Origin of the sequence: Streptomyces actinomycinicus (assembly GCF_016741775.1) — a bacterium.
Classification (GTDB): Bacteria; Actinomycetota; Actinomycetes; order Streptomycetales; family Streptomycetaceae; genus Streptomyces; species Streptomyces actinomycinicus.
Genome location: NZ_JAERRK010000018.1, coordinates 1 through 181,298, shown reverse-complemented (window position 1 = coordinate 181,298; position 181,298 = coordinate 1). Strand labels below are relative to the sequence as shown.

Annotated in this window: 161 protein-coding genes, 1 tRNA gene and 1 pseudogene; 97 read left to right on the top strand and 66 right to left on the bottom strand. The window is 69.8% G+C overall.

Annotated features, from left to right (window positions below):
* The coding region (locus JK359_RS39385; RefSeq protein ID WP_372445498.1) for a putative sodium/potassium/calcium exchanger at positions 1–984 on the top strand (984 nt) is incomplete at its 5' end.
* A 134-nt stretch (positions 985–1,118) separates the two neighbouring features.
* The gene (locus JK359_RS28605) at positions 1,119–1,310 is read left to right on the top strand and encodes a hypothetical protein (RefSeq protein WP_201841595.1); all 192 of its coding nucleotides are present in this window, start codon (positions 1,119–1,121) and stop codon (positions 1,308–1,310) included.
* A 64-nt stretch (positions 1,311–1,374) separates the two neighbouring features.
* Here the strand turns inward: JK359_RS28605 and JK359_RS28600 are convergent, their stop codons facing one another.
* The gene (locus tag JK359_RS28600; protein ID WP_201841593.1) at positions 1,375–3,780 is read right to left on the bottom strand and encodes an ATP-binding SpoIIE family protein phosphatase; all 2,406 of its coding nucleotides are present in this window, start codon (positions 3,778–3,780) and stop codon (positions 1,375–1,377) included.
* A gap of 211 nt (positions 3,781–3,991) precedes the next feature.
* On the opposite strand from JK359_RS28600, the gene JK359_RS28595 reads away from it, so the two are divergent.
* Entirely contained in the window at positions 3,992–4,195 is a 204-nt protein-coding gene (locus JK359_RS28595; protein WP_201841590.1) for a response regulator transcription factor, read from the top strand.
* A gap of 38 nt (positions 4,196–4,233) precedes the next feature.
* Here JK359_RS28595 and JK359_RS28590 read toward each other — a convergent pair whose 3' ends face one another.
* Positions 4,234–5,067, bottom strand: a complete 834-nt coding sequence (locus tag JK359_RS28590; RefSeq protein WP_201841587.1) for a lysozyme — start codon at positions 5,065–5,067, stop codon at positions 4,234–4,236.
* A 343-nt stretch (positions 5,068–5,410) separates the two neighbouring features.
* Here JK359_RS28590 and JK359_RS28585 point away from each other — a divergent pair, with 343 nt between their 5' ends.
* Positions 5,411–5,902 carry a MarR family winged helix-turn-helix transcriptional regulator gene (locus JK359_RS28585; protein WP_201841584.1) on the top strand — a complete coding sequence of 164 codons (492 nt, stop codon included), beginning with the start codon at positions 5,411–5,413 and terminating at the stop codon, positions 5,900–5,902.
* Positions 5,903–5,906: 4 nt separating this feature from the next.
* Here the strand turns inward: JK359_RS28585 and JK359_RS28580 are convergent, their stop codons facing one another.
* Positions 5,907–6,695 carry a protein phosphatase 2C domain-containing protein gene (locus JK359_RS28580; protein ID WP_201841582.1) on the bottom strand — a complete coding sequence of 263 codons (789 nt, stop codon included), beginning with the start codon at positions 6,693–6,695 and terminating at the stop codon, positions 5,907–5,909.
* Positions 6,696–7,080: 385 nt separating this feature from the next.
* On the opposite strand from JK359_RS28580, the gene JK359_RS28575 reads away from it, so the two are divergent.
* The 6 genes from JK359_RS28575 to JK359_RS28550 all read left to right on the top strand — a co-directional run bounded on the left by JK359_RS28575 (position 7,081) and on the right by JK359_RS28550 (position 14,000).
* Complete coding sequence (locus tag JK359_RS28575; RefSeq protein ID WP_201841579.1) at positions 7,081–10,146, top strand: sensor histidine kinase; 3,066 nt, start codon at positions 7,081–7,083, stop codon at positions 10,144–10,146.
* Positions 10,143–10,676: a roadblock/LC7 domain-containing protein gene (locus JK359_RS28570; RefSeq protein ID WP_201841576.1), complete on the top strand. Its 534-nt coding sequence runs from the start codon at positions 10,143–10,145 to the stop codon at positions 10,674–10,676. The genes JK359_RS28575 and JK359_RS28570 overlap by 4 nt, the downstream gene beginning before the upstream one ends.
* Positions 10,673–11,104 (top strand): DUF742 domain-containing protein, encoded by a 432-nt coding sequence (locus JK359_RS28565; RefSeq protein WP_201841573.1) that lies wholly within the window; start codon positions 10,673–10,675, stop codon positions 11,102–11,104. Before JK359_RS28570 ends, JK359_RS28565 begins: the two co-directional genes overlap by 4 nt.
* Positions 11,085–11,741, top strand: coding sequence for a GTP-binding protein (locus JK359_RS28560; RefSeq protein WP_201841570.1), 657 nt, complete (start codon positions 11,085–11,087; stop codon positions 11,739–11,741). Before JK359_RS28565 ends, JK359_RS28560 begins: the two co-directional genes overlap by 20 nt.
* Positions 11,742–11,765: 24 nt before the next feature.
* On the top strand, positions 11,766–13,019 hold the full coding sequence (locus JK359_RS28555) for a styrene monooxygenase/indole monooxygenase family protein (protein ID WP_201841567.1): 1,254 nt from the start codon (positions 11,766–11,768) through the stop codon (positions 13,017–13,019).
* A 363-nt stretch (positions 13,020–13,382) separates the two neighbouring features.
* A complete protein-coding gene (locus tag JK359_RS28550; RefSeq protein ID WP_201841564.1) occupies positions 13,383–14,000 on the top strand; it encodes a GNAT family N-acetyltransferase in 618 nt (205 codons plus the stop codon).
* Between the two features lie 69 nt (positions 14,001–14,069).
* Here the strand turns inward: JK359_RS28550 and JK359_RS28545 are convergent, their stop codons facing one another.
* From JK359_RS28545 to JK359_RS28525, 5 genes are all read right to left on the bottom strand, one after another.
* The gene (locus JK359_RS28545; protein ID WP_201841561.1) at positions 14,070–14,528 is read right to left on the bottom strand and encodes a hypothetical protein; all 459 of its coding nucleotides are present in this window, start codon (positions 14,526–14,528) and stop codon (positions 14,070–14,072) included.
* Positions 14,529–14,907: 379 nt separating this feature from the next.
* A complete protein-coding gene (locus tag JK359_RS28540) occupies positions 14,908–15,948 on the bottom strand; it encodes a C40 family peptidase (RefSeq protein ID WP_201841557.1) in 1,041 nt (346 codons plus the stop codon).
* A 112-nt stretch (positions 15,949–16,060) separates the two neighbouring features.
* Positions 16,061–16,363 (bottom strand): DUF8847 domain-containing protein, encoded by a 303-nt coding sequence (locus JK359_RS28535; protein WP_201841554.1) that lies wholly within the window; start codon positions 16,361–16,363, stop codon positions 16,061–16,063.
* A 4-nt stretch (positions 16,364–16,367) separates the two neighbouring features.
* Complete coding sequence (locus JK359_RS28530; protein WP_201841551.1) at positions 16,368–17,021, bottom strand: TetR/AcrR family transcriptional regulator; 654 nt, start codon at positions 17,019–17,021, stop codon at positions 16,368–16,370.
* Positions 17,022–17,058: 37 nt separating this feature from the next.
* Positions 17,059–17,997, bottom strand: a complete 939-nt coding sequence (locus tag JK359_RS28525; protein ID WP_201841548.1) for an AurF N-oxygenase family protein — start codon at positions 17,995–17,997, stop codon at positions 17,059–17,061.
* A gap of 122 nt (positions 17,998–18,119) precedes the next feature.
* Between JK359_RS28525 and JK359_RS28520 the strand changes: the two genes are divergently transcribed.
* Together JK359_RS28520 and JK359_RS28515 are read left to right on the top strand one after the other, a co-directional pair.
* On the top strand, positions 18,120–19,229 hold the full coding sequence (locus JK359_RS28520) for a ferritin-like domain-containing protein (RefSeq protein ID WP_201841546.1): 1,110 nt from the start codon (positions 18,120–18,122) through the stop codon (positions 19,227–19,229).
* A gap of 74 nt (positions 19,230–19,303) precedes the next feature.
* Positions 19,304–20,158, top strand: coding sequence for a hypothetical protein (locus tag JK359_RS28515; RefSeq protein ID WP_201841630.1), 855 nt, complete (start codon positions 19,304–19,306; stop codon positions 20,156–20,158).
* Positions 20,159–20,196: 38 nt separating this feature from the next.
* On the opposite strand, the gene JK359_RS28510 is transcribed toward JK359_RS28515, so the two are convergent.
* The 5 genes from JK359_RS28510 to JK359_RS28490 all read right to left on the bottom strand — a co-directional run bounded on the left by JK359_RS28510 (position 20,197) and on the right by JK359_RS28490 (position 26,083).
* Entirely contained in the window at positions 20,197–21,654 is a 1,458-nt protein-coding gene (locus JK359_RS28510) for a peptidoglycan D,D-transpeptidase FtsI family protein (protein WP_201841627.1), read from the bottom strand.
* A 174-nt stretch (positions 21,655–21,828) separates the two neighbouring features.
* Positions 21,829–23,190 carry an FtsW/RodA/SpoVE family cell cycle protein gene (locus tag JK359_RS28505; protein WP_201841544.1) on the bottom strand — a complete coding sequence of 454 codons (1,362 nt, stop codon included), beginning with the start codon at positions 23,188–23,190 and terminating at the stop codon, positions 21,829–21,831.
* Positions 23,191–23,485: 295 nt separating this feature from the next.
* A complete protein-coding gene (locus JK359_RS28500; RefSeq protein WP_201841542.1) occupies positions 23,486–24,730 on the bottom strand; it encodes an ATP-binding protein in 1,245 nt (414 codons plus the stop codon).
* Complete coding sequence (locus tag JK359_RS28495) at positions 24,727–25,455, bottom strand: hypothetical protein (RefSeq protein WP_201841540.1); 729 nt, start codon at positions 25,453–25,455, stop codon at positions 24,727–24,729. The genes JK359_RS28500 and JK359_RS28495 overlap by 4 nt, the downstream gene beginning before the upstream one ends.
* Positions 25,456–25,576: 121 nt before the next feature.
* Positions 25,577–26,083, bottom strand: a complete 507-nt coding sequence (locus tag JK359_RS28490) for a protein-tyrosine phosphatase family protein (protein ID WP_201841537.1) — start codon at positions 26,081–26,083, stop codon at positions 25,577–25,579.
* A 100-nt stretch (positions 26,084–26,183) separates the two neighbouring features.
* Between JK359_RS28490 and JK359_RS28485 the strand changes: the two genes are divergently transcribed.
* Complete coding sequence (locus JK359_RS28485; protein ID WP_201841534.1) at positions 26,184–26,987, top strand: nuclease-related domain-containing protein; 804 nt, start codon at positions 26,184–26,186, stop codon at positions 26,985–26,987.
* A 178-nt stretch (positions 26,988–27,165) separates the two neighbouring features.
* Here the strand turns inward: JK359_RS28485 and ligD are convergent, their stop codons facing one another.
* The gene (gene ligD, locus JK359_RS28480) at positions 27,166–28,053 is read right to left on the bottom strand and encodes a non-homologous end-joining DNA ligase (RefSeq protein ID WP_201841531.1); all 888 of its coding nucleotides are present in this window, start codon (positions 28,051–28,053) and stop codon (positions 27,166–27,168) included.
* A gap of 53 nt (positions 28,054–28,106) precedes the next feature.
* Here ligD and ku point away from each other — a divergent pair, with 53 nt between their 5' ends.
* Complete coding sequence (gene ku, locus JK359_RS28475; protein ID WP_201841528.1) at positions 28,107–29,228, top strand: non-homologous end joining protein Ku; 1,122 nt, start codon at positions 28,107–28,109, stop codon at positions 29,226–29,228.
* A 53-nt stretch (positions 29,229–29,281) separates the two neighbouring features.
* On the opposite strand, the gene JK359_RS28470 is transcribed toward ku, so the two are convergent.
* A complete protein-coding gene (locus tag JK359_RS28470) occupies positions 29,282–30,700 on the bottom strand; it encodes an MFS transporter (protein WP_201841525.1) in 1,419 nt (472 codons plus the stop codon).
* Positions 30,701–31,310: 610 nt separating this feature from the next.
* Here JK359_RS28470 and JK359_RS28465 point away from each other — a divergent pair.
* Together JK359_RS28465 and JK359_RS28460 are read left to right on the top strand one after the other, a co-directional pair.
* Entirely contained in the window at positions 31,311–31,667 is a 357-nt protein-coding gene (locus tag JK359_RS28465) for an ArsR/SmtB family transcription factor (protein WP_201841624.1), read from the top strand.
* 534 nt (positions 31,668–32,201) lie between these two features.
* Positions 32,202–32,810: a hypothetical protein gene (locus JK359_RS28460; protein ID WP_201841523.1), complete on the top strand. Its 609-nt coding sequence runs from the start codon at positions 32,202–32,204 to the stop codon at positions 32,808–32,810.
* Between the two features lie 48 nt (positions 32,811–32,858).
* Here the strand turns inward: JK359_RS28460 and JK359_RS28455 are convergent, their stop codons facing one another.
* Positions 32,859–33,515: a hypothetical protein gene (locus JK359_RS28455; RefSeq protein ID WP_201841520.1), complete on the bottom strand. Its 657-nt coding sequence runs from the start codon at positions 33,513–33,515 to the stop codon at positions 32,859–32,861.
* Between the two features lie 499 nt (positions 33,516–34,014).
* On the opposite strand from JK359_RS28455, the gene JK359_RS28450 reads away from it, so the two are divergent.
* Together JK359_RS28450 and JK359_RS28445 are read left to right on the top strand one after the other, a co-directional pair.
* Complete coding sequence (locus tag JK359_RS28450) at positions 34,015–35,091, top strand: RICIN domain-containing protein (RefSeq protein ID WP_236678576.1); 1,077 nt, start codon at positions 34,015–34,017, stop codon at positions 35,089–35,091.
* Positions 35,092–35,527: 436 nt separating this feature from the next.
* Complete coding sequence (locus JK359_RS28445; RefSeq protein WP_201841516.1) at positions 35,528–35,695, top strand: hypothetical protein; 168 nt, start codon at positions 35,528–35,530, stop codon at positions 35,693–35,695.
* A gap of 454 nt (positions 35,696–36,149) precedes the next feature.
* Here JK359_RS28445 and JK359_RS28440 read toward each other — a convergent pair whose 3' ends face one another.
* Both JK359_RS28440 and JK359_RS28435 read right to left on the bottom strand, forming a co-directional pair.
* Positions 36,150–36,677: a hypothetical protein gene (locus JK359_RS28440; RefSeq protein ID WP_201841513.1), complete on the bottom strand. Its 528-nt coding sequence runs from the start codon at positions 36,675–36,677 to the stop codon at positions 36,150–36,152.
* A 633-nt stretch (positions 36,678–37,310) separates the two neighbouring features.
* Entirely contained in the window at positions 37,311–38,519 is a 1,209-nt protein-coding gene (locus JK359_RS28435) for a restriction endonuclease (RefSeq protein ID WP_201841511.1), read from the bottom strand.
* Positions 38,520–38,656: 137 nt separating this feature from the next.
* Here JK359_RS28435 and JK359_RS28430 point away from each other — a divergent pair, with 137 nt between their 5' ends.
* Positions 38,657–39,850, top strand: coding sequence for a DNA cytosine methyltransferase (locus tag JK359_RS28430; protein ID WP_201841618.1), 1,194 nt, complete (start codon positions 38,657–38,659; stop codon positions 39,848–39,850).
* 248 nt (positions 39,851–40,098) lie between these two features.
* Here the strand turns inward: JK359_RS28430 and JK359_RS28425 are convergent, their stop codons facing one another.
* The 4 genes from JK359_RS28425 to JK359_RS28410 form a co-directional block, all read right to left on the bottom strand.
* Positions 40,099–41,091 (bottom strand): DUF3644 domain-containing protein, encoded by a 993-nt coding sequence (locus tag JK359_RS28425; protein ID WP_372445495.1) that lies wholly within the window; start codon positions 41,089–41,091, stop codon positions 40,099–40,101.
* Between the two features lie 482 nt (positions 41,092–41,573).
* Complete coding sequence (locus tag JK359_RS28420) at positions 41,574–42,950, bottom strand: IS1380 family transposase (RefSeq protein ID WP_201841507.1); 1,377 nt, start codon at positions 42,948–42,950, stop codon at positions 41,574–41,576.
* Positions 42,951–43,087: 137 nt separating this feature from the next.
* Complete coding sequence (locus JK359_RS28415) at positions 43,088–43,678, bottom strand: IS630 family transposase (RefSeq protein WP_201841615.1); 591 nt, start codon at positions 43,676–43,678, stop codon at positions 43,088–43,090.
* Entirely contained in the window at positions 43,612–44,058 is a 447-nt protein-coding gene (locus JK359_RS28410; protein ID WP_236678575.1) for a helix-turn-helix domain-containing protein, read from the bottom strand. The genes JK359_RS28415 and JK359_RS28410 overlap by 67 nt, the downstream gene beginning before the upstream one ends.
* Positions 44,059–44,890: 832 nt before the next feature.
* Between JK359_RS28410 and JK359_RS28405 the strand changes: the two genes are divergently transcribed.
* Complete coding sequence (locus JK359_RS28405) at positions 44,891–46,522, top strand: AbeC-like domain-containing protein (protein WP_307788309.1); 1,632 nt, start codon at positions 44,891–44,893, stop codon at positions 46,520–46,522.
* Positions 46,522–46,920: a hypothetical protein gene (locus JK359_RS28400; RefSeq protein WP_201841503.1), complete on the top strand. Its 399-nt coding sequence runs from the start codon at positions 46,522–46,524 to the stop codon at positions 46,918–46,920. The genes JK359_RS28405 and JK359_RS28400 overlap by 1 nt, the downstream gene beginning before the upstream one ends.
* A 278-nt stretch (positions 46,921–47,198) precedes the next feature.
* Here the strand turns inward: JK359_RS28400 and JK359_RS28395 are convergent, their stop codons facing one another.
* Both JK359_RS28395 and JK359_RS28390 read right to left on the bottom strand, forming a co-directional pair.
* Positions 47,199–48,527: an AlbA family DNA-binding domain-containing protein gene (locus JK359_RS28395; protein WP_201841501.1), complete on the bottom strand. Its 1,329-nt coding sequence runs from the start codon at positions 48,525–48,527 to the stop codon at positions 47,199–47,201.
* Between the two features lie 1,636 nt (positions 48,528–50,163).
* Positions 50,164–50,502 carry a hypothetical protein gene (locus tag JK359_RS28390; RefSeq protein ID WP_201841499.1) on the bottom strand — a complete coding sequence of 113 codons (339 nt, stop codon included), beginning with the start codon at positions 50,500–50,502 and terminating at the stop codon, positions 50,164–50,166.
* Positions 50,503–51,896: 1,394 nt separating this feature from the next.
* Here JK359_RS28390 and JK359_RS28385 point away from each other — a divergent pair.
* The 5 genes from JK359_RS28385 to JK359_RS28365 all read left to right on the top strand — a co-directional run bounded on the left by JK359_RS28385 (position 51,897) and on the right by JK359_RS28365 (position 57,291).
* Positions 51,897–52,379: a DUF4365 domain-containing protein gene (locus tag JK359_RS28385; protein WP_236678574.1), complete on the top strand. Its 483-nt coding sequence runs from the start codon at positions 51,897–51,899 to the stop codon at positions 52,377–52,379.
* Positions 52,376–53,587 (top strand): hypothetical protein, encoded by a 1,212-nt coding sequence (locus tag JK359_RS28380; RefSeq protein WP_201841486.1) that lies wholly within the window; start codon positions 52,376–52,378, stop codon positions 53,585–53,587. Before JK359_RS28385 ends, JK359_RS28380 begins: the two co-directional genes overlap by 4 nt.
* Before the next feature lie 241 nt (positions 53,588–53,828).
* The gene (locus JK359_RS28375) at positions 53,829–54,692 is read left to right on the top strand and encodes a DUF4365 domain-containing protein (RefSeq protein ID WP_201841483.1); all 864 of its coding nucleotides are present in this window, start codon (positions 53,829–53,831) and stop codon (positions 54,690–54,692) included.
* A gap of 345 nt (positions 54,693–55,037) precedes the next feature.
* The gene (locus tag JK359_RS28370) at positions 55,038–56,021 is read left to right on the top strand and encodes a restriction endonuclease (protein ID WP_201841481.1); all 984 of its coding nucleotides are present in this window, start codon (positions 55,038–55,040) and stop codon (positions 56,019–56,021) included.
* A gap of 697 nt (positions 56,022–56,718) precedes the next feature.
* Entirely contained in the window at positions 56,719–57,291 is a 573-nt protein-coding gene (locus JK359_RS28365; protein ID WP_201841479.1) for a hypothetical protein, read from the top strand.
* Positions 57,292–57,321: 30 nt separating this feature from the next.
* Here JK359_RS28365 and JK359_RS28360 read toward each other — a convergent pair whose 3' ends face one another.
* On the bottom strand, positions 57,322–58,419 hold the full coding sequence (locus tag JK359_RS28360) for a DUF1152 domain-containing protein (protein ID WP_201841477.1): 1,098 nt from the start codon (positions 58,417–58,419) through the stop codon (positions 57,322–57,324).
* A gap of 81 nt (positions 58,420–58,500) precedes the next feature.
* On the opposite strand from JK359_RS28360, the gene JK359_RS28355 reads away from it, so the two are divergent.
* The 15 genes from JK359_RS28355 (at position 58,501) to JK359_RS28285 (ending at position 68,002) form a co-directional block, all read left to right on the top strand.
* Complete coding sequence (locus tag JK359_RS28355) at positions 58,501–59,241, top strand: GntR family transcriptional regulator (protein ID WP_201841475.1); 741 nt, start codon at positions 58,501–58,503, stop codon at positions 59,239–59,241.
* A 281-nt stretch (positions 59,242–59,522) separates the two neighbouring features.
* Positions 59,523–59,960: an ATP-binding protein gene (locus JK359_RS28350; protein WP_152889193.1), complete on the top strand. Its 438-nt coding sequence runs from the start codon at positions 59,523–59,525 to the stop codon at positions 59,958–59,960.
* A gap of 89 nt (positions 59,961–60,049) precedes the next feature.
* Complete coding sequence (locus JK359_RS28345; protein ID WP_201841472.1) at positions 60,050–60,778, top strand: GntR family transcriptional regulator; 729 nt, start codon at positions 60,050–60,052, stop codon at positions 60,776–60,778.
* A gap of 124 nt (positions 60,779–60,902) precedes the next feature.
* Positions 60,903–61,253, top strand: a complete 351-nt coding sequence (locus tag JK359_RS28340) for an SCO3933 family regulatory protein (protein WP_201841470.1) — start codon at positions 60,903–60,905, stop codon at positions 61,251–61,253.
* Positions 61,254–61,257: 4 nt separating this feature from the next.
* Positions 61,258–62,640 carry an FtsK/SpoIIIE domain-containing protein gene (locus tag JK359_RS28335; protein ID WP_201841467.1) on the top strand — a complete coding sequence of 461 codons (1,383 nt, stop codon included), beginning with the start codon at positions 61,258–61,260 and terminating at the stop codon, positions 62,638–62,640.
* Positions 62,641–62,718: 78 nt separating this feature from the next.
* Positions 62,719–62,925, top strand: coding sequence for a hypothetical protein (locus tag JK359_RS28330; RefSeq protein ID WP_201841464.1), 207 nt, complete (start codon positions 62,719–62,721; stop codon positions 62,923–62,925).
* Positions 62,925–63,542 (top strand): DUF2637 domain-containing protein, encoded by a 618-nt coding sequence (locus JK359_RS28325; RefSeq protein WP_201841461.1) that lies wholly within the window; start codon positions 62,925–62,927, stop codon positions 63,540–63,542. The genes JK359_RS28330 and JK359_RS28325 overlap by 1 nt, the downstream gene beginning before the upstream one ends.
* An 18-nt stretch (positions 63,543–63,560) precedes the next feature.
* A complete protein-coding gene (locus tag JK359_RS28320; RefSeq protein ID WP_201841458.1) occupies positions 63,561–63,767 on the top strand; it encodes a hypothetical protein in 207 nt (68 codons plus the stop codon).
* Complete coding sequence (locus JK359_RS28315; RefSeq protein ID WP_201841455.1) at positions 63,767–63,958, top strand: mobile element transfer protein; 192 nt, start codon at positions 63,767–63,769, stop codon at positions 63,956–63,958. The genes JK359_RS28320 and JK359_RS28315 overlap by 1 nt, the downstream gene beginning before the upstream one ends.
* Positions 63,959–63,968: 10 nt before the next feature.
* Entirely contained in the window at positions 63,969–64,163 is a 195-nt protein-coding gene (locus JK359_RS28310; protein ID WP_201841453.1) for a hypothetical protein, read from the top strand.
* Positions 64,164–64,177: 14 nt separating this feature from the next.
* Positions 64,178–64,429: a SpdD protein gene (locus JK359_RS28305; protein ID WP_201841450.1), complete on the top strand. Its 252-nt coding sequence runs from the start codon at positions 64,178–64,180 to the stop codon at positions 64,427–64,429.
* A gap of 115 nt (positions 64,430–64,544) precedes the next feature.
* Positions 64,545–65,882 (top strand): replication initiator, encoded by a 1,338-nt coding sequence (locus JK359_RS28300; protein ID WP_201841612.1) that lies wholly within the window; start codon positions 64,545–64,547, stop codon positions 65,880–65,882.
* Entirely contained in the window at positions 65,858–66,052 is a 195-nt protein-coding gene (locus JK359_RS28295) for a helix-turn-helix transcriptional regulator (RefSeq protein ID WP_201841447.1), read from the top strand. The genes JK359_RS28300 and JK359_RS28295 overlap by 25 nt, the downstream gene beginning before the upstream one ends.
* Entirely contained in the window at positions 66,049–67,422 is a 1,374-nt protein-coding gene (locus tag JK359_RS28290) for a tyrosine-type recombinase/integrase (protein ID WP_201841427.1), read from the top strand. Before JK359_RS28295 ends, JK359_RS28290 begins: the two co-directional genes overlap by 4 nt.
* A gap of 196 nt (positions 67,423–67,618) precedes the next feature.
* Positions 67,619–68,002, top strand: coding sequence for a DUF6083 domain-containing protein (locus JK359_RS28285; RefSeq protein ID WP_201841424.1), 384 nt, complete (start codon positions 67,619–67,621; stop codon positions 68,000–68,002).
* A gap of 259 nt (positions 68,003–68,261) precedes the next feature.
* Here JK359_RS28285 and JK359_RS28280 read toward each other — a convergent pair whose 3' ends face one another.
* The 3 genes from JK359_RS28280 to JK359_RS28270 all read right to left on the bottom strand — a co-directional run bounded on the left by JK359_RS28280 (position 68,262) and on the right by JK359_RS28270 (position 77,246).
* A complete protein-coding gene (locus JK359_RS28280; protein WP_201841421.1) occupies positions 68,262–73,643 on the bottom strand; it encodes a DEAD/DEAH box helicase in 5,382 nt (1,793 codons plus the stop codon).
* A gap of 945 nt (positions 73,644–74,588) precedes the next feature.
* A complete protein-coding gene (locus JK359_RS28275; protein WP_201841418.1) occupies positions 74,589–76,607 on the bottom strand; it encodes a hypothetical protein in 2,019 nt (672 codons plus the stop codon).
* A gap of 567 nt (positions 76,608–77,174) precedes the next feature.
* Positions 77,175–77,246: transfer RNA gene (locus tag JK359_RS28270), tRNA-Arg, on the bottom strand.
* Between the two features lie 111 nt (positions 77,247–77,357).
* Here JK359_RS28270 and JK359_RS28265 point away from each other — a divergent pair.
* The 25 genes and pseudogenes from JK359_RS28265 to JK359_RS28145 form a co-directional block, all read left to right on the top strand.
* Positions 77,358–77,849 (top strand): annotated as a pseudogene (locus JK359_RS28265) (response regulator); the annotation flags it as partial.
* 748 nt (positions 77,850–78,597) lie between these two features.
* Positions 78,598–79,935 (top strand): ArgS-related anticodon-binding protein NrtL, encoded by a 1,338-nt coding sequence (nrtL, locus tag JK359_RS28260; RefSeq protein WP_201841413.1) that lies wholly within the window; start codon positions 78,598–78,600, stop codon positions 79,933–79,935.
* A 62-nt stretch (positions 79,936–79,997) separates the two neighbouring features.
* Positions 79,998–81,389, top strand: coding sequence for a diaminopimelate decarboxylase (gene lysA, locus JK359_RS28255; protein ID WP_201841410.1), 1,392 nt, complete (start codon positions 79,998–80,000; stop codon positions 81,387–81,389).
* A gap of 164 nt (positions 81,390–81,553) precedes the next feature.
* The gene (locus JK359_RS28250; protein WP_201841407.1) at positions 81,554–82,846 is read left to right on the top strand and encodes a homoserine dehydrogenase; all 1,293 of its coding nucleotides are present in this window, start codon (positions 81,554–81,556) and stop codon (positions 82,844–82,846) included.
* Positions 82,847–82,852: 6 nt separating this feature from the next.
* On the top strand, positions 82,853–83,911 hold the full coding sequence (gene thrC, locus JK359_RS28245; protein WP_201841404.1) for a threonine synthase: 1,059 nt from the start codon (positions 82,853–82,855) through the stop codon (positions 83,909–83,911).
* A gap of 274 nt (positions 83,912–84,185) precedes the next feature.
* Positions 84,186–85,103, top strand: coding sequence for a homoserine kinase (gene thrB / locus JK359_RS28240; protein ID WP_201841609.1), 918 nt, complete (start codon positions 84,186–84,188; stop codon positions 85,101–85,103).
* A 403-nt stretch (positions 85,104–85,506) separates the two neighbouring features.
* Positions 85,507–87,513 carry a transcription termination factor Rho gene (gene rho, locus JK359_RS28235; protein ID WP_201841401.1) on the top strand — a complete coding sequence of 669 codons (2,007 nt, stop codon included), beginning with the start codon at positions 85,507–85,509 and terminating at the stop codon, positions 87,511–87,513.
* 432 nt (positions 87,514–87,945) lie between these two features.
* Positions 87,946–89,082 (top strand): LCP family protein, encoded by a 1,137-nt coding sequence (locus JK359_RS28230; RefSeq protein ID WP_201841398.1) that lies wholly within the window; start codon positions 87,946–87,948, stop codon positions 89,080–89,082.
* Between the two features lie 161 nt (positions 89,083–89,243).
* Positions 89,244–89,465, top strand: coding sequence for a 50S ribosomal protein L31 (gene rpmE / locus JK359_RS28225; RefSeq protein ID WP_015657814.1), 222 nt, complete (start codon positions 89,244–89,246; stop codon positions 89,463–89,465).
* A 108-nt stretch (positions 89,466–89,573) separates the two neighbouring features.
* Positions 89,574–90,641, top strand: coding sequence for a peptide chain release factor 1 (gene prfA, locus JK359_RS28220; RefSeq protein ID WP_201841394.1), 1,068 nt, complete (start codon positions 89,574–89,576; stop codon positions 90,639–90,641).
* A 35-nt stretch (positions 90,642–90,676) separates the two neighbouring features.
* Entirely contained in the window at positions 90,677–91,522 is an 846-nt protein-coding gene (prmC, locus tag JK359_RS28215; RefSeq protein ID WP_184968716.1) for a peptide chain release factor N(5)-glutamine methyltransferase, read from the top strand.
* Positions 91,523–91,574: 52 nt separating this feature from the next.
* Positions 91,575–92,222, top strand: coding sequence for an L-threonylcarbamoyladenylate synthase (locus tag JK359_RS28210; RefSeq protein WP_201841391.1), 648 nt, complete (start codon positions 91,575–91,577; stop codon positions 92,220–92,222).
* Positions 92,219–92,896 (top strand): arsenate reductase/protein-tyrosine-phosphatase family protein, encoded by a 678-nt coding sequence (locus tag JK359_RS28205; RefSeq protein WP_201841389.1) that lies wholly within the window; start codon positions 92,219–92,221, stop codon positions 92,894–92,896. The genes JK359_RS28210 and JK359_RS28205 overlap by 4 nt, the downstream gene beginning before the upstream one ends.
* A 91-nt stretch (positions 92,897–92,987) precedes the next feature.
* A complete protein-coding gene (glyA, locus tag JK359_RS28200; RefSeq protein WP_201841387.1) occupies positions 92,988–94,226 on the top strand; it encodes a serine hydroxymethyltransferase in 1,239 nt (412 codons plus the stop codon).
* A 184-nt stretch (positions 94,227–94,410) separates the two neighbouring features.
* The gene (locus tag JK359_RS28195; protein ID WP_201841385.1) at positions 94,411–95,718 is read left to right on the top strand and encodes an MraY family glycosyltransferase; all 1,308 of its coding nucleotides are present in this window, start codon (positions 94,411–94,413) and stop codon (positions 95,716–95,718) included.
* A gap of 301 nt (positions 95,719–96,019) precedes the next feature.
* The gene (locus JK359_RS28190; protein WP_201841383.1) at positions 96,020–96,460 is read left to right on the top strand and encodes a Cg1360 family ATP-synthase-associated protein; all 441 of its coding nucleotides are present in this window, start codon (positions 96,020–96,022) and stop codon (positions 96,458–96,460) included.
* A gap of 210 nt (positions 96,461–96,670) precedes the next feature.
* Positions 96,671–97,507, top strand: a complete 837-nt coding sequence (atpB, locus tag JK359_RS28185; protein WP_201841381.1) for a F0F1 ATP synthase subunit A — start codon at positions 96,671–96,673, stop codon at positions 97,505–97,507.
* Between the two features lie 72 nt (positions 97,508–97,579).
* Entirely contained in the window at positions 97,580–97,828 is a 249-nt protein-coding gene (locus JK359_RS28180) for an ATP synthase subunit C-like protein (protein ID WP_030610088.1), read from the top strand.
* 34 nt (positions 97,829–97,862) lie between these two features.
* Complete coding sequence (locus JK359_RS28175; RefSeq protein WP_201822781.1) at positions 97,863–98,408, top strand: F0F1 ATP synthase subunit B; 546 nt, start codon at positions 97,863–97,865, stop codon at positions 98,406–98,408.
* On the top strand, positions 98,405–99,220 hold the full coding sequence (locus tag JK359_RS28170; RefSeq protein ID WP_201841379.1) for a F0F1 ATP synthase subunit delta: 816 nt from the start codon (positions 98,405–98,407) through the stop codon (positions 99,218–99,220). The genes JK359_RS28175 and JK359_RS28170 overlap by 4 nt, the downstream gene beginning before the upstream one ends.
* 145 nt (positions 99,221–99,365) lie before the next feature.
* Complete coding sequence (gene atpA, locus JK359_RS28165; protein ID WP_201841377.1) at positions 99,366–100,958, top strand: F0F1 ATP synthase subunit alpha; 1,593 nt, start codon at positions 99,366–99,368, stop codon at positions 100,956–100,958.
* A 21-nt stretch (positions 100,959–100,979) separates the two neighbouring features.
* Complete coding sequence (locus tag JK359_RS28160; protein ID WP_201841376.1) at positions 100,980–101,897, top strand: F0F1 ATP synthase subunit gamma; 918 nt, start codon at positions 100,980–100,982, stop codon at positions 101,895–101,897.
* Positions 101,898–103,334 (top strand): F0F1 ATP synthase subunit beta, encoded by a 1,437-nt coding sequence (gene atpD, locus JK359_RS28155; protein WP_201841373.1) that lies wholly within the window; start codon positions 101,898–101,900, stop codon positions 103,332–103,334.
* Positions 103,335–103,444: 110 nt separating this feature from the next.
* Positions 103,445–103,819, top strand: coding sequence for a F0F1 ATP synthase subunit epsilon (locus tag JK359_RS28150; protein WP_030610105.1), 375 nt, complete (start codon positions 103,445–103,447; stop codon positions 103,817–103,819).
* A 154-nt stretch (positions 103,820–103,973) separates the two neighbouring features.
* On the top strand, positions 103,974–104,420 hold the full coding sequence (locus JK359_RS28145; RefSeq protein WP_201841371.1) for a DUF2550 domain-containing protein: 447 nt from the start codon (positions 103,974–103,976) through the stop codon (positions 104,418–104,420).
* Positions 104,421–104,484: 64 nt separating this feature from the next.
* Here JK359_RS28145 and JK359_RS28140 read toward each other — a convergent pair whose 3' ends face one another.
* From JK359_RS28140 to JK359_RS28130, 3 genes are all read right to left on the bottom strand, one after another.
* On the bottom strand, positions 104,485–106,305 hold the full coding sequence (locus tag JK359_RS28140; protein ID WP_201841369.1) for a glycoside hydrolase family 18 chitinase: 1,821 nt from the start codon (positions 106,303–106,305) through the stop codon (positions 104,485–104,487).
* 126 nt (positions 106,306–106,431) lie between these two features.
* Entirely contained in the window at positions 106,432–107,073 is a 642-nt protein-coding gene (locus JK359_RS28135) for a response regulator (protein ID WP_201841367.1), read from the bottom strand.
* Positions 107,070–108,242 carry a sensor histidine kinase gene (locus JK359_RS28130; protein ID WP_201841365.1) on the bottom strand — a complete coding sequence of 391 codons (1,173 nt, stop codon included), beginning with the start codon at positions 108,240–108,242 and terminating at the stop codon, positions 107,070–107,072. The genes JK359_RS28135 and JK359_RS28130 overlap by 4 nt, the downstream gene beginning before the upstream one ends.
* Positions 108,243–108,393: 151 nt before the next feature.
* Here JK359_RS28130 and JK359_RS28125 point away from each other — a divergent pair, with 151 nt between their 5' ends.
* Positions 108,394–108,987, top strand: a complete 594-nt coding sequence (locus JK359_RS28125) for a hypothetical protein (protein ID WP_201841363.1) — start codon at positions 108,394–108,396, stop codon at positions 108,985–108,987.
* Positions 108,987–109,490 carry a DinB family protein gene (locus JK359_RS28120; protein WP_201841361.1) on the top strand — a complete coding sequence of 168 codons (504 nt, stop codon included), beginning with the start codon at positions 108,987–108,989 and terminating at the stop codon, positions 109,488–109,490. The genes JK359_RS28125 and JK359_RS28120 overlap by 1 nt, the downstream gene beginning before the upstream one ends.
* A gap of 16 nt (positions 109,491–109,506) precedes the next feature.
* Here JK359_RS28120 and JK359_RS28115 read toward each other — a convergent pair whose 3' ends face one another.
* The 3 genes from JK359_RS28115 to JK359_RS28105 are packed head-to-tail and all read right to left on the bottom strand — an operon-like array spanning position 109,507 to position 111,654.
* Complete coding sequence (locus tag JK359_RS28115) at positions 109,507–110,079, bottom strand: cob(I)yrinic acid a,c-diamide adenosyltransferase (RefSeq protein WP_201841359.1); 573 nt, start codon at positions 110,077–110,079, stop codon at positions 109,507–109,509.
* 13 nt (positions 110,080–110,092) lie between these two features.
* Positions 110,093–110,842, bottom strand: coding sequence for an ABC transporter permease (locus tag JK359_RS28110; RefSeq protein WP_201841357.1), 750 nt, complete (start codon positions 110,840–110,842; stop codon positions 110,093–110,095).
* Between the two features lie 26 nt (positions 110,843–110,868).
* A complete protein-coding gene (locus JK359_RS28105; protein ID WP_201841354.1) occupies positions 110,869–111,654 on the bottom strand; it encodes an ABC transporter ATP-binding protein in 786 nt (261 codons plus the stop codon).
* An 87-nt stretch (positions 111,655–111,741) separates the two neighbouring features.
* Here JK359_RS28105 and JK359_RS28100 point away from each other — a divergent pair, with 87 nt between their 5' ends.
* The 4 genes from JK359_RS28100 to JK359_RS28085 all read left to right on the top strand — a co-directional run bounded on the left by JK359_RS28100 (position 111,742) and on the right by JK359_RS28085 (position 116,806).
* Positions 111,742–112,383 carry a TetR/AcrR family transcriptional regulator gene (locus tag JK359_RS28100; RefSeq protein ID WP_201841351.1) on the top strand — a complete coding sequence of 214 codons (642 nt, stop codon included), beginning with the start codon at positions 111,742–111,744 and terminating at the stop codon, positions 112,381–112,383.
* A gap of 148 nt (positions 112,384–112,531) precedes the next feature.
* Positions 112,532–113,380 (top strand): 3-hydroxyacyl-CoA dehydrogenase family protein, encoded by an 849-nt coding sequence (locus JK359_RS28095; RefSeq protein ID WP_201841348.1) that lies wholly within the window; start codon positions 112,532–112,534, stop codon positions 113,378–113,380.
* Positions 113,381–113,538: 158 nt separating this feature from the next.
* On the top strand, positions 113,539–113,862 hold the full coding sequence (locus JK359_RS28090) for an STAS domain-containing protein (protein WP_014675024.1): 324 nt from the start codon (positions 113,539–113,541) through the stop codon (positions 113,860–113,862).
* Positions 113,863–114,217: 355 nt separating this feature from the next.
* Positions 114,218–116,806 carry an ATP-binding protein gene (locus JK359_RS28085; protein WP_201841606.1) on the top strand — a complete coding sequence of 863 codons (2,589 nt, stop codon included), beginning with the start codon at positions 114,218–114,220 and terminating at the stop codon, positions 116,804–116,806.
* A 42-nt stretch (positions 116,807–116,848) separates the two neighbouring features.
* Here JK359_RS28085 and nucS read toward each other — a convergent pair whose 3' ends face one another.
* A complete protein-coding gene (gene nucS, locus JK359_RS28080) occupies positions 116,849–117,520 on the bottom strand; it encodes an endonuclease NucS (RefSeq protein ID WP_201841345.1) in 672 nt (223 codons plus the stop codon).
* Between the two features lie 276 nt (positions 117,521–117,796).
* Here nucS and JK359_RS28075 point away from each other — a divergent pair, with 276 nt between their 5' ends.
* The gene (locus tag JK359_RS28075; protein WP_201841341.1) at positions 117,797–118,189 is read left to right on the top strand and encodes an SCO5389 family protein; all 393 of its coding nucleotides are present in this window, start codon (positions 117,797–117,799) and stop codon (positions 118,187–118,189) included.
* Positions 118,190–118,304: 115 nt separating this feature from the next.
* Here the strand turns inward: JK359_RS28075 and JK359_RS28070 are convergent, their stop codons facing one another.
* A complete protein-coding gene (locus tag JK359_RS28070; RefSeq protein WP_201841338.1) occupies positions 118,305–119,333 on the bottom strand; it encodes an LLM class flavin-dependent oxidoreductase in 1,029 nt (342 codons plus the stop codon).
* A gap of 221 nt (positions 119,334–119,554) precedes the next feature.
* Between JK359_RS28070 and JK359_RS28065 the strand changes: the two genes are divergently transcribed.
* Entirely contained in the window at positions 119,555–119,887 is a 333-nt protein-coding gene (locus tag JK359_RS28065; protein WP_201841335.1) for an Rv1322 family protein, read from the top strand.
* Between the two features lie 48 nt (positions 119,888–119,935).
* On the opposite strand, the gene JK359_RS28060 is transcribed toward JK359_RS28065, so the two are convergent.
* The 7 genes from JK359_RS28060 to mce form a co-directional block, all read right to left on the bottom strand.
* Complete coding sequence (locus JK359_RS28060; RefSeq protein WP_201841333.1) at positions 119,936–120,820, bottom strand: ABC transporter permease; 885 nt, start codon at positions 120,818–120,820, stop codon at positions 119,936–119,938.
* Positions 120,817–122,319, bottom strand: coding sequence for an ABC transporter ATP-binding protein (locus JK359_RS28055; protein ID WP_201841331.1), 1,503 nt, complete (start codon positions 122,317–122,319; stop codon positions 120,817–120,819). The genes JK359_RS28060 and JK359_RS28055 overlap by 4 nt, the downstream gene beginning before the upstream one ends.
* Positions 122,320–122,544: 225 nt before the next feature.
* Positions 122,545–123,318, bottom strand: a complete 774-nt coding sequence (locus JK359_RS28050) for an ABC-2 transporter permease (protein WP_201841329.1) — start codon at positions 123,316–123,318, stop codon at positions 122,545–122,547.
* Between the two features lie 3 nt (positions 123,319–123,321).
* A complete protein-coding gene (locus JK359_RS28045) occupies positions 123,322–124,275 on the bottom strand; it encodes an ABC transporter ATP-binding protein (RefSeq protein WP_201841327.1) in 954 nt (317 codons plus the stop codon).
* Between the two features lie 267 nt (positions 124,276–124,542).
* Positions 124,543–125,478: a coiled-coil domain-containing protein gene (locus tag JK359_RS28040; protein ID WP_201841326.1), complete on the bottom strand. Its 936-nt coding sequence runs from the start codon at positions 125,476–125,478 to the stop codon at positions 124,543–124,545.
* A 182-nt stretch (positions 125,479–125,660) separates the two neighbouring features.
* The gene (scy, locus tag JK359_RS28035; RefSeq protein WP_201841324.1) at positions 125,661–129,608 is read right to left on the bottom strand and encodes a polarized growth protein Scy; all 3,948 of its coding nucleotides are present in this window, start codon (positions 129,606–129,608) and stop codon (positions 125,661–125,663) included.
* A 205-nt stretch (positions 129,609–129,813) separates the two neighbouring features.
* Positions 129,814–130,254, bottom strand: coding sequence for a methylmalonyl-CoA epimerase (gene mce / locus JK359_RS28030; RefSeq protein WP_201841322.1), 441 nt, complete (start codon positions 130,252–130,254; stop codon positions 129,814–129,816).
* Positions 130,255–130,404: 150 nt separating this feature from the next.
* Here mce and JK359_RS28025 point away from each other — a divergent pair, with 150 nt between their 5' ends.
* The 3 genes from JK359_RS28025 (at position 130,405) to JK359_RS28015 (ending at position 134,011) form a co-directional block, all read left to right on the top strand.
* Positions 130,405–131,604: an acetyl-CoA C-acetyltransferase gene (locus JK359_RS28025; RefSeq protein WP_201841320.1), complete on the top strand. Its 1,200-nt coding sequence runs from the start codon at positions 130,405–130,407 to the stop codon at positions 131,602–131,604.
* Positions 131,605–131,673: 69 nt separating this feature from the next.
* Positions 131,674–132,630, top strand: coding sequence for a methylmalonyl Co-A mutase-associated GTPase MeaB (gene meaB, locus JK359_RS28020; protein WP_201841318.1), 957 nt, complete (start codon positions 131,674–131,676; stop codon positions 132,628–132,630).
* A gap of 145 nt (positions 132,631–132,775) precedes the next feature.
* Positions 132,776–134,011, top strand: a complete 1,236-nt coding sequence (locus JK359_RS28015; protein WP_201841316.1) for an MFS transporter — start codon at positions 132,776–132,778, stop codon at positions 134,009–134,011.
* A 7-nt stretch (positions 134,012–134,018) separates the two neighbouring features.
* On the opposite strand, the gene JK359_RS28010 is transcribed toward JK359_RS28015, so the two are convergent.
* The 4 genes from JK359_RS28010 to JK359_RS27995 form a co-directional block, all read right to left on the bottom strand.
* Entirely contained in the window at positions 134,019–134,495 is a 477-nt protein-coding gene (locus JK359_RS28010; RefSeq protein ID WP_201841314.1) for a MarR family winged helix-turn-helix transcriptional regulator, read from the bottom strand.
* 92 nt (positions 134,496–134,587) lie between these two features.
* Positions 134,588–135,397 (bottom strand): AIM24 family protein, encoded by an 810-nt coding sequence (locus tag JK359_RS28005; protein WP_201841311.1) that lies wholly within the window; start codon positions 135,395–135,397, stop codon positions 134,588–134,590.
* Positions 135,394–136,044: an AIM24 family protein gene (locus JK359_RS28000; RefSeq protein WP_201841308.1), complete on the bottom strand. Its 651-nt coding sequence runs from the start codon at positions 136,042–136,044 to the stop codon at positions 135,394–135,396. Before JK359_RS28000 ends, JK359_RS28005 begins: the two co-directional genes overlap by 4 nt.
* Positions 136,044–136,676: an AIM24 family protein gene (locus JK359_RS27995; RefSeq protein ID WP_201841603.1), complete on the bottom strand. Its 633-nt coding sequence runs from the start codon at positions 136,674–136,676 to the stop codon at positions 136,044–136,046. Before JK359_RS27995 ends, JK359_RS28000 begins: the two co-directional genes overlap by 1 nt.
* A 154-nt stretch (positions 136,677–136,830) precedes the next feature.
* On the opposite strand from JK359_RS27995, the gene JK359_RS27990 reads away from it, so the two are divergent.
* From JK359_RS27990 to JK359_RS27965, 6 genes are all read left to right on the top strand, one after another.
* The gene (locus JK359_RS27990; RefSeq protein WP_201841305.1) at positions 136,831–137,175 is read left to right on the top strand and encodes a DUF3817 domain-containing protein; all 345 of its coding nucleotides are present in this window, start codon (positions 136,831–136,833) and stop codon (positions 137,173–137,175) included.
* Positions 137,172–137,465, top strand: coding sequence for an MTH1187 family thiamine-binding protein (locus tag JK359_RS27985; protein WP_201841301.1), 294 nt, complete (start codon positions 137,172–137,174; stop codon positions 137,463–137,465). Before JK359_RS27990 ends, JK359_RS27985 begins: the two co-directional genes overlap by 4 nt.
* Before the next feature lie 147 nt (positions 137,466–137,612).
* Positions 137,613–138,365, top strand: a complete 753-nt coding sequence (locus JK359_RS27980) for a hypothetical protein (protein ID WP_201841299.1) — start codon at positions 137,613–137,615, stop codon at positions 138,363–138,365.
* Positions 138,362–139,042: a DUF4166 domain-containing protein gene (locus tag JK359_RS27975; protein ID WP_201841297.1), complete on the top strand. Its 681-nt coding sequence runs from the start codon at positions 138,362–138,364 to the stop codon at positions 139,040–139,042. The genes JK359_RS27980 and JK359_RS27975 overlap by 4 nt, the downstream gene beginning before the upstream one ends.
* Entirely contained in the window at positions 139,039–139,689 is a 651-nt protein-coding gene (locus JK359_RS27970; protein ID WP_201841295.1) for a TetR/AcrR family transcriptional regulator, read from the top strand. Before JK359_RS27975 ends, JK359_RS27970 begins: the two co-directional genes overlap by 4 nt.
* Positions 139,690–139,793: 104 nt before the next feature.
* Positions 139,794–140,657, top strand: a complete 864-nt coding sequence (locus JK359_RS27965) for a leishmanolysin-related zinc metalloendopeptidase (RefSeq protein WP_201841293.1) — start codon at positions 139,794–139,796, stop codon at positions 140,655–140,657.
* A 28-nt stretch (positions 140,658–140,685) separates the two neighbouring features.
* On the opposite strand, the gene JK359_RS27960 is transcribed toward JK359_RS27965, so the two are convergent.
* On the bottom strand, positions 140,686–141,666 hold the full coding sequence (locus tag JK359_RS27960) for an ArsR/SmtB family transcription factor (protein ID WP_201841600.1): 981 nt from the start codon (positions 141,664–141,666) through the stop codon (positions 140,686–140,688).
* An 84-nt stretch (positions 141,667–141,750) separates the two neighbouring features.
* Here JK359_RS27960 and JK359_RS27955 point away from each other — a divergent pair, with 84 nt between their 5' ends.
* From JK359_RS27955 to icmA, 4 genes are all read left to right on the top strand, one after another.
* Complete coding sequence (locus JK359_RS27955) at positions 141,751–142,983, top strand: MFS transporter (RefSeq protein WP_201841291.1); 1,233 nt, start codon at positions 141,751–141,753, stop codon at positions 142,981–142,983.
* A 164-nt stretch (positions 142,984–143,147) separates the two neighbouring features.
* Entirely contained in the window at positions 143,148–143,657 is a 510-nt protein-coding gene (locus JK359_RS27950) for a MarR family winged helix-turn-helix transcriptional regulator (RefSeq protein ID WP_201841289.1), read from the top strand.
* A gap of 43 nt (positions 143,658–143,700) precedes the next feature.
* On the top strand, positions 143,701–144,039 hold the full coding sequence (locus tag JK359_RS27945; protein WP_201841287.1) for a DUF3817 domain-containing protein: 339 nt from the start codon (positions 143,701–143,703) through the stop codon (positions 144,037–144,039).
* 75 nt (positions 144,040–144,114) lie between these two features.
* The gene (icmA, locus tag JK359_RS27940) at positions 144,115–145,815 is read left to right on the top strand and encodes a coenzyme B12-dependent isobutyryl-CoA mutase large subunit (protein ID WP_201841285.1); all 1,701 of its coding nucleotides are present in this window, start codon (positions 144,115–144,117) and stop codon (positions 145,813–145,815) included.
* Positions 145,816–145,884: 69 nt separating this feature from the next.
* Here the strand turns inward: icmA and JK359_RS27935 are convergent, their stop codons facing one another.
* Positions 145,885–147,045 carry a DUF3103 family protein gene (locus JK359_RS27935; protein WP_201841283.1) on the bottom strand — a complete coding sequence of 387 codons (1,161 nt, stop codon included), beginning with the start codon at positions 147,043–147,045 and terminating at the stop codon, positions 145,885–145,887.
* 233 nt (positions 147,046–147,278) lie between these two features.
* Positions 147,279–147,893 carry a TetR/AcrR family transcriptional regulator gene (locus JK359_RS27930; protein WP_201841281.1) on the bottom strand — a complete coding sequence of 205 codons (615 nt, stop codon included), beginning with the start codon at positions 147,891–147,893 and terminating at the stop codon, positions 147,279–147,281.
* A 206-nt stretch (positions 147,894–148,099) separates the two neighbouring features.
* Between JK359_RS27930 and JK359_RS27925 the strand changes: the two genes are divergently transcribed.
* From JK359_RS27925 to JK359_RS27910, 4 genes are all read left to right on the top strand, one after another.
* Positions 148,100–149,071, top strand: a complete 972-nt coding sequence (locus JK359_RS27925; protein ID WP_201841279.1) for a tetratricopeptide repeat protein — start codon at positions 148,100–148,102, stop codon at positions 149,069–149,071.
* A gap of 624 nt (positions 149,072–149,695) precedes the next feature.
* Entirely contained in the window at positions 149,696–150,334 is a 639-nt protein-coding gene (locus JK359_RS27920; protein WP_201841277.1) for a DUF6230 family protein, read from the top strand.
* Between the two features lie 117 nt (positions 150,335–150,451).
* Positions 150,452–151,039: a DUF6114 domain-containing protein gene (locus JK359_RS27915; protein ID WP_201841275.1), complete on the top strand. Its 588-nt coding sequence runs from the start codon at positions 150,452–150,454 to the stop codon at positions 151,037–151,039.
* The gene (locus JK359_RS27910; RefSeq protein ID WP_201841272.1) at positions 151,029–152,435 is read left to right on the top strand and encodes a hypothetical protein; all 1,407 of its coding nucleotides are present in this window, start codon (positions 151,029–151,031) and stop codon (positions 152,433–152,435) included. Before JK359_RS27915 ends, JK359_RS27910 begins: the two co-directional genes overlap by 11 nt.
* Positions 152,436–152,535: 100 nt before the next feature.
* Here JK359_RS27910 and pyk read toward each other — a convergent pair whose 3' ends face one another.
* The 3 genes from pyk to pta form a co-directional block, all read right to left on the bottom strand.
* Complete coding sequence (gene pyk / locus JK359_RS27905; protein WP_201841269.1) at positions 152,536–153,966, bottom strand: pyruvate kinase; 1,431 nt, start codon at positions 153,964–153,966, stop codon at positions 152,536–152,538.
* Between the two features lie 84 nt (positions 153,967–154,050).
* Positions 154,051–155,262 carry an acetate kinase gene (locus JK359_RS27900; RefSeq protein ID WP_201841267.1) on the bottom strand — a complete coding sequence of 404 codons (1,212 nt, stop codon included), beginning with the start codon at positions 155,260–155,262 and terminating at the stop codon, positions 154,051–154,053.
* Positions 155,259–157,349, bottom strand: a complete 2,091-nt coding sequence (gene pta, locus JK359_RS27895) for a phosphate acetyltransferase (protein WP_201841265.1) — start codon at positions 157,347–157,349, stop codon at positions 155,259–155,261. Before pta ends, JK359_RS27900 begins: the two co-directional genes overlap by 4 nt.
* 189 nt (positions 157,350–157,538) lie before the next feature.
* Here pta and JK359_RS27890 point away from each other — a divergent pair, with 189 nt between their 5' ends.
* Complete coding sequence (locus JK359_RS27890; RefSeq protein WP_201841263.1) at positions 157,539–158,564, top strand: ATP-dependent 6-phosphofructokinase; 1,026 nt, start codon at positions 157,539–157,541, stop codon at positions 158,562–158,564.
* A 121-nt stretch (positions 158,565–158,685) separates the two neighbouring features.
* Here the strand turns inward: JK359_RS27890 and JK359_RS27885 are convergent, their stop codons facing one another.
* From JK359_RS27885 to JK359_RS27855, 7 genes are all read right to left on the bottom strand, one after another.
* Positions 158,686–159,393 carry an XRE family transcriptional regulator gene (locus JK359_RS27885; protein ID WP_201841261.1) on the bottom strand — a complete coding sequence of 236 codons (708 nt, stop codon included), beginning with the start codon at positions 159,391–159,393 and terminating at the stop codon, positions 158,686–158,688.
* A gap of 139 nt (positions 159,394–159,532) precedes the next feature.
* On the bottom strand, positions 159,533–160,360 hold the full coding sequence (locus tag JK359_RS27880; RefSeq protein ID WP_201841259.1) for a carbohydrate ABC transporter permease: 828 nt from the start codon (positions 160,358–160,360) through the stop codon (positions 159,533–159,535).
* On the bottom strand, positions 160,360–161,223 hold the full coding sequence (locus JK359_RS27875; protein ID WP_201841257.1) for a carbohydrate ABC transporter permease: 864 nt from the start codon (positions 161,221–161,223) through the stop codon (positions 160,360–160,362). The genes JK359_RS27880 and JK359_RS27875 overlap by 1 nt, the downstream gene beginning before the upstream one ends.
* Positions 161,220–162,602 carry an extracellular solute-binding protein gene (locus tag JK359_RS27870; protein ID WP_201841255.1) on the bottom strand — a complete coding sequence of 461 codons (1,383 nt, stop codon included), beginning with the start codon at positions 162,600–162,602 and terminating at the stop codon, positions 161,220–161,222. The genes JK359_RS27875 and JK359_RS27870 overlap by 4 nt, the downstream gene beginning before the upstream one ends.
* 68 nt (positions 162,603–162,670) lie before the next feature.
* The gene (locus JK359_RS40235; RefSeq protein WP_201841252.1) at positions 162,671–163,057 is read right to left on the bottom strand and encodes a tetratricopeptide repeat protein; all 387 of its coding nucleotides are present in this window, start codon (positions 163,055–163,057) and stop codon (positions 162,671–162,673) included.
* 90 nt (positions 163,058–163,147) lie between these two features.
* Positions 163,148–163,879: an NB-ARC domain-containing protein gene (locus JK359_RS40230; RefSeq protein WP_307788305.1), complete on the bottom strand. Its 732-nt coding sequence runs from the start codon at positions 163,877–163,879 to the stop codon at positions 163,148–163,150.
* Positions 163,880–164,133: 254 nt separating this feature from the next.
* Positions 164,134–164,997 (bottom strand): 5'-methylthioadenosine/S-adenosylhomocysteine nucleosidase family protein, encoded by an 864-nt coding sequence (locus JK359_RS27855; RefSeq protein WP_201841250.1) that lies wholly within the window; start codon positions 164,995–164,997, stop codon positions 164,134–164,136.
* A 26-nt stretch (positions 164,998–165,023) separates the two neighbouring features.
* On the opposite strand from JK359_RS27855, the gene JK359_RS27850 reads away from it, so the two are divergent.
* Together JK359_RS27850 and JK359_RS27845 are read left to right on the top strand one after the other, a co-directional pair.
* A complete protein-coding gene (locus JK359_RS27850) occupies positions 165,024–165,581 on the top strand; it encodes a hypothetical protein (protein WP_201841247.1) in 558 nt (185 codons plus the stop codon).
* Positions 165,578–167,761: a tetratricopeptide repeat protein gene (locus tag JK359_RS27845; protein ID WP_201841244.1), complete on the top strand. Its 2,184-nt coding sequence runs from the start codon at positions 165,578–165,580 to the stop codon at positions 167,759–167,761. The genes JK359_RS27850 and JK359_RS27845 overlap by 4 nt, the downstream gene beginning before the upstream one ends.
* Here JK359_RS27845 and JK359_RS27840 read toward each other — a convergent pair.
* Positions 167,643–168,338, bottom strand: a complete 696-nt coding sequence (locus JK359_RS27840; protein ID WP_201841242.1) for a response regulator — start codon at positions 168,336–168,338, stop codon at positions 167,643–167,645. The genes JK359_RS27845 and JK359_RS27840 overlap by 119 nt on opposite strands.
* Positions 168,335–169,963 carry a sensor histidine kinase gene (locus JK359_RS27835; protein ID WP_201841240.1) on the bottom strand — a complete coding sequence of 543 codons (1,629 nt, stop codon included), beginning with the start codon at positions 169,961–169,963 and terminating at the stop codon, positions 168,335–168,337. Before JK359_RS27835 ends, JK359_RS27840 begins: the two co-directional genes overlap by 4 nt.
* Positions 169,964–170,116: 153 nt before the next feature.
* On the opposite strand from JK359_RS27835, the gene JK359_RS27830 reads away from it, so the two are divergent.
* Positions 170,117–171,496, top strand: coding sequence for a cation:dicarboxylate symporter family transporter (locus JK359_RS27830; RefSeq protein ID WP_307788303.1), 1,380 nt, complete (start codon positions 170,117–170,119; stop codon positions 171,494–171,496).
* Positions 171,497–171,805: 309 nt separating this feature from the next.
* Here JK359_RS27830 and JK359_RS27825 read toward each other — a convergent pair whose 3' ends face one another.
* Entirely contained in the window at positions 171,806–172,420 is a 615-nt protein-coding gene (locus tag JK359_RS27825; RefSeq protein ID WP_201841238.1) for a TetR/AcrR family transcriptional regulator, read from the bottom strand.
* Positions 172,421–172,545: 125 nt separating this feature from the next.
* Here JK359_RS27825 and JK359_RS27820 point away from each other — a divergent pair, with 125 nt between their 5' ends.
* Both JK359_RS27820 and JK359_RS27815 read left to right on the top strand, forming a co-directional pair.
* Entirely contained in the window at positions 172,546–174,219 is a 1,674-nt protein-coding gene (locus JK359_RS27820; protein ID WP_201841236.1) for an MFS transporter, read from the top strand.
* A gap of 124 nt (positions 174,220–174,343) precedes the next feature.
* Positions 174,344–176,638 (top strand): HelD family protein, encoded by a 2,295-nt coding sequence (locus JK359_RS27815; protein ID WP_307788302.1) that lies wholly within the window; start codon positions 174,344–174,346, stop codon positions 176,636–176,638.
* A 141-nt stretch (positions 176,639–176,779) separates the two neighbouring features.
* On the opposite strand, the gene glgB is transcribed toward JK359_RS27815, so the two are convergent.
* The 3 genes from glgB to JK359_RS27800 form a co-directional block, all read right to left on the bottom strand.
* Positions 176,780–179,167, bottom strand: a complete 2,388-nt coding sequence (gene glgB, locus JK359_RS27810; protein ID WP_201841232.1) for a 1,4-alpha-glucan branching enzyme — start codon at positions 179,165–179,167, stop codon at positions 176,780–176,782.
* A 27-nt stretch (positions 179,168–179,194) separates the two neighbouring features.
* The gene (locus tag JK359_RS27805) at positions 179,195–180,580 is read right to left on the bottom strand and encodes a maltokinase N-terminal cap-like domain-containing protein (protein ID WP_201841229.1); all 1,386 of its coding nucleotides are present in this window, start codon (positions 180,578–180,580) and stop codon (positions 179,195–179,197) included.
* A 168-nt stretch (positions 180,581–180,748) separates the two neighbouring features.
* Positions 180,749–181,298: alpha-glucosidase C-terminal domain-containing protein (locus JK359_RS27800; RefSeq protein ID WP_201841226.1), on the bottom strand; the 550-nt coding region annotated here is incomplete at its 5' end.

Below are 181,298 nucleotides of genomic sequence, written 5' to 3'. Positions count from 1 at the left end.
GACCCGAAGGACCCGAAGGACCCGAAGGACCCGAAGGACCCGAAGGACCCGAAGGACCCCAAGGACCCCAAGGACCCGAAGGACCCGAAGGACCCGAAGGACCCGAAGGACCCCAAGGACCCGAAGCAGACTAACGAGAACGAGACCAAGCAGAAGAACGAGGGCGGCGAGGACCAGGAGAACAAGAACAAGACCGACCAGGAGAACAAGGGCGGCGAGGACCAGGAGAACAAGAACAAGACCGACCAGGAAAACAAGGACGGCGACGACCAGAAGAACAAGAACGAGACCGACCAGAAGAACAAGGGCGGCGACGACCAGAAGAACAAGAACGAGACCGACCAGGAAAACAAGGACGGCGACAAGCAGTCCAACGAGAACAAGACCGACCAGGAGAACAAGGGCGGCGAGGACCAGGAGAACAAGAACAAGACCGACCAGGAGAACAAGGGCGGCAGCGAGCAGTCGAACAAGAACGACACCACCCAGACCAACGAGGGCGACGGCGAGCAGTCGAACAAGAACGAGACCGACCAGGAGAACAAGGGCGGCGACAAGCAGTCCAACGAGAACGACACCAAGCAGACCAACGAGGGCGGCGGCGAGCAGTCCAACGAGAACGACACCAAGCAGACCAACGAGGGCGGTGACGACCAGTCCAACGAGAACTCGACGGAGCAGTCCAACGAGGCGACCGACGACAGCGCCGACCAGTCGAACGAGAACTCGACGGAGCAGTCCAACGAGGCGACCGACGACAGCGCCGACCAGTCGAACGACAACTCGACGGAGCAGTCCAACGAGGCGACCGACGACAGCGCCGACCAGTCGAACGAGAACTCCACGGAGCAGTCCAACGAGGCGGTCGACGACAGTGCCGACCAGTCGAACGACAACTCCACAGAGCAGTCGAACGACGTCTCGGACGACGGTGGCGACACCGGCGGCGGAGACACCGGCGGGGGTGACGCCGGCGGCGAGTAACCAGACCTGACCGCCGCGACAGCGGCCGGCGGGATCACGGTCCGGCCGGGTGGCAAGGCTTCAAGCCCCGCCACCCGGCCGGACCTCGTCTCCGCCGCCCCGGCCGGGAAATCCGTCTCACCAGGGAGAACTCCATGTACAGCAAGTTCTGGCGACGCTCCGTCGCCCTCGCCGCGGCCGTCGTGGCCATCACCGCCGGTTCCGCCGGTGCCACCGGCCCGAAGCCCGCACCGCAGGCCGAGCCCCAGCCGGCCCACCCGGCACCGGCCCCCAGCCCGGCACCGGCACCGGTGGCACCGACCCCGCACGAGGGCGGCCCCGACTGAACCGAGACGACGTGAAGGAGACGTCCTCCGCCCCGCCGCACCCCCGCGGCGGGGCGCAACCGTGTCAGCGCCCGGGTCCGGAGAGCGACTGCTCCGCCCACACCGTCTTGCCGACCCGGTCGTGCCGGGTGCCCCAGCGCTCGGCGAGCTGGGCGACCAGAAGCAGGCCCCGGCCACCCTCGTCGAAGATCCGGGCGCGCCGCATGTGCGGTGTGGTGCCGCTGGAGTCGTAGACCTCGCTGATCAGGGTGCTGTTCTGGTGGATCAGCCGGAGCTGGATGGGCGGGCGGCCGTACCGGATCGCGTTGGTGACCAGCTCGCTCACCATCAGTTCGGTGGTGAACGCGGCCTCGTCCAGGCCCCAGGCGGCCAGCTGCTCGGTGGCGTACCGGCGGGCCAGGGAGACGACGGTGAACTCGTTGGACAGTTCCCAGGAGGCGACCCGGTCCTCGTGCAGCGCCCGGGTCCGGGCCACCAGCAGGGCGATGTCGTCGTCGGGACGGTGGGTGAGCAGCTCGGTGAGGACCCGGTCGCACACCGACTCCAGCGACTTGGCGGGACGGACGAGCGCGGCGAACATCTTGTCCAGCGCCTCGTCGATGTCGTGGTCACGGGCCTCGAACAGCCCGTCGGTGTACAGAGCGAGCAGGCTGCCCTCGGGCAGTTCGGTCTCCACGGCCTCGAAGGGGAGCCCGCCGAGCCCGAGCGGCGGTCCCGCGGGCACGTCCAGGAAGCGGACGGCGCCGTCGGGGGTGACCACGGCGGGCGGCGGATGCCCGGCCCGGGCCACGGTGAAGTGGCGCGAGATCGGGTCGTAGACCGCGTACAGGCAGGTGGTGCCGATGCCGCCGGCGGTCTCGGCGGCCGGGTCGGCGCTGCCCTCGTCGGCGGCCAGCCGCAGCACCAGGTCGTCGAGGTGGGTGAGCAGCTCGTCGGCCGGCAGATCGACGTCGGCCAGGGTGCGCACCGCCGTACGCAGCCGGCCCATGGTGGCGGAGGCCCGGATGCCGTGGCCCACCACGTCCCCGACCACGAGCGCCACGCGCGCCCCGGACAGCGGGATCACGTCGAACCAGTCGCCGCCCACGCCGGCCCGGGTGGCGGCCGGCAGATAGCGGGTGGCGATCTCCAGGGCCGCCTGGTCGGGCAGCGTGTGCGGGAGCAGGCTGCGTTGCAGGGCCACGGTGGTGGTGCGGGACCGGGAGTACGAGCGGGCCTGCTCGATACCGGTGGCGGCCTTGGCGCTGAACTCCTCCGCGAGCCGGAGGTCCTCGGGGCCGAACGCGCCCCTCTCGGGCTGCCGGCCGAACAGGGCCACGCCGAGCGTGCTGCCCTGGGCGAGCAGCGGCACCGCCAGCAGGGAGCGTGCCCCGGACGCCCGCAGCCACGCGGCGCCCGGATCCAGTGACGCCCACCCGGCGACGGCCGGGTCCGCCGTGTCGTACAGCAGAGGGCGGGCCGCGGCCAGGCACTGGGCGGGCGGCGAATCCTCCGGGCAGACGATGGCCTCGCCCACCCCCGCGCCCGTGCCGGCCCCCTCGCCCATGCCCGTGCCGGTGCTCGGGGCGGGCCCCTCGCCGGCCGGGAACGCGCGCAGGGCGGCCCGGCGCAGCACGACGGGGTCGCGCTGGGGTTCGGAGATCTCGGCGCGGGAGCGGGGCCTGTCGAGCAGATCGGCCACCATGACGTCGGCCAGCCGGGGGACCGTGACCTCGCCGAGTTCCTGGGCGGCGCGGGCCAGGTCCGCCGCCGTACCCACCACCTGGGAGCCGGACTCGGTCGAGGGGCGCTGCCGGCCGGCGGAGTCCGGGGCCGGCTGCTCCACGGAGAGGCAGACGGCCCGTACCCGGCCGCCGGCGTCCTTCAGCGGGGTGAGGACCGTGATCCGGCCGAGGTCGGCTCCGAGCCGGCCGCGCGCCTCCTGCGGCCGGCCGGACTCCAGTGCCAGCCGCATCGACCGGTCGGTCTCCTCGCTCGCCGACCCCGGCACGATGTGGGTCAGGCGCAGGCCGCGCATCGCCGCCTCGGGCAGGGCGAGGGCGTGCTCCAGCCGGCGGTTGGCGCGCACCAGGCGCAGGTCCGCGTCGAAGATCGCCAGCGGAAAGGGGGACTGGAGGAACGTCCATTCCTCCAGTGGTTCACCCCGGGGCGGCTGCGTCCGAGCGGTCACCGCGGCCACCACGAGCCAGTCGGGGACCCCGCTCCGCGAAGTGCGGCGGTGGGCGAGCACGCCCAGTTCCAGGTGCCGGCCGTCCTGGTGCCGCAGGGGGAGGGTGCCGTTCCAGCGGCTACGGCCGGCCAGCGCCCGCCGGGCACCCGTGCCGTCGGAGGCGAGCAGCGCGGTGGCGGGCCGGCCCACGACCGTGGAGGAGTCGTAGCCGAGCAGCCGCTGCGCGCCCTCGCTCCAGCCGGTCAGGATGCCCCGGTCATCGATGGTGGCCGTGGCCGTGTACGTCGACTGTCGCTCCATCGCCGCTCATCTCGCCCTTGCTAGGCAGGCTCTCCTGACCAGCATGATCCCGGCCGGCGCGGAGCACCAACGCAGGGACGGGCGGGAGAGACGGGGCGGCGGAAAACGGCGTCCGTGTGCAACCGGAGGTGCGCTCCGGGGCGTGAAGAAGACACAAGGTTTTTATCCAGGCATTACGGACAACATCGGGGGGTGCGATCAGGGAGGCCCCATGACCGTCGTCACGACCCCGCTGACCCGGCGCGAGCTGGAGACACTGCGGCACATCGCGGCGGGCCGCACATATCTGCAGACGGCCCGCGCGATGGGAGTGTCACCGCACACCGTCGACGCCTATCTGCGCCGGATCCGCGCCAAGCTCGGCCATACGAGCACGGCCGAGCTGACGCGGCTGGCAGTCTCCCTGGGGCTGTGACGCCCCGGAGGGCCGGCGCCCGTACCAAGGGCTGCGCGCTAACCGTTGGCCAGTGCCTGCACCCGGTCGAGCGCACCGTTGAACTTGTCGTGGTCGCCGACGGTCGGACCGGAGGAGGTGTACTGCCACATCGTGTAGTACGACCAGCCGGCCGGCAGCGTCCCCGGGTCGGAGGCGTACCGGGCGATCCACAAGGGGCTGTTCACGGCGAAGCCGCCGTAGTTGCCGGTGCACTGGGTCCACCAGGTCGTGGCCGTGTAGATCACGACGTACCGTCCGGTCCGCGCCCGGTAGGTGCTGATGAAGTCGGCGATCCAGCTGACCATCTGGCTCGCGGTCTTGCCGTAGCACGCGGCGCCGTACGGGTTCCACTCGATGTCGAGCGCACCGGGCAGGGTCTTGCCGTCCCGGGACCAGCCGCCGCCGTGGTCGACGAAGTAGTTCGCCTGGGTGGCGCCGCTCGTGGTGTCCGGGGTCGCGAAGTGGTAGGCGCCGCGGATCATGCCCACGTTGTAGGAGCCGTTGTACTGCTGGGCGAAGTACGGGTTCGTGTAGTACGTGCCTTCCGTGGCCTTGGTGTACGCCCACCGCACCCCGCTGCCCCACAGGGTCGGCCAGGCGACGTTGCCCTGGTGGCCGGAGACGTCCACGCCCTCGGTCTGGGTGGCGTCCCCGGTGGTGGGGGTGCCGCTGCGGCCGTCGTGGGTGAGGACGCCCATGCCCATGTACGCGGAGCCGCGGCCGGGGGTGGCCGCCGCGTGGGCGGAGGTCAGCGGAAGCATGAGGGGCAGCGCCGTGAGCAGGGCCGTGAGGAGGACGGCGAGGGGGCGCGGGCGGAAGAGCCGGACGGAGCCGGGTCTGAGCACGGTCATGACGTGCCTCCGGGGAGTGACGTGGGGGGAGGTGCCGTGGGGGGACGGGCTGGGAACCTGCCGGGGATGTGCCGTGGGGCGGTGCTGTGGGACGTCCCGTGGGGGGACGTGCGGTGCGGTGTGCCGTGGGGGTCGCGAACGCGGGGGCCGGGGCGCCGGGCAGCCTGCTGGCGTGCGCATGCCACTAATGGCCTGATAAAGAAGCTACGCACGTAGATGACGGCGTGGGAAGAGGGTCCGGACGACGCCGTTGGTCTACGCCTGCGAAATACTTACGGAGCTGCGGTGATGGCGACGTGTGGCAGAAACTTTCAGGACTGCGAAACCGATCAGGGGTGCTGACGTGCACGAGGACGGAAACGGCGGCGCACATCGCGCTGCCGGCGAGGTGACACCGACTGGTGCAGACCAGGAATTCCTGGCCTTGGAACGCGAGTTGACCGTGCTGCTCCGGCGTGCCCGCGCCAACCAGGGCGAGATGGCCCGGGAGGTCCACCCCGACCTGGAGTCCTCCGCGTACGGCCTGCTCATCCGGCTGGACGAACTCGGCGGCCAGCGGGCCACCGAACTCGCCGCCTACATCGGCGTCGGCAAGGCCACCATGTCCCGCCAGCTGCGCGCCCTGGAGGAACTCGGCCTGATCGCCCGTGAACCCGACCCCGCCGACGGCCGCGCCTGGCTCGTCACCCTCACCGACGAGGGCCGCCACCGCGTCGGCACGGTCCGTGAGGCCCGCCGCGCCCGCTACGTCCGCCAGCTCGCCCACTGGGACCGCCGCGAAGTGTCCGAACTGGCCAGGCTGCTCCACGAGTTGAACGGCGTCATGGAGCGCTAGCCCGTCACAGCTCCACGAACACCGCCGTCGCGTCGTCGTGCGTCTTGCCGCGGCCCAGGAACGTCCGCTCGGTCCGGTCCGCCGCCTCCAGCTCCCGTACCCGGTCCACCAGCGAGCGGGCACCCTCCTTCGCGACCAGGTCGAACAGGGCCGTCCAGTCGCCCTCGCGGAACTTCTCCGTCCAGCGCGTCGCGCCGTCCGTCAGCGCGACCAGCGCCCGGACCTCGTGCCGGGGCAGGGTGCCGGTCACCGCGCGGGCGGCCACGGAGGGGTCGGCGGCGGCCGTGAAGAAGCCGCCCTCCTTGTTGCGCAGGTGAGTGTCGATCAGGGCGTCCGTGGCGAGCGCGGCGCGGGGCAGCCGGTCCAGCCGGTCGTCCTGCAGCAGTGTGACCGTACCGCCGGGCCCCTGCACCAGCAGTACGGAGTCGGACAGCACCAGGTACTCGACCGAGGCGGCGGACCAGCGGGTCAGGACCACGGTTGCCTGGGGTGTTCGCGGGTGAGAAAGGTCACAGGTGCCCGCATGGGCGTCGGCGGTGCGGCGGATGGCCCGCTCGAGCACCTCCGGCAGCGTCAGATCTCGGCCGGAAACGGTCAGTTCGGTCAGGGCGCCACCCAGTCGCGCGGTGAACCAGGGCACGGAATGCGCGCAGCCCGTCCCGCCGCCCGGCGGAGTCACCCCGTCCAGGACGATCACGCAACCGCCCTGTCCGGAGGCGGGTAGTCCGACAGCGGCGAAGTCCTCGTTGGGGCGGGTCGTGTCACCGGGTTCCGAAACGAGTTCAGTGCGCATGCGGCCAGTCTGCACGAGCCCTTCATACCCTGCGCCAAAGGCGGGCAAGCGGCCGGTGAATTCTCACGACCCCCCAGGTCAGCAGCCTGTTTTGGGTAGGAATGATCCACTCCGGGAAGGCGTGGTGGCGAATACTGTCAAAGCCTGCCGCGCGCGTCCAACCGGCCCGCCGGGCAGGCGCCCCGCACCCGCCGGCGGAACTTGCCCGTCAACTCCCCTCCGATGTTCACTCCTTCGGGTGGCGGGTCAGGTGATGCGCGACCACTGCCCACCGGCGCTGGGAGGGTCGGGAACCGTACGAACCGGGTGTTCGCACCACTTGGCACCGAGATGACGGGGTGCCACCCGGGCCCTTGGGTACACGAGTTCAGGAATGCGAGCACCGGTGCAGAAGAAGCGGCCTCGGCGCACAGGCAAGCAGACGGCCCCCGCGGGGACCGCCCCGCAGACCCCCGAGGGCAAGGGCCGTCCCACTCATGTGCGAACCCGGCTGATCGTCGCCGTCGCCGTGGTGGCCGCGGCCATCGCCGGCGCGGGCGCACCGGCGCTGCTCGGCGCCTCCCAGGACGTCAGCGACTCCCAGGACCTGGTGACGCTCGCCACCCGCACCCAGGACGCGCTGTCCCTCGCGCACTCGCTCGCCGACGAACGCGACGAGGTCACCTCGTACATCGCGGCCGGCCGCCCCAAGGCCAAGGCGCCGTCCGAGGACCGCAGCGTCCGCGTGGACCGGCAGGTCGAGGAGCTGCGCGCCGACACCGACACCCCGGCGAGCCTGCGCGACGACCTCGACGGCATCGACACCGTCCGCCGGGCCGCCCTCACCGGCAAGTCCACGGCCCTCGAGGCCCACCAGTCCTACTCGGCGACGATCACCGCCCTGCACCGGCTCGCCGAACAACTGGCCGAGCAGATGCCGCCGCGGGCCGGCTCCGGTGCCCACGCACTGGCCGAACTGGACTCCGCCGTCCAGCAGTCCGCCGCCGCGCGTGGCCTGCTGCTGGCCGCCCTGAACGTCCCGGCCGACACCCGCACGGTGATCGACCCCGGCACCGGCCTGCCCACCACGACCACCGGCTCCGAGGCGGACCGCAAGCAGCGCGACGCGCTCACCGTCGTCGCCCAGCAGGCCCGGCTGCGCGCGGACGCCGCACTCGGCGACTTCCGCGAGACCGCGCCCAAGGCGGCCGTGGACTCGTTCGACTCCACGGTCACCGGTCCGGAGGTCAACTCGGCGGAGAAGTACCTCGCTACGCTCACCGACCAGCCGACCCTCGCCGACAGCGAGCTGACCACCAGCACCAAGAAGCTGGACGCGGCCCTGTCCGCCCGGGTCGACCTGATGCGCGGCGCCGAGTCCGCGCTGTACGACCACCGCACCAAGGACCTCGAGAAGCTCCGGGACGACGACGTCACCGCCCTGGAGGTCCGGATCGCCGTCCTCGGCGCGCTGATGCTGGTCGCGGTCGGCATCGCCACCGCCATGGCCCGCTCCCTGACCCGCCCGCTGTCGGTGCTGCGCCGCGGCTCGGCCCGCCTCGCCGGCTCCGAGGACCCGGCGACCCAGGAGCCGATCACCTTCACCGGCCGCAACGACGAGTTCGCCCAGGTGGTCCGCTCGGTCAACGCCCTCCACGCGCACGCGGTCGCCCTGCACGAGCGGGTGACCACGCTGGAAGCCGACCGCAAGCACCTGGTGGGCCAGCGGCAGAAGATGGCCGACGCGCGCGAGGAACTCCGTGCCGAACTCGCGGAGTCCGCCGCCCAGCTGGAGCGCGTGCGCACCGGTATCGGTTCCACCTTCGTCAACCTGGCGCTGCGCACCCTGGGCCTCGTCGAGCGCCAGCTCGCGGTCATCGAGGGCCTGGAGGACCGCGAACAGGACCCCGACCGGCTCGCCACGCTCTTCAAGCTGGACCACTTCGCCACCGTCATGCGCCGGCACAGCGAGAACCTCCTGGTCCTCGCCGGCACCGAACACGTGCAGCAGCACCCCGGTCCGGTGCCGCTGGTCGACGTGGTCCGGGCGGCGGTCAGCGAGATCGAGCGCTACGAGCGCGTCCGTATCGCGGCCCTCCCCCCGCACGCGCACGTGGCGGGCTTCGTCGCGGACGACCTCTCCCACCTCCTGGCGGAACTGATGGAGAACGCCACCTCGTTCTCCCCGCCGGACCTGCCCGTGGAGGTCTCCGGCTGGCTCCTGGAGTCCGGCGAGGTCATGCTGTCCGTCCAGGACGAGGGCATCGGCGTGGCCGAGGAACGCCTCGCCCGCCTCAACGCCCGCCTCACCGACTTCGACCCCGAGTCCGGGTACGACCACGAGGGCGACGACGGCCTCGGCCTGGGCCTCTACGTGGTCGCCCGGCTGGCCCACCGGCACGGCGTCCGAGTCCAGCTCCGCGACCAGAAGCAGGGCGGCATCGCGGCGGTGGTGGTCCTCCCGTCGCCCGTCCTCGCCGAGGCTCCGCAGAGCGCGCTCCCGCCCCGGACCACGGCCACCGGCGCCACCGGCACGTTCACCCTGCCCGGCGTCGACGCGGAGGCCAACTCCAACGTCCTGCGCGCCCGCGCCAAGCACACGGACCCGCTGGTCACCCTGGCGGAGGAGACGGTCCGCAACACCTCCGAGGTCTCACCGGCCGCCGGGACGGACCAGGCAACGGAGAACACGGCGGAGAACCCGGCGGAACCCATCCCCGCCGCCCCCTCCGACGCCGCCGCCACCCCCGGCGACGCAGCCCCCTTCGACGCCGCCGCCACCCCCGCCGACGCAGCCGAGCAGGCCGACCCGGCCGATCCGGCGGGCGCGGCCGGTCCGGCCGTACGGGACGTCTTCGGCAACCGCCCGGACCACGAGCAGGCCCCCCGTCCCACCGAGGACATGGAGACCCGTCCGAAGGCCCCGGCGGAGACCTACGCCGAGACGACCATGGAACTCCTCCTCCCGGACACCCAGACCCCCCCGTCGGCCACGGATGCCCGCCACCAGGGCCCGTCGGACACGGACGCGGGCCACCGGGATCAGGAGGCCGAGGACGTCCCGAGCCACGACCCGGCGGCCCCCGGGGCTCCCTTCCCGGCGGGCGCCGACGGCGAGGACGCCCCACAGGGGCGACCCGCACCCGACGGTGAGACCCGCGCGGGTGGTGCGGGCGGGACCGCGTACGACGCCGACGGCGAGCCCGAGGCCGAGGAACGGCTCACCAGCAAGGGCCTCCCGAAGCGCACACCCAAACTCACCACCCCCACCGCCCCGCCCCGCCGCCGCAACACATCCGTGGACGCCGAGGCCCTCCGCCGCCGGCTCGGCGGCTTCCGCCAGGGCGCCCAGGCCGGCTACCAGGACGTAGCCGCCGAGATCGCCGAACAGACGGCCGACAACCAGCGGCCGACCAGTCACGTACACGCCGAAGAAATCACGGGGGGCACAGCCGAGGAGGCAAGCAGTTGACCGCGCCAACTACCTACGGACTGAGCAGTGAAGCCCGCAACCTGCACTGGCTGCTGACCAACCTGGTCGAGGAAGTACCCGGCATTCAGTCCGTCGCCGTGGTCTCCTCGGACGGTCTGCTGCTGCTCTCGTCCGACCCCGGCCTCCGCCACGCTCGGACGAGCTCGCGCGGGGGGACCCCCTTGGAGCAGTCCCGTGGGGCCCGCCCGGCAAAAGGGCCCCGCGGCTCCTCCGCCGACCTCGCCACCATCGTCTCCGGCATCGGCAGCCTCACCGTCGGCGCCGCGAAACTGATGGAGTTCGGCGGGGTCAAGCACACGATGGTCGCCATGGAGGAAGGCACCCTGTTCGTGATGTCGATCAGCGACGGCTCGCTGCTCGGCGTGCACGGCTCCGCGGAGTGCGACATGAGCGTGGTGGCGTACCACATGGCGCTCTTCGTCGGCCGCGCCGGCCACGTCCTGACCCCCGAACTCCGCAGCGAACTGCGCAAGTCCCTGGAGGCCGAGTCGGCGGGCGGCGCCCGATGAGCGGCGCTGCGGAACTGCCCGTGAGCGGCGCTCCGAAACTGCCCGTGCGCGGCGGCGACCGCAAGCCCGCCCGGGTCCGCCCCTACTCGCTCACCGGCGGCCGTACCCGCTTCGGTCACGTCCTGCTCGTCGAGACGTTCGTGGCGGCGCTGGAGGCCCCGGAGGAGCGCAAGGAGCTGACGAAGGGCTCCCTCACCACCCGGGTCATGCCGGAGATGCGGGCCATCGTCGAACTGTGCCGCCGCATGCGCACGGTGGCCGAGATCGCCGCGCTGCTGAAGATGCCGCTCGGCGTGGTCCGCGTGCTCCTGAGCGACCTCGCGGACCAGGGAAAGATCCGTGTGTACGGCACCGGAACCGGTCACGGCACCGGCCGCCCGGACCGCGCTCTGCTGGAAAGGGTGCTGAGTGGACTCCGCCGTCTCTGACTCCACCGCCTCCTTCGGAGGCACCCCCCTCGTCGCCGGATTCGCCGAACCGGACGAGGACCTGAGGTCCTGGCAGACGGACCGGACGCGCGCCCCCATCGCGACGAAGATCGTGGTGGCCGGCGGCTTCGGCGTCGGCAAGACCACCCTGGTCACCTCCGTCTCGGAGATCACGCCCCTGCAGACCGAGGCGCTGATGACGGAGGCGAGCGAGGAGACCGACGACCTGTCGGCCACCCCGGGCAAGCTCACCACCACCGTGGCCATGGACTTCGGCCGCATCACGCTCGACGACGACCTGGTGCTCTACCTGTTCGGCACGCCCGGCCAGCAGCGCTTCTGGTTCATGTGGGACGACCTGGTGCGCGGTGCGATCGGTGCCGTCGTCATGGCCGACACCCGCCGCCTGAAGGACTGCTTCCCGGCGCTGGACTACTTCGAGAGCTGCGGGCTGCCGTACGTCGTCGCCGTCAACCACTTCGACGGCAGCGAGCTGTTCGAGCCGGAGGACGTACGGGAGGCGCTCACGGTCCCCGCGCACGTCCCTGTCATGATCATGGACGCGCGACGCCGGATCTCGGTGATCGAGAGCCTCCTGGCCCTGGTGGGCCACGCGCTGGACGAAACCCCCGAGTAGTCCCTGTAAGGAGCCACCACCCGCATGCGGAAGATACTCGTCGTAGGGGCCGGCCAGTCCGGTCTCCAGCTCGCCCTCGGCCTCCAGTCGCACGGCTACGAGGTCACCCTGATGTCGAACCGGACCGCGGACGAGATCCGCTCCGGCCGGGTCATGTCGACGCAGTGCATGTTCGACACGGCACTGCAGCACGAGCGCGACCTCCAGCTGAACTTCTGGGAGTCCCAGGCCCCGAAGATCGAGGGGCTCGGCGTCTCGGTCGCGGCACCCGGCTCGCACGACCCGGGCCCCACCCAGCGGGCGATCGACTGGGTGGGCAGGCTCGACGGGTACGCGCAGTCGGTCGACCAGCGGGTGAAGATGGCCGGCTGGATGGAGACCTTCGCGCAGCGCGGCGGCCAGCTGGTGATCCACGGCGCGGCGGTCGGCGACCTCGACTACTTCTCGCGCGCCTACGACCTGGTCCTGGTCGCGGCCGGCAAGGGCGAGCTGGTGTCGATGTTCCGCCGCGACCCGGAGCGCTCCCCGTACGCCGAGCCGCAGCGGGCACTGGCGGTGGCGTACGTCCACGGCCTCGGCCCGCGCCCGGAGCACCCGGAGTTCGACGCGGTCCGCTGCAACCTGGTCCCCGGTGTCGGCGAGCTGTTCGTCATGCCGACGCTGACCACCTCCGGCCGTGCCGACATCCTGTTCTGGGAGGGCATACCCGGCGGCCCGCTCGACGTCTTCAACGGCGTGAAGGACCCGGCGGAGCACCTCTCCCTGACCCTGGAACTCATGGAGAAGTTCACGCCCTGGGAGTACGCGCGGGCCACGGGGGTCGAACTCACCGACGCGGGCGCGACGTTGTCCGGCCGCTACGCCCCGACCGTCCGCAACCCCATCGGCCGGCTGCCCGGCGGCGGCCTGGTGCTCGGCGTGGCCGACGTGGTCGTAGCCAACGACCCGATCACCGGCCAGGGCTCCAACTCGGCCTCCAAGTGCGCCGCCGCCTATCTCGGTTCGATCCTGGAGCGGGGTGAGGAGCCGTTCGACGAGGAGTGGATGCAGGCCACCTTCGACCGGTACTGGGCCACCGCGCAGCACGTCACCAAGTGGACGAACGCGATGCTGGCGCCGCCGCCGGAGCACGTACTGAACCTCATCGGCGCGGCCGGCCAGCTCCAGCCCGTGGCGAACCGTTTCGCCAATGCCTTCGACGACCCGTCCGACTTCGAGGACTTCTTCTACGACCCCGAGAAGACGTCCGCGTACCTGGCGTCGGTCACCGGGGCGTGATGACCCTCTGACCTGTGGTCCAACCGTCGTCGCCTGTCGTTGTCTGTCGTCGTCGGTCCCTCTCGGACGGCCCTCGGACGGCCCTCGACGGCCGCCGGACGGCCCCAGAGATCTCCCTGGGGCCGTCCGAGGACTGTGTCCCCCAGCCTCCTGAATCGCCTTCACCGTTATCCCCGGTTTTCCCGAGAGCCGTTGGGGGGCGGCTGACCGTGGTGATCAACAGCCATGCGTCCGCCGTCTTGGGACGGAGCCTGTATCCGGAGCAGCTAGGGTCTGTCTCTCCGATCAACGGCAGACGGGTCGACCCGGTCCTGTGGTGATATCGAGAGGACGTCGGGCGGGTCGGCCGGACACAATGCGGGCATGGTTGATCACGTTGGACCTGCTTCACGCCCGGATTTCCTCAGCAAGCCGTCGCTGAGGGGGGAACAGGTGCTGCTCCGGCCAGTCACGGCGGATGACGTGCTTGCGCTGATGCCAATGTTCCTGGACGCGGAAGCATCACGGCTGACCGGCAGCCATGACGACGGCGCGCCCGATGAGGGGCGAATACGTACCTGGTACGAAAGCCGTCAAGAGCAGGATGACCGGTTGGACCTTGCCGTGGTCGAGCTGGTGACGGGGAACGTCATCGGCGAGGCGGTCCTCAACGAATGGGACTCGGGCAACGAGAGTTGCAGCTTCCGCATCTGCCTGGTGCCCGGCACTTATGGATCTGGTCTGGGCACGGAGGCGACCCGTCTGATCGTCGGATACGGCTTCGAGGCGCTGGGGCTGCACCGTATCTCGCTGGAGGTCTATGCGTTCAATCCGAGAGCCCGCCGCGCTTACGAGAAGGTGGGGTTCGTCGCCGAAGGCGTGCTGCGTGACGCACTGCTCTGGGAAGGCGAGCGGGTGGACGCGACGGTGATGTCGATCCTGGCGCCGGAGTGGTTCCGGCACCGTGGGCGTCCGGAAACAGCCGGTCACGCGTCAGCCTGACCGGGCCGCTGGCGTCAGGTCGCTCGTTGTTCCGCTCGTGTTCGTCGGTGCTGTCACGCAGTTGGACACTCAGTCGGTGCGGCTCTTCCTGCCTCGTGTCTCCGAAGCGGACAGCAAGGCGTCCAGAGCAGTTCGGGCGCCGCCGATTCGGCGGCGCCATTCTTCGCCTCGCAGGGCTGCGGTGTCCCATTCGACCACCGGTTCGGCGCCGGTCGTGCAGTAGCCGTAGACCTGTTGGGCTACTTGGGCGGTGAGGAGTTCGTCGTAGTGGAACGACCCCTCGAAAGCTGTCCAGGCCACTGCCCGCGTGCCTGCACAGACACGCCGAAGTACTGCTCGCGTGTACTCACGCAGATCGAGTGAGACGTCATCGAAGTCGAGGTCGTACGACACCAGACCGAGCCGCTCGATAGCTTCGGGCTGCCCCATCAGAGGGAACGGCAGGAAGGCGTCAGGGACCATCCCGGCGAGGTGAAAAGCCTCTTTCGGCAATGGGGTGTTGCCAGAGCCGATGACGAACACGTTCACCGAAATCGGACCTCGCCAGCACAGGAGGTCACTTATCCCACCCGTCATCGTCCTGCCCTCTCCCCGCTGACCGCCTCCGAGGTGTGTACTGTCGTCGTACCACGGCAGTCACCAGCGGTGTTGCCCGGCCTCGACGCCATTATGACCAGCATGATCACTGCCGGCCCTGGGGCGGACCCGGACACGATCGAGTCCATGAATCCCCAACCGCGACTCTACGCCTTCCCGTACAGCACCTCATGCCGAGCAGCCAGGAGCGAACCCGGACGGCGATCGCGAGTATGCCAAGGCCCCACGTCCCCGGGGCGTGACGTCGGAGGTCCCTGCGCCTCCGGTAGGAAGGGTTCCACACGGGCGCGGCCGAGAAGTACCGCAAGGACTAGAGCCGCTTGCCCGTGTCGGGACGCACGGCGCCGAGCACCGGATAGGACGCGAGAGGTGACACCGTCACCTTCTCGCCCGGTCTCGGCGCCTGCACGACGTTCCCGCCCCCCACGTACATCGCCACGTGCGTCGCCTCGGGGAAGTACACCACCAGGTCGCCCGGCCGTAGCTGGTTCAGCGGCACCTTCGGCAGCCGGTCCCACTGCTCCTGGCTGGTCCGTGGGATCGGTGTGCCCGCGTGCGACCACGCCTGCGACGTCAGGCCCGAGCAGTCGTACGCGTCCGGACCCTCCTCGCCCCACGCGTACGGCTTGCCGAGCTGGTCCATGGCGTAGCGGACGGCGCGGTCGCCCGCCGGTGAGGCGGGGCGGTCGGCGGGCAGCGCGCCGGCGGTGGTCAGGCGCTGCTGCGCCGTGGTGACCCCCTGCTGTTCCAGCCGGGCCACGGCCGCGAGCTGGTCCGGGGTGAGTGTGGCCAGCAGGCGTTCCACGTCGGCCAGCCGGCCCCGGACGTCGTCGCGCTGGGCCTTCTGCCGGCCGGCCAGGCTCTGCTGGGTGTCGAGGGCCTTGCGGGCCTTGCGGGCCAGGGCGTCCTTGCGCTTCTCCGTGGCGGCCAGGCGGGCCACGGTCCGGGCATGCTCGCGCGCCAGCTCGCCGATGACGTGCCCCTCGTCCAGCGCGTGCTGCGGGTCGGGGGCGAGGAGCAGGCGGACGTAGGGGCCGAGGCCGCCGCTGTTCTGGTACTGCTGCCGGGCCAGCCGGCCGGCGTCGGTGCGGCCGGCCTGGAGGGTGAGCCGGGCGCGGGCCAGCTCGCCGTCGAGCCGGTCCACCTCGGTCTGCTGCCGCTTCAGCTCCTCCGTGGTGGCGTTGTAGGTCTCGGTGGCCTGTTCGGTCTGCCGGTACAGCTGCTGAAGATCCGTCAGCAGCTCGGCCACGGACCGCCGCGGTTCCGGTGCGGCCGCTGCGGTTACGGGCGCGAGGACGGCCTGGGCCGCCACCGCGGCCGTACAGGCCAGGCGCAGAAGCCTTCCTGACACGTCATCACCTCCGGTGCGGAGGAGGCGGACTCTCCGCCTCCGGTCGCAACCTGATAATCAGACGTGTCGGTGCCGGTCGTGGAGCAGTTGTGCGCGGTTCGGCGCAGCGCTTTCACCCGTTCGCGTCATCCGGCTTGCCGGACGGCGCGACGTCGGGCTTCGACCAGGGCCACTTGAGCCGGCCGCCGGAGCGGTCGTCGGGGTCGTACTGGTACTTCCACCCCTGGATCAGCCCCAGCCGCCTGCTGTGCCCGCGCGGCACCCTGCGGTACACGAGCATCGTGGGCGGGCCGCCGTCCGGACCGGGGACGGGGATGCGGTACGTCTTCGGGGGGTGCCCGGTGGGGCCGCACAGTACGGGCAGTACGCGCCCGTCCATGGGGCCGCCCTCGAAGGGGGTGTCCTGACTCTTCACGGGTTCAGTCTCGGCCATCCCCGGCGAGCGTGCCGACGAGCGCGGCGGTCTGCGCATCACGCCCCGCGGTGACCGTGAGGACGGCCACGAACTGCTCCACCAGCCACTCGCGCAGCTCCTCGACCGGCGGCTGCTTGCCCTCGTCCAGCCAGATGAGCGAGGCGGCCTCGACGGCCGTGATCCACGTCCGGACGGTCATGCGCAACCGGGGGCCGGGCTCGGCGATGCCGAGATGCCGGTAGATGTGCTCGGCCGCGGACCGGCGCACCCCGTCCACGATCGCGGTGGTCCGGGAGGTCTCCACGACGCTGCCGCCCTGGAGCAGCGCACTGAATCCGGTGTCGTGCCCGTCCACGAAGGCCAGGTAGCGCTCCAGGACGCGGGACAGGCGGGGCAGCAGCGGACCGCTGTGGGGCTCGTCGAAGCACTGCTGCAGCACTTCGGCGGCCGACCGCAGCGCGGCCTCGTACAGCTGCTGCTTACCGCCCGGGAAGTACCGGTACACCAGCGGCCGTGACACCCCGGCCGCCTCGGCCACGTCGTCCAGGGACACCTCCTCGGGGGCGCGGTGCGCGAAGAGGGACAGGGCCGCGGTGAGGAGCTGGCTGCGCCGCTCCTCGACGCTGAGCCGACGGTAGGCGGGGGTGGCCGGGGTCATGGCCGTCAGCCTAATCGCCGACCCCCCGCACCCTGCCTCAGGCCAGCAGTCCCGACGACCTCCACAGCCGGCGGCCGACCCCCCGCAGCACACCGATGTCGTCCAGGAAGTCGGTCAGCCGCTTCGCGCCCGACTGCATGACCTCCCGCCGGTGCCCGCTCGCCTTCACCTGCGCCATGGCCTCCCGCCTGTCGAGGCCGACATTGGTGTACACCTCGGGGTTCACGAAGGCGACCGAGAAGATCCGGGCGAACTCCCCGGAGGTGACCCGGGTGAACTCCTGGGACCACTTCGGGGCGGTCACCATCTGGCGCCGCAGCTCCTCGCGGGCGTACCGGACGTGCCGTGCCTCCTCCACCACGTGGATCCGCGTGACGCCCCGGATCAGCGGCTGGACCCGCTCGTCGGGGAAGGTCAGCCGCTGCATCCAGTCCAGGACCTCCTCGCCGAGCAGCGTGGCGGTGAAGGAGCCGGGGGTGGTCGAGATCGTCTTGAAGAGGCGGCCCAGGTTCAGGTGGGCGCGGCTGACCGGGTACCAGGGCGTCCCGCCGTGCGAGATCAGCCGGGCGAACATCTTGGAGTGCCGGCACTCGTCCTCTATCTCGGTGAGCGCGTACCGCACGTGGGCGCTCGTCGCCGCCTTGTCGTAGATGTGCCGGACGAGCAGCTGCATGAGGATGATCTCGAACCAGATGCCGAGCGAGGCCAGCGCTGCGGCCTCGTGCTGCGAGAGCAGGATGCGCTGTTCCTCGCTCATCCGCTTCCACATCGGGGTGCCGTACAGCGAGACCAGCTCCGGCGGCCAGAACCACTTGCCCTCCTCGAAGGGCGCGTCCCAGTCCAGCTCCTCGTCCGGGTCGAAGGAGTGCTTGGCGGAAGAGACGAGCAGCCGTTCGGCCACCTGTTCCCGGTCCTTGAGCAGGCCGAGCGCGTCGCGCAGCCCGTCCAGCGCGTCCGCTTCCGTCAGGGTCGTCATGGCTCCCTCACCTCGTTACCCGGGGGTAGTCGTCCTCCCCTTATAAGACTGCTTGTCAGCAAGGTCGTCAATCCCTTGGGCGTGACTTGTTGACCCGGCATCCACGTGTGAGCCTGCGGGGTATGCCGACCCAGGACCTCTACGCCAACGACCCCGGAAACTCCCCCTGGCAGGTGCCCGCCGCCGGCGCGGCACGGTTCAGCTGGGAGTACGACGACGGACGCGACCGCCTGCTCGCCCTGTACCAGAAGGGCAAGGACAAGCAGTGGGACGGGAACACCCGCATCGACTGGGAGCTGGAGGTCGACCCGTACGACGCGCTCGGCACGCCCGAGGAGGCCATGTCCCTCTACGGCACCCGGCACTGGGCCAAGCTCTCCGCGAAGGACAAGGGGGAACTGCGCCGGCACTACGCCTCCTGGCAGTTCAGCCAGTTCCTGCACGGCGAGCAGGGCGCGATGGTCTGCGCCGCGCGGATCGTGGAGTCGGTGCCCGACCTGGACGCCAAGTTCTACTCGGCGACCCAGACCATGGACGAGGCCCGGCACGCCGAGATCTACAGCCGGTTCCTCCACGAGAAGATGGGTCTCGTCTACCCGATCAACGACAACCTCCAGTCCCTGCTCGGCGACACCCTGCGCGACAGCCGCTGGGACATGCCCTACCTCGGGATGCAGGTGCTGATCGAGGGCCTGGCGCTGGCCGCGTTCGGCATGATCCGGGACACCACGGACAAGCCGCTGCCCAAGCAGATCCTGACGTACGTCATGCAGGACGAGGCCCGGCACGTCGCCTTCGGCCGGATGGCGCTGCGCGACTACTACAAGCAGCTCACCGATGCCGAACTGCGCGAGCGCGAGGAGTTCGTCATCGAGGGCTGCTACCTGATGCGCGACCGGCTGCGCGGGGTCGAGGTGCTGGAGAACTTCGGTATCCCCAAGGCCGAGGCGGAGGCGCTGAGCGAGCGGTCCGAGTTCCTCCGGCTCTTCAGGAAACTGCTGTTCAGCCGCATCGTCCCGTGCGTCAAGGACATAGGCCTGTGGGGCAAGCGGCTCCAGCAGGCCTACGTCGACATGGGCGTCCTCGAGATGGGCGACTCCAGCCTGGACCTGCTGATGGCCCAGGACGAGGAGCTGGCCGAGCAGTTGGACGCCGAGCGCTTCGCCGCCGAGGAGCGGGAGCGGGTGGCCGAGGTGGAGGCCGCGATCGAGTCGGGGTCGGCGGAGGGCTGACGGGCCGCGGGTTCCGGCCCGCCCGGGGCGCGGTCCGCCCGCTCACCCGGGTGCAGTAGCGTGCTGGCGTGTCCATGCCTCCGCCGCAGTACCCGAACCAGCCGCAGAACCCGTACGGCCAGCAGCCCCCGGGACCGTACGGCCAGCAGGCCCCGGGTGCCCCGGGCCCGTACGGCCAGCAGGCCCCGGGTGCCCCGGGCCCGTACGGCCAGCAGCCCTACCCGGCCCAGCCGTACCCGCCGCAGACGCCGCACCCCCAGCAGCCGTACCCGGCCTGGGGCATGCCGCCCATGGCCCCGCCGCCCAAGAGGCGGCGGGTCGGGCTGGTGCTCGGGATCGTGGGCGGTGTGGTCACGCTCGTCGTCGTGGGCCTCGTACTGCTCGGAATGGTGGTCGGGAGCGGCTTCCCCGAGGCGAAGAACAAGCTCGCCCTGCCGCACACCCTGCTCGACGACAGGTACAAGCTCGCCGAGGACGCCTCCGCCACCGAGGGCAAGAAGATCGAGAAGGAGGCCGACGGCGCCTGGGACGCCAAGGACATGCACGCCGTCGTCGGCCGTTACGGCCTCGACGGCGGCTCGCAGAGCATGCTGCTCGTGTCCGGCATGTACGGCCGGTTCAAGAACGAGGCCTCCATCCGCCGCAACCTGCTCAAGGGCGCCGCCGAGGCCGACGGCGTGACGGTCGAGGAGCCCGCGAAGGACGTCACCCCGGCCGGCGCGGACACCACCGTCACCTGCCAGGTCCTCACCCAGAAGGCGTCCCTGGTGACCGTGACCTACCCCGTCTGCTCCTGGGCGGACGGCAACACGGCCGCCATCGTCGGCGAGGTCGACCGCTCCACGAAGGACCCCTCCGGCATCGACCTGGAGAAGGCCGCCCGGAGCACCCTCCAGGTCCGCCACGAGATGCTCCAGCCGATCGGCTGACCGGCACGGCCCGCTGCCGCAGCCGGCCCGCGGGCGGTTCACACGCCGAGAACCGCCCGCATCACGTCCTTCGCGATCGGTGCCGCGTTTCCGCCGCCGCTGATCTCACCCCGGTCGCCCGAGGCGTCCTCCACCACCACCGCGACCGCCACCTGGGGCTCCAGGGCGTCCTCGGTCTGCGCCCAGGAGACGAACCAGGCGTACGGAACCCCGGTGTTGCCGACGCCGTGCTGGGCCGTGCCGGTCTTGCCGCCGACCAGCGCGCCGCGGATGCCGGCCCGGGTGCCGGTGCCGTCCCGGACCACGCCGGCCATCAGCTCCTTCAGCCGGGCCGCCGTCGACGGCCGCATCACCTGCCGCCCCGGCCGTACCCCACTGCCGGCGACCGTCTCGCCGCCGTGCCGGGTGGTCCGCTCCACCAGGTACGGCGTGTGCAGCACACCCCCGTCCGCGACCGTCGCCGCGACCATCGCCATCTGCAGCGGGGTCGCCCGCGTGTTGTACTGGCCGATCGAGGACAGCGCCAGCTGCGCCTTGTCCACCCGGGTGTCGAAGGTGCTCGGCGACACGGCGAACGGGATGCGCAGACCGGTGTCGTTGAACCCGAACGCCTGCGCCGTGTCCGTCATGGCCTGCACCCCGACGTCCACGCCCAGCTTGGCGAAGACCGTGTTGCAGGACCACTCGAAGGCGTCCCGCACCGAGGCGTTGGCACAGCCGTCGCCCTCGTTGGTCAGCCGGGTCGTGGTGCCGGGCAGCCGGTAGGGGTCGGGGGAGTCGGTGCGCTCGTCCAGGTCCGTGACCACACCCGCGTCCAGTGCCGCCGCCGCGGTCACCACCTTGAACGTCGAGCCCGGCGGGTAGGTCTGCCGTACCGCCCGGTTGAGCATCGGTTTCTCCGGGTCGTGGTTGAGCCGGGCCCACGCCGACTCCACCGCCTCGCTGTTGCCGGACAGTTCTGCGGGGTCGTACGACGGGCTGGTCACCAGCGCGAGCACCCGGCCCGTGGCCGGCTCGATCGCGGCCACCGCGCCCTTGCGCCCGGCGAGCCCCCGGTAGGCGGCCTCCTGCGCCTGCCGGTTCAGGGTCGTGACGACGTCCCCGCCCCGGTTCCGGGTGCGTGTCACGTCGTTCCACAGCGGCAGCGGCGACAGCACCGGATCGGTGCCGGAGAGCAACGCGTCCTCGGAGTGCTCCAGGAACGTCGTGCCGTACGTCTGCGACGCGAAGCCGGTCACCGGCGCGTACAACGGGCCGTTGCGGTAGGTGCGTTCGTGACGCAGCTGCTCGCCGGTGTCCATGGACCCGGTGACCGGCTCGTCGCCCACCAGGATGTCGCCGCGCGGCTGCTCGTAACGGGCGATCGCCGCACGGCGGTTGGCGGGATTGGCGTCGTACTCGCGCGACCGGACGACCTGCACCCGGGTCGCGTTGACCAGCAGGGCCGCCAGCAGCAGCGCACAGAAGACACAGGCGTGCCGGATGTACCTGGCCATCGGCCGTCCGCTGTCGGGCAGGCCGCCGTACTCGGTCACGGCCTCCTGGTCGTCGCACTCGGTCACGGTGCCTCGGTTCCGTTCGCTCACCGGTGCCTGCCGGCCGTCGTCCTCGGTCACGGTGCCTCCCGGCGGTTCCGCCCGGTCACGGTGCTTCCCGGCCGTCGTGCTCGCTCACGGTGCCTCCACGCCGTCGTACTGGCTGCGTGCGGAGTCGCTGATCCGGATCAGCAGTGCCACGATCGCCCAGTTGGTGACCACCGAGGAGCCGCCCTGGGCGAGGAACGGCATGGCCATGCCGGTCAGCGGGATCAGCCCGGTGACCCCGCCCGCGATCACGAACACCTGGAGCGCCACGATCGAGGCGAGCCCGACCGCGAGGAGCCGCCCGAACGGCTCGCGCAGCGCGAGCCCCGCCCGGTAGCCGCGCTCCACCAGCAGCGCGTACAGCAGCACGATCGCCGCGAGGCCCGCGAGGCCCAGCTCCTCCCCGGCCGTCGCCAGGATGAAGTCCGACTTGGTGGCGAACCCGATCAGCACGGAGTGGCCGAGCCCGAGCCCGGTCCCGAGGACCCCGCCGGCGGCGAAGGCGAACAGCGACTGGGCCAGCTGGTTGGGGCCGAGCCCGGCCTCGATCGTGGCGAACGGATGCAGCCAGTCCTCGATCCGCCCGCCCACGTGCGGCTCCAGCCGCCCGACGGCGAAGGCGCCGAGCACGGCGAGGACCAGCCCGACCGCGATCCAGCCGGTGCGCCCCGTGGCCACGTACAGCAGCACCACGAACAGCCCGAAGAACAGCAGCGAGGTCCCCAGATCCCGCTCCAGCACGAGCACGCCCACGCTCAGCAGCCAGATCGTCAGGATCGGCCCGAGCACCCGCCCGGTCGGGAACTGCAGCCGCCACAGCCGCCGTCCGGTGTGGGAGAGCGCGCTGCGGTTGGCGGCCAGATAGGCGGCGAAGAAGACGGCCAGCAGCACCTTGGCGAACTCGCCCGGCTGGATCGAGAACCCGGCGATCCGGATCCAGATCCGGGCACCGTTGACCGCCGGGAACAGGATCGGCAGCAACAGCAGGACGAGGGCGGCCACCACGCACACGTACGAGTACCGCTGGAGCACCCGGTGGTCGCGCAGCACCAGCACCACCCCGATGAACAGGCCCACGCCCAGCGTGGACCACACCAGCTGGGTGGGGGCCGCCCGGTCGCCCGGCGTCTCCAGGTCCAGCCGGTAGATCAGCACCAGTCCGAGCCCGTTGAGCAGCACCCCGATGGGCAGCGGCAGCGGATCGGCGTACGGCGCCCGGATCCGGACCGCGATGTGGGCGAACAGCGCGAGCACACCGAGTCCGGCACCGTAGCCGACGGCGCCGGGCGGGACGGTGCCGGTCCGGGCCAGCCCCACCGCGCAGTAGCCGTACACCGACAGCAGGACGGCCAGTACGAGCAGGGCGAGTTCGACGCCCCGGCGCCGGGGCAGGCGCACGGCGCGTGCGGGAGCGGGGGCCGCCGCCACGGTGGTTCCGGCCTTCGTCATGTCCGGAACCTACCGAAACAGGGCAGTTCGACTGGGCAGGCGCCCCGGGGCACACAGCGCTCCGACGGGCGCCGGGAAGTGCGTGGGCGACCACCGGTGGCCGGTGGTGCGCGTCTGGAGGCGGCTCGGGAAGTGCGTGGGCGACCACCGGTGGCCGGTGGTGTGCGTCTGGAGGCGGCTCGGGAAGTGCGCGGGCGACCGGGGCCGCCGATGGCGCGCCCCCGGAGGGGCGCGGGGAACCGCGCGCTCAGCCACACCCGGCGGAAAGCCCGCACACCACCTGCGGCCCCGGGCTCTACTCGCCCACAGGCAGCGTCAACGTCGCGAGCGCGCCCCCGTCCACCGCGTTGGCGAACGACAGCCGCGCCCCCAGCACCTCCGCCTGCCCCAGCGCGATGGTCAACCCGAGTCCGTGCCCCGTGGCCCCGCCCTCGGTACGGAACCGCTGCGGCCCGTGCGCGATGAGGTAGTCCGGATACCCGCCCCCGTGATCCCGGACGGTCACCACAGGTCCGTCCACGGTCAACACCACCGGGGGCGCCCCGTGCTTGTGCGCGTTGGCCACCAGGTTCCCCAGCACCCGCTCCAGCCGCCGCCGGTCGGTCTCCACCCGCGCGTCCCGCAGGATCCGCACCTCGGTCTCCGTGCCGGACGCCCGCACCACCCGCCCGGCCAGCGCACCCAGCTCCTCGGTGTCGACCTCCAGCTTCTCCCGCCCGGTGTCCAGCCGGGAGATCTCCAGCAGGTCCTCGGTGAGCGTGCGCAGCGTCGCCACCCGGTCCCGCACCAGCTCCGTCGGCCGGCCCGGCGGCAGCAGCTCGGCCGCCGCGTGCAGTCCGGTGAGCGGAGTGCGCAGCTCGTGCGCGACGTCCGCGGTGAACCGCTGCTCGCTCAGCAGCTTGCTCTGCAGCGTGGCAGCCATTGTGTCCAGGGCGGCGGCCACCGCGGCGACCTCGTCCTGTGGACGGGTCGGGTCCTTCGTGCGGGGATCGTCCACCCGGGCGTCCAGGTCGCCCGCGCTGATCCGGCGGGCCACCCGCGCGGTGCCGTGCAGCCGCCGCGTCACCCGGGTCACCGCGAACGCGCCGACCAGCACGGTCGCCCCGATCGCGAGCGCCGACGAGCCCAGGATCGACCGGTCGAGGCCGGCGATGGTGCCGGACTGCTGCGAGTAGTCGACCTCAACGGCGAGCGCGCGGTGCCCGGCCGCCGGGCCCACCGCCCACATGGTCGGGCGCCCCCGGTGCGTGGCGACCATCGTGCCGCGCTGCCCGGCCGCCGCCAGCTTCCGCAGTGGAGCCGGCAGGCCCGGGGGGTCCACCCCGGCGCCCGGCAGCAGCGTGTCCCCGGCCTCGTACGCCCGGGTGGCGTCCTCGAGCCGGGACAGCGCCAGGTCGCGGGCCTGGCCGACGGTCTGGTCGGTCACCGAGACGTGCACGAGCACGCCGAGCAGCGCCGCCAGCGCGCAGGACATCACGGTGATGAACGCGGCGGCCTTGACGGCGAGGGTCCCGGCCCAGTGCGGCAGCGTGAGCCTCATTGCGGGCTCTCGGAGGGGCTGGGCGACGGGGACGACTTCCTGCTGGGCCGGCCGTCGCCGACGTGCAGGTACTCGTCGCTCGAGAACACCATCGCGCGCTGACCCGGGTCCCACAGCCAGGTGGTGCGGTACTCGTAGCCGGAGATGTCGGCCGGCGAGCGTTCGATCAGCGCCCGGCCCGCCAGCTCCACCCCGATGAGCGCGTCGTTGTCGGCCAGCACCTGCACCAGCCTGTGCCGCTCGACGGTGTAGACCCGCACCGCCGTCTGATTGGTCGGGTACAGCCGGAAGCCGAGCGTGAGGTCCGCCCGGCCGTCCCCGGTGAGGTCCCGGTAGTACGGCTTCAGCAGCGGACACCGGGGCCCGCCCCCGCCCGGAGCGCACTCCTTCATCCGGTCCGCGGTCCCGCGGTACGCCCCCTTGGGCCCGTAGTCGTCCGGGTGCGCCTTCAGCTCAGCCTCGACGACGCCCACCGGATCCACCTTGCGGATGTCGTCTCCGGGGACCGTGATCCCCTTCACCGTCTCCCTGGTCGACACGGCGTACGGGAAGGCGGGGCTGGACGCCGGCCGCAGATCAGGCCACAGCTTGACCGGGCTGACGGCGGTCTGGGTCGGCCCGGCGCCGCGCAGTGCGCCGGTGTCCCCGCAGGCCGCCAGCGTCGCCGAGAGCAGGGTGACGGCGGCCACGGCGAGGGCGGTGCGCACGGGGCGACGGGCAGGCACGGTGCTCCTGGGGTCGATGTCGGTCAGGCCCCGTACACCTTAATAGTGTGTTCGTGGGGAAGTGTGATTAGATCTTAGGTAAGTCCGTTTTGCGCACCGGGTCGGCGTGCTGGGACAGAGGCTACTCGGCCAGCTCCTCCAGCAGCCGCACGGTCGACAGGCCCGCCCGCAGGTATTCCACGAACAGCTCGTTGTGCAACGCCCACGCCGAGCGCCGGGACCGGATCAGCCGGATCGCCCCGTCCGCCGACTCACCCCGCCGGACCAGGGCGTGCGCGATGACCAGTCCCGAGCGGTTGTACCCGTGGTAGCAGCGCACGAGCACCCGGCGTCCGGCGTCCAGCGCCTCGTCCACCGCCCGCGCCAGCCGCATCACCCCCGCCAGCTGGGTCCCGTCCAGCGGCCCGTCCGGTATGGGCCACACATGGTGCTCCACCCCCGGATCCGGCCCGTACCCCGGCAGCCGCAGCAGGGACTGCACCAGATCGAACTCGTCACGTACGACGGCGAACTCCAGCCGCCCGGAACGGCCCCGGAACTCGTGACCGCCCATCCACAGGCCGGGCACGATCTCGTTCCACGGGCTCTCCGGAGCCGGCACCTCGGGCTGCTTTCCGCGGGTCCGCACCGGCGCCTCCCCAACTCCCCCTCGCAGGGCCGTCATCAAAGGTAACCGGTCTTGCCCGGACAGCACCCCGCCTGTTCCCATGGTCGAGGGGTGATGGCGCATGAGCGGACTGCGCGTGGTGCCGGCCTTCCGGCACGGCCGGGAGCGGCTGTACGTCTGCCGCGAGGACGGAAGCAATGTCGCCTGGTACGACCGTGAGACCAGCCGGGTCAACCTGCTCGGCCAGGACAGCGAGGACGCGGTGCTGCACGTCCTGAAACCGTTCCTGACCGGCCCGGTCACCGTGGGGCCGCCCCCGGTCCCGACCCCCGCGGAACTCGCCCGGCTCACCCTGCACCCCGACGACGACCTGGCCCCCAACCGCCCCGGCGAGTCCCTGCTCGTCGCCCTCGACCGCGACCCCGGCCCCGCCCACCGGCTGCGCCCCGACCCCCGCCGCCGCGCGCTGACCGCCGAGGAGACCGTCGGCCGGGCGCTGGACGCGCTCGAGGGAGCCGGCTGGCACACCCTGCATTCCGTCCCGCTGCCCGGCGGCGCCCGCATCCACCACCTGCTGATCGGCCCCGGCGGCCTGTTCGCCGTACACGCCCTGTACGCCCGCAGGACCCGGGTCATGGTCGCCGGCGCCATGGTCACCGTGGGCCGCCGTGCCGCCGAACCGCTGCTGCGCCGGCTGCGCGCCGACGCCGACCGCGCCTCCTACGCCCTGACCGCCGAGGTCCGCCCGGTACTGGCACTGGCCGGCCCGGCCGAGGTGACCGTGACCGCGGAGCCGCGCGGGGTACGGATCCTGCAGGACACCGAGCTGACCGCACTGGCCCGGCTGGGCGCGGTGCTCAAGCCGGCGGACGTGGAGGCACTGCACGGAATGGCCCGGGACCGGAACACGTGGGGCAGGGTCTAAGGGGACCGGGACACGTGGGGATCGTCCACCGGAACCGGGACCGGAACTCGTGGGGGTGGTCTGCCGGGATCGGGTGCGGCATGTGTCTGCGGGGTGCGGCAGGTGTCGGCGGGGTCTCCCCGGGCCCCCGGGCTCCCGGGCCCCGGGCTCCCGGCCCCCCGCCCCCCGGCCCCCGGGGTCACGGCAGGGGAGCCGCTGACCCCCGATCCAGCAGCGGTGCCAGTAGATCCCCGTGGTCCTGCAGGCGCGGAGCCATGTCCTCGGCCTGGAACGCCAGCTGCCCGGGGCTCCGGCAGTCGGCGACCTCCTCCCAGGTCACCGGCGCGGAGACCAGCGGCGACCGGCGGGCCCGGAGCGTATACGGGGCGGCAGTCGTCTTCCGGGCCGCGTTCTGGCTCCAGTCGACGAACACCTTGCCCGGCCTGAGGCTCTTCGTCATCCGGTGCACCACCAGCCGGGGCATCGCCCGCTCGGCCTCCACCGCGAGCGCCTTCGCATACTCGGACGTGCGCTCGGACGAGCCACCGTGCACCGCCGTCAGCAGATGCAGCCCCTTCGACCCGGCGGTCTTCGGGTACGCCTCGATCCCGTCCGCCGCGAGCCGCTCGCGCAGCCACAGGGCGACCTCGCAGCAGTGCACGATGTCCGCCGGCGGCCCGGGATCGAGGTCGAACACCAGCCGGTCGGCCTCCTCGGGGCTCTGCACCAGCCACTGGTGCGTGTGGAACTCGGTGACCAGGTTCGCCGCCCACACCAGGCTCGGCAGGTCCTGCACCACCACCATCCGGGCCGGACTGTCCGCCGACGACCGCGGCACAGCCGCGGTCGTGACCCACTCGGGCGTACCCGGCGGCACGTTCTTGGTGAAGAACAGCTGCCCGTCCGGGCCGTCCGGATAGCGCAGGAAGGACACCGCGCGGTCACGCAGGTGCGGCAGCAGGGCCTCCGCCGTGGTCGCGTAGTAGTGCAGCAGCTCCGCCTTCGTGAAGCCGCTCTCCGGATACAGCACCTTCTCCAGGTTGCTCAGCGCGACCCGGCGCCCCTCCACCTCTGTGATAGGCGTCATAGGATGACAATCCCAGACGAACCGGAAAAAACGGCAAAGGAAGGGTGCGGCACGTGCGATCGATATGGAACGGCGCCATCTCCTTCGGCCTCGTCAGCATCCCGATCAAGCTGGTCAACGCCACGGAGAGCCACGCGATCTCCTTCCGTCAGATCCACACCGAGGACAACGGCCGCATCCGCTACCGCAAGGTGTGCGAGCTGGAGGAACGCGAGGTCACCCAGGACGAGATCGGCAAGGCCTACGAGGACGCCGACGGCTCGATCATCCCGATCACCGACGAGGACCTCTCCCACCTGCCCATCCCCACCGCCCGCACCATCGAGATCGTGGCCTTCGTGCCCTCCGAGCGGATCGATCCCCTCCAGATGGGTGCCGCGTACTACCTCGCGGCCGGCGGAGCCCCGGCGGCCAAGCCGTACACGCTCCTGCGCGAGGCCCTCAAACGCAGCAACAAGGTCGCCATCGCCAAGTACGCGCTGCGCGGCCGGGAACGGCTCGGCATGCTCCGCGTGGTCGGCGAGGCCATCGCCATGCACGGACTGCTGTGGCCGGACGAGGTCCGGGCTCCCGAGGGCGTCGCCCCGGACACCTCCGTCACCATCCGGGACAAGGAACTCGATCTCGCGGACGCCCTGATGGACACCCTCGGCGAGGTCGACCTGGAGGACCTGCACGACGAGTACCGCGAGGCGCTGGAGGAGGTCATCGCGGCCAAGGCCTCCGGCGAGGCCCCGCCGGAGGCACCCGAGCCGGCCGCCGGGGGCAAGGTGCTGGACCTGATGGCCGCGCTGGAGAACAGTGTGCGGGCGGCACGGGAGTCCCGGGGGACCGCCACCACCGGCGGTGAGCCCGAGGCCGGACCCGAGGCGGAGGCCGAGGTCAGACAGCTGCGCCGGGGCCGGGCCACGCCGAAGGAGACGGGCTCGAAGAAGTCGACGTCCGCGGCGAAGAAGACGGCCGGGGCGAAGAAGGCCACGCCCGCGAGGAAATCGACGTCCAAGGCGACCGCGGGGGAGGGAACGAAGAAGACGACGCCCGCGAAGAGTACGGCGACGAAGAGCACGCCGACGAAGGCCACGGCGGCGAAGAGTACGGCGGCGAAGAGCACGGCGAAGGGTGCGGCGAAGAAGACGGCCACGAAGAAGACCGCGTCGCGCAAGCGGTCGGCTTGAGGGAACGCCCCCACCGGCGGTCCCCGCCGCTCCCGTCTCGCCTCCCGCGGATGTCAGCCAGATGCGGCCTCCGCCGCTACCGCCTTCTCGGCCGCCTCCTCCTCCGGAACCCACGCCTTCCCCATGACCAGCGCCAGACCGCCGCCGACCACGGCGAGCGCCGCCAGTGCCGTACCGAAGGCCGTGGTGGCCGCCGTCAGCCCGACGGCGTCGCCGAGGTAGCCGGCGGCGACCGGCAGGAGGCCGGCGGGAAGGTAACCGCCCACGCTGAGGGCCGCGTTGGCCTCGGCGAGCCGGGCCCCCGGCACCGTCGAGTTCAGCAGTGAAAGACCGCCCAACTGGCCCATGCCCTGACCGGCCCCGGCCAGCAGCGCGGCGCCGGCCAGCACCGGGACCGACCCGGTGTGCACGGCGCAGACGAGCGCGAGCATGCCGAGGGCGGTGGCGCCGGCACCGGCGACCAGGACCGTACGCCGGCGCAGTCGTCGTACCGCGAACTGCACGCCCGTGGCGCCGAGGAACATGGCGAACGCCAGGGCACCGGAGACGACGCGGTTCCCGGTGCCCAGCGGGCCCGACAGCAGCGAGGGGCCGAGCGACAGCACGAAGGACGTGGCGGTGATGCCGGGGGCGAACACGGCGATGCCGAGGGCGAGCTGCCGCCCGGCCCCGCGCGGCACACCAGGCACGCGCACCCAGCCACCGGCCCCGGCTCGGTCCCCGGCCCCGGCTCGGTCTCCGGCGCCGGCCCGGTCCTCGGCCCCGGCCCGGACTCCGGCCCCGGCTCGGTCTCCGGCCCCGGCTCGGTCTCCGGCCCCGGCTCGGTCTCCGGCGCCGGCCTCGCCGGGGGCCCCGGCCTCGCCGCCGGCCCGGACGGGACGTCGTACCGGCATCCGGAGAACCACCCCGACGGCGGTGACCAGCAACCCCGCCTCCACCGCGAACACGGTGACCGTGGCCCCGGGCAGCGTCTCGGACAACACGCCCGCGAGCAGCGGCCCCACGCCCGCCCCGAACACCATGGCGCAGGAGGCGAGCAGCGCCGCGAGCGGGCGCCGGGCGGGTCCGGCCACGTCCGTCACCGCGGCCATCCCCGCCGAGACCACGGCCCCCACCGCGATGCCGGTGCACAGCCGGGCGACGACCAGCGCGGCCACGCCGCCGGCGGTCGCGAAGACCAGGCAGGCCAGCAGGGCGAGCCCCAGCGCGGGCAGCAGTACGGGCTTGCGGCCGAGCCGGTCCGATACGACCCCGGACACCAGCAGGGAGCCGAGCAGCCCCGCGATGTAGCAGGCGAAGACGACGGTCAGCGTGCCGCTGCCGAACCCCATCTCCCGCTGCCAGAGCACATAGAGCGGTGTGGCGGCGTTGGACAGCACGAACACCGCGGTCACGGGCCAGGCCGCGAGCCAGACCCGGCGAACGGGAACATCCGGGGCCCTCACACCGGTCGTGGCTGCCGTATCCGTCATGGCACAGTCCTCCCCAGGCAGTAGTACGAGTTGAGTCGTACTTGTACGAGTGGAGCCGAACTTAGCACGTAGTACGATCGGACTCGTACTAGATGCTGTGAGGGAAGTCGGGCAGAGGGAGCGGCAGTTGAACGGGCGAGGAGTTGAGGGAACCCGGCAGGCGGACGAGAGCCGGCGGACGGAGGACGGCCGACGGACGGGAAAGCCGCGCCGGACGGAGGACGGCCGACGGACGGGAGGGACGCGCCGGACGGCGGAGCCGGGGCCGGCCCAGGCGCCGCAGCGGACGCCGAAGCCGGAGGGAACCGAGCCGCAGCGGGTCGCCACGGAGCCTCAGCTGATCCCCACCGAGCCTCAGCCGATCCCCACCGAGCCTCAGCCGATCCCCACCGAGCCTCAGCCGATCCCCACCCAGCCTCAGCCGATCCCCACCGAGCCTCAGCGGGGCCCCACCGAGCCCGAAGGCCGGCGCGCTGCCCGACTCCTGCCGGAACCCCAGGGCCGGCGCGCCGCCCAATCCCCACCGGAACCCCAAGGCCTCCTGGAACCCCGAGACCTTCTGGAACCCCGAGACCTTCCGGAACTCCAAAGCCCTCCGGAACTCCGAGGCCTGCCCGAGCCCCTGCCGGAACCCAAAGGCCTGCCCGAGCCCCTCCCGGAGCCGGCCGTCGCCGACCTCCGGCTGGAGACGGTGCTGGGGGCGCTCAGCGACCCGCTGCGCCTGTTGATCGTCCGCAAACTGCTCCTGGAGTCCGAGGAGTTCGACCACACCTGTGGCTGGTTCGGCCTGGACCGCCCCAAGTCCTCGCTGACCCACCACTTCCGCGCGCTGCGCGAGGCCGGGATCACCCGGCAGCGCCAGTACGGCCTGGAGCGCCGCAGCCACGTCCGGGTGGCCGATCTGAACGCCCGTTTCCCCGGCCTGCTGAACCTGGTGGCGGCGTGGACGCCACCGGAGGCCGACTGAACCGGAACCATGGCGGGTCGGGACACGCCGGGCGACTCATCCGCACATCCACTCGTCAGCGCATCAGCCCGCCCGCTCACCCGCTCGCTAGCCCGCTCGCTAGCCCGCCCGCTCACCCGCTCGCTAGCCCGCCCGCTCGCCCACTCGGTAGCCGTCCGCTCACCCAAGTCGCCAGCTCGCCTGCTCCTCGGTCAGGCAACCGAGCGCGACGCCGGCCCGGAGCGCGACGGGCCTTGAGGGAGAGGACGACTGCCCGCCTCCCGAGGCAACGACCGCGCCACTCTCTCCTGCAACCACCACACTTCGGCCGCGTACGGCCGGACTGTCGGTCACCGCTCGCACCTGCCGAGTCGAGACGCGTCCCTCCGTTGAACGACCGCCCCACCCGTCCCGTCCGATTCGCGCTCTACGCACAGCCCGACGCCATGGTGACCCTCTCCCATGGGGGACGCACGCCCGTCGGACCGGATCCAGCGTTGCCCCACCGCCTGACGGGGAAGGGGGGAAGCGCCTGCCACCGGGCGCCCATTGCTGATGGATGCCGCGTCGACGGCCGCACTGACAGCCGCGCTCATCACCGCACTCGTCGCCCTCCTGGGCTACTGGATCAACCAACACGCCAAGCGCCGTGAGCAGAAGAGCCGCATGTATGCCGAGGCGCTCCAGGTGATTCACTCCTACGAGGATCTCCCTTACCTGATCAGATGTCGCCCTGGCTCGAACCCGGAGACGAGAGCGGCGCTGGCACAGCAGATCAGCGACGTCTTCACCAAGATCAACCTCCATCAGAACCTCCTCTCCATGGACTCGTCCGTGGTCGGTGAGGCCTACGCCGACTTGTTCCGGCAGACCCGCCGCCACGGCGGGCCACACCGCAGACAGGCATGGACCGCGCCACCCGTCGCATCGGACCCGGAGATGTCCGGAAGGGCGTACTTCCCCTACGACAACGACCCCGAACAGGCGATCTGCCTCCTGGCCATGAGAAGAGAACTCACTCCCTGGGGCTGGCTGCTCCGACCCCACACCCGCAGACAGATCCACCGCCTGCGCCACCGCCGCCCCCAGTGGTCCGAGCCGGATTTCATGAGGGAAAGCCGTACCAGACTCCTGACAGCACGCCCAGCGGGAGACAGCGAATAGCACAGATACCGCCGACGCGCCCCTGCCGTCGGCACGATCGCCCCTGACCTAGGCTCCGTGGTTCTCGGTCAGGCAGGTGTACATCAGCTCGCCTTCCCACCCGCCCGTTTCGGCGAAACTCAGTACGGCCGCTCTCGACGGTGCCCGGCACGAGGGCGCTGCCGTGGAAAACGCGGAGTTGGTGCCGTCGTACGGGAGCAGGTCCTGGCATTGATACCCGGGGGCGTTCATGAGCAGGATCGCCTCCCGCTCGGCCCCCGATGAACTGCCGGTATACACGAGGCAGTAGGTCGACGACGGATCCCCGCCGGTGGGCGGTGTCTGAATGATCCGCACCTGTTCCAGCGTCGGCCGCGCACCCGAGTTCAGACTCGGGGTTTCCGGGACCGGCGGCGACGGGCTCGACACGGACGACGCGGACGGCGCGCCGCCCTGCGCTTGAGGAGCGCGCGGGGACGTCGTGATTATGGGCGCGCCGGCCGACTTCTCATTCCCTTGAGTGAGATGCGCGAAAACCGCTCCGGCGAGCCCACCCAGCACGCCCACACACGCCACGAGAACAACCGACCGCGGAACCGAGCGCCCATCGGCACGCGCCGGCGATGACTGCACGACCGGGAGGTTGCCGAGGGTGTCACCATTGTGAAAGCGGGCGAGTTCCTCCTCCTCATCAGGACGAAGCGGACGCTGCGGACGGTCTGGCATCGGAGCCCCCTGGTGATCGTGCGACACGCCGAGCGAGAGCGGCAGTATCGCCTGGCAGCCCCCGCTTCGGAGGCGGATCGGAGACCAGAGCACTCCTTCGTGAGAGCCGGATGAGGTGCCCGTAGCGTCGCCGCCGCGTTCGAACCACGCGGCAGGAGCCGCAAGGCGCCCGGGATGCAGATCGCCCGAGTTGAGCCACACTGGAAATTAGGCGTACGCCGGTAGGCGTGGTGCGGCGGGTCGGCTCGGTACGACCCGACGCAGCCGCACGCATTCCCGGTTCAGCCATCGGCAGCTACGACGAGCCGATACGCCTTTCTCTCCGGTCCCGGGACCCGAGTCCTCGGAGCCCTCCGGAACCGGAGCCCTCCGGAACCCAAGTCCTCCGGAACCGGAGCCCTCCGGAACCCAAGTCCTCCGGAATACGCTGAGCATTCCTCGCCTGGTGTGGTTGCTCAGCCAGGGGTTGTGAGCGGCACGTCATGAGGTGGACGCAGCCATGAGGAAGAATCGGTCTCTCATGAGGCGGAAGGCACTGCGAGCGTCTGTGGCGGCCGCACTCCTTGTGGCGATCGGCCTGCTCACACCCGCGCCCGCCTCGGCGAATCACCTGGGTGTCTTCATCTACTCCCAGAGTTCCGGGCTCGTGCTGGATGTGATCGGGGCGCGATCGGACGAGTATCAAGGCCTGGTCGTCTATCCACAGCGGGATTCCGCGACGAACCAGCAGTTCGACATCCGGGACGTGGGCGGCGGTCAGGGCTACCAAATCATCGCTCGCCACTCACACAAATGCCTCACCCACTACGGCAGCGCCGTCTTCCAAGCGACGTGCGGGGTGACCCCGACTCAGCGTTGGGAGTTCGTGGACCTGAAGAACGGGTGTCCACCAGGCGGCGGCTGTAGCGAGCGTGTGGCCGGATACCTGATACGGAGCAAGTGGAACGGGAGATGCCTCGACTCGGCGAACCCGGACTTCCCGAATCCGCCGCGAGAGGGGGCCAGGGTTCAACTATGGTCGTCCTGCGCAGAGACCACGGACGATCCGAAGTGGGTCAACCAGGCATGGAGGCTGGAATCGGGTCGAGGGCACCCGGACCCGTACGCCGAACCCTCCGCACTTCCTCCTCTCCAGCCCGACGCCAAAGCTCTCGTGGACCAGGTCGTACAGGCGCGACGCGCTGCCGGTTGCGCACACCCGGAAAACGTGCGCCTCGACCCCTGGCTGAGCGAAGTGGCCCGAAAACACAGTGCGGACCTGGCCGTGAACTACGCGAAACTGATCGACGCGCAGACGGAAGGACAAAAACGGGGTCACATAGGATCTGACGGATCGATGCCGTCCGGACGCGTACAATCAGCGGGATTCGAGCCAGCGCAGCGCCCCGAAAACTGGAGCTACGGCACGAACCAGTCGTACGCGGGGGCGATGGACCTGTGGATGAATCACGATGAGGCATCCAAGTGGGGTCACAAGATGGCGATCACCGACTGCCGGTACACAGTCCTCGGCGTAGGTACGGCCAACGGCCACAAGAACCGCGTGTACTGGACGCAGAACTTCGCCCTACGGTGACCGGCCTCCCCACCGAGACGACTCGAACCACGCCGCCACGAACGGCCTCTCCTTCGTCTCCGAAAGGGCGACGGAGGGCCGCGCCAGGCACAGCTGCAAGCGCGCCGTACCTCCTGCCCGATGCCACTGAACCTGCCACCCTGGACTACTGCCTCCCTGGTGCCCCGACGTCAGCCGGCCTGCCCGCTCGCCGGAAGATCGAGGAGCTGTTGCGCGAGCACGAGAGATCGGACGCGGCACACTGTCCGTGCCGTCTCCTACGCTGTGCCTTCGGTCGAACAGGCACATGGGGAGAGGCCAGGGATGGGCGGCGACCAATGGCAGGACACAGGCCCGTATCGGCGGGATCTGGAGGCCGCGTTCCGGCAGTCCCAGGAAGAGGAACTGGCGCGGGACAACTACGGTTTCGGGGGCCGGTCCGTCGAGGAGCTGTGGCATGACCCGGGAATCCATCTTCACCGGCGGCACGGCCACCGTGCTGGACCTTCCCCTCATGACCGAGGCCACGGACACCGACGACGGTCCGTTCATACGGCCGCTGACCGAGGATGAGGTACGCGCATGGCCCCTCATGGCCGGCCCACCTATGCGTCTCTGCTGGTGACGGGGTCTTTGGGCGCCTCATGACGGGTCCCCCGACAGGATCCGAACCTGCGCACACGGCTCCGGAGAGCATGCTCGTGGCGTGCTTGATTATGACTCTGACCTGCAAGGAGCCGCGCGCGGCGCGTGATCTCGTCTCGCTCACACGCCCCTCACACACTCGGAGGGCTCGCCTCCGGTTGTTGAGGCCCGGCGGGAAGCGACGACGTGAGGGGCTGCAACACCCCGGGGTGTTGCAGCCTGGTACTCAGGCCGGACAGGTGGGACATCGGCGAATTTCGCTGTCCCACCCATTTGTGCAGGTCAGCGCTCCACCCGGACAGCCGGACACGTGGGACACTCCCCATGGCGCCCTACGTCGGCCAAGGGCCATCCTCGGAAGCTGGAAGCAGTGAGCCGTTGGCCAAGCGAGATCACCGAAAGGGAGGCTAGGTGCGGTCGGCCGACTACCGCTTTTAGGCGCTGTCGCATGACGCGGCCCGCTGAGGTTGTTGCACCCTCACCGATGCGAGGAACAGCTGCGGTATCTTGTCAGGCTCGACCTGTACCGTCGCGTTCACGGAGGGGTCGTCCGCTTTGAGTAGGTCCTTGACTGTTCTGACCCACTCAGCCCCGCCACTGTCGTCGAAGCTTACGAATACCACTTCCAGAGCCACGACATGTTCAGAGAAGAGCACTTGCTTGCTGTTCTTGTTGACGAGGGCGTCTGCCGTGATGGTGAAGTCCGTGCAGGGGGCGATGTTACCGATGGCGAGGATGAATTTGTCGGATTGTGGCCCCAGGGGCGTGGTTTTATCCGTCCGAGGTACACCGGCTCGAGCCAATACGACAACGTCGGAAACCGGGTCCGCAGAGCGATTCATGACGTGCATCTGAGGGATGCCGTCCGCGGCGTCGTCATTCCAGAACGTCACACGGGTGGCTTGGCTCCGGGCCCGGTCCGCCGCTTCATCCTTGGCCTGATCGAGCTCGTTGGATGACACTCGAGCGCCGTAATAGGTCGCAATCGCGGTACAGAAGAGCCCGACAGCCCCCACAAAGATGCCGGCGATCGTTCCCCACTTGGCCCAGTCAACGCCGCGCCACCACGTTACGAAAGCTCTCCATCGGCTCGTCGACGGGTCTTCCGCAGGCTCGCTTGCTGGCTGCCCGGCGGCCTCCGTATCGGCGCGGTCCCGAGGGCGTACTCGGCCTGGCCGAGGATGCTGGCGTGCCAGCCTGAGTCTCGTCCGCCGATCTGCGCTATTGCCCGCCACAACCCCTCCCTTACCGCCCGGATGTCTTGGCCATGCGCGGTGCATGCGTGCCGATCACCGGGCGCCGCTGCTCGGTCTCTAACTGCAGGCTAGAAGTGTGTCGGAGGTGTGTCGCGAATGCTGAGAGATAACGAGAGAGGGCGGGAGTCAGTGAGACTGACTCCCGCCCTCTTCTGTCGGCATCCGCCCTGGTCAGCGCTTGATTCTTGCTGATCCTGGGCGAGTGCCCCCGGCAGGATTCGAACCTGCGCACACGGCTCCGGAGGGCGCGTGTCTCTGAGGTGTCTACGCAGGTCAGAGGCGCAATGATGCCGGGGTTAGTCCGTCCAGTCCACGGATAGGCCGCGGTTCTGTGGTTGGTTAGGACTGGGGAAAGCTCTGCTTGAGCCACTGCCGCACGGAGCTCACGGTCGTTCGCCCCTGCTGGCGGAGCGCGTCGATGATGTCTCGTCCGCACACCAGGGCAATGGGGTGGCCGTCTTCGTGGACCTCGTCCTGTACCTGCTTGTTGAAGAACGAGGTGGTGACCAGCACGCCGAAGTTCCGGTGCCGGATCCTGGAGATCAGCCGGGAAACCTCGCGCACCCCTACCGAGTTGTCCGGGGCATAGCACTTGGCCTCAAGGGCGAAATCGATCGCGATGCGGTTTGCCACCGGCCCCAGGACGTAGGTACCAACTGCGTCCCGTCCGCCGTCGCGGCTCGGCCGGGTCACGTCAACTGCACCTGTGCTCGGCGCGATGAGTCGCCAGATCGCAACCGCGCATGCTTCGAAATCGTGCTCGCGGCCGCGGAAGTACCCCCGGATTTCCTCCAGCATGGCCACACCGGTGATGTCTTCCGGAAGTTGGTCCGTCTTGGAGCGGATGGTGGTGGTGGCAGGAGCCAGCAGGGGGCGATAGACCCGGCTTTCAACCCAGGTCCGCCATACCTCGGGGCACTCACCCGCCAGTGGATCGCCGCCTGCCAGCACGTACTGAATCCAGCTCCGCGGAATGCGGTCCGTGTCGAGCACGGTGAAGTGAGCGCGGTAGTTCTGGAAGCGTTTGCCCGCTGTAGCCCGCCAGATGGCGGCAAGCTCGTCGTCAGAGGTCATCGTGGGACCTCCGGGCGCCAGAAGCCCGCGGAAGAGCACCGAACGGCCTGTCCTTGCAGCCTTCTCAAATAGGAGGAACGGGGGCACCTTGGCCCTGTCGGCTGGTGTTTCGTGGGAGGCCGCGAAGGCATCACGCAGCAGGACGTTGCCCGAACGCGGGGTCTCGTGAAGACCCTGCCCAGGCTTCCGGTTGTCACCGTAGTAGGTGAATGTCCCGGTTTGTACATCTAGGTAGTCCGGCCAGTCGACCTCGCCGCCGCTGGTGTAGAGGACGGCGAGTTTCACCGTGCGATTCGTCGGCGAGCCGGCATACCGGAAGCCTCCCTGGTTACCGATCCCCTTTATGAGCTTGGACATCGGGTCGTCGCCAGAGTTGCCGCTCGTCCCGCCTGCGTAGAGCGCATCGACTTGAAGGTCGGCGGTCTCCAAGTCGGAGAAGGCCACGTGCGGTACGGCATCGGCAGGAAGGGTCATGCTGCTAGGTCTACCAGGCCTCACTGACACCCCTGTTGGCTGACAGCCTCGCACCCCTGGTGTCAGTGGCGGAACGTAAGATCCATCCCCGCTGCTGGATGACCTTGGAGGGATGGTTGATGGAGCCTGTGCGCGTGATGGACCTCTTCGCCGGATGCGGCGGATTCTCGGAGGGCTTCCGCTCCTACACCCCCGGCGGTGTCGGCTCCCGGACGGTGTTCGAAACCATCGCAGCGGTGGACTTTGACCGCGCAGCGCTGGCAACGTTCCAGGCCAACCACCCCTCAGCCGACGTGATGAACCTGGACATCGAAGAGTTCGACCCCGACCCCTTCGCGAACAGCGTCGACGTCATCACCGGAGGGCCGCCCTGCCAAGGCTTCTCAGGGCTGAACAACAAGGGGGGACGCTGGGACGATCCGCGTAACAGCCTCTGGCGGCAGTACGTCAGAGTCGTCAGCACCGTTCAGCCGAAGGTCTTCGTCATCGAAAACGTAGACCGCTTCAAGAAGTCGCACGAGTACGAAGGGCTTCTGGAATCAGTCAAGCCCGGTGGACCGCTGAGCGACTACACCCTCGTCGAGGGACTGCTCAACGCGGCTGACTACGGGGTGCCCCAGGCGCGGAAGCGAACGATAGTCATCGGTACACACCGGGCGCTTGGTGCGTCCATTCCGCTGCCCCCGCCGACTCACAGCCGGAACGCTCTTCAGCAGGCGAGTGACTTCCTTCCGTTTGACGGCAGGGCGATGCTCCAGCCATGGGTGCCCGTTGACGAAGTGTTCGATCGTTCAGACCGTCTGTCGATCAAGGAGACGGTGCTTCCTGAACGTTCCCGTCCCGATGGCATACCCGGCCCATTCCTGACGACTGAACTTCACATAGGTCGAGTGCCGCAGGCACTGTCGTTGGCGCGCTATGCGGTGATCCCGCCGGGCGGCAACCGAAAGGATCTACGCGGGAAGTGGGCGCTAATCGACGGCCGAGAGGTGTACCTCAGTACGGCAAGCTGGGACGGACACAACAGCGGATCGGGAGACGTCATGGGGCGTCTCAAGCTAGGCCATCCATCGGTTACCGTCCGGACCGAGTTCTTCAAGCCTGAGAAGGGCCGGTACCTCCACCCCGTAGAGCACCGCCCGATCACTCACTATGAGGCCGCTCTAATTCAGGGGTTTCCCGAGGGCTATTTGTGGCACGGTACGAAGATCGAGATTGCGAAGCAGATCGGCAATGCCGTCCCGGTCGGCCTTGCCCAGGCACTGGCCGGCGTCATCCATGACCGACTTGAACTCGGTACGAGCGCCAACGAGCGGACTGTGGTTCGCTAGCCCTGATGTATAGCCTCGTATGAGGGGATCGTTGCCGACCTGTCACCGGTTTGGCTGCCCTAGTCGCTCCGAGCCCCTCACGCGGCCCGCAGAGCCCCCTATCGCCAGTGCGCATGCCGCGAGCTGGGCAAAGGTCAGCTTCTCGGAGCGGGGCGACAGTATTGCCTCCTTGGAGCGCCATACGGGGAAGCGACCTGGTGACCGCTTCCCCTATTTACGAGTGAAGCCAGCTACGCGCGGCTGGCTCTCTACTTACGAAAGCTGGAAGAGTATTCCTCTTTGGCCTTCCCGATCTGAGTTTCAGTTAGGCGATTGAAGTACTGAATCGCATCAGGGGACCACTTGACGAGGTTTGCATCCTTGTCGCGCCAGCAATACCTGGGCTCCTCGCGCATTTCGTGAATAAATGTCACGGCTTGCCATTCGTAACTGGTAGTCGGACGCTTCAGTTTCGGCAAGACATCCTTCTGTCGATATGGGTGCGAAACATTTGGGTCTACCTTCCGAGAGACTACGACGGAGTCGGCAAGCTCCTCGGAGGTTACGCCAACAACGATGTCGGATCGATCGATCTTCTTTACGGACTGGAGTGACACATCAAAGACGGTAAGGAGGCGTTGGGTGTCGATCCCATCCGACTCCAGGGCATCGGTCCTCTCCTTGAGATAAGCCAAGAAGTCTTGCACCGCGCGACTCTTCGGCGACGAACCGGGTGATCCTTTCATGAACTCGACCGGGTCTATCGGGTTCTCTATACCCAGAGGCATGATGCGCCAGGTGATCTCGTCAGCAATGTCCTTCCCGAACACATGCGAAGCGAGATCCCTATAGTTCAGTATGGCCGTTTGGGCGAGGGAGTATATGAGTGCAGAGAAGGCCTTTTCGTTGTAAAAATGCACGGCGCTATTACGGTAGGTGCTAAGGAGTTCGATGTTTGCGTCGACCGCTTGAGAGGGAATGGTTTTTGGCCACAGCGAGCTGTTCGCCGCCACCTTGAAGGCATCCTGGCTGGTGAGGGTGCGATAGGGTTCACCCCGCTTCTTGGCGTAATAAATGCGCGATCCAGATTTCGACACGATCGCTTTCAAGAGAAGCTCCCATGCGTTCATCAGGAGAATCACGAAAACTTCATCCCTGTATTCGAAGCGCGGCTTATTGTATATCTCGATAGCGCCAATTATTGCGGCCTTACTGTTTCCGAACAGTCGACGCCAAGACCCCTGATAATTCAACCAGACCACCGCCGATCCGACCCGCCCCTCCCTGAGACGGTTCCTTACGTGCACAGTACGCCCAGGGAGAGGGTGCTAAACGGAGCTGCTTCGGTTCGCTGGTTCCGGCAATCCAGGGCACCCTCGTGGACAGTCGGAGTGTTCGGGCCAGTGACCGCGGTGGCCCCCTGCATGTCGATACCTTCGGCACTGTCCTGGTGGCTTGCGTGAGCCCGGCGAGCGTTGGTGATGGCGCCGTGGTGTGTTCTCCCAGGCTGCCGATGTTCCTCCGCTGCGGCATGTGTGGGCGGACCGGGGGTACCGCGGTGGGCTTCCGTGCCTGGGCCTAGCCTCGATCTTTCGTGATGGGCCGCCGATTCCGTCGGCGGCCCATTTCGTTGTCGGTGGCCGAGGGCGGGCAGGCCGAGAGCCCGGGTGTCGTCTCGGGTGGACGCCGGGTTCCACTGCTCCGGCCTGGATGCTCTTGTCGTAGAAACGGGCGGACTGGCTGGTCAGCCGGGGTTCGGCAGGAGCGCGAGCCGTTCGAGGGCGTCTGCGATCTCACGGGTCCAGGGCCAGTGGCGGGCGAGGCGGAGGATGCGGCGCCGGCCGGTGGTGACGAGCTGACCGGCCGCGGAGAACAGGCGGAACCGCAGGCGGCGCGGTTCCCAGAGCCGACTCTGGCCGGTCAGGGCGAGCATGGGCATCCAGGCCAGCAGGTCGAGTGCGATCTGGACGATCTCCAGCCAGACCCTGTTCTGCGCGGTGTCGTGCAGGGGAAGGTTGCGCAGGCCAGTGGCCCGGGCAGCCCGGATGCGGTCCTCCGCGCGGGCCCGCAGCCGGTGCCGGAGCTCGAGTTCGGCGATCGGCCGGTTGGCGGTGTTGGTGGCGAAGCAGGTGATCCGCATGCCGTCCGCGTCCGTGATTCTCAACTGGGCCCCGGGATGCGGCCGTTCCTTGCGGACGATCAATCGCATGCCCTTGGGCCATCCGTCGAGCAGGCCGCCGGTGAGTTCGGCGACCCAGGCCCCGTCACGCACCTCGCCGCCACTCTCGACGGCCGGCGTCCAGGCCGATGCGGGGATCTTGAGCACGTGCTGGTGGATGGCCTCGCTGATCGTCATGCCGACCGAGTAGGACAGCCAGCGTCCCCGCTGTGCGAGCCAGGCCACGAACTCATGAGTGCCGCCGCCGGAGTCGCAGCGGATCAGCGTCCGCCGTCCTCTCCGGTACGTCCCCGGCAGTTGAGCGAGGGCGAGGCGGGTGGCGGTGATGTGGTCGGAGGCCGTGTTCGAGCCCGCGTTGCCAGGGCGCAGGAGAGCGGCAACGGGTTCTCCGGTTCCTCCCGGGCCGTGGTCGACGAACCCCATGAGCGGGTGGTGGCCGTAGGTCTTCTTCCAGGTCGCAGCCGCGTCCTGCTTGTCCGAGTGGGCGATGACCAGGACCCCGTCCAGGTCCACGATCACCTGCCCGCCGGCATCCGGAGCCTGGTCGTCGGCCAACGCCCAGACACGTTCGCGAACTTCGGAACGTGCAGTGCGGATCGCAGTCAGCGCCTTCTCGCCCGAAGCAGCGAGGGTGTCGATCAGCCGGGAGACCGTAGGGTCGGAGGCGACCGGCCCGAACACAGTCGGCTCGGACCGCAGCAGGGCGATGTCGGCGAGGCAGTCCCCGCCCAGTGCGACCGCCAGCGCGAGGTCCACGAGTATCTTGCCGGGGTCGTGGACGGCTCGGGGCTTCCGCCAGGGGGCGAGGACTGCGGATATGGCCTGGTCAAGGCCGGTCTTGTGGACAGGTTCGACCAGCAGGATCGAACCGGCCTGCGAGACCACGGCCCGGCCGTTCCCCTGGACGCGGACATGGGGGTAGGAGCCGGTAGGCTTCTTCACCTGGAAAGTGCCTCTGAATTCAGCGGGAACAAGGACCTAGACAATCCTCATTCTCGCTGGTCAGGGGCGCTTTCTGCTTGGCTGACCGCCTGTCGGACAGCCCGCTTCATGAAAGCGCGAGGCTAGTGCTGGATTCCTCAAACGGAGTACACATATCGGCGCCGCAGTGCCCGGGTTGGCGGTGTGGGTCTTCCCCATACCCAGGGCCGGGCTCGGGCGTTCAGCTGGGATGTTGCCAGGCGGGTTGCTTGGTCGATCTCGGGTGGTCCGGCGAACGACTGGCCGGCGAGAGCAGCCTTGCGAAAGATGCGCCACCAGCCTTCCTGAAGGTTGAGCCAGCAAGCTCCGACGGGGATGAAGACGTGCCGGATTCGGGGGTGGTCTTCCAGCCAGGTCCGGGTGGACAGGCTGTTGTGCGAGGACAGGTTGTCGGTGACGACGTAGATGTCCCCGGTGGGATTGGCTGCCTCGACCTTCTGGAGAAACTGCTGGTAGAAGGCACTGTTACGGGAGGAAGCAGTCATCGTGACCTCGTGCCCGTCCCTGACCCGCAGAGCGCCGTAGACCCAGGTCTTCTCCGGCCCGCGACCGTAGTCGACCTCGGATTTGATGCGGTGGCCGTCCGGCGACCAGCCCGGCGCCGGGGGGAAGGAGCGTGGGATCACCGGTCCGAGTTCGTCGGCGCAGACGACCGTCGCGCCTTCGGGCGGGCAGGTGTAGAGCTCGATGATCCTTGTCCTTTTCCCTCGAAGTCCGCGTCCTTCGAGCGGGTCCAGGACCGGGTGCGACGCCAGCGCACCCCCTCGGCCAGCAGGATCCGGCGGACCTGACTGCGGCCGATCTCGATGCCCAGCCGCCCGGCCTCGGCTGCCAGCGCGTCGAGGGTCCACTCCGGCGGCCCAGCCGCGTCCGCCGCGGCCAGCTCCCCGTCGGCCTGCACGGTCAGCCGGCCCGGTGCCGGCTGTTTGACCAGGCCGATGATCTGGGAGCGTTCCGCCTCGGTGATCCGCCGTTTGCGGCCCTGTCCACCCAGGTCTTCCAGCCCGTCCAGGCCCAAGCGGTTGAAGCGGTGCAACCAGCGGCGGACCGTCTTGGGACTGCACCTCAACTCGTCACCTCAACTCGTCCGCGATCGTCGGCACTCGCTGTCCCGACCAGCTCAACTCGACCATCCGAGCCCGCACCGCCAGATCACGCGGCGCCTTACGTGCTCGCGACAGCCGAAGCACGACGCGTTCCTCGCTCATGTCACGGCTCGGCCGTGCTCGTAATACCACCGTCCAGCACCCGCCCCCGAGCACCCGAACCACCCCGCCACCAGCACATATACCCAGCTAAAGAGGAATCCAGCAGAAGAGGAGGTCAATGACGACAACGAAGACTCGTAAGGGCCGGGCCAGAACTCTCGGCCCATCCCTCTTCGCTAGCGGGGTGGCACTGTAGTCAGCCGGTGACGTGATGTCGGTGGAGGCGCAATGGGCAAGTCAAGTGCTGCCGAGGGTGATCAGTAGCCGAAGAAGTGACACGCCGGGTCTCTGACCTGCGATCGCTCAACCGATCAACGCAGTTGGAGCGCTGAACTTGCCCGACGGCGCGCATGTGAAGTGCCGTCGGGCGAACCTATGGAGTCGTCGCCCTTCGGTCGGAGTCACTGTTCTCTGACATGAACTTGCCAAGTTGTGCACCAGTTTCGGCCAATCCTTAGCTATCCATCGAGGTTGCGTACATTGTCGCGTTTGCGGTCTGGCGGTTCTTGCTGTCCACCGTGAAGATGCCCGCCTGTCGATGAACGGGGGAGCGGGATGGCGGTTGGGTGGGGCGCGCGTGCTCGGGGGAGGGCGCGGGCGGAGGAGGCCAAGTGGCCTGCTGTCCCGGTTCAGACGAGCCCTGTTGCCTCGGGGGCCAACCGGCCCGCGGAGGTGGACCCCACATCGTCCGAAGTGACGCGGTTGCTGTGTCAGGCGGTCTATGCGCGTCCAGATCGGGTGAAGGCCGTCAAGGCGTGGTGGCGCAGGATCCGGGGCAAAGCGGGGAAGGCCAAGAAGCCTCGGCGCAGTACCAGGCGGCCGATCTATCTGGAGGGCAGCGACGACTGTCCGCCTCTGGGCGAACCGACTGCGCTGTGGGTCGTCGACCACGTGCTGCACGGTCCGCCGCTGCCTGTGCCGTCGTATGGCTTCGACCTTGTTCCGGTGGCGGCGCACAGCCTTCGTGCGCGGCGCCGCCGTTGGGCACGGCGCGCATGCATCCTGGTCCTGTGTGGGCTCGTCGCCTACGCGGTGCCGTGGGCTTTCGCGATCTGGGCTGCGGCCGTCATCGTCGCCTTGTTCCTACGGTGGGCTGCCTTCCGTGCCATCCGCAGGGTCGGCCCGACGCGGTGGGCACCTTCGCGGCGCCTGGCGTATGTCGTGCTGCTCATGCCGTGGCTGCTCGCACTCCTGCCGTACGGACCCGTTGACGGCGACGTGTTCGAGTTGCGACTCGAACTGGCCCTACTCCCTCTCGGGTTGGCGGCTGTCGTCGCACTGGCCTATGCGGCCGATCGGCTTGTGGCACGGTCTGCGCTGGGTGCCCTGGCGCGGGAGGGCGTGTCGTCCGATGACCTGCCGTGGGCCGCTGCGAAGGCCAAACGCAGGATGTCGGACATCAGTAAGGATCAATCGCAGCTGGCGTTGCCCTACGACGCCTCGGAGCAGTTCGTCGGTGCCGGACGCGATGTCTGGGGACCTGCTCGCATCAGCATCCCACTGAAGCCCAAGGACGCCGAGGAGTCGGTCAGGCCGTTCGGGGAGGCCGAACTTCTCCGACGCGTGGGCACTGCCCTGAATGAACTGGGTCGCGGCGCTCGGGAGATCACAGATCCACTCCCTGGGTTCTCGATGGAGCGCGTACTCGGCCTGCCGGCAGCCCGATGGCTGCAGCGCACCCGCGAGACGAAGGTGGAGCTGCCCGACCTGAGCGGTCTGGGACGCAGGTCCCCTTCCGGTGTGCCGGACCGGCTGTATTTGCGGGCCCAGTGCATCAGCTGGGACGGACAGATCGTGGTGAGTGTGTTCGTGCATGCCGCACTGGAGGCCGGCGAGCTGCGGCTGACCATTCGTCCACACGTGATGACACCGCTCTACAACGAGCTGCGGGTGACCGCCGCACCGGCCCGGACACGCGGAGCACGTCTGCTCAGGTGGCTTGCTGCGCAGTCGCTCCTGGACACGGCCATGGGCCCCCTGGCCGTGTGGCGATTGGTCGCCCGCCTCGGTGAGAAGGCCGAGGGCCGTGCGGAGGAAGAAGACCCGGTGAGCCTGCGCGACCGGTACTCCACCGAGGAAGTCACCGACATGCACCAGAGCGACGATGCCAAGCGTCACGTGGTTCTGATGCAGTCCTGTGTCTTCCGGACCGTCGCCGAGTATCTCGACGAGCAGGGAATCGACTTGGCTGCGTACGAACGGCAGGTCGCCACCGTGACCAACAACATCCTCGTCTATGGGGACAACAACGCTCCCATCCAGAACGTCGCCGGCAGTGGCATCAGTGGCGTCGGCCAGGACAACAAGAATCAGGGAGGCAAGTAGTGGTTGTGGGACGGCGTCGCCCCGAGCCGGACCCGGGCCATGGCTCGGGCATCAGCATCGGGGGTAACAACAACGCACCGTTGCAGAACGTGGTGGGGCAGAACATCTCCAACATCCATCAGTCTGCCTCGGTTCAGGGCGCGGTCGATATCGAAGCTGTGCGCGGCCTCCTCGCCGCGTTCCGCGCGGATGTCGATCGCAACGCGGCGGACTTGCAGAACGCGACGGTCCTGCGCGCGATGGCGGACACCGTCGACACCTCGCTCGCGACCTCCGATGCGCCGCAGGTCGGCACACTGCGCGGGATCGCGCAGGCATTGCCCGCGCTTGTTGTGGGCACCGCAGTCCAGCAAGGAGGCGAAGCTCTCGCTAACGCCATTGGTGGGCTGCTGAGTTGAGGGCGCTCGCCCCTTGAGCCGGCCTTGGATGCGGGATGAGCCGTTCCGGCCGCCGCCTGCGGCGCGCGTGGATACAGTGCCGCGACCAGTTGGGGGGAATACGAAGTGGACGAAGTGACGTTCGTAGCGACCGCCATGGCCGCGGCCTTCCTCACCCAGGCGACCCAGGAGGGGTACCAGAGGCTCCGTGAGGGGCCTTGCCTGGGGTGAGTTTCGCCTGGTCAACTGCCTGGCTCGTCCACACATAGTCCACGGCGAGCAACCCATCAGGCCTCGGCCTACTGCCAGCTGGCGGAATCGTTCTGTTGTCCATTCTTCCGAAGTACGATCGCGCGTAGTTCATCCGGTTGTGCACCGTATGTATTGGACCCCCGTCGTACGAAGTATTCAGGCTGCTTGTCCCGGGCGCCCGGTGTGACCAGGCCATAGGGCGGGCTCTGACCCGGGTGCACCTCCAGGATGAAGATCAGTTTCCCGTTTAGCCGGTACTCCTTGATCTCGAAGTCGGGAGTTGGCTGGACCGTCGCCCGTACCAGGTTTCCGAACTCGTCGCGCATCCTGGTGCTGGGTTTGTCTTCGGCGATGCCCGTGACTGTGACCTCGTCACGGTGGATGCCGAAGACGATGGCGCCGCCGTCACCATTGGCGAACGCAGCCACTGTTTTGAGGGTGCGACGGTCGTCCCTGGTGGGCAGCATCTGCTTGAACTCCAGGCGTGGTCCTTCACCCGAAGTAATGAGCGCCTCCAGCGTCGCCACGGGGTCGACTGGTAGGTCAATCTCCACGCCGGCCCGCCGTAGATCGCCCGTCCAGACGGAGGAGGGATCGATGGAGCGGTAGTCGAGCCAGGTCGTTCCCTGCTTCAGCCAAAGCCATGCGTCTGCAGGAAGGCCATGAGGCAACGGAATGACGATGCGGCCGGGAGTGTCGATGCGTTGGACGGTGCGTCCCTTTACCCCATAGAGCTCGAGATCGACGTTGTGCACATCGTCGCCCTCAACGGTGACCTTGAGCTCGGTCGCGGTTATGTGCACGCTACCGATCCAAGCTCCCTGCTCGGCTATGCGCACCGTGGCCAGTTCGCTTGAGGGAGTGCGAGCTCCGGCAAGAGCAAAGTCGCCCTCGAAAAACGCCCGCCAGGCGCTGTTCGGCTCTGGGAACGAAGGAGCGTCCCCTTCACCCACAAGCAGCGCATGCGGCAACTGACGGTCTGCCGGGTCGGTCGGTGCGACCGTGTACTGAGTGACGGGGAAGGTCAACTGCGGTCGGTCGTGCAGGGAGTAGCCTGGCTGCCGTCTCGCGCTGACCATACTTGCGGCTCCCGGCACCCAGACCGTTAGCGGGCCAACCACCATGCTCGTGCAAGCCTCGCGAGAGCACATCACGGCCAGGTCGGCGGCGGTCATGCGGGCTGCAAGGAAGGCGTACTCCTCATACATCCACACGGTCTCGGCCCAGCCCGGTGGTTCAGCGCCGATCAAGGCCCAGCAGTTGTGGAGTATCCAGCGTGCTCCTCGCCGCAGGGCGAGTACACGGACATACGCGTCCCCGTCCGAGCGCCTGAGTGTGTTGGCGACCTCGTCGAGTTCTATGGTGAATGCACCCATTGCCAGCCCCCTCTTGCTGCCCCAGGACTCCAAAATCACAGTTGGCGATCAGACTCTAACGGGGTGCTGGGGTATAGGAGACGCCGAGACGGGCCTCTTACCAGCGTCGTGTAGACGGATCTGAAGCTACGACCTCTTCGTCCCGAAGCAACTTGAGTGGGGGCGATGCCTTGGGCTGGTGTGCCTCCCACGTGGGCTGATGGTCCGCAGACGTTCGCACGCGTCCGCCGCTGTTTGTCGTCGCTGTCACGCAGTTAGACACTCACCCGATGCTGTGCGCGTGCGGAGGAACCACCAGTGAGGGTCTCCTGAGCGCTGCCCTGTGGGAACTTTGCCCGCGTTGTCCGGCCTGGCGAGTGCCGTAGGACCCTGAACCGCGGGGGAAGGGCTGGGCAAGCGCACTGCGGGGCAGACTACTCGGCGGCACAGGCAGAGGAGTCGTTGGGCAGTTCGATCGAGGGCTACCGGTCTCTTTGGGGGAAACGTGAGCTTGGCGGTTCAACTTCCAGCCCTGATAGGTGTAGTGATCGGCGGGGTCGTCTCTTTTGCCGGCAGTGCGCTTTCTGAGCGATTCCGGTGGAAGCGGGATGTGCAACGAGAGTGGAGCCAGCGCAGATTCGAGGCGTACCGAGAGCTAATCCATGTAGCACATGTTCAGGTTGGGGCTGCGCGTTCGCTTGCTACGACAAGAAATCTTCTCGAAGGACCCCCTCCCGTTTCTGTTGAAGACGGGATGAACGAGATCGCCAAATCTGATAGGAGTCTGGCGCTCGCATACGAAACGGTACAAATGCTCGGAGATGAGCAAGTTGGTAGGGCTGCACATGCGTTTCGCTCGGCCATATGGCAACTGAGTGACTACGCACGCGGATTGATTGACGTGGACGCAACGGAATGGGAAAAGGCATATAGGAGGTATCGGATATCGCGTGATGGCTTCCATGCTGCCATTCGTCACGACCTCGGGATATCTGGGCGAGGGTATCAGCGCAATACAGCAGGTTCTTCCTCTCGTCCCCCCACCGCTGGGTCCCCGTGAGATGTGCAGAGACTGCTTTCTGAGCTCGGCACTGTGAAAACCCCGCTTCAGGAAAGCGGCGGGGGAGCGGGGCACCGACCTGGAGCTTCGACACCTGATCAAACTGCCGAGAACTCGACTGTGAGACACCCCTGCTGACCCCTGGACCTGGCACGGCAGTGGCACGAACCTCAGCCGAAGACAGTCAGCTACGACGGCGGGTGCGTCGGCCGACCACGCACGCGTATGCCTCGCTGCACCCCCGTCGGCCTCAGCCAGGCTATCGGGGTGTGTCGTCGACCAGAGCAAGTGGACACGGCGGGCCCGTCACGGCGACCGGAGCCCTCAGCTTGGGAAGCTGAGATCATCTACAGTCGGTTCCGGCACTGACCTGGACAAACGGCCGGATTCCAGCTGCCTGGGGCTGGGCCGCTTTCACCGTGATTCCCCGCTGCACCCCGCCCGGTCTGGTGCGCCAATGGTGCGGCAAGCGGAGGCTCGGCGTCCGCGCTCGGTTACTCAAGCTTGATGTCATCGGCTCGTTGGATCCGCCGTACAGGTTGGCGTGGAGGGGCTCCCTGGCCCTGCACGGCCGTGATCGACGCACTGTAGATTCAGCTACGAGAGCGGATCGTCACAATAGTTGGCCAGCAGAGCAATGGTGCCGGCACTCGCAGGGGCGGCGACGGCATCCAACTGCCTCTTGAACGTGGCTATGTCATCAGCCTGGGCCAGCTCTGTTTCATCTGCTGCGCTCTCCGCCTCGGTCTGAGCCTTTATGCCACCGTCGCGGTCCAATTCCTTGGCTGCGTGACACACGGTCTCCCTGTTCGGCTTGCCGGCGCTGCCGGTCTCAAGCCCGCACACCGCTTCGGAGACGCTCTTCAGGTCCTGAGCCTGCTTCACGATCTTTCCGGCTGCGGTCAGCGTTTCGTCGCTCAGGGATACAGCAGTCACCAGGAGCGCACCAGACTTGGACAGCGCTTGGTCGGCTCGGGCCAATGCCTCGCAGGCTGGCACGGTCGGAGAGGCTGATGGCACGCTGCTGGTCGATGACACAGGTGTCCTGGCCGACGGCGTGTGGCTTGATGCGGGTGTGTTTGAGCAGCCGACAGCGCACGTGCCAGCCAACACCACCAACGCGACGAAGCGATGCACGGCTTCCTCCCGGAGTGGACGTGGTAAGTCGGCTGAGCATACGACCGCGGGTCCATGCAAGACCTTCCCGGCGGGATGCTTGCGCCCTGAGCCTGGGAAGCTGAGGCGATCTGGGGTTCACTGCTGATCTGACCTGCAGTGAAACGGCGTTGGCTCTTGGTGGCCGTCGTCTTGGTTCCCTCTTGTTCCCCGTGATTCCCCGCACGATCTGGCACGCGTCTGGCACGACCTCTTCGTCCCGAACGCGATTGGCAGCGCACCTGACCTCTCCGGCTGTGGTGCCACCGGTGGTTGAAGTCCCTGGGTGTCCGTCAACATCACGGGTCGTTCGTGCTGTTTGGCCCTCTGAGTACGAAGCTGTGGAAGCACCAGAACAGCAGGTCGATCGAATTTCGGTACGACTCTTGCTGCCCGGCCAAATCTCCTTCTACCAAGGATAGTTGCAGTAGCATGTCAGCAGACCACAGAGACGGTCAGACCGAACAGGTCGGAGGGATCCCGCCTACCTTGTGCCGCGTACGCGACGCGGCGCCGTCGACACGGGAGGGGCCCGGGTGCGCACCCGGGCCCCTCCCTCTTTCCGCTGTCCGCTACTTCAGCAGCGTCGATGCGACGGCCTCACCCACCCCCTCGGCGACTGCGAGGACAAGCAGACCGCCCGCGCGGTAAGCACTGCGACGGAGTGCGCGACCGGTGCGCCCCGCTGTGTCGCGCCAAGCACTGTTACCGCGCGCGTGCTTGGCGTTGTTCTTCTTCCTCATGCACGCCCCGTTCGGGGTCGGTGGGAGCACATCTCCCGATCAACCCTTCGCGGCTTGGGGCAGGCCTTTTTACAGTACGAGCAACTCGTGATCTGCATCACCTAGCCCTCTACTGGCCTCCGCCGGGTGCCCTGAACTGGATGTTTGCGTCTGGCGGAGGCCGCGAACGTCACCGTGGGCGGTCGCGCTCGCGGACGGGCGACGGTCTGGCACCGGGCGGCTGGTCAAACGAAGGCGGGCGCCATGGGTGGTTCACGATTGGTGATCCAGGTCGAACCAGGAGTCATGAGGGCAGGTCGTTGCCCTACCGCTCACCCTGCCTCCGCTTTAGCATGTGATCTACGCGATATGGCATTGGGGGGATGCATGATCGATGTTGGCGGGGCGCTGCCAGTCGCGCCTCTAAGGGGAGACCTGCCCAAGAAGCAGCGCATGGAGATGCTCCAGGACGGTTACCTAAGAGCGGTAGCTGCTGCAGCAGGATGCACCATGGCGAAGCCCGATCCCGACGACGGGATTGACTGGGTGATAACCCATGCGTCTGACCTGCACGAGGCAGACTGTCAGATCGATCTAAAGATCCAGCTCAAGAGCACTTGGACCTGCGGGCCCAATCCGGCCAACGGGTTTGTATCCGTGAAATTATCGAATGATCGGCTCAAGCTTCTTGCGCGTCAGAAGGTGACCGTTCATCGCATTTTGGTGGCGATGATAGTTCCTGAAGATATCGCGGCCTGGGTCGAGGCTACTCACGATATATTCAAGCTGCGTCACTGTGCTTACTGGCGCAGTGTTACAGGTGAGCAGCCGTCAGGAGAAGAGTACACATCCGTCAGGGTGTCAACTGATCGAATATTTGACGATAAGGCGCTTTGTGGGATTATGGAGCGCATAGGGAAGGGGGGTAGGCCGTGAATGCGCCGGACTTCAGAGAAATTGCGCGCCACCTCACTGACCGGCAATTAGCTCTTGCGCTCCAGAATAACGGGTGGCAGAAGTATGGAGGACAAGGGAATCTGTATAGCCGTTGGCGTCCGATCTCGGAAGGTGGCGAGCGAGTAAGAGGTGTCCTCCTCCCTCAGGATGCTGAGACAGAGGACTACTTTGAGCTACTGAGTCAAGCGGTTGCGCAAGCCTGGAAAATGGGAGATGGAGATATTCGCTCCCTGTTGGAACGTGCCGCCACGTTGCATTCTCTGGGTGACGAAGTAAAGTTCCACAAAGAGACGCGCAGCCAAAGGGGTACGATCCCTTGGACTGCTGGCGAGGACCTGCATGCCGGCGCACAGAAGTCCATGGTGGTAGGGGCCAAGACGCGGAAGTCGAAGGCTGCCTATTTCGGTAACGCTAACTATTTCCTTGCTAAGTCTTTCCTCGACTCGGTTCTTATGGGCCAGACTGAGGTAGGTAGCTACGTAATCACCGCCTATGTGCCCCCGGAAGAGGTGTATACGGAGAGGAAGATCAATCCCGGGGAAACGATGCCGTTGCTGGGGCGTCATACGGGCCGGGATATCACACTGGGCATGGTGGATGCCCTCTCGGCAGCCCGAGAGTCTGTGGACCACTTCAAGGCTTCTGGGTCTACACATGGCTTCGTTGAGAACGTCAGGCGTGGTTTTTGTTACGAATTAACCCAGGCGGTGCGTGCTCTAATTAGAGACTCCGACGGGGCAGAGATCGAAGTAGAGCTTAACTCGGCGGAAGACCTGCTTCGCGGAGAACCAGCGCAACGGCATAGGTTGGAATTTTCCCCCTCGGATTATTCAGCTCTGGAGACAGCAGGTAACATCTTTGCCGCCACTGCCGCTGCCGAATATGTCACAGTTCTCGGGGCGGTGACTCAACTGGAGCGACCAAAGCCGGGGGAGCCTGGAGTTGTGCGCCTTGACGTTTTCAGTGGGTCCAGAGCCAAGAAGATGCGCGTTCGACTCAAGGTTGAGGACTACGACCTGGCGGTTGATGCGCACAGGAATAATCTGGCCCTCAGAATCCGAGGGCGTCAAGAAGTAGAGGGGCGCTACTTTTGGCTATATGACCCCGAGATTTTGGAACTCGTGCAAATCCGGCCGGAGAGTTCCGGTGAAACTATTGAGCCTGGGGAACAAGAAGGTCTGTTCTGAAAGGCTTCGCTTATCGCGGCAGGAAAACCGGTTGTTCCACGAGCCCGCGGCTCTGGCTCGCGCAGGTGCGTTTGACATTAGTTTGGGGCCTTGAGCAGCCCTCAACTGTTCCCGTGATCAGGCACGATGAAGCAGGGTATCGGGCGAGGAGCACGGTATCGAACGGGGGATGCGCGCTTAATTTGGCTAAGGGAGCAGGGGTATGCGTGTAAAGCCCACACAGCAAGTTGACCGGGCTGGCGTGTCTTGGATAGAGCACCTAGTTGTCACTGAACTGGGCTGGCTATTTCGGCAGCAGGAAACAGCCGATTTCGGGATCGACGCGCAGCTTGAAATCGTGGACTCCGAAACTTCTAAGGCAACAGGCAGACTTATCGGCGTACAGATCAAGTCCGGCCTCAGCTACTTCGGAAGACCTTCGGACGCCGGCTGGTGGTTCGGTTGTAGCGCCGAACATACCTCCTATTGGGTTGGGCATTCACTCCCAGTTGTCGTGATGCTTTATCATCCGACAGAAAAGATGGTTTACTGGCAGCACGTCAATGAGCAAACCGTTCAGTCGACAGGGAAACACGCGAAGATCCAAATTCCCCGTCTTCAAAGTCTTACGTCGCACTCTACGCAAGTACTTAGATCAGTTGCGCGTTCCGTATCGGAGGTGCCCGCCCTCGAAGACTGGGCCTTTGCGCCCCCCACAGGGGAGCCGCAACGCGCGGCCTACTTCGAACATTTGCTGTCTGCGCGATTGTGCGCGATGGTGCCAGGCGTCGTCGTGGATAAGAATCAATTTGATGGCCCCTGGGACTTGAATTTGTGGGTAATGGATGGCGCCCTGAGTGGCGAAATCGGCGTCCGGCTCGCCCTGCAGGGGTCGCCGTCCGGGGTGCAAAGAATCGCAACTGAATATCGGAGCAGCTTTTCGCCGCTTGTCATTTTTTATACGGGAACTCGGGCTATTGGGAAAGTTGCTCAGCGGTCTGGTGGCGACGGAACGCCTCCCGTGTATGTCGTCGCTTGGCGAGAAAATGGCGTAGGGAAAGCGTTGCAAGATGCGATCGTGGACGCTATCCAATGGGCAAAAAAGGGGTCAGTCTTTCGGGCTTAGAGATGGCCCTGCTAGTGCCACAGACCCAATTGGGTGACCTGCTGGCTGTCAGCCGCTATGACCGTCGGGGGAACGTTGCGGACCACTCCAGGGAATTCCCGGTCCGGCGCTATGTCTGGCTACCGCTGCCACCCGGTGGTCCCGTTACTTCCCCCCTTAATTGGGCAGGAGAGGGGCAGACGGCCACTTTCTGATGCCTCTCTGCGCTCTGGCAGCATGCGATGGTTGCGCTTGTCACACTTGGTGCAGCGTGACGCACACGAGACCGAGGGGCACGTGTAACGCAGGCAGGGGAGGAGACGTATGGGGAGAATCCGGATCAGTGGACGTAACGTCGTCGATTCCTTGGCGGAGCTGGTCGGCTTCAAGCTTGGGCTGACTGTGTCTGAGGAGGACTTGGTACAAGCGGCTATAGCCCAGGGGATCGTAGAGCTGTGGCCGGAAGACATGAATGCCATCTACAGCTATAGGTCGGAGGCGATGGAAGAACTTGCCCAAAGCCTCCTCGCAGCGTTCGGCGATGCTGATGCGGCTGACGCCCTGGCATCGCCCGCAGTCATGCCTCAGCTCGTTCGGGAGTTTCCAGATCTCCTGCAAGATCCCGGGGCCCTCGACTACACCCTTGAGCGCTTCCCGCAGTTGACGCCCCCGCCCGGATCCAACGTCATCGATCCGACTCCGCTAATCGATGAGGTTAGGCAACGGTGGGGTTCACGAGGTGTGATGATCGCAGCTCGCTTGCTGCTGCTGATCAATCGGAACGTCGTGGCAAACCCGTGGTCACGAGTACGGCGCAACGAGTACACCTCTCGCATCGAGCTTCGTGATCTTTTTGACTCCGAAGCGCTGCCCTTGCCGCTTGGCCTGTTCTTCGATCAGCGCTTCATAGACTTCTTGAACACCAACACCTCAGCCTTGGAGAAGATGCACTGGCGACAGTTCGAAGGGCTTGTCGCGGAGCGGTTGAGACGGGAAGGGCTCCGAGTGGAGCTCGGCCCAGGCCGTGGGGACGAAGGCGTCGATGTGCGGGCCTGGGATCCGGAGGCCGGTGAAAGCGACCCAGCCGTGATGCTGGTGCAGTGCAAACGCACACGGGGCAAGGTGGACCGTGTCGTGGTGAAAGCCCTCGCTACGGACGTCATGTTTGAAGGCGCCCGTCAGGGCATGGTGGCCACTACCTCGTCGTGGTCTCCCGGCGCGCGTCACACGGTTGAGGCGCGTGGGTATCCAATAGAGGAGACGAATCGCGACACACTGGTCGCCTGGCTGACGGAGATGCGCACACCCGGCTCGGGCACGTGGCTGCCCGGATCAGGGTCCTCGCGGTAGGACTGCACGACGGCCCGAAACCGCGGGGACTTGGCGCGCTATAGCGAACATTCACGACTTCGCCCCCACGTACCCCAGCTCTCATCCCGTCCGCCGTCGACCCACACACCGTGGAGCGGGCGTGGTTCATGGCGTCCAGGTGGAGCGCGCCACTGTACGAACGACCTGGACGCCATGGGCCGCGTCTGCTCGGCTTTGCCTGGGTCGATGGCGGACGGGATGAGAGCTCCCCGCGCACGCCACATCGGACTTGCAGTCGGCGACGGCCCCTCCTCCATCCCGGTGCCGGCCGATCCCCCGCCGGAGGCATTGTTCTGACCGGGACCGCGATGTGCGGTGATCGACTCATGGTTACCGGCTCTATCCACACGTGGGCGCGCGTCGGCGCAGCGCGGGCGGAGCGGGCCGGAGGCAGGAGCGGCGCCCGCAGCGGAGCCGGGAAGCGCGCCCGGCGGAGCGGAGCGGAGCCGGGTGCCTTGAACCCGTGAAGAAGGTTGTTACTCAGGTGGCCTCTGGCGCGTGTCGGCGGCTCCTAAGCAAGTAGGCACTGCTGCAGAGGACTTGCCGTCGTTACGACTGGACCACGAGATTTGTGCATCTGCTCGCCGTACCAACGCTTCAGAGCTACATTCACCTGGTGCTTCTCAGGTTCAAGGAGCGGGCTGTGGCTCGCGCGCAACGTAGACTCGCACCGTTCATGGAGCCCGGCGAGATCGTTCTGGAGGTCGACATCTGCCAAGGCGGCTCCGATCTATTCCAGATCCTGAGCGGCCGTGGCCCGCGAGTTCATGTCGCTCTCTCCGACAGGGCGCTGTACCTCATCCAGCGCGGTGGCGGCACTGACCGGCTCCCGGTCAGAGAGATATCAGACGTGGACTTCAAGGAACGTCCTGACCCCGCTGATCTCGTCGCCAGCGCGGTGTATGCCGCTGATCGACTGGCGCGGCTGGTCAAGATCCGTCTCTGGGACGGTACGACAGTTGCCCTTATGCCGGTGGGGCGAAACGCGGTGGCGCTGTTCGGGCCTGCGCTTAAAGCACGTGTGCCGGACCGAACCGTGGCGGAGCACCGGATCGAGTTCGGAGACGGGCGTGGCGTTAGGGTGCTCCAGCAACGCGGCAGACCTGGCAGCGTCGGTTATGACTGGGACTTTGTCCCGGATGACGGTGTGGATGTAGACAAGGAGCCGCTAAGCGCGTTGTTCAACCAAAGGATGCGCGAGCTGATGCGCAAGGCTGGCGATCCTAATGCAGACACGCCTCAGCCGTAACCAGCCGAGTGAGCGTGCCGTCTCAGCGGCTTAGGTGGCGGCGGCGATGTGCCACAGTGGGGCTGTGTATCGCTCCGGTCGGCTGTTGATGAGCAGTTGGCGCAGGTCATCGCGTTGTGAGCCGTCGAGGTTCAAGACCTCGGTGAGGTGGCGGAACGTCGTGTGAGTGACTCCGTGGCTTCGGGCCTCTGCCTCGAACCGGGAGAGTTGGCGTGAGACCGATTCGGGGTCGAGCCTCGTCGGCTGTTGCTCCTTGAGCCAAAGGGCCTTGTTGCGCTCGTAGTCGATCTCCGAGGAGCCGCAGATCTCGCGGCTCAGTTCCTCCACCTGGTCCAGGGTGTTGGTTGCCATGACCGCGCGGGCCAATTCATTGCGGCTCAGGGCGTCGTCCAGGTCGATTTCGTGGACCGTGGGGCCCTCGTCCGTGAGGGGGATGGGGAGGCCAGCGTCTCGGACTTCGCAGATGCCTCGGACTCCTCTTGAAGTTGCGGCGAGCATCCCGGTTGCCTCAGAGGGATGCCATTCCAGGACCGAGCTGATCGGGTCCGTGTTCTCCGCGGTGAACTTGTGGACGAGCGGGCCGAACAGGCTGCGTATGTCGTCGACGGGGACTTCGCCGTCCAGGCCGGGGCCGGCGACCAGTAGCCGAATGGGAGCGTCTACCTGGCAGCACGCTGCCAGCGTCAGAGCGTCGGCAAGAGGGCTCTTGAGCGTCGGCTCGTCGCCTCGCGCGAGGATGTCGCCGCCCACGTCCAGCAGGTCGATCGTGGTCGGCTTGAAGTGGCCGATCAGTTCCTCCAGTTGGCGGGTGATGCCCTCGGCTCCGTGGCGGGGGTCGATCAGAGCGAAGATGTGCGGGAGCTCTGCCGCGAGTCGGGGGAGGGTGGATCCCGCCGGCGCGATCGGGCGCGCGTTGGCCGGTACCGACCAGACTGCGGGCGTGACGGGTTCGAGGCCCGTGAAGTTGTTGGGGCCTCGTGGGCCCGGTACTGGATCGATCAGCAAGCGGTCCCACGCGTACGTGAGGATCACTGCATGGTCGGGCTCGTCGCCGTACAGAGCGGCGTCAAGCATTGCGGCGGCGACTGCGTCGCCCCCTCCTCCTGCTGCGACGATCAACCGCGTCATGCGCCCCACATTACGGGTTCGCCCCCTAGCCACTCACCCTATAGTGGCTAGAGGCCATAGCCACTTGAACGAGGAGGGGACATGCCTCAGATCGAGGAGGCGCAGCCGAAGTATCTCCAGATCGCTCACTTCATCCGCGATCAGATCCTTCGGGGCGACCTGCGGCCGGGGGATGAGGTCCCCTCGGAACGGCAACTCGCGGCCACTTGGAAGGTGTCCCGGCCGACGGCCGCGCGGTCCCTGGAAGCGTTGAGCCATCAGGGGCTCGTCGAGAAGCGGCAGGGGTCGGGTACGTACGTGCGCAGCCTCGAAGTCAATCGTCGGGCACGGGAGTTGTACGGCCGGGCGCGGCAGACCGGGAAGATTTACACCTCGGGCGAGTATGCGGTGATCACCTCGGCCGGTTGGCTGGAGGCTCCGGATCACGTCGCTGAGGCGCTGGGGCTGGTGAAGGATCGTCGGGCCGTGCACCGCCGGCGCGTGACCAACAACCAGGACGGGCCCATCACTCTGTCCACTTCGTGGTTCGCGCCGGACGTCGGGCAGCGGGCGCCCAAGCTCCTGGAGCCTGAGCGGATCCAGGAAGGTACCTTGATGTACGTCGAGAACATGACGGGACGGCAAGGGAGTTACGCCGAGGACCGCATGTGCGCTCGAGAGGCGACGGACGAAGAGTCGCAAGACCTCCAACTGGAGTCAGGGTCGGCCGTCTTGATTGTGCACCATGTGGTGTTCGACCTCCAGGACCGGCCGTTGGAGTTCGCCGAGGCCACCTACCCGCCGCACCGCTGGGCGTTCGAGCAGGGCTACCCCCTCACCTGACGGCTGCCGGTTCGCCATTTCGGCGAACCGCTTGCATCCCACAGGTGGCTAATGCCACTATCCAGTAAGTGGCTAAGGCCACTTCATGAAAGGGGCACGGCGTGACGAGTCGGCGGCCGGATCAGGGCGCGCACTTACCTTGCCGGGGATGTCGTGGGCGCGGCTGGAAGCGAGTCGGCTCCCGTACGGACCTGGCACTCTCCACCGTCAATGACCGTGTCCGTCCCATATCGAAACGGCGCTGCCTCGACTGCGACGGCAGCGGCAGGGAGTGAACGCGGATGGGCTACACGATCGACCGCTATCCCTCTGCGGACTCACCGCGGCTCGGTGCGATGACCTTGCACCCCGTTGCGGAGTCCGTACCCCGGGCCCGGCGCTGGTTCCGGAAGTTCATCGCTCCGTACAACCCGGCCTGCTCGGTCGACGACTGCGTGCTGATGCTCTCCGAGCTGGTGACCAACGCCGTCGTCTACGGCCGGTCGGACGACCCGTGGATCGTCCGGGTCGAGTGGTTCCGTGAAGGGGCCTCGCTCCGCGTCGACGTGCACAATCCGGGGTATCCGGCGAACGTGCGACTGCGGCGTCCCGAGGCGAATGACGCACACGGGCGTGGGTTGCTGCTCGTCGACTCCGTCGCGGAGTCCTGGCGGTGCGGGCCCAGCCGTTTCGGCGGCACGGTCGTCTCCTTCGTGATGGCCGATGCCTGGCCTGACTGAAGCGGACTTGGTGCCGTGGTATTGCGTAATTGGATTTATCGCTAGTCTGGTTGACCAGTTGACTTGGCCAATCTCGACGGGCGGCATTCATGGCGTATGAAGTGGAGGCACCTAAGTACGTCCGCCTCGCCCAGACGATCCAACGCCGCATCGAGGATGGCACGTACGCGCCAGGCACTCGGGTGCCCAGCGAGAATCAGTTGGTCCAGGCGTTTGGGATGTCCCGGCCTACCGTGGTCCGCGCTCTGGAGCTGCTGAAGCGGGACGGCTGGCTGGAGTCCCGGCAGGGTTTCGGCACGATCGTGCGTGGTCGGCCGGCCGTCGTCGAGCAGAAGAACCGGCGTGGGCGGGAAGCGCTGGAGCGCGATGAGTCGCGGACTCCGGGGCGGCTGGCCGCGGTGGATCGCGTGCCCGTTCCGGCGCGTGTCGCCTCGGTGCTCGGGCTGCCGAAGCGAGCTGAAGTCCTGATGCGCCGGTTCCTGGTCGAGGAGGAGGGGGAGGCGGTCGAGCTCGTTTCGTCGTACTTCCCTGTCGGCCTGGTCGACGGCACCGAGCTCGGGAGCTCCGAGCCCTTGAGTGCCGGGGTCCGGGAGCACTTGGAGGGGCGGAAGAAGGTCCGCTTCGACCATGTGACGGAGCGGGTCTCTGCCCGTTTGCCCGATGTCGGCGAAGCTGAGCTTCTGGGTCTGGCCGACGGGGTTCCTGTGCTCAGCGTCCTGGTCATCGCCTTCGATGCATCGGGCCAGGCACTACAGGTTTCCGACGTGCTGCTTCCTGCCGATGGGCAGGAGCTTGAAGACACGTACCGCTTGAACTGAGCCCAGAACAAGGGCTGTTGACGCTTGATCGCACTTGACAAGTCAACCTGGCAACTCTAACTTCGAACTTGCTAAGTCAACCTGTCAGGTGACGGGTTGATCGATCTCAGAAGGAGAACTCTCCGTGCGTGTGATCCGTATCGACACCTCGTCCGCCACGATCCTGCTCACCGAGGCGCCGGCACCGAAGGTGCGTGACCGGCAGACCGGTGAGATCGCCAAGGACACCGTGAGCGGCGAGGTCCTGATGACCGTGGGCGTCGTCTACATCGACGAGGGCGAATCGGCCCTGATCCAGGTCACCATTCCCGAAAGCGGGGTGGCGGACGGGCTGACCGTCGGCGCTCCGATCGCGCTGCCGGGCCTTGTGGCCCGCCCCTGGCAGAGCGTGTTCAACGGCCAGCAGCGCCACGGCATCGCCTACCGGGCCACGGCCGTCATGCCGGGGGCCTTCTCGATGGCTGAGGCGGGCTGATCGCGTGACGGACCTGGTGACGGTGGCCGAGCTCGGCGGGTCGCTCGCTGCGATAGGCGGCGCGGCCTACCTTCGGCACACTCACCCCGCTGCGTACTGGTCCACGGTCGGGCTGCCCGTCTCGGTGGCCCGGCTGCTGGGCTCGTACTCCTCGACCATGGACGCCTGCGGGCTGGCCGTTGCTCCTCCCCGCTGGCGGGCCCTGACCATCCGGGCGACCACCCGACGGGAGGTCCCGCCGGTACCGCCCCGCCGGGGCATCATCCGGCCCACCTCGACCGGTCTGCGTATGCGGCTCCGGCTCGCCCCGGGCCAGGAGCCGGCGGACGTGGCGGCCTCGGCCGAACGCCTCCGGCACGCCTGGGGCGTCCACGCTGTGTACGTACGGGACATCAAGCCCGGAGTCGTCGAACTGCGGCTCGTCGGCTTCGACGTCCTGCGCAAAGTGCGGATGCCGCGACGGACCGGGACCGAGGGCGATCTCTTACGGGTGCCGGTGGCGCTGCGGGAGGACGCGACCGCGTTCGTCCGTGACTACCGGGCCGTGCCGCACGAACTCGTCCTCGGCGCAACGCTGTCGGGCAAGTCCATGTACCTGCGCAACCTGATCGCTGGCCTGGCGGCTCAGCCCGTCGTCCTGGTCGGCATCGACTGCAAGCGTGGCGTCGAACTCTCGCCGTTCGCCGCCCGGCTCTCCGCCCTGGCGACCGACCCCGAGCAGGCGGCCGAACTGCTGCCGGTGCTCGTGAAGGAAATGGAGGACCGATACGACCTGATCAAGGCCCGACAAGGCATCGCCCCTGGCACCCCCGACGAACTGATCACCTCCGACATCTGGGGTCTGCCGGACGACGAACGACCTTCGCCCATCGTGCTGTTCGTCGACGAGGTGGCGGAACTCTTCCTCGTCGCGACGCGCAAGGAGGAGGAACGGCGGGACGAGATGGTCACCCAGCTCATCCGGCTCGCCCAGCTCGGCCGCGCGGCCGGCATCTATCTGGAGGTCTGCGGGCAGCGCTTCGGCGCCGAGCTGGGCAAGGGCGCCACCATGCTCCGCGCGCAGCTCACCGGCCGCGTCTCCCACCGCGTCAACGACGAAGCCTCCGCGAAGATGGCGCTCGGCGACATCGCCCCGGAAGCCGTGTACGCAGCCTGCTCCATCCCCGCGGATCGTCCGGGTCTCGCCGTCGCCGGCGACACCTCCGGCGGCTGGTCCCGCATCCGCACCCCGTACATCTCGCTCGCCGACGCCGCGGCCACCTGCCGCGACACGGCTCACCTCGCCCCCGACGTACCGGCGCTCTCTCCTTTCCGGCCCTACGTCCCGCCCGCGCCGACCGTGAAGCCTGCCGGACCGGTAAGCCACCCCCGGCCGGTCACCGAGTAATCCCACTCACCCCTGGCTCGACGCGCCATCGCGCCAAGTCCCTACCCCGCCATGCCCGAAAGGAGGAGAGCACCCACCATGTGCCCCGACTGCGAGGACTTCGCCCGAACCGTCGTCCTGCTGGGACAACTCGCCCTGTACGCAGGCACGTCGGACGCCGACGGAACCTTCGTCGACGCCGTGGGCGTGTCTCTGGCCGCGTCCCTCCCGGAGCCGCCGCCCGGCATCTTCCCGCCCGGGTACGACCCCGAGGACGGCCCCGACTACCCCGGCGAGCTGGACTGATGTCCCGCCCCGCCTTCCGCCCGGACGCGGTCCTGGTCCAGGCCGTCATCGCCGGGGCCCTGTCCTTCGCCCACCTGCACGACCTCGCCGCCGCTGCCGGGCAGAGCGGATGGAAGGCCTGGGCCTATCCGGTCTCGGTCGACCTGCTTCTCGTCGCCGCCTGGCACCGGCTCCGCACCGGCGGATCGAAAGCCGCCGCGTGGTGCTGGTTCCTCGTCGCCCTGACTGCCTCGCTCGGGGCCAACGTCGCGACCGCCGGCCTCCTCGACTTGGGGGACGTACCCGCCTGGCTGCGGATCCTCGTCGCCGGATGGCCCGCGGTCGCCTTCCTCGGCGGAACCCTGCTCGCCCATCGCGGCCCTACGACGACACCGGACCCGGAACCGGATACGACGCCAACCCCGCCCGACCTGGAAGAGCCGGCCGCCTCAATCCCTGAACTACCCGCTGCCGCACCCCTCCCTTCTACGGTGCCGCCCGCCCTCGTCGCCCTGGCCCGCAAGGTCGCCGACGAACACCACACCCGGACCGGGACGGCCATCGACACCACAACCCTGCGCGCCCGCCTCGGCGTCCCACTGCCGCTCGCCGAAGCCATCGCCGCCCAACTCGCTTGACCCGGAGGACATCCCACCTTGCGCCCGTCCACGCTCCGCGCGCTGAACCGCGCCGCCGAGCTGACCCGACAGAACCGCCTCACCGAAGCCATGTTGATCGCCGAGCCGGTCATCCTCACCGCCGACAGCTACGAGGGCGACGAGATCGTGAGCTGGCTCGCCGACCACGTCGCCGATTTCACCGGAGAGAACGAGACCGCAGAGACCGAGAAGGGAACCGACTGATGCCCGCCAACCCGCGCTTCCGCCGAGTCGTCCGCATCGGCCCCGTCCAGGTCGCCACGTACTACGACGGCCGCGGCCGCGAGAAGCACACCGCCGCCTGCACCGCTCCGCGCTGCGGCTTCTCCACCGACTACGACAGCCGCGCCGCCGCCGAACTCGCCGCCCGCACCCACCGCTGCGTCGCTCGCTGAGGGAGCTCCCGTGACCGTCTCGCTGCCGCTCGTCCTCGTCTTGGGCCTCATCGCCTGGGCCGCGATCAAGTTCCTCGGCGTCCGCGTCTGGGTCGCCGTCGTGATCGCGCTCTTCGGCTTCCTGCTCTCCCGGACCTTCCTCGCCCCGGCCATCGACTCCGGCACCCGCTCCGGCGTCGACGTCGTCAACGGCACCCACGACTGAAAAGGAGGTACCCCGTGTTCCGCCCCAGGCTGCCCGACGTCCCAACGCTGCCCGGCTCGAACGCCCTGAGCACTCACCACACCCACACCCCGGCGCCCTCCGCGGGCCACCACTCCCTCAGCCCCTACGTGGGCGCGGTCGCCGCGGTGGTCGTCGTCGGAGTCGTCCTGACCGCGCTCCTCGCGGCCGTCGCCGTCGCGGCCATCTCTGTGGCCATCGCCGCCGTAGTCCTGCGCTCCCTCGTCACCGGCGCCAACAAGCGCTGACCGGCCGCCGGGGCGGCAACAAGCCGCCAAGCATCCCGCCGCCCCGGGGCCGTCCCTCCCACCGCCGAAACAGCCGAAAGGAACCACCATCATCATCCGGCAGACTCCGCCCCCACTGGCGGAACTCTCCACGCTGGCCTCCATAGGCACCCTGCCCGAGCTGGCCCGCCAACTCTCCACCCTGGGCGGCTGCACCCGCCCCGTCCGCCTCGACGGCCACCGCACGGAATACGCGGTCGACACCGCGACCGGCGAGATCGGCCCCGCCCTGCACCACCTCGATTCCACCGCCCTCCCGTCCGGCAGCCTCCTGGTCCGCTGCAACAACCGACGCGCGACCCGCTGCCCGGCCTGCGCCGAGACCTACCGACGCGACACCTTCCACCTGATCACCGCCGGACTCCGCGGAGGCAAGGGCACCTCGGACCAGGTCGCCACACATCCGCGCGTCTTCGCCACCTTCACCGCCCCCGGCTTCGGCCCCGTCCACAACCGCCCCACAGTCGGTCGTGCCTGCCGCTGCGGCACCCACCACGACGACCAGGACCCGGCCCTGGGAACACCGCTCACACCCGACTCGTACGACTACGAAGCCGCTGTCCTCTGGAACTCACACGCCGGAGTCCTCTGGCGCCGCTTCTCGATCTACCTCCGCCGGGAAGTCGCCAAGCGCGCCGGCCTCACTCAGCGGGCTTTCCGCGACCACGCCCGTGTCTCCTTTGCCAAGGTCGCTGAGTACCAGAAGCGCGGCGCGGTCCACTTCCACGCGGTCATCCGCCTCGACGGACCGGAAGGCGCCGACACCCCGCCCCCGCCGTGGGCGTCCGCCGAACTACTGACCGACGCGATCCGCGCCGCAGCGACCGCCGCCCGCATCGACGGGCCGGACGTCGACGGCCGCCGGCACTCCTTCGTCTTCGGTCGGCAACTCGACGTCCGCCCGATCCGCTCCGCCGACTTCGACGGCGGCCAGGAGCTGACCGAGCGGGCCGTCGCGTCGTACATCGCGAAGTACGCCACCAAGGGCGCCGAGACCACGACCGGCACCCTCGACCGTCCGCTCAGGTTCCTTGCCGAGCTGGCCCAAGCCAAGCTCACCGATCACGCCCGCCGCCTGATCCGAACCGCCTGGACCCTCGGCGCCCGCAAAGACCTGGAACACCTCCGCTTACGAGCCTGGGCGCACATGCTCGGCTTCCGCGGCCACTTCTCCACCAAATCCCGCCGCTACTCCACCACCCTCGGCGCACTCCGCACTGCCCGCGCCGACTGGCGCCGAGCCCAAGCGTCCGCCGCGCTACCCGAGCGTGAGCCCGAGACGACGTACGTCCTCGCCCACTGGGCCTTCGCCGGAACTGGCCTCTCAGCCGCCGAAGCCTGGCTCGCAGCGTCCCTCGAACCCGCCCCCGGGACGGAAGGAGAACCGACATGGACCGTCGACGCGACGAGCTGATGACTGTGCACCAGGTGCTCGACGAACTGGGCGGCGTCTCGCGGCGCACCTTCTACCGGTGGCGCGAGCTGGGCCTCGGGCCGGCTGCTTTCAAGCTGCCCAACGGCGAGCTGCGCGTTTGGCGGAGCGACTTCACCACCTGGCTGCGGCAGCTGGAGGCAGCGGCGTGAAATCTCTCGACGTGAAGGTGTGGGGTGTTCGCAAGCGGAACACGAAGAAGTCGTCGTATGACGTCCGGTGGATCGTCGCCGGCAATGTGTTCTCCGAGCAGTTCCGGACCAAGGGGCTGGCGGACCACTACCGATCCAAACTGCTGCAGGCCACTCACGGCGGCGAAGGGTTCGACACGGTCACTGGCCTGCCTGACTCGATGGTCGAGAAGGCGGCCTCGATGAGCTGGTACGCCTTCGCTCTGCGATACCTCGCCATGAAATGGCCCCACGCGGCACCCAACACGCGCAGCGGGATCAACGAGTCGCTGACGGCGGTGACCATGGCTCTTCTGGACGACCGGCCGGGGCAGCCACCGGAAGAGCTGATCAGGAAGACGCTCCGCAACTGGGCGTTCGTCCTTCCCGGACCTGATGAGCGCGAGTTGCCCGACGACGTCGCGAACATCCTGAGCTGGGTGTCGAAAGCCTCGCGGCCCTTGGCTGACCTTGGTGATGCCGCCCTTGCAAGGGCGGTCCTGGACTCTCTGAGGCTGAAGCTCGACGGGACCGCCGCAGCCGCGGAAACCGTCCGTCGTAAGCGTCGCACGCTGGTCAACGCCCTGCACTACGCGGTGGACCTCGGGGAGTTCAAAGAGAACCCGTTGACTCAGATTCGCTGGAAGAAGCCGAAGGTCGCAGGTGAGGTCGACCCGCGCGTGGTCGCCAATCCGGAGCAGGCACGTGCGCTGCTGACGGCCGTGTCGTACGTCGGTGGGTACGGCCGGGCCCGTGGTCGTCGGCTCGTCGGTCTGTTCGCCTGCATGTACTACGGAGCCTTCCGGCCAGCCGAGGCCGTGGCCCTCACAGAGGCGGATCTGAAGCTGCCCGAACGCGGCTGGGGTACGGCGCTTCTGAACCGGACCCGACCCAGTGCCGGAAAGCAGTGGACGGACTCGGGCGAGACCCATGACGACCGGGGCCTAAAGAACCGTCCTGCGGAGGAGGTCCGGCTCGTTCCGATCCCGCCTCAGCTCGTCGTCATGCTCAAGCAGCATCTCGACACTTTCGGCGTTGCTGAGGACGGGCGGCTCTTCACGAACGAGCGCGGGGGAGTGGTCGGCTCGTCGACGTACTACCGCGTGTGGCAGGAGGCTCGGGCGTTGGCCCTTCCGCCGACCGCGGTCGCCTCGCCGCTCGCTGCGCGGCCGTACGACCTCCGGCACTCGACCCTGTCGACCTGGCTCAACTCTGGGGTGGACCCGACTGAGGTGGCCGAGCGTGCGGGAAACAGCGTTGAGGTCCTGCTGGGCCGCTATGCCAAGTGCATCGACGGACGCCAAGAGATCGCCAACCGGAAGATTGAAGACCTCTTGAACGAGTACGAGTGAGTCGGATCGCTCGGCGACCGGCCCCCAACCCTTACAGGTTTGGGGGCTTCGTCGTGTACTGGCCGCACATTCCAAGTCGCTGGTTGCTGGATGCACCTGCCGCGTCGATTCTCCTTTCGCCGGTGTACGAGCGCCTCAGGGGTCCCGTCCGGTTCGCCCTCTACGCACGGACGGGCAAAGTGCTGACCCTCGCTGTATGGGGGCTTCCGAGAAGTTGACGCGCCGGTTGGGCGGGGCACGGCTGCTGTGCCCGTACTGCGGTCTGCCTCAGGAGCGGGTGGCGACGCTCGAACACGACTGGGTGCTGTTGGAGCCGGACATGACTCCGCTCGCCCACGTGGTGCCGGCGGAGTACCGGTGGATCGAGACGTCCGACGGGCAGGTGGCGGTGTACGGCGTCTGTCCGCCCGACCCGTTCCAGCGGTGCCGCATCGAGCATCGCTTGGCCTGCCCAGAGCAACGCCTGCCGGACCTGTGGCCGTGGTTGACGAGCCTGCGGGGGGAGAACGCGCGGCAGGCCGAGCGGCTGAATGAGCCCGAGCCGCCCCGACCTTCCGAGGACTGGCCGGACGCAGGATGACGGGCATCAGCGGAAGAGCTGGGCTGGCCTGGGACGACGCTCCAAGATCCTGTCCACAAGTAGTTCGCAGAGGCCGTCGTAGGGTCGCTCAGGGTCGTGTACGGCGGCACAGACAAGAAGACCCCGGCCTTGGAGTTTTCGCTGGTAACGGAGCCTTGGGCACCTCATGAGGGGCACTCCCGGCAGGATTCGAACCTGCGCACACGGATCGGAAGCGGCGCTCCTCTCCGGGAACGCCGCCTCTGAGTAATCCATCAGGTCAGAGTGTCCCCAGGCGCTCGATGATCTGCATGGGGCTCTTCTCCAATGTGAACCAGTCCGCGACGATCACGCGCCCCGCATCCTGAGTGAACTCAAGGGCGGCATCCAATGTCGGCTGCAGATCCGCGCTGACGAGATCTAGTTCGCATGCTTGGAGTGGGTGCTTGGCGACGACAGCATGACGCCGACCCTTGGCGCTGAAGGCCAGCCCTGGCATGTCTTCGTCCAGGTAGTTGCCCTTATACAACCCCTTGAGCACGGCCAGGGAGCCACGGGCGCGCACGGCAGACGGAGTGAGAGACCTGCCGGAAAGAACGGTCAGAAGGTCTTCCGCCAGACGCCAGTCGAGCAGCGGATGGTGCGCCATGTTTGAGTAGTCACGCAGGCAGCGTGGACATGAAGAGGTGCATTCGTCGGCATGCTCATCTTCCCGAAGCTCCTCCAGGAACTTGCCGACTGCCTGCATGTAGCCGTCGATGACGTCCGCGTGGCCCAGGTGCGTGCTGAAGCCGGCGCCATTTTCCAGTGCGTCGGCGAGGAAGGCGTACACGACGTGACCATCCTGGTGAGGACCAGGATGGATTCCAGCGAGGAGTTCCTGGCGGCCCACGTCGAGGTAGCGGGCAGCTGAACTGCGGAGCAGGAAGGCCAGCGAATACCAGGCTGCCCGTCGCCCCTCGCTGATATCGGCTCCGTAGGCAGGATTACCGTTAGTGAGGTTGAGGCGGTGACCGCCTTTCCGGTCAATACTGGAGGCAGGTCCGAGGAACAGAAAGTCAGTGGGCAGTACGGCTCCGAGTGCGACTCGGATGGGATCGCCGTAACTGTTGCCTGAAGCGCCATCGGCCAAGTACCCGCCCCAAGGTGCCGAGGCCCGGCGCAGCGAGAACAGCTCTCCGTTGTTGTCATTGACGACGTACCGTTTCCCAGGACCAGCGAAGACGTGTGCACCTTTCCACGGCGTGAAACCGAGCGCGGAGAGGTTGGTAGCTGCCCGAGAGGAGATGGTGTAGGGCGACCACGCGAAGACGCCGTCGAAGTCGCGGGCTTCGCTGGAACGGAATCCTGCAGGCTCGCGCAGATCGACGACGCTGTACTCCGGAGACAGGCATACAGGACATGGGCCCTGGAGGGACGGGTGCTCTTCGACGTGATTGCAAACCCGGCATAGACCCACTGTGCGGGGATTCTCCAGCGGTTCTGCAATGGGTCGAGGCCCCTGGGGCAGCGGTTCGAACTCTGTGACTCCGGTGACAGTGAAAACCTGCCCGTCCTTGACGATCTCACCCCCGGGCGCGAACTGCGAGACTGCCATGGCGATGTCACGGTCGATGGTTGCGTCGGGGGGCCATGGATAGCGCTTCTCGGGTGCTTCCAGGTAGAGCTGCCGGACCCGGGTGGGGAAGCCGAACATGGGGAGGATCCCTGCATGCGCCAGCCGCTCAGCGAGCTGTTGGGATCCCGTGGAGCTTGCTGCGACTTCTGTGATGCTCCCAAGGAGGTTTTCAACCCATGGAATGTCGAGTATCTGCTCTGGCTGCATAGGCGTGTGGGCCGTAAGGGCTCGTGCGGTCTGCGCCAAGAGATCGTCCTGCTGCTCGATCCAGGCATGGACGTCCGGCAGCGCGGCTTTCCAGTCCTGGGCCAGTCCGAACTCTCCATGAACGCTTCCCGCTCCACCGTGGTGCTCAAGATCGCGGAAGGCGAGTCGCAGGATCTCAGCGGCCATGGCCCGCTTCAGGATCTCAGGACGCTGGAGAGCAAGGTACGGCGCAGGGGTGGGGTCGTTCGTGATGGCCGACGGGTTGGCGAAGTAGTGCTCGTCGTGGCTGCGTCCGCGGCAGACGGTCAGTGCGACGGCGACCGGTGATGAGCGCCGCCCGGCCCGCCCTACGCGCTGCTGGTAATTGAACCGGCTGGGAGGCATGTTGGCCATGAGGACCGCAGACAGGGGGCCGATGTCCACGCCGGCTTCCATCGTCGTGGTGACCGACAGCAGGTCGATCTCATGCACGAGCGGGATCTCGGGTGGATCACTCAGGAAGACATGCTGGAAGCGCGCTTGGCGGGCTTGTGCCTCGATTCGTCCGGTCTGCCCGGTGAGTTCGGCACAGTTCAGACGGAAGGCCGCCCGGTTACTGGAGGCCTTCCACGCGTAGTAGTCGCTGTCTTCGGGAGCGCTCTCATGTGATGGCTTTCCGGGGAGCTCGCTGCGGCACCGGGTGCACGTGCCAGCGCTGCGGGTGAGGTGTCTGCGGGCGCAGGTGGGGCACTGCCACACGTTCCCGCGTGCCGGCTGCACTGCTACCTTGCGCGGGTCAATGACGTAGTTAGGGGTGACGGCGTCACCCCATACCGTTTCGGCATCTCGTTGGACGTCGTCGTAGTCCGTGCCCTGGTGAGCGGCGACGCTCATCCAGAAGTCTTTCAACCGGGGCGGAGGTGTGACCCGGTCATCGTTGCGCATGTGGAAGAACCGTCGCAGCTCGGCGAGGATTCGCAGGCTTGCCTGTCCGATTCCTTCAGGATCTGACGTGGTCTTGGCCGGGGTGATGGCCCCCATCCCGAGGGACTCAACGTCGCGGCCCGCCCCCGAGAAAAGGGCTTCGATCGTGTTTTCCAAGAGGCCGTCCTCGGAAGAGAGGGCCGCCTCCTGAGCTGCCGAGGTAGCGGTGGTAAGCGCAGGTGGTTTCTGCTCCCAGTCGAAAAGCTCGTGCCACTGCAACTGTCCAACGGACTGCACACTCGGTTTTGTGCCTGCTGGATTGACTCCAAGGGAGAGCAGTCGGGCGTTTACGTGCACCTTAGCGAGGGAGTCCAAGGTCGGGGGAGAGGAAAGCCGCTTGGCGACGACCTTCGCTGTGTCTTCGTCTCCGTCAATGAGCGCTCCCCGCAGCGTATTGAGATCCTGCTTGCTGCGTTTGCGCAGCCGTTCGACCGCTTCTTCAATCGCAGTGGATTTCTGGCCTGCAAGCTGTGCCCGGACAGCGTCGAGATCGTCATCCGATACGGCCGACTCGCGCAATTCATCCAGGGCTAGGAGTCGGACGAGGTCCTGGTAGTGGCGTAGCGACATTCCCGCCGCGAGCTTAGCCGCGTCCTGTCGGCTATCTGTGAAGACGATCAGCTTCCGTTCACGAGGATCGGTGAACTGCTCGGCTAGTTCGTCCGATAGGACTTGGTTGATCTTCTCGAAACCGGTCCGCATGGTTCGTACCGGCGAGGTAAGACGGACGGGGTCTGTGATAGGGCGGGTTTTGCTGTCTTTGTCGTACCGGCGCTCCCAGTCTGCCCCGCAGCAAGGGCTCTTGGTGGGGAAAGGGGGCAGCAGCGACAAGTCGAGCTTGGCGAGGCCTGTGCTCTTGTCGACTGGGCTCGTGACGTGGAAACTCCAGCCGGTCGCACCCGCCTCTTTGTTCAGGAGATGTCCGCTGGCAGGGTCGTAGATGCTGCGCCGGAAGGCGAAACGGACGCTGCCGTTCCCGCCAGTCCAATGGGCATCATCGTCGGCACGCTGAGGCTTTGAGGAAGGCCAGTAGACGATGTAGTTGGCGGCGGTGCGGTCCCTGCCTGACTGGTCAGGGACGCGGGACAGGTCGGGGCTGTCTGGCAACAGGATGGACTTGAAAATCCGGGTGCGAACTGCGTTGCGGGGAGCATAGCCGCCTAGCATGGCTTCTCCGCAGGACTGGCAGTAGAGCAGTTCCAGGACGCGGGCGCCGCAGTCGCAGGACGTGCGGGGAACGGAGAAGACCTTGCCGATGGTGCGTCCGGTCGACTGGAAACCGTGTGGAACCTCTGAGCAGGCAGGGTCACTGCAGGCCCACATGCCGGCGACGTTCCGGAAGAAGAGATGGATGCGGATCCTGGGCAAGCCAGATGTCCCAGACGCGGCTGCGGTCCGGATGGCCGCTGCTGTTCCTCGCAGAGCCAGATCGGCTTCCTCTTGAGTGCTTGCGGGGAAGAGTTCACGAGCCAGGGCGGTGGCGGCCTTGGAAGGCGCGGACGGTGTGTCTGTCCCAGCGATAAGAACGTCTGCCAGCGCCTGCGCGGCGCCCGTAGCCGCTAGCAGTTGTGAGGCTTCCGGCGGGGTCAAGGGGCTGGTGCAGGCCTTCGCCAGCTGGGGAGCTGAGGCGGAGATGTCCCCAGGTCCGCTGGTACGAGGCGCGGGTTCGCCAGGGATGAAGTGGAAGGAGGCCTCATCGCGGGCGAAGAAGTCCTGGAGAAAGCGTCGGTCTGAGTCGCGTTTTTCATCAAGCGATGCTGATGCAGCGAGGATGCGGAGTTTTTCAGGACGTCCGGCGAGCCCGAGCCGGTGTGTGAGGTTGCGGATCAGGTAGGCGATCTCTGTGCCCTGCGTTCCGCGATACATGTGCAGCTCGTCGAGCACGAGAGTGAACCGAGCATCCTCGTATGAGTTGAGCCACTGTTCAGTACTCAGGAAGAAGTCCTCGTCACGGCTGCGCTGCAGCATGACGTTCAGCATGGAGTAGTTGGTGATGAGGACGTCGGGGGGTGCGTCGTACATGTCCCACCGGCTGCGCATCTCCCCACCGTCCAGGCGCGGAGCGAAGTAGGCAAGGTTGCTGTCCTCGCGCTCCTCTGCGGCTTGTCTGGCTCGCTCGCTGCGAGCGGCGGTGGCCTTGAGATAGGCGCGCAACTCATCGACGGCGAACTGCTGATGGGGGCTGCCTGTGACGGGGGCGCTGCCAGTGAAACGGCCGAAGTAGAAGCGGTGGCGGTACCTGTGATCGTCAAGCCATTTACGGACATTGTCACTGTCCAGGGCGCGCCTGAGCCGTACAAGCTGGTCGTCGACCAGAGCGTTCATGGGGTAGAGAACCATGGCACGTACGGCGGCGGGACGCCCTTGCTCGCCCTGTCTCTGGGGCTGGTAGTCAGCCGAGGCCCGTTCCCACCAGGGTCGGTGCGGCGCGGGGCTGCCTTGCCAGTCACGCGACTCGTGTAGCAGGTCAGCCAGGATAGGCAGCAGGAAGGCTTCAGTTTTGCCGGATCCCGTGCCAGCCGTGACTACTGCGTTCTGGCCGCCTTTCCTGGTGCAGGCAAGTGCACGCTCCTGGTGAGTGTAGAGCTGCATCCCGGGGTCGAAGAGGCCGCGTTCGGCGAATGCGGCCAGTTCCGCGGGGGCGCCCGCAAGCTCGGCCGACTGTGTCAGAGAGCGTCCCGAGAGGGCGTACTCCGGGCGCAATTCGACGAAGGGGTCAGCAAAGACGCCGCCAGGGCGGTCAAGCAGGGAACGACGTTCGGCCTGCAGTGCTTCGTCGCGCAGGCGAAAGGCGGTGTCGTAGTACCGCAAGTACGCCTCACGCAGGGCGTCGTGCGTTGCAAAGGCGTCTAGGCCAGGTACAGGTGTGCTCATGAGGTCTCCAGGCGACGGCGCAGGGAAACGGCGATGCGTTCAGCGATGTGCAGGGGGACGCCGTCGTAGCGGTCCCCTTGCTTGGTGCGGGTACAGGCGAGCCCCGTGCACAGGACGGCAGCGCGTTCCTGCGTGAGCGGAAGCGGAGCTCTCCAGTCGGCGGTGAGGCGGCCCAGGGTTTTACTGCCCCGGGGAGCGGCTTCTGGGTAGGGCTCCCATTGAAGGGGGAACGCGGTGGCAGGGAGGACGTAATGGGTTCCCTCCCGGCGGCCAACTGCGTGCCAGGTGTCCGACCCAGATGCAGCAGGGGCGTGCTGATGGTGCGGCGTCTGCCTGGGGGTTCTGCGCAGCAAGAGGTAGCGGGGCAAGCGCCCGTACAGCGTGTATTTGTACAGGCCGGGAGCGGGCCTGTGCCGCGAAAGATCTACGTTCGTGAACTCTGCTGTCGTGAGATCCAGCTTTTCTACCTGGTTGCTACGCGCTGGTGGCGCAGTGGCAGGGCCAGGCTTGAAAGTCGTGAGGGACCTTGTCAAAGCCTCTGCAGCGCATGGTGTCACCTGTGCACCAAGAGATGCGGTAAGGCCGTGCAACTGGGAGGGCTCGCTGTACTGAAACCACACCGTGGCTGGCAGAGGCATGCCGGCCTCAGCTGGTCGAGGTCGTTCGACTACCGCTCCCAGCTGTCGGCAGAGGGCAAGGCCGACGGGCCGGGTTCCGGTCAGCACAGCGGTCTGAATGCCTCCCGGCAAATCTGTGATCTCGCAGGGACTCGCACTCCACTGGCCTCGGTCCCAGTTAACGGTCGCCAGGCCGAGAGCTTCCAGGCGGCCGATCCATCTGGTTGAACTCCTGCGGTCCTGCCCGCTTGCCCAGGCGGCATCCCGCACCAGCGACGCGAGGCTGCCGGAGCGCTGACTCGCCATCCACGAAACGAAGAGATCAGGGTCAAACACGCTTGAAGCCCCCCTGAGAGTTCCGGGTCAGTACGGCTTCCCGGTAACGCTGCCAAAGCTCAGCGTGCGGGCTGCCTGCCTGGTCATCGAGCATGATCTGAACCCAGAAGTCCTTAGCAGCCCGGCTCAAAATGCCTATGTCCGGCTCGGCGTGCCGCAGAAGCGTCACCGAAGGAGCAGCATGGGCCGGAACAACTACCAGCCACACTGCAGCTGCTGGAATGGGCACCCGAGCTGTCCCTCCATCGCAGAGACCAGGAGCAGACGGCCGCCACCAAGGCGGCTCTTGGGGCCGGGCAATGTGGAGAAACCGGCCCTGCGCCGTGAGGAAGCGGGCGTCGCCGGACAGCGGCACCACCACGGTGGCAGAAGACCCTTGCGAAGGGACCGTGGGAGCCGCTGGCCGTGGGGCGGGAGCGTTGAGCTCTTCAACGTAGAAGGTAAGTTCCGCACCATCAGCGGCGAGAACGTGCGGTCCAGGCGCGAGGTTCCTGCCCCGCAGCTGGACGAGGCCTCCTGGAGGCACGCTCAGCGGTCTGCCGTCCAGGCTGATGAGCCCTTGCCTGCACAACTCTTCCGGCACCATCACGTCCGGCTCGGCACCAACCAGGAAGTGTGATCTCAGGCCCCACCCGGGCCTGACACGCAGCCCGTTACGCAGACTCAGGCGGCGCGCGCCTGAGTAGCGGACGTTCTGGATGCCGGCCTTCGCCAGGGCTTCGGTGAGCGCTGCCTCGTCGCTGAACTCCACCTCGGGTGTGACTTGCCACCCCGGGATCGGAGCGTCTTCAGGCTGGTACCACCGCTCTCCGGCACCGGACAGAAGCACCTGGAGTTGTTGCTGGCCAGAAGGACGGAAGAGAAAAACATAGGGCTCGAAGACGGTCAGTACATCAGTCTCTGTCCAGCCGCCGGCAACTGGGTCTTCCCGCAGCGCAAGTAGCTCACGGCCACCCTGAACACGGAGCGCTACCTTGGTCCCCTTCGCTGTAATCCCGGAATTGATTGCGTGCGCAGGGTCAGGTACCGCCCCGGTCAGCTCATAGGCTTGGTCGCCTGCCTCGGATGTGAGTCTCATTTCTGCACCCGGATACCTGAGCACGTCCTCTCGGACGCCGGGAGCCACTTCGGCGTGCCAGCGGACGTCCCACCCCGTGAAGCCTTCCTCGAGTACCAATCGCAGCGGCACCACGCGGAGACCGTCGACAAACCCCGGTGACACGGTGCCGTCCCAGCCCTCCACGAGAGCAACCAGCAGCGGCTCCAAGAGGCGCTTGTCGCCGTCGGAGTCGAGCGCCTGACGCAGCTCCTTGGAAAGGCCCTGCGGATGTCGATGGCTCCAGGCTGCGAGATCGCCCAGCAGCCGTGCACCGTCAACTGTCTGATTGGGTGTCACCCCAATCGTCTGGAAGAAGCGTGTCAGGGCAGCGTGGTCCCAGGTCCGGAGCAATGCCTGCGACTGGGCGTAGCCGATCTTGCTACGGGCCGGATTCCTTTTGATCGTGCTGAGTCCGCGGGTTCCGCCCTTCTCCCGGAGCCATCCGTCCAACTCGGCCCACAAGTCGGCGACAACGTCATAGTGGCGCTCAAGTCGCTGCCCGTGCTGCTCACCACCCCACGGGGGCTGGAGAACTTCGGCGAGGCGGGCGTAGTACGCCGGAGCCCCCGGCCCCTGCACCGTCCGCCGCATGTTGGCTGCGGCCAGGACCGCAGAGCCCAGGAGCGGCAGGCATGGGGGAGGGTCCTCCCGCTTGCCCCACTTCCAGGCACGGCAGCGTTCGCTGACCGGCGCATACGGATTGTCGTGCCAGGAAAGCACGGAGCTGACGGCGGTCCCGAGCTGCTCCACATCCTCACCGCCACGCAGGGCCACCAGCTCCGGCTCATCGAGGAAGAAGAGGACCGGTGTGCCCGCGCGGTCTTCGCTAAAGAACTCTCTGGCCAAGCGGTGCTGCCACCAGTCATAGACCTGCCAAGCGCGAGTGGGCTGGAGGCCGGGTTCCGTACGCACTCGCTCACTCCGTCGCTGGAGCAGATGCCTTGTGTGGGCCGCCCTGCTCTACCCGGGTCAGCAGAAGAATGGTGCGCACTTGCATGACAGCCCCCCCGGGCCCAGAACAGCGTCGATCAGAAAGCTCTTCACAGATCTATCACTTGATGGTGGCCATCGATACCCGGATGGCCCAGACTGCTGCGCGCGAGCGCCGCTGCCACCGTTGACGGCGGACTCCTTGGTATCAAGGCGCGTCCACCAGCCGTGTCGGACGAAGCCTGGCAACGGTCCGCCACGGTGAAGTGGCTTGCTGTTTTTAGGGTGATCGCCGCCCGAGGAGTCCGTCGAGCGACTGCGGCTTGACCTACGGGCTGCCGAGGCTCTGGTACGTGGCGGTCGACGACCTCTTTGCCGGCCCACTCGCTTGGTGGACCTGACCTGGGGCGATGCCCCAGAATCCTGTCCACAAATAGTCCACAGAGGCCGTCATAGGGCCGCTCAGGGCCGCATACGCCTGCACAAACACAAAGACCCCGAACCCAGCGTTTCCGCTGGTGACGGGGTCTTTGGGCACTTCATGTGAAGTGCCCCCGGCAGGATTCGAACCTGCGCACACGGCTCCGGAGGCCGTTGCTCTATCCCCTGAGCTACGGGGGCGTGTCGGCGCTGAGCTGTTCGCTCGCGGCGACGGGTAGAACACTAGCAGGTCCGGAGGGGTGATCAGGAACTCGATTACCGGCGTGGGGGTGAGCGGGTCCCCTGTACGGGGTGGAAGTGGGGAAAACCCGGACGCGGTGGCCGGTCCCGACCTACTCTCGACTTGTGCCAGGCGCTCCGGGCCGGGTGCTTGTTGTGGACGACAACAAGGTCATCCGGCAGCTGATCAGGGTCAATCTCGAGCTGGAAGGGCTCGAGGTCGTGACCGCGGCCGATGGTGCCGAGTGTCTGGACGTCGTGCATCAAGTGCAGCCCGACATCGTGACGCTCGACGTCGTCATGCCCCGGCTGGACGGGCTGCGCACCGCCGCCCGGCTCCGCGCGGATCCTCGTACGCGCCACCTTCCCCTCGCCATCATCAGCGCCTGCACGCAGTACGAGGTCGAGACCGGCCTCGATGTCGGCGTCGACGCCTTCCTCGCCAAGCCCTTCGAGCCCGCCGAGCTCGTGCAGCTCGTCAAACACCTCATCGACCGCCGAGGTAGCGGACACGGTGGTCGTGGTGGGTATGGGGGTCATGAGGCTCGTGAGGGCCGTGCGGGTCATGGGGGCCGTGAGGGGCATGGCAGCCATGACAGTCGTGAGGGGGGCGCCCCCGGTGGCGGCGAGGAGGGCGGAGATCGCGGCGATGGTGGTGACGGGGAAGCCGACGGGGATCGAGCCTCGTGGGGGCCCAGCCTTCCGCGTCGGTGACGTGGGCGGTGACATCATCGAGGCACCCCAGGTACCCGGCGCCGCCCAGGTCCCCAACGCTCCGCACCTGAAAAACGTCGGGGGATCTGGGACAAGTCCAGCGGCGACGGGCAGCGGGCGACGGGCGGCGGTCTGCTGGGCGACCAGGCCCTCCGCAGTGGCGGCTCAGGGTGCTCCGCAATGGCGGCTCAAGATTTTCCGTGGTGAGGGCTCGAGATTCTCCGTGGTGAGGGCTCGAGGTCGGCCGCGGCGGCGGTCCGTCGGTGGGTCCGTGATGTCGGGCGCGTTCGCGGTGTCCCGCCGGAAGTCTTCGGGACTTGCGCCAGGACGTGTGCCCGCCAGTAGCAGCCACCTGTGTGTGCCGGCAGCAAGCCCTCTGTGTGTGTGCCCCGGCAGCAAGCCCTCTGCGTGTGCCCGCGGCAGCAAGCCACTGCGTGTGCCCGCAGCCAGCCGTCTGCGCGTGCCGTCAGTCACCTGCCCGTCAGGGGCCTGCCGTCAGTCACCTGCCCGTCATGCGCGTGCCGCCGACCGGACGCCGCAACACCCCCATCCATAACCGCCTCGCATACCCACCCCCCTCCTCGCCTACGCTTGTCCCGTGACCCCCGTCGAGCTGTCCCGCACCGTGCTGCAAGCGGTGCGTCGTGCTGTCGATGACGGGCAGCTGGACGTGGCCGTGCCCGAGCGGGCCGTGGTGACCGAGCCGGGGCCCGGGGGGTGCGGGGACTTCGCCACCACCATCGCGTTGCAGCTCGCCCGGCCGGCCGGGCAGCCGCCCCTTCGGGTCGCCGAGATCCTGCGGGACCGGCTCGTGGGCGCCACCGGTGTCCGGGACGTCGTCGTCACCGGGCCCGGGTTCCTCAACATCACCCTCGACGAGCAGGCCGACCCCGTCGCCGGGCTGGTGCGGGAGATCCGCGCGCAGGGCTCCCGGTACGGGCACGGGGACGTCCTCGCCGGGCAGGTCGTCGCGCTGCGCGTGCCGTACGAGGTGCGGGCCGAGGTCGTCGCCGATGCCGTCGTACGGATCGTGGGTACGCAGGGCGGGCGCGCCACCGTCGAGCACGGTGAACCCGTCAATCTGCGGCCCGTTCCCGCACCGGAGGATCCCGCTCCGCTCGGGGCCGACGCCGCGCGGTGGGCGCTGCTGCATCCCGCTCCGCACGACCGGCCCCGGATCACCGCCGACCATCTCGTACAGCGGGAGAGCAATCCGCTGTTCCGGGTGCGGTACGCCCACGCCCGCATCCGGTCCCTCAGCCGCAACGCCGCCCGCCTGGGCTTCGCCGCCGAGCCCGGCCCCATGGTGGCCCCGCACTCCGCCGATGTATCCGGCCCCGTGGTGGCCCCGCACTCCGTAGACGTGCCCGGCCCCTTCGTGGCTCCGCACACCGCCGATGTATCCGGCCCCGTGGTGGCCCCGCACTCCGTAGACGTGCCCGGCCCCTTCGTGGCTCCGCACTCCGCCGATGTATCCGGCCCCGTGGTGGCCCCGCACTCGGTAGACGTGCCCGGCCCCATGGTGGCCCCGCACCCCGTACACGTGCCCGACCCCGCGGCAGCCCCCCACCCCGCCGCCGAGTCCGGCTCTCCCGCCTCCACCCCACCCCCTCTCGCCGCAGTAACTCCCCGAACCCCCCACGCCGCAGTCACCCCCCGACCCCCCCTCGCGGCCGTCCAGCCCCTCCTGACCCCCCTGGCCGACCACCCCCGTATCCTCGCCGCGGCCGCCACCCACCGTGCCCCGGACCGGGTTGCCCGGCATCTCGTCACCGTCGCTGATGCCGTGCTGCCTTTTCTGCCCTGCGTGCTGCCCTGCGGCGAGGAGAAACCCTCGGCCGCCCACCGAGCCCGGCTGGCGCTTGCCGAAGCTGCCGGGACGGTGCTGGCCGGCGGCCTGTCCCTGCTCGGCATCGACGCACCCGAACACCTCTGAGACGCCCGAGAGCAGATGCGCATGCGTCCCGGAGAGAAGACAGAGAGTCTGAGAGTCACGTCATGAGCCGTTCCGCCCATCCCGCCGGGCCCCGCCACGCCGATGTCCTGCCCGAGGGGCACTACTCGGCGCCGCCCGCCGACCTCAACGCCCTCGACCCCAAGGTGTGGGCCCAGACCGTCAGCCGGGACGAGGACGGTGTCCTCACGGTCGGCGGGATCACCGCGACCCGGCTCGCGGAGGAGTTCGGGACGCCTGCCTACGTCCTCGACGAGGCCGACTTCCGGGCCCGGGCCCGGGCCTGGCGCACCGCGTTCGGGCCGGACGCCGACGTGTTCTACGCGGGGAAGGCCTTCCTGTCCCGGGCCGTCGTGCGGTGGCTGCACGAGGAGGGGTTGAACCTGGACGTGTGCTCCGGCGGTGAGCTGGCCACCGCGCTGTCCGCGGGGATGCCCGCCGAACGCATCGCGTTCCACGGCAACAACAAGTCCGTCGGGGAGATCACCCGGGCCGTCGAGGCCGGGGTCGGGCGGATCGTGCTCGACTCCTTCCAGGAGATCGTGCGGGTCGCCCATGTCGCGCAGTCGCTCGGCGTGCGGCAGAAGGTGCAGATCCGGATCACCGTCGGCGTCGAGGCGCACACGCACGAGTTCATCGCCACCGCGCACGAGGACCAGAAGTTCGGGATTCCGCTCGCCGGCGGGCAGGCCGCCGAGGCCGTGCGGCGGGCGCTGCAGCTCGACGGCCTGGAGCTGATCGGGATCCACTCGCACATCGGGTCGCAGATCTTCGACATGTCCGGGTTCGAGGTCGCCGCCCACCGCGTGGTGGGGCTGCTGAAGGACATCCGGGACGAGCACGGCGTGGAGCTGCCCGAGATCGATCTGGGGGGCGGGCTCGGTATCGCCTACACCAGCGACGACGACCCGCGGGAGCCGCACGAGATCGCCAAGGCGCTCACCGAGATCGTCGGCCGGGAGTGCGAGGCCGCCCGGCTGCGCACGCCCCGGATCTCCGTCGAGCCGGGGCGGGCCGTCGTCGGGCCCACCGCGTTCACGCTGTACGAGGTGGGCACGGTCAAGCCGCTGGACGGACTGCGGACATACGTGTCCGTCGACGGCGGAATGTCGGACAACATCCGGACCGCGCTGTACGACGCCGAGTACAGCGTCGCCCTCGTGTCCCGGACGAGCGACGCCGCGCCGATGCTCGCCCGTGTCGTCGGCAAGCACTGTGAGAGCGGGGACATCGTGGTCAAGGACGCGTTCCTGCCGGCCGACCTGGCACCGGGTGACCTGATCGCCGTGCCGGCCACCGGCGCGTACTGCCGGTCCATGGCCAGCAACTACAACCACGTGCTGCGGCCGCCCGTCGTCGCGGTGCGGGACGGTGCCGCCCGGGTGATCGTCCGCCGGGAGACGGAGGAGGACCTCCTGCGTCTCGACGTCGGGTGACGGACGCGCCGGACGCGCACGTCAGAGCCGTGGGGCGGAAGATCTCCGGTCTTGCGCCCCCGTACAAATGAAATAGATGTCTCACGATCCGGACGAAGGGTAGAAACTGTCGTCCGGTGAGTGAGACTGGGTCAACCGTAGACGGTAAGAGGAAACGAGGTCGGATGATGCGTACGCGTCCGCTGAAGGTGGCGCTGCTGGGCTGTGGAGTGGTCGGCTCAGAGGTGGCGCGCATCATGACGACGCACGCCGACGACCTCGCCGCCAGGATCGGGGCCCCCGTGGAGCTGGCGGGGGTCGCGGTGCGGCGCCCGAGCAAGGTCCGCGAGGGCATCGACGCCGGGCTCGTCACCACCGACGCCACCGCCCTCGTCAAACGCGGTGACATCGACGTGGTCGTCGAGGTCATCGGCGGGATCGAGCCCGCCCGCTCGCTCATCACCGCGGCGTTCGAGCACGGCGCCTCCGTGGTGTCCGCCAACAAGGCCCTGCTCGCCCAGGACGGCGCCGCCCTGCACGCCGCCGCCGGGGAGCACGGCAAGGACCTCTACTACGAGGCCGCGGTCGCCGGTGCCATCCCGCTGATCCGGCCGCTGCGCGAGTCCCTCGCCGGCGACAAGGTCAACCGGGTGCTGGGCATCGTGAACGGCACCACCAACTTCATCCTCGACAAGATGGACTCCACGGGAGCCGGCTACCAGGAGGCCCTCGACGAGGCCACCGCCCTGGGGTACGCCGAGGCCGACCCGACCGCCGACGTCGAGGGCTTCGACGCCGCCGCCAAGGCCGCCATCCTCGCCGGCATCGCCTTCCACACGCGCGTACGCCTGGACGACGTCTACCGCGAGGGCATGACCGAGGTCACCGCCGCCGACTTCCGCTCGGCCAAGGAGATGGGCTGCACCATCAAGCTGCTCGCCATCTGCGAGCGGTCCGAGGACGGTGCGTCCGTCACCGCGCGCGTGCACCCGGCCATGATTCCGCTGACCCACCCGCTCGCCTCGGTGCGCGGCGCCTACAACGCCGTGTTCGTGGAGAGCGACGCCGCCGGCCAGCTCATGTTCTACGGCCCCGGTGCCGGCGGTTCCCCGACCGCCTCCGCCGTGCTCGGCGACCTAGTCGCCGTCTGCCGCAACCGGCTCAACGGGGCCACCGGGCCCGGCGAGTCCGCCTACGCCGACCTCACCGTCTCCCCGATGGGCGAGGTCGTCACGCGGTACCACATCAGCCTCGACGTCGCGGACAAGCCGGGTGTGCTCGCCCAGGTCGCGACCGTCTTCGCCGAGCACGGGGTGTCGATCGACACCGTTCGGCAGCAGGGCAAGGACGGCGAGGCCTCCCTCGTCGTCGTCACCCACCGCGCGTCCGACGCCTCCCTCACCGGGACCGTCGAGGCGCTGCGCAAGCTCGACACCGTGCGGGGTGTCGCCAGCATCATGCGGGTTGAAGGAGAGTAACCAGCAATGACTCACCAGTGGCGCGGAATCATCGAGGAGTACCGGGACAGGCTGCCGGTATCCGGCACGACGCCGGTCGTGACGCTCCGCGAGGGCGGCACGCCGCTCGTGCCCGCGCAGGTGCTCTCCGAGCGCACGGGCTGTGAGGTCCACCTGAAGGTGGAGGGCGCCAACCCCACCGGGTCCTTCAAGGACCGCGGCATGACCATGGCCATCAGCAAGGCCAAGGAGGAGGGGGCCAAGGCGGTCATCTGCGCCTCCACCGGCAACACCTCCGCCAGTGCGGCCGCGTACGCGGTGCGCGCCGGGATGGTGTCCGCGGTGCTCGTGCCGCAGGGCAAGATCGCCCTCGGCAAGATGGGCCAGGCCCTCGTGCACGGCGCGAAGATCCTCCAGGTGGACGGCAACTTCGACGACTGCCTCACCCTCGCCCGGGAGCTGAGCGAGAACTACCCCGTGGCGCTGGTGAATTCGGTCAACCCGGTGCGCATCGAGGGCCAGAAGACGGCCGCGTTCGAGATCGTCGACATGCTCGGCGACGCGCCCGACATCCACGTCCTCCCGGTGGGCAACGCGGGCAACATCACCGCGTATTGGAAGGGCTACCAGGAGTACGCCGCCGACGGCATCGCCGCCCGGACCCCCCGCATGTGGGGGTTCCAGGCGTCCGGCAGCGCCCCGATCGTGCGCGGCGAGGTCGTGAAGGACCCGTCGACCATCGCCACCGCCATCCGCATCGGCAACCCCGCCTCCTGGCAGTACGCCCTGCGGGCCCGCGACGAGTCCGGCGGCGCCATCGACGAGGTGACGGACCGTGAAATCCTGCGCGCCTACCGGCTGTTGGCCGCGCAGGAGGGTGTCTTCGTGGAGCCCGCCTCCGCCGCCTCCGTGGCCGGTCTGCTCAAGGCCGCCGAGCAGGGCAAGGTCGACCCCGGCCAGCGCATCGTCTGCACCGTCACCGGCAACGGTCTGAAGGACCCCGACTGGGCCGTCGCCGGGGCCCCGCAGCCGGTCACCGTCCCGGTCGACTCGGCCACCGCGGCCGAGCGCCTGGGCCTCGTCTGAGCGCCCCGGACCGGGGAAAACCCTGACAGGGTGCACAGGGGGTCTACGACACGCATCGTGCGCCTCCTGTGCGCCCTATGTCGCCACAGAACCTTCCTTCGATAGGCTGTACTGAACCCGCCTGCCGCATATGCCCACGCATGTGGTGCGGCACCGCGCCGTGTCCGCGGCCCGCAGGGTCTTCGCACGTCAGTCATCGGCAGTCCACCGAATGACCATCGAATCCATCGAGCGTCATTCGACCGTCACGCAGCTCAAGGAGAGTCTTCGAGCGATGGCCGGTCCCGCCTTCCGCGCCGCCGCCGTCCGGGTGCGCGTTCCCGCCACCAGCGCCAACCTCGGTCCGGGCTTCGACGCCCTGGGCCTCGCGCTGGGGCTGTACGACGACGTCGTCGTCCGGGTGGCCGACTCCGGGCTGCACATCGACATCGCGGGCGAGGGCAGCGAGACCCTCCCGCGTGACGAGAGCCACCTCCTGGTCCGCTCCCTGCGCACCGCCTTCGATCTGCTGGGCGGGCAGCCCCGCGGCCTGGAGATCGTCTGCGCGAACCGCATTCCGCACGGCCGCGGCCTCGGCTCCTCCTCCGCCGCCATCTGCGCCGGCATCGTCGCCGCCCGCGCGGTGACCATAGGCGGCGAGTCCCGTCTGGACGACGCCGCCCTGCTGGAACTGGCCACCGAGATCGAGGGCCACCCGGACAACGTGGCCGCCTGCCTGCTCGGCGGCTTCACGCTCTCCTGGATGGAGGCCGGCACCGCCCGGGCCATCAGGATGGAGCCGGACGATTCCATCGTTCCGGTGGTTTTCGTGCCCGGAAAGCCGGTACTGACCGAGACCGCGCGCGGTCTGCTGCCGCGCACCGTGCCGCACGTCGACGCCGCCGCCAACGCGGGCCGTGCCGCGCTGCTCGTCGAGGCCCTCACCCGGCGCCCCGAGCTGCTGCTGCCCGCCACCGAGGACCGCCTCCACCAGGAGTACCGCGCGCCGGCCATGCCGGAGAGCGCCGCGCTGGTGGAGCGGCTGCGCGCCGACGGCATCCCGGCCGTCATCTCGGGCGCCGGGCCCACCGTCATGGCCCTCGCCGACGCCGGCACCGCCGACAAGGTGGAGGCCCTGGCCGGCGCCGACTGGGCCGCCAACCGGCTGAGCCTGGACGGACAGGGAGCGAGCGTGCTGCCGCTTGCGACCTGACACACGGTTGCCGGATTTGGAGAGGGGGAATGTTTGTTGGATCCGGTAGTGTTAATCTCAAGTCTGCACCCGACCCCACCATGGCGAGGTGCCTCGTGTCCCCGTCCGGGACAGACATTCTTCCGGGAGCCTCCCGCGCCACTCCGTGTTCCTTGCGCCGTACCTGGGCAGTACGTCGTATGCGGACATTGAGCGGGCCGCCGGGCACGCTCCGGAATCGGTGCTACCACGCCACGTGACACTGGGTGCCACGACTCGCGGAAGCGCCATCACCGCACATTTCTTCCGCCGCTTTGGCGGACCACCGCCCCGGCACGGTTCACAGAAGACAGGACCGTAGTCGGACAGCACAACCGGTCGCCGAGCCAGACAGGCCGACGTCCGCTCCAGGGAAGGACCCTTCGTGAGCGACACCACCGATCTGATGGGCGCACGTGTCGAGGAGACCGCTGCCGCGCCCGCCACGGACGCCTCCGCGCCTGCCACCGGTGCCGGCTCCCGGCGGCGCCGCGGTACCGGCCTCGAGGGCATGGTGCTGGCCGAGCTGCAGCAGGTTGCCTCGGGCCTCGGGATCAGGGGCACCGCGCGGATGCGCAAGAGCCAGCTGATCGAGGTCATCAAGGAGGCGCAGGCCGCCGGGGGCGCCGCCCCCAAGGCCGAGACCGCCACCGAGACCAAGCCGAAGCGCCGGGCCACCTCCAAGGCCCGCACCGGCGAGGAGGCCGAGAAGAAGGCGGAGGCGAAGTCCCCGAAGCTCTCGGCCCCGCTCGAGCAGGGAGGTGCCTCCACGGCTCCTGCCGAGAAGGCCGTGGCCCAGCAGCAGATCGAGATCCCCGGCCAGCCCGCCTCCGACGACGTGCCGACCGAGCGTCGTCGCCGTCGTGCCACCGCCGATGCCGGCAGCCCCGCCGCGAGCGGCGCCGACACCGTGGCCGCCGAGGCGAAGAGCGAGCCCAAGGCCGAGACGCCCGCGCAGCAGCAGGGTGAGGCGAAGGGCGACGCCGGTGACGGCGAGGGCCGTGGCCGCCGCGACCGCCGCGAGCGCGGCCGGGACCGTGACCGCGACGGCCGCCGTGGCAAGGGCGACGACCAGCAGGGCGGCCAGGGCCGGCAGCAGGGCCAGCAGCAGGGCGGCGGGCGCCAGGACCGGCAGCAGCAGGACGACGACGACTTCGAGGGCGGCCGTCGTGGCCGTCGTGGCCGCTACCGCGACCGCCGTGGTCGCCGTGGCCGTGACGACATGGCCCCCGAGCCGCAGCTGGCCGAGGACGACGTCCTGATCCCCGTCGCGGGCATCCTGGACATCCTGGACAACTACGCCTTCATCCGGACCTCCGGCTACCTGCCCGGCCCGAACGACGTGTACGTCTCCCTCGCCCAGGTCCGCAAGAACGGCCTGCGCAAGGGCGACCACGTCACCGGTGCGGTCCGCCAGCCGAAGGAGGGCGAGCGCCGCGAGAAGTTCAACGCCCTCGTCCGGCTCGACTCCGTCAACGGCATGGCGCCCGAACACGGCCGCGGCCGACCGGAGTTCAACAAGCTGACCCCGCTCTACCCGCAGGACCGCCTGCGCCTGGAGACGGACCCCGGTGTCCTCACCACCCGCATCATCGACCTGGTCTCGCCGATCGGTAAGGGCCAGCGCGGTCTGATCGTGGCCCCGCCGAAGACCGGTAAGACCATGATCATGCAGGCGATCGCCAACGCGATCACGCACAACAACCCCGAGTGCCACCTGATGGTCGTCCTCGTCGACGAGCGTCCGGAAGAGGTCACCGACATGCAGCGGTCGGTGAAGGGCGAGGTCATCTCCTCGACCTTCGACCGCCCGGCCGAGGACCACACCACGGTCGCCGAGCTGGCGATCGAGCGTGCCAAGCGTCTGGTCGAGCTGGGCCACGACGTGGTCGTGCTGCTCGACTCCATCACGCGTCTGGGCCGCGCCTACAACCTGGCCGCCCCGGCCTCCGGCCGCATCCTGTCCGGTGGTGTCGACTCCACCGCGCTCTACCCGCCGAAGCGGTTCTTCGGTGCGGCCCGCAACATCGAGGACGGCGGCTCGCTGACCATCCTCGCCACCGCGCTGGTGGACACCGGGTCCCGCATGGACGAGGTGATCTTCGAGGAGTTCAAGGGCACCGGCAACATGGAGCTGAAGCTCGACCGGAAGCTCGCCGACAAGCGCATCTTCCCCGCGGTGGACGTCGACGCGTCCGGCACCCGTAAGGAAGAGATCCTGCTCGGCAACGAGGAGCTGGCGGTCGTCTGGAAGCTCCGCCGGGTGCTGCACGCGCTGGACCAGCAGCAGGCGATCGAGCTGCTCCTCGACAAGATGAAGCAGACGAAGTCGAACGTCGAGTTCCTGATGCAGATTCAGAAGACGACGCCGACTCCGGGCAACGGCGACTGACCTTTCGCCGCCGGGTGCGGGTGGTCTGCGGCTTTCGCGCAGTTCCCCGCCCCCCGGGGCGTCGCCCCGCAGTGATTCGAAGAGGCCGCCCCTCGTCCACAGATGACGAGGGGCGGCCTTTCTGCATCGAGTGGCGGCCGCCACTCGCACAGGGGCACCGGAAAGGGTGCGAGCGAGATCTCTGCCACAAGGGGCTCGGCGGGCACCGGTTCCCGGGCCTCTCCGCCTCGCGGCCGAATCCGCAGGTGAGCGCGGTTCCCCGCGACCGGACCACTACGGAGGGTGCATGTCGCCGTACGCGGTGGCCACGCTGCGTTGTGCAACCCTTTTCCGGGTTTCTCCGTCTGACCAGGCGGAGCGACGATGGAGCGGTGACGACCGCGCCTCACCCTGACCGCAGGGGGTAAACGACCGCCGAGACCTAGGAGCGATGTGGCCGTCGAGAGCACGCCGGAGCCCGCGATAACCGAGCCCGGCACGACCGGACCCCGACGCCGGGCCAAGGGCCGCCGGCGCAAGGCCCGCAGCACGGGGAGCAAGGCGCTGCGTGCGACGGCCTGGACGGCCGCGGGCGTGGTCGTGCTGGGCGGTGCCGGTGCCGGATACGTCTACTTCAAGCTCAACGGCAACATCCGCAGCGTCGACATCAACCAGGCCCTCGGCAGCGACCGGCCCCTGAAGATCGACAACGGTTCCGAGAACATCCTGGTCCTCGGCTCGGACACCCGCGCCGGCAAGAACAAGAAGCTCGGCGGCGGCACCGACGACGGCAGCGCCCGCTCCGACACCGCGATGATCGTCCACGTGTACGAGGGGCACAAGCAGGCCAGCGTGGTCTCGGTCCCGCGGGACACCCTCGTCGACCGCCCCCAGTGCACCGACACCAAGGGCACGACGCACGACGCCGCCTCCGGCGTGATGTTCAACGAGGCCTACGGCACCGGCGGCGCGGCCTGCGCGGTGAAGACCGTGGAGTCGATCACGGGCATCCGCATGGACCACTATCTGGAGGTCGACTTCGAGGGCTTCCAGAAGCTCATCGACGACCTCGGCGGTGTGCACGTCACCACGAGCAAGGACATCAAGGACCCGCAGAGCCACCTGAACCTCAAGGCCGGCCCGCACACCCTGACCGGCGAGCAGGCCCTCGGCCTGGTCCGCACCCGGCACGGCGTGGGCGACGGCTCCGACCTGGGCCGTATCCAGCTGCAGCAGGCGTTCATCAAGGCACTGATCGACCAGGTCAAGCACGTCGGTGTGTTCACCAGCCCGAAGAAGCTGTACGACCTGGCCGACGCCGCGACCAAGGCCGTCACCGCCGACTCCGACCTCGGCTCGGTCAACTCGCTGATGGACTTCGCCGGCGGCCTCAAGGGCATCAGCTCGTCCCACATGAAGATGGTGACGATGCCCGTCCAGTACGACCCGGCCAACCCCAACCGCGTCCTCCTCGACAAGCGCAAGGCCCAGCTGGTCTGGGACGCCCTGAAGAACGACGAGCCGATCCCGGCCTCGGCCACGAAGGGGACGGCGACGGGTGAGGCCAAGGGCGTGGTGAGCGCCGGGTAAGGGGTGCGGGGCGAGCCGGCACTCATCCGCAGGAATAGAACAACCGCACCCCCGGTTTGGGTGGATGGCCCCAGTCCTGGCAGACTGGTACGTCGGCTCCGGTTCACGCTCCCGCACCCCGCGGCGGCGACCCGGCGCCCTCCCGGAATCTAGGAGACACCTTGAAGCGCGACATCCACCCCGAGTACGTCGAGACGCAGGTCAGCTGCACCTGTGGCGCGTCGTTCACCACCCGTAGCACCATCGAGTCCGGCACCATCCGGGCCGAGGTCTGCTCCGAGTGCCACCCGTTCTACACGGGCAAGCAGAAGATCCTCGACACCGGTGGCCGTGTGGCCCGCTTCGAGGCCCGCTTCGGCAAGGCTGCCGGCTCCAAGAAGTAGCGAGCCCCATTTCGCCGGTCCACGGTCACGCCCTTCTCGGGGGTGTGCCCGGGACCGGCGTTTTTGGTCGCCCGCCCTTCCCCTCATTCGCAGTACAGGAGCCGAAAGATGTTCGAGGCCGTCGAGGAGCTCGTCGCCGAGCACGCCGACCTGGAGAAGAAGCTCGCCGACCCGTCGGTCCACGCCGACCAGGCGAACGCGCGCAAGCTGAACAAGCGCTACGCCGAGCTGACCCCGATCGTCGCCACGTACCGCTCCTGGAAGCAGACCGGCGACGACATCGAGACCGCGCGCGAGTTCGCCGCCGACGACCCCGACTTCGCGGCCGAGGTCAAGGACCTGGAGCAGCAGCGCGAGGAACTGACCGAGCGCCTGCGCCTGCTGCTCGTCCCGCGCGACCCGAGTGACGACAAGGACGTCATCCTGGAGATCAAGGCGGGGGCCGGCGGCGACGAGTCCGCGCTGTTCGCCGGTGACCTGCTGCGCATGTACCTGCGCTACGCCGAGCGCGTCGGCTGGAAGACCGAGATCATCGACGCCACCGAGTCCGAGCTGGGCGGCTACAAGGACGTCCAGGTCGCGGTGAAGGCACGCGGGCAGATCGAGCCCGGCCAGGGCGTGTGGGCCCGGCTCAAGTACGAGGGCGGTGTGCACCGCGTGCAGCGCGTGCCGGCCACCGAGTCCCAGGGCCGTATCCACACCTCCGCCGCCGGTGTGCTCGTCACCCCGGAGGCCGAGGAGGTGGACGTCGAGATCAACGCCAACGACCTGCGGATCGACGTCTACCGGTCCTCCGGCCCGGGCGGCCAGTCCGTGAACACCACCGACTCCGCGGTGCGCATCACGCACATCCCCACCGGAGTGGTCGCCTCCTGCCAGAACGAGAAGAGCCAGCTGCAGAACAAGGAGCAGGCGATGCGTATCCTGCGCTCCAGGCTGCTCGCGGCGGCGCAGGAGGAGGCGGAGCGGGAGGCGGCCGACGCCCGCCGCAGCCAGGTCCGCACCGTCGACCGCTCCGAGAAGATCCGCACATACAACTTCCCGGAGAACCGCATCTCGGACCACCGCGTCGGGTTCAAGGCGTACAACCTGGACCAGGTCCTGGACGGCGACCTCGCCGCGGTGATCCAGGCCTGTGTCGACGCCGACTCGGCGGCGAAGCTCGCCGCCGCGTAACCCACGTACGCCCGAGTACGACACGGAGGACTCGCGTGAACCTGCTGCTCGCCGAGGTGGCCCAGGCCACCCAGCGGCTGGCCGACGCCGGCGTGCCCTCGCCGCGCACCGACGCGGAGGAGCTGGCCGCGTTCGTGCACGGCGTGAAGCGCAGCCAACTGCACTCCGTGAAGGACGCCGACTTCGACGCCCGTTACTGGGAGGTCATCGCCCGGCGTGAGCAGCGCGAGCCGCTGCAGCACATCACCGGGCGGGCCTACTTCCGCTACCTGGAGCTGCAGGTGGGGCCGGGCGTCTTCGTGCCCCGTCCGGAGACCGAGTCCGTGGTCGGCTGGGCCATAGACGCGGTGCGCGCCATGGACGTCGTGGAACCGTGCATCGTCGACCTGTGCACCGGCTCGGGCGCCATCGCGCTCGCCCTCGCCCAGGAGGTGCCGCGCTCCCGCGTGCACGCCGTGGAGCTGTCCGAGGACGCCCTGGTCTGGACCCGGAAGAACGTGGCCGGCTCCCGGGTCGACCTGCGCCAGGGCGACGCCCTCACCGCCTTTCCGGACCTGGACGGCCAGGTCGACCTGGTCATCTCCAACCCGCCGTACATCCCGCTCACCGAGTGGGAGTACGTCGCCCCGGAGGCCCGCGACTACGACCCGGAGCTGGCGCTGTTCTCCGGCGAGGACGGTCTCGACCTGATCCGGGGCATCGAACGCACCGCCCACCGGCTGCTGCGCCCCGGTGGTGTCGTCGTGATCGAGCACGCCGACACCCAGGGCGGCCAGGTGCCGTGGATCTTCACCGAGGAGCGGGGCTGGGCCGACGCGGCCGACCACCCCGACCTCAACAACCGCCCCCGGTTCGCGACGGCCCGCAAGGCGCTGCCGTGACCGCCCCGCAGACTTCCATCCCGCAGTACGTGTACGAGGAGGCCAGCTAGTTATGGCACGGCGATACGACACCAACGACGCGACCGACCGCGTGACGGGTCTGCGTGAGGCCGCTTCCGCCGTCCGCCGGGGCGAGCTGGTGGTGCTGCCGACCGACACGGTGTACGGCATCGGCGCCGACGCGTTCTCCTCCGAGGCGGTCGCCGACCTGCTCGCCGCCAAGGGCCGGGGCCGCAACATGCCCACGCCTGTGCTCATCGGCTCCCCGAACACGCTGCACGGCCTCGTCACGGACTTCTCCGAGCTGGCCTGGGAGCTGGTCGACGCGTTCTGGCCCGGTGCCCTGACGCTCGTCGCCAAGCACCAGCCGTCCCTCCAGTGGGACCTCGGCGACACCCGTGGCACGGTTGCCGTGCGCATGCCGCTGCACCCGGTCGCCATCGAGCTGCTCACCGAGGTCGGCCCCATGGCCGTGTCCTCCGCGAACCTGACCGGCCACCCGGCGCCGGAGGACTGCGACGCCGCCCAGCAGATGCTCGGGGACTCCGTCTCCGTGTACCTCGACGGCGGCCCCACCCCCGGCAACGTGCCGTCGTCCATCGTGGACGTCTCCCGTGAGGTGCCGCTGCTGCTGCGGGAGGGCGCGATCTCCCCGGACGAGCTGCGGAAGGTCGTACCCGACCTCGAGGTGGCGAATTGACGGCCCCTGAAGCGGGGCGTGGCATAGGCCGCGGGGTTCACAGCGCGGAGGAGACGACGACGTTCGGGTTCCCGCGCGACACCTTCCGCATCCTCCATGTCAGCACCGGCAACGTGTGCCGCTCGCCCATCACCGAGCGGCTGACCCGCCACTTCGTCGCGGAGCGGCTCGGCGTGCTCGGCGGCGGGCTGATCGTGGAGAGCGCGGGCACCTGGGGTCACGAGGGTGCGCCCATGGAGACCAACGCGGAGGCCGTGCTGACCGAGTTCGGCGCGGACGCGACCGGCTTCGTGGGCCGGGAACTGCTGGACGAGCACGTGATCATGGCGGACCTCGTGCTGACCGCCACCCGCGACCACCGCGCCCAGGTCATCTCGATGGGCCATTCGGCGGGCCTGCGCACCTTCACGCTGAAGGAGTTCACCCGCCTGGTGCGCGCCATAGACCCGACCACCCTGCCGCCCCTGGAGGACGGCGTGGTCATGCGCGCCCGCGCCCTGGTCCGTGCTGCCGCCGCGCTGCGCGGCTGGCTGCTGGCGCCGACCGCGGAGGCGGACGAGGTGTACGACCCCTACGGGGCGCCGTTGACGTTCTTCCGGTCAGTCGGGGACGAGATACGGGACGCGCTGGACCCGGTGGTGACGGCGCTGACGGGGGTGCCCGCGCGGGCCTGAGCGGGGCAGGGAAGGGGTGCGACGGTCGCGCGCCCCCCGTGGCCCGGGCCTACATTGGGGTTACGTCACCGTCGACCGCCCGGAGCCCGTCATGTCGGTCACCACTGCTCACGAGACCGATGTCCTGCGGCGGCAGGACCCGGCGATGGCCGAGATCCTGTTCGGGGAGCTGGCCCGGCAGTCCACCACGCTGCAGCTGATCGCCGCCGAGAACTTCTGCTCGCCGGCCGTCCTGGCCGCGCTGGGCTCGCCGCTCGCCAATAAGTACGCCGAGGGCTACCCGGGTGCCCGGCACCACGGCGGCTGCGAGATCGTGGACGTCGCCGAACGCGCCGCCGTCGACCGGGCCAGGGACCTCTTCGGTGCCGAGCACGCCAACGTCCAGCCGCACTCCGGTTCCTCGGCCGTCCTCGCCGCCTACGCGGCCCTGCTGCGCCCCGGGGACACCGTCCTCGCCCTCGGCCTGCCATACGGCGGCCACCTCACCCACGGTTCCCCGGCGAACTTCTCCGGCCGCTGGTTCGACTTCGTGGGATACGGCGTGGACGCGGAGACCGGGCTCATCGATCACGACCAGGTGCGCCACCTCGCCCGCAACCACCGTCCGAAGGCGATCGTGTGCGGCTCCATCTCCTACCCCCGCCACATCGACTACGCCTTCTTCCGTGAGGTCGCCGACGAGGTCGGCGCCTATCTGATCGCCGACGCCGCGCATCCGATCGGGCTGGTCGCCGGGGGAGCGGCACCCAACCCGGTGCCGTACGCGGACATCGTGTGCGCGACCACCCACAAGGTGCTGCGCGGCCCGCGCGGCGGGATGATCCTGTGCGCTGCCGAACTGGCCCAGCGCGTCGACCGGGCCGTCTTCCCCTTCACCCAGGGCGGCGCCCAGATGCACACCATCGCCGCCAAGGCCGTCGCCTTCGGCGAGGCGGCGACACCGGCGTTCTCCGTGTACGCCCATCAGGTGGTCGCCAACGCCCGGGTGCTGGCCGGTCACCTGGCCGCCGAGGGCCTGGCCGTCACCACCGGCGGCACGGACACCCACCTGATCACCGCGGATCCCGCCCCGCTCGGCGTGGACGGCCGCACCGCCCGCGGCCGGCTCCTGGCGGCCGGCCTGGTGCTGGACTGCTGTGCGCTGCCGCACGGCGACGGCCGCGGGCTGCGCCTGGGCACGGCGGCGGTGACCACGCAGGGCATGGGGGAGCCGGAGATGGTGCGGATCGCGGCGCTGCTGGCGGCCGTGCTGCGCGGGCGGACGGAGCCGGCGGTGGCGCGGGAGGAGGTGCGCGCGCTCACCGCCCAGTTCCCGCCGTATCCCGGCTGAGCGGGGGTAGACGCAGTTCGTGCCCCGGGGTGTGCGTCCCGTCGCGCGCCCCGGCCGCGACCCTGGTGGGCCGGGGTGCGCAGCCCAGCATGCAACCATCGTCGCTACCCGGAAGTCCTCATCCATATGCGTCCCTCGCTAGGGTGTGGGGCTGTGATGGCCAGCGAGACCTGTGGGGAAGCCCGTGCGTGAATACCTGCTGACGCTCTGCATCACGGCCGCGGTGACGTATCTGCTGACGGGGCCGGTACGGAAGTTCGCGATCGTGGCCGGGGCGATGCCGGAGATCCGGGCACGTGACGTGCACCGGGAACCCACTCCGCGCCTCGGCGGTATCGCCATGTTCTTCGGTCTGTGCGCGGGATTGCTGGTCGCGGACCACCTGGCCAACCTCAACGAGGTCTTCGCCAGGTCGAACGAGCCGCGGGCGCTGCTCTCCGGAGCCGCCCTGATCTGGCTGATCGGTGTCCTGGACGACAAGTTCGAGATCGACGCGCTGATCAAGCTGGGCGGTCAGATGATCGCGGCGGGCGTGATGGTCATGCAGGGTCTGACGATCCTGTGGCTGCCCATCCCCGGCGTCGGCAACGTGGCGCTGACCCAGTGGCAGGGCACGCTGCTGACGGTCGCGCTCGTCGTCATCACGATCAACGCGGTGAACTTCGTGGACGGCCTGGACGGTCTCGCGGCCGGCATGGTGTGCATCGCGGCAGCCGCGTTCTTCCTGTACGCCTACCGCGTCTGGGTGTCGTACGGCATCGAGGCCGCGGCCCCCGCGACGCTCTTCGCGGCGATCCTGATGGGCATGTGCCTGGGCTTCCTGCCGCACAACATGCACCCCGCGCGGATCTTCATGGGCGACTCGGGCTCGATGCTGATCGGCCTGGTGCTGGCGGCCGGCGCGATCTCGATCACCGGCCAGCTCGACCCGGACGCGCTGAACCTGTACGCGGGCTCCGAGAAGGCCGCGGTGCACCAGACGGTCCCGGTCTACATCCCGCTGCTGCTGCCCCTGACGATCATCGCCGTACCGGCCGCCGACCTGGTCCTGGCGATCGTCCGCCGTACCTGGCGCGGGCAGTCGCCGTTCGCCGCCGACCGCGGCCACCTGCACCACCGCCTGCTGGAGATCGGCCACTCGCACAGCCGGGCCGTGCTGATCATGTACTTCTGGTCGGCGCTGATCGCCTTCGGGGCGCTGGCGTACTCGGTGAACTCGGCGTCGATGTGGATCGTGCTGGGCGTGGTCTTCCTGAGCGCGGTCGGCCTGGTGCTGCTGCTCCTGCCGCGCTTCACGCCGCGCGTGCCGGTGTGGGCGCAGCGGTTCGTGCCGCCGCGGTACCGCAGGCGGCGCCAGGCGGTGGGGGAGGCCCTGGCCGCCGAGCAGGACGCGGCGCAGGCCCCGGAGCGGACGCCGGTCCCGGCGGGGGCGCCGGGCGTCAACGGCGCGACGGCCGTCGGCCCTCGTTCGCGTTTCGCCGATCGCCGTTGAGACGCTCAAGGTAAGAATCTGACTAGAGCATTGCCAAGTCGTGGGGGAGCAAAGCGCCCTAATACCAGACAAGTGGGCGCTGTTTTTGCACAGACGCGCACTGTCACTCTCATGTGTGACAGCGGGCACACCAACCAGGTAAAGACCTCATCAAATAGTTTGTGATACGGTTCACGAGAACCCCGGATAGAGCCGAAGGACCTGAGTGCGACGGTCCGAAGGTGTGAGGTCTCGATCACTCAGCCCGGGACTACGCTCGTCCATGACGACACCTGCCCCCTGTGAAAGCGGAGTTGCCGCCATGCCGTCCAATGACGTCCGGAACCTGGCCCAGGCCGCCGTGCCCACGGCCGCCGTCGGCGCGATTGCCGCCGCCGTCGGTGGTGTGGTCGCGGGCGGCAAGGGAGCCATCGGGGCCGTCGTCGGTACGGCGGTCGTGATCCTGTTCATGGGGATCGGTCTCTACGTGCTCCAGCGCACCGCCAGGTCTTTCCCGCAGCTGTTCCAGATGATGGGTCTGATGCTCTACGCGGCCCAGCTGCTGCTGCTCGTCGTCTTCGTCGCTCTTTTCAAGAACACGACGCTGTTCAATCCCCGCGCCTTCGCCATCACGCTCGTGGTCACCACCCTGACGTGGATCGCCGCGCAGACGCGTGCGCACATGAAGGCGAAGATCCTCTACGTCGATCCCGATGCCTCGTCGAAGGGCGACAAGCCCGAGAAGACGGGGCACTCGTCGTGAGAGGTAGGGCCGGGATAAAGGCGCACGAGAGATGCTGCTATCGTCCGGTGCCAACTGCGGCATCGCGGGCGCGGGCATCTGAGCTGACGCCTGCTCGATCGCGAGGCTCGATGCCCCCCGGCCGCCCCCACATCCGTAACACCAGTCCCGTGCCGACCCGCGGCCGCACGCCGCGCCGACACAACGAGGTTGCCGTACCTATGCGCCACGATGAAGGAGCCCGCGGTGAGTGCTGACCCGACGCAGACGCTCGCTTTCGACACGAGCTGCCACCTGTTCGACGGGTGCGGCTTCCCGGCTCCGGGCCTGCACTCGTTCCTGTTCAAGCCGCTCTGGGGCGACGCGGACAGCAACTTGTACTTCAACAAGACGATGCTGCTGGCGCTCCTCGGTTCCATCATCATCGTGGGCTTCTTCTGGGCCGCCTTCGCCAAGCCGAAGGTCATCCCGGGCAAGCTCCAGCTGGTGGCCGAAGCCGGTTACGACTTCGTCCGTCGCGGTGTCGTCTACGAGACCATCGGCAAGAAGGAAGGCGAGAGGTACGTCCCGCTCGTCGTCTCGCTCTTCTTCTTCGTCTGGATGATGAACCTCTGGTCGATCATCCCGGTGGCCGCCTTCCCGGTCACGGCGATCATCTCGTACCCCGCGGTCCTCGCCGGCATCGTCTACATCCTCTGGGTCTCGCTGACGTTCAAGCGGCACGGTTTCGTCGGTGCCTTCAAGAACTTCACCGGCTACGACAAGACGCTCGGCCCCGTGCTGCCGCTGTCGATGACGATCGAGTTCTTCTCGAACCTGCTGGTGCGGCCCTTCACCCACGCCGTGCGACTCTTCGCGAACATGTTCGCCGGCCACACGCTGCTGCTGCTGTTCACGATCGCCAGCTGGTACATGCTGAACGGCATCGGTATCGCCTACTCCGGTGTCTCGTTCGTGATGGTCATCGTGATGACCGCCTTCGAGCTCTTCATCCAGGCTGTTCAGGCGTACGTCTTCGTACTGCTGACCTGCAGCTACATCCAGGGCGCGCTCGCCGAGCACCACTGAGCACCCCGACCACCCACCCAGACATCCGGTGGCCAACCCCCACCGGTCATTGAAAGAGAAGGAAGAACCGGCATGTCCGCTCTCCAGACCCTTGCCGCCGGCGTCGAGATCAAGGGCAACCTCGGCTCGATCGGTTACGGCCTCGCCGCGATCGGCCCGGGCGTCGGCGTCGGCATCATCTTCGGTAACGGCACGCAGGCCCTGGCCCGCCAGCCCGAGGCGGCCGGCCTCATCCGCGCCAACCAGATCCTGGGCTTCGCCTTCTGTGAGGCGCTCGCCCTGATCGGTCTGGTCATGCCGTTCGTTTACCCGAGCTCCTGACCCGACCGTCGCCCTTTAGACGAAAGGCACTGATATGAGCCCCCTGGTTCAGCTGGCGGCTGAGGAGGCCGAAAACCCCCTCATCCCGCCGATCCCAGAGCTCGTCATCGGCCTGATCGCCTTCGTCATCGTCTTCGGCTTCCTCGCCAAGAAGCTCCTCCCGAACATCAACAAGGTTCTGGAAGAGCGTCGAGAGGCCATTGAGGGCGGTATCGAAAAGGCCGAGGCCGCGCAGACCGAGGCCCAGAGCGTCCTTGAGCAGTACAAGGCCCAGCTCGCCGAGGCCCGGCACGAGGCCGCGCGCCTGCGCCAGGAGGCGCAGGAGCAGGGTGCCGCGCTCATCGCCGAGATGCGGGCCGAGGGCCAGCGGCAGCGCGAGGAGATCGTCGCCGCCGGTCACGCCCAGATCGACGCCGACCGCAAGGCCGCCGCGTCCGCGCTGCGTCAGGACGTCGGCAAGCTCGCCACCGACCTGGCCGGCAAGCTCGTCGGTGAGTCCCTCGAGGACCACGCCCGCCAGAGCCGTGTGATCGACCGCTTCCTCGACGAGCTCGAGGAGAAGGCCGAGGCCACGCGATGAACGGAGCGAGCCGCGAGGCCCTGGCAGCCGCACGGGAGCGTCTCGACGCGCTGACGGACTCCACGTCCGTGGACGCCGCGCAGCTCGCCGACGAGCTGGCGGCGGTCACCGCGCTGCTCGACCGCGAGGCCGGCCTGCGCCGGGTAATCACCGACCCGGCGCAGCCCGGAGAGGCGAAGGCGACGCTGGTCCAGCGGCTGATCGGCGGCCAGGTCAGCGGTGCCACCGCCGACCTGGTGGCCGGAATGGCCCGGTCCCGCTGGTCGCAGCCGCGTGACCTGGTGGACGCGCTGGAGGAGCTGGCGAGCATCGCCGACCTCACGGCCGCGGAGAAGACGGGCACCCTCGACGACGTCGAGGACGAGCTGTTCCGGTTCGGCCGGATCGTCTCCTCCAGCACCGAGCTGCGCGCCGCGCTCACCGACCGTGCCGCCGGCACCTCGGCCAAGACCGAGCTGCTGCACCGGCTCCTCGGCGGGCGGGCCAAGCCGGCCACCGAGCGTCTGGTGACGCGCCTCGCGACCGTGCCGCGTGGACGTAGCCTGGAAGCGGGACTGGAGTCCCTGTCCAAGCTCGCCGCGGAGCGCCGGAACCGTGTGGTCGCCGTCGTCACCTCGGCGGTGCCGCTGAGCGACGGGCAGAAGGAGCGTCTCGGCGCTGCGCTGGCCAAGCTCTACGGGCGCCGGATGCACCTCAACCTCGACGTCGACCCCGAGGTCGTCGGCGGGATCCGGGTGCAGGTCGGTGACGAGGTCATCAACGGCTCGATCGCGGACCGGCTGGACGAGGCCGCCCGCCGCATGGCGAGCTAGCAGCAACTCTCGACACGTCGAGAAGAAGCAGTACGTACTTACGGCCCTGGTTGGGCCGTGCAGAGGATTCACCTCTTTCAGGGGGGAGTCCCCATCCCCCCCCCAAGTGAAACTTCGGGCCCAACAAGGAGAGCAGGGAACCCAGATGGCGGAGCTCACGATCCGGCCGGAGGAGATCCGGGACGCGCTGGAGAACTTTGTCCAGTCGTACAAGCCGGACGCGGCCTCGCGCGAGGAGGTCGGTACGGTCACCCTTGCCGGCGACGGCATCGCGAAGGTCGAGGGCCTCCCCTCGGCCATGGCCAACGAACTGCTGAAGTTCGAGGACGGCACCCTCGGCCTCGCCCTCAACCTCGAGGAGCGCGAGATCGGTGCCATCGTCCTCGGTGAGTTCAGCGGCATCGAGGAGGGTCAGCCGGTGCAGCGCACCGGTGAGGTCCTCTCCGTCGCGGTCGGCGAGGGCTACCTCGGCCGTGTTGTCGACCCGCTCGGCAACCCGATCGACGGTCTCGGCGAGATCGAGACGTCCGGCCGCCGCGCCCTCGAGCTGCAGGCCCCCACGGTCATGCAGCGCAAGTCGGTGCACGAGCCGATGGAGACCGGCTACAAGGCCGTCGACGCGATGACCCCGATCGGCCGTGGCCAGCGTCAGCTGATCATCGGTGACCGTCAGACCGGCAAGACCGCCCTGGCCGTCGACACGATCATCAACCAGCGCGACAACTGGCGCTCTGGCGACCCGAAGAAGCAGGTCCGCTGCATCTACGTCGCCATCGGCCAGAAGGGCTCCACCATCGCCGGCGTGCGCCGCGCGCTGGAGGAGAACGGCGCCCTGGAGTACACGACCATCGTCGCCGCCCCGGCGTCCGACCCGGCCGGCTTCAAGTACCTGGCGCCGTACACCGGTTCGGCCATCGGTCAGCAGTGGATGTACGAGGGCAAGCACGTCCTCATCATCTTCGACGACCTGTCGAAGCAGGCCGACGCCTACCGCGCCGTGTCGCTGCTGCTGCGCCGCCCGCCGGGCCGCGAGGCCTACCCGGGTGACGTCTTCTACCTGCACTCCCGTCTGCTGGAGCGCTGCGCCAAGCTCTCCGACGACATGGGTGCCGGTTCGATGACCGGTCTGCCGATCGTCGAGACCAAGGCCAACGACGTCTCGGCGTTCATCCCGACCAACGTCATCTCCATCACCGACGGCCAGTGCTTCCTGGAGTCGGACCTGTTCAACGCCGGTCAGCGCCCCGCGCTGAACGTCGGTATCTCCGTCTCCCGAGTCGGTGGTTCCGCGCAGCACAAGGCGATGAAGCAGGTCTCCGGCCGTCTCCGTGTGGACCTCGCCCAGTTCCGTGAGCTGGAGGCGTTCGCCGCCTTCGGTTCCGACCTGGACGCCGCCTCGAAGTCCCAGCTGGAGCGCGGTCAGCGCATGGTCGAGCTGCTGAAGCAGGACCAGTACCAGCCGATGTCCACCGAGGACCAGGTCGTCTCCGTCTGGGCCGGCACCACCGGCAAGATGGACGAGGTTCCCGTCGCCGACATCCGCCGCTTCGAGAAGGAGCTGCTGGAGTACCTGCACCGCAAGGAGCAGGGCCTCATGACCTCCATCCGCGAGGGCGGCAAGATGTCCGACGACACCCTCACGGCCGTCGCCGACGCGATCGTGGAGTTCAAGAAGCAGTTCGAGACCTCGGACGGCAAGCTGCTCGGCGAGGACGTTCCTGCCGCTGCCGCCAAGTGACGTAAGGAAGGGACCTGACTCATGGGAGCCCAGCTCCGGGTCTACAAGCGTCGCATCCGATCCGTCACCGCGACCAAGAAGATCACCAAGGCGATGGAGATGATCGCCGCCTCGCGCGTCGTCAAGGCGCAGCGCAAGGTGGCGGCCTCCACGCCGTACGCGCGGGAACTCACCCGCGCGGTCACGGCGGTCGGTACGGGTTCGAACACCAAGCACCCGCTCACCACGGAGACGGAGAACCCGAGCCGTGCCGCGGTCCTGCTCCTCACGAGCGACCGTGGTCTGGCCGGTGCCTTCAACTCCAACGCCATCAAGGCGGCGGAGCAGCTGACCGAGCGCCTGGAGCGCGAGGGCAAGCAGGTCGACACGTACATCGTCGGCCGGCGCGGTGTCGCCCACTACAACTTCCGTGAGCGCAAGGTCGCGGAGTCGTTCACGGGCTTCACCGACGAGCCGTCGTACGCGGACGCCAAGAAGGTCGCGGCACCCCTGATCGAGGCGATCGAGAAGGACACGGCCGAGGGTGGTGTGGACGAGCTCCACATCGTCTTCACCGAGTTCGTCTCGATGATGACGCAGACGGCGCTCGACGCCCGGCTGCTGCCGCTGCGTCTCGAAGAGGTCGCGCAGGAGGCCAAGCCGCAGGGCGAGATCCTCCCGCTGTACGACTTCGAGCCCTCGGCGGAGGACGTCCTCGACGCCCTGCTGCCGCGCTACGTGGAGAGCCGCATCTACAACGCGCTGCTCCAGTCGGCCGCTTCGAAGCACGCCGCCACGCGGCGCGCGATGAAGTCGGCCACCGACAACGCGGGCGAGCTGATCAACACGCTCTCCCGTCTTGCCAACGCGGCCCGCCAGGCCGAAATCACCCAGGAAATCAGCGAGATCGTCGGTGGCGCGAGCGCCCTGGCCGACGCGACCGCGGGGAGTGACCGATAAATGACCACCACTGTTGAGACCGCGACGGCTACGGGCCGCGTCGCCCGGGTCATCGGCCCGGTCGTCGACGTGGAGTTCCCCGTCGACGCGATGCCGGACATCTACAACGCCCTTCACGTCGAGGTGGCCGACCCGGCCAACGCCGGCGAGAAGAAGACGCTGACCCTGGAGGTCGCCCAGCACCTGGGTGACGGCCTGGTCCGCACCATCTCCATGCAGCCCACCGACGGTCTGGTCCGCCAGGCCCCGGTCGTCGACACCGGCAACTCCATCACGGTGCCCGTCGGTGACTTCACCAAGGGCAAGGTGTTCAACACCCTCGGTGAGGTGCTGAACGTCGACGAGAGCTACGAGGGCGAGCGCTGGGGCATCCACCGCAAGGCCCCGAACTTCGACGAGCTCGAGTCGAAGACCGAGATGTTCGAGACCGGCGTCAAGGTCATCGACCTGCTGACCCCGTACGTCAAGGGCGGCAAGATCGGTCTGTTCGGTGGCGCCGGCGTCGGCAAGACGGTGCTCATCCAGGAGATGATCTACCGCGTCGCCAACAACCACGACGGTGTCTCCGTGTTCGCCGGTGTCGGTGAGCGCACCCGTGAGGGCAACGACCTCATCGAGGAGATGACCGACTCGGGCGTCATCGACAAGACCGCGCTGGTCTTCGGTCAGATGGACGAGCCCCCGGGCACCCGTCTGCGCGTCGCGCTGGCCGGCCTCACCATGGCCGAGTACTTCCGTGACGTCCAGAAGCAGGACGTGCTGTTCTTCATCGACAACATCTTCCGCTTCACCCAGGCGGGCTCCGAGGTGTCGACCCTGCTCGGCCGCATGCCCTCCGCGGTGGGTTACCAGCCGAACCTGGCCGACGAGATGGGTCTCCTCCAGGAGCGCATCACCTCGACCCGTGGTCACTCGATCACCTCGATGCAGGCGATCTACGTCCCCGCGGACGACCTGACCGACCCGGCCCCGGCCACCACCTTCGCCCACCTCGACGCGACGACGGTTCTGTCCCGTCCGATCTCCGAGAAGGGCATCTACCCGGCCGTGGACCCGCTGGACTCGACGTCCCGGATCCTGGACCCCCGCTACATCGCGGCGGACCACTACAACGCGGCCATGCGCGTGAAGACGATCCTGCAGAAGTACAAGGACCTGCAGGACATCATCGCGATCCTCGGCATCGACGAGCTGGGCGAGGAGGACAAGCTCGTCGTCCACCGTGCCCGTCGTGTGGAGCGCTTCCTGTCGCAGAACACCCACGTCGCCAAGCAGTTCACCGGCGTGGACGGCTCGGACGTGCCGCTCGACGAGTCGATCGCCGCGTTCAACGCGATCTGCGACGGCGAGTACGACCACTTCCCCGAGCAGGCGTTCTTCATGTGCGGTGGCCTCGAGGACCTCAAGGCCAACGCCAAGGAGCTGGGCGTCTCCTGAGCCTCGCGCTCGTCTGAGGGGGCGGGCGCGTCCCGCCCCCTCATCCACGCCCTCTAGAATTGACCCCAACACCCGGCGCCCCTGCCGGGTGGTGACCCGAGGAGCCACCCTTGGCTGCTGAGCTGCACGTCGAGCTGGTCGCCGCCGACCGCCAGGTCTGGTCCGGTGAGGCCACCCTGGTCGTCGCGCGCACCACGTCCGGCGACATCGGCGTCATGCCCGGTCACCAGCCGCTGCTCGGTGTGCTGGAGTCGGGCCCGGTGACCATCCGTACGAGTGAAGGTGGAACGGTCGTCGCCGCGGTGCACGGCGGTTTCATCTCCTTCGCGGACAACAAGCTGTCCCTGCTGGCCGAGATCGCCGAGCTGTCGGACGAGATCGATGTCCAGCGGACGGAGCGGGAGCTGGAGCGCGCGAAGGCGGAGGGCGACGCCGCCGCCGAGCGACGCGCGGACGTCCGACTGCGCGCTGCGACGGCGCGCTGAACCAGCCGCGCTGTAAGTTGACGTCACTCAGCCGCGGCCGGCCCGGAGTAATCCGGTGCCGGTCGCGGCTGAGGCAGATGTGGGTGTTTTTTCCGTTTCATTACTCAGTAACAAGAGCAGCGCTGCTGCCGGGGAGACGAGGAGGTCGGTGCCGATGGTCCTCGCTCTGACTGTGTGCGGGATCGTGGTCGCGCTCGTGGTGGTGGGGCTGTTCCTGTTCGGGCTGCGCCGCAGACTGATCCAGCGTTCCGGCGGCACCTTCGACTGCTCCCTGCGCTGGGACGTGGCCGAGAAACCGGACGCCGGCGGCAAGGGCTGGGGCTACGGGGTCGCCCGCTACAACGGCGACCGCATCGAGTGGTACCGGGTCTTCTCCTACGCCCCCCGCCCGCGCCGCGTCCTGGAGCGCGCGCAGATCGAGGTGGCCGGCCGCCGGCTGCCCGACGGCGAGGAGGAGCTGGCGCTGCTGTCCGACGCGGTGGTGCTGGCCTGTACGCACCGGGGCACGCGCCTGGAACTCGCCATGAGCGAGGACGCGCTGACCGGATTCCTCGCGTGGCTGGAGGCGGCCCCGCCCGGACAGCGGGTGAACGTGGCGTAGCCGCATCCACTCCCCCGGCCGGGGCCGAGGGGGAGCGAATGCGGCTCTGAGCGGGAACCGCCGCTTACAGGTTGCTGCTGATGGCGTTCACCAGCTCGCCGTTGCCGGTGTCACCGCTGAACTCCCAGAAGAACGCGCCGCCGAGGCCCTGGTTCTTGGCCCACGCCATCTTCGAGGCGATGGTGGCGGGGGTGTCGTACGACCACCAGTTGCTGCCGCAGTGGGCGTACGCGGTGCCGGCGACCGTGCCGGTGGCCGGGCAGGACGACTTCAGGACCTTGTAGTCCTCGATGCCCTGCTCGTAGGTGCCGGACGCCGGGCCGGTGGCCGTGCCGCCGGGGGCGTCCTGGGTGACGCCGGTCCAGCCGCGGCCGTAGAAGCCGATGCCGATGAGCAGTTTCCTGGCGGGGACGCCGATCGCCTTGAACTTGGCCATCGCGTCGGCGGTGGTGAAGCCCGCCTTCGGGATGCCGGAGTACGAGGTGAGCGGGGAGTGCGGGGCGGTCGGGCCCTTGGCGTCCCAGGCACCGAAGAAGTCGTACGTCATCACGTTGTACCAGTCGACGTACTGGGCGGCGCCCGCGTAGTCCGCGGCCTCGATCTTGCCGCCGGAGGAGGCGTCGGCGGTGGTGGCCGCGGTGACGAGGTTGCCGGAGCCGAACTTGGCGCGGAGTGCGGCCATCAGGTTCTTGTAGGCCGCCGCACCACTGGTGTCACAGGACAGGCCGCAGGCGTTCGGGTACTCCCAGTCGATGTCGATGCCGTCGAAGACGTCGGCCCAGCGCGGGTCCTCGACCAGGTCGTAGCAGGACTGGGCGAAGGCGGCCGGGTTCTTCGCGGCCTCGCCGAAGCCGCCGGACCAGGTCCAGCCGCCGAAGGACCACAGCACCTTGATGTTCGGGTACTTGGCCTTCAGCTGGCGCAGCTGGTTGAAGTTGCCGCGCAGCGGCTGGTCCCAGGTGTCGGCGGTGCCGCTGACCGACTGGTCGGCGGTGAAGGCCTTGTCGTAGTCGGCGTAGGAGTCGCCGATGGCGCACTTGCCGCCGGTGACGTTGCCGAAGGCGTAGTTGATGTGGGTGATCTTGGCGGCGGAGCCGGACGTCACGAGGTTCTTGACGTTGTAGTTGCGGCCGTAGATGCCCCACTCGGTGAAGTAGCCGAGCTTGACCTTGTCGCCGGTGGGCGGGGGAGTGGTGCCGCCGCCGGTGGTGTGCACCTTGACCGCGCCGCTGACCGGGCCGGTCTGGTCGGCGGTGTCGCGGGCCTGGACGGTGTAGGAGTAGTCGGTGCCGGCGGTCAGTCCGGTGTCGGTGTACGACGTGGTGGTGACCGTGGCGACCTTGGTGCCGTCGCGCAGGACGTCGTAGTTCTTGACGCCCTTGTCGTCGGTGGCCGCGCTCCAGCCGAGCTTCACCGAGGTGTCGGTGACCGAGGAGGCGGTCGGGGTGCCGGGGGCGGAGGGGGCCGCGTCACCGGGGACCGTCGTGCCGTCGCAGCTGTCGCCGTTCAGCTTGCAGTTGGAGGGGGAGCCGGGGCCCGCTCCGTTGAAGCCGAAGGAGACGGTGGCGCCCGGGGCGATGGTTCCGTTGTAGGACTTGTTCTTGGCGGTCCAGTGGGTGCCGGAGCCGGTGACGTCCGCGTCCCAGGCTGAGGTGACGGACGTGCCGGAGGGGAAGTCCCACTCGACGGTCCAGGAACTGATGCTGCTGCTGCCGGTGTTCTTGATGGTCCACTGGCCACCGAAGCCGGTGCCCCAGTCGCTGGTCTTGGTGAAGCTCGCCGTCGTGTTCGGCGCGGCCTGGGCGGGGCTCGCGAGTCCGACCAGGCCGGCCAGGGGGAGCAACAGGCTCGCGAACCCTGCCGCGGCTCTGTGTCTGAAGCGCATGCTGCGCCTCCCTCGTCATCGGGGGTGTCAGGGGCATGACTGAGCCTTCACGCCCCTGCGGTGCTGCGAGGGTAGAAAGGTCTGGACCACAGGTCAATAGGTCTGGACCACTCCGGGCGCGGTTCGCTAAACGCCCAACTCCCGGGCCAGCACGGCCGCTTGCACCCGGCTGCGCAGCTCCAGCTTGGCCAGCAACCGGCTGACGTGCGTCTTCACCGTGCCCTCGGCCATGTCCAGCCGGTCCCCGATCTCCGCGTTCGACAACCCCTCGCCGATACAGCCCAGCACCTCACGCTCCCGCCGGGTGAGCCCCTCCAGCACGGCCGGGTCGGCCGTCGTCTCCCGCGCCGGTCCCGCGGCGAATTCGGCGAGCAGCCGCCGGGTCACGGCCGGCGCCACGATCCCCTCCCCGCCCGCCACCGTCCGCACCGCGTCCAGCAGTGCCCGTGCCTCGGTGTTCTTCAGCAGGAAGCCGGCCGCCCCGGCCCGCAGCGCCCCGAACACGTACTCGTCCAGGTCGAAGGTGGTCAGCACCAGGACGTCCGCGAGCTGCTCGGCGACGATCCGCCGGGTCGCGGTCACCCCGTCCAGCACCGGCATCTGCACATCCATCAGCACCACGTCAGGCCGCAGTTCCCTGGCCAGCGAGACCGCCCGCTCCCCGTCCGCCGCCTCCCCGGCCACCTCGATGTCGGGCGCACTGCCCAGGATGAGCACCAGCCCGGCGCGGACGGCGGACTGGTCCTCGGCGACCAGGACGCGGATCATGCGGGATCTCCTTCGGTGAGCGGAAGCGTGGCGCGTACGGTCCACAGGGCGCCCCGCGGTCCGGCCCCGAACGTGCCGCCGAGCAGCGCGGTCCGCTCCCGCATCCCGGTGAGACCGGCACCGGAGCCGGGTGCGCGGGGGGTGTCGCCGGGCCGGTAGGGGCTGGTCACCCGGATGTCCAGGGCCTCCTCGTCCTGCCGGAGGCGGACCCGGACGCACCCCTTCGCGGCGTGCTTCAGGGCGTTGGTCAGCGCTTCCTGCACGATCCGGTAGGCGGCGAGTTCGACCGGGGCGGGCACCTTGCCGTGTCCGGCGTCGAGCGTGACCTCCAGGCCGTTGGCGCGGGCGCTTTCCACCAGGGCGCCGAGGCCGTCCAGTGTGGGGGACGCGGCCGGTTCCCGGTCGCCGGAGCCGTCGCGCAGGATGCCGATCAGCCGGCGCATCTCGGCCAGCCCCGCCACGCTGTTCTCGCGGATGACGGCCAGCGCGTCCCGGCTGGTCCGCGGGTCGTCGATGGAGAGGGCCGCCGTGGAGTGGATGGCGATGGCCGACAGGTGGTTGGCGACCATGTCGTGCAGCTCGCGTGCCATCCGGGACCGTTCGGCGGTGACCGCCTGCGTGCGGTCCATCTCGGCCAGCAGCGCCGTCTGTTTGGCCCGGAGCCGGGCCGCCTCGGCGGCATCGCGGTGGTCGCGCACGAGCACCCCGGTGGCGGCCGGGCCGAACGCGACCACGCCGACGCCCACTCCGATGAGCAGGCCCTGCGGGTCCCGCCAGAGCGCGGCGGGCACCACCCCGGCGACGACCGTGAGCATCCCCGTCACCCACGGGATACGGCGGGCGGCGGCCGGGGTGCCGTACAGCACGGCCGCGTACATCAGGTCGGTGTACAGCACGATCGTGACGATGCTGCCGAGGGTCACCGTGTCAAGGACCAGCGCCGCCGTGCCGATGAGCAGCCCGGTGCGGGGCATGATGCGGCGCAGCGGTTCGCAGGCGGCCGTCACGGCGAGGGGCACGAGCGCGGCCCAGGACGCGTGCCACAGCACGAGGCCGTCCGTGTCGAGGCGAGGGTGGATCCCGAGCGCCCAGAGCAGCACCCCGCCGAGCAGCCCGCTGACGGCGATGCGCCAGTCGTCGCGGTGCGGGCGGGCAAGTGCGAGGGACATGCTCCCATCCAACACGGCCCCCGGCCGCCGTGCCTGCTCCCGGGGAACGGTCCCGGACTGCGACTTTCGCTTACGGCGGTCTCGTCGGCGCCGACGATGATCCGGGCGCCGGCCCACGGGAGCCTGGAAGGGTGAACGAGGGGAGCGAACCGTGATCGTCGGACTGATCATCGCCTGTGAGGTGGCGTTCTGGGTGCTGCTGGCGGCCGGCCTGGCCTTCCGGTACGCGCTGCGGATGCCGCGCACCGGCCTGGCCCTGCTGCTGTGCGAGCCGCTGCTGGAGATCGTGCTCTTCGCCGTCACCGCGATCGACCTCAAGAACGGCGCCGAACCGGACTGGCGGCACGGCCTCGCCGCGGTCTACATCGGCTTCACGGTGGGCCTCGGCCACTCCACCATCACCTGGGCGGACGCCCGGGCGGCCCACCGCTTCGCCGGCGGCCCGCCCCCGGTGAAGCCCCCGAAGTACGGCACCGCCCGCACGGTGCACGAGTGGAAGGTGGCCGGCCGCTGGGTCCTGGCGTCCGTCGTCGCCATGGCCCTCCTCCAGGGCGCGGTCTGGTACGTGGGCGACGACGGCGACACCGGGTCGCTGCGGGCCTGGCAGACGCGCATGCTCTGGGTGATCGGCGTCAACCTGCTCATAGCGGCCAGTTACACCCTCTTCCCCAAGCGGGAACCCGAGGACGGGAAAATCGGAAATCCGCTCGACTCCGAGGCGGGCAGCGGGAGATCATCCCGGTGATGACACGCACCGATACGCCTCCCGCCTGGGACGAGCGCACGCAGCTGACCACCTTCCTCGACTACGTCCGGGCCACCGCGCGCGCCAAGTGCGAGGACCTCAGCGACGAGAACGCCGCCAAGGCACTCCTGCCCGGCTCACCGCTGATGACCCTGAGCGGGCTGATCAACCACCTGCGCTGGGTCGAGTACTACTGGTTCCGGGTCGTCTTCCTCGGTGAGGAGGACGAGGGCCCCTGGACCGACGAGGACCCGGACCGGGAGATGCGCATCGCCGTCGACCTCCCGCTGTCCCAGCTGCTCGACGAGTACGCGTCGGAGTCCGCGCGGCACAACGAACTGATCGCCGCGCACGACCTGGACGCCAGGGCGCAGCGCAAGCGGGACGACGGCAGCGCCGTCGACCTGCGCTGGATCGTGCTGCACCTCATCGAGGAGACGGCCCGGCACAACGGCCACCTCGACATCCTGCGCGAGCTGGCCGACGGCCGGACCGGCGTCTGACCGGACCCGGAGGGACCTAGCGCTCCCCGCCCGGCACCCACAGCACGTCGCCGGCCTCCCGGTTGGCGCTGCGGGCCAGGATGAACAGCAGGTCGGAGAGGCGGTTGAGGTAGGTCGCGGTGAGCGGGTTCATCGTCTCGCCGTGGACCTCCAGGGCCTGCCAGGTGGAGCGCTCGGCCCGGCGGACCACCGTGCACGCCTGGTGCAGCAGGGCGGCGCCCGGGGTGCCGCCCGGCAGGATGAAGGAACGCAGCTTCTCCAGGCGTTCGTTGAAGCGGTCGCAGTCCGCCTCCAGCTTGTCGATGTAGAACTGCTCGACCCGCAGCGGCGGGAACTCCGGGTTCTCCACCACCGGCGTCGACAGGTCCGCACCCACGTCGAACAGGTCGTTCTGGACGCGGGTGAGGACCGGGACGATCTCCTCGTCCAGGCCGCCCAGCGCGATGGCGGTGCCGATGACCGCGTTGGCCTCGTTGGCGTCCGCGTAGGCGGAGATCCGGAGGTCCGTCTTGGGCACCCGGCTCATGTCACCGAGGCTGGTGGTGCCCTGGTCGCCGGTCCTGGTGTAGATGCGCGTCAGATTGACCATGTGGCCAGCGTAGTTACGCTCCGGCCGTCCGGAACACCCGTGTGCCCACCGTCACGGCCAGCGCCGCGAAACCGACGGCGACGAGAACGCCGTACAGCATGTGCGGGGTCGCGTACGCGCCGACGTACGCGTCACGGACGGCGTCCACCAGATAGCGGAACGGTACGAGGTGCGAGAGCACGTCCAGCCAGCCCGGGGCGAGGCTCATCGGGAGCATCAGGCCGGACAGCAGCATCGACGGCATCGACACCGCGTTGATCAGCGGGCCGAACTCCTGCGGGGTGCGGGCCTTCATACCGAGGGCGTACGACACCGAGGCCAGGGAGAGCGTGAGCAGGCCGACGAACGCGAAGCCGATGAGGACGCCCGCGAGCGGTGCCCGCAGGCCCATCACCAGCGCCGCCAGCACCAGCAGCACCGCCTGGAAGACGAAGACCGTGGCGTCCCGCAGCACCCGGCCGAGCAGCAGGGCGAGCCGGTTGACCGGCGTCACCCGCATCCGCTCCACCACTCCCTGCCCCTTCTCGATGATGATCGTGAATCCTGCGAACAGCGCGCCGAACAGGCCGAGTTGCAGCAGCAGGCCCGGGACGAGCACCTGCCAGGAGGTGCCCCGCCCGCCCAGCGGCAGGCGGGTGAGCAGCGGGCCGAAGAAGAGCAGGTAGAGCAGCGGCGTCAGCACCCCGAAGAGCAGGGCGAAGCGGGAGCGCAGGGACTGGCGGAGATAGCGGCCGTAGATCAGGGCCGTGTCATGAAGCAGCATCGGGGTTCCTGTACGTCCGGTACGGCCTAGACGGCCACGGGGGCGGAGTCGGCCGGGGCGGGGCGGCGGCCGGTGACGGCGAGGAAGGTGTCCTGGAGCGTGGCGTCGAGCGAGCCGCCGTAGCGCAGTTTGAGTGCGCCCGGGGTGCCCTCCGCGGCGACCGTGCCGGCGTCCACGATCACCAGCCGGTCGGCGAGGGCGTCCGCCTCGTCCAGGTAGTGGGTGGTCAGGAAGACGGTCGTGCCGTGCTCGTCGCGCAGCCGCCGGACCAGCGCCCACAGGTCGGCACGGCTGCCGGGGTCGAGGCCGGTCGTCGGCTCGTCCAGGAACAGCACCTCCGGGCGGTGGGTGAGCGCCATCGCGATGTCCAGGCGCCGTCGCTGGCCGCCGGAGAGCGCGCCGGTCTTCCGGCCGAGGAAGCCGGTGAGATCCAGGTCCGCGGCCAGTTCCTCGGCGCGGGCGACCGCCCGCGCCTTCGGCAGCCGGTACATCCGGCCCTGGGTGACCAGTTCCTCCATGACGGTGATCTGCGGGTCGACCCCGCCGGACTGTGCGACGTAGCCGCTGGCGCGGCGCACCCCGGCCGGATCCGTCGCCAGGTCGCACCCGGCGACGGTGGCCGCGCCGCCGGTCGGCCTCAGCAGGGTGGTGAGCATGCGCAGGGTGGTGGTCTTGCCCGCGCCGTTGGGTCCGAGAAAGCCGAGGATCTCGCTCGCCTGGACGGTGAGGTCGACGCAGCGGACGGCGTCGACGGGGCCGTTCTTCGTCCGGAAGGTGCGGGCGAGGCCCGCCGTACTGATGACTGCTGGCATGCGCCCAGAAAAACAGAGTCCCTCAAATTTTGCAATGCCTCCAAGTTTTGTGAGGTCCCATTTTTGCGGGCGGCCTACGATGGCCGCATGGCAGAGGGGCTCAGGGAGCGGAAGAAGCGCGAGACCAGGCAGCGCATCTCGGACATCGCCACGGGACTGTTCCTGGAACGCGGCTTCATGGCGGTGACCATGGCGGACGTGGCGGAGGCCGCCGACGTCTCCGTGAACACCGTCTACAACTACTTCCCGGCCAAGGAGGACCTCTTCTTCGACCGCTCCGCCGGGGTCGTCGACCGGCTCGCCCGCTGGGTGCGCGGCCGGGACGCGGGCGAGTCCGCCGCCCGGGCCGTACTGCGGGAACTGCGCGAGGAGGTCGAGGCCGTCTCGCCCCGCGTCGGCCTGATGGAGGGCTACGACCGCTTCATGCGCGTCATCCACGAGGCCCCGCCGCTGCGCTCCCGCCTGTGGAGCCTGCAGCAGGAGATCCACGACAGCCTGGAGGCGGCCCTGCGCGACGAGACCGGCGCCGCCGACGCCGACCCGCTGCCCGATCTGATGGCGGGTCAGATCTGCTGGATCCACCAGACCGTTTTCGTCGCCATCGGCCGCCGGATGCTCGACGGGCGCAAACCGGCCGAAGTGTCACGAGAGGTACTTGTCCTCCTGGACGGCGTCGAGGACCTGTTGAGCGAGAAGGTGCTCAACTACGCCGTCCGGCAGGGGGACTGAGCGGGTACCAAGTCCGTCAAATGAGACGTGACCGGGGTCTCACCCCCTGAGACAGTGACACGCATTACTTACCGTCCTCAAGTCGTCGCGCGAGCGCTATGGTCCGCCGAGGAGAGGCAGACCTTCACCACGTTCATAGGGAGTCGGAGTGGCACGGAAGCTCGCCGTCATCGGGGCCGGTCTCATGGGTTCCGGCATCGCTCAGGTCGCCGCGCAGGCGGGCTGGGACGTCGTCCTGCGGGACGTCACCGACGAGGCACTGAAGCGCGGCACCGACGGCATCGAGGCCTCCTACGACAAGTTCGTCGGCAAGGGCAAGCTGGCCGCCGAGGACGCCGAGGCGGCCCTCGCGCGCATCACCCCCACCACCGACCTGGACGCCGCCGCCGAGGCGGACGTCGTGGTGGAGGCCGTCTTCGAGAAGCTCGAGGTCAAGCACGAGATCTTCCGCGCGCTCGACAAGATCGTCCGCGAGGACGCCGTGCTCGCCTCCAACACCTCCGCCATCCCGATCACCAAGATCGCGGCGGCCACCGAGCACCCTGAGCGGGTCGTCGGCGTGCACTTCTTCTCGCCGGTGCCGATGATGCAGCTCGTCGAGCTGGTCCGCGGCTACAAGACCAGCGACGAAACCCTGGCCACCGCACGGGAGTTCGCCGAGTCCGTCGGCAAGACCTGCATCGTCGTCAACCGGGACGTGGCCGGCTTCGTCACCACCCGGCTCATCTCCGCCCTCGTGGTCGAGGCGACCAAGCTCTACGAGTCCGGCGTCGCCACCGCCGAGGACATCGACCTCGCCTGCAAGCTGGGCTTCGGCCACGCCATGGGCCCGCTCGCCACCGCCGACCTCACCGGCGTGGACATCCTGCTGCACGCCACCGGCAACATCTACACCGAGTGCCAGGACGAGAAGTTCGCCCCGCCGGAGCTGATGCGCCGGATGGTGGACGCCGGTGACATCGGTCGCAAGAGCGGGCAGGGCTTCTACACGTACTGAGTCAACCCGCCCGCGCACGACAGCCCCGGGAGCGTCACTCCCGGGGGTGAATTCGGTATCGGTTCGCTTACAAGCAGCAACCGCACCGCCACTCGCACAGTCAGACGTTGCACAGCACCGTCACGGAGTACGCCAACCGCACTCAACGGGGAGCGATCATGCACATCAGGGGCGACCACGCCGAGCTGGTCGTCGGGGGCCGCCTCGACGTCCGCAGCGCGGCGGACGCCCGTACGGCTCTGCACTCGGCCGTCGACACCGGAGTCGGCGACCTGGTGCTCGACCTGTCCGAACTGGACTCCTGGGACGCCACCGGACTCGGGGTGATCATGGGCGCCCACCGGCGGGCCGGCCGCTGCGGGCGCCGACTCGTACTGCGGGGCGTACCACCGCAGATGCAGCGGCTGCTGGTGGCCACCCGGCTGCACCGCATCCTCGCCATCGAGGGCGGCATCGGAGTGGAGTCACTGCCCCGCGTGTGAGGCGCGAACGGGGGAGAGGCCCGCGCAGACGTGTGAGGTGCGGATGAGGGTCAGGCGCGTACACGTGTGAGGGCGTACGGGGTGTAGCGCGAACAGGTTGAACCGGGTGAGGGGGCAGATCCGGGCGCAGCCGCCGAACCACCCGCCGGAGGCGATCCTCGACGGACCGTGACGACTCGGACCGCACGGCACCCCACCCTGTCGGAATCAGCCGGCGAAGGTTTAGTGTTCGGTCGCCCGCTCCCTCGCGACCCTCGACCGAGCGGGCCCGGACCAGAAGCGACAGCGCGGTGTGCGACAAGGCCGGGAGGGCCGGAATCGCGGGCACACGACGCTTTTGAGGGGCATGAACCCAATGGACCCGATCAACCCGGGACCCGAGGAGCAGGAACCGGCGCACAGCCGCCGCCCGCCCCGGGAATCCCTCACCGCCGACTTCGCCCCGGGCGCGCCCACGCCCGCCCGGATCGTCCAGCTCGTCACGGGTGACCTCCAGCTGACCGTCAACCCGGTCGACGGCAGCGAGATAGAACCCTGCCCGCCCGCCGACCGCCCCGGCGAACCCCGCAAGCGCACCGCCGACGAGCGCGCCGAACGGGAACGTGCCGTCCGGCCGCCGGTACCGCCCGGCCCCGCCCAGCCCCCGGTCTCCCTGCTGGAACGCCAGGACGAACGCGAACGCCTGGTCCGTCTCCTCGCCCGCGGCCGTTCCGTCCGCCTCACCGGCCCGGCCGGCTCCGGCCGCACCGCCCTGCTCGACCTGGTCGCCGAGGACTGCCTGGATCTGGCCCCCGACGGAGTGGTGCGCCTGAACGGCCTCCACCGCACGGCCGCCGACGTGCTGCACGACCTGTTCCACGCCGTCCACGACGCCCCCCGCCACCGCCCCGGCCCGGACGAACTGCTCGCCGGCGTCCGCGAGATCGGTGCCGTCGTCGTCCTGGACGACCTCGGGTTCGGGGGCGGCCCCCTCGACGAACTCCTCGACGCCACCCCCGAGTGCGCGTTCCTCTTCGGCGCCACCCCCGACGTGCCCGCGCCCTCCGCCGAGTCGCAGGTGGAGGAGGTCTTCCTGGCCGGCCTCGACCGCGCCGCCGGCGTGGAGATCCTGGAGCGGACCGTCGGCCGGGTACTGACCGAGGACGAGGCCAACTGGGCCGGCGACCTCTGGTTCGAGTCCGAGGGGCTGCCGTTGCGGTTCGTCCAGGCCGGGGCCCTGCTCCGGCAGCGGGACGAGCTGCGGGCCAGCACCGGCGCGGTGGACGAGTACGGCGTCTTCGAGGACGTACGCCACCCGGAGGACATGCCCGTCGACCTGGAGCAGGACCTCCCGCTGCCCTCCCTCGGCGAGGCCGCGGCCCCCGCCCCGCTGCTCGCCTCCCGGCTCAGCGCCTCCGCCCGGGCCGCCCTCCGCTTCGCGGTCGCCCTCGGCGGCGAGATACCCCACCAGGCCCATCTGCCCGCCCTGGTCGGCGACACCCACGCCGACGCCGCCCTCGGCGAGCTGGCCGGCTGCGGACTGGTCTCGCCCGTGGGCTCCCGCTACCGCCTCGCGGCGGGCGTGCAGGCCCAGCTGGAGGCCGCCGGGTACGCCGAAGACGCCTCCGACCGGGCCCTCACCGCCGCCCAGCACTACGCCTGGTGGGCCGGCCACCCCTCGGTCACCCCGGAACGGGTGTGCGCCGAGGCCGACGCGCTGCTGGCCGCGCTCTCCGCCGCCGTACCGCAGACCACCCCGGCCGCCGAGGACGAGGAGAGCACGGCCGTACGGCTCGCCCGCACCGCCGCGCCCGCCTTCGCCGCCGGACTCCAGTGGAACGCCTGGGAACGGGCCCTGCGCTCCGGTGCGGAGGCCACCCGGCTGGCCGGCGAGGTGCCCGAACAAGCCTATTTCCACCACGAGCTGGGCATCCTCGCGCTCTGCGGCGGTCACTTCGACCGGGCCCGCGCCGAACTGGAGGCGTCGAGCGGGCTGCGGGCCGCCCTCGCCGACAAGCGGGGGACGGTCGCCGGCCGCCGGGCCCTGGCCCTGCTCGCCGACCGGGCCGGCGAGACACCGGGTCTGCCGGCGCTGCCGCCCGCCGGGGAGGAGCGGCCCGAGACCCGGCACGAGGTGCCGACGCCGCCGTACGGCGCTGCGGCCGACACCCTGGTCACCCAGCAGCTGCCGCGCCCCGCGGCCCAGGAGGGCGGCTTCCGGCGCCTGGCCCGCCGCAACATGGTGGCGGCCGGGGCCGGGGCGCTGCTCGCCGCCGTGCTCGGCACGGTCGTCGCGCTCGGCATGACGTCCGACCCGGACGGCGACCGGGACCCGGCCGGCAAGGTCGACGTCAACCCGACCGCCGGCCAGGGGATCGACGGCGGGGGCCTGGGCGCGGACCCGACGCAGGGCGACGGGGACGGCGGCACCGGCACGGTCACCGGCCGGCCGACGTCACCGGGGCCGGACGGCACGTACGGCACGGCGGACGACCCGGCACCGCCGGCGAACACGGGTCACCCCTCCGAGAGCGCCCAGCCGTCCGGCTCCGGCACGCCCTCGCACTCCCCGTCCAAGACGCCCAAGCCGTCGGGTTCTTCGGGAACCTCCGGCGGCGGCTCGACCGGCGGTTCCACGGGCGGCTCCACCGGCGGCGGTACGACGGGCGGCTCCACCGGAGGCACCGGCACCGGCGGTACGACGGGCGGCACCACGGGCGGCACGACGACCGGCGGCACCGGCTCCGGCGGCTCGACCGGCGGCACGACGGGCGGTTCCACGGACGGCACCACGGGTGGCACGACGGGCGACACCACCGGCGGCACGACCACCGGCGGAACGACGACGGGCGGCACGGACGCCGGCACGACCGGCTCCGCCGGCACGACCGGCTCCGCCGGCGGCACGTCGAGCAGCGCCTCGGCGCCGCAGAGCGCGCCGGGGTCGACCGCGCCCCTGATGTGACCCGCCCGGGAGAGGTGGGCCGGCGCAGGTGGCGGTGGTGGGTCAGAAGAGCCTGAGCTTGTCGTCCTCGATGCCCCGCATGGCGTCGTAGTCCAGGATCTGGCAGTTGATGCCGCGGTCGGTGGCGAGGACGCGGGCCTGGGGCTTGATCTCCTGGGCGGCGAAGATGCCGCGGACCGGGGCCAGGTGCGGGTCGCGGTTCAACAGCTCGAGGTAGCGAGTGAGTTGTTCCACGCCGTCGATCTCACCGCGGCGCTTGATCTCCACCGCGACCGTCTGGCCCGCGGAGTCCCGGCACAGGATGTCCACCGGGCCGATCGCGGTCATGTACTCGCGGCGGATGAGGGTGTAGCCCTCGCCCAGCGTCTCGATGCGGTCGGCGAGCAGTTCCTGGAGGTGCGCTTCCACGCCGTCCTTGATCAGGCCCGGATCCACACCGAGTTCGTGCGAGGAATCGTGGAGGATCTCCTCCATCGTGATGATCAGTTTCTCGCCCGCCCTGTTGACGACGGTCCACACGCCCTCGTCCTCGCCGGCGCCCTCCTTCAGCGTGCAGGGCGGCGACATCCAGTTGAGCGGCTTGTAGGCCCGGTCGTCGGCGTGGATGGAGACGCTGCCGTCCGCCTTGACCAGGATCAGTCGGGGCGCCGAGGGCAGGTGGGCGGTGAGCCGGCCGGCGTAGTCGACCGAGCACCGGGCAATGACGAGACGCATGGTCGGCAACGCTACTCGACGCGCGCCCGTGCACGCGATCCGCCCATCCCGCTGCCTGTGAATCGCACCAATTGTCCCTGGAAACTCTTGTTCATCCCTGGCCGATAGTGAGCATGAGCGGACCGTTCCATATACGCAATCTGCTGGTGTGGTCACCGACCGTTGCCTACCGTAGAGAACGGGAGGTTGCGGCTCATGTACTCAGCGTGTTCGAAATCGCGAACTCCCTCATCTGTCCGGCAACCCCTGCTCGCTGGGGGTGCGAGAGGAGAACCCATGTCGCTCGACGTCTCACCGGCCCTACTCGAACAGGCCGAGCGAGGCGAGGTCGACGAAGCAGCATTCGTCGACTGCGTCCGGACCTCCCTGCCCTACGCATGGGAGATGATCAGCTCCCTGGTGGCCCAGCTGAAGGTCGACGGCGGCCCGTTCGCCGACAACCAGACGCCCCCGCCGGACGAGCAGGCACGCGGACAGCTGCTGCGTGCGCTCGCGAGTGACGCGATACGCGGCGCGCTGCAGCGGCACTTCGGTGTGCGGCTGGCCTTCCAGAACTGCCACCGCGTGGCGGTGTTCCCACTGGACGCCTCGGCGGACGAGAGGCTGGCCCGCTTCACTTCGGTGCGTGCTCAGCTGCTGAACCAGTCGCCGGAGCTTCGGGACTGCTGAGGCGAGGCTCCGGCCGGGCCGGGGCAGTGAGCCGCCTGCTTGCCGCTCCACCTGCGGGAGGTGCATCCAGTACCGGGGCGGCAAGCCCCCGAGCGACTCGCGAGGCCGGGGCGGGTCAGCGCAGCTGGGGCAGCACCTCGGCGCCCAGGCGCCGCAGGTTCTCCTCCGTCGCCGCGAGGTCGCCCGAGCCCTCCGTCAGGAGGGCGAAGCGGGAGATGCCCGTGCGCTCCGAGGTGGCCGCGAGCCGGTCGGCGGCGAGCCGCGGGGTGCCCACCGGGTGCAGTCCGCAGAGCAGCTCCGTGTAGGCGTGCGGGTCGCGCATCGACCGGGCCCGCCCGTCCACCGTCACATGAGCGTCGAGGCCTTGCCTGAGCCAGCCCGGCATCGCCTTCATCAGCGTCTCCACCGCGTCCGTGCGCCGGTCTGCGAGCTGGCAGACACCGGCCGAGACATGGCCGGCGCCCGCAATCTCCTCGGCCGGCCGTCCCGCCGCGCGGGCGCAGCGGCGCCACAGGGCGACCATCTCCGCCTTCTCCTCGTCCCCGATGTGCATGCCGAGCAGCATCGGCAGCCCGCGCTCGGCAGCCAGCCGAACGCTCGCCGGTGAGGTGCAGGCGAGGACGACCTCTGGGCCGGGGGTGTCCGTCAGGGCCTCCGACGGGCGGGGCACGACGGGCACCTCGCGGAAGGAGTACCGCTCCCCGGAGGCCGCGACCGACGGTTCGCGCAGCCAGCGCAGCAGCAGATCGAGCGACTCCGGGAACCCGTGTTCGTACGCCTCCAGGCCTCGGCCGAACACCTCCAGATCCACCCAGGGCCCGCCGCGCCCGACGCCCAGTGTGAACCGCCCGCCGCTCGTCAGGTGCAGCAGCGCGGCCTGCTCGCCGAGGGCGACCGGGTGCGCGGTGGGCAGTACGCTGACCGCAGTGCCGACCCGGATGCGCTCGGTGCGGCCGAGCAGCAGTGCGGCCAGCGTGGCCGCTGACGGGCACGTGCCGTAGGGCACGAAGTGGTGCTCGGCCAGCCACACCGCGTCCAGCCCGGCCTGCTCGGCGACCTCGGCCGAGCGGACGGCCCGGTGCAGGGCCTCCCCGTGGCCCTGGCCCGGGAACTGGGCGGCCAGCACAAAACTACCTACGTACATCACATTCCTGCTTCCTTGGCTCCGACCCGGGAGCTCCCCCAACCGGCATAACCGTCTGACACGTGCCCAGGACACGGCCTGGCGGAGAGATTTGCGGATTGTCTGCAGAATGGGTCGCCCTGGAGGGGGACTTGTGCGGGTTGGTTCCGTACGCGTACCCCGCTCGGCGACGCGTAGGCTGGATGCAGCCCGTGCTTCCTGTACAGCCCGAGAGGTGTCCCGTGTCCCCGCGTCACAACCGACCGAAGGCAGCCGGATCGACGGGCCGGAGCGCCGAGGACGATCGCGCCGGCCGGTACGGCGGCTGGCAGTCCACCGAGACCTGGCAGGGCGAGGACTGGAGCGTGCGCCATGTCGCCGGGGCGAGCGCCGAGGGCAAGACGTACCGCTGCCCGGGCTGCGACCAGCTGATCCCCTCCGGGGTCCCGCACGTGGTGGCCTGGCCGGAGCACGCGGGCGTCGACGACCGCCGGCACTGGCACAAGGCCTGCTGGAACGCGAAGGACCGCCGCACCACGCGGGTGCAGCGGTCCCGTAACGCACCGAGGTTCTGAGCCCGCCGGTGCGGACACCGGCGGGGAGGGATGAGTGCGGCCGGAGCCTTACACGTCCCGGCTCTGCAGCAGCGCGTAAGCGCCCGCGAACACCGCGGCGGTCACACCGAGCATGATCCACAGGGGGTCCCAGCCCGAGGGGCCGGACTCGCTGAGGGAGTTGGAGTAGAAGACGCTCATCTGGTTGGGGATGGAGTACTCGAGCAGCGCGTCGCGCACCGCGCTCAGCGACTCGGTGAACATGAACAGCGCGAGCACCAGCGGCGCCAGCAGTACGCCGATCATGATGGTGATGGCGCCCGCGGAGTGCCGGATGACCGAGCCGATGAGCAGCGAGAGCAGTCCGAGCAGCGCGATGTAGAGGCTGATGCCGACGGTGGCCTTGAACCACTCGCTTCCGGTGGGCGTCCGGGCGCCGGTGCTCTCCAGCATCGACGCGTGGACCATGGCCACGAGACCCGAGGTCGCCAGGGCGAAGACGAAGGCGACAGTGAAGAACACGATCGACTTGGCGGCGAGCACCCGCGCCCGGCTGGGGCACGCGGTCATCGTCGTACGGATCATGCCCGTGCCGTACTCGGAGGCCGTGGTCAGCACGCCGAGCGTGATGATGCAGATGCTGCCGAGGAGCAGACCGAAGAAACCGAAGGACAGCGGGTTCTCGCCCGACAGGCTCTCGGAGTCGGAGTTGGCCTCGACCAGCGCGCCGGAGAGCAGGCCGATGCCGACGACGAGCAGGACGAACACGCCGAGCGTCCACATCGTGGAGCGCACCGACTTGATCTTCGTCCACTCGGAGGCCAGCGCGTGCCCGAGGTGGGTGCGCACGACCGGGATGGGCGACGTGTAGCCGGGGTACGGGCCGCCGGGCGCCGCCTGCCAGTCGGGCGCGGGTGCCGGGGCCTGCGGCATCGGGGGCTGGTGCGTGCTCATCGGGCGTCCTCGGGCTGGGTCGGGTCGTCGGAGGCGGGGGAGGAGGCGGCGGAGGCGGGAGCCGGCTCGGCGGGGGCCGGGGGAGCCGCCGCGGGCGCCTGCTGCTGCGCGGGCCGGGCGGCCGGAGCGGCTGCGGGCGCCGGGGCGGCCGGGGCTGCGGGTGCCGGGGCGGCCGGGGCTGCGGGTGCCGTCGCGGGGGCCGCCGGAGCCGCCGGGGCGGTCTTGACGAGGGCCGGCGGCTGGTCCTGCGGGGCCTGGCCGGCCGCCGGAGCCTGCGCGGGCTGCTGCGCCTGCGGGGCCGGCGCGGCCGGCTGGGCGGGGGCGCCCGGGTGGGGCTGCGCGGCCGGCTGGGCCGGGGCGCCCGGGTGGGCGTAGGGGTTGGCCGTGCCCGGCGCCGGAGCGGCGTGACCGCCCGCCGGGGCAGCGCCGTACGGTCCCGCCGCGGGCGCCGGCATCGCGAAGGGCTGCCCGCCCTGCTGGGGCGGCGGCGGGGCGTACCAGCCGGGCTGGCCCTGACCGGGCACCGGCACGGGGGGCTGGACGCCGGGCGGCAGCGGCTGCTGGAGGCCCGCCCTCTGGTCGACGGTGGAGCGGTAGTCCACGGCGCCCTGCGTCATCCGCATGTACGCCTCTTCCAGCGAGGCCTGGTGCGGGGACAGCTCCCAGAGGCGGACCCCCGCCTCGTGCGCCAGGTCGCTGATGCGGGGCAGCGCCAGCCCGGTGATGCGCAGCGCGCCGTCCTGCTCGGGCAGTACGTGCCCGCCGGCCTCGGTGAGCGCGGAGGACAGCTTCTCGCGCAGCTGCGGCTCGGTGTCCGGGGTGCGCACCCGCGCGAAGTCGGCCGAGTTGGCCGAGATGAAGTCCTTGATGCTCATGTCGGCGAGCAGCTGGCCGCGCCCGATGACGATGAGGTGGTCGGCGGTCAGGGCCATCTCGCTCATCAGGTGCGAGGAGACGAAGACCGTACGGCCCTCGGCGGCGAGCGCCTTCATGAGATTGCGGACCCAGAGGATGCCCTCGGGGTCGAGGCCGTTGACCGGCTCGTCGAAGAGCAGCACCTGCGGGTCGCCGAGCAGCGCGGCGGCGATGCCGAGCCGCTGGCCCATGCCGAGCGAGAAGCCCTTGGAGCGCTTTCTGGCCACGTCCTGGAGGCCGACGACGCCGAGCACCTCGTCCACGCGCCGGGCCGGGATGCCCGACAGCTGGGCCAGGCTGAGCAGGTGGTTGCGGGCGGCCCGGCCGCCGTGCACGGCCTTGGCGTCGAGCAGCGCGCCGACCTGCCGGGGGGCGTTGGGCAGCTTGCGGTACGGGTAGCCGCCGATGGTGACCGACCCGGACGTGGGGTTGTCCAGGCCCAGGATCATCCGCATCGTCGTGGACTTGCCCGAGCCGTTGGGCCCGAGGAAGCCGGTGACGGCTCCGGGCCGCACCTGGAAGGAAAGGTTGTACACGGCGGTCTTGTCGCCGTAGCGCTTGGTCAGGCCGACAGCCTCGATCATGCTCCGCACCCATCGAAAGGTTCAGGACAGCGGGGCACACGCCCCCGTAAGGGTTAGGAGGATATCCGGGCGCTGACGGTTCCGCCCAAGAGGAAGTAAAGCCATGGCAATACGTTGCGTGATTCCGCTCCTACGGGGCGTCCCGGCGCCTCGAGCAGGGCGTCACCGTGGGTCGCGGCGCCTTGAGCAGGACGTGGCCGGCGTCCCGGCGGTTGTTCCAGGGCGTCACTGGGCGTCCCGGCGCTTGAGCAGCACGTACCCGCCCGCCAGGGCGGCGATCACCCACAGCACCATGATGCCGAGGCCGCCCCAGGGGCCGTAGGGCGTGTCGTCGCCGAGCCTCGGCACCACCTCCATGATCCGGCCGCCGGCCTGGTCGGGCAGGTAGCGGCCGGCCTTCTTGGTGGCGTCGACGTTGCCGAGGATGTTGGAGATCAGGAAGAAGAACGGCATCAGGATGCCGAGGGACAGCAACGCCGAGCGCAGCATCACGGCGACGCCCATGGAGAACATCGCGATCAGCGTCATGTAGAGCCCGCCGCCGAACACCGCGCGCAGGACGCCCGGGTCGCCGATCGAGGCCCGGTGGGGGCCGAGCACCGCCTGGCCGAGGAAGAACGCGGCGAAGCTCGTCACCAGGCCGACGGCCAGCGCCAGCGCGGCGGCGACCGCGATCTTGCCGAACAGGAAGAGGCCGCGCTGCGGGACGGCGGCCAGTGAGACCCGGATCATGCCCGTGCTGTACTCGTTGGAGACGACCAGCACGCCGAACACGATCATGGCGAGCTGGCCGAGGCCCATGCCGGCGAAGCTGACGAGCGTGGGGTCGAAGGACACCTGCTCCCGCACGGGCATGTTGCCGAACTGGCTGTTCGACAGCGCGGAGATGAGCATCCCGAGGGCGACGGTGACCACCAGGGCCAGGGACAGCGTCCACACCGTGGACGCCACCGACCGCATCTTCGTCCACTCGGACCGGATGACCTGCACGGCCGCCATGGTTCAGGCTCCCTTCCAGCCGGCGCCCCAGTCCTGCGGGGCGGGACCCGGACCGGCGTGCGCGTGGTACTCCACCGATTCGGCCGTCAGCTGCATGAACGCCTCCTCCAGCGACGCCTGCTGTGGGCTCAGCTCGTGCAGCACGAGCCCGTACTGCGCGGCCAGCTCTCCGATCCGCTCGGCCTTGCCGCCTTCCACCTCCAGCGCCTCGCCGCCCGCCTCCACGACGGTGATCCCGGCCTCGTGCAGCACGTCGAGCAGCCGCTCGCGCTGCGGGGTGCGGACCCGGACGTACGACCGCGCGTTCGTCCGGATGAAGTCGGCCATGGAGGTGTCCGCCAGCAGCCGCCCCTGGCCGATGACGACCAGATGATCGGCGGTCAGCGCCATCTCGCTCATCAGGTGGCTCGACACGAACACCGTCCGCCCCTGTGCGGCCAGCGACTTCATCAGGTTCCGGATCCAGTGGATGCCCTCCGGGTCCAGCCCGTTGACCGGCTCGTCGAACATCAGGATCCGCGGGTCGCCGAGCAGCGCGGCGGCGATCCCGAGCCGCTGGCCCATGCCGTACGAGAACCCCTTGGCCTTCTTGCGCGCCACGGCGGTGAGCCCGACGACGTCGAGCACCTCCGCCACCCGGCTCGCCGGGACGCCGTTGCTCTGCGCGAGGCACAGGAGGTGGTTCCAGGCGCTCCGGCCGCCGTGCACGGCCTTGGCGTCCAGCAGGGCGCCGATGTACGTCAGCGGGTCCTTCAGCTGCCGGTAGTGCGTGCCGTCGATGCGGACGTCGCCGGCGGTGGGGTGGTCGAGTCCGAGGATCATCCGCATGGTGGTGGACTTGCCGGCGCCGTTGGGCCCGAGGAAGCCCGTCACGATCCCCGGCCGCACCGCGAACGTGAGGCGGTCCACCGCCACTTTCTCGCCGTACCGCTTGGTCAGCCCCTCCAGCTCGATCATGCGGTCACGCTAAGACGGGCTCGGGGGGCCTGCCACTCGAGCGGCCGCGGTATGCTCCAGCCGCCTTGATCGTCGGGGGCGGCGCCGGGGACACCGGGGGACGGGGACACCGGGGGGTGGTGGCGTGGCAGGACGGCGGAGCGCGCACGCGATGGCGGGCGGCGGCAGGGGGCGCCACCGGACGCCGCACGGGACACCGCGGAGCAGCACGGCAAGGGGCGGCGGGACCCGGTCCCACCGCCCCCGAAGGGTCACCGTGCCGTACGACTACCGGGACTGCTGCGCCGGAACGCCCCGGGAGATGGGCTCGTCCTCCGTCGACGTGCCGGCCGCGGCCACCGCGGCACCGGTCAGCGTGGCGAGCATCTCGCGGACGTTCGTCAGCTGGGCGTTGATGCTGTCGCGGCGGTTGGTGAGCGCCGCCAGCTCGCGCTCCGATTCCGAACGGATCCGGTCCGCCTTGGCGTTGGCGTCGGCCACGATGTCCTCGGCCTGGCGCTGGGCGGTCTCCACCGTCTGGCGGGCGCGGCGCTCGGCGTCGGTGCGCAGCTTCTCGGCCTCCAGGCGCAGCTGCTCGGCCCGGTGCTCGATCTCGGCGAGGCGCTTCTCGGCCTTCTGCTGACGCGAGGCCAGGTCGCGCTCGGACTGCTCGCGGCGCTTGGCCAGGTTCGTCTCGAAATCGGCGGCGGCCTGTGCGGCCTTGGCGCGGGTCTCCTCGAAGAGGGCGTCCGCCTCCTCGCGCTTGGACTGCGCGTCCTTCTGCGCCTCGGCACGCAGCTGGGAGGCGTCGGCCTTGGCCTTCTCGACGATCCGGACGCCCTCGTCCTCGGCCTTGGACTTGCGCTCGGCCGCGTACGCCTCGGCGTCGTTGCGGACCTGCTGGGCCGCCGACTCGGCGAGGTCGCGGTGCTGCTCGGCCGCGCGCCGGGCCTCCTCACGCAGTTCCTTGGCCTCTTCCTCGGCCAGCCGCAGGATCTTCTCGACGCGTGCGCCGAGACCCGCGTACGACGGCTCGGCGTCCGTGATCTGAGCCTGGGCGTTCTGCGTCTCGAGGTGCAGCTCCTCGATGCGCTTCTCCAGGGCGGTGATGCGGGAGAGAGCGCTGTCACGGTCGGAGACGAGCTTGGAGATACGTTCGTCCACCTGAGCGCGGTCGTACCCACGCCGCACAAGCTCGAAGCCGTAGGGGGAAGTGTCGCTCATGGGGTTCCTGTCAATGAGACCGGTGAGGTGATAAGGGGAATCCTAGGGGCCGAAGCGGTGTGTCATCGAGCGGATACGGTTTTGATCTGAGGAATGGCACCTCTTTCGAGTGGCTGACCGACGGACAGCTTGCCAAGGACCAGGGCAAAGCCCCCAGAAGACACCGGAACCTACCCTTCCCGCTAGCCCTCTGACGCCTTACCACCCGATCGGGGGGCACCCACGGTGGCGCCCGCCTTGACCCCGTTGTCCTTGCCGCCCGTGGGCGCCTCGAAGGATTCCAACGCCTCCAGGACATCCTGGACCCGGGAGATCTCGGCGTTGATGTCCTCGCGCCTGCGCACCAGGACCTCCAGCTCCCGCTTGCCCTCCTCGACCGTGCGCCGGGCCTCGCGGATCGCCTCCGCCTTCAGCTCCTCGGCCTCCTTGACCAGGCTGGCCTTCTTCTGCTCGGCCTCCTTGAGCAGCCCCTCCGCCTTCTTCACCGCGGCGATGCGCACCTTGCCCGCCTCGGAACTCGCCTCCGACACCAGATCCTTGGCCTTCGCCTCGGCCTTCGCCAGCTGCTCCTCGGCGGCCTTGATCAGCGCGTCGCAGCGGTCACCGGTGGACTTCATGGTCTCGGCGGCCTCCCGCCGGGCCCGCTCGTGCAGCTCCTCGATCTCGGTGGTGATGCGGTCGCGCAGCTCCTCCGCGCGCTCCCTTATGGCGGTGGCGTCCCGGCGGGCACCGACCAGCAGCTCGTCCGCGTCCGTCCGGGCCTTCTCCACCAACGAGTTGCCCTCGATGGTCGCCTCGGAGACGATCCGGTCCGCCTCGCTGCGGGCCGCGCCGACCATCGTGTCCGCCTGCGACTCGGCGTCCGCGGTGGCCTTCAGCGCCTGCTGCTGCGCCTCGGTGAGCAGCTTGTCGGCCTCCGCCGTGGTCTCCGTGATGAGCTTGTCGACCTGCTCGGCCGCCTCGGAGCGCCGCTTGTTGGCGTCCTTGCGGGCCTCGTCCAGGGTCCGCTCCGACTCCTCGCGCGCGGAGTTGACGAGCCGCTCGGACTCGGCCTCCGCCTCCGCCCTGAGCCGCTCGGCATCGGCGCGCAGCCGCTCCGCGTGCTGCTGGGCGGAACCGACCGTCTCGGCGGCCTCGGCGCGCAGCCGCTCGGCGTCCCCGGTGGCCTCACCGACGAGCTGCTCGGCGGTGGCGACGGCCTCCGCGCGGACCCGGTCGGCCTCGGCGAGGGCCTCGGTCCGCACCCGCTCGGCCTCGGCGACCGTCTCCGTCTGGAGCCGCTCCGCCTCCGTGAGCGCCTCGGTCCGCACCCGGTCGGCCTCGGCGACCGTCTCGTTCTGCAGCCGCTCGGCCTCGCTGCGGGCCTCGGTGATGAGGGTGTCCGCCTGGGTCGCCGCGTCCGAGCGGATGCGGTTGGCGTCCTCCCGGGCGTCGGCGCGGGTACGGGCCGCGGCCTGGTCGGCCTCCGCGAGCGCGTCCGACGCCTCGGTGCGCACCCGCTGGGCGTACTCCCCGGCGTCCGTGCGCAGCCGCTCGGCCTCGGCGATCGCCTCCGCCATCGTGCGCTCGGCCAGCGCCTTGGCGGCCTCCGACTCCTCGTTCGCCTCGCGCCGGACCCGGGAGGCGTCCTCGCTCGCCCGCTCCCGCTCGGCGTAGGCGTCGGCGCGGACCCGGTCCGCCTCCTCCTCGGCCTCCCGCCTGGTGCGGTCCGCCGCGTGCTCGGCGGCCGAGCGCAGCCCGGCGATCTCCTCCTGCGCCTGCTCGTGCAGCCCGGAGACGGAGTCCCGCACCTGCTGCGCGTGCTGCTCGGCGGCGGAGACCATCTCGGTGGCGCGCCGGTCGGCCTCCTCGACCAGCCGGGTCGCCTCGGCCTGCGCCTCCTCCACGCGCTTGCGCGCGGAGGCCAGCAGTTCCTCGCTCTGCTCGCGGGCCCGCTGCCGCTCCTGGCCGGCCTCCTCGCGGGCGGCACCGAGGAGTTCCTCGGCCTCGCGGCGGCGCCGGGCGGCCTCCTCCTGCGCGGCGGCCAGCGTCTCGGACGCCTCGGTGCCGAGCCGTTCGGCGGCGGCCTGCGCCTCCGCACGCACCCGGTCGGCGGTCTCCTGCGCCTCCACCTTCAGCCGTTCGGCCTCGGCGGCGGCCTCGGAGCGCAGCCGTACGGCGATGGCCTCGCCCTCGGCGCGGGACGCGGACGCGTCGGACGCGGCCTCGTTCCGCAGCCGATCGGCCTCGGCCTCGGCCTGCTGCTGGAGCGTACGGATCCGCTCGGCGGCCTCGCCGCGCAGCCGTTCGGTCTCCTCACCGGCCTCCCGGCGGATCCGCTCGGCCTCCTCGCGGGCGTCCGTCAGCGCCTGCTCGGCCGACGCCAGCCGCTCCTGCGCCTCCGTCTGCAGCCGCGTCAGTTCCCCGGCGGCCTCGGCACGGCGCGCCTCGACGGCCTTCTCGGTCTCCTCGCGCAGCTCCCGCGCGGCCTTCTCGGCGTCCACCCTGGCCGCCTCGGCCTGCTCGTCGGCCTCCGCGCGCAGCCGCTCGGCCTCCTTGCGGGCGCGCTCCAGGGTCTCCTCGGCCTGCCGGCGCAAGCCGGTGGCGCGCTCGATGGCCTCGGTGCGGACCTTCTCGCTGTCGGTGGTCGCCTTCTGCCGCAGCTCGTCGGCGTCCGCCTTGGCCTTCGCCAGCAGTTCCTCGGCGGACTTGGCCGCCTCCTCGATCTGCGCCACCGCCTCGCGGCGGGCCTCCGCACGGATCGACTCGCCCTCGGCGACCGCGTCGGCCCGCAGCTGCTCGGCCTCGCCGCGCAGCCGGCGGGCCTCCTCCTGCAGCTCGACCGTCTTGGCGCGATACTCCTTGGTGTCGTCCTTCGCCGCGCCCTTGAGCTGCTCGGCGATGTCGTGCGCCTCGGCCCGCAGCCGGTCCGCCTCGGCCTCGGCCTCCGTACGGATCCGCTCGGCCTCCTCGGCGGCGGCCCTGGTGGTCTTCTGGGCGTCCTCGGACGCCTTGTTGAGCACGTCCTCGGCGGTCCTGGCCGCCTTCGACAGCTGGCTGGCCGTCTCCTCGGCGGTGATCGAGCGGGCCTTCTCGGCGGCCTCGGCGACGATCTTCTCGGCCTCGGCGCGTGCGTCGGCGACCAGCTGCTCGGCCTCGGACCGGGTGCTCTCGGCCTCCTTGGTGGCCTCCTCGACCAGCCGGGCGACCTGCTCCTTGGCGGTGCGGGTGCGGGCCTCGCCCGCGGCCTCGGCGTTCGCGAGCGCCTTGGCGGCGGCCTCCTTCGCCTCCGTCTGCACCTTCTCGGCCTCGGCCTGCGCCTTGCGCAGCGCCTCCTCGGCCGCGGCCATCCGCTCCTCGGCGGCCCGGCTCAGCTCGGCGGCCTGCCGACGGGCGCTGTCCGACTCGGTGACGGTGGCCGTGCGCAGCTGCTCGGCGTGCTCGGTGGCCTCCTGCGCCTGCGTGGAGGCGGCGTTCAGCAGCCGCTCGGCGTCCGTGCGGGCGCGGCGCAGGATCTGCTCGGCCTCCGCACGGGCGGCCTCGGCGTCGCTCTGCAGCCGTTCCCGGGCCTCCCGGGTCAGCCGCTCGGCCTCCGCGCGGGCGGCGGCCATGGCCTGCTCGGTCTCCGCGCGGGACTCGTCCAGCAGCCGGCGGGCCTGCTGCTCGGTGCGGGCACGCAGCTGCTCGGCCCAGGCCACGTTCTCGTTGACGTGCGACTCGACGGTGGCCCTGCGCTCGGCCAGCTCCTGATCGAGCTGCTGGCGCCGGGTGACCGCCTCCTGGTGCAGCTCGGCCTGGAGCCGGGCGGCCTGCTCGGCGTGCTCCTGCAGGATGCGCTGGGTCTGCGCGCGGGCCTGGCTCAGCTCCCGCTCGGCGTCCTGGCGCAGCTGCTCGGCCTGCATCTGGGCGTTGCGGAGCAACTGTTCGGCCTGATAGCCGATGTCACCCGCGTCATAGGCGGGCCGCGTCATGAGGGTACGGCGCGCCTCGTGCAGCTTGGCGCGCAGCACCTCGACCTGGTAGCCGAGGTCCTCGGCGTGCTGGATCGCCTTTTCCCGCTCGGTCCTCAGCCGCTTCATCTCGGCCTCGAACCGAGAGAGGTGGTCGACGTCAGCCGCCGGCTCTCGCTCCTGGCTCTCGTAGCCCCGCACTGCGCGGTCCCATCCGTCCCCTGGTCAGCTTCTCCAACGAGCACCGTCCATCCGCCGAACGGGGCCCCCGGGGAATGGTGTCAGATCAACGGCGGAGCACGGGCTGCTGCCCCGACGCTCGTCCCCCGAAACCCGGACCCCGGCTTGCGGCCGCCCCGAAAGAGGGACGACCGCCCCCAACCCTACCGGCCCTTATGTACGGGGGTCAGTGCTCGGGCGACTCAACAGGGGCCGAAGTGACCAGTTCTGTGAGGACACCATGGCAATCCTTGGGGTGCAGGAAGGTGATCCGCGACCCCATGGAGCCGCGCCGTGGCTCCTCGTAGAGCACGCGCACGCCCTTGTCCCGGATGTCCGCGGCCTCCGCGTCCACGTCCGCGGTGCCGAAGGCGATGTGGTGGACGCCCTCGCCGTTCTTCGCGAGCCACTTGGCGACGGTGGAGTCCTCGCGGGTGGGTTCCAGCAGCTGGAGGTAGGAGGCGCCGCCGTCCGAGGTCTCGTTGATCTTGAGCATGGCCTCGCGCACGCCCTGCTCCTCGTTGACCTCGGTGTGGAACACCTCGAAGCCGTACGTGGCCCGATAGAACTCGACGGTCGCGTCGAGGTCGTGACAGGCGATCCCGATGTGGTCGATTCGCGTCAGCATGGACTCAGTGCAGCGCTACGGAGGTGGTTACGCAACGTGCGCGCGATCACACCTACGGCCCGATGACGGCACGGAGTGCCATCAGTACATTCGAAGTAAACCCTCGTTCACTCCTCGGCCTGGTGCAGGCCGGTAAGGGGATCGCAGCTCATGTCTTCTGGAACGACCAGCTCTGTGATCGTCGCGGGCGCCCGTACGCCCATGGGACGGCTGCTGGGCTCGCTCAAGTCCTTCTCCGGAGCCGACCTCGGCGGCTTCGCGATCAAGGCCGCCCTGGACCGCGCCGGGATCGGGGGCGACCAGGTGCAGTACGTGATCATGGGCCAGGTGCTCACGGCCGGCGCGGGCCAGATCCCGGCCCGCCAGGCGGCGGTCAAGGCCGGCATCCCGATGAACGTCCCGGCGCTCACCGTCAACAAGGTGTGTCTGTCCGGCCTCGACGCGATCGCCCTCGCGGACCAGCTGATCCGCGCGGGTGAGTTCGACATCGTCGTCGCGGGCGGCCAGGAGTCCATGACCAACGCCCCGCACGTGCTGCCGAAGTCCCGCGAGGGCGTCAAGTACGGCGCCATCCAGATGCTGGACACCATGGCCCACGACGGCCTGACCGACCCGTGGGACAACATCCCGATGGGCGAGTCCACCGAGAAGCACAACACGCGCCTCGGCATCGGCCGCGCCGAGCAGGACGAGGTCGCCGCCCTGTCCCAGCAGCGGGCCGCCGCCGCGCAGAAGAACGGCCTGTTCGAGGCCGAGATCACCCCGGTGGAGATCCCGCAGCGCAAGGGCGACCCGGTGCTGTTCAGCAAGGACGAGGGCATCCGCGGCGACACCACCGTGGAGTCCCTGGCCAAGCTGCGCCCGGCGTTCGGCAAGGAGGGCACGATCACGGCCGGCACCTCCTCGCAGATCTCGGACGGTGCGGCGGCCGTGGTCGTGATGAGCAAGGCCAAGGCCGAGGAGCTGGGCCTGGAGTGGCTCGCCGAGATCGGCGCCCACGGCAACGTGGCCGGCCCGGACAGCTCCCTGCACTCGCAGCCCTCCAACGCCATCCGGCACGCCCTGAAGAAGGAGGGCCTGGACGTCGCCGACCTCGACCTCATCGAGATCAACGAGGCCTTCGGCGCGGTCGCCGTGCAGTCAATGAAGGACCTCGGCGTGTCCACGGAAAAGGTGAACGTCAACGGCGGCGCCATCGCCCTGGGCCACCCGATCGGCATGTCCGGCGCCCGGATCGTCCTCCACCTGGCGCTGGAGCTGAAGCGCCGGGGCGGCGGCGTCGGCGCGGCGGCGCTGTGCGGTGGCGGTGGCCAGGGTGACGCGCTGATCGTGCGGGTACCGAAGGCCTGAGCGGTACCTTCCGAGGTTCCCCGGACCCACCCGGGTTCCGGTGAGTTTCTCTAGCTGAACGGAGCTGTGATGCAGGACGTCTCCTCTCTGGTGGCCCAGGCCAGGGAAGGCCGGCCGCGGGCCGTGGCCCGGCTGATCTCCCTCGTGGAGGGGGCGTCCCCGCAGCTCAGGGAGGTCATGGCGGCGCTGGCCCCGCTGACCGGCAACGCCTATGTGGTGGGCCTGACCGGTTCGCCCGGTGTCGGCAAGTCGACGTCCACCTCCGCGCTGGTCACCGCGTACCGCAAACAGGGCAGGCGGGTCGGCGTCCTGGCCGTCGACCCGTCGTCCCCGTTCTCCGGCGGTGCCCTGCTCGGCGACCGGGTCCGCATGTCCGACCACGCCTCCGACCCGGGGGTCTACATCCGCTCGATGGCCACCCGCGGCCACTTGGGCGGCCTGGCCTGGGCGGCACCGCAGGCCATCCGCGTGCTGGACGCGGCGGGCTGCGACGTGATCCTGGTCGAGACGGTCGGCGTCGGCCAGTCGGAGGTCGAGATCGCCTCGCAGGCCGACACCTCGGTCGTCCTGCTCGCCCCCGGGATGGGCGACGGCATCCAGGCGGCGAAGGCCGGAATCCTGGAGATCGGCGACGTCTACGTCGTCAACAAGGCCGACCGGGACGGCGCCGACGCCACGGCCCGCGAGCTGAACCACATGCTGGGCCTGGGCGAGGCCCGCGGTCCGGGCGACTGGCGCCCGCCGATCGTCAAGACGGTCGCGGCCCGCGCCCAGGGCGTCGACGAGGTCGTGGAGGCCCTGGAGAAGCACCGGGCCTGGATGGAGGAGCGCGGCGTCCTCGCCGAGCGCCGCAGGGCCCGCGCGGCCCGCGAGGTGGAGACCATCGCCGTCACCGCCCTGCGCGAACGCATCGGCGACCTGCACGGTGACCGCCGCCTCAGCGCCCTCGCCGAGAAGATCGTCGCGGGTGAACTCGACCCCTACCGGGCGGCGGACGAACTGGTCGCGGGCGTCACCCAGGGCTGAACCATGGTGTGCCGGGCGGGCGTTCTGCTAGCTTGACGGACATGTTCCTCTCCTTGGCGTAGAGCACACCGGATCCGCGGTGCCGGCAACCGGCCACCGCGCCCCCCGGTGTCCCCTCTTCCGCCTCTCACAGAGGAACTTCCGCGTGTCCACGCACCCTTCGCGGCCCTCGTACGCCGCCGTTCTGCGCGTCCCGCATGCGCGCCGCACCTTCGCCGCCGCACTGACCGCCCGGCTGTCCTACGGCACGGTCGGCCTGGCGGTCCTGCTGTCCGTCACCCGGTCCACCGGGTCCTACGCCGTCTCCGGCACCGTGCTCTCGCTCTTCGGCGCCGCGACCGTCTTCCTGATGCCGTTGCGGGCCTCGCTGATCGACCGCCACGGGCCGCGCCGGGCCCTGCTGCCCATGTCGGCGCTCTACGGCGCCCTGCTGTGCGCCCTTGCGGCACTCACCTGGCGCCCCGGTGCCCCGGCACCGCTCGTCGCCGCCTCGGCCGCCCTGGCCGGCGCCTGCGCACCCCCGCTGGGCCCGACCATGCGCGCCCTGTGGTCGCAACTGGTCGCCGACCGGGAACTGCTGCAACGGGCCTACAGCCTGGACGGCGTGGCCGAGGAACTGCTGTTCGTCTCCGGCCCGGCGCTGGTCGGCGCCCTCGTGGGCGTCGCCCCGCCGGCTGCCGCGCTCCTGCTCAGCGCCGTCCTGAACGTCACCGGCACCTGTGTCTTCGTGATGTCCCCGGTCCTGCCGGGCCCCCGTCCGGCGGCGCGGCGGGAGAAGCCGGCCGCCGTCCGCGGCCTCCTGCCCCCGGTCGCGGTGGCCCTGGGCGTCGGCCTGGCCCTCAGCGGGGTGGAACTGCTGGTGCTGGCCTTCGCCACCGAACGGTCGTACGACACCGCACTCGTCCCCTGGGTCCTGGGCGCGCTCTCGGCGGGCAGCGCGCTGGGCGGCCTGGCGGGCGGTGCCGTGCGGTGGCGTACGACCACGCGGACGCGTCTGTGCCGGTTCACGGCGGGGCTCGGCCTGGTGCTCGTGCCGGCCGGACTGGCGCCGGGGCTGTGGACCCTCACCGGGGTGATGGTCCTCGCGGGTGCGTTCATCGCCCCGGCCCTGACCACGGCGTACCTGCTCGCCGACGAGACGGCCCCGGAAGGCGCCCGCACCCGGGCCGGGGCATGGGTGAACATGGCGGTGAACGCGGGAAGCTCGGCGGGAGCGCTGGTGGCGGGGCTGCTGATCGGCCGGCTGCCGATGCAGCTGTGCTTCGCCCTGGCGGGCGCCACGGCCCTGGCCGCTGCCGCTGTGGCGGGGGGCGCTCGCTTCCTGCGGGCACCGGTGAGCGACCCCGCTCCGCCCGCCGGCTACCGCACCCAGGGGAGCTGAGCCCGGCTCAGGGGCGTCCCCGCTGCCCTCTCAGATGCTCGGCGATCGGCTTGAGTGCCTTGTCCAGCTCTATCAGGGCCTCCTGCGGCAGCAGATCGATGAAGTGCCGCCGCACGGAGGCCACGTGGTGCGGCGCGACCTTCTGCATCGTGTCCATGCCGTGCTCGGTGAGGACGGCGTACAGGCCGCGCCGGTCCGACTCGCAGTTCTCACGGCGCACCAGGTTCGCGTTCTCCATACGTGTGATCTGGTGCGAGAGCCGGCTCTTGGACTGCAGGGTGGCGGAGGCGAGGTCGCTCATCCGCATCCGCACGTCTTCCGACTCGGACAGGTTCACCAGGATCTCGTAGTCGTTCATAGTCAGGCCGAACGGCTGCAGATCTTTTTCGAGCTGGTACGTCAACAGCCTGTTGACCTCCAGGTGGGTGCGCCAGGCGCACTGCTCCGCATCGGTCAGCCAGCGCGTGGCCGTCTCGGTCTCCATGAATGAAGTCTACCTAAGAAGTTGAATGACGAACTACTTCGGGTGGTGTGACTGTGCGCACGCGTTCGACGTCACACTCCGCAGACTACCGCTCACAGCCCGAAGCGACGCTGGAGGTCCCCGAGCTGTCCGGGAAGGCGCGGTGCGCCCGACGATTGCGGACCGTATCCGCCCGGTGCCGTTCCGCCACCGCCGGGGACCCCCGGTTCGGGTGGAACGGCCCCCGTCGCCGCCTCCGCCATCAGGGTCTCCGACGACTGCAGCAGCACCGTCCCGGCGCCCGCGAACTCGAACTGGTGCTCCTCCCCGGAAACCCCGCCGAGGCCCGTCATCGCACGTAGACCGCCCAGTACGCCCGTCAGGTACCCGTGGTCGTAGTGATGACACGGGGACGGGCAGTCGGCCCACCCGACGAGCGCCTGAGGGTCGACCCGGATCGGAGGTTCCATGAACACCACCGGGCCGTTAGAGGCCGCCACGAACTTTCCGGTTCCGATAAGGGTCAGAAAACCCGGCACGATCGATTGTTTGAGCGCGAGACTTGGCTGAAAAGCGAGCAGGTTGCCCGCGCGAATGGTCAAGTTCCCGTCGTCCAGGTCGTAGGAGTTGACGTCGAAGGCCCGGTCGGCCAGCAGCATCTTGCCCGAGCCCTCCGCGACGACCCAGTCGCTCGCGTGCAGTGGCGAATGGAACGACGTACGGACAAGTCGGTCGAGTCGCCCGTGCCCGATGCCGTTGAAATCGATCGATCCGTAGTAGGCGATCATCTTCCCCTTCTGCAGGAACCACTGCCCGCCCTTGAGCTCCACGCAGAAGGTGTACTTGTTCACGTTGTCGTCGACGGGCAGCGTCATCGGGTCGTGCACGACCGGTCCGGCGCCCGGGGTTCCGTAGGTGCTCACAGCTTCTCCTCCGACGCCTGGACGTACACCGTGCCGTTGCCGCTCAGCTCCAGCTGGAAGGCCTCGCCGGAACCCCGGCCCACCATGTCGCGCCAGCCCAGCGCGGTGGAGAGCTTGTTGCGGACGTCGCCGTGGTGGGCGACGTAGGCCTGCGGGTCTACGTGGACCGGGCGCCGGTGGGTGATCGGGATCTCGAAGACGCCGCCGTGCGCCATCACGGCCACCGCGCCCTGCCCCTGCAGGGTCGTCGTGAACAGGCCCTGCCCGGTGACCTGGCCGCGGACCATGCCCATCACCCCGCCCTGCGAGCCCATGAACATCGTGCCCTGCCGGAGGGTGCCCTCGAAGGCGAGCAGGCGGTCGGCCTCCACGTAGAGGGTGTCGCCGGTGAGCGCGATGACGTGCACGTGATGGCCGCCGTGCCCGAAGAAGACCGTGCCGCTGCCCTCCACGGCCATCAGCGGGGTCGCCTCGCCGGCCACGCGGCGCCCGATCATGGACATCAGCCCGCCCTGGCCGCCCTGCACGCTGGGCGTGAAGGACACGTTCCCCTTGTAGGCGAGCATCGCCCCGCGCTGGCTGAACAGGCGTTGCCCCGGCAGCACGGTCGCCTCGACCATCTTGGAGTTGATCTCTCGGAAGGTCATCACAGGTCCCCCGCGATCGTGTTCCGCTCGCTCGGCTGCACGTACACCAGCCCGTCGCCCTCGAAGCGGATCTGGAAGGCCTCGCCGCCGCCCTCCCCGAGAAGGGTGCGGAAGGTCACCCCGGACTGGAAGGACTGCCGCACGTTGCCCTGGTGGGCGACGTAGGCGCCGGGGTCGACGATCAGCGGGTACTGCGGGCTGACCCGGAGCACGACCGCCGGGCCGTCGGAGGTGATCGCGGCCTGGCCGTGGCCCTCCACGGTGGTCGTGAACAGCCCGTTGCCCTGCGCGGCCCCGCGCAGGCCCGTGAACGTCGTGCCCGTGCGCAGCCCCGCGTCCGTAGCCAGCAGGTTGCCGGCCTCGACGTACAGCGTGTCGCCCCGCAGACCCACCAGGTTGATCTCGGACGCCCGGTCCGCGAACCAGCAGGTTCCCTGCCCCTTCACCTCCATCACCGTCATCTGTTCGCCGGTGAGCCGCCGGGTCACCATCCCGCGCAGCCCCTCGCCGCCACCGCTCAGCTTCTTGAAGGTCATCTGCCCGTCGTACGCGACCATCGAGCCGTTCTTCGCCTTCACGGCGTCCCCGGTCATGTCGACGGCGAGCACCTTGCTCCCTTGGAGCCGGAACATCGCCACGGTGCGAAAGTAGCGGCCGGACGGGTGGACGGAACAGGTCCCATGGGTGGAGACCCACCCTGACCGGACCCCTACGGGCGCCGTTTGCCACAATGGGGGAACGCTTGTGCGTGCGTTCACAAACGATTACTCCCACCGAAGGTGACCCGTGGACATCAAGACCGCCACCGCCCTCCGCCGTCTCCGCCTGGTCTCGGCCCCGGAGGCCGTGTCCTTCCTGATCCTTCTCGTCTGCTCGGTGCTCAAGCGCACCACGGACTTCGACGCGGTCCCGGTGATGGGCGCCGTCCACGGCATCCTGTTCATCCTGTACGTGATCTTCTGGGCGGACGCCTGGAACCGCACCAAGTGGCCGCGGAAGACCGCCGCCCTCTACTTCGTCCTCTCGGTGCTGCCCACCGGCGGTTTCTTCGCCGAGCGCAAGCTGCGCCGCGAGGCCGAGGACGCCGTCATCGCGGCGCGCGCCCGCAAGGAAGGAACCGTGAACGCATGATCGTCGCCTTCTCCGTGACGCCCCTGGGCGTCGGCGAGGACGTGGGGGAGTACGTCGCCGACGCCGTGCGCGTGGTCCGCGAGTCGGGTCTGCCCCACCGCACCGACGCCATGTTCACCTCGGTCGAGGGCGAGTGGGACGAGGTCATGGACGTCGTCAGGCGTGCCGTCGCCGCGGTGGAGGAGCGGGCGCCGCGCGTGTCGCTCGTCCTCAAGGCGGACATCCGGCCCGGTGTGACCGACGGCCTGACCTCGAAGGTCGAGACCGTGGAGCGCCATCTGGCGCCGTAGCCGCCCCCCGAACCGCGAGAACCCCGGTCCGCGCGGGCCGGGGTTTTCCCGTACGCGTCGTTTGAGCGATCGCTCAAAAGGGTGTACGTTCGCCGCCAGATGATTTGAGCAGTCGCTCAAACACTCTGCGCCACCCGGGGGGAACACATGGGTCTCTACATAGAGACACACATCCGCGCCGACCTCGACGAGCTATGGGCCCGCACCCAGGACCCCGCCCGGCACCAGCGCTGGGACCTGCGCTTCACCGAGATCCACTACCTCCCCCGCACGGAGGGCGAGCCCCAGCGCTTCCGGTACGCCACCCGGGTGCTGCCCTTCCTCACGGTCGCCGGCACCGGCGTCGCCGCCGGCGAGAAGGAGCGCCCCGACGGCACCCGCACCTCCGCCCTGCGCTTCTCCTCGCCGCATCCCCTCTCACTGATCGCCGAGGGCAGCGGCTACTGGCGCTACGTGCCCGACCCCCACGGCGTCCGCTTCCTCACCGGCTACGACTACCGCCCCCGCTGGGGAGCCCTCGGCGCCCTCGCCGACCGCCTGCTGTTCCGCCCGCTGATGGGCTGGGCGACGGCCTGGTCCTTCGACCGGCTCCGGCTCTGGCTGGAGCGCGGCATCACCCCCGAGCGGGCCCTGCGCCACTGGCTGGCCGAACTGGCCGTCCGTGCCCTCGTCCTCGCCGGATGCCTGACCGGGCTCGCGCGGGGCGGGGTCCCCGGCCCGTCCGGCCCCCTCACCGACACCACGGCCTACCTGTGCCCGCTGCTGCTGGTGGTCGGCATCTCCCTCGCCCTGTTCAAGACCCCCCTGGCCGCCACCCCGGCCGCCCGCCGCTGCCTGCGCGCCCCCGTCACCCGCACCCGGGCGCCCCGCCTCCTGCGCACCCTGGAGAAGCTCGGATGACCTCCATCTTCCAGACCGTCATGGGACCCGGCTTCCACCGCCTCCACCCCGCGCTGCAGCGCCGCTTCTCGGTGGGCCTGGCGAGCGGTGAGGCGTGCACCGGCCGGGGCGTGATGGACCGCATCTGGCACGGCCCCGCGTTCGTGAAGCCGTTCCTCGCCCTGGGTGCCACCCGGAACATCCTGGTCCCGCGGGCCGACCGGAACGTCCCCTTCGTGATCGAGAACGTGCCGTACACCGACACCCACGGCCGTGAGACCGTGAGCTTCGTGCGCACCTTCGACCTGCCCGGCCGTTCCTGCCGCTTCGACGCGCAGATGGTGCTCGGCCCGCACGGCGACCGCATCCTCGACTACCTCGGCACCCACCAGCACCTCGCCACCGACCTGCACCTGCGCGCCGAACCCGACGGCTCCCTGCTCATCCGCTCCGGCACGCACCGGTTCCGGGAAGGCCCGGTGGACGTGCGCGTCCCCGAACTCGTCGGCGCCACCGCCGAGGTGCGGGAGGCGTACGACGAGCGGACCGGCCGTTTCCGCATCCGGGTCCGGGTGGTGAACCGGTACTTCGGACCGCTCTTCGGGTACGAGGGCTCCTTCACGGCGTCGTACACGGACGTGCGCACCTGCGGCGTGCGGCCCGGACTGCGCCCGGTGCGGGAGGAGGCGCGCGCATGAGCCCGGAGACCGCGAAGTCCCAGGAGACCAAGACGAAGCTCCTCGAGGGTGCCCTGCGCACGCTCACCGAGCAGGGCATCGCCAAGACGTCGGCGCGGAGCGTGGCGGCGGCGGCCGGAGTCAACCAGGCGCTCGTCTTCTACCACTTCGGATCCGTGGACGAACTGCTCGCCGCCGCCTGCCGGTACGGAGCCGAGAAGGCCGTGGCCCGGTACCGGGAGCGGCTCGCCCGCGTCTCCTCGCTGTCCGAACTCCTCGCCGTCGGGCGGGACATCCACGAGCACGAGCGCCGGGGCGGCCATGTGGCCCTGCTCGGGCAGCTCTTGGCCGGGGCCCAGACCCACGCGGGCCTCGGACCGGCCACCGCCGCCGGGCTCGACCTGTGGATCACCGAGATCGAGCAGGCGCTCCGCCGCGTGCTCGCGACGACCCCCCTGGGGGAGTTCACCGATCCCGAGGGCCTCGCCCGGGCCGTCGCCGCATCCTTCGTCGGCATCGAACTCTACGAGGGCGTCGACGCGCAGGGCGCCCACGCGGCCCTGGACGCCCTCGAACAACTGGGCGCCCTCGTCGCCGCGTTGGAGGAACTCGGACCGGTGGCCCAGCGGGCGGTCAGGCACCGTCTGCGACGCACCGGCCGTCGCTGATTGCCGCATCAACGATTGACCTGCCAACAAGCGGGGGTCACCCGTCCGGCCTAGTGTGGTGCGCGGGGGCGACTTCGTCGGTTCCGATCCGGAGGAGATCCGTGATGGGCAAAGTCACCACCGATGCCTTCAAGACGTACACCGCGGTGGCGAGCATCGAGCGGGCCAGGACCATCGCCAACACCACCTCACCCTTCACCATCGAAGTCCGTTTCCTCGGCGGACTGACACAGAACCAGCAGGACGCCTTCGCGGCCGCCGCCGACCGCTGGTCCCGGGTCATCGTCGGTGACCTGGACACCGCGCTCGTCGGGGGCGACATCATCGACGATGTGCTCGTCGAGGCCGAGGGCGTCTCCATCGACGGCCCGTCGGGTGTGCTGGGCATGGCCGGTCCGACGGATTTCCGGGAGGCTTCCGCGCAGTTCGGCGCGTCGCTGCCGGCGAAGGGCGTGATGCGGTTCGACACCGCCGACCTGGCGGAGATGGAGGCGAACGGCACCCTCCTCGACGTCATCACGCACGAGATGGGCCACGTCCTCGGAATCGGCACCTTGTGGACGACCCTGAACCTCCTCAAGGGCGCGGGCAGCCAGAACCCCACCTTTCGAGGGCCCCTCGCCATGGCCGAGTTCGCCGCGCTGGTCGGGGAGATCGAGCCGGTCCCGGTGCCCGTCGCCAATTTCGGCGGCCCCGGCACCCAGGACAGCCACTGGCGTGAGGCGGTCTTCATGAACGAACTCATGTCGCCGTTCATCGCCGGGCCCGGCAACCCGCTGAGCAGGCTGACCGCGGCCAGCCTCGGCGACATCGGCTACCAGGTCGACCTGGACGGCGCCGAGCCGTACCACCTCCCCGACCTGATGCAGATCGCCAGGGCGGGCGACCTGGTGCCGCACACCGCGCCCCTGGGCGACGGCGTCATGCTGCCGGTCGTACCCACCCGGCTGCCCGCGACCACGCCCTGACGGCACGCACCGGCCGCCGGGCCCGTCCTCAGCCTCCCGACGTGAGGGCCATCCCGAGCGGAGTCCGCTCGTACAGCACCTGGTGGCCGTAGCGGCGGGAGGCCAGCAGGCCCGCGTCGCGCAGGACCGTCAGATGCGCCGAGACCGAGGACGGGGCGAGCCGGAGCCGGTGGGCGAGCGCGCTGGTGGTGGCCGGCTCGTCCAGCGCGGACAGGACCGCCGCGCGACCGCGGCCCAGCAGCCGTACCAGCGACCCGGCGGTCCGCTCGGCCGGCTCCGTCCACAGGCCCGCGATGCCGCGCGCCGGGTAGACGAGCGTGGGCTGCCACGGCGGCTCGAAACCGGTGATCACGTCCGGCCACGAGAACACGCTCGGCATCAGCACGAGCCCCTGGCCGCCGAGGTCGCGGGCGTACTCGCCGTGCAGCGCGAGCCGCAGCGTGCGGCCGTCCCAGGACAGCCGCGGATCCAGCTCCGGCAGCAGCCTGCCGAGCCCCACCTCGGCCAGCCGCCGCGAGTGGAAGGCCACGTCCGCCTCCAGCAGGGCGCGCAGCCGGGGCCAGTCCGGCTCGACCAGCACCCGCCAGGCCTGCTCCAGGGCGTCCGCCAGCTCCCGCACCATCCGCTCGGGGTCCGCGAGCCAGGCCCGGCCCGGCGCCGACTCCGCCGCACCCGGGGTGCAGGCCAGTGAGAGGGCGGTGTCCTCGCGGGCCGCCACGGGGTCCGAGGCACGAATGGCCGCGATCTCCTCCTCGAAGGTGGCGGCCGGGCCGATCGGCGGCGGCCCCAGCCAGTCCGGCGAGTGCCCGCGCCGCGGCATCAGCAGCCACAGCGGGGTGAGATCGAGTCCGGCCGCCGCCTCCCGGATCCGCCGCAGCCAGGGCGCGTGGTACCCCTGCCGGTCCGGCCGCCTGAGGGTGCGGACCGCCTCCTGGGTCTCCCAGACCGGCGAGAGGGCGAAGCGGCAGCGCAGGAAGTCGTCGTCGCCGAAGTGGAGGCGGGAGGGCAGGTCGTCACCTCTTCGGTCGTAGCGAACATTCGGCTGGAGCCGAAAGTCTACGGCCGCCGCCCGTCCCGGGGCACTCTGCCGGGCATGTCCGCACCGCCCCAGGCGGCCCCGGCGCGCTCCGCCGGATACGGCCGCGTCTTCGCCGTGCCCGAGTTCCGGGCCGTCTTCGCCGCGCACGTCCTGTCCATGCTCGGCGTGATCGTCAGCGAGGTCGCGCTCACCGTCCTGGTCTACGACCGCACCGGCTCACCCCTGCTGAGCGCGCTCACCTTCGCCCTGGGCTTCCTGCCGTACGCCGTCGGCGGCGTCCTGCTCGCGCCGGTCGCCGACCGCTTCCCGGCCCGGCGGGTGCTCGTCACCTGTGACCTGGTGTGCGCGGCCGGTGTGGCCCTGATGGCGGCGCCCGGCACCGGCACCGGCACCCTGCTCGCGCTGCGCTGCTGCCTCGCCGTCGTCTCCCCGGTGTTCACCGGCACCCGCACGGCCACGCTCGCCGACGTCCTCGGCGAGGGCGACCTGTTCGTGCTCGGCCGTTCGCTGCTGCGGATCGTCGCCCAGAGCGCGCTGCTGGTCGGCTACGGCCTCGGCGGCCTGCTGCTCACCGCCGTCGCGCCCCGGCGCGCCCTGCTGATCACCGTCGGCACCTTCCTCGCCTCGGCCGCCCTCCTCCGCCTCGGCACCCGGCACCGCCCCGCCCGCACCGGGGACCGGGACGGCGCCTCGCCGGGCCCGCCCTCCCTCCTCAGCCACCCGCGCATCCGCCTGCTGTTCCTGCTCTTCTGGGTGCCGGCGGCGTTCGCCGTCGTCCCCGAGGCCCTCGCCGCGCCGTACGCCGCCGCCCTCGGCGGCGGCTCCGCCGGCCTCGGCCTGCTGATGTGCGCCCTGCCCGTCGGCACGGTGGCCGGCGAACTGTTCGCCGGCGCCCGGCTGCGGCCCCCGGCCCGCGAACGCGTCGCACTGCCCCTGCTCTGCCTCACCCTGCTGCCGTACCTGGGCTTCGCCCTGCGTCCCGGGCTCCCGGCGTCCCTGCTGCTCCTGCTGCTGTCGGGGGCAGGCTCGGCGTACACCCTGGGCCTGGACCAGTGGCTCGTGCGGGCGGTGCCACAGGAGGCGCGCGGGCGGGCCATGACCGTGCTGAGCGCCGGGCTGATGACCGTGCAGGGCGTGGGCATGGCGCTGGCCGGGGTGGCGGCGCAGGCGGTCGGGGTGCGGGCGGCCGTGGCGGGGGCGGGCGCGCTCGGCACGCTGTGCTGCTGCGGACTCGCGCTGGCCGCGCGCCGGACCGCGCACCGGGGGACGCCGGGCCCGACACCCTGAGGAACGCTGGGCCCGACACCCTGAGTAACGCCGGGCCGGACACCCTGAGGAACGCCGGGCCGGAGACCCTCGGGAACGCCGGGCCGGCACCTCGCGGAACGGCGGGCGCCCGAAAGCCGAGACGGAGCTGACCGGCATATGACCGGCGGGTAGGGTCTGATGACGTGCCGAAGCCTCTCAGCCTTCCGTTCGACCCCATCGCCCGCGCCGACGAGCTGTGGAAGCAGCGATGGGGAACCGTGCCGTCCATGGCCGCCATCACCTCGATCATGCGCGCCCAGCAGATCCTGCTCGCCGAGGTGGACGCCGTGGTCAAGCCGTACGGGCTGACGTTCGCCCGCTACGAGGCGCTGGTGCTGCTCACCTTCTCCAAGGCCGGTGAGCTTCCCATGTCCAAGATCGGTGAGCGGCTGATGGTGCACCCCACCTCCGTGACGAACACCGTGGACCGCCTGGTGAAGTCCGGCCTGGTGGCCAAGCGTCCCAACCCCAACGACGGCCGCGGCACCCTCGCCGTCATCACCGACAAGGGCCGCGAGGTGGTCGACGCGGCCACCCGGGACCTGATGGCCATGGACTTCGGGCTCGGCGTGTACGACGCGGAGGAGTGCCAGGAGATCTTCGCCATGCTCCGTCCGCTGCGGATCTCGGCACACGACTTCGACGAGGAGTGACCCGGGGCAAGATCTCCCGGAACGGGTGGTTACGCTCGACTCCATGAAGAAGAGCGTGCTGACCCGCTACCGCGTCCTGGCCTACACCACCGGTGTCCTGCTGGTGCTGCTGTGCCTGAGCATGATCGCGAAGTACGGGTTCCACATCGACGGTGCCGCCGACTTCACCCGGGTCGTCGCCATCGCCCACGGCTGGCTGTACGTCATCTACCTGATCTTCGCCTTCGACCTGGGCTCCAAGGCGAAGTGGCCGGTCGGCAAGCAGCTGTGGGTGCTGATCGCGGGCACCATCCCCACCGCCGCCTTCTTCGTCGAGCGGAAGATCAGCCGCGAGCTGGACGCCCGGGCGGACGGCCCGGCCCCGGCCGTCGCCAAGGCGTAGCTCACACCGCCGTACGGATGCCGTACGGCGGTCAGCCATCGACATTTACTAGGACGTCCAAGTAAATTCGAAGGTATGGACGCTCACGCCATCGAGGAGGGCCGCCGGCGCTGGCAGGCCCGTTACGACGCCGCACGCAAGCGCGACGCGGACTTCACCACGCTCTCCGGCGACCCCGTGGAGCCGGTGTACGGGCCCCGACCGGGCGACACGTACGAGGGATTCGAGCGGATCGGCTGGCCGGGGGAGTACCCCTTCACCCGCGGCCTCCATCCGACCGGCTACCGCGGGCGTACCTGGACGATCAGGCAGTTCGCCGGGTTCGGCAACGCCGAGCAGACCAACGAGCGGTACAAGATGATCCTGGCCGCCGGCGGCGGGGGTCTGTCGGTGGCCTTCGACATGCCGACGCTCATGGGCCGCGACTCCGACGACCCGCGCTCGCTCGGCGAGGTCGGGCACTGCGGGGTCGCCATCGACTCGGCCGCCGACATGGAGGTGCTCTTCAAGGACATCCCGCTGGGGGACGTGACGACCTCCATGACCATCAGCGGTCCGGCGGTCCCCGTGTTCTGCATGTACCTGGTCGCGGCCGAGCGCCAGGGCGTGGACCCGTCGGTGCTCAACGGCACCCTGCAGACCGACATCTTCAAGGAGTACATCGCCCAGAAGGAGTGGCTCTTCCAGCCGGAGCCGCACCTGCGGCTGATCGGCGACCTGATGGAGTACTGCGCGGCGGGCATCCCGGCGTACAAGCCGCTGTCCGTCTCCGGCTACCACATCCGGGAGGCCGGGGCCACGGCGGCGCAGGAGCTGGCCTACACGCTCGCGGACGGCTTCGGGTACGTCGAGCTGGGCCTCAGCCGCGGCCTCGACGTGGACGTCTTCGCCCCCGGTCTGTCGTTCTTCTTCGACGCGCACGTCGACTTCTTCGAGGAGATCGCCAAGTTCCGCGCGGCCCGCCGCATCTGGGCGCGCTGGATGCGGGACGTGTACGGCGCGAAGTCCGACAAGGCGCAGTGGCTGCGCTTCCACACCCAGACGGCCGGGGTGTCGCTGACCGCGCAGCAGCCGTACAACAACGTCGTCCGTACGGCCGTCGAGGCGCTCGCCGCCGTGCTCGGCGGGACGAACTCGCTGCACACCAACGCCCTGGACGAGACCCTCGCCCTGCCGAGCGAGCAGGCCGCGGAGATCGCGCTGCGCACGCAGCAGGTGCTGATGGAGGAGACCGGGGTCGCCAATGTGGCCGACCCGCTGGGGGGCTCGTGGTTCGTCGAGCAGCTGACGGACCGGATCGAGGCGGACGCGGAGAAGATCTTCGAGCAGATCAAGGAGCGGGGCCTTCGGGCGCACCCGGACGGGCGGCACCCGATCGGTCCGGTCACCTCCGGCATCCTGCGCGGGATCGAGGACGGCTGGTTCACCGGGGAGATCGCCGAGTCGGCGTTCCGCTACCAGCAGTCCCTGGAGAAGGGGGAGAAGCGGGTCGTCGGCGTCAACGTCGCCACCGGCTCGGTCACCGGCGACCTGGAGATCCTGCGGGTCAGCCATGAGGTGGAGCGGGAGCAGGTGCGGGTGCTCGCCGACCGGAAGACGGCGCGGGACGACAGCGCCGTACGGTCCGCCCTCGACGCCATGCTGGCGGCCGCGCGGGACGGCTCCAACATGATCGAGCCGATGCTGGACGCGGTGCGCGCGGAGGCCACGCTGGGCGAGATCTGCGGGGTGCTGCGGGACGAGTGGGGCGTGTACACGGAGCCGGCCGGGTTCTGACGGCGGCCGCGGACGGGCCGGCGGAGCGACTCCGCCGGCCCGTCGCCGTCCCGTGTGGGCCGGCCGGTGTCAGAACTGCTGGACGAAGTAGGGCTCCACGGTCATCCAGCCGTTGCCCCGGGCCCCGTGGCGGGTGCCGTTGTCACTGCGGGCCAGGGTGTACCAGGAGTCGACGTAGTCCGGGTCGTCGGTCCACCAGTCGTCCGGGATGGCGTCGAGGACGGCGTTCACCAGCGGGACGTAGCCGCCCTGGTCGGCGATGGTGAGCAGGACGGTGGCGATGGCCTTGGCGAGGTCGCGGTAGTTGGTGCTGCCGTCCTCCTCCATCATCACGGCGTCGGCCAGGTCGTACTTGTAGTTCGACCAGTTGACCAGGATCTGGTTCGGCCGGTACACCGTGCCGTCGTTGTCGAGGTACGGCATGTCGACCGGGTCGACGCGGACCTTGCCGTCCTGGCCGAAGCCGGTGACGAGGGTGTAGATCTCCGCGTCGCCCTTGATCCAGGGCTCCTCGTCGTCCGACAGCTCGACCGCGCTGATCCTGGTGGTCCAGAAGCCCGCGGTGGCCGGCGCCGGCCGTCCGGCGGGCTTCCCGGTGCGCTGCTGTGCGGTGGTGGGCGCGGGGGCCGCGGAGGCGACGCCGAGGCGGTGCAGTTCCGTGCCGAGGACGCGCAGGCCGGCGGCGAGTGCCTGGTCCCCGTCGATGTCGACGACGTAGACGGGGTGCGTGGGTGCCTTGTGCGCGTCGAGGGAGTGGGCCCGGCCGCGGCTGTCGTAGGCGGTGACGGTGGTGGCGTCGTCGTCGGAGGTCGCCGCGGCGACCCAGGGGGTGCGGCCGGCGGTCAGCGCGGGGCGCATGGAGTCGTCCCCGAGGCGCAGCCGCAGGAGGGAACCGACCTGGCCGTCCAGGCCCTTGGCGGTGGCGATGCGGTGGTCGGCCGCGGTCAGGGCGGGCTTCAGGGCCCCGCCGGCCAGCCGGGTGACGGGTACCTCGTCGGAGGCGAGGGCCGCGGCGCGCAGGCGGGCGCGCCAGCCGGTGTCGGAGAGGGAGCCGGCGATGGCGCGTGCGGCCCGGTCCTGGGCCGAGGCCACCGCGGACGAGGGCGTGGGGGAGTGGGAAGCCGCCGCCGACGCGGTCGGGGTGCCGAGGATCTGCCCGGCGCCGAGGGCGGCGAGGGTGGCCGCGACGGTGACGGCGGCGCCGTGGCGGCGGGATTGACGGGGTCTCACGTGAATCGGTCCTCCTGGCGAGTGGGGTGGCGCTGTCAGGTGGAGCGGGTGCTGCGAGAAGGGCCTGTGCGCGCGCTGCGCGCGGTCCGCACGGGGGAGATCTGTGCGCGTGGACCTCTGGCCGCGTGGATCCGGCCCGTGGAGGTCTATGCGAGTAGACCCGGAGTTCTAGAATGACGGTGACATGACACTGTGACAAGAGGCGTGCCGATGTCACGCGAAGGGCGTCGGGGTCAGCCGCCGGCCGCGGCGAGTCCGTCCAGCAGCACCGCGGTGAACCGGCTCGCCCAGTCGGCGTCCACCGGCTCGCAGGAGACCAGGGTCCGGTGCACCACCGCTCCGGCGATCACGTCGAAGATCAGGTCGATCTGCGGGCCCGGATCGGTCACGTCCGCGGGGATCTCGCCCCGGCTCTGGGCGCGCCGCCGGCCCTCGACCACGAGCCGCTTCTGCCGGGCCACGATCTTCTCGCGGAGCCGCTGGCGCAGGGCCTCGTCATGGGTGGCCTCGGCGACCACCGCCATCAGCGCCGTCTTGGTCGCGGGCTGCTCGAGCAGATCGGCGAACTGCAGCACCACGCCCTCCACGTCGGCCCGCAGGCTGCCCCGGTCCGGCAGGACCAGCTGGTCGAAGAGGGTGGCCAGCGCGTCGGTGACCAGCTCGCTCTTGCCCGTCCAGCGGCGATAGACCGTCGTCTTCGCAACCCCGGCCCGCGTGGCGACGTCTCCCAGGGTGAGTTTGGACCAGCCGAGTTCCACCAGCGCCTCCCGCGTCGCGGCCAGGATGGCGGCGTCCGCGGCTGCGCTGCGCGGGCGTCCGGCGCGACCGGCGGGGGTGTGGCTCTGCATCCCACGACCATAACCGGCCGTTCACGCGGTGCCGTGAGAGAGATCACCGACGCGTGGTGTCGCGCGGTGCCCACATGGCATTACGCTACGAGTCGTAGCGAAAGCTCGTGCTGGACGTGCGCGGGCGAGACCACAGGCGTGGGGTGGGGACCCGGCGCCGCACATCGCTTTTTCACTCAGGGACGGGATCGGGGGAGGATAGACGCATGCAGCCACGGAACATGTCCATGAGCGGCGTCGTCGACCTCGCCGCGGTGAAGGCGGCCCAGGAGGCCAAGGCCAAGGCCGAGCAGACGCGCGCCGCAGCCGCCCGGCAGGGCGGGACGGGGGCCGTCTCGCCGGCCGATCTCGTCATCGACGTCGATGAGGCGGGGTTCGAGCGGGATGTCCTGCAGCGCTCCGCCGAAGTCCCCGTCGTCCTCGACTTCTGGGCCGAGTGGTGTCAGCCCTGCAAGCAGCTGAGCCCGGTCCTCGAGCGGCTGGCCGTCGAGTACAACGGGCGCTTCCTGCTCGCCAAGGTCGACGTCGACGCCAACCAGATGCTGATGCAGCAGTTCGGGATCCAGGGGATCCCGGCCGTCTTCGCCGTCGTGGCCGGACAGGCGCTCCCGCTGTTCCAGGGGGTGACCCCCGAGCCGCAGATCCGGGAGACCCTGGACCAGCTGGTGCAGGTCGCCGAGCAGCGCTTCGGGCTGACCGGCCTGACCGTCGACCCGGACGCCGAGCCGGGCGGTGCCGCGCCGAGCGGGGAGCAGGCGGGACCCTACGACGCGGCGCTGAACGCGGCCGCGCAGGCGCTGGACGCCGGCGACCTGGGCGGTGCCGTCCAGGCGTACAAGAACGTGCTGGCCGACGACCCGGCCCACCCCGAGGCCGCACTGGGCCTGGCGCAGGCCGAGTTGCTCCAGCGGGTGCAGGGCATGGACCCGCAGAAGGTGCGCCGGGAGGCGGCCGAGCGGCCGAAGGACGTCGACGCGCAGATCGCCGCGGCCGACCTGGACCTGGTGGGCGGTCACGTCGAGGACGCCTTCGGGCGGCTGATCGAGACCGTGCAGCGCACGGTGGGTGACGACCGGGACACCGTGCGGCGGCGACTGCTGGAGCTGTTCGAGGTCGTGGGCCCCGAGGACCCGCGCGTGATCGGCGCGCGGAGGGCGCTGGCGCGCGCCCTGTTCTGACCAGTCCCTAAACGCCTCGGCTTGTGGTGCCGGGGTGAAAGATTCGCCGACAAGGTGTCACGGCGGCCGCGCTTTACCAAATCTTGGTAATCGCGGCCGCTGTTACTCCGAGTAAATCAAGGCCGTTGGTCTGTCTGGTTTCGTCCAGGGATCAACGGCTTTGTTCTGCCCGCAGGCGCCACCGAGCGTCGCGCTCCGAGACCGGCCGGTCGTCCCCTGGTTATACGGCCGTTACTAGCCAGTAACGAACCCCCTTGTGTCCGGGCCGAGAATGCACCACGATCGGCGACGCTCGGTCCATTCCCGTACCCCGACAGCCGGTCGGGTCACGGGAGACTCTGGGTCCCCACCGAGCAGAGCCGGCGGCAGTGGTGCCGGCTCTAGGGCAGGGGGGTCTTCGTCGCATCGGCGAAGCCTGTCCGGCAAGGTTGTGCGTGATGTGTGTCAGGCGCGACCAGTGGTTGTCGCTCGGGGGTGATCGCCGGTGATTCGGGCGCGGTTCGCGCCTCCGAGTGCGGGCGCTCTCCTTCCCGAGGACGTAGCACTTCTCCCATCCCTGCCTGGCTGAGCCTTCGTTCGGGGGCGAGTCGGGGTCAGGAGATGTACGTCCGAGAAGGAGGAAATATGGAGTCCCAGGTGCGTGGCGGGACCAGATGGAAGCGGTTCGCTGTGGTCATGGTGCCCAGCGTGGCCGCCACGGCGTGTATAGGTGTCGCCCTCGCGCAGGGCGCTCTCGCGGCCTCGTTCAGCGTGTCCGGCCAGTCGTTCAAGGTGTCCGCCGACCAGCTCGTCGGCACCGGCTTCGAGCAGTACGGCGCCATCGACAGCGGCTACACGATGGACGGCAAGAAGACGGCGCACCCGGTGGCCGTCTCGGCGTTCAAGCACGCCGAGATCACCAACCTGTGCCAGTCCGTCGTCACGCCTGACGTGCCGATCTTCGGCAACGTCAGCCTCATCCTGCGCGCCGGTGGCGAAGGCCACGACAAGGTCCAGGCCGACAACATCTACATCGACGTCGCCGACCTCAACGCCGACGCGACGTTCGACAACATCGACATCGGCGTGGCCGCCAAGGACGCCTCCAAGGGTCCGGGTATGAAGGGCGGCGGCGAGCAGGCCAACCCCTTCGGCTTCGCGCAGCAGGCCGACAAGGCCACGCTGGTCGGCGTGAAGCAGACGGCGTGGGCGACCACCGCCGGCACGTTCAAGCTCAGCGGTCTGCACATGTCGCTGGCGACGGGTGTCAAGGAGTGCTACTAGGCACTCGCTGACGGGCGGGGGAGCCGGTGGCGCCCCCGCCCGTCCACTCTCCGGCCGCGTTCTCACGCGCGGCACACATCACCACCACAGCAACGCCGCACCAGGGAGCTGTTTTCCATGAGCGCCGAGACTCCTGCCGCCGCATCCGGCCAGTCCACCAGCCGGAGGCTGCAGTTCCGCGCCTGGCGGGGCACGCGTCCGTTCTGGGCCGGACTGCTCGTCATGCTCGGCGGCCTTCCGATCATGTACTTCCCGTACGCCCATCTCCAGCTCGGGCACCTGACGCTGGCGATGTCGACCACCGCGGGAGCCGGCTCCCTGATCATCGGTGTGCTGCTCATCGTCCTGGGCGTGAGCCTGTGGTTCCAGAAGCACGTACGGACCTTCGCAGGCGTCGCCGCGATCCTGCTCGCGCTGGTGTCCATCCCCGTGGCCAACTTCGGCGGCTTCGTCATGGGCTTCCTGCTCGCCCTGATCGGCGGGGCGATGGCCGTGGCCTGGGCGCCGGGTGCGCCCCCGCAGGAGCAGCCGCCGGCCGCGGCCGCCCCGGGCGAGGGCGGTGCTCCCGAGACGACCCCGCTGCCGCAGCAGGGCACTGACCCGGTGAGCGAGGGGCCGACCGGGCCCTACAAGGCGCCCTGGGAGAACGACCTGTCAGGAACGAGCCCGGCCAACGGGGCGAACGGGAGGCACAGTGCCGGCTGACGAGGTGACCCGCGGGACCGATCTGGAGGGGTCCCGCGCGAGAACCGGGCCCCGCCACGCGGCCCCCAGGAAGCCGCTGTTCACCAGGTTCCACATGCCGGCCGGCAAGGCCATAGCCTCCGTGGCGATGCCCACGGCGGTGCTCATGGGCATGGGCTTCACGTCCACGCTGGCCCTGGCCGACAACAACGGCAGCCCGTCCCCGTCGACGTCGGCCAAGAGCCTGACGGCCGACGAGTACAAGGACTGCGTCAAGGCGCTGGGCGACGACAAGGACACCTCGGCCTCGCCGACGCCGTCCCCGTCGCAGAGCACGTCCGAGGACACGGCCACGCCGTCCCCCACGGCGACCGCGGGCACCGGTGACGGCAAGGACACCCAGGGCTCGGGCGACACCTCTTCGCCGGATTCAGGTTCCGGCGACGAGACCACGCCCAAGCCGGCCGACACCGCCGGATCGGGATCCTCGGGCTCCTCCGGCTCGGACACGGGCTCGTCCGGATCGGGATCCGGCTCGGGCACGGACACGGCCACTCCGGAGCCGACCGCGACCCAGGGCAGCGGCGGCGGTGTCCTGGACACCATCGGCGACACGATCGGTGACATCCTCACCGGTGGGAAGAGCACGGACCCCGGCGCCTCGCCGTCGGCCCCGGCTCCGGCGTCGACGCCGTCCGCGTCCCCTTCGCCGTCCGCCACGGAGACCCCGTCGAGCGACGGCAAGGACTCCGGCGGCAGCGCCTCCGACACCGTCCAGGACACGGCCGAAAAGGCCAAGGACACCGTCGGCAAGACCGAGGACACGGTCAAGGACACCAGCGGCACCGCCTCCAAGACGGCCGGGGACACCACCGGGAAGGTCAAGGACGCGACCCCGTCGGCCACGCCGAGCCCGTCCGCGAGCGAGTCCGTCGACGCCGAGGACTGCCCGGCGGCCACGGACGAGGAGGGCGGCGTCGACAACAAGGTGCCGGTCGCGGACGACCCCTGGTACCTGAACGCCAGCTCCCTGCTCCTCAAGGGCGCCGATTACCAGGGCATAGTCGAGGTGAAGACGGCCAACGGCACCAAGAAGAAGGTGCTGAAGTACGTCATCTCCGGCGGGACCGACATCGGGGACCTGCACCAGACGGTCCAGGACAAGCAGGCCGACAAGACCTACCACGTCCAGGCCTCGAAGGGCTCGACGTCCACCATCACCGGCGGAGACACGGTGATGTACACCGAGAGCATCTCGGGCAACCTGTTCGGTCTGATCCCGGTGACCTTCAGCCCCGACAGCCCGCCCCCGCTGAACATCCCGCTGATCTACTTCACCCATGTGAAGGTGACCCAGGCGGCCCAGTTCGGCGGCAACCTGCACGTGCCCGGCATGCACGTGTACACGACCGACTGAGCGGTCGCACAAGCCGGTTCGGGAGCCGCGGAAAACACCGGGGGCGCCCCCTGTCGCAGGGGGCGCCCCCGGTGCCGTTCCAAGGCCCGTACGGGACGGGTCAGTTGCTGCGGGTGCCGCCCAGGTGGTGGACGCGGAGCATGTTGGTGGTGCCGGGGACCCCGGGGGGCGAGCCGGCGGTGATGATGACGGTGTCGCCCGCGTCGAACCGGCCGAGCCGGGCGATCTCCTGGTCCACCAGGTCGACCATCTCGTCCGTGGTGTTCACGAACGGCACGACGTGCGACTCCACGCCCCAGCTGAGAGTGAGCTGGTTACGGGTGCCCTCGTCCGTGGTGAAGGCGATGATCGGCTGGGTCGCGCGGTAGCGCGACAGCCGGCGCGCGGTGTCACCGGACTGGGTGAAGGCGATCAGGCCCTTGCCGCCGAGGAAGTCGGCGATCTCGGCGGCGGCACGGGCCACCGAACCGCCCTGCGTGCGCGGCTTCTTGCCCGGCACCAGCGGCTGCAGGCCCTTGGAGAGCAGCTCCTGCTCGGCCGCGGTGACGATCTTCGACATGGTCTTCACCGTCTCGACCGGGTAGGCGCCCACGCTGGACTCGGCCGACAGCATGACCGCGTCCGCGCCGTCCAGGATCGCGTTGGCCACGTCGGAGGCCTCGGCGCGGGTCGGGCGGGAGTTGGTGATCATCGACTCCATCATCTGGGTCGCCACGATCACCGGCTTGGCGTTGCGCCGGCACAGCTCGATCAGGCGCTTCTGCACCATGGGGACCTTCTCGAGCGGGTACTCGACGGCGAGGTCGCCACGCGCGACCATGACGCCGTCGAACGCCATCACGACGTCCTCCATGTTCTCGACCGCCTGCGGCTTCTCGACCTTGGCGATCACCGGGACCCGGCGGCCCTCCTCGTCCATCACGCGGTGGACGTCGTGCACGTCCTTGGCGTCCCGGACGAAGGACAGGGCGACCAGGTCGCAGCCCATGCGGAGGGCGAAGCGCAGGTCCTCGACGTCCTTCTCGCTCAGCGCGGGGACGTTGACGGCCGCGCCGGGCAGGTTGATGCCCTTGTGGTCGGAGACGACACCGCCCTCGATGACGATCGTCTTGACCCGGGGGCCCTCGACGTCCAGGACCTTCAGCTCGACGTTGCCGTCGTTGATCAGGACCTGGTCACCGCGCGAGACGTCGCCCGGCAGCCCCTTGTACGTCGTACCGCAGATGCTCTTGTCACCCGGCACGTCCTCGGTCGTGATGACGAACTCGTCACCGCGCTCCAGCTCGACCGGCCCCTCGGCGAAGGTCTCCAGGCGGATCTTCGGGCCCTGCAGGTCGGCGAGGACGCCGATGGGGCGGCCGGTCTCCTTGGACGCGGCCCGGACGCGGTCGTACCGCGCCTGGTGCTCGGCGTGGGTGCCGTGGCTGAAGTTGAACCGGGCCACATTCATGCCCGCCTCGATCATGGCGACGAGCATCTCGTGGGAGTCGACCGCGGGGCCGAGAGTACAGACGATTTTCGAACGGCGCATGAGGCGATCCTATCGGTTTGTTTCGCTACGGAATATTCCGTCTGGCGGAAGATACAAATGAGTGCCACACCGCTCAGGTGCTATTCAGTTGTTCTTTCCGACCAGTGCGTAGGTCTGCGTCGCGATCTCCAGTTCTTCATCCGTCGGCACCACGGCGACCGCCACCCGCGCCGAGTCCGGTGAAATCAGCCGCGGCTCGCCGCTGCGCACGGAGTTCCGCTCCGGATCGACCGCCGGCCCCAGCCCCTCCAGGCCCGCGATCGCCGCCTGGCGCACGGGCGCCGCGTTCTCGCCCACGCCGGCGGTGAAGGCGACCGCGTCCACCGTGCCGAGCACGGCGAAATAGGCGCCGATGTACTTCTTGATCCGGTGAATGTAAATATCGAAGGCCAGCGAGGCCTCTTCGTCACCCTCGTCGATCCGGCGGCGGATCTCCCGCATGTCGTTGTCCCCGCACAGGCCGAAGAGACCGCTCCGCTTGTTGAGAAGAGTGTCGATCTCGTCCATGGACATATCGCCAACCCGGGCCAAATGGAAGATGACGGCCGGGTCCAGGTCACCGGAGCGCGTACCCATCACGAGCCCCTCCAAAGGCGTCAGTCCCATGGAGGTGTCCACGCACCGGCCCTTCGCCACCGCGGACGCCGAGGCCCCGTTGCCCAGGTGCAGCACGATGACGTTGACCTCGGACGGGTCCTTGCCCAGCAGCCGCGCGGTCTCCCGGGAGACGTACGCGTGCGAGGTGCCGTGGAAGCCGTACCGCCGGATCCGGTGCCGGTCGGCGGTCTTCGGGTCGATCGCGTAGCGCGCCGCCGACTCCGGCATCGTCGTGTGGAACGCCGTGTCGAAGACGGCGACCTGGGGCAGGTCGGGGCGCAGCGCCCGCGCGGTGCGGATGCCGGTGAGGTTGGCCGGGTTGTGCAGCGGGGCGACCGGGATCAGCCGCTCGATCTCGGTGAGCACCTCGTCGTCGACGACCGTGGGCTCGGTGAAGAACATCCCGCCGTGCACCACCCGGTGCCCGATCGCGGCCAGCTCGGGGGAGTCCAGGCCGAGGCCGTCCCGGGTCAGCTCCTCGGCGACCGCCTTGAGGGCGGCGTCGTGGTCGGCGATCGGGCCGTTGCGCTCGCGGGCGTCGCCGGAGGTCACGCAGGTGTGCTCGAGCCTCGAGGTCTGCTCGCCGATGCGCTCGACCAGGCCCACCGCGAGCCGGCTGCTGTCCCGCATGTCCAGGAGCTGGTACTTCAGCGAGGAGGAGCCGGAGTTGAGGACGAGGACACGGGTGGGGGAGGTCACTGCTCGGACGCCTTCTCGCTGGAGTTCTGGGCCTGGATCGCCGTGATGGCGACGGTGTTGACGATGTCCTGGACGAGCGCGCCCCGGGACAGGTCGTTGACCGGCTTGCGCAAGCCCTGCAGGACCGGGCCGACGGCGATCGCGCCGGCCGAGCGCTGCACGGCCTTGTAGGTGTTGTTGCCGGTGTTGAGGTCGGGGAAGATCAGCACGCTGGCCTGACCGGCGACCTCGGAGCCGGGCAGCTTGGTGGCGGCGACGGACGGCTCGACGGCCGCGTCGTACTGGATCGGGCCCTCGATCTTCAGGTCCGGCCGGCGCGAGCGGGCCAGCTCGGTGGCCTCGCGCACCTTGTCCACGTCGGCGCCCGAACCGGACGTACCGGTGGAGTACGACAGCATCGCGATCCGCGGCTCCACCCCGAACTGCGCGGCCGTGCCCGCCGACTGCACGGCGATGTCCGCCAGCTGCTCGGCGTTCGGGTCCGGGTTGACCGCGCAGTCGCCGTAGACCAGCACCTTGTCGGCCAGGCACATGAAGAACACCGACGACACGATCGATGACTCGGTCCGGGTCTTGATGATCTCGAAGGCGGGCCGGATGGTCGCGGCCGTGGAGTGCACCGAGCCGGACACCATGCCGTCGGCCAGGCCCTCCTGGACCATCAGGGTGCCGAAATAGTTGACGTCGGAGACGACGTCGTAGGCCAGCTCGACGGTGACGCCCTTGTGGGCGCGCAGTCGCGCGTACTTCTCGGCGAAGGAGTCGCGCAGCTCGGAGGTGGCCGGATCGATCAGCTGGGTGTCGACGAGGTCGATGCCGAGGTCGGCGGCCTTCTTGCGGATCTGGTCGACCGGGCCGAGCAGGGTCAGGTCGCACACGCCCCGGCGCAGCAGCACCTCGGCCGCGTGCAGCACCCGCTCCTCGGTGCCCTCCGGCAGCACGACCCGGCGCTTGTCGGAGCGGGCCTGCTCCAGGAGCTTGTGCTCGAACATCATCGGGGTGACCCGGTCGCCGCTCGGCGCCGAGACCCGGCGGGCCAGCTCGGCGGTGTCGGCGTACCGCTCGAACAGGCCGAGCGCGGTCTCCGCCTTGCGCGGGGTGGACGCGTTCAGCTTGCCCTCGAGCGAGAAGAGCCGCTCGGCGGTGGGGAAGCTGTTGCCGGTCACCGACAGCACCGGGGTGCCCGGGGCGAGGCGGGCGGCGAGGGTGAGGATCTCGTCGCTCGGCACCTCGTCCAGGGTGAGCAGGACGCCGGCTATCGGCGGGGTGCCGGCGCTGTGCGCGGCGAGCGAGCCGACGACCAGGTCGGCGCGGTCCCCGGGGGTGACGACCAGGCAGCCCGGGGTCAGGGCGCCCAGCAGGTTCGGCAGCATCGCCCCGCCGAAGACGAAGCCCAGCGCGTCCCGGGCGAGCCCGGAATCGTCACCGAGCAGTACCTTCGCGCCGAGGACCTGGGAGATCTGGGCGACCGTCGGCGCGGAGAGAGCCGGTTCGTCGGGCACGACGTAGCAGGGCACCGGCAGCCGGTCGGCGAGCCGCCCGGCGATCTCGTCGCGGTCCTCCCGGGCGACCCGGTTGGCGACCATGGCGAGCACGTCGCAGCCGAGGCCGTCGTAGGCGCGGAAGGCGTTGCGCGTCTCGGCGAGCACCGACTCGGTGCTCTGCTTGCGGCCGCCGACCACGGGGATGACGGAGGCGCCGAACTCGTTGGCGAGACGGGCGTTGAGGGACAGTTCGTCCGGCAGCTGGGTGTCGGCGAAGTCGGTGCCGAGGACGAGGACGACGTCGTAGTCGCGGGCCACCAGGTGGAAGCGGTCGACGAGGGCGGAGACCAGTTCGTCGGTGCCCTGTTCGGCCTGGAGCGCGGACGCCTCGTGGTAGTCCATGCCGTAGACGGTGGCCGGGTCCTGCGAGAGCCGGTAGCGCGCCCGCAGCAACTCGAACAGGCGATCGGGTCCGTCGTGGACGAGCGGACGGAACACCCCCACCCGGTCGACCTGCCGGGTCAGGAGTTCCATCACTCCCAGCTCCACGACCTGGCGGCCGTCGCCGCGGTCGATCCCGGTCACGTACACGCTGCGCGTCACGTGTCCACTCCGTTCCTCATGTCTTGTATGTCGCTACGGCATAAAAATCGCCCACCGAGGTGAGCAGAACCCTCTTGACAATACCCCTGCTGCCGGATAAGGCGCCCGTCAGGACTTCGCTCACCCGGTGAACGTGAAAGAATCGACATCGGCTCACCGGTACCGACAGCGAGCAGGAGACACAGCACGATGCGCATCGGAGTTCTCACCGCAGGCGGCGACTGCCCCGGCCTGAACGCCGTGATCCGGTCGGTCGTGCACCGGGCGGTGGCGCAGTACGGCGACGAGGTCATCGGCTTCGAGGACGGCTACCGGGGTCTGCTCGACCGCCACTACCGCGCCCTCGACCTGGACGCGGTCAGCGGCATCCTGGCCCGCGGCGGCACCATCCTCGGGTCCTCCCGTCTGGAGCGCGACCGGCTGCGCGAGGCCTGCGACAAGGCCACCGACATGGTCGAGGAGTTCGGCATCGACGCGCTGATCCCGATCGGCGGCGAGGGCACCCTGACCGCGGCCCGCATGCTCTCCGACGCCGGTCTCCCGGTCGTCGGCGTCCCCAAGACCATCGACAACGACATCTCCTCCACCGACCGCACCTTCGGCTTCGACACCGCCGTGGGCGTCGCCACCGAGGCGATGGACCGCCTGAAGACCACGGCCGAGTCCCACCAGCGGGTGATGGTCGTCGAGGTCATGGGCCGGCACGCCGGCTGGATCGCCCTGGAGTCCGGCATGGCCGCCGGTGCCCACGGCATCTGCCTGCCCGAGCGCCCCTTCGACCCCGCCGACCTGGTCAAGATGGTCGAGGAGCGCTTCTCCCGCGGCAAGAAGTTCGCCGTCGTCTGCGTCGCCGAGGGCGCCCACCCCGCCGACGGCACGATGGACTACGGCAAGGGCGAGATCGACCAGTACGGCCACGAGCGCTTCCAGGGCATCGGCACCGCGCTCGCCTACGAGCTGGAGCGGCGCCTCGGCACGGAGGCCAAGCCGGTCATCCTCGGCCACGTCCAGCGCGGCGGCGTCCCCACGGCCTACGACCGGGTCCTGGCCACCCGCTTCGGCTGGCACGCGGTCGAGGCCGCCCACCGCGGCCAGTTCGGCCGGATGACCGCGCTGCGCGGCACCGACATCGTGATGGTTCCGCTCGCTGAGGCGGTCACCGAGCTGAAGACCGTGCCGAAGGACCGCATGGACGAGGCCGAGTCGGTCTTCTGAGCCGTACGCCCCCACACCCGGCCGGCGGGCCGTCGCCGGCCGCGGCGGGGCACGTCTGCAGGCGGAGGCGGTCAGCCGGTCCAGGCGGAGCCGCGGTCAGCCGGTCCAGGCGAGGCCGCGGTCAGCCGGTCCTGCCCTCGACGCCGGTCCAGAAGTTGTCGACGATCCCGTCCAGGAACTGCGTCCCGGACTCACTGGCGCTTCTGCTGCCGCCGCCCCAGCTCAGGGTGGCGGCCATGTGCCCCTGGTAGTCCTGGTGCAGTTCCTGCAGCACCGCCTCCACCACCTCCTTCTCCAGGGGGGCGAGCTTCATCACCGGCCGCACATAGGCCTGCCAGCGGGTGGTCACCGCGCTGTGCAGCAGGTCGGCGAGCTTCGCCTCACGGCCGGTGACGGCGACGAAGTCGGGCAGGGCGAGGTCCAGGATCCCGGCGAGCGCGGCCGACTGGCGTTCGTTGCCCCGCCACTGCCCGCTCTCCTCCGCCCGCAGATAGGCGCGCAGCTCCATGCCGACGGCGTGGGCGACGTCCTCAGGGGCGACGGCACGGGCGATGCGGTGCTCGCGCAGGGTCCGCGGGCGGCCGATGAGTTCGCCCGGAGAACACCACAGCACACCCGCGAGCGCGGTGAGTTCAGGGTTCCCAGGGGCGACGGTGCCGCGCTCCCAGGCGATCACGAGATCGGGGGTGACGTACGGCAGCCCGTACGAGGCACGCATTCCGTAGGCGACGTGCTCGGGCCCCATGCCGAGGGCGGCACGGAGCCTGCGGGCGGCCGGGGCGTTGAACGGGGGAGCCGGGGGATTCGGTTGGGCTGAGGGTTGGCGCACGCCGGACAAAGTAGGGGTGTTCCGCCACGCTGACTACGGTCGGTTCCGCCGAGATCACGGATCGTAGGAACGTACGGGTTGATCGCGGAGAGTGAGCTGACACTCGGTGTCACCCCGTGTGACCTGGAGTTACCTGACGTTACCCCTTCACGGCGCCGCCGAGCGCGAACCCCCCGCCCAGCCGCCGTGCCACCAGAACATACAAAAGGATCACCGGCGTCGAATAGATCACGGAGAACGCGGCGAGCTGCCCGTACGCCACCATGCCCCGGTTGCCGAAGAAGTCGTTGATGCTCACCGAGGCCGGCATCCGGTCCGGCGAGAGCAGCAGCATGAACGGGACGAAGAAGTTCCCCCACATCATCACGAACGAGAACACGGTGACGACGGCGAGCCCGGGACCCATCAGCGGCAGCACGATCCGCACGAGGGACTGCAACGCCGAGGCCCCGTCCGTCCAGGCCGCCTCCTCCAGCTCCCTCGGCACGCCGTCCATGAAGTTCTTCGTCAACCAGATCGCGAAGGGCAGCTGGGAGGCGGCGAAGAAGAAGACCGTGCCCTGCAGGGTGTCGATCAGGTCCACCCGGACGAACAGCGCGTACACCGGCACCATGATCGCCGTGATCGGCAGGCTCGTCGCGAACAGGACCGTCAGCAGGAACGGCCGGTTCAGCCGGGACCGGAACCGGGACAGCGGATACGCGGCGAGAGCGGCACAGGCGACCGTCAGCGCCGTGGCACCCCCGCACAGGACGAGGCTGTTCAGTAACGGCGTGTAGGTGATCTCCGGAGTCAGGATCGCGTCGAAGTTGTCGAGCGTGACCCCGTCCGGCACCCTCACCCTCAGCCCGGCGTGCGGGTCCACGGCCGACAGCAGCACCCAGACCAGGGGCAGGGCGAAGGCGCCGGCCACGGCCAGCAGTGAGAGGTCGGCGGCGAGCCGCCGCGAGGCACGGTCGCGGGCCATCAGACCTCCGTCCGCAGCAGCCGCAGATAGACCGCGGAGAACAGGGAGCCGACGAGCAGCAGGAGCAGGGCGACCGCGGTGCCGTACCCGATCATGCTGTTCTGGAACGCCTGCTCGTACATGAACAGCGGCAGGGTCTGGCTCCGGTCCCCGGGCCCGCCCCGCGTCATCACCCAGATCAGCCCGAAGACGGAGAGCGTCTGCAGGGTGTTGAGCATGAGGTTGGTGCCGATGGACCGCCGGATCATCGGCAGCGTGATGTGCCACATCCGCCGCCAGCCGCCGGCACCGTCCACCTCGGCGGCCTCCGTGATCTCGGCGGGTATCCCGTCCAGCGCGGCGGAGTAGACGAGCATCGAGAACGCCGTGCCCCGCCAGACGTTGGCGAAGGACACGGCGAGCACGGGCAGGGTGAACAGCCAGTTCTGCCGGGGCAGGTGCAGCCAGCCGAGGACGGCGTTGAGCGTCCCCTCCCGCCGGAAGAACGCGTACAGCAGAAACCCGGCGACCACCTCCGGCAGCACCCACGCCGTGATCACCACTCCGCCGGTGAACGTGCGCACCGGTTTCGAGGCCCGCTTCATGAGTGCGGCCAGGGCCAGCCCCAGGGTGTTCTGCCCGACGAGCGAGGACAGCACCGTGAACACCAGCGTCAGCCACACGGCGTTCAGGAACGCGTCGTCCCGGAAGGCCCGGCGGAAGTTGGCCAGACCGACGAAGGAGGAGTGGGCCTGGCCGGTCAGCTGCAGGTCGGTGAAGGCGATGTACACGCAGTAGGCGATCGGCCCGGCGAGGAAGAGGAGCAGGAGGACGACGGCGGGAGTGAGCGGGAGGAACCGGGCGGCCCGGCGCCGGGCCCTCATTTCCGGATCACTCGGCCGCCGGTGACGTCGTCGAGGGCGGAATCGAATCCGCGCGCCGCCTCCTGCACCGACCGGTCACCGGTCGTCACCCCCTCCATGGCCTCCTGGACCGCGGTCGACACCTTCGGGTACGCCGGATAGGCGGGCCGGTAGTGGGTGTGCGCCACCAGGCCGGTGAAGAACTCGATGCCGGGCTGGGCGGTGGCGTAGGCGGGATCCTCGGCGACGTCCTTCCGCACGGCGATGCCGGAATTGGCGATGTACCACTTCCGGGCGTTGTCCTTCGTCTGCATCACCTTGACGAAGTCGAAGGCGAGGTCCGGATTGCCGGCCTTTGCCGGGACGGCCCAGGTCCAGCCGCCGGACATGCTGACCTTCCCGGGCGCCTGCCCGTGCTGCGTCGGCATGGGTGCCAGCCCCAGCCGGCGGGACCAGTCGGGCCAGGCGTGCCCGCTGCCCGGGAGCCAGGCCTGCGGCAGCCAGGAGCCGTCCAGGTCGATCCCGAGCTTGCCCTGGGGGAGAAGCTCGCCGTTGACGGTGGTGGCGAAGTTGGGATCGAGCGCGTCGGAGACCTCGGGCCCGAGCTTCTCCTCGTAGACGGTCTCGACGAACGTCAACGAGTCCCGGAACCCCTGGCCGGCGCTGATCCACTTCTTCGCCGAACGGTCGTAGAGCGGATCGGAGGAGCCGTCGCCGGTGCCGTACAGGAGCATCTCGAATCCCTGCATGGTCGCCCGCTCACCCGCCGGCTTGCCGGTGTAGACGTTGAGCGGGATGACGCCGGGAACCTTCCGCTTGATCGTCCGGGCGGCCGCGAGGACGTCGTCCCAGGTCTTCGGCTGCCAGTCGGTGGGCAGCCCGGCCTTCTTGAACACCCGCTTGTCGAACCACAGTCCGCGGGTGTCCGTCCCGTCCGGGACGCCGTACGTCTTGCCGTCCTGGCCCTTCGCGGCGGCCTTCGCGGTGTCGAAGAACCGGTCCCAGTCCGGCCACTTGGCGAGGTACGGGTCGAGGGACTTCAGATAGCCGCTCGTGATGTCGGAGTTGATGAGGAAGGTGTCCTCGTAGACCAGGTCCGGCGCGGTCCGCGGGGAGCGCAGCATCTGCTGGAGCTTGGTGTAGTACTCCGAGTCCGGGGCCTTGATCGGCACGAACTCCACTTTCTTGCCGGGGTGTTCGCGCTCGAACTGCTCCTTGATCCCGGCGAGGTAGGTGTCCATCACCTTGACCGAGTTGTCGGTGGACTGCTTGTACGACACCTTGAGCGTGTCCGGGTCGCTGCCGGAGCCGCTGCCGCAGGCGGTGAGGGCGGTGGCGGCGAGGGCGAGAGCGGTGAGGGTGGCGGCGGTGGGGGTGGCGGCGGTGGGGCGCACGGGCATGACCTCCTGAGCGCACGTGGGGGTGGCGCGGAGATTGCTGCCGTGTGAAGGTATGAGGGCTGGTCCGGTCAGGTCAATGAGTCTGCGCGGGATTGGGATCTGGCGGCCTGTTCGGGGGCATTGGCACGGTTGTAGGCGTCCACGGCCATGAGCCAGTAGGCGTGCGCCTCGACGGGGTGCTGAGCGGCCTGGTGGGCGATGGCCAGGTTGTTGAGGGACTGGCCGGTTCGGAACCAGTCTCCGAACTCCTTGTAGATCTCCAGCGCCTCGGCGTGCATCTGGATCACCTTCTCCGAACGGCCCGCCACCAGCAGGGCGTTGGCGAGGTTGCTCAGCGCCATGGCGGCCCTGAGGCGGTCGCCGGGGGCCTTGGCCACCTCATGGGAGTGCGTGTGAGCGTCGATCGCTCCGTCCAGGCGGCCTGCCGCACGCAGGGTGAGACCCAGGTTGTTCACAGGGACCGTTCCCCGTCCAGCCATGCCAAGGCCTGGGACCGGTCGGCGAACGGCTCCGGCTCGTCTCGCCCCGGCAGCCAGGACAGACGGTCACTGGCCGCCTCGGGCGGACAGCGCCTCGGTACCGGAATCCTCGCCGGGGGCCAGCGCGAGCAGCCGCAGCAACCGGGCCTGTGCCGGCGCCAGACGGCGGTACGACGTCTCCAGCACCGGGCGCAGGACGAGCGAACGGCCGTAGAGGTCCGCCCCCGGGCTGCCGCGGTCGAGCACCCGGGTAGGGTCGCCCGCCTCCTCGGTCTCCGAGACCAGCGAGGTGATGTCCCGGCACCGGCGCCGGCGCAGCATCGCCGCCGCGATCTGCAGGGCCAGCGGCAGGTGCCCGCACAGCGAGGCCAGCCGCAGCAGGGCGTCCGGTTCGCGCGCCGCCCGGTCGTCACGCTCGTCGGCGTCGTGCAGTGCCCGGGTCAGCAGGGCCACCGAGTCGTCCGGGTCCAGCGTCTCCAGTTCCACGTGCCGGATGGGCAGCGTGTCCTGGCGGTCCCGGGACGTGATCAGCACCCGGTGCCGGCCGGTGCCGGGCAGCAGCTCGCGGAACTGGGCCGGGTCGGAGACGTGGTCGAGGATGAGGAGGGTCCGGGGCCGCCCGGCGAGCCGGTCCCGGTACGACGTCGTACTGCCGCGCCGCCGTGGTCGGCAGGTCCGGTCCGTGCACGCCGAGCGCGTCCAGCAGTGCCAGCACCGCCTGGTCGGCGGTGGCCGGGGCGTCGTCGTAGCCGCGCAGGTCCACGAAGAGCGTCCCGCCCGGGAACCACTCCTGTGCACATGCCCGGTGCGCCGCCTCCAGGGCCAGCGCGGTCTTGCCGATGCCGCCCATGCCGGTGAGGGCGGAGATGAGGATGGGCGGCGCGCTGTCGTCCTCGGGAACGGGCGCGAGGCAGGGCAGCAGGCGGTTCAGTTCGTCCGTACGGCCGGTGAAGCCGATGGGCCGGGGCGGGAGCACGGCCCTGGCGCGCGGAACGGGTCCGTGGACCGCCCCCACGCCGCCTTCCGGCCTGGTGTCCCCAGGGGTAGGGCGCTCAGGCTTGCTGTCCTCCGACCTGCTTCCCGATGACGGGTCCGAGGAAGACGCCGCCGCGGAAGTCGATGTGCTCGCCGCCGTGGCCCGCGGGGCGGCCTCGGGGGCCCTCCTCGGAGTCGGCGGAACCCCCGTCACGAGGCCGGTGCTTGTGCAGCACCGCCATCGTCACCGCGGCGGCCTGCGCAGCCGCCAGCTGCTGCGAGCCACCGGCGTCGGCCGCGGCCTTGTCCGCGTTCGCCCGGTCGCTGATGCCCCGGATGACCAGGGCGTCCAACTGGCCGCTGAAGTGGGCCGCCCGGGCCGCCCCGGAGCCCTCCATCTCGATCGCCGCGGCGTCGTTGTAGTGCGACTCCAGGTGTCGCGCGATGGCGGACTCGGCGTCGGCCAGCACCACGTCCCCGGTGGCGACCGGCGCGAAGTGCACCACGACGTCCGCCAGGTCCCGCGCCGCCGAACGCGCCGCCTGTTCGAGCGCGTGGGAGCCGGGCAAGGCCTTGGGGCGGACCTTGAAGCCTTCGTCCGTCTGCTTGCCGCCGTGGATCTCGTACACGTCGGTGCCGACCACGACGTCGCCGATGCCGACGTCTTTCTTCAGGCTGCCGGCGACCCCGACGAAGAACACGGCCTGCGGCTTCAGCCACTCGATGAGCCGCGTCGCGAGTGCCGCGGCCCGCTCGGCGCCGACCCCCAGCTCGCTGATCGCGACCCGCCACGGGCTGTCGGGCAGCCTGCCCGTTTCGACGCGGGTCCCGTTCGGATGGACGCGTTCCTCCCGTTCCTCGACGTACGCCCGCACCGCCGCGTACTCCAGCGCAAGTGCGGTCAGGACCAGAACAGTGGGCTTCGTCTCCGGCACACTCATAAGGTACGCCGGGGGAAGGGGTAGAGGTGGCGGAACGAGATGTCACCGTGGGGCAGTTGCTGCTCACCGAGTACCAGACCGTCAAGGACGAGCAGAAGACACGGATCGGGTTCCGGGACAACCTGCTGTACGTCACCCTGACCGTCGTCGCGGCCGTCATCGCCGCCGCGGCCCAGGCCAGGCAGACGGCGATGCTGCTGGCCCTGCCGCCGGTGTGTGTGGTGCTCGGATGGACGTACCTCGTCAACGATCAGAAGATCTCGGCGATCGGGGCGTACGTCCGGGGGGAACTGGGGCCGCGGCTCGCCGAGCTGGTGCAGGCGGAGGGCGCCGAGGTGTTCCGGTGGGAGGTCGCGCACCGGGGTGACGCGCGACGGTTCTCACGGAAGGTCGCGCAGTGTGTCGTGGACCTCCTGGCCTTCTGCGTCGTTCCGTTGAGCGGGCTCGTCGTGTACTGGGTGGGGGACGACGTCTCGGCCGGCCTGGTCGTCCTGTCCGCGCTGGAGGCCGTCGCCGTGGCGGGACTGGGGGCGTACATCGTCCAGTACGCCGTACCGTTCGGGGCGGGGAGCGCAGCGGGATGAGCGATCATGTCGACTTCCAGGGCGGGAAGTTCACCGGGCCGGTCATCGGCAAGGCGGAGTACAAGCAGCAGGCGCCGGCACCTACAGCCCTGGACGCGTTGCCGCCGCCCGCCGCCGGATTCACCGGCCGGGACCAGGAGTTGGCGCGCCTGAGGGCCGCGCTGGATCCCTCGGCCGCCGACGCCGAACAGGCCGTCCTCGTCACCGCCGTCTCCGGGCTCGGTGGCATCGGGAAGACGGCGCTGGCGGTGCAGGCGGCGTACGCGGCGCGGGAGGCCGGGTGGTTTCCTGGCGGGGTGCTGTTCGTGGACTTGCACGGGTACGACGACGTTCCGGTGACGGCGGACCAGGCGTTGCAGTCGCTGCTGCGGGCGCTGGGCGTGGAGCCGGAGCACATCCCGGCGACGGCGGACGAGCGGGCGGCGCTGTACCGGTCGGTGCTGGCCGGGCGGGAGGCGGTCCTGATCGTCGCCGACAACGCGTCGTCGCCGGAGCAGGTGAGGCCGTTGCTGCCGGGGGGTGTGCGGCACCGAGTGCTGGTCACTTCGCGGGACCGGCTGGCCCAGCTGGGGGCGCGGCTGGTGCCGTTGGATCAGTTGACGCCTGGCGCCGCGTACGAACTCCTCGACAGGGCACTCCGTATCGCCGACCCGGAGGACAACCGGGTCGTGGAGGAGACGGATGCGGCGGCGCGGCTGGCTGGGCTGTGCGGGTATCTGCCGCTAGCCCTGCAGATAGCGGTGGCGCTGCTTGCGGAGGATCCCGGCAAGTCGGCCGCGGAACTCGCCGGCGAACTGGGCGCGTCGTACGACCGGCTTGCCGCGCTCGACGACGGCGACCGCAGTGTGCGCGCCGCGTTCGACCTGTCGTACCGGCGGCTTCCTGCGGACGAGGCACGGTTGCTGAGGCTGCTGGCTCTGGCACCCGGACCAGAGGTGAGCGAAGAGGTGGCCGCTGTGCTGGCCGGGGAGAAAGAGCCGCCGCTGGCCGGCCTGCGAGCCCTGGCGCGAGCACACCTGGTGGAGCGGGGAAACGACGCGGGGTGCTGGCGGATGCACGACCTCGTGCGTGAGTTCGGAGCGGGTGAGCTGACCGGGGACGTGAAGACGGTGGACGAGGCGCGGCATCGGCTTCTTGTGCACTACTACCATTGGGCGGACGCGGCGGATGACCGACTACGGTGGCTCCCGGGGAAGCCGGAGCCGGAGCGGTTCGCCACCCGCGCTGAGGCGTTGGTCTGGTTCGACAGGGAGCGCGCGGGGCTGGTGGCCGCGGCACAGTGGGGGCGGTCGGAGCGGTACGCGAGTGTGGCTGTGAGGCTGGCCTTGTGTCTGGGCACCTACTTCGAGTGGCGGCGGCACTGGGACGACCTGATCACCGTCAGCAGTGCTGCTCAAGAGGCGGCACATGACGCCGGTGACCGGAAGAACGAGGCCATGGCGTTGATCAACCTCGGCAACGCCTTGGTGGTTGCGGGCCGGCCCGAGGAGTCGGTGGACGCCACACTCCGTGGTCGCGATCTGTGCCGGAGCCTTGGCGACCGCGAGGGTGAGGCAGCGGCGTGGAACAACCTCGGCCTTGCCCTGCGCGATCTCGGACACATCGACGATGCCGTGGATGCGCACACCCGCAGTCGCGATCTGTGCCACAGGCTAGGTGACCGTGAGGGCGAGGCCATGGCGTGGAACAACCTCGGTCTCGCGCAGGAGGAAGCGGACCGAGTGGCGGACGGGATCAACGCTTACACCCGTGCCCTGGCTCTGTCTCAGACCATCGGGGACCGCCAGATCGAGGCCACCGTGTGGAACAACTTGGGCAACGCTCTGGAAGCGGTGGGGCGGGTGGACGAAGCCCTGCAGGCCTACGGCAAAGATCTGCAGTTCTGCTTGGAGTTCGAGCACTGGTACGGGGCGGGCCAGAGTCTCGACAATCTTGCCCTCGCCCTCGGCTCCCTCGGGCACTTTGAGGATGCCAGCGCCCACTACCTTCGAGCCGCCGGCGCCTACACCCGTGCCAACGCCCCCCGAGAAGCCGCCGAAGCCCGCGTACGCGCAGCCGCCCTCACCGCCCCTGAGGAACCCACCGATACACCAGCTCCGGTCGCCCCACCTGCCCGTACAACGGACTCCGTCCCGCCCGGCCCGCCTCCACCAGGTGTTCCAGGTACCGGCGGGCCGTGATCCGCGAGATCCCCACCGCCTCGGCCACCCTGGCCGCCGTGAGCCCCTCCGAAGCGGCCTCCCGCAACGCGGCCGTCACCCGCTCCAGCGTCGGCCCGCTCAGCCCCTTCGGCAGTGCCGCCGGCGACGGCGCCCGCAGGGACGCCAGGGCCCGGTCCACCTCGTCCTGGCCGCTCGCCTCGCCCACCGCCGCGTGGAACTCGGCGTACCGGGCCAGCCGGTCCCGCAGCGTCGCGAAGGTGAACGGCTTCAGGACGTACTGGACGACGCCGAGCGAGACGCCCTCCCGGACCACCGCCAGGTCGCGTGCCGACGTCACCGCTATCACGTCCGCGTGGTACCCGGCCGCCCGCAGCGAGCGGGCCAGCTGCAGCCCGTGCCCGTCCGGCAGGTGGAGGTCCAGCAGCAGCAGGTCCACGGGGGTACGGTCCAGGATCCGCCGTGCCTCCGCGCCCGTGTGCGCCTTGCCGACCGCGACGAACCCCGGCACCCGGCCGACGTACATCACATGGGCGTCGGCTGCCACCGGGTCGTCCTCGACGACGAGGACGCGGATGGGCTGCTGTTCGTTCGTCATCTGCTGCCACCCGTGACCGTGCGCAACGGCAACCGCACCTCGAACACCGCTCCGCCCTCGCCGTCCTCGTCGGACTCCGCCACCGTCAACGTGCCCCCGTGGCGGGTCACCGCCTGCCGGACCAGGGCCAGCCCGAGCCCCCGCCCGCCGGGCCCGGCCGGCTTGGTGGAGAACCCCCGCTGGAATACCAGGTCGGCATGGCCGGGGTCGACCCCCGGGCCGGTGTCGGACACGCGCAGCACCAGTTCGGCGTCCGAGGCGTACGCCGTCACGGTCACCCGCGCCCCCACCGTCCCCTGCGCCGCGTCCACCGCGTTGTCGATCAGGTTGCCGAGGATCGTGACCAGGTCCCGCGCCGGCAGTTCGGGCGGCAGCAGGCCGTCGTCCAGGCGGCTGTCGGGGGAGACCACCAGTTCCACGCCCCGCTCGTTCGCCTGCGCCGTCTTGCCCAGCAGCAGGGCGGCCAGCACCGGTTCGCTCACCGCCGCGACGACCTGGTCGGTGAGGGCCTGGGCCAGCTCCAGCTCGGCGGTCGCGAACTCCACCGCTTCCCCGGCCCGGTCCAGCTCGATCAGGGAGACGACCGTGTGCAGGCGGTTCGCCGCCTCGTGCGCCTGGGAACGCAGGGCCTGGGTGAAGCCGCGCTCCGAGTCCAGCTCGCCCATCAGGGACTGGAGTTCGGTGACATCGCGCAGGGTGACGACCGTGCCGCGCTGCTCGCCCCCCGACACCGGGGAGGTGTTCACCACCAGCACCCGGGACGCCGTCAGATGCACCTCGTCCACCCGGGGCTCGGCGGAGAGCAGGGCCCCGGTCAGCGGGGCGGGCAGGCCCAGGTCGGCCACCGAACGGCCCACCACCTCCTCCTCCGGGCCCACGCCCAGCAGTTCCCGGCCGCCGTCGTTGATCAGCGCCACCCGGTACCGGCCGTCCAGCATCAGCAGCCCCTCCCGGACCGCGTGCAGTGCCGCCTGGTGGTAGGCGTGCATCCGGCTCAGCTCGGTGGCGTTCATGCCGTGGGTGTGGCGGCGCAGCCGCGCGTTGATCACGTGGGTGCCGACCGCACCCAGCAGCAGGGCCACGCCGGCCACCCCGAGCAGCGCGGTGACCTGGTCCTGGACCCGGGCGCTGATCGTCTCCACCTTGATGCCGGCGCTGACCAGGCCGATGATGCGGCCGTTGTCGGTGATGGGGGTGACCGCGCGGACGGATGCGCCGAGGGTGCCGGTGTAGGTCTCGGTGAAGGTGCGGCCGTGCTGGGCCGGGCCGATGTTGCCCAGGAAGCGTCTGCCGATCTGCTTCCTGTCGGGGTGGGTCCAGCGGATGCCGGACGGGTTCATGATCGTGACGAAGTCGACGTTCGCGTCCCGCATGACCTGCAGGGCGTACGGCTCCAGCAGGTCCGAGGGGTGCGAGGTGCGGATCGCCGCGCGGACCGAGGGGGAGTCGGCGATCGAGCGGGCCACCGCCGTGGCCTGGCGGGCGGCCGCGTCCTCGGCCTGGCGCTGGTCGCTGACGTAGGTGAACAGCGCGTACCCGGCCACGACGACCGCGATCAGCACGGCCTGCATGGCGAACAGCTGGCCGGCCAGGCTGCGGGGCCGCGGAAGGGTGGGTACGCGCATGCCAGCAGTGTCCCTCTCCGCTCGAGCGTGAACTAAATGAACGGAAGGGTGACCGCCCTCACAGGGCGGGAGATAGTCACGGCATCCCCAACAACGCCCGGACGTGAGCCGCACGCCGGTTGTTCGCCGACGAAGACGTCAAGGAGGGCAGTCGTGGCCGCCAGCACTCCCGATACGGCACCTGCCGCACCCCGTGGGAAGCGGGACCGGACCCATTACCTGTACATCGCCGTGATCGTCGCGGTCGCCCTCGGTATCGCCGTGGGTCTCATCTGGCCCGATGCCGCGGTGGAGCTGAAGCCGCTGGGCACCGGATTCGTGAACCTGATCAAGATGATGATCTCGCCGATCATCTTCTGCACGATCGTGCTCGGCATCGGGTCCGTACGGAAGGCCGCCAAGGTGGGGGCCGTCGGCGGTATCGCCCTCGGCTACTTCCTGGTGATGTCGCTCGTCGCGCTGGCCATCGGGCTCGTCGTCGGCAACGTCCTGCACCCCGGGGCGGGGCTGCATCTGACCGATGCCCTCAGGCAGACCGGGCACGCCCAGGTGTCCAGCGAGGCGCTGCCGCCGGTGGACTTCGTGCTGTCGATCATCCCGACCACGTTCGTGTCCGCCTTCACCGCGGGCCAGGTCCTGCAGACGCTGCTGGTCGCCCTGCTCGCCGGATTCGCGCTCCAGGCCATGGGCTCCGCCGGCCGGCCGGTGCTGCGCGGCATCGAGCACATCCAGCGGCTGGTCTTCCGCATCCTGTCGATGGTGATGTGGGCCGCGCCGATCGGTGCGTTCGGGGCGATCGCGGCCGTGGTCGGCTCGGCGGGCCTGGACGCGCTCAAGAGTCTCGCCGTGCTGATGGCCGGCTTCTACGTCACCTGCTTCCTGTTCGTCTTCATCGTGCTCGGCGCGCTGCTCCGGATCGTCGCGGGCCTGAACGTCTTGTCCCTGTTCAAGTACCTGGCCCGGGAGTTCCTGCTGATCCTGTCCACCTCCTCGTCCGAGTCCGCGCTGCCGCGGCTCATCGCGAAGATGGAGCACCTGGGTGTCAGCCGGCCGGTGGTGGGCATCACCGTGCCGACCGGGTACTCGTTCAACCTCGACGGCACGATGATCTACATGACCATGGCGTCGCTGTACATCGCGGACGCGCTGGGTACGCCGATGTCCGTCGGGGAGCAGATCCCGCTGCTGCTGTTCCTGCTGCTGGCGTCCAAGGGCGCGGCCGGGGTCAGCGGTGCGGGGCTGGCCACCTTGGCCGGCGGTCTCCAGTCGCACAAGCCCGCGCTGGTGGACGGCGTCGGTCTGATCGTCGGCATCGACCGGTTCATGAGCGAGGCCCGGGCGCTGACGAACTTCGCGGGCAACGCGGTCGCGACCGTGCTCGTGGGTACCTGGACCAAGGAGATCGACACGGTGCGGGTGCGGCGGGTGCTGGCCGGGGAGCTGCCGTTCGACGAGACGACGCTGCTGGACGAAGGCCGGACGACGGTGGGTGACGTTCCCGAGGCGCGGGAGGAAGGGTTGGTCAAGGCCTAGGCGTCTGCCGGGCTCGTCCCGTCGGGCGGCTGCGGCCTCGATGTGGCCGATCGCGCAGTTCCCCGCGCCCCTGGACGTGGGCGCTACGCGCCCCGTCCCCGTGCTCCGGACGTCCGGCCCGGCCTGAACCCGGGCCGGGCGTCCGGGTGTCACCGCCGGGCGGCCGAGGATCCCCCGTACCTCGGCCGCCCGGCTTCCCCTTTTCCGCCTCCCGCCTTCCGCCTCCCGCCTTCCGCCTCGCGCCTTCCGCCTCCCGGCTCGCGCGTCCCGCCTTCCGGCTTCCCGCTTTTCCGGCGTCACGAGGGTGCGTCACGACATCCCGGTCACCAGCTCGGTGGCGCGTGGGGCGGGTACGCCTGCCGCGGTCAGGACGGAGACCGCGGCCGAGCGGCCCGCCTCTTCCGCTGCCAGGAGGCCGTCGTTCACCGCCTCGGTCACCGCGAACAGCATCTGCTCCACCACGTAGGCGAGGGCCGGCGCGGGCAGCGGGGAGACGAACACACCCTCGTCCAGGCCGCGCTGGAGGAGGCGGATCTTGTCCTCGCGCAGGGGGGCGAGGCGTTCGCGGATGCCCTGGACGGTGACCGTGCGCTGGGCCAGGGCGATCAGCAGCCGGTATCGGTCGGCCACCGGCCACAGGGCGAGCAGTGAGCGGGCCAGTGCCTCCGCCGGGTCGCTCACACCGGCGCGGGCACGTGCGTCCGCGTCCGCCAGCGCCGCCACGGCCCCGTCGACCAGGGTGCTGATCAGCGCCTCGCGGCTGGGGAAGTGGCCGTAGACCGTCCGTCGTACGACTCCGGCGGCGCGCGCGATCTGGTCCATGGAGGCGTCGGGATCGCGCAGCAGTTCGGCGAGGGCGACGTCGAGGATGCGGCGGCGGTTGGCGTCGGCGCGGCTGGTGCTACCCGTGGTCATGGCGGTCATTCTGCCTTCCCCGCTGCCCCCCGACCCGACTTGCACAGTGCTGTGCAACACCGTACATTTCACATGGTCGTGCAATTGCACGCCGCTGTGCAACTCCATCGCGGAAACGAGGAAGGCGCCCTGCCATGCGACTCGTCAAGACGGAACCGGTCGAAAGGATGGACCGGCCCTATGCCCGGCGCTGGTGGGCGCTGCTGGTGCTCTGCCTGAGTCTGCTGATCATCGTCATGGCGAACACCGCCCTCACGGTCGCGGCGCCCGACATGACGCAGGACCTCGGGCTCACCAGCGCCGACCTGCAGTGGGTGGTCGACGGCTACACCGTCCCCTACGCGGCGCTGATGCTGTTGCTCGGCGCGATCGGCGACAAGTACAGCCGGCGCGGGGCGCTCGTCCTCGGCCTGGTGGTGTTCGGCGGCGGAGCCGTCTTCGGGTACCTGGCCGACAGCGCCGCGACCGTCATCGCGGCCCGCGCCGTGATGGGCGTCGGCGCGGCCCTGATCATGCCGGCCACGCTCTCGCTGCTCGCGGCGACCTTCCCGCGTGCCGAGCGGGCCAGGGCGATCACCCTGTGGACCGCCACCGCCGGGCTCGCCATCGCCGCCGGTCCGGTGGTCGCCGGTGCGCTGCTGCGCGACCACGGCTGGTCCTCGACCTTCCTGATCAACGTGCCCGTCGCGGCCGTCGCGATCGTCGGCGCCTTCGTCCTCGTACCGCCGTCCCGGGCCGGCCACCACGACCGCATCGACTACGTGGGCGGACTGCTGTCGGTGATCTGGACCGGCGCGCTGATCTACATGATCATCGAGGGGCCGCACTTCGGCTGGGGCGTCAAGGCCGTCACCGCGGCCGTGGTAGCGGGCGTCGCCCTGGTCGCCTTCGTGCTCTGGGAACTGCGCCACCCGCGCCCGATCCTGGACGTGCGCCGCTTCACCGGGCGCCGGTTCGCGGGATCCAACCTCGCGGTCGCCCTGTTCTTCCTCGCCGTGTTCGGCGCGTTCTACTACCTCACCCAGCACCTGCAGTTCGTCCTCGGCTACGACGCGCTGGAGACCGGTGTGCGCATGCTGCCGCTCGCCGGTGCCGTCTTCGTCGGCTCCGCCCTGACCGGCTGGCTCACCCCGCGCGTCGGCATGAAGTGGACCGTCAGCGCGGGCATGGTCGGCGGCACGACCGCCCTCGCCCTGCTGACCCGGGTGGACGCCGGCTCCGCGTACGGCGATTTCGTGGCGCCGCTGATCATCCTGGGCCTCGCCATCGGCCTCGCCCTCTCGCCCTGCACCGACGCCATCATGGGCGCGTTCCCGGAGTCCGAACTGGGCGTCGGCGGCGCGGTCAACGACACCTCGCTGGAACTGGGCGGCTCGCTCGGCATCGCCATCCTCGGCTCACTGCTCGCGACCTCCTACGGTGACCACCTCTCCGACGCCACCGCCGGCAGCAAGCTCCCGGCGAGCGCCCTGGACACCGCGCAGGACTCGGTCGGCGCCGGGTACGCCGTGGCGCAGGGCATCGGTGACAAGGCGCACCAGCTGGCCGGGCGGGCGGCGCAGGCCCAGGACCCGCAGCAGGCCGCGGCGCTCAAGCACCAGGCCGCCGAACTGGCCGCAGGCGCCCGGCAGATGGCCGACGCGGTGGGCTCGTCCTTCGCCGACGCGGTGGCCCGCACGAGCCTGGTCGGCGCGGTGGTCCTCGGTGTCGGCACGGTCCTGGTGGCCGTCCTGCTGCCGCGCCGGGAGACCCCCGCGCCGGAGGCGAGGACGCAGGAGAAGGAACTCGTGGACACCACGGCCGGCTGATCCGCCCGGGAGAAGCCGCAAAAAATCCCCCGGACAATTGCGCCCGGGGGATTTCTGTGCGTATATTCAATGGTTCGCGACTTCAATTGAATTGAGTCGCGGAGAAGTCCAGTGAGCACAGTATATGCGGGCGGGAGCGGAATTGTCAAACGCGGATCTGTCGAACAGTGAATTTCCGGACGATGAATTGCGGCACGAGCAGGAATTCATCGACGGGCTGTACGCGCGCGTCGACGTGCTGCGCGGTGTGGCGCAGGACTCCGTCGCGGACGCGCTCGCCCAGGGCGACAAGCCCATGCAGGCCCGGCTGGAGAGGGACATCCTGGTCGCCGAGCGCTCGGGGCTGCTCGCCGCGCTGAACGCCGTGGACGGCTCCCTCTGCTTCGGCCGGATCGACCTCGCCGACGGTGTGAAGCACCACATCGGACGGATCGGGCTGCGCGAGGACGACGCCGAGCGCACGCCGGTCCTCATCGACTGGCGGGCCGACGTCGCCCGTCCCTTCTACCTGGCCACCGGCCACACCCCCATGGGCCTGCGCCGCCGCCGGCACATCGCCACCGAGGGCAGGACCGTCACCTCCCTGCACGACGAGATCCTCGACCTCGGCGACGCCACCCGCACCGGCCACGAGGACCACAACGGCGACGCCGTGCTGCTGGCCGCGCTGAACTCGGCGCGCACCGGCCGCATGGGCGACATCGTGCAGACCATCCAGGCGGAGCAGGACCGGATCATCCGGGCACCCCACCGCGGCGTCCTGGTCGTGGAGGGCGGTCCCGGCACCGGCAAGACCGCGGTCGCCCTGCACCGTGCGGCGTACCTGCTCTACGAGCACCGGGAACTGCTGGCCCGCCGGGCGGTCCTCATCGTCGGCCCGAACCCGGCCTTCCTCGGCTACATCGGCGAGGTGCTGCCGTCCCTCGGCGAGACCGGGGTACTGCTGGCAACGGTCGGCGAGCTGTTCCCCGGGGTGAGGGCCACCGCCACCGACACGCCCGAGGCGGCCGCCGTCAAGGGCCGCGCCGGCATGGCCGACGTGCTCGCCGCCGTCGTACGCGACCGGCAGGCCCTGCCCGACCCGGTCGTCGCGATCGAGCACGACCGCGAGGTGCTCATGCTCGACGACGGCCTGGTGGGCGTGGCCCGGGAACGCACCCGCGCCGCCCGGCTGCCGCACAACGTGGCCCGCGAATACTTCGAGGGGTACATCCTCAACACCCTCACCGAGCTGTACGCCGAGCGCGTGGGCACCGACCCGTACGACGGCAGCAGCCTGCTGGACGCCGCGGACCTCACCCAGATCCGCGACGAACTCGCCGAGAACCCCGAAGTCTGGTCGGCCATCGACCGGCTGTGGCCCCGCATCACCCCGCAGCGGCTGGTCGCCGACTTCCTCGCCGAGCCCGACGGCCACCTCTCCCGGGAGGACGCCGACGCGATCCGCCGCCCGGTGACCCGGGCCTGGACTGTCGCCGACGTGCCGCTGCTGGACGAGGCGGCCGAACTCCTCGGCGAGGACGACCGGGTGGTCCGGGCCCGCGCCGAGCGCGAACGCGAGACCCAGGTCGCCTACGCGCAGGGCGTGCTGGACGTCTCGTACGCGTCCCGCACGTACGAGTTCGAGGACAAGGAGGACAGCGACCCGGACGCCTCCGAGGTCCTGGCGGCGCACCACATCATCGACGCCGAGCGGTTCGCGGAGCGCCATGAGGAGGCCGACCACCGCAGCGCCGCCGAGCGCGCCGCCGCCGACCGAACCTGGGCGTTCGGGCACATCATCGTGGACGAGGCGCAGGAGCTGTCGCCGATGGCCTGGCGGCTGCTGATGCGGCGCAGCCCGACGCGCTCGATGACCCTGGTCGGTGACCCCGCGCAGACCGCGGAGGCGGCCGGCGTCGGTTCCTGGGCGGACATCCTGAGCCCCTATGTCGAGGACCGCTGGGAGCACACCCGGCTGGGCGTCAACTACCGCACCCCGGCCGAGATCATGGAGCTGGCGGCGGCCGTGGTCCGTGCCGAGCGCCCCGGCTTCGAACCGCCGAGTTCCGTCCGCTCCACCGGTGTCCGGCCCTGGGTGCGGCGGGCCGCCGACGACCTGCCCGGCGCGGTGGCCAAGGCGGTCGCCGAACTCACGCCCGTCGAAGGGCGGCTGGCGGTGATCGCCCCGCGCGAGCTGCACCGCGGGCTGGCTGCCCGGCTGGACGGCGTCACGGCCGGTGCGGAACCCGACCTGACGCAGACCGTCGTGCTGCTCGACCCCCGCCAGGCCAAGGGCCTGGAGTTCGACGCGGTGCTGGTGGTGGAACCGGGCGCCTACGGCACGAGCGACCTGTACGTGGCGCTGACCCGGGCGACGCAGCGGCTCGGGGTGCTGCACACCGGGGCGCTGCCGCCGGCGCTGGCGGACACGGAGTGACGCCCGGGCCCGGGAGCGACCGCTCCCGGGCCCCTTCCGCCCCGGCCGCCACCGCCCCTTCCGGCCCCCCCGCGCGCCCGAGCGACTGCGCGGCTCCCCGCCGGGCGAATGCGCGGCGGGGAGCGGGGGCGGCGAAGGAGGTCAGGCCGGGCGCAGCCACACCGTCGTCAGCGGCGGCAGGGTCAGCCGGATGCTCGCCGGACGGCCGTGCCAGGGCAGCGGATCGGGCTTGACCACGTCCGGACAGGGCACACCGCCGCCGCCGTAGCGCGCCGCGTCCGTGTTCAGCACCTCCACCCAGGCCGGCACGTCCTCCGGCACCCCGATCCGGTACTCGTGGCGGACCACCGGGGCCATGTGCGAGACCGCCAGCAGCGGGGTGCCGTCGGCGTCGCGGCGCAGGAACGCGAACACGTTGTCGTCCGCGGCGTCCCCGGCGACCCACTCGAAGCCCGCCGGGTCGGTGTCCCGCTGCCACAGCGCCGGTGTGGCCCGGTACAGCGCGTTCAGGTCCCGTACGAGGTCCCGCACGCCCTGGTGCTCGGCCGCGGCGCCGTAGGACGGGTCGAGCAGCCACCAGTCGGGGCCGTGCGCCTCGGACCACTCCGCCCCCTGCGCGAACTCCTGCCCCATGAAGAGGAGTTGCTTGCCCGGGTGGGCCCACATGAAGCCCAGGTAGGCACGGTGGTTCGCGCGCTGCTGCCACCAGTCGCCGGGCATCTTCGACACCAGGGACCGCTTGCCGTGCACCACCTCGTCGTGCGAGATCGGCAGCACGTAGTTCTCGCTGTACGCGTAGACCATCGAGAACGTCATCTCGTGGTGGTGGTACTTGCGGTGCACGGGGTCGTGGCCCATGTACTGGAGCGAGTCGTGCATCCAGCCCATGTTCCACTTCAGGCCGAAGCCGAGCCCGCCGAACCCGCTCGGACCCTTGTGGTGGGTGGGCCGCGTGACGCCGTCCCACGCGGTGGACTCCTCGGCGATGGTGACCACACCGGGGCAGCGCCGGTACACGGTGGCGTTCATCTCCTGCAGGAAGGCCACCGCGTCCAGGTTCTCCCGGCCGCCGTGCTCGTTCGGCGTCCACCGGCCCGGCTCGCGCGAGTAGTCGAGGTAGAGCATCGAGGCGACCGCGTCCACGCGCAGCCCGTCGATGTGGAACTCCTCGCACCAGTACACCGCGTTGGCCACCAGGAAGTTGCGCACCTCGCGCCGGCCGAAGTCGAACTCCAGCGTGCCCCAGTCGGGATGGGCCGCCCGCAGCGGATCGTGGTGCTCGTACAGCGGGCGCCCGTCGAACTCCGCCAGCGCCCACTCGTCCCGCGGGAAGTGCGCCGGCACCCAGTCCATCAGCACGCCGATGCCGGCCTGGTGCAGCTTGTCCACCAGGTACTTGAAGTCGTCGGGGGTGCCCAGCCGGGCGGTCGGGGCGTAGCAGCCGGTGACCTGGTAGCCCCATGAGCCGCCGAACGGATGCTCGGCGACCGGCATCAGCTCCACGTGCGTGAAGCCCATCTCGGAGACGTAGGCGGGCAGTTGCTCCGCGAGCTGGCGGTAGGTCAGTCCGGGCCGCCAGGACGCCAGGTGGACCTCGTAGACGGAGAAGGGGGCCTCGTGGAGCGGGGTGTCCGCCCGGTGGGCGAGCCACCGCTCGTCGCCCCACTCGTGGTGCGAGACGTGCACGATCGAGGAGGTGGCGGGCGGGGCCTCGGTGCGGCGGGCCAGCGGGTCGGCGCGCAGGGTCCGGGAGCCGTCCGGCCGGGTGATCTCGAACTTGTACAGCTCGCCCTCGCCGATCCCCGGCACGAACAGCTCCCAGATCCCGGTGGCGCCCAGCGAGCGCATCGGGAAGCCGGTGCCGTCCCAGAAGTTGAAGCCGCCGGTGACCCGGACGCCCCGCGCGTTCGGCGCCCACACCGCGAACCGGGTGCCGGCGACCCCCTGCCGGCTGGTGACGTGCGCGCCCAGCGCACGCCACAGCTGCTCGTGCCGGCCCTCGCCGATCAGATGCAGGTCCAGCTCGCCGAGCGTGGGCAGGAAGCGGTAGGCGTCCTCCGTCTCGTGGACCGTGCCGTCGTACGTCACCAGCAGCCGGTAGGCGGGAACCTCGGCGAGCGGGAGCAGCCCGGAGAAGAAGCCGTCGCCGTCGTCGTGCAGCTCCGCCCGCAGCTCGCCCGAGACGACCGTGACGGCCTGTGCGTACGGGCGGAACGCACGGAAGGCGACCCCGCCCGGGACCGGGTGCGCCCCCAGCACGGAGTGCGGGTCGTGATGGGTGCCGTGCAGCAGCCGCTCGCGGTCACCTGCGTCCACGGCGGGGGAGACGGCGGCCTCCCGCACGGGCGCCGCCGGCTGAGCGGGCACCCGCGGCTCCCGTACCTTCGGCCTCGCGGCCTTGCTCCTGCGGGGCTTCTTCTTCGCGGCTCGGGCGCCACCCGTGCCGTCGGTGCTCTGGGTGCTCTCGGCGGCTTCGACGTTCTCCGTGTCTTGGGCGGGCTTCGAGGGGGCTGGCTTCTTCGACGTCACGAGCGAGTCTCCCGGGCGAGGATCGGGTCAGGTCTGGTCGGACGCGGCGAGACGGCGGATCGCCGACAGCGGTACGGGGAGCCAGTCGGGGCGGTGCCGGGCCTCGTAGACGACCTCGTAGACCGCCTTGTCGGTCTCGTAGGCCCGCAGCAGCACGGGATCGGTGCGGGGGTCGCGGCCCGCCACCTCGGCGTACCCGGAGCAGTAGGCGGATCGGCAGGCGTGCGCCCAGGCCGGGTGGGGCCCGGTCGCCGAACGGGCCGCGTAGTCGAAGGAGCGGAGCATCCCCGCGATGTCCCGCACCGGCGGTTGCGGCATCCGGCGTTCGGCCAGCGGCCGGGCCGGTTCGCCCTCGAAGTCGATCAGCGACCACTGACCGGACGGCGAGCGCAGGCACTGTCCGAGGTGCAGATCGCCGTGGACCCGCTGCGCGGTCCAGCTGCGGCCCTCGGCGGCGAGCCCGGCCAGCGCCTCGTACGCCGAGTGCAGCCCGCGCTCGTACGGCCGCAGCGCCGGGACCGCCTGTACGGCCGCCGCGAGCCGCTCGGTCATGCCGCCGACCAGCAGCTCCAGTTGCGGGTGACCGAGGGTGACCGTGGGCAGGGCACGGGCGAGCGCGGTGTGCACCTCGGCCGTGGCCCGGCCCAGCGCCCGTGCCTCCGCGGCGAAGTCCTCGCCCTTGGCCAGTTCGCGCAGCGCCAGCTCCCAGCCGTCGCTCGCCCCGCTGACATAGGGCTGGAGCACGGCGAGCACGTACGGCTCCCCGGCCGCCGGCTCGGCGGTCAGCCAGCCCGTCGGCGCGGGCACCCGGGCGCAGCCCTCGCGGGCCAGGGCGAGCGGGATCTCCAGGTCGGGGTTGACACCGGGGACGACCCGGCGGAGCAGCTTCAGAATGAACGTATCGCCATAGACCACCGAGGAGTTGGACTGTTCGGCGGTCATCAGGCGGGCCACGAGACCCGACCGGATCTCCTGCTGCGGGTCACGCTCGAAACACAGCCCGCCGATACGGTCCCGGGTGCGCAGGGCCTCCAGGAGCACCTCGGCGGGCCGGGGGTCGTGCAGGGCCTCGTACACCGTGTGTCCGGCGAGCGGGCCCTCCTCCACATGGCCGATCAGCGCGGGCGCCAGCCGGGGCGGCAGGGCCTCGCGCACGCCTATGAGGAGCTGGTAGCAGTCGCCGGGGTGCGGCGGGGCGCCCGGTGCGTCGGGCTGGTGGACGCGCAGCAGCAGGTGGTACAGGCCCAGCCGGCCGCCGGGTGGCAGCAGTTCGGTGACGGCCACGGGGGTGAACCCGGTGACCGGGCGGCCCTTGCCGGCGAACCAGCGCTGCCGTGGCAGCCATGCGCGCAGCAAGGGGTCCAGCGAGGCGAGCAGAGGGGTGGTGCCGGAAGAGGTGACCGTTTCCGCCATGGGCGTCACGTCCTTTCCCCTGAGCGCGAGGGGGTGTCACTTCTGCGTGCCCCGGGCGGGGCGGCGGAAACCCGCCGCCCCGCCCGGCAGCGCCCCGAGAGGGCGCGGGAACCGTGCGACCGGCCACAACGAGCCATCGGGGGGCCGACGGCCCGTCCCGCGGGACGCTCACGCCTCCCGGCGCAGCCGGAACCAGTAGAACCCGTGGCCCGCGAGGGTGAGCAGGTACGGCAGTTCGCCGATCGCCGGGAACCGCACCCCGCCGAACAGCTCGACGGGGTGCCGCCCTTCGAACCGGCTCAGGTCCAGTTCCGTGGGCTGCGCGAAGCGGGAGAAGTTGTGGACGCAGAGCACCAGGTCGTCCCCTCCCTCCTCGGTCAGGGGAGCCTCCCGCAGGAAAGCGAGCACCGCCGGGTTCGAGGACGGCAGCTCGGTGTAGGACCCCAGTCCGAAGGCAGGATTCTGCTTGCGGATCTCGATCATCCGGCGCGTCCAGTGCAGCAGGCTGGACGGGGAGGACATGGAGGCTTCCACGTTGGTGACCTGGTAGCCGTAGACCGGGTCCATGATGGTCGGCAGGTAGAGGCGTCCCGGGTCGCAGGACGAGAAGCCGGCGTTGCGGTCCGGCGTCCACTGCATGGGCGTGCGCACGGCGTCGCGGTCGCCGAGCCAGATGTTGTCGCCCATCCCGATCTCGTCGCCGTAGTACAGGATCGGT

Bases quoted from the DNA above. Each gene is read 5' to 3' on its own strand.
- atpB (WP_201841381.1), top strand. From the start codon at position 96,671: ATGAAGGAGCCCGCGGTGAGTGCTGACCCGACGCAGACGCTCGCTTTC.
- JK359_RS28120 (WP_201841361.1), top strand. From the start codon at position 108,987: ATGACACGCACCGATACGCCTCCCGCCTGGGACGAGCGCACGCAGCTG.
- JK359_RS28295 (WP_201841447.1), top strand. From the start codon at position 65,858: ATGGACCGTCGACGCGACGAGCTGATGACTGTGCACCAGGTGCTCGAC.
- JK359_RS28565 (WP_201841573.1), top strand. From the start codon at position 10,673: ATGAGCGGCGCTGCGGAACTGCCCGTGAGCGGCGCTCCGAAACTGCCC.
- JK359_RS28250 (WP_201841407.1), top strand. From the start codon at position 81,554: ATGATGCGTACGCGTCCGCTGAAGGTGGCGCTGCTGGGCTGTGGAGTG.
- lysA (WP_201841410.1), top strand. From the start codon at position 79,998: ATGAGCCGTTCCGCCCATCCCGCCGGGCCCCGCCACGCCGATGTCCTG.
- JK359_RS27995 (WP_201841603.1), bottom strand. From the start codon at position 136,676: ATGTTCCGGCTCCAAGGGAGCAAGGTGCTCGCCGTCGACATGACCGGG.
- JK359_RS28045 (WP_201841327.1), bottom strand. From the start codon at position 124,275: ATGATCGAGCTGGAGGGGCTGACCAAGCGGTACGGCGAGAAAGTGGCG.
- JK359_RS28355 (WP_201841475.1), top strand. From the start codon at position 58,501: ATGCCTCAGATCGAGGAGGCGCAGCCGAAGTATCTCCAGATCGCTCAC.
- JK359_RS27875 (WP_201841257.1), bottom strand. From the start codon at position 161,223: ATGAGGGCCCGGCGCCGGGCCGCCCGGTTCCTCCCGCTCACTCCCGCC.
- JK359_RS27825 (WP_201841238.1), bottom strand. From the start codon at position 172,420: ATGACCGCCATGACCACGGGTAGCACCAGCCGCGCCGACGCCAACCGC.
- JK359_RS28520 (WP_201841546.1), top strand. From the start codon at position 18,120: ATGCCGACCCAGGACCTCTACGCCAACGACCCCGGAAACTCCCCCTGG.
- JK359_RS28210 (WP_201841391.1), top strand. From the start codon at position 91,575: ATGGCACGGCGATACGACACCAACGACGCGACCGACCGCGTGACGGGT.
- JK359_RS28365 (WP_201841479.1), top strand. From the start codon at position 56,719: ATGGAGCCCGGCGAGATCGTTCTGGAGGTCGACATCTGCCAAGGCGGC.
- JK359_RS28285 (WP_201841424.1), top strand. From the start codon at position 67,619: ATGGGGGCTTCCGAGAAGTTGACGCGCCGGTTGGGCGGGGCACGGCTG.
- JK359_RS28525 (WP_201841548.1), bottom strand. From the start codon at position 17,997: ATGACGACCCTGACGGAAGCGGACGCGCTGGACGGGCTGCGCGACGCG.
- JK359_RS28060 (WP_201841333.1), bottom strand. From the start codon at position 120,820: ATGAGCACGCACCAGCCCCCGATGCCGCAGGCCCCGGCACCCGCGCCC.
- JK359_RS28555 (WP_201841567.1), top strand. From the start codon at position 11,766: ATGCGGAAGATACTCGTCGTAGGGGCCGGCCAGTCCGGTCTCCAGCTC.
- JK359_RS28100 (WP_201841351.1), top strand. From the start codon at position 111,742: ATGGCAGAGGGGCTCAGGGAGCGGAAGAAGCGCGAGACCAGGCAGCGC.
- JK359_RS28530 (WP_201841551.1), bottom strand. From the start codon at position 17,021: ATGACCCCGGCCACCCCCGCCTACCGTCGGCTCAGCGTCGAGGAGCGG.
- JK359_RS27840 (WP_201841242.1), bottom strand. From the start codon at position 168,338: ATGACGAACGAACAGCAGCCCATCCGCGTCCTCGTCGTCGAGGACGAC.
- JK359_RS28110 (WP_201841357.1), bottom strand. From the start codon at position 110,842: ATGCTGCTTCATGACACGGCCCTGATCTACGGCCGCTATCTCCGCCAG.
- JK359_RS28430 (WP_201841618.1), top strand. From the start codon at position 38,657: ATGGACCTCTTCGCCGGATGCGGCGGATTCTCGGAGGGCTTCCGCTCC.
- JK359_RS27920 (WP_201841277.1), top strand. From the start codon at position 149,696: ATGGAGTCCCAGGTGCGTGGCGGGACCAGATGGAAGCGGTTCGCTGTG.
- JK359_RS28325 (WP_201841461.1), top strand. From the start codon at position 62,925: ATGTCCCGCCCCGCCTTCCGCCCGGACGCGGTCCTGGTCCAGGCCGTC.
- JK359_RS28145 (WP_201841371.1), top strand. From the start codon at position 103,974: ATGGTCCTCGCTCTGACTGTGTGCGGGATCGTGGTCGCGCTCGTGGTG.
- JK359_RS28055 (WP_201841331.1), bottom strand. From the start codon at position 122,319: ATGATCGAGGCTGTCGGCCTGACCAAGCGCTACGGCGACAAGACCGCC.
- JK359_RS28510 (WP_201841627.1), bottom strand. From the start codon at position 21,654: ATGGCCAGGTACATCCGGCACGCCTGTGTCTTCTGTGCGCTGCTGCTG.
- JK359_RS28505 (WP_201841544.1), bottom strand. From the start codon at position 23,190: ATGACGAAGGCCGGAACCACCGTGGCGGCGGCCCCCGCTCCCGCACGC.
- JK359_RS28105 (WP_201841354.1), bottom strand. From the start codon at position 111,654: ATGCCAGCAGTCATCAGTACGGCGGGCCTCGCCCGCACCTTCCGGACG.
- JK359_RS28175 (WP_201822781.1), top strand. From the start codon at position 97,863: ATGAGCCCCCTGGTTCAGCTGGCGGCTGAGGAGGCCGAAAACCCCCTC.
- JK359_RS28450 (WP_236678576.1), top strand. From the start codon at position 34,015: ATGAGGAAGAATCGGTCTCTCATGAGGCGGAAGGCACTGCGAGCGTCT.
- JK359_RS27880 (WP_201841259.1), bottom strand. From the start codon at position 160,360: ATGGCCCGCGACCGTGCCTCGCGGCGGCTCGCCGCCGACCTCTCACTG.
- JK359_RS27930 (WP_201841281.1), bottom strand. From the start codon at position 147,893: ATGCAGAGCCACACCCCCGCCGGTCGCGCCGGACGCCCGCGCAGCGCA.
- JK359_RS28460 (WP_201841523.1), top strand. From the start codon at position 32,202: ATGGATGCCGCGTCGACGGCCGCACTGACAGCCGCGCTCATCACCGCA.
- icmA (WP_201841285.1), top strand. From the start codon at position 144,115: ATGGACGCTCACGCCATCGAGGAGGGCCGCCGGCGCTGGCAGGCCCGT.
- JK359_RS28315 (WP_201841455.1), top strand. From the start codon at position 63,767: ATGCCCGCCAACCCGCGCTTCCGCCGAGTCGTCCGCATCGGCCCCGTC.
- JK359_RS28135 (WP_201841367.1), bottom strand. From the start codon at position 107,073: ATGATCCGCGTCCTGGTCGCCGAGGACCAGTCCGCCGTCCGCGCCGGG.
- JK359_RS28385 (WP_236678574.1), top strand. From the start codon at position 51,897: ATGGAGATGCTCCAGGACGGTTACCTAAGAGCGGTAGCTGCTGCAGCA.
- JK359_RS28130 (WP_201841365.1), bottom strand. From the start codon at position 108,242: ATGTCCCTCGCACTTGCCCGCCCGCACCGCGACGACTGGCGCATCGCC.
- JK359_RS27815 (WP_307788302.1), top strand. From the start codon at position 174,344: ATGCGGGCGGGAGCGGAATTGTCAAACGCGGATCTGTCGAACAGTGAA.
- JK359_RS27970 (WP_201841295.1), top strand. From the start codon at position 139,039: ATGAGCCCGGAGACCGCGAAGTCCCAGGAGACCAAGACGAAGCTCCTC.
- JK359_RS27820 (WP_201841236.1), top strand. From the start codon at position 172,546: ATGCGACTCGTCAAGACGGAACCGGTCGAAAGGATGGACCGGCCCTAT.
- JK359_RS28590 (WP_201841587.1), bottom strand. From the start codon at position 5,067: ATGACCGTGCTCAGACCCGGCTCCGTCCGGCTCTTCCGCCCGCGCCCC.
- nucS (WP_201841345.1), bottom strand. From the start codon at position 117,520: ATGCGTCTCGTCATTGCCCGGTGCTCGGTCGACTACGCCGGCCGGCTC.
- ligD (WP_201841531.1), bottom strand. From the start codon at position 28,053: ATGACGCCTATCACAGAGGTGGAGGGGCGCCGGGTCGCGCTGAGCAAC.
- JK359_RS28040 (WP_201841326.1), bottom strand. From the start codon at position 125,478: ATGAGCGACACTTCCCCCTACGGCTTCGAGCTTGTGCGGCGTGGGTAC.
- thrC (WP_201841404.1), top strand. From the start codon at position 82,853: ATGACTCACCAGTGGCGCGGAATCATCGAGGAGTACCGGGACAGGCTG.
- JK359_RS27955 (WP_201841291.1), top strand. From the start codon at position 141,751: ATGTCCGCACCGCCCCAGGCGGCCCCGGCGCGCTCCGCCGGATACGGC.
- JK359_RS28115 (WP_201841359.1), bottom strand. From the start codon at position 110,079: ATGGTCAATCTGACGCGCATCTACACCAGGACCGGCGACCAGGGCACC.
- JK359_RS28580 (WP_201841582.1), bottom strand. From the start codon at position 6,695: ATGCGCACTGAACTCGTTTCGGAACCCGGTGACACGACCCGCCCCAAC.
- JK359_RS28190 (WP_201841383.1), top strand. From the start codon at position 96,020: ATGCCGTCCAATGACGTCCGGAACCTGGCCCAGGCCGCCGTGCCCACG.
- JK359_RS27975 (WP_201841297.1), top strand. From the start codon at position 138,362: ATGACCTCCATCTTCCAGACCGTCATGGGACCCGGCTTCCACCGCCTC.
- JK359_RS27890 (WP_201841263.1), top strand. From the start codon at position 157,539: ATGCGCATCGGAGTTCTCACCGCAGGCGGCGACTGCCCCGGCCTGAAC.
- JK359_RS28170 (WP_201841379.1), top strand. From the start codon at position 98,405: ATGAACGGAGCGAGCCGCGAGGCCCTGGCAGCCGCACGGGAGCGTCTC.
- JK359_RS28515 (WP_201841630.1), top strand. From the start codon at position 19,304: ATGCCTCCGCCGCAGTACCCGAACCAGCCGCAGAACCCGTACGGCCAG.
- JK359_RS27915 (WP_201841275.1), top strand. From the start codon at position 150,452: ATGAGCGCCGAGACTCCTGCCGCCGCATCCGGCCAGTCCACCAGCCGG.
- JK359_RS28470 (WP_201841525.1), bottom strand. From the start codon at position 30,700: ATGACGGATACGGCAGCCACGACCGGTGTGAGGGCCCCGGATGTTCCC.
- JK359_RS28085 (WP_201841606.1), top strand. From the start codon at position 114,218: ATGGACCCGATCAACCCGGGACCCGAGGAGCAGGAACCGGCGCACAGC.
- JK359_RS27845 (WP_201841244.1), top strand. From the start codon at position 165,578: ATGAGCGATCATGTCGACTTCCAGGGCGGGAAGTTCACCGGGCCGGTC.
- JK359_RS28280 (WP_201841421.1), bottom strand. From the start codon at position 73,643: ATGAGCACACCTGTACCTGGCCTAGACGCCTTTGCAACGCACGACGCC.
- JK359_RS28360 (WP_201841477.1), bottom strand. From the start codon at position 58,419: ATGACGCGGTTGATCGTCGCAGCAGGAGGAGGGGGCGACGCAGTCGCC.
- JK359_RS28010 (WP_201841314.1), bottom strand. From the start codon at position 134,495: ATGGAGACCGAGACGGCCACGCGCTGGCTGACCGATGCGGAGCAGTGC.
- pyk (WP_201841269.1), bottom strand. From the start codon at position 153,966: ATGCGCCGTTCGAAAATCGTCTGTACTCTCGGCCCCGCGGTCGACTCC.
- JK359_RS28445 (WP_201841516.1), top strand. From the start codon at position 35,528: ATGACCCGGGAATCCATCTTCACCGGCGGCACGGCCACCGTGCTGGAC.
- JK359_RS28160 (WP_201841376.1), top strand. From the start codon at position 100,980: ATGGGAGCCCAGCTCCGGGTCTACAAGCGTCGCATCCGATCCGTCACC.
- JK359_RS28600 (WP_201841593.1), bottom strand. From the start codon at position 3,780: ATGGAGCGACAGTCGACGTACACGGCCACGGCCACCATCGATGACCGG.
- JK359_RS28075 (WP_201841341.1), top strand. From the start codon at position 117,797: ATGTCGCTCGACGTCTCACCGGCCCTACTCGAACAGGCCGAGCGAGGC.
- JK359_RS28330 (WP_201841464.1), top strand. From the start codon at position 62,719: ATGTGCCCCGACTGCGAGGACTTCGCCCGAACCGTCGTCCTGCTGGGA.
- JK359_RS28550 (WP_201841564.1), top strand. From the start codon at position 13,383: ATGGTTGATCACGTTGGACCTGCTTCACGCCCGGATTTCCTCAGCAAG.
- JK359_RS27965 (WP_201841293.1), top strand. From the start codon at position 139,794: ATGGGCAAAGTCACCACCGATGCCTTCAAGACGTACACCGCGGTGGCG.
- prfA (WP_201841394.1), top strand. From the start codon at position 89,574: ATGTTCGAGGCCGTCGAGGAGCTCGTCGCCGAGCACGCCGACCTGGAG.
- JK359_RS28000 (WP_201841308.1), bottom strand. From the start codon at position 136,044: ATGACCTTCCGAGAGATCAACTCCAAGATGGTCGAGGCGACCGTGCTG.
- JK359_RS27985 (WP_201841301.1), top strand. From the start codon at position 137,172: ATGATCGTCGCCTTCTCCGTGACGCCCCTGGGCGTCGGCGAGGACGTG.
- JK359_RS28025 (WP_201841320.1), top strand. From the start codon at position 130,405: ATGTCTTCTGGAACGACCAGCTCTGTGATCGTCGCGGGCGCCCGTACG.
- JK359_RS27805 (WP_201841229.1), bottom strand. From the start codon at position 180,580: ATGGCGGAAACGGTCACCTCTTCCGGCACCACCCCTCTGCTCGCCTCG.
- JK359_RS28350 (WP_152889193.1), top strand. From the start codon at position 59,523: ATGGGCTACACGATCGACCGCTATCCCTCTGCGGACTCACCGCGGCTC.
- JK359_RS28485 (WP_201841534.1), top strand. From the start codon at position 26,184: ATGAGCGGACTGCGCGTGGTGCCGGCCTTCCGGCACGGCCGGGAGCGG.
- JK359_RS28605 (WP_201841595.1), top strand. From the start codon at position 1,119: ATGTACAGCAAGTTCTGGCGACGCTCCGTCGCCCTCGCCGCGGCCGTC.
- glyA (WP_201841387.1), top strand. From the start codon at position 92,988: ATGTCGGTCACCACTGCTCACGAGACCGATGTCCTGCGGCGGCAGGAC.
- JK359_RS28050 (WP_201841329.1), bottom strand. From the start codon at position 123,318: ATGGCGGCCGTGCAGGTCATCCGGTCCGAGTGGACGAAGATGCGGTCG.
- JK359_RS28395 (WP_201841501.1), bottom strand. From the start codon at position 48,527: ATGGGTGCATTCACCATAGAACTCGACGAGGTCGCCAACACACTCAGG.
- atpA (WP_201841377.1), top strand. From the start codon at position 99,366: ATGGCGGAGCTCACGATCCGGCCGGAGGAGATCCGGGACGCGCTGGAG.
- JK359_RS28070 (WP_201841338.1), bottom strand. From the start codon at position 119,333: ATGTACGTAGGTAGTTTTGTGCTGGCCGCCCAGTTCCCGGGCCAGGGC.
- JK359_RS27945 (WP_201841287.1), top strand. From the start codon at position 143,701: ATGAAGAAGAGCGTGCTGACCCGCTACCGCGTCCTGGCCTACACCACC.
- JK359_RS28595 (WP_201841590.1), top strand. From the start codon at position 3,992: ATGACCGTCGTCACGACCCCGCTGACCCGGCGCGAGCTGGAGACACTG.
- JK359_RS28140 (WP_201841369.1), bottom strand. From the start codon at position 106,305: ATGCGCTTCAGACACAGAGCCGCGGCAGGGTTCGCGAGCCTGTTGCTC.
- JK359_RS27855 (WP_201841250.1), bottom strand. From the start codon at position 164,997: ATGAGTGTGCCGGAGACGAAGCCCACTGTTCTGGTCCTGACCGCACTT.
- JK359_RS28180 (WP_030610088.1), top strand. From the start codon at position 97,580: ATGTCCGCTCTCCAGACCCTTGCCGCCGGCGTCGAGATCAAGGGCAAC.
- JK359_RS28455 (WP_201841520.1), bottom strand. From the start codon at position 33,515: ATGCCAGACCGTCCGCAGCGTCCGCTTCGTCCTGATGAGGAGGAGGAA.
- thrB (WP_201841609.1), top strand. From the start codon at position 84,186: ATGGCCGGTCCCGCCTTCCGCGCCGCCGCCGTCCGGGTGCGCGTTCCC.
- mce (WP_201841322.1), bottom strand. From the start codon at position 130,254: ATGCTGACGCGAATCGACCACATCGGGATCGCCTGTCACGACCTCGAC.
- atpD (WP_201841373.1), top strand. From the start codon at position 101,898: ATGACCACCACTGTTGAGACCGCGACGGCTACGGGCCGCGTCGCCCGG.
- JK359_RS28500 (WP_201841542.1), bottom strand. From the start codon at position 24,730: ATGAGGCTCACGCTGCCGCACTGGGCCGGGACCCTCGCCGTCAAGGCC.
- JK359_RS28345 (WP_201841472.1), top strand. From the start codon at position 60,050: ATGGCGTATGAAGTGGAGGCACCTAAGTACGTCCGCCTCGCCCAGACG.
- JK359_RS28435 (WP_201841511.1), bottom strand. From the start codon at position 38,519: ATGACCCTTCCTGCCGATGCCGTACCGCACGTGGCCTTCTCCGACTTG.
- JK359_RS27980 (WP_201841299.1), top strand. From the start codon at position 137,613: ATGGGTCTCTACATAGAGACACACATCCGCGCCGACCTCGACGAGCTA.
- JK359_RS27870 (WP_201841255.1), bottom strand. From the start codon at position 162,602: ATGCCCGTGCGCCCCACCGCCGCCACCCCCACCGCCGCCACCCTCACC.
- meaB (WP_201841318.1), top strand. From the start codon at position 131,674: ATGCAGGACGTCTCCTCTCTGGTGGCCCAGGCCAGGGAAGGCCGGCCG.
- JK359_RS27835 (WP_201841240.1), bottom strand. From the start codon at position 169,963: ATGCGCGTACCCACCCTTCCGCGGCCCCGCAGCCTGGCCGGCCAGCTG.
- JK359_RS28090 (WP_014675024.1), top strand. From the start codon at position 113,539: ATGCACATCAGGGGCGACCACGCCGAGCTGGTCGTCGGGGGCCGCCTC.
- JK359_RS27925 (WP_201841279.1), top strand. From the start codon at position 148,100: ATGCAGCCACGGAACATGTCCATGAGCGGCGTCGTCGACCTCGCCGCG.